Source organism: Pseudomonas sp. GW456-12-10-14-LB2, from assembly GCF_002884345.1.
In the GTDB taxonomy this organism is placed as follows: domain Bacteria; phylum Pseudomonadota; class Gammaproteobacteria; order Pseudomonadales; family Pseudomonadaceae; genus Aquipseudomonas; species Aquipseudomonas paraglycinae.
Window position 1 is genome coordinate 1 of record NZ_POHV01000004.1, and the last position, 206,433, is coordinate 206,433.

197 protein-coding genes, 3 tRNA genes, 1 other RNA gene, 1 pseudogene and 1 riboswitch are annotated in these 206,433 nt (G+C 60.7%); of the genes and pseudogenes, 89 read left to right on the forward strand and 113 right to left on the reverse strand.

Annotated features, from left to right (window positions below):
• Positions 1-55 precede the first annotated feature (55 nt).
• From lon to cmoB, 6 genes are all read left to right on the forward strand, one after another.
• Positions 56-2,479 (forward strand): endopeptidase La, encoded by a 2,424-nt coding sequence (gene lon / locus C1X29_RS03460; protein WP_102716879.1) that lies wholly within the window; start codon positions 56-58, stop codon positions 2,477-2,479.
• Positions 2,480-2,781: 302 nt separating this feature from the next.
• A complete protein-coding gene (locus tag C1X29_RS03465) occupies positions 2,782-3,174 on the forward strand; it encodes a protease inhibitor I42 family protein (protein WP_102716880.1) in 393 nt (130 codons plus the stop codon).
• 2 nt (positions 3,175-3,176) lie between these two features.
• Positions 3,177-3,821 carry a lysoplasmalogenase gene (locus C1X29_RS03470; RefSeq protein WP_173940176.1) on the forward strand — a complete coding sequence of 215 codons (645 nt, stop codon included), beginning with the start codon at positions 3,177-3,179 and terminating at the stop codon, positions 3,819-3,821.
• A gap of 127 nt (positions 3,822-3,948) precedes the next feature.
• The gene (locus C1X29_RS03475; protein ID WP_085745303.1) at positions 3,949-4,380 is read left to right on the forward strand and encodes a hypothetical protein; all 432 of its coding nucleotides are present in this window, start codon (positions 3,949-3,951) and stop codon (positions 4,378-4,380) included.
• Between the two features lie 258 nt (positions 4,381-4,638).
• Positions 4,639-5,346, forward strand: coding sequence for a carboxy-S-adenosyl-L-methionine synthase CmoA (gene cmoA, locus C1X29_RS03480; RefSeq protein ID WP_256584320.1), 708 nt, complete (start codon positions 4,639-4,641; stop codon positions 5,344-5,346).
• Positions 5,343-6,299 (forward strand): tRNA 5-methoxyuridine(34)/uridine 5-oxyacetic acid(34) synthase CmoB, encoded by a 957-nt coding sequence (gene cmoB, locus C1X29_RS03485; RefSeq protein WP_102716883.1) that lies wholly within the window; start codon positions 5,343-5,345, stop codon positions 6,297-6,299. Before cmoA ends, cmoB begins: the two co-directional genes overlap by 4 nt.
• A 181-nt stretch (positions 6,300-6,480) precedes the next feature.
• Here cmoB and tadA read toward each other — a convergent pair whose 3' ends face one another.
• Together tadA and C1X29_RS03495 are read right to left on the reverse strand one after the other, a co-directional pair.
• Positions 6,481-6,981: a tRNA adenosine(34) deaminase TadA gene (gene tadA / locus C1X29_RS03490; protein WP_102716884.1), complete on the reverse strand. Its 501-nt coding sequence runs from the start codon at positions 6,979-6,981 to the stop codon at positions 6,481-6,483.
• A complete protein-coding gene (locus C1X29_RS03495) occupies positions 6,981-8,357 on the reverse strand; it encodes a multicopper oxidase family protein (protein WP_102716885.1) in 1,377 nt (458 codons plus the stop codon). Before C1X29_RS03495 ends, tadA begins: the two co-directional genes overlap by 1 nt.
• Before the next feature lie 291 nt (positions 8,358-8,648).
• On the opposite strand from C1X29_RS03495, the gene C1X29_RS03500 reads away from it, so the two are divergent.
• Entirely contained in the window at positions 8,649-12,953 is a 4,305-nt protein-coding gene (locus tag C1X29_RS03500) for a membrane-targeted effector domain-containing toxin (protein WP_102716886.1), read from the forward strand.
• A gap of 98 nt (positions 12,954-13,051) precedes the next feature.
• Here the strand turns inward: C1X29_RS03500 and guaA are convergent, their stop codons facing one another.
• The 4 genes from guaA to C1X29_RS03520 form a co-directional block, all read right to left on the reverse strand.
• A complete protein-coding gene (guaA, locus tag C1X29_RS03505) occupies positions 13,052-14,629 on the reverse strand; it encodes a glutamine-hydrolyzing GMP synthase (RefSeq protein WP_011335797.1) in 1,578 nt (525 codons plus the stop codon).
• Between the two features lie 100 nt (positions 14,630-14,729).
• Positions 14,730-16,199, reverse strand: coding sequence for an IMP dehydrogenase (gene guaB, locus C1X29_RS03510; protein ID WP_034156270.1), 1,470 nt, complete (start codon positions 16,197-16,199; stop codon positions 14,730-14,732).
• A 115-nt stretch (positions 16,200-16,314) separates the two neighbouring features.
• Entirely contained in the window at positions 16,315-16,863 is a 549-nt protein-coding gene (locus C1X29_RS03515; protein ID WP_085745307.1) for a sugar ABC transporter ATPase, read from the reverse strand.
• 73 nt (positions 16,864-16,936) lie between these two features.
• Entirely contained in the window at positions 16,937-17,704 is a 768-nt protein-coding gene (locus tag C1X29_RS03520; protein ID WP_102688186.1) for a sulfite exporter TauE/SafE family protein, read from the reverse strand.
• Between the two features lie 100 nt (positions 17,705-17,804).
• On the opposite strand from C1X29_RS03520, the gene C1X29_RS03525 reads away from it, so the two are divergent.
• From C1X29_RS03525 to leuA, 4 genes are all read left to right on the forward strand, one after another.
• Entirely contained in the window at positions 17,805-18,692 is an 888-nt protein-coding gene (locus C1X29_RS03525; protein WP_102716887.1) for a LysR family transcriptional regulator, read from the forward strand.
• Between the two features lie 10 nt (positions 18,693-18,702).
• Complete coding sequence (gene xseA / locus C1X29_RS03530; RefSeq protein ID WP_102716888.1) at positions 18,703-20,082, forward strand: exodeoxyribonuclease VII large subunit; 1,380 nt, start codon at positions 18,703-18,705, stop codon at positions 20,080-20,082.
• A 3-nt stretch (positions 20,083-20,085) separates the two neighbouring features.
• The gene (locus C1X29_RS03535; RefSeq protein WP_039765736.1) at positions 20,086-20,907 is read left to right on the forward strand and encodes a peptidoglycan DD-metalloendopeptidase family protein; all 822 of its coding nucleotides are present in this window, start codon (positions 20,086-20,088) and stop codon (positions 20,905-20,907) included.
• A gap of 343 nt (positions 20,908-21,250) precedes the next feature.
• Positions 21,251-22,930, forward strand: a complete 1,680-nt coding sequence (gene leuA / locus C1X29_RS03545; RefSeq protein WP_007956672.1) for a 2-isopropylmalate synthase — start codon at positions 21,251-21,253, stop codon at positions 22,928-22,930.
• 182 nt (positions 22,931-23,112) lie between these two features.
• Here the strand turns inward: leuA and C1X29_RS03550 are convergent, their stop codons facing one another.
• The 21 genes from C1X29_RS03550 to trmJ all read right to left on the reverse strand — a co-directional run bounded on the left by C1X29_RS03550 (position 23,113) and on the right by trmJ (position 41,892).
• Positions 23,113-23,904, reverse strand: coding sequence for an amidohydrolase (locus C1X29_RS03550; RefSeq protein ID WP_085745310.1), 792 nt, complete (start codon positions 23,902-23,904; stop codon positions 23,113-23,115).
• Entirely contained in the window at positions 23,892-25,040 is a 1,149-nt protein-coding gene (locus C1X29_RS03555; protein WP_102716889.1) for a pyridoxal phosphate-dependent aminotransferase, read from the reverse strand. The genes C1X29_RS03550 and C1X29_RS03555 overlap by 13 nt, the downstream gene beginning before the upstream one ends.
• A 156-nt stretch (positions 25,041-25,196) precedes the next feature.
• Positions 25,197-26,669 (reverse strand): ribosome biogenesis GTPase Der, encoded by a 1,473-nt coding sequence (der, locus tag C1X29_RS03560; RefSeq protein WP_007956675.1) that lies wholly within the window; start codon positions 26,667-26,669, stop codon positions 25,197-25,199.
• Positions 26,670-26,805: 136 nt separating this feature from the next.
• Entirely contained in the window at positions 26,806-27,957 is a 1,152-nt protein-coding gene (gene bamB / locus C1X29_RS03565; protein WP_039765728.1) for an outer membrane protein assembly factor BamB, read from the reverse strand.
• The gene (locus C1X29_RS03570) at positions 27,950-28,591 is read right to left on the reverse strand and encodes a tetratricopeptide repeat protein (RefSeq protein WP_011335807.1); all 642 of its coding nucleotides are present in this window, start codon (positions 28,589-28,591) and stop codon (positions 27,950-27,952) included. The genes bamB and C1X29_RS03570 overlap by 8 nt, the downstream gene beginning before the upstream one ends.
• Positions 28,592-28,632: 41 nt before the next feature.
• On the reverse strand, positions 28,633-29,922 hold the full coding sequence (gene hisS / locus C1X29_RS03575; protein WP_064383908.1) for a histidine--tRNA ligase: 1,290 nt from the start codon (positions 29,920-29,922) through the stop codon (positions 28,633-28,635).
• Between the two features lie 22 nt (positions 29,923-29,944).
• Positions 29,945-31,054, reverse strand: coding sequence for a flavodoxin-dependent (E)-4-hydroxy-3-methylbut-2-enyl-diphosphate synthase (ispG, locus tag C1X29_RS03580; RefSeq protein ID WP_007956680.1), 1,110 nt, complete (start codon positions 31,052-31,054; stop codon positions 29,945-29,947).
• Positions 31,055-31,057: 3 nt separating this feature from the next.
• A complete protein-coding gene (locus C1X29_RS03585; protein ID WP_102716890.1) occupies positions 31,058-32,116 on the reverse strand; it encodes a RodZ domain-containing protein in 1,059 nt (352 codons plus the stop codon).
• Entirely contained in the window at positions 32,116-32,874 is a 759-nt protein-coding gene (gene pilW / locus C1X29_RS03590) for a type IV pilus biogenesis/stability protein PilW (protein ID WP_085745313.1), read from the reverse strand. Before pilW ends, C1X29_RS03585 begins: the two co-directional genes overlap by 1 nt.
• Before the next feature lie 12 nt (positions 32,875-32,886).
• Entirely contained in the window at positions 32,887-34,035 is a 1,149-nt protein-coding gene (rlmN, locus tag C1X29_RS03595; protein WP_007956683.1) for a 23S rRNA (adenine(2503)-C(2))-methyltransferase RlmN, read from the reverse strand.
• 28 nt (positions 34,036-34,063) lie between these two features.
• Entirely contained in the window at positions 34,064-34,489 is a 426-nt protein-coding gene (gene ndk / locus C1X29_RS03600; RefSeq protein ID WP_039765715.1) for a nucleoside-diphosphate kinase, read from the reverse strand.
• Positions 34,490-34,577: 88 nt separating this feature from the next.
• Positions 34,578-34,778 (reverse strand): Fe-S cluster assembly protein IscX, encoded by a 201-nt coding sequence (gene iscX, locus C1X29_RS03605; RefSeq protein ID WP_085684618.1) that lies wholly within the window; start codon positions 34,776-34,778, stop codon positions 34,578-34,580.
• A gap of 14 nt (positions 34,779-34,792) precedes the next feature.
• On the reverse strand, positions 34,793-35,134 hold the full coding sequence (fdx, locus tag C1X29_RS03610) for an ISC system 2Fe-2S type ferredoxin (RefSeq protein WP_007956685.1): 342 nt from the start codon (positions 35,132-35,134) through the stop codon (positions 34,793-34,795).
• The gene (gene hscA, locus C1X29_RS03615) at positions 35,134-36,999 is read right to left on the reverse strand and encodes a Fe-S protein assembly chaperone HscA (RefSeq protein ID WP_102716891.1); all 1,866 of its coding nucleotides are present in this window, start codon (positions 36,997-36,999) and stop codon (positions 35,134-35,136) included. The genes fdx and hscA overlap by 1 nt, the downstream gene beginning before the upstream one ends.
• A gap of 51 nt (positions 37,000-37,050) precedes the next feature.
• Positions 37,051-37,572, reverse strand: a complete 522-nt coding sequence (hscB, locus tag C1X29_RS03620; protein ID WP_007956687.1) for a co-chaperone HscB — start codon at positions 37,570-37,572, stop codon at positions 37,051-37,053.
• A gap of 8 nt (positions 37,573-37,580) precedes the next feature.
• Entirely contained in the window at positions 37,581-37,904 is a 324-nt protein-coding gene (iscA, locus tag C1X29_RS03625) for an iron-sulfur cluster assembly protein IscA (RefSeq protein ID WP_003227904.1), read from the reverse strand.
• A 25-nt stretch (positions 37,905-37,929) separates the two neighbouring features.
• Entirely contained in the window at positions 37,930-38,316 is a 387-nt protein-coding gene (gene iscU, locus C1X29_RS03630) for a Fe-S cluster assembly scaffold IscU (protein WP_003227907.1), read from the reverse strand.
• Positions 38,317-38,417: 101 nt separating this feature from the next.
• Positions 38,418-39,632 carry an IscS subfamily cysteine desulfurase gene (locus C1X29_RS03635; RefSeq protein WP_007956689.1) on the reverse strand — a complete coding sequence of 405 codons (1,215 nt, stop codon included), beginning with the start codon at positions 39,630-39,632 and terminating at the stop codon, positions 38,418-38,420.
• A gap of 50 nt (positions 39,633-39,682) precedes the next feature.
• Positions 39,683-40,174 carry a Fe-S cluster assembly transcriptional regulator IscR gene (iscR, locus tag C1X29_RS03640; RefSeq protein ID WP_007956690.1) on the reverse strand — a complete coding sequence of 164 codons (492 nt, stop codon included), beginning with the start codon at positions 40,172-40,174 and terminating at the stop codon, positions 39,683-39,685.
• Positions 40,175-40,342: 168 nt separating this feature from the next.
• Positions 40,343-41,119: a serine O-acetyltransferase gene (gene cysE / locus C1X29_RS03645; protein WP_007956691.1), complete on the reverse strand. Its 777-nt coding sequence runs from the start codon at positions 41,117-41,119 to the stop codon at positions 40,343-40,345.
• 2 nt (positions 41,120-41,121) lie between these two features.
• A complete protein-coding gene (gene trmJ, locus C1X29_RS03650) occupies positions 41,122-41,892 on the reverse strand; it encodes a tRNA (cytosine(32)/uridine(32)-2'-O)-methyltransferase TrmJ (protein ID WP_007956692.1) in 771 nt (256 codons plus the stop codon).
• Positions 41,893-42,037: 145 nt separating this feature from the next.
• On the opposite strand from trmJ, the gene suhB reads away from it, so the two are divergent.
• Positions 42,038-42,856 (forward strand): inositol-phosphate phosphatase, encoded by an 819-nt coding sequence (gene suhB, locus C1X29_RS03655; protein ID WP_007941397.1) that lies wholly within the window; start codon positions 42,038-42,040, stop codon positions 42,854-42,856.
• A 96-nt stretch (positions 42,857-42,952) separates the two neighbouring features.
• Here the strand turns inward: suhB and C1X29_RS03660 are convergent, their stop codons facing one another.
• From C1X29_RS03660 to queA, 6 genes are all read right to left on the reverse strand, one after another.
• Positions 42,953-43,501 (reverse strand): glycine zipper 2TM domain-containing protein, encoded by a 549-nt coding sequence (locus C1X29_RS03660; protein WP_007956693.1) that lies wholly within the window; start codon positions 43,499-43,501, stop codon positions 42,953-42,955.
• Positions 43,502-43,621: 120 nt separating this feature from the next.
• Entirely contained in the window at positions 43,622-44,536 is a 915-nt protein-coding gene (secF, locus tag C1X29_RS03665; RefSeq protein WP_007956694.1) for a protein translocase subunit SecF, read from the reverse strand.
• A gap of 9 nt (positions 44,537-44,545) precedes the next feature.
• Positions 44,546-46,414: a protein translocase subunit SecD gene (secD, locus tag C1X29_RS03670; RefSeq protein WP_102716892.1), complete on the reverse strand. Its 1,869-nt coding sequence runs from the start codon at positions 46,412-46,414 to the stop codon at positions 44,546-44,548.
• A gap of 64 nt (positions 46,415-46,478) precedes the next feature.
• A complete protein-coding gene (yajC, locus tag C1X29_RS03675; protein WP_007956696.1) occupies positions 46,479-46,814 on the reverse strand; it encodes a preprotein translocase subunit YajC in 336 nt (111 codons plus the stop codon).
• 43 nt (positions 46,815-46,857) lie between these two features.
• A complete protein-coding gene (gene tgt / locus C1X29_RS03680; protein ID WP_161794909.1) occupies positions 46,858-47,973 on the reverse strand; it encodes a tRNA guanosine(34) transglycosylase Tgt in 1,116 nt (371 codons plus the stop codon).
• Between the two features lie 14 nt (positions 47,974-47,987).
• On the reverse strand, positions 47,988-49,037 hold the full coding sequence (gene queA, locus C1X29_RS03685) for a tRNA preQ1(34) S-adenosylmethionine ribosyltransferase-isomerase QueA (protein WP_102688194.1): 1,050 nt from the start codon (positions 49,035-49,037) through the stop codon (positions 47,988-47,990).
• 108 nt (positions 49,038-49,145) lie between these two features.
• Between queA and C1X29_RS03690 the strand changes: the two genes are divergently transcribed.
• The 3 genes from C1X29_RS03690 (at position 49,146) to C1X29_RS03700 (ending at position 50,131) form a co-directional block, all read left to right on the forward strand.
• Positions 49,146-49,230, forward strand: a tRNA-Leu gene (locus C1X29_RS03690).
• A gap of 95 nt (positions 49,231-49,325) precedes the next feature.
• Positions 49,326-49,655 carry a hypothetical protein gene (locus C1X29_RS03695; protein ID WP_007956700.1) on the forward strand — a complete coding sequence of 110 codons (330 nt, stop codon included), beginning with the start codon at positions 49,326-49,328 and terminating at the stop codon, positions 49,653-49,655.
• A 110-nt stretch (positions 49,656-49,765) separates the two neighbouring features.
• Positions 49,766-50,131, forward strand: coding sequence for a hypothetical protein (locus C1X29_RS03700; protein ID WP_085745327.1), 366 nt, complete (start codon positions 49,766-49,768; stop codon positions 50,129-50,131).
• A gap of 24 nt (positions 50,132-50,155) precedes the next feature.
• On the opposite strand, the gene C1X29_RS03705 is transcribed toward C1X29_RS03700, so the two are convergent.
• Entirely contained in the window at positions 50,156-50,905 is a 750-nt protein-coding gene (locus tag C1X29_RS03705) for a hypothetical protein (RefSeq protein WP_085745328.1), read from the reverse strand.
• A gap of 118 nt (positions 50,906-51,023) precedes the next feature.
• On the opposite strand from C1X29_RS03705, the gene C1X29_RS03710 reads away from it, so the two are divergent.
• The 3 genes from C1X29_RS03710 (at position 51,024) to C1X29_RS03720 (ending at position 54,248) form a co-directional block, all read left to right on the forward strand.
• The gene (locus C1X29_RS03710) at positions 51,024-51,377 is read left to right on the forward strand and encodes a hypothetical protein (RefSeq protein WP_085745329.1); all 354 of its coding nucleotides are present in this window, start codon (positions 51,024-51,026) and stop codon (positions 51,375-51,377) included.
• 133 nt (positions 51,378-51,510) lie between these two features.
• Positions 51,511-52,257, forward strand: a complete 747-nt coding sequence (locus C1X29_RS03715; RefSeq protein WP_102716893.1) for a hypothetical protein — start codon at positions 51,511-51,513, stop codon at positions 52,255-52,257.
• 71 nt (positions 52,258-52,328) lie between these two features.
• Positions 52,329-54,248: an alkaline phosphatase D family protein gene (locus tag C1X29_RS03720; protein WP_102716894.1), complete on the forward strand. Its 1,920-nt coding sequence runs from the start codon at positions 52,329-52,331 to the stop codon at positions 54,246-54,248.
• 52 nt (positions 54,249-54,300) lie between these two features.
• On the opposite strand, the gene C1X29_RS03725 is transcribed toward C1X29_RS03720, so the two are convergent.
• Positions 54,301-55,473: an aspartate aminotransferase family protein gene (locus C1X29_RS03725; protein WP_102716895.1), complete on the reverse strand. Its 1,173-nt coding sequence runs from the start codon at positions 55,471-55,473 to the stop codon at positions 54,301-54,303.
• 102 nt (positions 55,474-55,575) lie between these two features.
• Here C1X29_RS03725 and C1X29_RS03730 point away from each other — a divergent pair, with 102 nt between their 5' ends.
• From C1X29_RS03730 to C1X29_RS03745, 4 genes are all read left to right on the forward strand, one after another.
• Positions 55,576-56,481, forward strand: coding sequence for a LysR family transcriptional regulator (locus tag C1X29_RS03730; RefSeq protein WP_102716896.1), 906 nt, complete (start codon positions 55,576-55,578; stop codon positions 56,479-56,481).
• Between the two features lie 45 nt (positions 56,482-56,526).
• Positions 56,527-56,931: a GNAT family N-acetyltransferase gene (locus C1X29_RS03735; RefSeq protein ID WP_102688211.1), complete on the forward strand. Its 405-nt coding sequence runs from the start codon at positions 56,527-56,529 to the stop codon at positions 56,929-56,931.
• Positions 56,932-56,995: 64 nt separating this feature from the next.
• On the forward strand, positions 56,996-57,520 hold the full coding sequence (locus tag C1X29_RS03740) for a hypothetical protein (RefSeq protein ID WP_102716897.1): 525 nt from the start codon (positions 56,996-56,998) through the stop codon (positions 57,518-57,520).
• Positions 57,521-57,693: 173 nt separating this feature from the next.
• Positions 57,694-58,398 carry a hypothetical protein gene (locus tag C1X29_RS03745; protein ID WP_102688213.1) on the forward strand — a complete coding sequence of 235 codons (705 nt, stop codon included), beginning with the start codon at positions 57,694-57,696 and terminating at the stop codon, positions 58,396-58,398.
• 69 nt (positions 58,399-58,467) lie between these two features.
• On the opposite strand, the gene C1X29_RS03750 is transcribed toward C1X29_RS03745, so the two are convergent.
• The 6 genes from C1X29_RS03750 to cyoA form a co-directional block, all read right to left on the reverse strand.
• Complete coding sequence (locus C1X29_RS03750) at positions 58,468-58,959, reverse strand: RidA family protein (RefSeq protein ID WP_011335841.1); 492 nt, start codon at positions 58,957-58,959, stop codon at positions 58,468-58,470.
• Positions 58,960-59,189: 230 nt separating this feature from the next.
• Entirely contained in the window at positions 59,190-60,077 is an 888-nt protein-coding gene (gene cyoE, locus C1X29_RS03755) for a heme o synthase (RefSeq protein WP_007956716.1), read from the reverse strand.
• Between the two features lie 10 nt (positions 60,078-60,087).
• Positions 60,088-60,423, reverse strand: coding sequence for a cytochrome o ubiquinol oxidase subunit IV (gene cyoD / locus C1X29_RS03760; RefSeq protein ID WP_007956718.1), 336 nt, complete (start codon positions 60,421-60,423; stop codon positions 60,088-60,090).
• A complete protein-coding gene (locus tag C1X29_RS03765) occupies positions 60,423-61,049 on the reverse strand; it encodes a cytochrome o ubiquinol oxidase subunit III (RefSeq protein ID WP_007956720.1) in 627 nt (208 codons plus the stop codon). Before C1X29_RS03765 ends, cyoD begins: the two co-directional genes overlap by 1 nt.
• A 3-nt stretch (positions 61,050-61,052) precedes the next feature.
• Positions 61,053-63,083, reverse strand: coding sequence for a cytochrome o ubiquinol oxidase subunit I (cyoB, locus tag C1X29_RS03770; protein ID WP_007956721.1), 2,031 nt, complete (start codon positions 63,081-63,083; stop codon positions 61,053-61,055).
• Between the two features lie 3 nt (positions 63,084-63,086).
• On the reverse strand, positions 63,087-64,028 hold the full coding sequence (gene cyoA / locus C1X29_RS03775; protein WP_011335843.1) for a ubiquinol oxidase subunit II: 942 nt from the start codon (positions 64,026-64,028) through the stop codon (positions 63,087-63,089).
• A 27-nt stretch (positions 64,029-64,055) separates the two neighbouring features.
• Here cyoA and C1X29_RS29775 point away from each other — a divergent pair.
• Positions 64,056-64,321: pseudogene (locus C1X29_RS29775) on the forward strand (hypothetical protein).
• A gap of 531 nt (positions 64,322-64,852) precedes the next feature.
• Here C1X29_RS29775 and C1X29_RS03785 read toward each other — a convergent pair.
• The 3 genes from C1X29_RS03785 to hmpA all read right to left on the reverse strand — a co-directional run bounded on the left by C1X29_RS03785 (position 64,853) and on the right by hmpA (position 67,346).
• Complete coding sequence (locus C1X29_RS03785) at positions 64,853-65,362, reverse strand: disulfide bond formation protein B (protein ID WP_007956723.1); 510 nt, start codon at positions 65,360-65,362, stop codon at positions 64,853-64,855.
• Between the two features lie 25 nt (positions 65,363-65,387).
• Positions 65,388-65,948 (reverse strand): ester cyclase, encoded by a 561-nt coding sequence (locus C1X29_RS03790; RefSeq protein WP_085745337.1) that lies wholly within the window; start codon positions 65,946-65,948, stop codon positions 65,388-65,390.
• Between the two features lie 216 nt (positions 65,949-66,164).
• Entirely contained in the window at positions 66,165-67,346 is a 1,182-nt protein-coding gene (gene hmpA / locus C1X29_RS03795; protein ID WP_102716898.1) for an NO-inducible flavohemoprotein, read from the reverse strand.
• Positions 67,347-67,509: 163 nt separating this feature from the next.
• On the opposite strand from hmpA, the gene norR reads away from it, so the two are divergent.
• From norR to C1X29_RS03820, 5 genes are all read left to right on the forward strand, one after another.
• Positions 67,510-69,066, forward strand: a complete 1,557-nt coding sequence (gene norR / locus C1X29_RS03800) for a nitric oxide reductase transcriptional regulator NorR (RefSeq protein ID WP_102716899.1) — start codon at positions 67,510-67,512, stop codon at positions 69,064-69,066.
• A gap of 307 nt (positions 69,067-69,373) precedes the next feature.
• Positions 69,374-70,276 carry a chemotaxis protein CheV gene (locus C1X29_RS03805; RefSeq protein ID WP_011335848.1) on the forward strand — a complete coding sequence of 301 codons (903 nt, stop codon included), beginning with the start codon at positions 69,374-69,376 and terminating at the stop codon, positions 70,274-70,276.
• Positions 70,277-70,303: 27 nt separating this feature from the next.
• Positions 70,304-70,762 carry an N-acetyltransferase gene (locus C1X29_RS03810; protein ID WP_102716900.1) on the forward strand — a complete coding sequence of 153 codons (459 nt, stop codon included), beginning with the start codon at positions 70,304-70,306 and terminating at the stop codon, positions 70,760-70,762.
• Between the two features lie 62 nt (positions 70,763-70,824).
• Entirely contained in the window at positions 70,825-71,142 is a 318-nt protein-coding gene (locus tag C1X29_RS03815; RefSeq protein ID WP_102716901.1) for a hypothetical protein, read from the forward strand.
• Between the two features lie 87 nt (positions 71,143-71,229).
• Positions 71,230-71,979, forward strand: a complete 750-nt coding sequence (locus C1X29_RS03820; protein ID WP_102716902.1) for a YkgJ family cysteine cluster protein — start codon at positions 71,230-71,232, stop codon at positions 71,977-71,979.
• Here C1X29_RS03820 and C1X29_RS03825 read toward each other — a convergent pair.
• Positions 71,976-73,562, reverse strand: a complete 1,587-nt coding sequence (locus tag C1X29_RS03825) for a PAS domain-containing methyl-accepting chemotaxis protein (RefSeq protein ID WP_102716903.1) — start codon at positions 73,560-73,562, stop codon at positions 71,976-71,978. The genes C1X29_RS03820 and C1X29_RS03825 overlap by 4 nt on opposite strands.
• 147 nt (positions 73,563-73,709) lie before the next feature.
• The gene (locus tag C1X29_RS03830) at positions 73,710-73,937 is read right to left on the reverse strand and encodes a hypothetical protein (protein WP_039765632.1); all 228 of its coding nucleotides are present in this window, start codon (positions 73,935-73,937) and stop codon (positions 73,710-73,712) included.
• A gap of 761 nt (positions 73,938-74,698) precedes the next feature.
• On the opposite strand from C1X29_RS03830, the gene C1X29_RS03835 reads away from it, so the two are divergent.
• The 7 genes from C1X29_RS03835 to C1X29_RS03865 all read left to right on the forward strand — a co-directional run bounded on the left by C1X29_RS03835 (position 74,699) and on the right by C1X29_RS03865 (position 84,641).
• The gene (locus C1X29_RS03835) at positions 74,699-75,859 is read left to right on the forward strand and encodes an efflux RND transporter periplasmic adaptor subunit (RefSeq protein WP_102716904.1); all 1,161 of its coding nucleotides are present in this window, start codon (positions 74,699-74,701) and stop codon (positions 75,857-75,859) included.
• Entirely contained in the window at positions 75,856-78,957 is a 3,102-nt protein-coding gene (locus C1X29_RS03840) for a multidrug efflux RND transporter permease subunit (RefSeq protein ID WP_085606911.1), read from the forward strand. The genes C1X29_RS03835 and C1X29_RS03840 overlap by 4 nt, the downstream gene beginning before the upstream one ends.
• 8 nt (positions 78,958-78,965) lie before the next feature.
• Positions 78,966-79,643, forward strand: a complete 678-nt coding sequence (locus tag C1X29_RS03845; RefSeq protein WP_011335857.1) for a heavy metal response regulator transcription factor — start codon at positions 78,966-78,968, stop codon at positions 79,641-79,643.
• Complete coding sequence (locus C1X29_RS03850; protein WP_102687556.1) at positions 79,633-80,997, forward strand: heavy metal sensor histidine kinase; 1,365 nt, start codon at positions 79,633-79,635, stop codon at positions 80,995-80,997. Before C1X29_RS03845 ends, C1X29_RS03850 begins: the two co-directional genes overlap by 11 nt.
• A gap of 296 nt (positions 80,998-81,293) precedes the next feature.
• Entirely contained in the window at positions 81,294-81,515 is a 222-nt protein-coding gene (locus tag C1X29_RS03855) for a hypothetical protein (RefSeq protein ID WP_085745348.1), read from the forward strand.
• A gap of 195 nt (positions 81,516-81,710) precedes the next feature.
• Positions 81,711-83,027 carry an OprD family porin gene (locus tag C1X29_RS03860; protein ID WP_102716905.1) on the forward strand — a complete coding sequence of 439 codons (1,317 nt, stop codon included), beginning with the start codon at positions 81,711-81,713 and terminating at the stop codon, positions 83,025-83,027.
• A 108-nt stretch (positions 83,028-83,135) separates the two neighbouring features.
• Positions 83,136-84,641 (forward strand): sensor domain-containing diguanylate cyclase, encoded by a 1,506-nt coding sequence (locus tag C1X29_RS03865; protein ID WP_102716906.1) that lies wholly within the window; start codon positions 83,136-83,138, stop codon positions 84,639-84,641.
• Positions 84,642-84,702: 61 nt separating this feature from the next.
• Here C1X29_RS03865 and lpxC read toward each other — a convergent pair whose 3' ends face one another.
• The 18 genes from lpxC to rsmI all read right to left on the reverse strand — a co-directional run bounded on the left by lpxC (position 84,703) and on the right by rsmI (position 104,254).
• Positions 84,703-85,614, reverse strand: a complete 912-nt coding sequence (lpxC, locus tag C1X29_RS03870; protein WP_007956752.1) for a UDP-3-O-acyl-N-acetylglucosamine deacetylase — start codon at positions 85,612-85,614, stop codon at positions 84,703-84,705.
• 112 nt (positions 85,615-85,726) lie between these two features.
• Positions 85,727-86,923 carry a cell division protein FtsZ gene (ftsZ, locus tag C1X29_RS03875; RefSeq protein WP_007956754.1) on the reverse strand — a complete coding sequence of 399 codons (1,197 nt, stop codon included), beginning with the start codon at positions 86,921-86,923 and terminating at the stop codon, positions 85,727-85,729.
• Positions 86,924-86,990: 67 nt separating this feature from the next.
• Positions 86,991-88,250, reverse strand: a complete 1,260-nt coding sequence (ftsA, locus tag C1X29_RS03880; RefSeq protein WP_007956755.1) for a cell division protein FtsA — start codon at positions 88,248-88,250, stop codon at positions 86,991-86,993.
• 15 nt (positions 88,251-88,265) lie between these two features.
• On the reverse strand, positions 88,266-89,132 hold the full coding sequence (locus tag C1X29_RS03885) for a cell division protein FtsQ/DivIB (RefSeq protein WP_039766241.1): 867 nt from the start codon (positions 89,130-89,132) through the stop codon (positions 88,266-88,268).
• Positions 89,133-89,136: 4 nt separating this feature from the next.
• Positions 89,137-90,111 carry a D-alanine--D-alanine ligase gene (locus tag C1X29_RS03890; protein ID WP_007956758.1) on the reverse strand — a complete coding sequence of 325 codons (975 nt, stop codon included), beginning with the start codon at positions 90,109-90,111 and terminating at the stop codon, positions 89,137-89,139.
• Positions 90,108-91,568: a UDP-N-acetylmuramate--L-alanine ligase gene (murC, locus tag C1X29_RS03895; protein WP_102687553.1), complete on the reverse strand. Its 1,461-nt coding sequence runs from the start codon at positions 91,566-91,568 to the stop codon at positions 90,108-90,110. Before murC ends, C1X29_RS03890 begins: the two co-directional genes overlap by 4 nt.
• Positions 91,561-92,631, reverse strand: coding sequence for an undecaprenyldiphospho-muramoylpentapeptide beta-N-acetylglucosaminyltransferase (gene murG / locus C1X29_RS03900; protein WP_011335863.1), 1,071 nt, complete (start codon positions 92,629-92,631; stop codon positions 91,561-91,563). Before murG ends, murC begins: the two co-directional genes overlap by 8 nt.
• Positions 92,621-93,832: a putative lipid II flippase FtsW gene (gene ftsW / locus C1X29_RS03905; RefSeq protein WP_170929383.1), complete on the reverse strand. Its 1,212-nt coding sequence runs from the start codon at positions 93,830-93,832 to the stop codon at positions 92,621-92,623. The genes murG and ftsW overlap by 11 nt, the downstream gene beginning before the upstream one ends.
• 2 nt (positions 93,833-93,834) lie before the next feature.
• Positions 93,835-95,181, reverse strand: a complete 1,347-nt coding sequence (gene murD, locus C1X29_RS03910; protein WP_039766248.1) for a UDP-N-acetylmuramoyl-L-alanine--D-glutamate ligase — start codon at positions 95,179-95,181, stop codon at positions 93,835-93,837.
• 5 nt (positions 95,182-95,186) lie between these two features.
• Positions 95,187-96,269, reverse strand: a complete 1,083-nt coding sequence (mraY, locus tag C1X29_RS03915; protein ID WP_015096766.1) for a phospho-N-acetylmuramoyl-pentapeptide-transferase — start codon at positions 96,267-96,269, stop codon at positions 95,187-95,189.
• A complete protein-coding gene (murF, locus tag C1X29_RS03920) occupies positions 96,269-97,636 on the reverse strand; it encodes a UDP-N-acetylmuramoyl-tripeptide--D-alanyl-D-alanine ligase (protein WP_102716907.1) in 1,368 nt (455 codons plus the stop codon). The genes mraY and murF overlap by 1 nt, the downstream gene beginning before the upstream one ends.
• Positions 97,629-99,092, reverse strand: coding sequence for a UDP-N-acetylmuramoyl-L-alanyl-D-glutamate--2,6-diaminopimelate ligase (locus C1X29_RS03925; RefSeq protein ID WP_102716908.1), 1,464 nt, complete (start codon positions 99,090-99,092; stop codon positions 97,629-97,631). The genes murF and C1X29_RS03925 overlap by 8 nt, the downstream gene beginning before the upstream one ends.
• Entirely contained in the window at positions 99,092-100,831 is a 1,740-nt protein-coding gene (locus tag C1X29_RS03930; protein ID WP_170929382.1) for a penicillin-binding protein 2, read from the reverse strand. Before C1X29_RS03930 ends, C1X29_RS03925 begins: the two co-directional genes overlap by 1 nt.
• On the reverse strand, positions 100,831-101,124 hold the full coding sequence (ftsL, locus tag C1X29_RS03935) for a cell division protein FtsL (RefSeq protein WP_007956777.1): 294 nt from the start codon (positions 101,122-101,124) through the stop codon (positions 100,831-100,833). The genes C1X29_RS03930 and ftsL overlap by 1 nt, the downstream gene beginning before the upstream one ends.
• Positions 101,121-102,062: a 16S rRNA (cytosine(1402)-N(4))-methyltransferase RsmH gene (rsmH, locus tag C1X29_RS03940; protein WP_102716937.1), complete on the reverse strand. Its 942-nt coding sequence runs from the start codon at positions 102,060-102,062 to the stop codon at positions 101,121-101,123. Before rsmH ends, ftsL begins: the two co-directional genes overlap by 4 nt.
• A 2-nt stretch (positions 102,063-102,064) precedes the next feature.
• Positions 102,065-102,520, reverse strand: a complete 456-nt coding sequence (mraZ, locus tag C1X29_RS03945; RefSeq protein WP_007917012.1) for a division/cell wall cluster transcriptional repressor MraZ — start codon at positions 102,518-102,520, stop codon at positions 102,065-102,067.
• 401 nt (positions 102,521-102,921) lie between these two features.
• Positions 102,922-103,275, reverse strand: an RNA gene (gene rnpB / locus C1X29_RS03950) — RNase P RNA component class A.
• 73 nt (positions 103,276-103,348) lie between these two features.
• A complete protein-coding gene (gene rsmI, locus C1X29_RS03955; protein ID WP_085745355.1) occupies positions 103,349-104,254 on the reverse strand; it encodes a 16S rRNA (cytidine(1402)-2'-O)-methyltransferase in 906 nt (301 codons plus the stop codon).
• 177 nt (positions 104,255-104,431) lie between these two features.
• Between rsmI and C1X29_RS03960 the strand changes: the two genes are divergently transcribed.
• From C1X29_RS03960 to C1X29_RS03975, 4 genes are all read left to right on the forward strand, one after another.
• Positions 104,432-106,243: a penicillin-binding protein activator gene (locus C1X29_RS03960; protein WP_064599306.1), complete on the forward strand. Its 1,812-nt coding sequence runs from the start codon at positions 104,432-104,434 to the stop codon at positions 106,241-106,243.
• A complete protein-coding gene (locus C1X29_RS03965; protein ID WP_007956783.1) occupies positions 106,243-106,605 on the forward strand; it encodes a YraN family protein in 363 nt (120 codons plus the stop codon). Before C1X29_RS03960 ends, C1X29_RS03965 begins: the two co-directional genes overlap by 1 nt.
• Positions 106,606-106,707: 102 nt before the next feature.
• Entirely contained in the window at positions 106,708-107,301 is a 594-nt protein-coding gene (locus tag C1X29_RS03970) for a phosphoheptose isomerase (RefSeq protein WP_007928463.1), read from the forward strand.
• Positions 107,298-107,876, forward strand: coding sequence for a BON domain-containing protein (locus C1X29_RS03975; protein WP_011335871.1), 579 nt, complete (start codon positions 107,298-107,300; stop codon positions 107,874-107,876). Before C1X29_RS03970 ends, C1X29_RS03975 begins: the two co-directional genes overlap by 4 nt.
• Positions 107,877-107,927: 51 nt before the next feature.
• Here the strand turns inward: C1X29_RS03975 and C1X29_RS03980 are convergent, their stop codons facing one another.
• From C1X29_RS03980 to rplM, 7 genes are all read right to left on the reverse strand, one after another.
• Positions 107,928-108,341, reverse strand: a complete 414-nt coding sequence (locus tag C1X29_RS03980) for a ClpXP protease specificity-enhancing factor (protein WP_007956787.1) — start codon at positions 108,339-108,341, stop codon at positions 107,928-107,930.
• 16 nt (positions 108,342-108,357) lie between these two features.
• Positions 108,358-108,975, reverse strand: coding sequence for a glutathione S-transferase N-terminal domain-containing protein (locus tag C1X29_RS03985; RefSeq protein WP_011335872.1), 618 nt, complete (start codon positions 108,973-108,975; stop codon positions 108,358-108,360).
• Positions 108,976-109,122: 147 nt separating this feature from the next.
• Entirely contained in the window at positions 109,123-109,905 is a 783-nt protein-coding gene (locus C1X29_RS03990; RefSeq protein WP_102687549.1) for a cytochrome c1, read from the reverse strand.
• Entirely contained in the window at positions 109,905-111,116 is a 1,212-nt protein-coding gene (locus C1X29_RS03995; protein ID WP_007956792.1) for a cytochrome bc complex cytochrome b subunit, read from the reverse strand. The genes C1X29_RS03990 and C1X29_RS03995 overlap by 1 nt, the downstream gene beginning before the upstream one ends.
• Entirely contained in the window at positions 111,116-111,709 is a 594-nt protein-coding gene (gene petA, locus C1X29_RS04000) for a ubiquinol-cytochrome c reductase iron-sulfur subunit (RefSeq protein WP_007917031.1), read from the reverse strand. Before petA ends, C1X29_RS03995 begins: the two co-directional genes overlap by 1 nt.
• 268 nt (positions 111,710-111,977) lie before the next feature.
• The gene (gene rpsI / locus C1X29_RS04005; protein WP_007956794.1) at positions 111,978-112,370 is read right to left on the reverse strand and encodes a 30S ribosomal protein S9; all 393 of its coding nucleotides are present in this window, start codon (positions 112,368-112,370) and stop codon (positions 111,978-111,980) included.
• Positions 112,371-112,384: 14 nt separating this feature from the next.
• Positions 112,385-112,813 (reverse strand): 50S ribosomal protein L13, encoded by a 429-nt coding sequence (gene rplM / locus C1X29_RS04010; RefSeq protein WP_003228062.1) that lies wholly within the window; start codon positions 112,811-112,813, stop codon positions 112,385-112,387.
• A 244-nt stretch (positions 112,814-113,057) separates the two neighbouring features.
• Between rplM and C1X29_RS04015 the strand changes: the two genes are divergently transcribed.
• Positions 113,058-114,098, forward strand: coding sequence for an NADP(H)-dependent aldo-keto reductase (locus tag C1X29_RS04015; protein ID WP_085655282.1), 1,041 nt, complete (start codon positions 113,058-113,060; stop codon positions 114,096-114,098).
• A gap of 132 nt (positions 114,099-114,230) precedes the next feature.
• Here C1X29_RS04015 and C1X29_RS04020 read toward each other — a convergent pair whose 3' ends face one another.
• Positions 114,231-115,367 (reverse strand): acyl-CoA dehydrogenase family protein, encoded by a 1,137-nt coding sequence (locus C1X29_RS04020; RefSeq protein ID WP_102687548.1) that lies wholly within the window; start codon positions 115,365-115,367, stop codon positions 114,231-114,233.
• A gap of 246 nt (positions 115,368-115,613) precedes the next feature.
• On the opposite strand from C1X29_RS04020, the gene C1X29_RS04025 reads away from it, so the two are divergent.
• A complete protein-coding gene (locus C1X29_RS04025) occupies positions 115,614-116,510 on the forward strand; it encodes a GlxA family transcriptional regulator (protein ID WP_173892775.1) in 897 nt (298 codons plus the stop codon).
• A 62-nt stretch (positions 116,511-116,572) separates the two neighbouring features.
• On the opposite strand, the gene zapE is transcribed toward C1X29_RS04025, so the two are convergent.
• From zapE to C1X29_RS04040, 3 genes are all read right to left on the reverse strand, one after another.
• Positions 116,573-117,667: a cell division protein ZapE gene (gene zapE, locus C1X29_RS04030; protein ID WP_085606932.1), complete on the reverse strand. Its 1,095-nt coding sequence runs from the start codon at positions 117,665-117,667 to the stop codon at positions 116,573-116,575.
• A gap of 90 nt (positions 117,668-117,757) precedes the next feature.
• Positions 117,758-119,113, reverse strand: coding sequence for a tryptophan--tRNA ligase (locus C1X29_RS04035; RefSeq protein ID WP_102687546.1), 1,356 nt, complete (start codon positions 119,111-119,113; stop codon positions 117,758-117,760).
• A 24-nt stretch (positions 119,114-119,137) separates the two neighbouring features.
• Positions 119,138-119,767 (reverse strand): alpha/beta hydrolase, encoded by a 630-nt coding sequence (locus C1X29_RS04040; protein ID WP_102687560.1) that lies wholly within the window; start codon positions 119,765-119,767, stop codon positions 119,138-119,140.
• A 144-nt stretch (positions 119,768-119,911) separates the two neighbouring features.
• Between C1X29_RS04040 and C1X29_RS04045 the strand changes: the two genes are divergently transcribed.
• Positions 119,912-120,346, forward strand: coding sequence for a YhcB family protein (locus C1X29_RS04045; RefSeq protein WP_007956803.1), 435 nt, complete (start codon positions 119,912-119,914; stop codon positions 120,344-120,346).
• A gap of 67 nt (positions 120,347-120,413) precedes the next feature.
• Here C1X29_RS04045 and C1X29_RS04050 read toward each other — a convergent pair whose 3' ends face one another.
• From C1X29_RS04050 to C1X29_RS04080, 7 genes are all read right to left on the reverse strand, one after another.
• A complete protein-coding gene (locus C1X29_RS04050) occupies positions 120,414-121,145 on the reverse strand; it encodes an OmpA family lipoprotein (protein WP_007956806.1) in 732 nt (243 codons plus the stop codon).
• 114 nt (positions 121,146-121,259) lie between these two features.
• Positions 121,260-121,904: an MBL fold metallo-hydrolase gene (locus C1X29_RS04055; protein ID WP_085745362.1), complete on the reverse strand. Its 645-nt coding sequence runs from the start codon at positions 121,902-121,904 to the stop codon at positions 121,260-121,262.
• 101 nt (positions 121,905-122,005) lie between these two features.
• On the reverse strand, positions 122,006-124,741 hold the full coding sequence (locus C1X29_RS04060; protein WP_085745363.1) for a LuxR C-terminal-related transcriptional regulator: 2,736 nt from the start codon (positions 124,739-124,741) through the stop codon (positions 122,006-122,008).
• A gap of 187 nt (positions 124,742-124,928) precedes the next feature.
• Positions 124,929-126,293, reverse strand: coding sequence for a DUF1329 domain-containing protein (locus tag C1X29_RS04065; protein ID WP_085745364.1), 1,365 nt, complete (start codon positions 126,291-126,293; stop codon positions 124,929-124,931).
• Between the two features lie 26 nt (positions 126,294-126,319).
• Positions 126,320-128,209 carry a DUF1302 domain-containing protein gene (locus C1X29_RS04070; RefSeq protein ID WP_085745365.1) on the reverse strand — a complete coding sequence of 630 codons (1,890 nt, stop codon included), beginning with the start codon at positions 128,207-128,209 and terminating at the stop codon, positions 126,320-126,322.
• 336 nt (positions 128,210-128,545) lie between these two features.
• Positions 128,546-130,228 (reverse strand): fatty acid--CoA ligase, encoded by a 1,683-nt coding sequence (locus tag C1X29_RS04075; RefSeq protein WP_085606947.1) that lies wholly within the window; start codon positions 130,226-130,228, stop codon positions 128,546-128,548.
• A gap of 156 nt (positions 130,229-130,384) precedes the next feature.
• The gene (locus C1X29_RS04080) at positions 130,385-131,014 is read right to left on the reverse strand and encodes a LysE family translocator (RefSeq protein WP_007956831.1); all 630 of its coding nucleotides are present in this window, start codon (positions 131,012-131,014) and stop codon (positions 130,385-130,387) included.
• Positions 131,015-131,105: 91 nt separating this feature from the next.
• Here C1X29_RS04080 and C1X29_RS04085 point away from each other — a divergent pair, with 91 nt between their 5' ends.
• The 3 genes from C1X29_RS04085 (at position 131,106) to C1X29_RS04095 (ending at position 133,939) form a co-directional block, all read left to right on the forward strand.
• Complete coding sequence (locus C1X29_RS04085; RefSeq protein ID WP_102716909.1) at positions 131,106-132,071, forward strand: 2-hydroxyacid dehydrogenase; 966 nt, start codon at positions 131,106-131,108, stop codon at positions 132,069-132,071.
• A gap of 33 nt (positions 132,072-132,104) precedes the next feature.
• Positions 132,105-133,103, forward strand: coding sequence for a class I SAM-dependent methyltransferase (locus tag C1X29_RS04090; RefSeq protein WP_102716910.1), 999 nt, complete (start codon positions 132,105-132,107; stop codon positions 133,101-133,103).
• Between the two features lie 40 nt (positions 133,104-133,143).
• A riboswitch (yybP-ykoY riboswitch) is annotated at positions 133,144-133,266 on the forward strand.
• 88 nt (positions 133,267-133,354) lie between these two features.
• Complete coding sequence (locus C1X29_RS04095) at positions 133,355-133,939, forward strand: TMEM165/GDT1 family protein (RefSeq protein WP_007956837.1); 585 nt, start codon at positions 133,355-133,357, stop codon at positions 133,937-133,939.
• Between the two features lie 44 nt (positions 133,940-133,983).
• Here the strand turns inward: C1X29_RS04095 and C1X29_RS04100 are convergent, their stop codons facing one another.
• The gene (locus C1X29_RS04100; RefSeq protein ID WP_102716911.1) at positions 133,984-134,802 is read right to left on the reverse strand and encodes a M48 family metallopeptidase; all 819 of its coding nucleotides are present in this window, start codon (positions 134,800-134,802) and stop codon (positions 133,984-133,986) included.
• 263 nt (positions 134,803-135,065) lie between these two features.
• Between C1X29_RS04100 and C1X29_RS04105 the strand changes: the two genes are divergently transcribed.
• Positions 135,066-137,207: a methyl-accepting chemotaxis protein gene (locus C1X29_RS04105; RefSeq protein WP_102716912.1), complete on the forward strand. Its 2,142-nt coding sequence runs from the start codon at positions 135,066-135,068 to the stop codon at positions 137,205-137,207.
• A gap of 201 nt (positions 137,208-137,408) precedes the next feature.
• On the opposite strand, the gene C1X29_RS04110 is transcribed toward C1X29_RS04105, so the two are convergent.
• From C1X29_RS04110 to C1X29_RS04120, 3 genes are read right to left on the reverse strand one after another with little or no spacing between them, the layout of a single operon-like run.
• A complete protein-coding gene (locus tag C1X29_RS04110; protein WP_085745370.1) occupies positions 137,409-138,032 on the reverse strand; it encodes an SOS response-associated peptidase in 624 nt (207 codons plus the stop codon).
• Between the two features lie 36 nt (positions 138,033-138,068).
• Positions 138,069-138,329 (reverse strand): DUF2007 domain-containing protein, encoded by a 261-nt coding sequence (locus C1X29_RS04115; RefSeq protein ID WP_011335895.1) that lies wholly within the window; start codon positions 138,327-138,329, stop codon positions 138,069-138,071.
• A 9-nt stretch (positions 138,330-138,338) separates the two neighbouring features.
• Positions 138,339-138,521 (reverse strand): CPXCG motif-containing cysteine-rich protein, encoded by a 183-nt coding sequence (locus C1X29_RS04120; protein WP_011335896.1) that lies wholly within the window; start codon positions 138,519-138,521, stop codon positions 138,339-138,341.
• A gap of 142 nt (positions 138,522-138,663) precedes the next feature.
• Here C1X29_RS04120 and C1X29_RS04125 point away from each other — a divergent pair, with 142 nt between their 5' ends.
• Positions 138,664-139,827 carry a 1-acyl-sn-glycerol-3-phosphate acyltransferase gene (locus C1X29_RS04125; RefSeq protein WP_173892773.1) on the forward strand — a complete coding sequence of 388 codons (1,164 nt, stop codon included), beginning with the start codon at positions 138,664-138,666 and terminating at the stop codon, positions 139,825-139,827.
• 49 nt (positions 139,828-139,876) lie between these two features.
• On the opposite strand, the gene C1X29_RS04130 is transcribed toward C1X29_RS04125, so the two are convergent.
• Positions 139,877-140,155: a hypothetical protein gene (locus C1X29_RS04130; RefSeq protein ID WP_011335898.1), complete on the reverse strand. Its 279-nt coding sequence runs from the start codon at positions 140,153-140,155 to the stop codon at positions 139,877-139,879.
• Between the two features lie 193 nt (positions 140,156-140,348).
• Between C1X29_RS04130 and C1X29_RS04135 the strand changes: the two genes are divergently transcribed.
• On the forward strand, positions 140,349-140,555 hold the full coding sequence (locus C1X29_RS04135) for a hypothetical protein (protein WP_102687541.1): 207 nt from the start codon (positions 140,349-140,351) through the stop codon (positions 140,553-140,555).
• Positions 140,556-140,610: 55 nt separating this feature from the next.
• On the opposite strand, the gene C1X29_RS04140 is transcribed toward C1X29_RS04135, so the two are convergent.
• The gene (locus C1X29_RS04140; protein ID WP_007951676.1) at positions 140,611-141,195 is read right to left on the reverse strand and encodes a YajG family lipoprotein; all 585 of its coding nucleotides are present in this window, start codon (positions 141,193-141,195) and stop codon (positions 140,611-140,613) included.
• A 190-nt stretch (positions 141,196-141,385) separates the two neighbouring features.
• Here C1X29_RS04140 and C1X29_RS04145 point away from each other — a divergent pair, with 190 nt between their 5' ends.
• Positions 141,386-141,619 (forward strand): hypothetical protein, encoded by a 234-nt coding sequence (locus C1X29_RS04145; RefSeq protein WP_039766297.1) that lies wholly within the window; start codon positions 141,386-141,388, stop codon positions 141,617-141,619.
• 700 nt (positions 141,620-142,319) lie between these two features.
• Positions 142,320-143,828 carry a malate dehydrogenase (quinone) gene (gene mqo, locus C1X29_RS04150; protein WP_085745373.1) on the forward strand — a complete coding sequence of 503 codons (1,509 nt, stop codon included), beginning with the start codon at positions 142,320-142,322 and terminating at the stop codon, positions 143,826-143,828.
• A 75-nt stretch (positions 143,829-143,903) separates the two neighbouring features.
• On the opposite strand, the gene C1X29_RS04155 is transcribed toward mqo, so the two are convergent.
• The 4 genes from C1X29_RS04155 to C1X29_RS04170 form a co-directional block, all read right to left on the reverse strand.
• A complete protein-coding gene (locus C1X29_RS04155) occupies positions 143,904-144,191 on the reverse strand; it encodes a PA4642 family protein (protein ID WP_007951679.1) in 288 nt (95 codons plus the stop codon).
• 63 nt (positions 144,192-144,254) lie between these two features.
• On the reverse strand, positions 144,255-144,734 hold the full coding sequence (locus C1X29_RS04160; protein WP_085745374.1) for a hypothetical protein: 480 nt from the start codon (positions 144,732-144,734) through the stop codon (positions 144,255-144,257).
• A 114-nt stretch (positions 144,735-144,848) separates the two neighbouring features.
• Positions 144,849-145,322: a WbuC family cupin fold metalloprotein gene (locus tag C1X29_RS04165; protein ID WP_102716913.1), complete on the reverse strand. Its 474-nt coding sequence runs from the start codon at positions 145,320-145,322 to the stop codon at positions 144,849-144,851.
• 3 nt (positions 145,323-145,325) lie between these two features.
• Positions 145,326-145,883 carry a hypoxanthine-guanine phosphoribosyltransferase gene (locus tag C1X29_RS04170; protein WP_007951681.1) on the reverse strand — a complete coding sequence of 186 codons (558 nt, stop codon included), beginning with the start codon at positions 145,881-145,883 and terminating at the stop codon, positions 145,326-145,328.
• A 165-nt stretch (positions 145,884-146,048) separates the two neighbouring features.
• On the opposite strand from C1X29_RS04170, the gene upp reads away from it, so the two are divergent.
• Together upp and C1X29_RS04180 are read left to right on the forward strand one after the other, a co-directional pair.
• Positions 146,049-146,687 carry a uracil phosphoribosyltransferase gene (gene upp / locus C1X29_RS04175; protein ID WP_007951682.1) on the forward strand — a complete coding sequence of 213 codons (639 nt, stop codon included), beginning with the start codon at positions 146,049-146,051 and terminating at the stop codon, positions 146,685-146,687.
• A 2-nt stretch (positions 146,688-146,689) separates the two neighbouring features.
• Entirely contained in the window at positions 146,690-147,964 is a 1,275-nt protein-coding gene (locus tag C1X29_RS04180) for a uracil-xanthine permease family protein (RefSeq protein ID WP_007951684.1), read from the forward strand.
• A gap of 132 nt (positions 147,965-148,096) precedes the next feature.
• Here C1X29_RS04180 and hemH read toward each other — a convergent pair whose 3' ends face one another.
• Both hemH and C1X29_RS04190 read right to left on the reverse strand, forming a co-directional pair.
• Positions 148,097-149,122, reverse strand: a complete 1,026-nt coding sequence (hemH, locus tag C1X29_RS04185; RefSeq protein ID WP_102716914.1) for a ferrochelatase — start codon at positions 149,120-149,122, stop codon at positions 148,097-148,099.
• A gap of 13 nt (positions 149,123-149,135) precedes the next feature.
• Positions 149,136-150,038: a TIGR01777 family oxidoreductase gene (locus C1X29_RS04190; protein ID WP_102687538.1), complete on the reverse strand. Its 903-nt coding sequence runs from the start codon at positions 150,036-150,038 to the stop codon at positions 149,136-149,138.
• Positions 150,039-150,235: 197 nt separating this feature from the next.
• Here C1X29_RS04190 and C1X29_RS04195 point away from each other — a divergent pair, with 197 nt between their 5' ends.
• The 12 genes from C1X29_RS04195 to C1X29_RS04250 all read left to right on the forward strand — a co-directional run bounded on the left by C1X29_RS04195 (position 150,236) and on the right by C1X29_RS04250 (position 160,266).
• A complete protein-coding gene (locus tag C1X29_RS04195; RefSeq protein ID WP_085745378.1) occupies positions 150,236-151,222 on the forward strand; it encodes an NAD(P)/FAD-dependent oxidoreductase in 987 nt (328 codons plus the stop codon).
• Complete coding sequence (locus tag C1X29_RS04200) at positions 151,219-151,434, forward strand: TIGR02450 family Trp-rich protein (protein WP_085745379.1); 216 nt, start codon at positions 151,219-151,221, stop codon at positions 151,432-151,434. Before C1X29_RS04195 ends, C1X29_RS04200 begins: the two co-directional genes overlap by 4 nt.
• 112 nt (positions 151,435-151,546) lie before the next feature.
• Positions 151,547-152,509, forward strand: a complete 963-nt coding sequence (locus C1X29_RS04205) for a DUF523 and DUF1722 domain-containing protein (RefSeq protein ID WP_085745380.1) — start codon at positions 151,547-151,549, stop codon at positions 152,507-152,509.
• Complete coding sequence (locus C1X29_RS04210; RefSeq protein ID WP_102716915.1) at positions 152,509-153,450, forward strand: MerR family transcriptional regulator; 942 nt, start codon at positions 152,509-152,511, stop codon at positions 153,448-153,450. Before C1X29_RS04205 ends, C1X29_RS04210 begins: the two co-directional genes overlap by 1 nt.
• A gap of 20 nt (positions 153,451-153,470) precedes the next feature.
• Entirely contained in the window at positions 153,471-154,916 is a 1,446-nt protein-coding gene (gene phrB / locus C1X29_RS04215) for a deoxyribodipyrimidine photo-lyase (protein ID WP_102716916.1), read from the forward strand.
• Complete coding sequence (locus tag C1X29_RS04220; protein WP_102687536.1) at positions 154,909-155,331, forward strand: nuclear transport factor 2 family protein; 423 nt, start codon at positions 154,909-154,911, stop codon at positions 155,329-155,331. The genes phrB and C1X29_RS04220 overlap by 8 nt, the downstream gene beginning before the upstream one ends.
• Positions 155,328-156,110: an SDR family oxidoreductase gene (locus C1X29_RS04225; protein ID WP_102687535.1), complete on the forward strand. Its 783-nt coding sequence runs from the start codon at positions 155,328-155,330 to the stop codon at positions 156,108-156,110. The genes C1X29_RS04220 and C1X29_RS04225 overlap by 4 nt, the downstream gene beginning before the upstream one ends.
• Positions 156,107-157,354 (forward strand): NAD(P)/FAD-dependent oxidoreductase, encoded by a 1,248-nt coding sequence (locus C1X29_RS04230; RefSeq protein WP_102716917.1) that lies wholly within the window; start codon positions 156,107-156,109, stop codon positions 157,352-157,354. The genes C1X29_RS04225 and C1X29_RS04230 overlap by 4 nt, the downstream gene beginning before the upstream one ends.
• Positions 157,351-158,166 carry a DUF1365 domain-containing protein gene (locus tag C1X29_RS04235; RefSeq protein WP_102716918.1) on the forward strand — a complete coding sequence of 272 codons (816 nt, stop codon included), beginning with the start codon at positions 157,351-157,353 and terminating at the stop codon, positions 158,164-158,166. The genes C1X29_RS04230 and C1X29_RS04235 overlap by 4 nt, the downstream gene beginning before the upstream one ends.
• Positions 158,153-159,424 carry a cyclopropane-fatty-acyl-phospholipid synthase family protein gene (locus tag C1X29_RS04240; RefSeq protein WP_085745387.1) on the forward strand — a complete coding sequence of 424 codons (1,272 nt, stop codon included), beginning with the start codon at positions 158,153-158,155 and terminating at the stop codon, positions 159,422-159,424. Before C1X29_RS04235 ends, C1X29_RS04240 begins: the two co-directional genes overlap by 14 nt.
• Positions 159,417-159,908, forward strand: a complete 492-nt coding sequence (locus tag C1X29_RS04245) for a DUF2878 domain-containing protein (RefSeq protein ID WP_102716919.1) — start codon at positions 159,417-159,419, stop codon at positions 159,906-159,908. The genes C1X29_RS04240 and C1X29_RS04245 overlap by 8 nt, the downstream gene beginning before the upstream one ends.
• A 52-nt stretch (positions 159,909-159,960) precedes the next feature.
• A complete protein-coding gene (locus C1X29_RS04250; protein ID WP_011335918.1) occupies positions 159,961-160,266 on the forward strand; it encodes a YkgJ family cysteine cluster protein in 306 nt (101 codons plus the stop codon).
• A 54-nt stretch (positions 160,267-160,320) separates the two neighbouring features.
• On the opposite strand, the gene C1X29_RS04255 is transcribed toward C1X29_RS04250, so the two are convergent.
• The 6 genes from C1X29_RS04255 to hemA form a co-directional block, all read right to left on the reverse strand.
• Positions 160,321-160,839 (reverse strand): acyloxyacyl hydrolase, encoded by a 519-nt coding sequence (locus C1X29_RS04255; RefSeq protein WP_039766327.1) that lies wholly within the window; start codon positions 160,837-160,839, stop codon positions 160,321-160,323.
• 113 nt (positions 160,840-160,952) lie between these two features.
• On the reverse strand, positions 160,953-161,744 hold the full coding sequence (murI, locus tag C1X29_RS04260; protein WP_102716920.1) for a glutamate racemase: 792 nt from the start codon (positions 161,742-161,744) through the stop codon (positions 160,953-160,955).
• Complete coding sequence (locus tag C1X29_RS04265; RefSeq protein WP_102716921.1) at positions 161,737-162,492, reverse strand: molybdopterin-synthase adenylyltransferase MoeB; 756 nt, start codon at positions 162,490-162,492, stop codon at positions 161,737-161,739. Before C1X29_RS04265 ends, murI begins: the two co-directional genes overlap by 8 nt.
• Complete coding sequence (gene prmC, locus C1X29_RS04270) at positions 162,486-163,316, reverse strand: peptide chain release factor N(5)-glutamine methyltransferase (RefSeq protein WP_085745391.1); 831 nt, start codon at positions 163,314-163,316, stop codon at positions 162,486-162,488. Before prmC ends, C1X29_RS04265 begins: the two co-directional genes overlap by 7 nt.
• Positions 163,317-164,399, reverse strand: coding sequence for a peptide chain release factor 1 (gene prfA / locus C1X29_RS04275; RefSeq protein WP_007951714.1), 1,083 nt, complete (start codon positions 164,397-164,399; stop codon positions 163,317-163,319).
• The gene (gene hemA / locus C1X29_RS04280) at positions 164,396-165,682 is read right to left on the reverse strand and encodes a glutamyl-tRNA reductase (RefSeq protein WP_007951716.1); all 1,287 of its coding nucleotides are present in this window, start codon (positions 165,680-165,682) and stop codon (positions 164,396-164,398) included. The genes prfA and hemA overlap by 4 nt, the downstream gene beginning before the upstream one ends.
• Positions 165,683-165,864: 182 nt before the next feature.
• Here hemA and C1X29_RS04285 point away from each other — a divergent pair, with 182 nt between their 5' ends.
• The 8 genes from C1X29_RS04285 to ychF all read left to right on the forward strand — a co-directional run bounded on the left by C1X29_RS04285 (position 165,865) and on the right by ychF (position 172,789).
• The gene (locus tag C1X29_RS04285; protein WP_085745392.1) at positions 165,865-167,589 is read left to right on the forward strand and encodes a tetratricopeptide repeat protein; all 1,725 of its coding nucleotides are present in this window, start codon (positions 165,865-165,867) and stop codon (positions 167,587-167,589) included.
• A 3-nt stretch (positions 167,590-167,592) separates the two neighbouring features.
• Positions 167,593-168,210, forward strand: a complete 618-nt coding sequence (gene lolB / locus C1X29_RS04290; protein WP_007951721.1) for a lipoprotein insertase outer membrane protein LolB — start codon at positions 167,593-167,595, stop codon at positions 168,208-168,210.
• A 3-nt stretch (positions 168,211-168,213) separates the two neighbouring features.
• Entirely contained in the window at positions 168,214-169,065 is an 852-nt protein-coding gene (gene ispE, locus C1X29_RS04295; RefSeq protein ID WP_007951723.1) for a 4-(cytidine 5'-diphospho)-2-C-methyl-D-erythritol kinase, read from the forward strand.
• Between the two features lie 37 nt (positions 169,066-169,102).
• Positions 169,103-169,177, forward strand: a tRNA-Gln gene (locus tag C1X29_RS04300).
• Between the two features lie 47 nt (positions 169,178-169,224).
• Positions 169,225-170,166: a ribose-phosphate pyrophosphokinase gene (locus C1X29_RS04305; protein ID WP_003171603.1), complete on the forward strand. Its 942-nt coding sequence runs from the start codon at positions 169,225-169,227 to the stop codon at positions 170,164-170,166.
• 141 nt (positions 170,167-170,307) lie between these two features.
• Positions 170,308-170,910 (forward strand): 50S ribosomal protein L25/general stress protein Ctc, encoded by a 603-nt coding sequence (locus C1X29_RS04310; RefSeq protein ID WP_102687527.1) that lies wholly within the window; start codon positions 170,308-170,310, stop codon positions 170,908-170,910.
• A 171-nt stretch (positions 170,911-171,081) separates the two neighbouring features.
• Positions 171,082-171,666 carry an aminoacyl-tRNA hydrolase gene (pth, locus tag C1X29_RS04315; RefSeq protein WP_007951726.1) on the forward strand — a complete coding sequence of 195 codons (585 nt, stop codon included), beginning with the start codon at positions 171,082-171,084 and terminating at the stop codon, positions 171,664-171,666.
• A gap of 22 nt (positions 171,667-171,688) precedes the next feature.
• Positions 171,689-172,789 (forward strand): redox-regulated ATPase YchF, encoded by a 1,101-nt coding sequence (gene ychF, locus C1X29_RS04320; protein WP_085607001.1) that lies wholly within the window; start codon positions 171,689-171,691, stop codon positions 172,787-172,789.
• A 63-nt stretch (positions 172,790-172,852) separates the two neighbouring features.
• Here the strand turns inward: ychF and C1X29_RS04325 are convergent, their stop codons facing one another.
• Positions 172,853-174,070 carry an MFS transporter gene (locus C1X29_RS04325; protein WP_102716922.1) on the reverse strand — a complete coding sequence of 406 codons (1,218 nt, stop codon included), beginning with the start codon at positions 174,068-174,070 and terminating at the stop codon, positions 172,853-172,855.
• A 333-nt stretch (positions 174,071-174,403) separates the two neighbouring features.
• On the opposite strand from C1X29_RS04325, the gene C1X29_RS04330 reads away from it, so the two are divergent.
• The 7 genes from C1X29_RS04330 (at position 174,404) to C1X29_RS04360 (ending at position 180,403) form a co-directional block, all read left to right on the forward strand.
• Positions 174,404-176,461 (forward strand): methyl-accepting chemotaxis protein, encoded by a 2,058-nt coding sequence (locus C1X29_RS04330; RefSeq protein WP_102716923.1) that lies wholly within the window; start codon positions 174,404-174,406, stop codon positions 176,459-176,461.
• Positions 176,462-176,576: 115 nt separating this feature from the next.
• Positions 176,577-176,653 (forward strand) — tRNA-Met (locus tag C1X29_RS04335).
• A gap of 224 nt (positions 176,654-176,877) precedes the next feature.
• Positions 176,878-178,125, forward strand: coding sequence for an S-type pyocin domain-containing protein (locus C1X29_RS04340; protein WP_102716924.1), 1,248 nt, complete (start codon positions 176,878-176,880; stop codon positions 178,123-178,125).
• Positions 178,126-178,132: 7 nt separating this feature from the next.
• Positions 178,133-178,408 (forward strand): bacteriocin immunity protein, encoded by a 276-nt coding sequence (locus tag C1X29_RS04345; protein ID WP_085745396.1) that lies wholly within the window; start codon positions 178,133-178,135, stop codon positions 178,406-178,408.
• Complete coding sequence (locus C1X29_RS04350) at positions 178,408-178,632, forward strand: bacteriocin immunity protein (RefSeq protein ID WP_236191694.1); 225 nt, start codon at positions 178,408-178,410, stop codon at positions 178,630-178,632. Before C1X29_RS04345 ends, C1X29_RS04350 begins: the two co-directional genes overlap by 1 nt.
• A gap of 262 nt (positions 178,633-178,894) precedes the next feature.
• On the forward strand, positions 178,895-180,145 hold the full coding sequence (locus tag C1X29_RS04355) for an S-type pyocin domain-containing protein (protein WP_085745398.1): 1,251 nt from the start codon (positions 178,895-178,897) through the stop codon (positions 180,143-180,145).
• A gap of 6 nt (positions 180,146-180,151) precedes the next feature.
• Positions 180,152-180,403, forward strand: coding sequence for a bacteriocin immunity protein (locus tag C1X29_RS04360; protein WP_085745399.1), 252 nt, complete (start codon positions 180,152-180,154; stop codon positions 180,401-180,403).
• 77 nt (positions 180,404-180,480) lie between these two features.
• Here C1X29_RS04360 and C1X29_RS04365 read toward each other — a convergent pair whose 3' ends face one another.
• A complete protein-coding gene (locus C1X29_RS04365; RefSeq protein ID WP_102716925.1) occupies positions 180,481-181,587 on the reverse strand; it encodes a DUF2817 domain-containing protein in 1,107 nt (368 codons plus the stop codon).
• Between the two features lie 155 nt (positions 181,588-181,742).
• Here C1X29_RS04365 and ggt point away from each other — a divergent pair, with 155 nt between their 5' ends.
• Positions 181,743-183,575 (forward strand): gamma-glutamyltransferase, encoded by a 1,833-nt coding sequence (gene ggt, locus C1X29_RS04370; RefSeq protein WP_102716926.1) that lies wholly within the window; start codon positions 181,743-181,745, stop codon positions 183,573-183,575.
• A 62-nt stretch (positions 183,576-183,637) separates the two neighbouring features.
• On the opposite strand, the gene C1X29_RS04375 is transcribed toward ggt, so the two are convergent.
• From C1X29_RS04375 to C1X29_RS04395, 5 genes are all read right to left on the reverse strand, one after another.
• Entirely contained in the window at positions 183,638-183,883 is a 246-nt protein-coding gene (locus C1X29_RS04375; protein ID WP_102716927.1) for a helix-turn-helix transcriptional regulator, read from the reverse strand.
• Between the two features lie 7 nt (positions 183,884-183,890).
• Positions 183,891-184,451 carry a DUF2975 domain-containing protein gene (locus tag C1X29_RS04380; RefSeq protein ID WP_102716928.1) on the reverse strand — a complete coding sequence of 187 codons (561 nt, stop codon included), beginning with the start codon at positions 184,449-184,451 and terminating at the stop codon, positions 183,891-183,893.
• A gap of 92 nt (positions 184,452-184,543) precedes the next feature.
• A complete protein-coding gene (locus C1X29_RS04385) occupies positions 184,544-185,143 on the reverse strand; it encodes a flavin reductase family protein (RefSeq protein WP_102687519.1) in 600 nt (199 codons plus the stop codon).
• A gap of 87 nt (positions 185,144-185,230) precedes the next feature.
• Positions 185,231-186,547 (reverse strand): PAS domain-containing methyl-accepting chemotaxis protein, encoded by a 1,317-nt coding sequence (locus C1X29_RS29760; RefSeq protein WP_102716929.1) that lies wholly within the window; start codon positions 186,545-186,547, stop codon positions 185,231-185,233.
• A gap of 117 nt (positions 186,548-186,664) precedes the next feature.
• Positions 186,665-187,978, reverse strand: coding sequence for an MFS transporter (locus tag C1X29_RS04395; RefSeq protein ID WP_085745407.1), 1,314 nt, complete (start codon positions 187,976-187,978; stop codon positions 186,665-186,667).
• A gap of 199 nt (positions 187,979-188,177) precedes the next feature.
• Here C1X29_RS04395 and C1X29_RS04400 point away from each other — a divergent pair, with 199 nt between their 5' ends.
• The 5 genes from C1X29_RS04400 to C1X29_RS04420 all read left to right on the forward strand — a co-directional run bounded on the left by C1X29_RS04400 (position 188,178) and on the right by C1X29_RS04420 (position 195,176).
• The gene (locus tag C1X29_RS04400; RefSeq protein ID WP_085745408.1) at positions 188,178-189,596 is read left to right on the forward strand and encodes a short-chain fatty acid transporter; all 1,419 of its coding nucleotides are present in this window, start codon (positions 188,178-188,180) and stop codon (positions 189,594-189,596) included.
• Positions 189,597-189,798: 202 nt separating this feature from the next.
• A complete protein-coding gene (locus tag C1X29_RS04405) occupies positions 189,799-191,496 on the forward strand; it encodes a molecular chaperone HscC (protein ID WP_085745409.1) in 1,698 nt (565 codons plus the stop codon).
• An 11-nt stretch (positions 191,497-191,507) separates the two neighbouring features.
• Positions 191,508-193,235, forward strand: a complete 1,728-nt coding sequence (locus tag C1X29_RS04410) for a J domain-containing protein (protein WP_102687517.1) — start codon at positions 191,508-191,510, stop codon at positions 193,233-193,235.
• A gap of 61 nt (positions 193,236-193,296) precedes the next feature.
• A complete protein-coding gene (locus C1X29_RS04415; RefSeq protein ID WP_102716930.1) occupies positions 193,297-194,469 on the forward strand; it encodes a hypothetical protein in 1,173 nt (390 codons plus the stop codon).
• A 179-nt stretch (positions 194,470-194,648) separates the two neighbouring features.
• On the forward strand, positions 194,649-195,176 hold the full coding sequence (locus C1X29_RS04420; protein ID WP_102716931.1) for an SET domain-containing protein-lysine N-methyltransferase: 528 nt from the start codon (positions 194,649-194,651) through the stop codon (positions 195,174-195,176).
• 8 nt (positions 195,177-195,184) lie between these two features.
• On the opposite strand, the gene can is transcribed toward C1X29_RS04420, so the two are convergent.
• Entirely contained in the window at positions 195,185-195,829 is a 645-nt protein-coding gene (can, locus tag C1X29_RS04425; RefSeq protein ID WP_102716932.1) for a carbonate dehydratase, read from the reverse strand.
• Between the two features lie 142 nt (positions 195,830-195,971).
• Between can and C1X29_RS04430 the strand changes: the two genes are divergently transcribed.
• Positions 195,972-196,376 carry a serine kinase/phosphatase gene (locus tag C1X29_RS04430; RefSeq protein ID WP_102716933.1) on the forward strand — a complete coding sequence of 135 codons (405 nt, stop codon included), beginning with the start codon at positions 195,972-195,974 and terminating at the stop codon, positions 196,374-196,376.
• Positions 196,377-196,391: 15 nt separating this feature from the next.
• On the opposite strand, the gene rimI is transcribed toward C1X29_RS04430, so the two are convergent.
• Entirely contained in the window at positions 196,392-196,844 is a 453-nt protein-coding gene (gene rimI / locus C1X29_RS04435; RefSeq protein ID WP_102687513.1) for a ribosomal protein S18-alanine N-acetyltransferase, read from the reverse strand.
• A complete protein-coding gene (locus C1X29_RS04440) occupies positions 196,837-197,589 on the reverse strand; it encodes an energy transducer TonB (RefSeq protein WP_102716934.1) in 753 nt (250 codons plus the stop codon). The genes rimI and C1X29_RS04440 overlap by 8 nt, the downstream gene beginning before the upstream one ends.
• Before the next feature lie 231 nt (positions 197,590-197,820).
• Here C1X29_RS04440 and mksB point away from each other — a divergent pair, with 231 nt between their 5' ends.
• Genes mksB through mksF form a run of 3 tightly spaced genes read left to right on the forward strand, consistent with a single transcriptional unit; the run spans position 197,821 to position 202,629 of the window.
• Complete coding sequence (mksB, locus tag C1X29_RS04445) at positions 197,821-199,101, forward strand: Mks condensin complex protein MksB (protein WP_162803847.1); 1,281 nt, start codon at positions 197,821-197,823, stop codon at positions 199,099-199,101.
• The gene (mksE, locus tag C1X29_RS04450; RefSeq protein ID WP_007951764.1) at positions 199,091-199,792 is read left to right on the forward strand and encodes an Mks condensin complex protein MksE; all 702 of its coding nucleotides are present in this window, start codon (positions 199,091-199,093) and stop codon (positions 199,790-199,792) included. Before mksB ends, mksE begins: the two co-directional genes overlap by 11 nt.
• Complete coding sequence (mksF, locus tag C1X29_RS04455; RefSeq protein ID WP_102716935.1) at positions 199,789-202,629, forward strand: Mks condensin complex protein MksF; 2,841 nt, start codon at positions 199,789-199,791, stop codon at positions 202,627-202,629. The genes mksE and mksF overlap by 4 nt, the downstream gene beginning before the upstream one ends.
• Before the next feature lie 69 nt (positions 202,630-202,698).
• Here mksF and C1X29_RS04460 read toward each other — a convergent pair whose 3' ends face one another.
• Genes C1X29_RS04460 through C1X29_RS04470 form a run of 3 tightly spaced genes read right to left on the reverse strand, consistent with a single transcriptional unit; the run spans position 202,699 to position 206,264 of the window.
• A complete protein-coding gene (locus C1X29_RS04460; protein WP_102716936.1) occupies positions 202,699-205,002 on the reverse strand; it encodes a PqiB family protein in 2,304 nt (767 codons plus the stop codon).
• Positions 204,995-205,618, reverse strand: a complete 624-nt coding sequence (locus C1X29_RS04465; RefSeq protein ID WP_007951771.1) for a paraquat-inducible protein A — start codon at positions 205,616-205,618, stop codon at positions 204,995-204,997. Before C1X29_RS04465 ends, C1X29_RS04460 begins: the two co-directional genes overlap by 8 nt.
• A complete protein-coding gene (locus C1X29_RS04470) occupies positions 205,605-206,264 on the reverse strand; it encodes a paraquat-inducible protein A (RefSeq protein WP_007951772.1) in 660 nt (219 codons plus the stop codon). The genes C1X29_RS04465 and C1X29_RS04470 overlap by 14 nt, the downstream gene beginning before the upstream one ends.
• Between the last annotated feature and the right edge of the window lie 169 nt (positions 206,265-206,433).

Sequence of the window (206,433 nt, forward strand, 5' to 3'; positions counted from 1 at the left end):
AAACCACCCAACCCCTGCCCCATCTAACAGCCATACCCAATTGCGCAGGTGCCCCATGAGCGACCAGCAAGAATTCCCCGAGAACCCCGACGACATCACCGAAACCGACGCCGAACACATCGAACACCACGTCCCCGGCAAAGGCCTCGCCCTGCCCGGCCAGAACCTGCCGGACAAGGTCTACATCATCCCGATCCACAACCGCCCGTTCTTCCCGGCCCAGGTCCTGCCGGTCATCGTCAACGAAGAACCCTGGGCCGAAACCCTCGAACTGGTCAGCAAATCCGAACACCACTCCCTGGCCCTGTTCTTCATGGACACGCCCCAGGAAGACCCGCGCCACTTCGACACCAAGGCATTGCCGCAATACGGCACCCTGGTCAAGGTGCACCACGCCAGCCGCGAAAACGGCAAACTGCAATTCGTCGCCCAGGGCCTGAGTCGCGTGCGCATCAAGACCTGGCTCAAACACCATCGCCCGCCGTACCTAGTGGAAGTCGAATACCCGCACCAGCCCACCGAGCCGACCGACGAGGTCAAGGCCTACGGCATGGCGCTGATCAACGCGATCAAGGAACTGCTGCCGCTCAACCCGCTGTACAGCGAAGAGCTGAAGAACTACCTCAACCGCTTCAGCCCCAATGATCCGTCGCCGCTGACCGACTTCGCCGCCGCCCTCACTTCGGCGACAGGTAATGAGCTGCAGGAAGTGCTCGACTGCGTGCCAATGCTCAAGCGCATGGAAAAAGTCCTGCCGATGCTGCGCAAGGAAGTCGAAGTCGCGCGCCTGCAGAAAGAAATCTCCGCCGAAGTGAACCGCAAGATCGGCGAGCACCAGCGCGAGTTCTTCCTGAAAGAACAGCTCAAGGTCATCCAGCAGGAACTCGGCCTGACCAAGGACGACCGCAGCGCCGACCTCGAACAGTTCGAGCAGCGCTTGGAAGGCAAAGTGCTGCCGACGCAAGTGCAGAAGCGCCTCGAAGAAGAGATGAACAAACTGTCGATCCTCGAAACCGGATCGCCGGAATACGCGGTCACCCGCAACTACCTCGACTGGGCAACCTCGGTGCCGTGGGGCGTGTACGGCGAGGACAAACTCGACCTCAAGCACGCGCGCAAGGTGCTCGACAAACACCACGCCGGCCTCGACGACATCAAGGACCGGATCCTCGAATTCCTCGCGGTCGGTGCCTATAAAGGCGAGATCAGCGGCTCCATCGTGCTGCTGGTCGGCCCGCCGGGCGTGGGTAAAACCAGCGTCGGCAAATCGATCGCCGAATCCCTTGGTCGGCCGTTCTACCGCTTTAGCCTCGGCGGCATGCGCGACGAAGCCGAGATCAAGGGCCACCGCCGCACCTACATCGGCGCGCAGCCGGGCAAACTCGTGCAGGCGTTGAAAGACGTCGAAGTGATGAACCCGGTGATCATGCTCGACGAGATCGACAAGATGGGCCAGAGCTACCAGGGCGACCCGGCCTCGGCGCTGCTGGAAACCCTCGACCCGGAACAGAACGTCGAATTCCTCGACCACTATCTGGACCTGCGGATGGACCTGTCGAAAGTCCTGTTCGTCTGCACCGCCAACACCCTGGATTCGATTCCCGGCCCGTTGCTGGACCGGATGGAAGTGATTCGCCTGTCGGGCTACATCACCGAAGAAAAAGTCGCCATCGCCAAGCGTCACCTGTGGCCGAAACTGCTGGAAAAGGCCGGCGTGTCCAAGGGCAGCCTGAGCATCAGCGACACGGCGCTCAAAGCCTTGATTGACGGTTACGCCCGTGAAGCCGGCGTGCGCCAGCTGGAAAAACAGATGGGCAAACTGGTGCGCAAAGCGGTGATGAAACTGATCGACGATCCGAAAGCGGTGATCAAGATCGGGCCGAAAGACCTCGAAGCGTCCCTTGGTCATCCGGTGTTCCGCAACGAGCAAGTGCTGTCCGGCACCGGCGTGATTACCGGCCTGGCGTGGACCAGCATGGGCGGCGCGACCTTACCGATCGAAGCCACGCGGATTCACACGCTCAATCGCGGTTTCAAACTCACCGGGCAACTGGGCGATGTGATGAAGGAGTCGGCGGAGATCGCCTACAGCTACGTCAGTTCGCACCTCAAATCTTTTGGTGGCGATCCGAAGTTCTTCGACGAAGCCTTCGTCCACCTGCACGTGCCGGAAGGCGCGACACCGAAAGACGGCCCGAGCGCCGGCGTGACCATGGCCAGCGCCCTGCTCTCCCTCGCCCGTAATCAGGCGCCGAAAAAAGGCGTGGCGATGACCGGTGAATTGACGCTGACCGGGCATGTACTGCCGATTGGCGGAGTGCGCGAGAAGGTGATTGCGGCGCGGCGGCAGAAGATCTTCGAGTTGATTCTGCCGGAGCCGAATCGCGGAAACTTTGAAGAGTTGCCGGACTACCTGAAGGAAGGCATTACCGTGCATTTCGCCAAGAAGTTTGCGGATGTAGCGAAGGTGCTTTTTTGATTTCGTCTTGAGGTATTGAGGGGGGCTGGCATCGCAGCCCCTCACCCCGGCCCTCCCGAAACGTCGGACCGCCCGGAGGGAGAGGGAGCCGAGTGGGGGATATTTAAGAGATACGCCGACCTGAAAGCTCTTCACTGAATCCGTAATCAACTCGATCTTTCAGGTCGATGTATCCCAAAAGACACCTCGGTCGGTCCCCTCTCCCTCTGGGAGAGGGTTAGGGTGAGGGGTGGCGTTGTCACACTTTGTCTCATCTTCAGTTATGCTCGCCGTTCGTCGCCAACGCCGGAGCCACTGAATCCATGTCCCCCCTTCGCCTGTTTGTCCCCCTGTCCCTCGCCCTGCTGGCCGCCTGTGCCACGCAACCGAAAACCAACGTGACCGTGGAAAAACAGAGCGAATGCCCGGTGCGCCTCACCAACGGGCAAAACCTGATCGTCATGCTCCCGAGCAACCCCACCACCGGCTACCGCTGGGCCATCCAGGATTCCGCCGGCGGCGTATTGCGCGCCCTCAGCCCCGAGGTCTACAGCAATCCGGAAGACGCCGGCGTGGTCGGCGCGGCCGGTCTCTCGACCTGGCGCTTCCAGGCGTTTGCCCCCGGCACCGGCCGTCTGCGCCTGACTTCGCAACAGCCTTGGGCGCCGGAAGTGTTGCCGGTGGAAACCTTTGACTGCGCCATTTCGGTGAACTGATCGTGGGCTGGCTGATCCTCGCGCTGATGGGCGCCGTGACCTTTCTCTATGGCGTCAGCACCCACGCGGCGCTGCTTTGCCTGCTGGTCAAACCGCTGCCGGTATTGGCGTTGCTCGGCTGGCTGCACGATGCGCCACCGAGCGACTATCGGCGCTGGATCAGCCTCGGTCTGATTTTCTCGTTGATCGGCGATGTGTTGCTGGCGTGGCCGGGGGATTTGTTCGTGTTTGGCCTGGGTGCGTTTCTGGTCGCGCATCTGGCGTATCTCAAGGCTTACCTTAGTGATTGCCGACGTTTGGCCCTGCTGCCGCTGATCCTGGCCCTCAGCGTGGGTGCAGTGTTGTTGGGCATATTGATCAGCAGCGGACTCGGCCCGTTGACCGTGCCAGTGATCGTCTACGGAACGGCCATCAGCGCCATGCTCTGGCGCGCTCTCGCCCGACTCGGCAGCGGCGTACCACAACGTTCGGCATTACTGGCGGCGGGCGGCGCGGTGGCGTTCGTGTTTTCCGACAGCGTGATCGGTATCGACCGTTTCGTCTCACCATTCCACGGTGCGCCATACGTCATCATCCTCAGTTACTGGTTAGGGCAATGGGGTATTACCGCCTCCACTTTCCAAATAAAAATTGAGAGAATGAACTAAAAATCCGCCATCAATAACTAAATAGAATTAAAAACTGTAAGTTCTGACAGTTACCAGCCGATCTTTTCCATTCCTAAACTGCGTCAGCGACTGTACTTCCTTCTGTCGCACATCAGAGGAATTGAATATGGGCACTCAGAGCGCTTCATCCAATGCGGCAGCCAATTCGTTCACTTACCAAATTGATAGCGGTGAGGCAGACAAGTTTTTCTATGCGAATGGTTACTCGGGGAGGGATCTCGAAATCTATGGGGCACGGAACGACTTCGAGCATCAACTTGAGCAAATCATCTTTAAATTTAATCCCGCTATCAAGAGCGGACAATACTCGCTCGGTAGCCCTGGAGTTCAAGTCGGAGTACTGACTGGCTGGGCCAATATCCGTTACACCCCAATATCCATGACCCTGAACCTCACGGTCGATCATTCGTCCCAGCACATTTACGGTGTGTACGACATTCAGACGAAAGAGGATTACGCAGGTGGCAACAACCCCGGTATCAGAGTAAATGGGCTGTTCGACGTGGAGTGGAGCACCACCAATTCGCGCAGTCGATAATCAAAAAACTCTCCCTGATATAAACGTCAGACTCAGGCCGCAAGCCCTGCGGTTGCAAGAGCCTGAGTCTGACGACGTGTGATGTCCTGAAACAGCAGAATGAACCCGATTCACACAAGGCCTCCCTCCCACGCCCCACACACGGTTTATCAGACAACCCGCGCATCTGCGCGCCAGTTTGGCTAAAATGCCGGCCTTTTCATCGACACCGCCGGAACCGCCGTGAGCAAAGAACCCGATCGCATTTTCGCCCAGCCGATGGCCCAGGTGCCTGACTTCGCCTTCAACGAAGACGTGGTGCGGGTGTTCCCGGACATGATCAAGCGTTCGGTGCCGGGTTATCCGACCATCGTCGAGAACCTCGGCGTGCTCGCGGCGCAGTTCGCCCAGCCGAACAGCGTGCTCTACGACCTTGGCGCCTCGCTGGGTGCGGTGACCCAGGCCCTGCGTCGCCACGTACGCACCGACGGTTGCCGTGTGATCGCGGTGGATAACTCGGCGGCGATGGTCGAGCGCTGCCGCGAGTACCTCAACGGTCAGGATTCGATGTTCCAGGAGTTGCTGCCGGTCGAAGTGATCGAAGGCGACATCCTCGCCCTCCACTTCAAACCGGCCTCGGTGGTGGCGTTGAACTTCACCCTGCAATTCATTGCCCCGGATCAGCGTACGGCGTTGCTGTCACGCATCCGCCAATCGTTGCTGCCGGGCGGCGCGCTGATCCTGTCGGAGAAGCTGCGCTTCAACGATGCCGAAGAACACGCGCTGCTGACCGACCTGCACGTCGCGTTCAAGCGCGCCAACGGCTACAGCGAACTGGAAATCGCCCAGAAGCGCAGCGCCATCGAAAATGTCATGAAGCCCGACAGCCTCGAAGAACACCGTGAGCGCCTGCTGGCTGCCGGGTTCTCGAAAGTCGTGCCGTGGTTCCAGTGTCTTAACTTTGCCTCGTTGATTGCCTTGCCATGATTGATCTGTCTCCCCTCGCCCGCCGTCTGGCCGGCACGCCGCTGGCCGAATGGGCCAACACCCTGCAAGTGCAGCTCGACAAGAAAATGGAGAAAGGTCACGGCGATCTGGAGCGCTGGCAAAGTGCGCTGGACGCCTTGCCGAAGATCCAGCCGACCGAAGTCGACCTGCTCGACGGCCTGAAACTGGACACCGATTGCGACGACGAAACCCGCGCACAGATGCGCACCGCGCTGATGGGCCTGTCGCCGTGGCGCAAGGGGCCGTTCGATCTGTTCGGCGTGCACGTCGACACCGAATGGCGCTCGGACTGGAAGTGGTCGCGGGTCGCTCCGCATCTGGATCTGAAGGGCAAACGCATTCTCGATGTCGGTTGCGGCAACGGCTACTACATGTGGCGCATGCTCGGCGCCGGCGCCGACAGCGTGATCGGCGTCGACCCGAACTGGCTGTTCTTCTGCCAGTTCCAGGCGGTGCAGCGTTATCTGTCAGAACCGAATGCCTGGCACCTGCCGTTCCCTTTCGAAGACCTGCCGCCGAATCTGGAAGGTTTCGACACGGTGTTTTCGATGGGTGTGTTCTATCACCGTCGTTCGCCGATCGAGCATTTGCTGGCGCTGAAAGATTGCCTGGTGAAAGGCGGCGAACTGGTCCTGGAGACGCTGGTGGTCGAAGGCGACAAGCATCAGGTGCTGGTGCCGGAAGATCGTTATGCGCAGATGCGTAATGTGTGGTTCCTGCCATCGGTGCCGGCGCTGGAGTTGTGGCTGCGGCGTGCGGGGTTCACGGATGTGAAATGCGTGGATGTGAGCATGACAACCGTCGAAGAACAGCGCGGGACCGAGTGGATGAAGTATCAGTCGCTCAGTGATTTCCTTGATCCGGAAGATCACAGCAAGACGATCGAAGGGTTGCCGGCGCCGATGCGGGCCGTAATTGTCGCGAAGAAATAACCCGCTCTCCCAAACTCCGCGGTGAGCCCCCCCTCACCCCAGCCCTCTCCCCAAGGAGAGGGAGCCGATACGTGTGCTTTTCAAAACTTGAGTTCGACTCAAAAATCTCAGGACGGCGTAACGTCATCTGTCACCTCGGTCAGTCCCCTCTCCCTCCGGGCGGTCCGACGTTTCGGGAGGGTTAGGGTGAGGGGCTTTTGGTTCGGCGAGCTCGGAAGAACTCGGTCAACACCGCCCCACACTCCTCCGCCAACACCCCGCCTTCATACAACACTCGATGGTTGAGAAAGCCCTGAGTGAAGAACTGTCCCTGACTCTGCACAATCCCGGCCTTGGGCTCCAGCGCGCCATACACCACCCGCGCAACCCGCGAATGCACGATCAGCCCGGCGCACATGCTGCACGGTTCCAGCGTCACGTAGAGCGTGCTGCCCGGCAGACGATAGTTGCTCACAGCCTGTGCAGCGGCGCGAATCGCGACCATTTCCGCATGCGCACTCGGGTCGCTGGTACTGATCGGACAGTTGAAACCGCGCCCGATGATTTCGCCATCCTGCACCAGCACCGCGCCCACCGGCACTTCGCCGAGAGCTGCACCCTGGGCCGCCAGCTCCAGCGCCTCGCGCATGAAGTCGCGGTCTCGGCTGCGGTCGATGATCGCCGCGGGGCGAATCTGGCGCATCACTTCACCTCGATGGCGGCCATCAGGCCGGTTTCCATGTGGTCGATCACGTGGCAGTGGAACATCCACACCCCCGGGTTATCCGCCACCAGCGCCACTTGCGCGCGCTCGTTCTTGCCCAGCAGATACGTGTCGGTGAAATACGGCACGATCTTGTGCCGGTTCGACGCAATCACCTTGAAGCTCATGCCGTGCAGGTGGATCGGGTGCTGGTACTGGGTCATGTTCTTCAGTTCGAAAATATAGCTCTGGCCCAGTTTCAGGCTGGCGATCGGCCGGTCGGCGCAGGTCTTGTCGGTGATGTCCCAGGCCTTGCCGTTGATCTGCCACAGGCTCGGCGGCTTGCCGTTGTCAACATTCACCGACACCGAACCGACCCATTCGAAATTGAAGTTGAGTTTCTCGGCATTGGCCAGGTCCGGCTCGGCCACCGGGTTGGCCGGCAGTGCTTTCGGCCAGTCGGTCGGCGAGTCATTGTTGGCCACCGACCGCAGGGTGCCCAGGCGAACCGGGCCGTTGCGCAGCGACAGTTCCTCCCCGGCCGGTGGTGCCTTGATCGCCAGGCAGATGCGCATGCCCGGACCCAGCCAGTATTCCTTGCCCAACGGGCGCGGCTCGACCGGGTTGCCGTCCAGCGCATAGATCTGCGCTTCGACACCAGGAATGTTGATGCGATAGGTCAGGGTGTTGTCGAGGTTGAGCAGGCGTACGCGGGTGATCTGCCCCGCCGGCAACTCGATCACCGGCGTAGGCACGCCGTTGATGGTCGACAGCCGCCCCGCCGTACCGCCACGGGCCGCTTCGCGCGGAATGCTGAACTCGACGAAGTTGCCTTCGTCGTCGATGTGCCAGTTCTTCAGGCTCAGGGTCTTTTCGTACTTGAACCCGGTCGGCTCGCGCTCCTCGACAATCAACGGCCCGACCAGCCCGCGACCGAGTTCCTCACTGCTGCTGACGTGCGGGTGATACCAGTAGCTGCCAGCGTCCGGCACACGGAATTTGTAATCGAAGTATTCGCCCGGCAGCACCGGCAATTGCGAAACGTACGGCACGCCGTCCATCTCCAGCGGCAGGCGGATGCCGTGCCAGTGAATGGTCGTCGCGACCGGCAGATGGTTGATGAAGCGCACCCGCAACCACTCGCCCTGACGCACGCGTAATTCGGTGCCCGGCGCCGATGGGCCAAACGCCCAGGCTTCGGTCTTGTGCCCTGGCACCAGCTCGACGTCCAGTGGCGCGGCGATCAGCTCGTAGTCATGCCCCGCATCGGCATCGGCCATCTTGCCCAGCCAGTAACGCGACGCGCCCCCCGCTCCTACGCCAACGACAACAAGACCGGCCAGGCCACCGAGGATTTGGCGACGGGTAAAGGACATGAACTCAACTACCTCACGTATCTGCGGCGGGCCCGCAGGCCCGAAAGGGCGAATACGATACACCCGCAGATGAGAAACAGTAAGGGCGACGCGGCGACTGGCCGCAGTTCCTCAGAGCGAAAAGCAGGACTCAACTGCTGCAAATTGCCGGGTTTTCGTACTGGATCCTGATCCTTTTCCCATACGTCATACCTATTGTTCCGACACCCGTTACACACGACAGCCGACAGACCCTTCCTACGCCCGCCTGAAATGATCCGGTCCCATCCGTACCACCCTCAAGGAAAGACCGTGGACACATCCGAAAACACTGCACTACCCAATGTTGCCGACAAACTGGCCCTGAAAAATCTGGTACCCGCACTGGTTCAGGCCTGCCCCGACATGTACGAAATGGCCAGTGATATCGCCAGGGATATCCTGCGCAAACATGGCGTGGATCATCTGGATCCTGAACAGGTTTACTGGCACCGCTTCAAGTTCTCCAGCAGCAGCTGGAAAGCCTTCACGGGCTGGGAACATCATGGTGCCCGGCCAACCGAGTCCATGACCTTGCCGCAACTGGTGATCCAGCGGTTCCGCGTCGGTGATCAGGACAACTCGGACATGCTCGATGTCGATGGGGGCTTTTACACGACCGGACCGGACGCCGAGGACTTCGACGAGACCAATGAAGTGCGGTTGCACGGCAACGAGGTGCTGAAGGATTTCTGGGCGATCAACTTTGCCGATCTGTTCAATCAAAAGGTCGCCTCGTTCTGGAAAAAACACACCAGGACATTTCGCAGCCTGGCCAAGTGCACCTTTATTGCCCAGGCCATGGAGGATCGCGAAGGTGGCCGGTTGTCGGACGAAAACTTCCGAACCGTGGTCAAGGCTGTCGCCGGCAATGTGAGCTGGCCCGTCACGTTGCAGATGCTGGAGGAGGATGCGGCGCCCGCCAAGGGAATGCATCTGAGCCTGCTGAAGGTGGGGGGTTATGTAGCGACCGATATTCTGTGCATCACCGACGTCAATGGCCGAAAGATCCTCTACACCCCTGGGGAAGTCTGGGGCCTGCATGCCTTCGAGACAGCGGAGGACCTGCATTGGTGGGTGTTGTCGCAAACCCGTAAACCGGCTGACCGCCAACGTTTCCTCGCGCATTTTCAAGTGGCCGATCACGACATCATGGAAGACACCTCATGGCGCGACGCTGCGAAACCGGGGTGGCTCCCCCTGTTGAGTCCCGGGACATATCTGCTCACTGAGATATTCCGCCCGCCGCATGTCGAAAATGTCGGGCTCAATCATGTCCTGGATCTGCTGGTCAGCGCCTGGGACTGCGCCGATCACTCCCTGATCGAACACACCAGCGAGACGTTCAAGAGCGACGCCTTCACCTTCCTCGCCAGCGCCACTCACGCCAGGATGATCAGCGACGCCACGTTCATGATGCACACCAATGGCGATCTGCGGAAAAAGCTGTGGATCGGCTATCTCAACGCTTTCGGTCGCATGTTCGGTCCGATGGCCGCTGTCGGCTGGCCCGTGGCACTGGCCGTCGTGGGTGCCGGCATCGCCAATGTCGGGTTGCAGATTGATCAGGCGGTCAATGGCAAAACACCCGGTGAACGCAAGTCTGCAGTGACGGGCGCCATCTTCGCGACCATCGATACCCTTTTCAACGCCACCTTCCTCAAGGGCAGTGGCCGTCTCCCGGAAATAGCCGAGGCCAGCACGGTCTTCGCACCGGAAGAAAAACTTGCCGAAGCGGCGATTGCCCGCCCCCCATTGCCTGCGTTGGAGGAAATCGCCCCGACGCGCATCCTGCCCGCGCAGCCCGAGGACCTCCTTGCTTCATTCAAGACTGAAATCACCGAAGGCACCCGCGTTGAAACCGGTGATTCCAAACTGCAGGAGATCATCCTGGCCGCGTCGGGCAAGCGTTACATTTACATGCGCCGCGCAGGAAGCGACGGCTTTTATCAGGTGCGTTATGTCGAGCAATTACGCGGCTGGGTCATTATTGATCCGGCCAATCCTTTCTCGTTTTACCGCAACGTCCCGGTTCGCTTGAACGAAGCGCTCAGGTGGGAACCGGTGGCCCGTCCCGGACTCAAGGGTGGCATGAAAATTTTCGGCAAGTGGCCCTTCGGACACACGGCCGACCCACTGCCGGAAGTGGAGATGCAACCACTGACGTACGATGTGCCGCAAGCATCGCGATCGGCGCTGCAACCCGTTGCCGAAGCTCAGGTCGATGATTTCCCGCTGGATCCACAGGACAGCAGCGACCGTTTCTATCAAGACTTCAAAACCCTGCGTCGCGGGCTCTACGACGATGCCATCAACGCCTATGCCGCCACCGAATTCCCCCCGCGTCCGGCCGTCCCACTCTTCAAACCCACGACGCCGTTTGCCGAAATGACCAAGCGCCTGTTCAAGGACGGCACCGGCCTCGTAATCGGTCAGGACAGTTCTGCCATCGGTGCTAGACAGACCCTTGTCGACAATCTCAAAGTGCTGAACAAACAGAAGGTCAGAACCCTTTACCTGGATCACTTGCTCACGGATTTCCATCAAGCGGATCTGGATGTTTTTCACCAGAGCGGCAAGATGCCGCCGGCTCTCGAGCGGTACCTGAAGGCTTTGGATGCGCGGTTCAAGACCGACCCTGCCGGACCGTATTCCTACACCGAGCTGGTAAAAGGCGCACAGAAGAATCACATCCGCGTACAAGCGATCGACAGCATGGCGACCCGGCGCTTTCCACGGATGGAAGGTACTACCGAAGCCAGCAGCCGAAAAATGATGAATTACTACTCGGACACGGTGATTCAGGCCGACCAGGCCGCACGAGGTGCTCATCGCTGGATCGCACTGGTTGATGAGGCCCGCGCCAGCAGCTTCGACAACGTTGCAGGGCTGAGTGAGCTGGAAGGGGCGGTGGCATTGCGCGTTGATGAAAGTGCATTGGGTCAGGCTCAGGGGCTTACAGCTGACCCGGGCAAAAAAGTCAAAGACATCCTGGGACGTCCCTTCGACGAATTGAAAAGCGATCTTCGCCTGCAACTGAGCGCACCGCCCGCGACGGCAACAGCTCGCTCGCTTGAAGAGGCGCTCCCCAGGCGCGGCATGTTCATGGTGCAGGAGCCCTCCACCCTTGTTCACCGCAGTGGCGATGGCAGTCTGGTGCGTACACCGATTCAGCAGGACAGCGCCGGTTTCTCCATCCTCCGGCCGAAATGGTCAGCCATCAGCGGGCGCCACTTCGACAGCCTGCATGAACCGTTGCAAGCCATAGAACATGAAGGCCTCACGCAGGTACACGTGCGCATTGATCCCACCGCTACGCCCGGTCAACTGCCAGACATTCAGCCGTCCATCCCGGCGATTGAAGCGCCACCCGCCCCGGATTTGACGATCAAGGATCCACCCCGCTTCACCTCGCCGTATGAGATCGCGGTGCAGGCCCGTGCCGAACTGAAAAACGTGGCGCGGGGCAATGACGCCTCACTGTTGAACGACTCCGTCGCTTCATGGGGCGGCAATTCACCCCTCGATACATTCAAGACGCTGCGAAAACAACTGCATGAAGCAGCAGTACGTTTCTATGCCGAGCTGCATCTTCCCGTACGCCCATCAATGGATTCGCTAACCACAGGACTGTCGGGACAAGCATTCATCGAGCGGGTATTCACAGAGTTTCGCGGTCTGGTCATTGGCGAAAGCCATGCCGAAATCGGCAGCAAGCAATGGCTGATGGACAATATGCAAACCCTGGCCAACAAGGGTGTGAAGACGCTTTACTCCGAGCACCTGCTCACGGACTTCCATCAGGCCGCGCTGGATAATTACGCCAGGACATCGGTCATGCCGCGGGATCTGGAGAACTATCTGATTCAGCTCGACAGTGGTCACGTGACCGATCCGCTGCAACGCTACACCTTTCTCGATCTGGTCAAGGAAGCCAATCGCAACGGGATACGCGTTCAGGCCATCGACTGCCTGGCCAGTTATCGGGTTGAAGGAATGAGAACGGCGGATCCGTCGGCACGCCAGAGAATGATGAACTACTACGCTCACACCGTGATCGAGGCTGACCAGGCGGCTCGCGGGCCGCATAACTGGGTGGCACTGATGGGGAACTCCCACTCGAACACGTTCGAAGGCGTTGCCGGTGTCAGCGAGCTGGAAGGCGTCGTCGGTCTGCGCGCCGAAGATGTCGCTGAAGGTCAATCCGGCGGTATCGAAGCGGATCCCGGTAAAAGTCTTGCCGATCAAATGGGCAAGAACCAGGCATTCGTAAAAGGTGACCTGCGCCTGCAAGTCGAAACACCGTGGTACGCCCGGACGACCTCAGACATCGGACGGCTACTTTCCCGACCGGGTCTGTACACCTTGAAAAGGGAATTGCGGGAAACCTTTCTGGTTCATCGCAGCCGCGCCAATGCGATCGTGCGCACCGATATCCACTTCGAATCCAACCGCGTTTTCATTGAACGCCCCGAATGGCCCAGCGTCCATGAAAAGCGCTTCGCCAGTATCAAGGCGCTGCTCAAGGCGCTTGATGAGCGAGGCATGAAACTGGCGGGTTGGTCCAGACCGTTGTAATCAGCCACTGAAAGCCAGAAACAGAAAAGCCGCGTGAAACATCGTTTCACGCGGCTTTTTGTTGGTCCTGACCTCAAGCCATCAGGGCTTGTGCAGGATCACTCCCACTCAATGGTCGCCGGCGGCTTGCTCGACACGTCGTAAGTGACGCGGGAGATGCCTTCGATTTCATTGATGATGCGGCCGCTGACAGTTTCCAGCAGCTCGTAAGGCAGGTGTGCCCAACGCGCGGTCATGAAGTCGATGGTTTCCACGGCACGCAGGGCCACGACCCAGGCGTAACGGCGGCCATCGCCGACCACGCCAACCGATTTCACTGGCTGGAACACTACGAAGGCCTGGCTGACCTTGTGGTACCAGTCGGCCTTGCGCAGTTCTTCGATGAAGATGTGGTCGGCGCGACGCAGCAGGTCGGCGTATTCCTTCTTCACTTCACCAAGGATGCGCACGCCCAGGCCCGGGCCCGGGAACGGGTGACGGTAGACCATGTCGTACGGCAGGCCCAGTTCCAGGCCCAGACGACGGACTTCGTCCTTGAACAGTTCGCGCAGTGGCTCGACCAGTTTCAGGTTCATTTCTTCCGGCAGGCCGCCCACGTTGTGGTGCGACTTGATCACGTGGGCCTTGCCGCTTTTCGCGCCAGCCGACTCGATCACGTCCGGGTAGATAGTGCCCTGAGCCAGGTACTTGATGTTGTCCAGCTTGCAGGATTCGGCATCGAACACGTCGATGAAGGTGCGGCCAATGATCTTGCGCTTCTTCTCCGGATCGGCTTCGCCGGCCAGGTTGTTCAGGAACTGGTCTTCCGCGTTGGCGCGGATCACCTTGACGCCCATGTTCTCGGCGAACATGGCCATCACCTGCTCGCCTTCGTGCAGACGCAGCAGGCCGTTGTCGACGAAGACGCAGGTCAGCTGGTCGCCGATGGCCTTGTGCAGCAGTGCCGCAACCACCGAGGAGTCCACACCGCCGGACAGACCCAGCAGCACGTTGTCGGTACCGACCTGTGCGCGGATGTTGGCGATGGCGTCTTCGGCGATCTTCGACGGAGTCCACAGGGCTTCGCAGCCGCAGATGTCGAGAACGAAACGCGACAGGATGCGACCGCCCTGCTTGGTGTGGGTCACTTCCGGGTGGAACTGCACGCCGTAGTAAGCGCGCTCGTCGTTGAACATGCCAGCGATCGGGCAGCTCGGGGTGCTAGCCAGGATGTGGAAATCGCTTGGCATCTTGGTGACCTTGTCACCGTGGCTCATCCACACGTCGAGGCCGAACAGGCCGTCGGCGTCGATGTGGTCTTCGATGCCGTCGAGCAGGCGGCTCTTGCCCACCACGTCAACGCGGGCATAACCGAACTCACGCAGTTCGGAGCCTTCAACCTTGCCGCCCAGTTGCTCGGCCATGGTCTGCATGCCGTAGCAGATACCGAAGACCGGTACGCCCAGGTCGAATACCGCTTGCGGGCAGCGCGGGCTGTTGGCTTCGTGCACGGACTCGGGACCGCCGGCGAGGATCACGCCTTTTGGCGCAAATTCGCGGATCGCATCTTCGTCCATGTCGAACGGGTGCAGTTCGCAGTACACACCGATCTCGCGCACGCGGCGGGCGATCAGTTGGGTGTATTGCGAACCGAAGTCGAGGATCAGGATGCGGTGAGCGTGAATGTCGAGGGCCATGATTCAGTCTCGTCTAAGTAATTCAGAAACAGTCTTTGATTCAGAAACGACTCGGGGCTGAATAAAACAGCCCCGGTCATTTAACGTTTTGCTTGAAGCCTCAACCTACGCGGTAGTTTGGCGCTTCTTTGGTGATCTGCACGTCGTGGACGTGGGATTCGGCCATGCCGGCACCGGTGATCCGCACGAACTCGGGCTTGGTGCGCATTTCTTCGATGTTGGCGCTGCCGGTGTAACCCATCGAGGAACGCAGACCGCCCATCAACTGGTGAATGATCGCGCTCAGGGTGCCCTTGTAAGGAACACGGCCTTCGATACCTTCCGGAACGAGTTTCTCGGCGCCTGCCGAGGAGTCCTGGAAGTAACGGTCGGAGGAACCTTGAGCCTGGGACATGGCGCCCAGCGAACCCATGCCGCGATAAGCCTTGTACGAACGGCCCTGGAACAGTTCGATCTCGCCCGGTGCTTCTTCGGTACCGGCAAACATCGAGCCCATCATCACGCAGGAAGCACCGGCAACGATGGCCTTGGACAGGTCACCGGAGAAACGGATGCCGCCGTCGGCGATCAACGGAACGCCGGTGCCTTCGAGGGCAGCGGCAACGTTGGCGATGGCACTGATTTGCGGAACGCCGACACCGGCGACGATACGGGTGGTGCAGATCGAGCCAGGGCCGATACCGACCTTGACCGCGTCGGCGCCAGCTTCGGCCAGAGCCTTGGCGGCTGCGCCGGTGGCGATGTTGCCGCCGATCACCTGCACTTCAGGGAAATTCTCTTTGACCCAGCGAACGCGGTCGATCACGCCTTTGGAGTGACCATGAGCGGTGTCGACCACCACCACGTCCACGCCGGCATTGACCAGGGCGGCAACGCGGTCACCAGTGTCTTTACCGGTACCGACCGCAGCGCCGACGCGCAGACGACCTTGATCGTCCTTGCTGGCCAGCGGATAGGCCTTGGCTTTCTCGATGTCTTTGACGGTCATCATGCCTTTGAGGGCAAACTTGTCGTCGACGATCAGGACTTTTTCCAGGCGGTGCTTGTGCAGCAGCTCGCGGACTTCGTTCTTGTCGGCGCCTTCGCGAACAGTGACCAGACGCTCTTTGGGCGTCATCACTTCACGAACAGTGGCTTCCAGACGGGTTTCGAAACGCACGTCACGGGAAGTGACGATGCCGACCAGGTCGCCATCGTGCAGAACCGGAACGCCGGAAATGTTGTGCATGCGGGTCAGTTCGAACAGATCACGAACCGTGGCGTCAGCCTCGATGGTGATTGGGTCCTTGACCACACCGGCTTCGAACTTCTTGACCTTGCGAACTTCGGCAGCTTGCTGCTCGATGGTCATGTTCTTGTGGATAATGCCGATGCCACCTTCCTGAGCCATGGCGATTGCCAGACGGGCTTCAGTAACGGTGTCCATGGCGGCAGAAACCAGAGGAATGTTCAGCTCGATGCCACGGGTAAGGCGGGTCTTCAGACTGACTTCGTTAGGAAGCACCTCGGAATAACCGGGCACTAGGAGAATGTCGTCGAAGGTCAGAGCTTCTTGGCTGATACGCAGCATCGCGGGGGCTCCCGAGCGGGAAAATGGAAGCGCGCCATTATACTCAGACACCCTACCGGGCTCAATGTAAAACTTGTCTTATATCAATGTTGCTGATGTACGGGAAAAACGCCCCTCACAACTCGACCTTGACCCAGCTCACCGGTTGATCCAGCCAGTCGGCGAATTCGTCGATGAAACTCTGCTTGAAGCCCGCCTCCAGCCAGTTGTTGAAGATGAAACCGAGGTTGGAAAAACCGCACTCCTGCAAATACAGGAAACCGTTGATGTCGTCTTCATGCCCGCATTCAGGACAGGTGAAGTTGTCGGTGCGGCCCGGCATCCAGTCTTCCAGGCTTTCGAACAACGCTTCGCCGATCTCCTGACGGCATTCGGCGCACCCGGCTTCTCCGAGAAACCCCTTGGCCGGGGTATAGATGCAGCGCTTAGTGATGACCTCGAGACCGTTGATCGGCTCGCCAAACGGCAGCGCCTCGGGGTGCAGCACCACCGCACGGGCACCATCGGCGATGGCGTAGGCCATGCGATTGCCGGTACGTCCGCACGTGCTCAGCTCTTCCTTGACGATGTTCTTGCGCACCAGCCAGCGCAGGATCGCCCGGGCCCGGGGCTCGTGCACCGGCAGGTTGGAGATTTTCGGGACGATGATGCTTTGGGAGTTCATGATGCAAGCCTGCTGCGTCAAAGGATGTTCTGCGACAAACGCGGCCGGCAGCTTAATCCCTGACAAAATCCGGTCAAGTGCTTAAATAGCGGCCGATCAGAGCAATCCCGCTCGCCAGCACCAGCCAGGTCACCAACCGCACGAAGGCCTCGCGGGACAGGCGCATCGTCAAACGCCGCCCGATCCACAAGCCCAGCGCCATGGCTGGCAACAGGCACAGCGCCAGCATCAACAAGGGTAGCTCGGCATACACCCCGGCGATGGCGAACAGGCTCAAACGCACCACCGTGCTGCAACTGATCAGCGCACTTTGCGTGGCCCGGGCTGCGTCCTTGGGCAGTCGGCTGTTGAGGTAGATCGCATAAAGAAAGCCGCCACTGCCGAACAGCGCGCCGAACAGCCCGCCCACGGTGCCCATCGGCAACGCCCATACGGCGGACAACTGCGCCGGTCGCGCCTTGATCCACAAGCTGTAGATCGCGTACACGCTGATGAACAGCCCCATCAGCAGCAACAGCAGATCGGACTTGAGGTTAAGCAAGAAAATCACCCCCAGCGTGCAACCCACCGCCATGCACGGCAGCAGCCGCAGCAATTCCGCTTTCGCCACGTCACGCCGCGACGGCAGCAGATTGCCGAACGCCGCGACGAAATCCAGCAGCACCAGCAACGGCACGATCTTCGACAGCGGCATGAACAGGATCAGGATCGGCCCCGCCACCAGCGCCGTGCCGAAACCGGCAATCCCGAACACGATGTAGGCCAGCGCGATGGCCAGTCCGATCACCACCCAGCCCTGCGCACCCCACGACCATTCGCTCAACAACCCCGCCACGCTCATTCGCTCGCTTCCTTTATAAGCCTGCGATGACTTTAGCCAGCGCCGAGGGTTGCGACTAATATCTTCGAAACCGCCAAGCCATCTCAAAAAGGCATGCCTCGTGCTTTCAACCCGTCAATTGCGCTACTTCGTGGAAATCGCCGAGAGCGGCAGCTTCAGTGCCGCGGCCGAGCGCCTGTTCATTGCCCAGTCAGCGTTGAGCCGACAGATCAAGGACATGGAAACCCGCCTGCAAACGCCGCTGTTCGAACGCACCGCGCGCCAGCCTCGGCTCACCGCCGCTGGCGAAGCGTTCCTGCCCCGGGCGAGAAACCTGCTCAATGAACTGAACAAGGCCAGCACCCTGGCCACGGAAATTGGCCAAGGGCAGCGCGGCACTTTGCGCGTGTGTCACTCCAGCACCGTGCCGATAAGCGGCCGACTGTTGCGCGACATGAGCGCATATCTGCAGCAGCAACCCGGTGTTTCGCTGGACATCGGCACGCTCTCCTCGGAGGCACAACTCGAAGAATTGGCCGAGGGCCGGCTCGATATCGGTCTTCTGCGCCTACCGGTGCTGCGCCAGCGCGAGGGTGTTCAGGTTGTGCCGCTCTATACCGAACGCTTGCTGCTTGCCGTGCCGGCGGATCATCGACTGGCGTTGGCGGAGGCGGTCGATCTGGCGCAATTGAAGGACGAAGCGTTCATCTCCATCCCGCATCCGCAGCGCGGCGGGCTGAGTTATTTGTGCGCCGACCTGTGCATGCGTCACGGCTTCTTCCCCCAGGCTGCGCGGGTGATGTCGCGCAAGACCACGCAATTGCAATTGATCCAGGCCGGATTTGGCATCGCTCTTCTGCCGGAATCAATGCAGGACATCGCGCCCGCTGGTGTGAGATTTCTGCCGCTGAGCGGCGATTGCCAGAGCACTGTCGCCCTCGCATCTCGGCAAAATCCCACACCTCTGGTGCAACACTTCCTCCAGACATTCACCGGCGAATGCCTTTAAACTGCGCCCCATGATTAAAGATCCCTTTGCAAGACTCGGCCTCGACCGCGAAGTCCTGACCGTCAGCCAGCTCAACGGCCGCGCGCGAGTGTTGCTCGAAGACGTGTTCAGCAACATCTGGGTCGAAGGCGAAATCTCCAACCTCGCCCGCCCGGCGTCCGGCCACGTGTATTTCACGCTCAAGGACAGCGGCGCGCAGGTGCGTTGCGCACTGTTCCGCCAGAATGCCGCGCGGGTGCGTCAGGCGCTGAAGGACGGTCTGGCGGTCAAGGTGCGCGGCAAGGTCTCGCTGTTCGAAGGGCGTGGCGACTATCAGCTGATCCTCGACACCGTGGAGCCTGCCGGTGACGGTGCCCTGCGCCTGGCCTTCGATGCCTTGAAGGAAAAGTTAAGCGCCGAAGGCCTGTTCAGTGCCGAGCGCAAGGTGCCGCTGCCGGCACACCCGCAGCGCATCGGCATCATCAGTTCGCCGACCGGCGCCGTGATCCGCGACATCATCAGCGTGTTCCGCCGCCGCGCGCCGCAGGTGCAACTGACGTTGATTCCGACCGCCGTTCAGGGCCGAGAAGCCACCGCACAGATCGTCCGCGCCCTGAAACTGGCGGATGCCCGTGGTTTCGCCGCGCTGATCCTGGCTCGCGGCGGCGGCTCGCTGGAAGACCTCTGGTGCTTCAATGAAGAAGCCGTGGCCCGGGCGGTCGATGCCTGTGTTACGCCAATCGTGAGTGCGGTCGGCCATGAAACCGATGTGTCGATCAGCGACTTCGTGGCGGATGTGCGCGCACCGACGCCGTCCGCTGCTGCTGAACTGCTTGCCCCGGATTCCAGCCACCTGATCCGGCAGGTCGAAAGCCTGCATCGCCGACTGGTGATGCGCATGCGTGATCGCCTGATGCGCGATCGCCTGCGCCTTGAAGGCATGACCCGCCGCCTGCGCCATCCCGGCGAGCGTCTGCGCCAGCAGGCACAACGTCTGGATGATCTGGACATGCGCATGCGCCGAGCGTTCGAGCGCCAGCTCAATACCCGCCGCGAACGCCTGATCCGCCTGGAAACCCGTCTCGCCGGGCAACATCCGGGACGCCAACTGGCCCTGTTGCGCCAGCGCCTCGACAGCCTCGCTGAACGCTTGCCACGTGCCATGAACGAAGGTTTGAAACGCCGCCGTTTACAACTGCAAAGCCAGATGCAGACCCTGCACGTGGTCAGCCCGCTGGCGACCCTCGGCCGTGGCTACAGCATTCTGCTGGATGAGCGTGGCAACGCGATCCGCAACGCCGCGCAGACCCACACCGGCCAGCGCCTCAAGGCCAGACTGGGCGAAGGCGAACTGCAAGTGCGCGTCGAGGACAATCACCTGACGCCTGTCACTCTCTCTTTACTGGACTGATCCATGCCGCGTTTTCTCGCTCCGCTGCTGTTGCTCTGCCTGACCTTCAACGCCCACGCCGACAGTTACATCACCCGCCTGCTGAACAAACCGGTGCCGGGCGGCGTGGCTGTCGTCGATCTTGGGACCGCTGCGCAAGCGCCGAAAGCCACGTATCAGGGCAAACCGGTGCTGGTGGTCAAGGAACAGAACAACTGGCTGGCGATTGTCGGCGTTCCGTTGACCGTCAAACCCGGCGTTCAGCAGATCAGCAGTGGCGGCCGCAACCTCAACTTCAATGTCGGTAACAAGAAATACCCGGAACAGCACATCACCCTGAAGAACACCCAGCAGGTCAATCCGAACCCGGCCAACCTCAAGCGCATCGAGGGCGAACTGGCCGAGCAGATCAAGGCCTACCGCAGTTTCAGTCCGAATACGCCGAGCAATCTGCTGCTGGACAAACCGGTCAACGGGCCGCTGTCGAGCAAGTTCGGCGTGCGCCGTTTCTTCAACGGTGAAGAGCGCAATCCGCACGCAGGTCTGGACTTCGCGGTGCCGGCCGGCACGCCGATCAAGACCCCGGCAGCCGGCAAGGTAATCCTGATCGGCAACTACTTCTTCAATGGCAACACTGTGTTCGTCGACCACGGCCAGGGCTTTATCAGCATGTTCTGTCACATGTCGAAGATTGATGTGCAGAACGGCCAACAACTGGCACGCGGTGCAGTGGTTGGCAAGGTGGGGGCCACAGGTCGGGCGACCGGGCCGCACATGCACTGGAACGTCAGCCTGAACGACGCGCGGGTCGATCCGGCGATTTTCATTGGGGCTTTCCAGCCTTGATTTCAGGCTGAAGCCCTTCCAGCAGGGATTGCGCACGACGAATGGTCCGCGCAATCCCCACCAACAATTAGTGCCATATCAAGAATAAAATCTCGGAAAAAACCGCTTTCCGGGTATTCCTCTCAATTTTTTTCGACTGCTTGCCATCCTCATCCCCCGCGGTTAGGGTTGAAGGCATGAAAACCTCTCACACCCTCATTCAGCTTCGCCAGCACCGCAGCCTGTGCCTTGTCAGCGCACGACTGCCGGGCTGAATCGCTGCGCCTCGTCCCACGCTTTTCCAAGAACGTTCGTTCCACCGGCAGGCCGCCTCTTTTCGGCCCAGACAATAAGGAATTTCCCGATGAGCATGCTCAAAGACCCGTCTTCGAAATACCGCGCGTTTCCTGTGATCAACCTGCCGGATCGCACCTGGCCGTCGAAGACCATCGATGCCGCGCCGATCTGGTGCAGCTCCGACCTGCGTGACGGCAACCAGTCGTTGATCGAGCCAATGGACGCGGTGAAAAAGCTGCGCTTCTGGAAAACCCTGGTGCAGGTGGGCGTGAAGGAAATCGAAGCCTCGTTCCCGGCCGCTTCGCAAACCGACTTCGACTTCGTGCGCACTCTGATCGAAGACGGCCACATCCCGGACGACACCACTATTCAAGTGCTGACCCAGGGCCGTGAAGACCTGATCGAGCGCACCTTTGAATCCCTGCGCGGGGCGAAGAAAGCCATCGTTCACCTGTACAACGCCACCTCCCCTTCTTTCCGTCGCATCGTGTTCAACCAGGACAAGGACGGGATCAAGGCCATCGCCGTGAACGCCGCCAAGCTGTTCGTCAAATACGCAGCCATGCAGCCGGACACCGAGTGGACCTTCGAGTACTCGCCGGAAACCTTCAGCGCCACCGAGCTGGAATTCGCCAAGGAAGTCTGTGACGCGGTGATCGAGGTCTGGAACCCGACGCCTGAGCACAAGATCATCCTCAACCTGCCGGCCACCGTTGAATGCGCGACGCCGAACGTCTACGCCGACCAGATCGAGTGGTTCCACCGCAACATCAACCGTCGTGACAGCGTGATCATCAGCCTGCACACCCACAACGACCGTGGCACCGGCGTGGCCGCCACCGAGTTGGGCCTGATGGCCGGCGCCGACCGCGTCGAAGGTTGCCTGTTCGGCAACGGCGAGCGCACCGGCAACGTCGACCTCGTCACCGTGGCACTGAACATGTACACCCAGGGCCTCGACCCGCAACTGGACTTCTCCGACATCGACGGCGTGCGCAAGGTCGTCGAAGAGTGCAACCAGATCCAGGTTCACCCGCGTCACCCATACGTCGGCGACCTGGTCCACACCGCGTTCTCCGGCTCCCACCAGGACGCGATCCGCAAGGGCTTCGCCCAGCAGAAATCCGACGCACTGTGGGAAGTACCGTACCTGCCGATCGACCCGGCCGACATCGGCCGCAGCTACGAGGCGGTGATCCGCGTCAACAGCCAGTCGGGCAAGGGTGGCATCGCCTACTTGCTGGAACAGGAATACGGCATCAGCCTGCCACGTCGCATGCAGATCGAATTCAGCCAGGTCGTGCAGCGTGAAACCGATCGCCTGGGCCTGGAGATGACCGCGCAGCAAATCCACGCGCTGCTGCACAGCGAATACCTGCAAGCCAACACCCCTTACGCGCTGGTCAGCCATCGTCTGCAGGAAGAAAACGGCAACAGCGCCGTCGAAGTGGAAGTGGCGAGCAAGGGTCAGGGCGAAACCAACCTGCACTGGCGCGGCAAGGGCAACGGCGCGCTGGAAGCGCTGGTGGCCGGTCTGCCGATTCCGGTGGAGATCATGGATTACAACGAACACGCCATCGGCGCGGGCACCAACGCCAAGGCGGCGGCCTACATCGAACTGCGTGTGAACGGCGAACGTGCGGTGCACGGCGTGGGCATCGATGAAAACATCACCACCGCCAGCTTCAAGGCCCTGTTCAGCGCGCTGAATCGCTCGCTGAGCCAGCCGGAAGCAAAAGCGGCGTAACTGACCGCTGCAATGAAAAAGGCCCCGGAGTGCGAACTCCGGGGCCTTTTTTTCCTGCCACTTTCTGATCGTTCCCACGCTCTGCGTGGGAATGCAGCTCGTGACGCTCTGCGTCCCTTGAGGCATTCCCACGCGGACGGTTCGACACCTCGAAGTGGGAACGATCTAGGCGACTTGGGCTATTAAGTGAACTCGAAGGTGTCCGCGTCAAGATTCGCCGGAAACCGCTCGCGGTAAGCCGCCAGCGAGGCCGCTTCCAGAACCACCTTGAACACTCCGTCAGCCTCCCCCGCCGCGAGCAACGTCTCGCCCTGGAAGTCCAGCACCTGACTATCGCCGGTGTAAGCGAAACCCTTGCCATCGGTGCCAACGCGATTGACCGCCGCTACATAGCACAGGTTTTCGATCGCCCGGGCCGGCAGCAACCGGTTCCAGTGCTGACGCCGCGCACCCGGCCAGTTGGCGGTGTACAGCAGCAGGTCGGTGTCCTGCGCATCACGGCTCCACACCGGGAAGCGCAGGTCGTAGCAGATCAGCGGACGCACCCGCCAGCCCTTGAGCTCGAACTGCACCTGGCGCTCGCCGGGGGTGTAGTGGTTGTGCTCGCCGGCCATGCGGAACAGGTGACGCTTGTCGTAATGCAGCACTTCGCCGTCCGGCCGCGCCCACAACAAACGGTTGCGGTGGCTGCCGTCGGCGGCCTGGATGATCACGCTGCCGGTGACGACCGCGTTCAGTTTCGCCGCCTGGATCCGCAGCCATTTGCTGGTCGGGCCGTTTTCGGCTTCGGCCAGGGTTTCGGACTCCATGGAGAATCCGGTGGTGAACATCTCCGGCAGGATGATCAGATCCGCACCGCGCGCCTGCTCCAGCAAAGCGTCGAAATGCTCGAGATTGGCCTGACGATCATGCCAGGCCAGACTGGTCTGGATCAGCGCCAGATTGAGATCGGGCAACGCACTCAGATCACGCATAGTTTGGCCGCCGCTTCCCGCAGCGTCTCCTCACGTTTGGCAAAGCACAGGCGCACCAGGCGCTGGCCTTCAGGTGGATTCTGGTAGAACACCGACACCGGAATACTCGCCACACCATGCTCGCGGGTCATCCACATCGCCATCTCGACATCGTTCAGGTCAGGGCGAATCTGCGAGTAATCGACCAGTTGGAAATAAGTGCCGGTGACCCGGGTGAAGCTGAATCGCGACGGTGCCAGCAGATCACAGAACAGATCGCGCTTGGCCTGATAGAAGCCCGGCAGCTCTTCGACGTGTTCCGGATGCTCGGCCATGTAGTCGGCCAAAGCAAACTGCAACGGGGTCACGCCGCAGAAACTGACGTATTGATGCACCTTGCGCAGCTCTGCCGTCAGGGCCGGCGGAGCCACAACGTAACCGGTTTTCCAGCCGGTGACGTGATAGGTCTTGCCGAACGAGCTGACCACGAAGGCGCGCTGATACAGCTCTTCATGGGCCAGCACGCTGACGTGCGGCACGCCGTCGAATACCAGGTGTTCGTAGACTTCGTCGCTGATCACGTAGATGTCGCGATCACGGATCAACGCTGCCAGTTGATCCAGCTCGGCACGGCTGATCAATGCACCGCTCGGATTATGCGGGGTGTTGAGGATGATCATCCGCGTGCGCGGGCTCAGGGCTGCGCTGAGTTTGTCGAAGTCGATGGAGAAATCTTTCAGGCCCAACTGCACATGCACGCAGCGCCCGCCGGCCAGCTCTACTGCAGGCTCGTAGCTGTCGTAAGCCGGGTCGAACACGATGACTTCGTCGCCGCTGTGGATAACCGCCTGGATCGCACAGAAGATTGCCTGGGTCGCGCCCGGGGTCACGGTCACTTCGTTATCGACATCGACATTGGCGCCATAACTGCGGGCGATTTTCGCCGCGATCTGCTGACGCAGCGCCGGCAGGCCGGTCATGGGCGAATACTGGTTATGACCGCTGGCGATGTGTCGACCGACCGCGTCGCGCAGTGCCTGCGGGCCGTCGAAATCGGGAAAACCCTGGGAAAGGTTGATCGCTCCGGTCTGCGCCGCGAGCTGAGACATCTGCGTGAAAATAGTGATGCCGACATTCGGCAGCTTGCTGGTGATCATCGGGAGCCCCTTGCAGGTGAGCTGCAAGTTTCAAGCTGCAAGCGACAAGTTTCAAGCATCAATCCATCGCCCACAAAAAAGGGCTCTGAACAGAGCCCTTCTTTACTTCCACGCTTTAACTTGAAGCTTGCAGCTCGAAACCCGCAGCTGCTCTTTTTACTTCTTGTCGCGACGCTTCTTGCTGGCCTTCTTGTTGTGCGACATCAAGCGACGCTTCTTGTTGACCTGGCGGTCGGTCAGCGTGTTCTTGTTGCCTTCGTACGGGTTCTCGCCGCCCTTGAACTCGATACGGATCGGCGTACCGACCAGTTTGAGCACACGGCGGTAAGTGTTTTCCAGATAGCGTACGTACGACTTCGGCACTTTCTCGATCTGGTTGCCGTGGATCACGATGATCGGCGGGTTCGCACCACCCAGGTGAGCGTAACGCAGCTTGATCCGGCGGCTGTTGACCATCGGCGGCTGGTGCTCGCTGACCGCATCTTCGAGAATCTGCGTCAGGCGGCTGGTCGGCCAGCGGGTGACCGCCGACTTGAACGAGTTCTGCACCGAGGCGTAAAGGTTGCCCACGCCAGTACCGTGCAGAGCCGAGATGAAGTGGATATCGGCGAAGTCAACGAAGAACAACCGACGCTGCAGCTCGACCTTCACGAAGTCACGCTCGCTCGGCGTCATGCCGTCCCACTTGTTGATCGCGATCACCAGCGCACGACCTGCTTCAAGGGCGAAGCCCAGCAGGTTGAGGTCGTGATCGACCACGCCTTCGCGGGCGTCCATCACGAAGATCACCACGTTGGCGTCTTTGATCGCCTGCAGGGTTTTGACCACGGAGAATTTTTCGACTTCTTCGTGGATCTTGCCGCGCTTGCGCACACCGGCGGTGTCGATCAGCGTGTACTTCTCGTCGTTACGCTCGAACGGGATGTAGATACTGTCGCGGGTAGTGCCGGGCTGGTCATAGACGATAACCCGGTCTTCACCGAGCATGCGGTTGACCAAGGTCGACTTGCCGACGTTCGGACGGCCGATGATGGCGATCTTGATCCCGTCTTTTTCGCTCGGGCCAGGAATGCGCTTGGCTTCCTCGCCTTCGGCGACCACTTCTTCCTCTTCACCTTCGGCCGGTTCGTCATCATCGCGCGGGAAGTCGCTCAGGGCGGCTTCCAGCAATTGCGTGATGCCGCGACCGTGGGCGCCGGCGATCGGGATCGCGTGGCCCATGCCCAGCGGGGCGAATTCGGCGCGGGCCATTTCCGGATCGATGTTGTCGACCTTGTTGGCAACCACGTGGGAACGCTTGTTACGTTTGCGCAAGTGTTCGGCGATCATCTGGTCGGCGGCGGTGAAACCGGCCTTGGCATCTACCAGGAACAGAACGACATCCGCTTCTTCGATGGCCAGCAGCGACTGCTCGGCCATTTTTTCGTCCATACCATGCTCGTCACCGGAGATACCGCCGGTGTCGATCAGAATGTAGGAACGCCCTTGCCACTTGGCCTCACCGTACTGGCGATCACGGGTCAGACCGGACAAGTCGCCGACGATGGCGTCGCGAGTCCTGGTCAGGCGGTTGAACAAGGTGGACTTGCCGACGTTCGGTCGGCCCACCAGGGCGATTACGGGAACCATGCGGCTCTCCACTTCGTTATTTCAGAAAATACAAAAGCCGCTGCGAGGCAGCGGCTGGTGCTCGGGGCAACACCCGTGGGTGCTGCAAACCCTGCAGAAGCAAGGCCGCCTGGGGAGTTAACCCCAAGCATAGTTGTTACTTGATGGTCAGGGCTTCCAGTTTGCCGCTGTTGCCATACACATAAATCGTGTCGCCCACCACCAGCGGACGGGCACGCAGGCCGTCGCTGTCGATGCGCTCGCGGCCGACGAAACGACCGTCCACCTGACTCAGCAGGTGCAGGTAACCTTCCAGGTCACCGACTGCAACGTAGCTGGAGAACACTTCCGGCGCCGACAGTTGACGACGGGCCAACGAGTCGTTGCTCCACAGTGCTGTGGTGGAACGCTCGTCGACGCCTTCAACGGTGCCCGACGACAGGCTTACGTAGACGTTGCCGAAACCCTGGGCAACACCGGCGTAGCTCGACGCGTCGCGCTGCCAGAGCTGACGGCCGCTTTCCAGATCCAGTGCCGCAACGCGACCCTGATAGCTGGCGACGTACAGGGTACCGCCGGACAACAGCAGACCGCCGTCGATGTCGACCACGCGCTCCAGTTCCGAACGACCTTGTGGAATCGCGATCCGCTGTTCCCAGACCGGCACGCCGTTGGAAATGTCGAGAGCGACCACTTTACCGGTCGACAGGCCCGCCACCGCGAGGCGGTTGGTGACGATCGGTGCGCTGGTGCCGCGCAGGGTCAGTACGGCCGGAGTGCTGTCATACACCCAACGCTGATTGCCGGTGGACGCGTCCAGACCGATCAGACGATCGTCCTGGGTCTGTACCACCACCACGTCACCGTTGTTGGCCGGTGGCGCGAGGACTTCGCTGTTGACGCGCGAGCGCCACTTCTCTTCACCGTTGATGGCGTCGAGGGCAACGACTTCACCGCGCAGGGTGCCGACCATGACCAGACCGTAACCCACGCCAACGGCGCCGGACACAGGCAGTTCAAGGTCTTTCTTCCATTTCACGTCGCCGTTGCCGCGATCCAGGCCCATCACGATACCGGTCACGTCGGCTGCGTAGATGGTGTCACCGTCGATCGCCGGTACCAGCATGTTGTACGTTTCGCCCTGACCGTCACCGATCGAGCGGCTCCACTGCTTGTGCAGGACCACTTCTTCTTTGAAGTCGGTCAGCTCGGCCGGTGGCAGTTCTTTTTTGCTGTTGCTGCTGCAACCCGCGGCCAGAATGGCCAGAGCCAGCAATGCTGCATGCTTCCAACGGATCACGTCACGCATCCCCTTTGGCCAGGTCGTCCAGCTTGATTTGAAGGCCACCGACCGCCGCTTCATCCGACAGTGCCGCCTTGGCTTTTTGATACGCCGCGTTCGCTTCGTCGGTACGGCCCAGCTGTACCAGCAGGTCGCCCTTGAGTTCTTCGCGAGTGGCCAGGAACGACTTGTCGGCATCGCCTTCGAGCAGTTTCAGGGCTTCGTCGGCCTTGTTCTGTGCGCCCAGTACCTGTGCCAGACGCTGACGGGCGATTTCGCCCAGCGCCGGGTTGGCCGGTTTGGCAACGATGGCCTTGAGTTCGGTCGCCGCGTCGTCCAGCTTGCCGCTGTCGACCGCTACCTTGGCCACGAACAGGCTGCCGTACTGCGCGTAGGCAGAACCGCCGAATTCGCTGTTGAGCTTGCCGGCCAGATCCGCGACGCGCGCGGCATCAGGCTTGCCGTCCGGGGTCAGCGTGGTTTCCAGCAATTGCTGATAGAGCACCGAGGCGCCTTGCGACTGGTTGCTCTGATACTTGTGATAAGCCTGCCAGCCGAACACGATGACCAGCGCCAACAGGCCGCCGGTGACCAGAGGTTTGCCGTTGCGTGTCCACCAGTCCTTCAAATCCGCCAACTGTTCGTCTTCGGTACTCGACACCCCAATACTCCTTAATCGCTAAATCGGCTGTTTGGACAGCTTCAACCCTGCACGACGCAGGTGGCCAGGTGTGCAGCGAGCGCATCCCAGGCAATGCTTTGTTGTTCGCCCTGGCCACGCAGGGGTTTGAAACCTACCACTTGCTGGGCCATTTCGTCGTCACCGAGGATCAGTGCGTACAACGCACCGCTCTTGTCGGCTTTCTTGAACTGGCTCTTGAAGCTGCCGGCGCCGGCATTGACTTGCAGGCGCAGGTTGGGCAGTTGGTCGCGTACACGCTCGGCCAGGGCCAGACCGGCCAGCTCTGCTTCTTCGCCGAAGGCGCAGAGATAGACGTCGACCTGACGGGAGATTTCTTCCGGGATCTGCTCCAGGGTTTCCAGCAGCAGCACCAGACGCTCGATACCCATGGCGAAACCGACGCCCGGGGTCGGCTTGCCGCCCATCTGCTCGACCAGACCGTCATAGCGCCCACCCGCGCAGACGGTGCCCTGGGCGCCGAGCTTGTCGGTGACCCATTCGAATACGGTTTTGCTGTAGTAATCCAGACCACGCACCAGCTTCGGGTTGAGCACGTAAGGAATGCCGACGGCATCCAGACGGGCCTTCAGCCCTTCGAAGTGGGCACGGGATTCGTCATCCAGGTAATCCGCCATTTTCGGCGCATCGACCAGCACGGCCTGGGTGTCGGCATTTTTGGTGTCGAGCACGCGCAGCGGGTTGGTTTTCAGGCGACGCTGGCTGTCTTCGTCCAGTTTGTCGTGGTGCGCCGAGAGGTACTCGACCAGCGCTTCACGATAACGGCCGCGGGACTCGCTGGTGCCGAGGCTGTTGAGTTCGAGCTTGACCGCATCGCGAATGCCCAGCTCGCCCCACAGGCGCCAGGTCATGATGATCAGTTCGGCGTCGATGTCCGGACCGTCGAGGTTGAACACCTCCAGACCGATCTGGTGGAACTGGCGATAACGGCCTTTCTGTGGACGCTCGTGACGGAACATCGGGCCGATGTACCAGAGCTTCTGCACCTGGCCACCGCCGGTGATGCCGTGCTCGAGCACCGCACGCACGCACGCAGCCGTGCCTTCCGGACGCAGGGTCAGGGAGTCGCCGTTGCGGTCTTCGAAGGTGTACATCTCTTTTTCGACGATGTCGGTCACTTCACCGATCGAGCGCTTGAACAGCTCGGTGAACTCGACGATCGGCATGCGGATCTGCTTGTAACCGTAGTTATCCAGCAGACGCGAAACGGTGCCTTCGAAATAACGCCATACCGGCGTCTGTTCCGGCAGGATGTCGTTCATGCCACGAATGGCTTGCAGAGACTTGCTCACAGAATTTCCTTAATTCGTTCGATCAGCCGCGCGCGATAACCGCTGCGTCAGCTTCGACCTTCTCGGCCGCTTTCTCGCGGATCAGCTTTTCCAGCTCGTCCACCAGATTGTCATTCGTCAGTTTCTGCGACGGCTTGCCGTCGATGTAAATCAGGTTTGGCGTGCCGCCGGTCAAGCCGATATGGGCTTCCTTGGCTTCGCCGGGGCCGTTGACCACGCAACCGATCACCGCGACATCCAGCGGCACCAGCAGGTCTTCAAGGCGCCCTTCCAGCTCGTTCATGGTCTTGACCACATCGAAGTTCTGCCGCGAGCAGCTCGGGCAGGCGATGAAGTTGATGCCACGGGAACGCAGATGCAAAGACTTGAGAATGTCGTAACCGACCTTCACTTCCTCGACCGGGTCGGCCGCCAGCGAGATGCGGATAGTATCGCCAATCCCCTCGGCGAGCAGCATACCTAGGCCCACGGCGGATTTCACTGTACCGGAGCGCAATCCGCCGGCTTCGGTGATGCCCAGGTGCAGCGGCTGGACGATTTCCTTGGCCAGCAGACGGTAGGCTTCAACGGCCATGAACACGTCGGAAGCCTTCACGCTGACCTTGAAGTCCTGGAAATTCAGGCGTTCGAGGTGTTCGACGTGACGCAGGGCGGACTCGACCAGCGCGGCCGGGGTCGGCTCGCCGTATTTCTTTTGCAGGTCTTTTTCCAGGGAACCAGCGTTGACGCCGATGCGGATCGGGATCCCGCGGTCACGGGCGGCATCGACCACCGCACGCACGCGGTCTTCGCGACCGATGTTGCCCGGGTTGATGCGCAGGCAGTCCACACCCAGTTCGGCCACGCGCAAAGCGATCTTGTAGTCGAAATGGATGTCGGCAACCAACGGCACCTTGACCAGTTGCTTGATCTTGCCGAACGCCTCGGCGGCGTCCATGTCCGGTACCGACACGCGGACGATGTCGACGCCGGCAGCTTCCAGACGGTTGATCTGTGCGACGGTGGCAGCGACGTCATTGGTGTCGCTGTTGGTCATGCTCTGCACAGCGATAGGGGCATCGCCGCCCACGGGCACGTTACCGACCCAGATCTTGCGCGATTCGCGACGTTTGATTGGAGATTCGCCGTGCATGACTTATTGACCCAACTTCAGGCGAGCGGTCTCGCCACTGGTGAACGGAGCGACATCGACCGGCTGGCCGTTGTAGCTGACCTGCGCGCCACGGGCAACGCCCAGACGCACGGCAAACGGAGGCTTGCCAACGACAGACAGGCTGTCGCCCTTACGCTTGAGGCCGCTGTACAGCACTTTGCCGCTGCCATCGGTCACTTGAGTCCAGCAATCGGCGATGAACTGCACTTGAACCTGGCCTTGACCTGCGGCCGGAGCAACGGGCGCTGTCGGCGCGGGTGCAGCGACGGCCGGGGCTGCCGGGGCAGTGACGGTCGGTGCAGGCGTGGCCGGAGCGGCTGGCGCCGGATTCGCTGGAGCAGCAACCACAGGCGCCGGCGTATGAGCCGGTGCAGCCGGAGTAGCGGCTGGCGCAGCAGGTGCCGGAGCAACCGGTGCGGTGGCTGGAGCCGTGGCCTCGGTCTCGGCGCCGGTCGATTCAGCCGTGGATTCCGATTGAGGCAGTGCCAGAGCGGTCGACCCCTCGGCTTCGCCTTCCGCGACGGCCTGGTCTTCCGGCTCGTCGAGCGGATGAATCTGGGTGGTGCCGTCGGCGCCTTCGACTTCGACGTGCTCCGGTGCCAGGCCAATCAGGTCCTTGGTGCGCTGCGAAGTCTGATCCTGCCACCAGACGAATCCACCGCCGATGACCGCAATCAGCAGCAACAGGCTGACGATACGCAAAATGGTGTGGGAAACCCGTACCGGCTCTTCGATACGGCCCAGAGCGTGGACGTTGCTGCCCTGGGAATCGGTGCCGGTAGACTGGTCGAATTGCTGGACCAGAACGGTCTGATCCATGCCGAGCAATTTGGCGTAGGCGCGAATGTAACCGCGAGCGAAGGTATGCCCGGGCAACTTGTCGAATGCGCCGGCTTCAAGATTGCTCAGGGAAGTCACGGTGAGGTTGAGCTTGAGGGCCACTTCGGCCAGCGACCAGCCATTGCTTTCGCGGGCCTGGCGCAGGGTCTCACCGGGGTTAACGCGATTCGCTGCTACAACTTCGGGATGCGCCGCTTTCATCATTGCTCCGACAGGTATTGCTGATATTCCGGCGTACCGGGATAGAGTCGTTTTAATTGCAGGCCCGCACTGGCGGCCTTGTCGCGATCTTCAAATACTTTTGCCAACCGAACGGCGAGCAACAGACTACGTGCATTTTGCTCGGAGAGCTGGCTGAAACGGTCGTAATAGTCACGCGCGGGCACATAATGCCTGTCTTCGAATGACAACTCAGCCATTTCCAGCAATGCACGTGGCTGCTGACGGTTCAAACGCAGCGCTTTTTCCAGCTGCTGCTGCGCCAGATCACGCTCCCCAAGCTTCGCCGCCGTCATGCCGAGGTTCTCGAACACCCGCGAACGCTCAGGATACAGGGTATCGGCGGCCGCCTGTTCAAAACGCTCGTAGGCTTCCTTGTAACGCTGTTCTTCGTAGAGAAAACTGCCGTAGTTGTTGAGGATGCGCGCATCGGCGGGACGGGAGGACAAGGCTTTGCGGAAGTGTTCGTCAGCAAGCGCAGGTTCCATTTCAGCCTGGAACACCAGCCCCAGCGCGGCATTGGCGTCGGGATCCGAACCGTCCAGCTCCAGGGCCTTCTTCAGTGGAACCTTGGCCCGCTCGGTCATGCCCTGCTGCAAGTATCCCAGCCCCAGCTGCACGTAGGCAGCCCGCGCTTCGTCACGGCCCTTGCTGGTCTTCATCGGGTTGTAATCGCCCGACAGGACACAACCAGCACACAGGCTGGCCAACAGCAACAGCAGCGCAAAGCGCAGGGACATAGAGATCCTCTCTTAGTTAGTGTTCGCGGCGTTCTGCGCCAGATCGCTGTCGGCGCTCAATTCGCGCACGGCGATGTAACGTTCGCTGCGACGGGTGCGATCCAGCACCTGCCCTACCAATTGACCACAAGCCGCGTCGATGTCTTCACCACGGGTGGTGCGCACGGTGACGTTGAAACCGGCCTGGTGAAGCTGATCCTGGAACCGGCGGATGGCGTTGTTGCTCGGCCGCTCGTACCCGGAATGCGGGAACGGGTTGAACGGAATCAGGTTGATCTTGCACGGAATGTTCTTCAGCAGCTCGATCATTTCCACGGCGTGCTCAAGCTTGTCGTTGACGTCCTTGAGCAAGGTGTACTCGATGGTCAGCACGCGCTTCTCGCCCAGTTCGGACATGTAGCGCTGGCACGACTCGAGCAGCATCTTAAGCGGATATTTCTTGTTGATCGGCACCAATTGGTTACGCAATGCGTCATTCGGTGCGTGCAGGGACAACGCCAGGGATACGTCGATGTGCTTGGCCAGCTCATCGATCATCGGCACCACACCCGACGTGGACAGGGTCACGCGGCGCTTGGAGATCCCGTAGCCCAGGTCATCCATCATCAGATGCATGGCGGCCACGACGTTGTCGAAGTTCAGCAGCGGTTCGCCCATGCCCATCATCACCACGTTGGTGATGGCGCGGTCGATGGTAGCCGGAACACTGCCGAAGGATTTGTTGGCAATCCACACCTGACCGATGACTTCGGCGGCGGTGAGGTTGCTGTTGAAGCCTTGCTTGCCGGTGGAGCAGAAACTGCAGTCCAGGGCACAGCCTGCCTGGGACGAAACGCACAGAGTGCCGCGTTTGCCCTGGGGAATGTAAACGGTCTCGACGCAGCTGCCGGACGCCACGCGCACCACCCACTTGCGGGTGCCGTCGCTGGAAATGTCCTCGCTGACCACTTCGGGACCACGGACCTCAGCAACAGCCTTGAGCTTTTCGCGCAAGGCCTTGCTGACGTTCGTCATGGCGTCGAAATCATCGACGCCAAAGTGGTGAATCCATTTCATTACCTGACCGGCACGGAATCGCTTCTCCCCGATTGAGTCGAAGAATTTTTCCATTTCCGGCTGGGTCAGACCCAGCAGGTTGGTTTTAACAGTCGATGTCGTCATGGATTCACCTTCACTCTTAAGCCAATGCTTAGCGAGTGGTTACTTCAGTAGCTGCGAAGAAGTAAGCGATTTCGCGAGCAGCAGCGGCTTCGGAGTCCGAACCGTGAACGGCGTTGGCGTCGATCGATTCAGCGAAGTCAGCACGGATGGTGCCTGGAGCAGCTTCTTTAGGGTTGGTAGCGCCCATCAGCTCACGGTTGCGAGCGATGGCGTTTTCGCCTTCCAGAACCTGAACAACAACAGGACCCGAAGTCATGAAGGCAACCAGGTCGCCGAAGAAACCACGAGCGCTGTGCTCAGCGTAGAAGCCTTCGGCTTCGGCTTTGGACAGTTGCTTCAGTTTCGAAGCTACAACGCGCAGGCCAGCGTCTTCGAAGCGAGTGGTGATCTTGCCGATCACGTTTTTAGCAACGGCGTCAGGCTTGATGATGGAGAAAGTACGTTGAACAGCCATGGTGTAACTCCAGAAACGGTAATTTGCGAAAAATTAAACCCGCGAATTATACGCGGGTTCTTGGGTATTGCCTAACCTGCGAGGACGATCAGTCTATTTCATCATTCCAGAGCTGCTGAACCGCTTCCAACACCTTCTCGCCGACACGGCCAGAGTTGTTGTCGAAGTCAGGCAGCTCCATGATCCATCGCTGCAGGTCGACGAAATTGACAGAAAACGGATCTACACCCGGCTTGGCTTCCGCCAGCTCTTCTGCAATACGTTGAACATCATTCCAACCGTAGCTCATGACAGTCTTACCAGTCAGTGCGGCGCTTCGGCCGCATGGTTAAGCGAATATTTCGGAATTTCTACGGTGATGTCTTCTTCACCGACGATCGCCTGACAAGCCAGGCGCGACTGGGCTTCCAGACCCCAGGCACGATCAAGGAAATCTTCCTCCAACTCGTCAGCTTCTTCCAGCGAGTCAAAACCCTCGCGGATGATGCAGTGACAAGTGGTGCAGGCGCAGACGCCGCCGCAGGCGCTTTCCATCTCGATGTGGTGTTCGTGAGCCAGTTCGAGGATCGACGTGCCAGGCGCAGCGTCAACGACCATGCCTTCAGGGCAGAACTTCTCGTGGGGCAGAAAAATGACCTGCGGCATCAGATATCCTCGATTTCATTCAGATTGCGCCCCGACAGAGCGGCTTTCACCGTCTGATCCATACGACGGGCTGCAAAAGCATCGGTCACTTGCGACAGACGCTTGGTCTGCTGCTCGATGGCGTAGCCATCGGTGCCTTTCATCAGTTCGGTCAGTTCCTGCACCTGCAGATCGATGACCATGCGCTCTTCGGCGTCGAGCAAACGCTCGCCATCCGCCTCAAGAGCGCCCTGCACCGCTTCGATCAGGCGCTGGGCATCGACTTGCTGCTCGCGAAGAACGCGGGCGACCTTGTCGTCATTGGCGTGCTGGAACGAATCTTTCAGCATCTTGGCGATTTCGCCATCAGTCAGGCCATAGGACGGCTTGACCTGAATGCTGGCTTCAACGCCCGAACCCAGTTCACGGGCAGAGACGCTGAGCAGGCCGTCGGCATCGACCTGGAAGGTCACACGAATTTTCGCCGCACCGGCCACCATCGCCGGGATGCCGCGCAATTCGAAGCGAGCCAGCGAGCGGCAATCGCTGATCAGCTCACGCTCGCCCTGCAATACGTGGATCGCCATGGCCGACTGGCCATCTTTATAAGTAGTGAAGTCCTGGGCGCGAGCGACGGGGATGGTGGTGTTACGCGGAATCACCTTCTCCATCAGGCCGCCCATGGTTTCCAGCCCCAGGGACAGCGGAATCACGTCGAGCAGCAACAGTTCGCCGCCATCGCGCTTGTTGCCAGCCAGCGTATCGGCCTGGATCGCGGCACCGATGGCCACCACTTGATCCGGGTCGATTTCGGTCAGCGGCTGACGACCGAAGGCTTCGGCGACGGCTTCACGAACACGCGGAACGCGGGTCGAACCACCGACCATGACCACGGCGTGCACGTCTTCCAGCTCGACGCCGGAATCGCGGACGGCGCGGCGGCAGGCTTTCAGGCTGCGGGCGACCATTGGCTCGATCAGCGCATCGAAGGCTTCGCGGGTCAGTTGCGCTTTCCAGTCACCGTAGGCAACTTCAACACTGTCAGAGTCCGTCAGGGCTTCTTTGGCTGCGCAGGCGGTTTGCAGCAGGCTGCGTTGTGCGCCCGGATCGAGGTCGGCGGACAAACCGGCGCTCTCGATGATCCAGCCGGCAATCGCATGATCGAAATCATCGCCACCCAGCGCACTGTCGCCGCCAGTGGCCAGCACTTCGAAGACACCGCCAGTCAGGCGCAGAATCGAAATATCGAATGTGCCGCCGCCCAGGTCATAAATCGCGACCAGGCCTTCGGCATGTTGATCCAGACCGTATGCCACCGCCGCAGCGGTCGGCTCGTTGAGCAGACGCAACACGTTCAGACCGGCGAGTTTCGCCGCGTCCTTGGTAGCCTGGCGCTGAGCATCGTCGAAATACGCCGGAACGGTGATCACCGCGCCCACCAGCTCACCGCCAAGGGTGGCTTCAGCGCGCTGACGCAATACTTTCAGGATATCGGCGGAAACTTCGACCGGGCTTTTCGGGCCCTGCACGGTGTCGATGAACGGCATGTGCGATTCGCCACCGAGAAAGCGGTACGGCAGTTGATCGCCCAATTGCTTGACGTCGGACAGACCACGCCCCATCAGGCGCTTGACCGACAGCACGGTGTTCAGGGGATCGGAGGATGCGGCCAGCTTGGCCGACTCGCCGACTTCGACGCGATCGGCGTGATAACGCACGGCGGAAGGCAGGATGACCCGCCCTTCGGCATCGGCCAGCGGTTCGGAAAGACCACTGCGCAACGCAGCGACCAGCGAATTGGTAGTACCCAAGTCGATCCCCACAGCCAGACGACGCTGGTGCGGTTGAGGACTTTGGCCGGGTTCGGCGATCTGCAGTAGGGCCATCGTGATCAGGACTTATCTGTATATCAGGCGTGCGACCGGAGCGGCACTGGGTTAATCGTCGAGGCGCTCTTCTAACTGGCGCACTTCGTAGGTGAGCTTGTCGAGGAACTGCATGCGCCGCATCAGGCGTTCGGCCTGCTCGCGTTGCGCTGCATCATCCCAACAGGCTGCGAAGCTTTCGTTGAGCTCTTCCTGGGCGGTTTTCAGGCGACGCTTGAACGCCGCGACACCGTCCAGATCGGCACTGTCCTGCAGATCTTCGAGCTCTTCGCGCCATTGCATCTGCTGCAGAAGAAACTCGGGATCGTGGACGGTGACTTCCATCGGCACTTCATGCCCGCTGATGGTCAGCAGGTAACGTGCACGCTGGGCCGGACTCTTGAGCGTCTGGTAGGCATCGTTGAGCCGCGCAGACTGCTCGAGCGCCGACCGCTGCTCGCGCTCGGAAGCATCGGCAAAGCGGTCAGGATGAACGCCGCGCGCCAACTCGCGATAGCGCGTGGCCAACTGCTCGAGATCCAGACGAAAGCCCGGTTGCAGCTCGAATAAAGCGAAATGACAAGGAATACCCACGACAAGCCTCAGATGTTGAAGCTTTCGCCGCAGCCACATTCACCGCGTACGTTGGGGTTGTTGAACTTGAAGCCTTCGTTCAACCCTTCCTTGACGAAGTCGAGCTCGGTGCCGTCGAGGTAGGCCAGGCTCTTCGGGTCGATGATCACTTTTTCGCCGTGACTCTCGAACACCTGATCTTCTGCAACCACCTCGTCGACAAACTCCAGCACGTAGGCAAGGCCGGAACAGCCCGTGGTGCGAACACCCAGACGAATCCCTTCACCCTTGCCGCGCCCGTCGAGGGAGCGTCGCACGTGTCGAGCAGCCGCTTCTGTCATGCTGATAGCCATCATTGACTCCTTACTCGTCCAATGCTTAGATCAAGCCTTTCTTCTGCTTGTAATCGCGAACGGCGGCCTTGATGGCGTCTTCAGCGAGAACCGAGCAGTGGATTTTCACTGGCGGCAGGGCCAGTTCTTCGGCCAGCTGAGTGTTCTTGATGGTTTCAGCTTCGTCCAGGGTCTTGCCCTTCATCCACTCGGTAGCGAGGGAGCTGGAGGCGATAGCCGAACCGCAGCCGTAGGTCTTGAACTTGGCGTCTTCGATAACGCCCTGATCGTTGACCTTGATTTGCAGACGCATCACGTCGCCGCACGCCGGAGCGCCGACCATGCCGGTGCCGACATCAGGATCTTCCGCGTTCATCTTGCCGACGTTGCGCGGGTTTTCGTAGTGGTCGATGACCTTTTCGCTGTAAGCCATGATTCTCAATCCTCACTCATCAGGGCCGCTCTTGAGACCCTGCAACTGCGCTGCGTAAACCGCCGCGTCGCTACAGGATCTGTATCCGGCGGCTTCTATATTTAGTGTGCCGCCCACTCGATCTTCGAGATATCGACGCCGTCTTTGTACATGTCCCACAGCGGCGACAGAGCGCGCAGCTTGGTAACGGCCTCGCAGACTTTCTGCGCGGCGTAGTCGATTTCTTCTTCGGTGGTGAAACGGCCGAAGGTGAAACGGATCGAGCTGTGTGCCAGTTCGTCGTTGCGGCCCAGGGCGCGCAGTACGTACGAAGGCTCAAGCGACGCCGAGGTGCAGGCCGAACCGGACGAAACCGCCAGATCCTTGAGCGCCATGATCAGCGACTCGCCTTCAACGTAGTTGAAGCTCAGGTTCAGGTTGTGCGGAACGCGGGCGGTCAGGCTGCCGTTGACGTACAGCTCTTCCAGGTGCTCGACCTGCTTGTAGAAACGGTCGCTCAACGCCTTGATGCGGACGTTTTCGGCAGCCATGTCTTCCTTGGCCACACGGAACGCTTCGCCCATGCCGACGATCTGGTGAGTCGCCAGGGTGCCGGAACGCATGCCGCGCTCGTGACCGCCGCCGTGCATGGTCGCTTCGATGCGCACACGCGGCTTGCGGCTGACGTACAGCGCGCCGATGCCTTTAGGGCCGTAGGTCTTGTGGGCGGAGAACGACATCATGTCGACTTTCAGTTTCTGCAGGTCGATTTCGACCTTGCCGGTGGACTGAGCGGCGTCGACGTGGAACAGGATGCCTTTGGAGCGAAGCAGCTCGCCGATGGCGGCGATATCGTTGACGGTGCCGATTTCGTTGTTCACGTGCATCACCGACACCAGGATGGTGTCTTCGCGCAGCGCGGCTTCGATCATGGCCGGGGTGATCAGGCCATCTTCGGTCGGATCGAGGTAGGTGACTTCGAAACCTTCACGCTCCAGCTGGCGCATGGTGTCGAGGACAGCCTTGTGTTCGATCTTGGAGGTGATCAGGTGCTTGCCCTTGGAGGCGTAGAAATGTGCCGCACCCTTGATTGCCAGGTTGTCGGACTCGGTGGCACCGGAGGTCCAGACGATTTCACGCGGGTCGGCGTTGACCAGATCGGCCACCTGACGACGGGCGTTTTCGACGGACTCTTCGGCTTTCCAGCCGAACACGTGGGAACGGGACGCCGGGTTACCGAAGTTTCCGTCGACCAGCAGGCATTCACTCATTTTTTGCGCAACGCGCGGATCGACCGGGGTGGTCGCAGAGTAATCAAGGTAAATCGGCAATTTCATGGACTATCTCCTAAATCAGGCTGGCTGGCGTGCCGCTAGCTCTCTGGCTGTCATTCGACGGCGGACGCTTCAATCTTGTCCAGGCGCGGCGCCTTGCCATTGCAACGACGCTGATCCTGACGCTGGGCCACTTCCTGCACCTCACGGCGAGTTACGAGGTCGGCCAAGCTGATACCGCTGAGAAATTCGTGAATCTGCAGGCTCAGATCGCACCACAGGTGATGGGTCAGGCAGGTGTCACCGGAGTGGCAGTCGCCCTGGCCCTGGCATTTTGTTGCATCGACCGATTCGTTCACCGCATCGATCACCTGAGCCACCTGGATGCCCTGCATGTCGCGGGACAACTGGTAGCCACCGCCCGGACCGCGAACGCTGGAAACCAGGTTGCTGCGGCGCAGCTTGGCGAAAAGCTGTTCGAGATAGGACAGGGAGATGCCTTGGCGCTCGGAGATATCGGCCAGGGACACCGGCCCGTGTTGCGCGTGCAACGCCAGGTCAAGCATGGCGGTCACGGCGTATCGGCCTTTTGTAGTCAGTCGCATGGACAATTACCACGGAGTTCGGAATGGGCGGGAGTATGCAATTCCCGAGCATTTAAGTCAACTATAAGACCTAGTGCTTTAGTCGGGTTTACCCGCAAAAGAGCGCGCGAATGATAGCAGGGTCTGCGGCCTAATGGCACACCGGTCGGCAGCAGCCCTGCAAGTGCGTCAGTGGAGCTTGGATTCGTCCTTGCCCTTGACGCAGGCGAAGTCTTCTTCACGCAGCTCGGGCAGATCTTTCGCACAATAATTACTGCCCAGATCCTTCAGCGCGCCGCACATTCCCTCCAGACGTCCGTCCACCGCTTGCAGGTGATCGAGCAACTGGCCGATGGCGCGCGCCACCGGATCGGGCATGTCTTCACTGACGCCGTAGGCATCAAAGCCGATCTTCTCGGCCATCGCCTTGCGCTTGGCGTCAGCCTCGTCATCGGACTTGACGATGATCCGGCCCGGAATCCCCACCACGGTGGCACCCGGTGGCACTTCTTTGGTGACCACGGCATTGGACCCGACCTTGGCGCCGGCACCCACAGTGAACGGACCGAGCACCTTCGCGCCCGCCCCCACCACGACGCCATCGCCGAGTGTCGGGTGACGCTTGCCCTTGTTCCAGCTGGTACCACCCAGGGTGACGCCCTGATAGATCGTCACGTCATCGCCGATTTCAGCGGTTTCGCCGATCACGATGCCCATGCCGTGGTCGATGAAGAAGCGTCGACCGACCTTGGCACCCGGATGGATCTCGATCCCGGTCAGCCAGCGACCAAAGTTCGACACCAGCCGCGCCAGCCATTTCAGATCATTGCGCCAGAGCATGCCGGCCAGTCGATGAATCCAGATTGCATGCATGCCGGGGTAGCAGGTCAGGACTTCAAAAGCGTTACGCGCCGCCGGGTCTCGGTGGAATACGCTCTGGATATCTTCACGCAAACGCTCGAACATCATTAATCCTTCCGCTTAAGGAGCTCGCCACGGGCCGCTTTCTGGGTTTCCGTGAGGATGCCACGCAAAATATTCATTTCCGCCCGGCTGACCGAGCTGCGTCCGTACAACCGGCGCAGGCGCGCCATCAAGTGCCGCGGTTTTTCCGGATCGAGGAATTCGATGGCCACCAGGGTCTGTTCCAGGTGTTCATAGAACCGCTCCAGCTCATCCATGGTCGCAAGCTCTGCGCTTTTCACGGAGGCCACTTCTTCCTTCTCGATCTTGGTCGGCTGACCCTGTGCAGCCAGCCACGCCATGCGCACTTCATAACTCAACACCTGCACCGCCGCCCCGAGGTTCAGCGAGCTGAACTCAGGATCGGAGGGGATGTGCACGTGATAGTGACATCGCTGCAGCTCGTCATTGGTCAGGCCGGAATCTTCACGACCGAACACCAGCGCGATTTCCGCGCCCTGCCCTGCCTCCTCGACCACTTTGGTCCCGCACTCGCGCGGGTCCAGCAATGGCCAGGGAATACGCCGGTCACGGGCACTGGTGCCAAGCACCAGATTGCAACCGACCAAGGCGTCTTCCAAGGTGGCGACGACTTGCGCGTTTTCAAGGATGTCACCGGCACCCGAAGCACGAGCATCGGCTTCGTGATGCGGAAAGACGCGCGGATCAACCAGCACCAAGCGCGACAGGCCCATGTTTTTCATGGCGCGCGCAGTCCCGCCGATGTTTCCCGGATGGCTGGTGTTGACCAGGACGACACGAATATTTTGCAGCACGGCGGGCGCTCTCGGACTCGGCAAAGGGGTGCAAATCTTACAGAACAGCCTACCGTTAAGCTATGAAAGCGAACAGCGACCTTCACCTGAAGAAAAGTTCTGATAGAATGCGCGGCTTTCTTTAACAACCTTAGGTGACACATCCATGCAGCCCATGCTGAATATCGCGCTGCGCGCCGCCCGCAGCGCCAGTGAACTGATCTTCCGCTCCATCGAGCGCCTGGATACCATCAAGGTCGACGAAAAAGACGCCAAGGATTACGTATCCGAGGTCGATCGCGCCGCCGAACAGAAAATCATCGACGCCCTGCGCAAGGCTTACCCGAATCACTCGATCATGGGTGAAGAGACCGGCCTGCACGCCGGCACCGGCATCGAAGGCGAAGAATACCTGTGGATCATCGATCCGCTGGACGGCACCACCAACTTCCTGCGCGGCATTCCTCACTTCGCTGTCAGCATTGCCTGTAAATACCGTGGTCGCCTGGAACACGCCGTTGTTCTGGATCCGGTTCGCCAGGAAGAATTCACCGCCAGCCGTGGTCGCGGCGCTCAACTGAACGGTCGCCGCCTGCGTGTCAGCGGTCGCACAAGCCTGGACGGCGCTCTGCTCGGCACCGGCTTCCCGTTCCGTGACGACCAGATGGACAACCTCGACAACTACCTGGGCATGTTCCGCGCCCTGGTTGGCCAGACTGCCGGCATCCGCCGCGCCGGTTCGGCAAGCCTGGATCTGGCTTACGTGGCCGCCGGCCGTTTCGACGCGTTCTGGGAGTCGGGTCTGTCCGAGTGGGACATGGCTGCTGGCGCCCTGCTGATTCAGGAAGCAGGCGGCCTGGTGAGCGACTTCACCGGCGGTCACGACTTCCTTGAAAAAGGCCACGTCGTTGCCGGCAACACCAAATGCTTCAAGGCAGTTCTGACGGCGATCCAGCCGCACCTGCCGGCCTCGCTGAAGCGCTAAGCGCTTCGCGAAACCAAAAAAACACCCTTCGGGGTGTTTTTTTATGGGCATGAAAAAGCACCCCGAAGGGTGCTTTTCTTATAAGCCATCAACCAGTCACTGGCCCGGCTCGTTCTGCGACAGGATCAGCTTGCCTTCCTTGTCGACCGGAATCTGGTTGCCCGGATCACGATCCATCCGCACCTTGCCTTCCTTGCCGTCCAGCGAATACCGGACGTCATAGCCCACGACCTTGTCGCTGATGTCATTCACCGTGTTACAGCGAGTCTGAGTCGTGGTGTAGGTATCACGCTCCTGCATACCCTCCTGAACCTTGTTACCGGCGTAACCACCACCGACCGCACCGGCCACCGTGGCAATCTTCTTGCCGGTGCCGCCGCCGATCTGGTTACCCAGCAGACCACCCGCCAGCGCACCGACCACGGTGCCGGCGATCTGGTGTTGATCTTTCACCGGCGCCTGCCGGGTCACTGTCACATCCTTGCACACTTCACGTGGAGTCTTGATCTGTGTTTTGACCGGTTCTACGGCCAGCACTTGCGCATACTCAGGGCCGCTTTTAACCAGGCTGTAGGTGGCAACAGCACCCCCGGCAGTCACACCGACAGCACCCAATACCGCACCAACCAGCAACGACTTGTTCACATGAACCTCCTGACCATCACATGCGGGACGCGCCCGCGCTTCTCCCAGCCTTGGAGCAAAAAAAAAGACGCGAGTTCAACTCGCGTCTTTTTTGACTGACAACCGGGAAAACGATGGCCGTTATGGACGGTCGTCGACTTCCTTCTCGGTGTTGACCGGCGGAATCAGGTCTTCCGTCGACAGGTTCAGCCAGATCAGCACCACGTTGGCGATGTAGATCGACGAGTAGGTACCCGCCAGAACACCCACCAGCAGCGCCAGGGAGAAGCCGTACAGGTTGTCACCGCCGAAGAACAGCAGTGCCGCGATCGCCAGCAAGGTCGAAACCGAGGTCGCGATGGTCCGCAGCAGGGTCTGGGTGGTCGAGATGTTGATGTTCTCGATCAGCGTGGCCTTGCGCAGAACACGGAAGTTCTCACGCACCCGGTCGAACACGACGATGGTGTCGTTGAGCGAGTAACCGATGATCGCCAGTACCGCCGCCAGCACCGTCAGGTCGAAGGTGATCTGGAAGAACGACAGGATACCCACGGTCACGATCACGTCGTGAATCAGCGACACGATAGCGCCGACCGCAAACTTCCACTGAAAGCGGAAAGCCAGGTAGATCAGGATGCCACCGAGCGCCAGCAGCATGCCCATGCCGCCCTGGTCACGCAGCTCTTCACCGACCTGCGGGCCGACGAACTCGACGCGCTTGACGGTCGCCGGGTTGTCGCCGCCGACCTTCTGCAGCGCTTCCGCCACCTGATGGCCCAGCTGCGGGTCTTCACCCGGCATGCGCACCAGCAGATCGGTGGTCGCGCCGAAGTTCTGCACGACGGCTTCGTGATAACCGGAAGAAACCAGTTGCTCGCGCACCTTGGTGACATCGGCCGGACGCTCGTAGGTCAGCTCGATGAGCGTACCGCCGGTGAAGTCCAGACCCCAGTTCATGCCCTTGTGGAACACACTGAAGATTGCCAGCAAGGTCAGAAATACAGTGACGCCGAACGCAAAGTTGCGGACGCCCATGAAGTTGATTGTACGTAACATGGCAGCCCCTTAAATCCACAACTTCTTGAAGTCACGACCGCCGAAGATCAGGTTGACCATCGCGCGGGTGACCATGATGGCCGTGAACATCGAAGTCAGAACCCCGAGGGACATGGTTACTGCGAAGCCCTTCACGGGGCCGGTGCCCATGGCGAAGAGGATGCCGCCGACCAGCAAGGTGGTCAGGTTGGCGTCGAGAATCGCAGTGAATGCCCGACCGAAGCCTTCGTTGATTGCACGCTGCACGGTCATGCCGGCGGCGATCTCTTCACGAATCCGCGAGAAGATCAGTACGTTGGCGTCGACCGCCATACCCATGGTCAACACGATACCGGCGATACCCGGCAGGGTCAGCGTAGCGCCCAGCAGCGACATCAGCGCCAGCAGCAGCACCATGTTCACCGCCAGTGCGACGGTGGCGATCAGGCCGAAGAAACGGTAGATGGCGATGATGAACAGCGAGACGAACAGCATGCCCCACAGCGATGCATCGATACCCTTGGTGATGTTGTCCGCACCCAGGCTCGGGCCGATGGTACGTTCTTCAGCGAAGTACATCGGAGCAGCCAGACCACCGGCACGCAGCAGCAGCGCCAGTTCGGACGACTCGCCCTGGCCGTTCAGGCCGGTGATACGGAACTGAGCACCCAGCGGCGATTGAATGGTCGCCAGGCTGATGATCTTCTTCTCTTCCTTGAAGGTCTGCACCGCGACGTCTTTCTCGACGCCGTCGACCACTTGCTTGGTGTAAGTGGTGACCGGACGCTGCTCGATGAAGATCACCGCCATGCTGCGACCGACGTTGCTGCGGGTAGCGCGGCTCATCAGCTCGCCACCGTGGCCATCCAGACGGATGTTCACTTCAGGTGTGCCGTGCTCGCCGAAACCGGCCTTGGCGTCAGTCACCTGGTCACCGGTGATGATCAGGCCACGCTCGATCAGGGCAGGAGGACGATTGCCTTCGCGGAATTCGAAAGTTTCGGAAGTGGCTTTCGAAGCACCCGGCTCTGCAGCCAGACGGAACTCCAGGTTGGCCGTCTTGCCGAGAATACGCTTGGCTTCGGCAGTGTCCTGCACGCCCGGCAGCTCAACCACGATACGGTTGGCGCCCTGACGCTGGACGATCGGTTCGGCAACACCCAGCTCATTGACGCGGTTACGTACCGTGGTCAAGTTCTGCTTGATGGAGTATTCACGGATTTCCGCCAGCTTGGCCGGGGTCATCGCCAGACGCAGCACCGGTTGACCGTTGAGGTCGGCCGGAACAATGTCGAAATCGTTGAAATTCTTGCGGATCAGCGCACGGGCCTGTTCGCGGGAATCAGCATCGCTGAAGCCCAACTGAATGGCGCCATTGAGTTGCGGCAGGCTGCGATAACGCAGTTTCTCTTTGCGCAACAGGCTCTTGACGTCGCCTTCGTAGACTTTCAGGCGAGCGTCGAGGGCTTTGTCCATGTCCACTTCCAGCAGGAAGTGCACACCACCGGACAAGTCCAGACCCAGCTTCATCGGGTGCGCGGCCACGCTGCGCAGCCATTGCGGGGTGGTTTGTGCCAGGTTCAGCGCGACGACGTAGTCATCACCCAATGCCTTGCGGACAACGTCCTTGGCCGGCAGCTGGTCTTCAGCCTTGGTCAGACGGATCAGACCGCCCTTGCCGTTCGCAGCCAGGCTCGATGCCTTGACGTTGATCCCGGACTCCTTGAGCGCGGTGCTCACGCGATCCAGATCGGCCTGATTGACCTGCAGGGCCGTGCTGGCGCCGCTGATCTGAATGGCCGGGTCATCGGGGTATAGATTCGGAGCGGAATAAATCAGACCGATCGCCAGCACCGCCAGGATCAGAATGTATTTCCACAGAGGATATTTGTTCAGCATCACGCCGCCCGTTATGAACGCGGGGCGCCTTGCGCGCCCCGTCGATTGAGTAGAAGTTGGAACCTTAGATCGCTTTCAGCGTGCCTTTTGGCAGCGTGGCGGCGATGGCGCCCTTCTGGAACTTCATTTCCACGGTGTCGGAAACTTCCAGAACCACGAAGTCATCGGCCACTTTGGTGATCTTGCCGGCGATGCCGCCGGTGGTGACCACTTCGTCGCCCTTCTGCAGGCTGCTCAGCAGGTTCTTCTGCTCTTTGGCGCGCTTGGCCTGTGGACGCCAGATCATCAGGTAGAAGATGACCAGGAAGCCGACCAGGAAAATCCACTCGAAGCCGCCGCCCATAGGCGCTGCAGCCGGTGCAGCCGCGTCAGCCATGGCATTAGAGATAAAAAAGCTCATTTAGCACTCCAGTTGCAAATGTTGAATCTTGGGGTCAGAAAACTCAGTCCAAAGGCGGAACGGGAAGCCCGCGTTTGGCGTAGAAGGCATCGACAAAGGCGGCCAATGTACCCTGTTGAATAGCCTCGCGCAAACCAGCCATCAGCACCTGATAATGGCGCAAATTGTGGATGGTATTGAGCATGCTGCCGAGCATTTCGCCGCACTTGTCCAGATGATGCAGATAAGCGCGGGAGAAGTTCTGGCAGGTATAGCAATCGCAGGTCGGATCCAGCGGCGAATCATCATGGCGATGGAACGCGTTACGGATCTTCAGCACGCCTGTATCAATGAACAGATGCCCGTTGCGGGCATTACGGGTTGGCATCACGCAATCGAACATGTCCACACCGCGGCGCACACCCTCAACCAGATCTTCCGGTTTGCCAACGCCCATAAGGTAACGAGGTTTGTCAGCCGGCATCATGCCCGGCAGGTAGTCCAGCACCTTGATCATTTCATGCTTGGGCTCGCCCACCGACAGACCGCCGATGGCCAGGCCGTCGAAGCCGATCTTGTCCAGACCTTCCAGCGAGCGCATGCGCAGGTCCTGGTGCATGCCACCCTGAACGATGCCGAACAGCGCCGCCGTGTTGTCGCCATGGGCATTCTTCGAACGCTGGGCCCAGCGCAGCGACAGCTCCATGGACACACGGGCCACGTCTTCGTCAGCCGGGTACGGCGTGCATTCGTCGAAGATCATCACGATGTCCGAGCCCAGATCACGCTGGACCTGCATCGACTCTTCCGGGCCCATGAACACTTTCGAGCCGTCGACCGGGGAGGCGAAGGTCACGCCCTCCTCCTTGATCTTGCGCATGGCGCCGAGGCTGAACACCTGGAAACCGCCGGAGTCGGTCAGGATCGGACCTTTCCACTGCATGAAATCGTGCAGGTCGCCGTGTTCCTTGATCACTTCGGTACCCGGGCGCAGCCACAGGTGGAAGGTGTTGCCCAGAATGATCTCCGCACCCGTGGCGACGATGTCACGCGGCAACATGCCCTTGACCGTGCCGTAGGTGCCCACCGGCATGAAGGCCGGGGTCTCGACGGTGCCACGAGGGAAGGTCAGACGACCACGACGAGCCTTGCCATCGGTGGCAAGCAACTCGAACGACATACGACAGGTGCGACTCATACTGTTTCCTCTGGGCCGCGCGGCGCGGGATTACGGGTGATGAACATCGCATCACCGTAGCTGAAAAAGCGGTATCCGTTATCGACCGCGGCTTTGTAGGCAGCCATGGTTTCCGGATAACCGGCGAATGCCGAAACCAGCATCAACAGCGTGGATTCGGGCAAATGGAAATTGGTGACCAAGGCATCGACCACGTGGAACGGCCGGCCCGGGAAGATAAAGATGTCGGTGTCGCCGCTGAACGGCTTGAGCACGCCATCGCGGGCGGCGCTTTCCAGCGAACGCACGCTGGTGGTGCCGACAGCGATGACTCGACCGCCGCGCTCACGGCAAGCGGCGACTGCATCGACCACGTCCTGACCGACTTCCAGCCACTCGGTGTGCATGTGGTGATCTTCGATCTTCTCGACGCGCACCGGCTGGAACGTGCCGGCGCCGACGTGCAGCGTGACGAACGCAGTCTCGACACCCTTGGCGGCGATCGCTTCCATCAGCGTCTGATCGAAATGCAGCCCGGCGGTCGGCGCCGCCACCGCGCCGAGTTTCTCGGCATACACGGTCTGATAGCGCTCGCGATCCGAACCTTCGTCCGGGCGGTCTATATAAGGAGGCAACGGCATGTGGCCGACGCGATCAAGCAGCGGCAGCACTTCTTCGGCAAACCCCAGCTCGAACAGCGCATCGTGACGCGCCAGCATCTCGGCTTCGCCGCCGCCGTCGATCAGGATCTTCGAACCCGGCTTCGGCGACTTGCTGGAACGCACATGGGCCAGCACGCGGTGGGAATCGAGCACGCGTTCGATGAGGATTTCCAGCTTGCCGCCGGACTCCTTCTGCCCGAACAGGCGCGCCGGAATCACCCGGGTATTGTTGAACACCATCAGATCGCCGGGGCGCAAATGCTCCAGCAGATCAGTGAATTGACGGTGTGCCAGGGCGCCGCTGACCCCATCCAGGGTCAACAGGCGACTACCGCGACGCTCGGCCAAAGGATGGCGGGCAATCAGCGAATCAGGAAGCTCGAAGGTAAAGTCAGCAACGCGCATGATGGGGTTCGTCTAGCAGGGCCGGAAAGTCTAGCGGAAATATCGAAAATTGACCATGAAACGTGATTGACCAACGGTAGGCACCTCTCTATACTTCGCCGCCATTGAGCCCTGATGGCGGAATTGGTAGACGCGGCGGATTCAAAATCCGTTTTCGAAAGGAGTGGGAGTTCGAGTCTCCCTCGGGGCACCAAAATTAGAAAAGGTCTTGCTTAGCAAGGCCTTTTTTTTTCGTCTGTCGGAAAGTGCCGCTGGCCCTCCGGCGAGATCTCACACAGGTTCACCCCCATGGAAACGTCACTGGAAACCGTCGCCCTGTTCTCCCTGAAACTCGCATACGAGGAAGAAGGCCTGAGCCCGATTCTGCGGGATGACATGGTCATGGGCGACTATCAGAAAGACGTGTTCGAGTTGCTGGTGCGCCGGGGTGATGTCGAGACGATCCAGTTCAAGATGAACGAGTGCCTGGCGCTGGCGATGGATGCGTTGGGTGGCGTCGAGAAACCGTTGGGGCGGGAGCTGCACAAGTTGTCGACCGACTTCAGTCAGGCGCAGTCGCTGGAGCAGCTGGATCAGCCGCTCCTCGCGCTCAAGGGTTATTTGAAGGACATTCTTTAAGCTACGCAGATGAAGAAAGTGGCGCGCAGCTTCTATTTTGATATCTTGCCGTCCACTCGCCAGAGGCCTGTCAACCGCCTCTGTTATCGCGCACTCGGGAATGAACCAAAATGGATGCGGTGTTGTGCTTGCTGGTGATGGCTGGAACCTGGCTGTGGGTGGTGAAGCAACGGGGTGAGTGGAACCTGTTGCTGGCCAACCTTGCCGGCGCCGGAAGTGGCGTGGTTACCGGCATTGTGTTCACGCTGATTTACGACGCAGTCATTGGTACGTCGATGGCGACACCCAACCTGCATCGCAGTCTGGTGGTGTTCATCACCAGCGCGGGCGTTCTGGCGGGGGTATGGCTGTGGATTGCCAATCGCCGTCAACCCGAACATCCGGTTGCACGTCAGTTGCTCGGCGCGGTGTGTGGCTTGGTCGCCGGCATGGCGACCCTGCTGTTTCTTGCTGTGAATTACTTCCCCCACACGTGACTGGACGGCGTTACTGTTTTGCGGTCAGCGCCGAGCCTTCAACACCCGAATCTCAGTAGGAAACCCATCCGCCCCCACCAGTTTCTTCCAGCCCACATACTGAAACTCGCCCCGCTCATCGATGTAATCACCCTTCTCCACCGACCTGCCGCCGACAATCGCCACGCGTTTTTCCTCGCCACACCCGCCATCCGACGGCCGCACGGTGTAGATCACATACGGCTTCACATATTGCGTGGCACGAAAGTATTGGCCGCAGACTTCATCGACGGTAATCATCATGGTTTTCAGGCGCGCTTCGCCGTCCATGTCTTCGTGAAGTTTGAGGAAGGAGATTTCGCCGACATCGCTGTAGCCGAGTGAACGGGCGCGTTGGTATTCGGGGGAGTTCTGGTGGGCGATCCGGCCTTGCTCGGCGGCCTGGTTCATTCTGTCGGCGAACTCGGCTTTGCCACGGGCAATCATCGCATCGGCCTCGGCCGCCACGTTTTCGCATTGAGCGAATTCCCCGGAGGCGAGGTATTGGGGAGGCAGGTTTGGGCGGTGCTCATTCATGCTCCCCTGGCTGTTCTCCAGATCGCCCATCACCTCAAAGGCGCCGGGCACGCGACCGCTCTGGACGTCGGCCATTTTTTCCTGCATGCGCTGACAATTGGCGAGGTAATACTTCCAGCTGTTTTCCGGGTGCTCTTTCCAGGCGGCGAATGCCGGGGTCATGGCGCTGGCGAAAGTGATTGCGCACAGCAGGCGTAGAGCAGGGGCGACTTTTGACATGAGTAGTCCATTACAGGAATCAGGAAAGTGGCGCGAAGCTACTATTTTGCTATCTTGCCGTCCAGTGTCGGCCCGGGAGCCATGGGCCTGACGAAACTGATTCAAAAGGAGGGGTGCGATGGATGCAGCGTTTTGTCTTTTAGCCTGGGTGACCATGTGGGTGTGGGTGGTCAAACATCGTGGCACCTGGAACCTGTTCCTCGCCAACCTGCTGGGCGCTGCCAGCGGCATGCTGGTAGGTCTGGTGGTCTCGGAGTTCTACATCGGTCTGTTCGGGTCGAGCCGTCCGCACGTAACCGGTCTGACGACCACGTTGCTGGAAATGATGACGACCGCCGCGGCGCTGGTCGGCGTATGGATGCTGGTCGCCCGACGCTCGCAAGTCGAGCCCCTGATTGCGCGGCAGCTGCTGGCAGGCCTTTGCGGCACAGTGGCCGGCATTACCGCTCTGGCGTTTTTTGCGCTCAAGTGATCTGTATCGACACGGCGTGTGAAGGTTCTTGTGGCGCCAGAAATCTATTTTGATATCTTGCCGCCCATCTTTCAGTGCTCGTTATCGGAACGGCGCTGATATCCGGCTTCAGCAGGTTTAAGGAAAGGATCGAATGGAGTTTCTGCGTTTTCTGGCATTTGTCGCGGCCTGGGGTTTCATGTGGCGCTGGGTAGTGAAAAACCGCGGCAGCTGGAATCTGTTTTACGCCAACCTGGTCGGTGTAGCAGGCGGTTTCATTGTTTCGATGGTGGTGCTGGCGATCACTTTTTCATTGTTCCCGTCGGCGCATCGCTACGACGCCGCGCAGACTGAAAACGTCGTGGCACAGCGGGAAGCCGAGCCGACCTCGCTGCTGCCGGAAGCCGAGGCGGTTGCAAGCCCTGCTTCACTGAAAGACGCGCCGGTGTTCGCCGCTATCGAGCCGGACAACACGCCCTCTCCAGCGGACTCCGCGTTGCTGCCGAATTACGCCAGTCGCGCGCCGAAGACGATGTCGGTGCAAACCGTGATCGACCAGAGTGACGATGAGGGGCGTAAGGCCCTGAGAGTGCTGAGCAAAAAATTGCGCGCCGACGCGCAGGGCGACAAGTCGATGCTCGCGTATGTCATGTGCAGCCCGTTCGTGACCAGCACCTTGCGCTTCCCCGCGTCTGCCCGGTTTGCCGACAGCAAAAGCCTGACGCCGCAACGCTTCAAGGATCAGGTCTACACCTTCAGCAACACCGTCACCGCGCGGAACATGAATGGAGACGACGTGACGTACCGCTTCGACTGCTCCGTAAAGGAACAGCCGAGAGTCGACGCGACACCTGCCGAATGGCGCCTGTTGGCGCTGAAGCTGGAAAAAGCGGGCTCTTAAGCCTGGTTTAAGGGTTCGAGGCGCCGGCTGCGCTATCATCGCCGGCCTGTGCGCCTTGAGCTTTTCCCCCGATGCCTCCGACACCTGATGACCTGAGCCCGTTGCCTGCTGTTCTGGCCGGGCCACTGCTGCGCCGACTGGAACCGACACGCTTAGTGTTTTGGCTGGTCGGCAGCCGCGAGCTGTCGTTGACCTTGCGCCTGCAAGGCGTAGGAGACATTCCACTGGATGCCGGGAAATGCGCGGTCATTCCGGTAGGCAACCGGGCATTTGTTCACCTGATCGATGTCCCCCTCGAGACGGCCCTGCCCTGCGACACCCGCATCGACTACGACCTGTTGATCGATGGCCAGCAACCGATCGCCGATTGGGCGCCACACCTGCTCTACGACAACGCCACCAGCCCGAACTTCGTCCTGCGTTCGCGCATCGACCAGTTGCTCCACGGTTCCTGCCGCAAGCCTCATCATCCGGCCACCGACGGTCTGCTCTGCGTTGATCGGTTGCTGGCCGCCGAAACCGATCCGCAGCAACGTCCCGCCCTGTTGATGATGAGCGGCGATCAGGTTTACGCCGACGATGTTGCCGGTCCGATGTTGCGGGCGATTCATGCCCTGATCGATCGCCTCGGTCTGTTCGGTGAGCACCTCGAAGGCGCGGTGGTCAGCGACAGCGCCAAACTCTACGAACACCCGGCCAGCTACTACCATCGTGCAGATCTGCTGCCGGCACTCGAAAGCAACGAGACATTGCGCGAGCGTTTCTTCGGCGGTGCGCGCAAGCCGATTTTCACCAGCAGCAGCGCCGACAATCACCTTGTGACGTTCGCCGAAGTCATGGCCATGTATTTGCTGGTGTGGTCGCCAACGCCCTGGACACTGGTCAATCCGCAGCCGCCAGCGCTGACGCCGGAACGCCTCAAGCGCTACGCCCTCGAACAGACCCGCATCGACGGTTTCAAGGCCGGTCTCGGCCAGGTGGCCAGGGCCTTGGCGCACTTGCCGAGCCTGATGATCTTCGATGACCACGACATCACCGACGACTGGAACCTGTCCGCGCAATGGGAGGAAACGGCCTACGGCCACCCGTTCTCCAAGCGCATCATCGGCAACGCGTTGATCGCCTACATGTTGTGTCAGGGCTGGGGCAATAATCCGGATGCATTCAGCGCAGTACTGGAGAAAACCCGAGGCCTGAGCGCCAGCGGTGACGACCGCTATCTCGACGCTCCCGCGCAGGACGAATTGATTGAGGATTTGCTGCGCTTTCAGCAGTGGCATTTCGTATTGCCGAGCAGCCCGGCGCTGGTGGTGCTCGACACCCGCACCCGACGCTGGCGCAGCGAAATGGCGCTCAAGCAACCGTCGGGCCTGCTGGACTGGGAAGCCTTGAGCGAACTGCAGCAGGAACTGCTCGACCACCCTTCGGCGATCATCGTTTCGCCGGCACCGATCTTCGGTGTGAAGCTGATCGAAACCGTGCAGCGAGTATTCAGCTGGTGCGGTTATCCACTGCTGGTGGACGCAGAAAACTGGATGGCCCATCGCGGCGCAGCCCAGGTGATCCTGAACATTTTCCGACACTCGCGTACACCGGGCAGCTACGTGGTGCTGTCAGGCGACGTGCATTATTCCTTCGTCTACGAAGTCCTGATCCGACACCGCAAGGCCGGCCCGCGCATCTGGCAGATCACCAGCAGCGGCATCAAAAACGAGTTCCCGCCCACCCTGCTGGAATGGTTCGACCGCCTAAATCGCTGGCTCTACTCACCGCGTTCGCCCCTCAACTGGCTCACCAAACGCCGCCGCATGCGCATCGTCCCGTACGTGCCGGAACACGCCGAAGCGGGTGAACGGTTGTGGAATTCGGCGGGGATCGGCCAGGTGTTTTTCAATCAACAGGGGCAACCGAAAGACATCATCCAGCACAACGCGAACGGCGCACCGAAGACCCGGATGCTGGCGCCGGATTTGTCGGATTATCCTGATTAAATAAAAATGGCTGCCGGTAAAACGGCAGCCATTTCAGACGCAACCGGGACAATCAGCTTTCGCCCAACGCCCGAGCCACCCCTCTGACAATCATCCCCACCTCCCGCTCATCAATCGTCAGCGGCGGCAGCAACCGAATCGTCTTGCCGCGAGTGACGTTGATCAGCAGTCCATGATCCCGTGCCGCAATCAATGTCAGGTCGCGGACCGGCTGTTTGAGTTCGATGCCGATCATCAGCCCTTGCCCACGAATCGCCAGCACATTCGGATTGTCCGCCAGCTCTGCGCGCAAGCGGGTCAGCAGGCGCTCGCCTTGGACCCTGGCATTTTCCAGCAGGCCTTGTTCCTCAATGATCTCGAGCACGGTGCAACCCACCCGGCACGCCAGTGGATTGCCGCCGAAAGTGCTGCCATGGCTGCCGGGGGTGAACAGATCGGCCGCCCGGCCCCGTGCCAGGCAGGCGCCGATAGGCACGCCGTTGCCCAGTCCCTTGGCGAGGGTCATGACGTCGGGAACGATGCCTTCGTGCTGGAACGCAAACCAGCGGCCGGTGCGGCCGATGCCGGTCTGGATTTCGTCGAGCATCAGCAGCCAGGCGTGGCGATCGCACAATTCACGCAGGGCCTTGAGGTAGCCGGGCGGCGCGAGTTGCACGCCGCTTTCACCCTGGATCGGCTCCACCAGAATCGCCACGATCCGCTGGCCATGTTTGCGCTGCACCTGTTCCAGCGCCTGAAGATCGCCAAACGGCACTTTGACGAAATCCCCCGGCAAGTCATTGAAGCCCAGGCGCACCGCCGGGCCATCGCTGGCGGACAAGGTGCCGAGGGTACGGCCATGAAATGCGTTGGCCATCACCACCACCAGCGGCTGTTCGATACCTTTGCGCCAGCCGTACAGGCGCGCCAGTTTCAGCGCGGTTTCGTTGGCCTCGGCACCGGAGTTGTTGAAAAACGCCCGCTCCATCCCCGCCAGCCGCGTCAGCTTCTGCGCCAGCGATTGTTGCCAGTCGATGCTGTAGAGATTGGAGGTGTGCAGCAGCAATCCCGCCTGCTCGCTGATCGCCGACACGATGCGCGGGTGCGAGTGACCGACATTGGTCACCGCCACGCCTGCCACTGCGTCCAGATATTCCCGGCCCGCCTGATCCCAGAGTCGGGTGCCCAGGCCTTTGATGAAGCTCAAGTCCAGCGGTTGATAGGTGTTCATCAGGGCGGCGGTCATGTCGGCAAACTCCAGCGAGGTGAGAGGTGCTGGCAGTATGGTTATCCACCTGAACTGGATAAACTCGGCAAAACTTCAATCATTTAAAAGCCGGGCTTGATAATGGATTTGTTCCAGTCGATGAGCGTGTACGTCAAGGTGGTGGAGTCCGGCAGCATGACGGCGGCCGCGCTGCAGTGCGAAATGTCCACGACCATGGTGGGCAATCACCTGCGGGCGCTGGAGCAACGGCTCGGCGTGCAACTGTTGCAACGCACCACCCGCCGCCAGCGGCTGACCGAGTTCGGCAGCGTCTACTATCAGCGCTGCCTGGAGGTGTTAGGTCTGGTCGCCGACTCCGAACGCCTCGCCGAGCAGACGCTTGATGAACCGCGCGGCATTCTGCGGGTTACTGCGCCGCTGACCTTTGGCGTTGAACGTCTGGCCCCGGCGCTCAGTGAGTTTTCCCTGCAATGTCCGCAGGTCAAACTCGACGTGATCCTGACCAACCGCCGTCCGGATTTGCTGGAAAGCGGTCTCGACGTGGCCTTCCGACTGGGCCACTTCGACCAGTCCAACCTGATCGCCCGCCCGCTGATCGACTACACCCTGACCGTCTGCGCCTCCCCGGAATACGTGGCTCGACGCGGCATGCCGCTCACGCCCGAAGAACTGCGTCAGCACGACTGCCTGTCCTTCGCCTACCCTGCCGGTGACGACTGGCAATCGGTGGAAAAACAGTGGCGCCTCAGCGGCCCGGAGGGAGAAATCATGGTCGACGTCAAAGGCCCGATGCTGATCAACAGCTCCGCCGGCCTGCATCAGGCCGCGCGCACCGGCATGGGCATCGTGATGCTGCCGGACGCACTGGTGGAACAGGATCTGCGCGACGGCAAACTGGTCGTGGTGATGCCGGACTATCAGCCGCCGAACCGCCCGATGCATCTGCTTTACGCGCCGGATCGCTATCGGTTGCCTAAACTGCGTCGCTTCGTCGAGTTCGCCATGCAGATGTGGGGCAGACCGTAAGCAACGCGGCTACTGTTGGAAATACACCAAGGACGGAATCAACGAATGAACAAAGACATTTCAATACGCGACCTTCTGCCCACGGAAGTGGAGGCAGCAAGGCAGTTTCTGGAGGCGCACGGCTGGGGCCATCGCACCGGCACCGCCGAACATTTCGCACAGCTTGTTCAGAACTCTCAGCGCAGCGCTGTGGCATTGAGCGGCCAGCAAATTGTCGGTTTCGCCCGTGGCATCACCGATGGCTTGTCCAACGGTTACCTGTCGATGGTCGTGGTCGACGGGCAACATCGGCGCGCGGGCATCGGGCGGGCGCTGGTCGAACATGTAATGGGCGACAACACCGACATTACCTGGGTCCTGCGTGCCGGGCGCGAAGGCGCCGAAGCGTTTTTCGCCAGCCTGGGATTTGAAACGTCGGTGATCGCGATGGAGCGTTTGCGGCTGAAATAGCCGACGGTTACTGTGACCCCGGCTATGCTCCACCCTCCTCCTTTTCCAGCATGGATGCTGCGCAATGCTCACGATTCTGCAAAACACTCCGCTACGGGTTTACCTGATTTTTCTGGTGGTGGTTTATTTCGGCATCAAGTCGTTTTCTCCCCGACGCGAAAGCCGTGCCTCTATGCTGATAACACCCCCGGCGTTTTTGGCGTGGTCGCTGTACTCCCTGAACCTGTCGATCAACCCGGCCTTGTTTTTCAGCACCTGGTTCGGCGCGCTGTTGCTGGGCGGTCTCTCGGCCTGGCTGGTGTTCTCCCGCCGGGGCGTGGTGCTCGACGACTCCGCGACAGGCCTGATCATGCCGGGCACGGCAAAAATCCTGATCATGTACCTGATGTTCTTTTCTGCGAACTACTACTTCAATTATCAGCATGACGTGCATCCGGAGCGTTTCGCGTCCCCGGACCTGCTGTTGCTCAAGTCGATTATTTCGGGGTTCTTGTGCGGCCTGATCAGCACCCGCTCGTTGAAGCTCTACTGGACACTGCGTGCTCTGGCGTCCGGGCGGTTGCCGAGGAATGTCGTCGCCAATGAATAAGGCACAGCGCTCGCGGTGCCAGGTCGCTCAACACAAATCATCCGGATAAATAATCGGCACCACCGGCCCCTTGCTCCGTGACAACGCTGCCGCGCTCCCCTAAATTAGTCGGCCTGAAAAAGCCCCCAGCGCTTTCTCGTCTCATCTCAAGTTAAAAAAGTAGTGAAATTTCAATGTCCGATTTCAACACCGCTGAATCCGTAGTCACTCTGTCGTCCAAAGCGGAATACGAAAACTCCATCAATCTTTCACAACACATCCCACAGGCGAAGATCATCAGCGAGATGGTGCTGGACGCGTTCCAGTCGAGCCGCGAAAGCGATCAGATCCGCGAACTGCGCGCCGCGATCCGTCAGGCCCACGACCGCTTCGATGACGACCAGGCCTATGAGCTGATGGGCGAACTCAAGCGCCTGAAGGACGCCGAAGCCGCCGACATCGCCGCCCTCGAAGATCTGAGCAGCAAATTCCCGATCAGCCGCATCCTGTCCAGCTTCAAGGACGATCCGGCGTTCCAGGAAATCGTCTATGGCCTGGCCCTCAAGGTTCTGAACCAGACCCACCAGGCGATCAGCAACCCGAGCGGCGGCAAGAGCAAGGCCGCACGCGCCAAGAAAGACGTTGAAGTGTTCAGCATCAGCAAGGACGGCATCAGCGTGACCCTGCCAATGCGCACACCGCGCTCGCGCCTGAGCGTGGATCGCGAGGCACTGGAATTCCTCGGCTTCACCTTCGTCGGTGAAGGCGACGATGCGGAAATCGAAGGCGAAACCTTCGTCGACAACGCCGGCACCGAGCACGCAATCAACCGCAAGAACATCATCACCGCCCTGCAACAGCAGACCGCGTTCGACGGTTACAGCATCGCCGCCCAGTAACACCGGCGCTGACGAAAAAGCCCCGCTCTGACATTCAGGCGGGGCTTTTTGTTGTCCGCAGATTGGCGGTTATGCCGATGGGTGCACGGCGGCAATCATGTCGACTTCGATGGCTGCGTTTTTCGGCAACTGATAGACACCGACGGTGGTGCGGGTATGGCGCCCGACATCGCCCAACACATAACTGAATACGTCCGATGCACCGTTGGCGACTTCGCTGAGGTCGACGAAATCCGGCGTGGACTTCACGTACACCGTGACCCGCAACAACGACCGGACCTTGTCCAGCGAACCGACTGCATCGACGATAAAGGCCAGACACCGCATCGCGCTGATACTCGCCGCGGCCTGCGCATCCTTGAGCGTCAACTCCTGCCCCACCCGCCCCGGATACTGAATCTTGCCCTCGGTGCGCGGCACCATGCCGCTGATGTAGATCTCATCGCGATGACGGATCAACGGCGCGTAATTGCCACCCACCGTGTTCTCGCCATTGATGTCGTAGTTCAGCTCTTTTGCCAGGGCAATGAATCGCTCGTCGCAGGTCATCCTCTCAGTCATTTCGCCCAGCCTCTAGATCGATGCATGTAGTTGGATCCGAATCTAGGGCTTTTGCCTATCGACCGCAACCTGTCGATTTCTAGCTAGTCGTTTCGAGGGAATGGCTGATAACCCCACCCTTTTGGGAGAGAGTCCGTTCGCGACAAAGGGCGTCGTTTCTCCATCATCCGAGCAACAAAAAACCCCGCTCATCTCTCGATGAACGGGGTTTCTCGTACAACGTTCGAACCTTACGGCGCGTACGTCAGCAGCAGCTCGGTCGGCACCTTGAAGTCCAGGGACATCATGACGCTCAACGCGGTGATGGTGAAGATCGAGAACACGAACAGCTTGCGTGCCCAGACCGTGTCATCCACCGCCTTGTAGCCGGTCCAGGCCATGTACAGCCAGTACATGCCCATGGCCGCGGCGACGGCGAGGTAGCTCATGCCGGCGTAACCGCTGAAGGTCAGCATCAAGGTCGCCACGAGGAAGGCCAGGATGTAGATCAGGATGTGCTTCTTGGCCACCTGGATCCCGCGCTTCACTGGCAGCACCGGAATCGATGCGGCCAGGTAATCGTTGAAGCGGAAGATCGCGATGGCGTAGGAATGCGGCATCTGCCACAGGCTGAACATCACCAGCAGGGTCAGCGCGGCCATGTCGAAGCTGTTGGTCACGGCCACGTAACCGATCACCGGCGGCATGGCGCCCGACAGACTGCCCACCAGCGTGCCGTGAACCGACTTGCGCTTGAGGTACAGGCTGTAGAAGCCGACGTAGATGATGAAGCCGATCACGGCGAACAGGGCAGCCAACGGGTTGGCCACCTTGTACAGCAACGCAACGCCGGCGACACCCAGGACGGTCGCATAGACCAGGGCCAGTTTCAGGGAGATCAAGCCCTGGACCAGCACCCGGTTCTTGGTGCGTTCCATCTTCAGGTCGATGTCGCGGTCGATGCAGTTGTTGAACACGCAACCGGAGGCCACAACCAGGGAAGTGCCGATCATGGCTGCCAGAAACACGGCCAGATCGACATGCCCTTTCGAGGCCAGGAAGAACCCGCCTGCCACAGAAAGCACGTTACCGAAAATGATCCCCGGTTTGGTGATTTGGATAAAGTGCTTGAGCGACATCGGGTTTACCTCACTTCGCCATCATGTAGGTGTGGATGCTGAACATGATCCACAGCGACAGCCCGACCAGCAGCACGATCACGATGGCCGTAAAGACGAACGCAATCACGTTGTTACGTTGAGCGATGGAACGGTCCAGGTGCAGGAAGTAATACAGGTGAACGATCACCTGGATCACGGCGAACAGCAGGACGATTGCCAGCGTCGTCGACTTCGGCAGGGTCGGGAACATCACCAGGCCGAACGGGATGACGGTCAGGATTACCGACAGGATGAAGCCAATGGCGTACGACTTTACGCTGCCGTGGCCAGCATCATGGCTGTCATGGGAGTGTGCATTAGCCATTACAGGGTCCCCATCAGGTAAACAACGGTGAATACGCAGATCCACACCACGTCCAGGAAGTGCCAGAACAGGCTCAGGCAGCTCAGACGGGTCTTGTTGGTCGCCGTCAGGCCGTGCTTGTTGACCTGGTACATCATGATGCCCATCCAGATCAGACCGGCGGACACGTGCAGACCGTGGGTACCGACCAGCGTGAAGAACGCCGACAGGAAGCCCGAACGGCTAGGACCGAAGCCCTCGGAGATCAGCAGGTGGAACTCGTTGATCTCCATGGCGATGAAGCCTGCACCGAGCAGGAAGGTCATGAACAACCAGCCCAGAACCTGCTGCTTCTTACCTTTGTACAACGCCAGCATGGCGAAGCCGTAGGTGATCGAACTGAACAACAGCAGAGCGGTTTCGCCCAGCACGTATGGCAGTTCGAAGATGTCGTGGCCCGACGGGCCACCGGCGACGTTGTTTACCAGTACCGCGTACACCGCGAAGATCGACGCAAACAGAATGCAGTCGGTCATCAGGTAGAGCCAGAAACCGTATACGGTCATCTCGCCCGAGTCGTGGTGATGGTCATCGTGCCCATGGTCATGACCATGGGCGTGTCCAGCATTGGTCACTAAGTTCGACATTGTTTAAGCCTGTTCCAACTTGGTTTCAACACGGGTTGCGGAAGCAGGGATCTTCCCGGCCGCTACCAGACGCTTGTGCTGCTCGGCTTCGATGCGCTCGATTGTTTCAACCGGCACCATGTAGCCCTGATCGTCACGTGCTGCGTGAATCACGAAGTAGATGACAGTGCCGGCCAGGCTGGCGATCGCCAACCACCAGATGTGCCAGATCATCGCGAAACCGAACACGGTCAGCAGTGCGCCCATCACCACGCCAGTGGCGGTGTTGTTCGGCATGTGGATCGGTTCGTACTTGGCCGGAGCCTTGTACGCAGTACCGTTTTCCTTGGCCTCGGTGAACGGATCGATGCAGTCTGCTTTTGGCAGTACAGCGAAGTTGTAGAACGGAGGTGGCGACGAGGTCGACCATTCCAGGGTATGGGCATTCCACGGGTCACCGTGTTCGCACATGTTTTCCGGCTTGTTGCGGTCACGCACCGACACGTACAGCTGGATCAGCTGGCAGGCGATACCCACAGCAATCATCACCGCACCGAACATGGCAACGTACAGGTACGGTACCCACTCAGGGTTGGTGGTGGCGTTCAGACGACGGGTCATGCCCATGAAGCCCAGAGCGTAGAGCGGCATGAACGCGACGAAGAAGCCCGAGATCCAGAACCAGAACGCTGCTTTACCCCAGCCTTCGTGCAGCTTGAAGCCGAACGCTTTCGGGAAGTAGAAGCCGAAGCCTGCGATGTAGCCGAATACCGCGCCGCCGATGATCACGTTGTGGAAGTGAGCGATCACGAACAGGCTGTTGTGCAGAACGAAGTCAGCACCCGGAATGGCCAGCAGTACGCCGGTCATACCGCCGATGGCGAAGGTCACCATGAAGCCCAGGGTCCACAGAACCTGGCTGGTGAAGCGCAGACGGCCCTGGTAGATGGTGAACAGCCAGTTGAACAGTTTCACACCCGTCGGGATGGAAATCAGCATCGTCGCCAGACCGAAGAAGGCGTTGACGCTGGCACCCGAACCCATGGTGAAGAAGTGGTGCAGCCAAACCATGAAGCCCAGTACCGAGATCGCGCCCGAGGCGTAGATCATCGAGTGGTGGCCGAACAGTTTCTTGCCGGTGAAGGCCGAGATGACTTCCGAGAAAATGCCGAACGCCGGCAGGATCAGGATGTAAACCTCAGGGTGGCCCCATGCCCAGAACAGGTTGACGTACATCATTGGATTGCCACCAAGTTCATTGGTGAAAATGTGGAAATCCATGTAACGGTCAAGGGTCAGCAGTGCCAGGGTAGCGGTCAGGATCGGGAACGAAGCCACGATCAGAACGTTTGCCCAGGTGCAGGTCCAGGTGAAGATCGGCATGTCCATCAGTTTCATGCCTGGGGTACGCATTTTCAGCACGGTCGCGAGGAAGTTGACCCCCGTTAACGTTGTACCCAGACCCGATAGCTGTAGCGCCCAGATGTAGTAGTCCATCCCCACGCCAGGGCTGTATTGCAGACCCGACAGCGGTGGATAGGCAACCCAGCCGGTCTTGGCGAATTCGCCGACGCCCAGGGACAGGTTGATCAGCACGACGCCGGATACCAGCAGCCAGAAGCTCAGGGAGTTCAGGAACGGGAACGCAACGTCACGCGCGCCGATCTGCAGCGGCACTGCAAGGTTCATCAGGCCGGTGAAGAATGGCATCGCCATGAAGATGATCATGATCACACCGTGAGCGGTGAAGATCTGGTCATAGTGTTCAGGTGGCAGGTAGCCAGGCGAACCCTCGGTGGCCATGGCCAGCTGGGTACGCATCATGATGGCGTCGGCAAAACCGCGCAGCAGCATGACCATGGCGACGATGATGTACATCACGCCGATTTTCTTGTGGTCGACCGACGTCAGCCACTCGGTCCACAGGTAAGTCCACTTCTTGAAGTAGGTGATTGCAGCGAACAACGCCAGACCACCGAGCGCGATCATCGAGATGGTGACCATCACGATCGGCTCGTGGAAAGGGATCGCTTCCCAACTTAATTTACCAAACATCGTTTACTCCTCTGCCCCGGCAGCTGAATGCGAATTCGAGTCCATATCCGTTGCCGCCACTTCTTTCTCTTTCTTCTCGTGCTTCAGCGGCTTGCCCGGTTTCATGCCTTCGTACTTGTCGACGATGGTCTGGAACAGGTTCGGCGTGACCGAGGAGTAGAGCTCGACTGGATTGTTCTGGCTTGGCTTGGCAAGGGCTGCGTATTCAGCGGCTTCAAGCTGTTTAGGTGCCTTTTTGACTTCACTTACCCAGGCGTCGAAATCTTCCTGAGAAGTTGCGATCGCTTTGAATTTCATACCGGTGAAACCAGCGCCGCTGTAGTTGGCGGAGATACCGTCCATTTCAGCGTTGCGGTCAGCGATCAGGTGCAGCTTGGTGGTCATGCCCGCCATCGCGTAGATCTGGCCGCCCAGGCCCGGGATGAAGAACGAGTTCATCACCGCGTCCGAAGTGATCCGGAAGTTAACCGGGGTGTGCGCCGGGAACACGATCTTGTTGACCGTGGCGATGCCTTGTTCCGGATAGATGAACAGCCACTTCCAGTCCAGCGCGACCACTTCGATGGTCACAGGCTTGACGTCGGATTCGATCGGACGATACGGATCCAGCGAGTGGGTCGACTTGTAGGTGATGTAACCCAGGGCAATGATGATCAGGACCGGGATGGTCCAGACTGCCACTTCGATCTTGGTCGAGTGCGACCATTTCGGGGTGTAGACGGCGTTCTTGTTCGAGGCGCGGTACTTCCAGGCGAACAGGAAGGTCATGACGATGACCGGCACAACGACCAACAGCATCAGCAGCGTGGCGGTGATGATCAGGTTGCGCTGTTCCAGGCCGACCTGGCCCGTTGGATTGAGCAAGGTCATGTTGCAGCCTCCCAGCAACAACGTGCCGAGCAGCGGCACTAGGCCTAGTAATCTGGGGTACCTGTTTTTACTCATCTCACGACCTCTAAAGCAGCTTGCGCAATGCAGTTGGGTTTTGATCGCCAACACTTCACCCTGCCAAGGGTTGGCATTTTCTTTGGATTGAATAAGGGCCGCCCGTCGCGCGTCAGACGCTCGACAAAACCTGGGACAGCGGTCAGTTCTTATTCGAATTCGTGGTCAAAGGCCTTGTTACAGACCAATTCCATTTGGTGCGGAAAGTTGGAAGGCACCGACACCTGGGTGTCTCGCAAGCCTCTCGGCTGCTCGACACCCGACTTCCTGCTCGCCTCCTTAATAAAGGCTGAACAGTGCCGGGAATTCAGTGCGGGCGATTGTAGATAGGTAGCGCCCTATACACCATGTCTTATCCCGAAATAATTTTTATCGCTCCGAGCAACAATCCATCACCGTTTTTGCAAAAGTTCCGCATGTTATCGAAATCGATTCTCAACAAAAACACCAAAAAATGTAGGTCTATCGGCCTCAGTTCAGACAGCTTCGAGGGCTTTTTCCCACGGCGCGATCCGCGCAAAGCCCGATATGCCAAGGCTTTTGGCCATCTGCCGGAGTCTGTTAAAACTGCCTGATCCGGCACACGCGTGCAAAAACCGAAAAACGCTGAAACAGACCAATCCTTTTTTGTAACAGCACTCCAATCCGGGCCTGTGAAACGAGCTGCGACACGGCCTGTGTGACAACATGTCGCACACCTGTCGCACCCTTCCTTGCCGTTCGTCACGGTGTTTTCACACAGACCCTGAAATGCAAAACGCCTCGATCTGCGTCACCGCAAATCGAGGCGTTTGGTTTATCGGCGCACGCGCCGAAAAGTTGATTCAGCGCAACGCTTTTCGGTTACGCGAGGTCAGCAGCGGCACCAGGATCACCACCAGCACGAAGGCCACGAGTGCCCATTGCGCCAGCGACAGGCCGAGGATCGGCGGGTACGGCGTCGAGCAGAAACCGTCGACCTGGAAGCCCAGCGGGAAGATCTTTGCCAGCGGCAGGTCATCGACGATCGGTTGCAATACATCGATGCCGCAGCTCACCGCCGGATAGAACTGGGTGTACACGTGATGCCCGGCGACACCGGCGCCGGCGATGGCACAAATCACCACCAGCACCTCGAACACCGTGATGCTGCGTCGGGTGCGCATGGCCGCGCCGATGAACGCGAACAGCGCGATCAGCAGCAACGCATAACGCTGCAGGATGCACAGCGGGCACGGCGCCTCGCCCAGCACGATCTGCATGTACAGCGCGCCGCCGATCAGCGCCAGGCAGATGATGCCCAGCAACACCAGATAGCGCCGCTCACGTCCCAATCGAATCGTTTCCTCGCTCATCGCGTTTCCCTTTCATGTCCATGGTTCAGCTGGCCGGCGGCTGCGCTTGCAGTTGCGCCATCAGGCTGATGTTGTCTTCGATATGCCAATTGGCCGCGATGCGACCGTTGTCGATCTGATAGATATCGGTTGCCCGGAAGTCTACACGCTGGCCCTGCCCTTTGAGAGCCTTGAACGTGCCGGTGAAATGCCCGCGAAAGTGCAGATGCACCACCACGCGATCCCCGGCGACGATCATTTGCTCGATCTCGCAACTCACGTCCGGCACCGCCGTGCGAAAGAACTTCGACGCCAGCAGCGGCCCGGTCGGCCCCTGCACCCGGCCTTCCGGCGGGGTCTTGTCGACGAACTGCGGCGACAGGGCGGCGGTGGCCAACGCCTCTTCACCCGTGTTCCAGAAACTGCCGTAACGCCGCGCCGCCAGTTCCATCGCATCACGCTGGGCCTTGGGCAGGCTCTGATCGACGATCAGGGTCTGGGGTTCGATCAAGGTGGATTCGGCGAACGCGAACGGACTGGACAACAAGGCAACCGACAGGCCCAAAGTGGCCAGGCTGAAACGACGGGAAGAGGCGAAGTGCGACATGGGGGCGATCCTGATCATGTAAACGAACGAGCGCCTATCATCAGCATCGGGGAATAAACGATAAACCGGTTAAGAAACGATTAACCTTTAAACAGAATTTAAGAATCAGGGCCGTGTAACGGCCAATCGCTGGCAAGCCAGCTCCCACAAGGGCCGTGTCGAACTCAAATCCTGTGGGAGCGGGCTTGCCCGCGATAGAGGCGACTCGGTTCCGAATTATTCCAGAGCAGCAGCCGGCCCGAAGAACTCATACCGGCTCTGCTTCTCAGGCACACCCAGCGCCTTCAGGTGACGCTTGATCGCCCCCATGAAGCCTTTCGGCCCGAGGAAGTAAGCGTCCACATCACGCTCCGCCGGCAGCCACTCGCCCAGTTGCTCCTCGCTCAACAACCCGACCTTGTCCGCCGCCGGGCTCACACCATCATCTTCGGCGTAGCAATAGAAGCGCTTGAGCTGCGGATGACGCGCGGCCAGCCCGTCGATCCAGTCACGGAACGCGTGCACGCTGCCGTTGCGCGCACTGTGGATGAAGTACACCGGACGCTCGGTTTCCAGCGCCGCTTCCAGCATCGCCAAAGTCGGAGTGATGCCGACGCCGCCGCTGATCAGCACCAGCGGCTTGTCGCTGGCAGTCAGGGTGAATTCGCCCGATGGCGGGAACAGCTGAATGCTCGCGCCGACATGCAGTTGATCGTGCAGGTAATTGGAGGCACGGCCGCCCGGTTCGCGTTTGACGCTGATGCGGTACTGACCTTTGTTGGCCAGGGCCGAAAGCGAGTAATTGCGGCGGATTTCTTCGCCGTCGAGGATCAGCTTCATGCCGATGTACTGGCCTGGCTCGGCTGCGAGGATCGGGCCCTTGTCCGCCGGCTCGAAGTAGAACGAAATGATTTCCGCGCTCTCCTCGACCTTGGCCGCGACGATGAACTCCCGCGCCCCGCGCCAGCCGCCGACGGCTTGCTCTTTCTGGTCATAAATGGCGGTTTCGGCGCCGATCAGGATATCGGCCAACTGACCGTAGGCTGCGCCCCAGGCGTTCATCACTTCCGGCGTGGCGATTTCTTCGCCGAGTACTTCGGAGATGGCGCGCAACAGGCAGGTGCCGACGATCGGGTAGTGTTCCGGCAGGATCTGCAGGGCCACGTGCTTGTTGATGATCTTTGCCACCAGATCGCCCAACTGGTCGAGTTGATCGATGTGGCGGGCGTACATCAACACGCCGTTGGCCAGGGCGCGGGGCTGGTCACCGCTGGCCTGGTGGGCCTGGTTGAACAGCGGGCGGACTTCCGGGTACTCGGAGAGCATCATGCGGTAGAAATGGGTGATCAGCGCTTCGCCGCCGCTTTCCAGCAGAGGCACAGTGGATTTGACGATGGCACGATCCTGGATGCTAAGCATAAGGGTGACTCCTGAGCTTTCTCTAAAAGTGCCTTATCCATTCCAGTATTCGTGCCAACTATTTTTTCTATACAAATCAATAGCTTGAAAATTATGTAGTCAGATCGACACAAGTGCCTCTATAGTCGCTTCGACTACAACGTGTCTCTTTGACTACAAGCCCATGTCCGCCAAATCATTGCTCACCGCCCTGCTCCCACTGGTCTCCGACCTGTCCCGCGAACTGCCCGAAGGCGAGCGCTATCGGCGCCTGCTCGAAGCCATGCGCGCCCTGCTGCCCTGCGATGCCGCCGCACTGTTGCGCCTCGACGGTGAATGGCTGGTGCCGCTGGCGGTGGATGGCTTGAGCACCGACACTCTTGGTCGACGCTTCAAGGTCAGCGAACACCCGCGCTTCGAAGTGCTGCTGGCCGGCGAAGGGCCAACGCGTTTCGCCGCCGACAGCGACTTGCCCGATCCGTATGACGGATTGGTCGACGGCCTCGACGATCATCTTGAAGTTCACGACTGCCTCGGCTGTCCGTTGTTCGTCGATGAAAAGCTTTGGGGCCTGATTACTCTCGACGCCCTCGATCCCGAGCGTTTCGAACCGATCGAGCTCGACGCCCTGCAAGCCTTCGCCAGTCTCGCATCGGCCACTGTGAATGCCGCTGAACGCATCGAGCGTCTGGCGATTCGCGCTGAAGACGAGCACCAGCGCGCCGAGGTTTATCGTCAGGCCAGCGGTCAGCAAAACCGTGAAATGATCGGCCAGAGCAAGGCCCACAAACGGCTGGTGGAAGAAATCAATCTGGTCGGCGGCAGCGACCTGACCGTGTTGATCACTGGCGAAACCGGAGTCGGCAAGGAACTGGTGGCCCAGGCGATCCACGCTGCCTCCAAGCGCGCCGACAAACCGATCATCAGCCTCAACTGCGCGGCCCTGCCGGACACGCTGGTGGAAAGCGAACTGTTCGGCCACGTGCGCGGCGCCTTCACCGGCGCCACCAGCGACCGGCGCGGCAAGTTCGAACTGGCCAACGGCGGCACACTGTTTCTGGATGAAGTCGGCGAGTTGTCGCTGACCGTCCAGGCCAAGCTGTTGCGGGTATTGCAGAGCGGCCAGTTGCAACGTCTGGGTTCGGACAAGGAACACCAGGTCGACGTGCGCCTGATCGCCGCGACCAACCGCGACCTGGCTGAAGAAGTGCGCAGCGGCCGCTACCGCGCCGACTTCTACCATCGCCTCAGCGTCTACCCGTTGCGGGTGCCGGCGCTGCGTGACCGGGGCCGCGATGTGTTGTTGCTCAGCGGTTATTTCCTGGAACAGAACCGCTCGCGCATGGGCCTCAACAGCCTGCGCCTGAACAGCGACGCCCAGGAGGCGCTGCTGGCTTACACCTGGCCGGGCAACGTGCGGGAACTGGAACACTTGATCGGACGCAGCGCACTGAAGGCGCTGGGCAACTGCAAGGTGCGGCCGAAGATTCTCAGCCTGAGCGCGATGGACCTCGATCTGCCGCGCGAGGTTGTGGATAACTCGTCGGTGCCGTCCGAAGCGACTGCCGCCCTGCCATTGATCAGCGGTGACCTGCGCACCGCCACCGAGCAGTATCAGCGGCAGTTGATCAGCGCGGCGCTTGAGCGCAATCAGGACAACTGGGCCAGTGCCGCGCGTGAACTGGGGCTGGACCGGGCGAATCTGGCGCGGATGGCCAAGCGGTTGGGGATGAAAGGCTAAAAGCACACCCTCACCCTAGCCCTCTCCCTGAGGGAGAGGGGACTGATTGGGGGATATTGCAGAAATCCGCCGACGTGAACGATCTTTACTGAATCCAGATCGACTCGGTCATTCAGGTCGATGTACAACGCCAGACACCTCGGTCGGCCCCCTCTCCCTCCGGGAGAGGGCTGGGGTGAGGGGCTCTGGATCTCAAAGCCACCCGACAACTAACCTAAAGCCCAACCTTTTGACGCCGATAACCCGGCATCAATAGTTTCTGGCGATTTCCACTCTCGCCCATCACCTTTTTCCACAGAAGGTTTTTATGTCTTCCAACAAAGCCCGCGCAGATTCACTTTCGCTTCTGCTGTTTACCTTGCGCAGCGGCAAGCTGATGGCGATCAACCTGCTGAAGGTCAGTGAAATCATCCCCTGCCCGCCGCTGACCAAGCTGCCGGAGTCGCACCCGCACGTCAAAGGCATCGCCACCCTGCGCGGCGCTTCGCTGTCGGTGATCGACCTGAGCCGCGCCATCGGCGAGCGGCCGCTGGAGGACCCGAACGGCGGCTGCCTGATCGTCACCGACGTCAGCCGTTCGAAACAGGGCCTGCACGTGCAGGCAGTGAGCAAGATCGTGCATTGCCTGACCACCGACATCAAACCGCCGCCGTTCGGTTCCGGCGGTTCACGCGCCTACATCACCGGCGTAACCTCGGTGGACGGCACGCTGGTGCAGGTGCTGGACATCGAAAAAGTCATCCACGGCATCGCCCCGGCGCAGATCGAAATGGCCCCGACCGAGCTGAGCATGGAAGACGCCGAAGTGCTGGGCAACGCGCGAATTCTGGTGGTCGACGACAGCCAGGTCGCGCTGCAGCAATCAGTACACACCCTGCGCAACCTCGGCTTGCAATGCCACACCGCCCGCAGCGCCAAGGAGGCCATCGACTGCCTGCTGGACCTGCAAGGCACGGCGCAGCAGATCAACCTGATCGTCTCCGACATCGAAATGTCCGAGATGGACGGCTACGCCTTCACTCGTACCCTGCGCGAAACCCCGGACTTCGCCCACCTCTACGTGTTGCTGCACACCTCGCTGGACAGCGCGATGAACAGCGAAAAGGCCCGCCTCGCCGGCGCCAACGGCGTGCTGACCAAGTTCTCCTCACCGGAGCTGACCCACTGCCTGATCGAAGCGGCCAAGCATGTCGCTGCTCAGGGTCACTGAGTCTTGAGCGAGACGTTCTGCTTTTTGATGCGGCGCGACCTGAGCCAGGACGTGCCGGCCATCGAGTGGCCGAACGGCATCGAACTCAGCACCTACAGCGCCGAACGCGCATCCACCGTGCATGAACTGATGCAGATCGGCTACCGCGAAGGCGGTGGTCGGGTGCCAGCGCTGGACGTGTGGCAAAAGCAGTTTGAAAACGACCCGGAATACGATCCGGCACTGTGTTTCATCGCCAGCGATGCCGAAGGCGTCATTGGCGTGGCGCAATGCTGGACCAGTTCCTACATCAAGAACCTGGTGGTGCATCCTCGCGCCCAAGGACGTGGATTGGGTCGGGCTTTGCTGCTTCATGCATTCAAGGCGTTTCAGGATCGACGCGAAGGATTTGTCGACCTGAAGGTGCTGGAGAGCAATCAGCGAGCGCAGCGCTTGTACGAAATGTCTGGAATGTATGTGGTTCGCCGGGAACTGGTGCCGGACTGACAAACTAAAATCCTGCGGCATACTCCAACCTTGGTGATCAAACCTCCAAGGATGCCCGAACCATGAAACGCCTCGTCCTCTCCGTGCTTTGCCTCATCGCCCCGTTGGCCCACGCCTCCAGCCCCGACGCCTGGGCGGCCTACGACAAAACCGTGCTCGCCAGTTGCACCAAGGCCAGCGGCCTGAAAAACGCCAAACCGGTCGGCAACGCCGCACAATTCGATGACCGCGTCGGCTATACCGCGCTGTTGCTGCAAGGCCAGTACCCGCAAAAACACATGAAGGGCCAGCAAGGAACCGAGCTGTGCCTGTACAACAAAAAGTCGAAAACCGCGTTCGTCACCGAATGGGACTCGATCCGCCCGACCGCCAAACCCTGAGCGCATGGCGCACAACTTGCTTCACTCCGGGCCTGTACGGCGGCTTTACGTCGCCGATTCACACCCTGATTGAAGATTGCCCGCTCAATGAATACGACCTTTTCCTGCGTAGGCTGCGGCAAATGCTGCACCGATCACCACGTGCCCCTGACCTTGGCCGAAGCTCGCATGTGGGCGGCCGACGGCGGTCAGGTGATCGTGCTGGTGGAGGCGTTTCTTGCCAACGGCCTGGGCCTGCCGGAACAGCAGCGCGAACATGCGCAACGGCGTTCGGCGGTGGTGCGCAGCGGAATGTCCGACGCCCATGTGGCGATCACTTTCGCCGCCTACAACGTCGGCCCCTGCCGGAATCTTGACGAAAACAAACTGTGCCGCATTTACGAGCGCCGGCCGCTGGTGTGCCGCATCTATCCCGCCGAAATCAATCCGCACATTCCGTTGAATCCTGCGGCCAAGGACTGCCCACCGGAGTCGTGGGAGCAAGGGCCGGATCTTATCGTCGGCGGAGAACTGGTGGATCAGGAACTGGTGACGCTGATCCAGCGCTCCCGTCAGGCGGATCGCGACGACATCCGGATCAAGGATGCGATCTGCGGCTTGCTCGGCATCCGCACCACCGCGCTCAAGGGCGATGGGTTCACCGCGTACCTGCCGGACATGGGTGCGTTCGCCTCGGTGATCGATCAGGTCACGGCGCAGCCATTAAACGAAACTTCCAGCGAATGGCTGTTCCATGTCTCCGGCGACGACATCGCCGGGCAAGTACGGGCGGCCGGGGCACAAGTGGTGTCCGAGCCGCCACAGACCTACGCGTTTATTTCACTGCGCGCGGCCTAAGCGCCCTGCCGCCGCCAGAACTCCCGCGCCAGCGAACGCAAATCCCCCGCCAGCCCCGCCACATCCTGTGAGTTGAGCTGGCTCTGGCGCCCCTCATCCACCGTCAACTCACACGCCGTGCGAATACTGACGATGTTACGGTTGATGTCCTCACTCACCGCGCTCTGCTCTTCGACCGCCGCCGCAATCTGCAGACTCATCTCGGTGATCTGCTCGACCCGCCCGCTGATCCCGTCCAGGGCCCGGGCCGCGCGCTGCGCCTGTTCGACGCTGTTATCCACATGCTCGCTGCTCTGCTGCATCACCAGCACCGCATCCCGCGCGCCGTTTTGCAGGGTGCTGATCATCCGTTGAATCTCGTTGGTCGACTGCTGAGTGCGCTGAGCCAGACCCCGCACCTCATCGGCCACCACCGCAAACCCGCGCCCCGCATCCCCGGCCCGTGCCGCTTCGATCGCCGCGTTGAGCGCCAGCAGATTCGTCTGTTCGGCGATGCTGCGAATCACCTCCAGCACCCCGGAAATCTCGCTGCTGTGACCTTCGAGCTGATGAATCACCTCGGTCGCCCGCCCCAACTCCTCGGCCAGCCGCAACACCGCACTGCGACTCTCGCCCACCAACAGATGACCTTCACGGGTTTCCGTCCCCGCCATATCCGCCGCTACCGACGCCTGCTGCGCATGACTGGCGACCTCGGCCACACTGGCCGCCATCTGATGAATCGCCGCCGCCACCTGATCGGTTTCCGCCTGCTGCGCCAGCGTGCTGGTGTGACTGCTGTGCAGATGATCCACCAACTGCGCCGCATGTCCGGCCAGTCGCTGCGAGGCATCACCGATCCGCCCCACCACTGCACCGACCTGGGTTTCGAGCATCTGCAACGCAAACTCGATCTGCCCGAACTGATCCCGCCGCCCGGTATAAATGCCCTGACTCAACGGGTTGTCGGCAATCAGCCGCGCACGCTCGGTCAAACGCTCCAGCGGCCGCAACAACCAACCCACGCCCAACGCACACGCACCACTGCCGGCCACCAGAGCAGCGGCTTCGATACCCATGAACTCCGGCCGCAACCAGGCTTCAATCCCCAGCACCACCGCCAGTACCGAACTGGTCAACGCCATGATCCGCGCCCGCAAACTCAACACCGGCAGTCGCTGCCAACGCACCGCCCGCCCCTCACGCAACTGCGCATACGCCCGCTCCGCCGCCGCCATCTGCCGCGCATCCGGCCGCGTGCGCACCGACTGATACTCCACCGCCGCACCGTTCTGCGTGACCGGCGTGACATAGGCACTGACCCAGTAGTGATCACCGTTCTTGCAACGATTCTTCACCAGCCCCATCCACGACCGCCCGCGCTTGAGCGTCTGCCACATATGGGCAAACGCCTGCGCCGGCATGTCCGGATGACGCAGCAAATTGTGCGGCGCACCCAGCAGCTCGTCGCGGCTGTAACCGCTGATCCTGATGAAATCGTCGTTGGCGTAGGTGATCGCGCTGGTCAGATCGGTGGTCGAGAGAATGTTCGCATCCGGCGCAACATCGACATTGCGCCCGGTCACCGGGAGATTGATCTTCATGGAAAGCGCGCTCGTTTTATTGGAAAGAGTCGGCAGGGCTGCTGACTCTAAGCGCACTCACTGGTTAAACGTTGATCTGGCTCAGGAACTGAGCAATTAGCCATCACTGTGACCGAAAATCACAGCGACGGCCGAGGCGGGATTGAATCAGCGCTTGCCCATCGAACGGCGAGTACCCGAAGGCGCCACACCCGGAATCTTGGCGTGACGATCACCGTCTTTGCCCTTGAACTGCGGCTGCTTCGCCGCTTTGGCAGCCGCCAGCTCACCTGGCTTGAACGGAAATTTGAACGCAGGAATGGTCGGCTTGGATTCACCGGCCTCGGCCAGCTCTGCCGGGACATCGCTCACAGCGTTGTCGATTGGGGAAGTCATGAAAGCTCCGCGAAGCAAAAAGTCCGGCCCGGTGGACGAGCCGCGAAAGCGCGCAGTATACCTGCGTGAGCGGAGTTTAAAGAGTCCCAAAAAGAGTACGACCGGTGGCTTTTACGAACGGGTCGACTAACGGATCAGTTCCCCCAACCAACCCAAAAGCACTGCAACAACAAACGGTACACCCCACACATTTCCAAACATCCGAAAATGGAACGCGGAGCGTCCCTGGCTGCATTCCCACGCGGAGCGTGGGAACGATCAAGCAGTAAGCAGTCGCTTCTCGCCTCTCGCTTCCCACCACTCAACACAATGAGCGTTAGCTCGAGTAAGGCTTTTGACGTGCCGGCCCCATCGGAAGGCTGAGTGGAGGGATTTATCCGGGGGTGGGCGCGTAGCGCCGTTTGGCGGAGCCAAACACATCGAGAGGAGGTGCAGCGAAGCAAACCGTAGGCGATGCCCCCGGATGAATCCCGGAACGAAGGAACGCCGAGCCACAGCGAGGCGCCGAACGCAGGGGCCCAGACCTTTGGTTACTTTGGGGCGTTTGCCAAAGTGACCCGCTGTAAGAGCGGAACCGCCAGCCGCAACACCCGCAGAAACGGATATTCACCCCAAACACCCAAAGCATGGCCGGCCCAAAGGCCGCCAAGTCAAAAGCCGAAACTGACAGCGCCGTCAGTTAGCCGTCACCCTCCTGACCCCCAAACAAGTTTATAAAGACAAAACCTGCCCAAACCCCGTCCCCCTGGCGCCCCACAAGCATGCAAACCCAGAAGAAAAAAGCCCTGCTCGCTATCCTGCTGATCGCCGTCGCAGCCGGGGCCCTGTGGTTCACCCTGAAACCCGCCCCGGCCAAACTCGTAGCCCCCACCGCCATCCCGGTGCGGGTCGTCGCCGTCAGCGAAAAAGACGTCCCCCGCTACACCATCGGCATCGGCTCGGTCCTCTCGTTGCACAGCGTCGTGGTGCGCCCACAGATCGACGGCATCCTCACCAAGCTTCTGGTCAAGGAAGGTCAGTTGGTAAAACAAGGCGACCTGCTCGCCACCATCGACGACCGCTCGATCCGCGCCAGCCTCGATCAGGCCCGGGCACAACTGGGCGAAAGCCAGGCGCAACTACAAGTCGCCCTGGTGAACCTCAAGCGCTACAAACTGCTCAGCGTCGACGACGGCGTCTCCAAGCAGACTTACGACCAGCAACAGGCACTGGTCAACCAGCTCAAGGCCACCGCCCAGGGCAATCAGGCCGCGATTGACGCGGCTCAGGTACAACTTTCCTACACCCAGATTCGCTCCCCGGTCACCGGCCGGGTCGGGATTCGCACGGTCGACGAAGGCAACTTCCTGCGCATGACCGACACCCAGGGCCTGTTCACCGTGACCCAGATCGACCCGATCGCCGTAGAGTTTTCCCTGCCCCAGCAAATGCTGCCGACCCTGCAAGGCCTGATCAGCGACCCGCAGCGCGCACAGGTCAAGGCGTACATCGGCGCCGACACCGACGGCGAAACCGGCAATCTGCTGGGCGAAGGTCACCTGACCCTGATCGACAACCAGATCAACGCCAACACCGGCACCATCCGCGCCAAGGCCGAGTTCGACAACCCGAACCAGAAGCTCTGGCCCGGCCTGCTGGTGACGGTAAAGATTCAGACAGCACTGGATAAAGATGCGCTGGTGGTTCCGCCCACCGTCGTACAACGCGGTCTCGATCAGCACTTCGTGTACCGGGTCAACGGCGACAAGGTTGAAGCGGTGCAGGTGCAAATGGTTTATCAGGGCAGCGGTCAGGACATCATCAAGGGCGTGAAGCCCGGCGACGTGCTGGTCAGTGATGGCCAGTCGCGGCTCAAGCCCGGTTCGACCGTGCAGGTCATGAGCGAACCGCCGCAGGTGGTGCAAGCGGAGCCCAAGCCATGAAGCAGCACAAAGGCGTTTCGACCTGGTGCATCGATCACCCGGTGGCGACGATTCTGCTGACCATCGCGCTGGTGCTGGTCGGGGTGATTGCCTTCCCGCGCCTGCCGATTGCCCCACTGCCGGAAGCGGAATTTCCTACGATCCAGGTCTCCGCGCAGTTGCCCGGCGCCAGCCCGGACACCATGGCTTCGTCCGTGGCCACGCCGCTGGAGGTGCAGTTCAGCGCCATCCCCGGCATGACCCAGATGACCTCCAGCAGTGCGCTGGGCTCCAGCCTGCTGACCCTGCAATTCACCCTCGACAAGAGCATCGACACCGCCGCCCAGGAAGTGCAGGCCGCGATCAACACCGCCGCCGGCAAACTGCCGAAAGACATGCCGACCCTGCCGACCTGGAAGAAGGTCAACCCGGCCGACAGCCCGGTGCTGATCCTCAGCGTCAGCTCCACGCAAATGCCCGGCACCGAGCTCAGCGACCTTGTGGAAACCCTGCTCGCGCGTCAGATCAGTCAGATCGACGGCGTGGGCCAGATCAACATCACCGGTCAGCAACGTCCGGCAATCCGCGTTCAGGCTTCGGCGGACAAACTGGCGGCCATCGGCCTGACCCTCGCCGATATTCGTGTGGCGATCCAGCAGACCAGCCTCAACCTCGCCAAAGGTGCGCTGTACGGCGATTCGAGCATTTCCACGCTGTCGACCAACGACCAGTTGTTCCACCCCGAGGAATACAGCCAACTCATCGTTTCCTACAAGGACGGCGCCCCGGTTCACCTCAAGGATGTGGCGAAAGTCGTCAACGGTTCGGAGGATGCCTACGTGCAAGCCTGGGCCGGCGATCGACCGGGCGTGAACCTGGTGATCTCCCGCCAGCCCGGCGCCAACATCGTCGAAACCGTAGACCGGATTCAGGCCGCCCTGCCCGGCCTCGAAGCCATGCTGCCGGCCTCGGTGCAGGTCAAAACCCTGATCGACCGCACCCAGACCATCCGCGCCTCGCTGCACGAAGTGGAAATCACCTTACTGATCGCGATCCTGCTGGTGGTGGCGGTGATGGCGCTGTTCCTGCGCCAGCTGTCGGCGACGATGATTGTCTCGGCGGTGCTCGGCGTGTCGCTGACTGCCAGTTTCGCCTTAATGTATTTACTCGGCTTCAGTCTGAACAACCTGACCCTCGTCGCCATCGTGGTGGCGGTGGGCTTCGTGGTCGACGATGCGATCGTGGTGGTGGAAAACATCCACCGTCACCTCGAGGCCGGCGACAGCATGCGCGACGCCGCGATCAAGGGCGCCGGCGAGATCGGCTTCACCGTGGTGTCGATCAGTTTCTCGCTGGTGGCGGCGTTCATTCCGCTGCTGTTCATGGGCGGCGTGGTCGGGCGTTTGTTCAAGGAATTCGCCCTGACGGCCACTTCGACCATCATGATTTCCGTGGTGGTCTCGCTGACGTTGGCGCCAACGCTGGCAGCGCTGTTCATGCGCAAACCGGTGCATCACGCCCATGACAAACCGGGCTTCAGCGAACGCCTGCTCGGCTGGTACGAAAAAGGCCTGCGCCGCGCCCTCGCCCACCAGAAACTGATGATCGGCGTGTTCGGCATTTCCGTTGCGCTGGCGATTGGCGGCTACGTGTTTATCCCCAAGGGGTTCTTCCCGGTTCAGGACACCGGTTTCGTCCTCGGCACCACCGAAGCCGCCGCCGATATCTCCTACAGCGACATGGTGAAAAAACACCTGGCAATGGCCGAAATCGTCGCCGCCGACCCGGCTGTCCAGGCGTTTTCCCACTCGGTGGGCGTGTCCGGCAGCAACCAGACCATCGCCAACGGTCGCTTCTGGATCGCCCTGAAAAAACGCGGTGACCGCGATGTTTCGGCCAGCCAGTTCATCGACCGCATTCGTCCGCAACTGATGAAAGTCCCCGGCATCGTGCTTTACTTGCGCGCCGGCCAGGACATCAACCTCAGCTCCGGCCCGAGCCGTGCGCAGTATCAATATGTGCTCAAGAGCAACGACGGGCCGACCCTCGCCACCTGGACCCAGAAACTCACCGAGAAACTGCGCAGCATCCCGGCGTTCCGTGACATCTCCAACGACCTGCAACTGGGCGGCAGCATCACTCACATCAGCATCGACCGCAGCGCCGCCGCGCGTTTCGGCCTGACGGCGAGTGATGTCGACGAGGCGCTGTACGACGCCTTCGGTCAGCGCCAGATCAACGAGTTCCAGACCCAGGTCAACCAGTACAACGTAATTCTGGAGCTGGACACCAAGCAGCGCGGCAAGGCCGAAAGCCTCAACTATTTCTACCTGCGCTCACCGCTGAGCGGAGAGATGGTGCCGCTGTCGGCGCTGGCCCGATTCGACGCGCCGACCATCGGCCCGCTGTCCATCGCCCACGACGGCATGTTCCCGGCCGCCAACCTGTCGTTCAACCTGGCGCCCGGTGTGGCACTGGGCGACGCGGTGATTCTGCTCAATCAGGCCAAGGCCGAAATCGGCATGCCGACCGCCATCAGCGGCAACTTCCAGGGCGCGGCCCAGGCGTTCCAGAGTTCGCTGAAAAGTCAGCCGTGGCTGATTCTCGCGGCGCTGGTGGCGGTGTACATCATTCTCGGCGTGCTCTACGAGAGCTTCGTCCATCCGCTGACGATCATCTCGACCTTGCCGGCAGCAGGCCTCGGCGCAGTGATCATGCTGTGGATCTGCGGCCAGGACTTTTCGATCATGGCGCTGATCGGGCTGGTGCTGCTGATTGGTATCGTGAAGAAGAACGGCATCCTGATGATCGATTTCGCCCTCGAAGCGCAGCGTCATCGCGGGCTGTCGCCGCAGGATGCGATTTTCGAGGCGTGTATCACGCGGTTCCGGCCGATCATCATGACCACCCTCGCCGCCCTGCTCGGCGCACTGCCGCTGATGCTCGGCTACGGCACCGGTGCCGAACTGCGCCAACCATTGGGGATAGCGGTTGTGGGCGGCCTGCTGGTCAGCCAGATGCTGACGCTGTTCACCACGCCGGTCATATACTTGTGGCTTGAGCGGCTGTTCCACAAGCCCAAACCTGCGCCCATCGCGGCGCTGGCAACGACAGACTGAGGCGGGTCATGCGCGTTCTGATTATCGAAGACGAAGAGAAAACCGCGGACTACCTGCACCGCGGCCTGACGGAACAGGGTTACACCGTGGATCGGGCCCGCGACGGCGTCGAGGGTCTGCACCTGGCACTGGAAAGCGACTACGCGGTGATCGTCCTCGACGTGATGCTGCCGGGCCTCGATGGCTTCGGCGTACTGCGCGCATTGCGTGCGCGCAAGCAGACGCCGGTGATCATGCTCACCGCCCGCGAGCGGGTCGAAGACCGGATCCGCGGCCTGCGCGACGGCGCCGACGATTACCTCGGCAAACCTTTTTCCTTCCTCGAACTGGTGGCGCGCCTGCAAGCGCTGACCCGGCGCAGTGGCGGTCATGAACCGGTACAAGTGAGCATCGCCGACCTGTGGATTGACCTGATCAGCCGCAAAGCCACCCGCGCCGGCACCCGGCTGGATCTGACCGCGAAGGAATTTTCGCTGCTCAGCGTGCTGGCCCGGCGTCAGGGCGAAATCCTCTCGAAAACCGCGATTGCGGAAATGGTCTGGGACATCAATTTCGACAGCGACGCTAACGTGGTCGAAGTCGCGATCAAACGCCTGCGAGCCAAGCTCGACGGGCCGTTCGACGAGAAACTGCTGCACACGATCCGCGGCATGGGTTATGTGCTGGAGAGCCGTGGTGTCCAGTAATTCCATCGCCCTGCGCCTGAGCGGAATGTTCACGCTGGTGGCGCTGCTGGTGTTCCTGTTGATCGGCGGCGCGCTGTATCAACAAGTGGACAAAGGCCTGGGTCTGTTGCCGGAAGCGGAACTCGATGCGCGTTACAGCGTGCTTGAGTCCGCGCTCAACCGCTATGGCACCCCCGAGCATTGGGTGAAGATCAACGCCAAGCTCAAGCTGCTGGGCGAAGAAGACAAGCGCATCCGTTTCTGGGTGGTCAGCGGCAATCCGGGCTACGAGTTCGGCGAGCCGGATGCCTTGATTCGCGCGTTTGCCCAAGGCCCGTTGGGCATGCGCGATCTGCAACTGCCCGACCATCCTTATCCGCTGAAAGTGCTGCTCACCGAACTGCCAGCCAAGGATCAACGCCCGCCGCTGCGCTTCATGATCGGCATCGATACCGAGACCTTTCACCAGACCCAGCATCAGTTGCTGATCGCGCTGGTCAGCCTGGCGGTGATCGGCGTGCTGCTGGCATCGGCATTGGGATATTGGGTGGCGCGGATCGGCCTCAAACCACTGATCAAACTGTCCCACGAAGCCCAGCGTCTGGCGCCGCCGTTGCGGGCCGGGCGCCTGCGTCTGTCGCCGTTGCCGCCGGAGCTGGAGCAGTTCGTCGACTCGTTCAACTCGACGCTGGAGCGGGTTGAACAGGCCTATTCGCGGCTCGAATCCTTCAACGCCGACGTCGCCCATGAGCTGCGCTCGCCGCTGACCAACCTGATCGGCCAGACCCAGGTCGCCCTCACTCGCGGGCGCTCCGCCGAGCATTATTTCGAAGTGCTGCAATCCAACCTCGAAGAGCTGGAACGCCTGCGCTCGATCATCAACGACATGCTGTTCCTGGCCAGCGCCGACCAGGGCAGCAAGGCCACCAAACTGACGTCCACCTCGCTGGCCGATGAAGTGGCAACCACCCTCGAATACCTCGACTTCATCCTCGAAGACGCGCAAGTCCAGGTTCGGGTAAGCGGTGATGCGCAAGTGCAGATCGAGATCGCTCATCTGCGCCGGGCCTTGATCAATCTGCTGAGCAACGCGGTACAACACACCGCGCCCGGTCAGGTGATCGAAGTGCAGATCGCGGTCGAGGAACATCAGGTCAGCATCGGCGTGGCCAACCCCGGTTCGCCGATTGCCAGCGAACATTTGCCACGCTTGTTCGAGCGTTTCTACCGGGTCGATGCGTCGCGCAGCAACAGCGGCAACAACCACGGACTGGGGCTGGCGATCGTCAAGGCGATTGCGCTGATGCATGGCGGCGATGTGTTCGTGCGCAGTGATCGCGGGATGAATACTTTCGGAATCCACCTCCCGGTCTGAAAAGCCCCCTCACCCTAACCCTCTCCCAGAGGGAGAGGGGACTGACCGAGTTGTTCTTTCGAGTTACGCCGACCTGAAAAATCCAGTCGAACTCAGGCTTTGAAAAGCATGAAGATCGGCTCCCTTTCCCCCTCGCCCCCTTGGGGGAGAGGGCTGGGCGGGCGGCGTTCCGATGAGGGGGTGACTTTTGCTTTTGCTGTAACAGTCATTTATGAAAATCACGCTGTTTCCCAACGCCCGGCAACCTTATCTTTGTCCGCACCAAACAGCACTTGCCAAGCAAGAAGGTTTTCAAGATGTCCAACAGTATGGGTATTGCCAGCGCTTTCGTTTTGTCCTCATTGATCCTGTCGCCGATGGCGATGGCTGAAGAATCGCAGTCGTTCGTAGCGCAAAACGCCGCTCGCGCTCACGCATTCGAACAGCATCAGGCAGAAGTGATGGCCAAGGCTCAAGACGCCACGCAAGCCCCTCAGGCCGCAACTTCCCAGACTCAGGCTTCAGAGAAAGAGAGCTGAGTCGCGCACCGCTCCGTTTCCCTCGACGCGGTTGTTTGGCTCTTCCCGTTCAACCGTCGTCCTTGCAGGCCGCTGATTTTCAGCGGCCTTTTTTCGTTGTGGTCTGTAAGCTGTCCGGTTCGTCTTTAACAATTAGAAACATCCCGCACCTCAAGACATTGAAGTGTCAGTTGACCCCAAGGAGCTTTACCGCACGTGCGTTACCCAGTTCGCTTCACCCCGCTGTTCATTGCAATTGCCGCAACGATTGCCCCCGCCGCCCACGCTGCCGAATCCGAGAAACAGGGTTTCGTTGAAGGCACGAGTCTCAACCTCAACGCCCGCAACTACTACATGAACCGCAACCGCCTGCAGCAGACGGATGACAACATCGAGTGGGGCCAAGGTTTCCTCGGCAAATTCGAGTCGGGCTACACCGAAGGAACGGTTGGTTTCGGCATCGATGCCCACGCCATGCTCGGTCTCAAACTTGATGGCGGTGGCGGCACCGACAACTCCAGCATCCTGCCGGTCAGTGACGGCAGCGGCAAAGCGCCGGGCTCGTTCTCCACGGCGGGCGGCACTCTGAAAATGCGTGCGTTCGATACCGAGCTGAAGGCCGGCGATCTGTTCCTCGCCAACCCGGTGATCGCCGGTGGCGAGACGCGCATGCTGCCGCAGACCTTTCGCGGCCTCAGCCTGACCAACCACAGCTTCGATGGCTGGATGATCGAAGGCGGCCAGGCCAGCTTCACCAAGCCCTACAACCAGAGCGGCCACAAACGCATCGGCACCTCTTACGGCACCCTCGCCGACGGCGACAAGAGCCAGCACCTGAACTGGGCCGGCGTGGCCTGGAGCGGCGTCGAAGGCCTGACCAGCAGCCTGTACGCGTCCGAGCTGAAGGACATCTGGAACCAGTACTACTACGACCTCGACTACACCTGGGCGCTGAATGATCGGGTGACCCTCAACCCGGGCCTGCACTTCTATCACACCCAAGACACCGGCGACGCGCTGCTGGGCAATATCGACAACAACACCTACAGCCTGCATTTCACCGTCGGTATCGGCAACCACAGCGTTACCGCTGCATACCAGCGGGTCAACGGCAACACGCCGTTCGATTACATCAGCCAGGGTGACAGCGTTTACCTCGACAACTCGCAGCAATACTCGGACTTCAACGGCCCGAACGAGCGCTCGTGGAAACTCAAGTACGCCTACGATTTCGCCGGCGTCGGCCTGCCGGGCCTGACCTCGGCGCTGTCTTACTCGCGCGGCACGCTGGACCTGACCAAGGTCGATCCGGGCAGCAAAGGTTACGCCTTGTGGTACAGCGCCGAAGGCCGCAACGCCAAGCATTGGGAGCGGGACATCGATCTTAAATACGTGGTGCAGAGCGGCCAGGCCAAAGACCTCGCGGTGCATCTGCAATGGGCGACCAACCGTGGCGGCAACGGTTACGGCGCGCTGGATACGGACACAGATGAATACCGTGTGATCATCGACTACCCGATCAACGTCTTCTAAGATCGGCGCTACAGTAAAAGGCCAGCCTGATGCGCTGGCCTTTTTCTTGCCTGTGGCAGCGAAGCGGGTACGACTACGCTTACAAGAATCCCTTACCGAAACCGAACCATGATCGCGAGCCGCACCCCTACCGTTCCCGGCACGACCGGACGCTCCGAGCTGCTGCTGATCCTCGGCAGTCTGCTGAGCGTGATCGCGATTGTGTGCATCGTGACGTTTCTGCTGATCCGCGAACACGCCAACGCGCAGGAATCAGCCACCCGCGGCGCCACCACCATCGCCCAGCTGATCGACGCCGACGTGCTGCGCACCGTCGAGCTGTATGACCTGACGCTGCAAGGGCTGATCGCTGCCGCCCAGCGTGACGACCTGAAAGACGTGTCGCCGCAGATTCGCCATCTGGCGTTGTTCGATCGCTCTACTACCGCGCGCTTCAAGGGCGACATCCTGTTGCTCGACAAGCATGGCGAGGTGATCGCCGATTCCTCGCGGGTCGATCCGCTGCCAGGCAATTTCGCCGACCGCGACTACTTCCTCGCCCACGCCTTCAACCGCGACACCGGCATGTTCATCAGCCGTCCGTTCAAACCCCGCTGCGACTGCGATGACGCGAACCAGTGGCGGATCAGTTTCAGCCGGCGCATCTCTTCGGACACCGGCGAGTTTCTGGGCGTGGCCGTGGCGTCGATGAAACTCGATTACTTCGATCAGCTGTTCAACAGTCTCGACATTGGCATCGACAGCACCCTCAACATCATCAACAACGACGGCATCCTGCTGGCACAGAAGCCTTATCTGCAAAGCGATTCGATCGGCAAGAGCTTTGCTGCCCGGCCCAATGTGGTGCGGATCCTGCGCGACAGTAACGGCAATGGCAGTTTCAACAGCATTTCGAGCATGGATTATCAGCAACGGCTGTACACCTATTCGCGGGTCGGCAATCTGCCGCTGACGGTGATCGTTGCCCTGTCCAGTGAGGAAGTGTTCGGCGCGTGGCGACGCACGGCGATCCTGATCAGCGGTGCCACCGGTGTGCTGTGTGCCGGCCTGCTGTGGCTGACCTGGCTGCTGGCCCGGGAGCTGCGCCTGCGCCAGCGGGCCGAACACGAACTGGCGCAACTGGCGGCGACCGATGCCCTGACCGGGGTCGCCAACCGGCGGATGCTCGACCAGTCGCTGCGCCACGAGTGGTTCCGCGCCCAACGCTCGGGCCAACCCCTGTCATTGCTGATGATCGATGCGGACCACTTCAAGGCATTCAATGACCGCCACGGGCATCAGGCCGGCGATCAGGCGTTGCGTGAACTGGCCAAGGTGATCACCGCCAATGTGCGGCGTCCGGCGGATCTGGTGGCGCGGTATGGCGGTGAGGAGTTTTCGGTGATCCTCGCGGAAACCGACAGCGTCGGGGCGCAGCAGATCGCCGAGCACATTCGCGCAGCGGTGGAACAACTGCCAAGCGTGAATGAAGACCAGTCACCGATGACCGTGAGCGTCGGTATCAGTACCTGGACGGCGACGAGCGAAATCAGCCTGGAGCAGTTGTTGTTCGCGGCGGACAGGGCGTTGTATCAGGCCAAGGAAGGTGGGCGAAACCGGGTCGTCGTGGCCTGAAAACAGGCATAAAAAAAGGCCACCCAAAGGTGGCCTTCAAAAAACTAGAGAGGTTTTTTACTCACACCGCCGCAACCGGGCGCATGTAAGAGATTGGTGCAGTGCTGGCGTCTTCGAACGTCACGACTTCCCAGGCATCTTTCTGCTCAATCAACTTGCGCAGCAGCTGGTTGTTCAGTGCGTGGCCGGACTTGAAGCCCTTGAACTCACCAATCAGGCTGTTGCCCAGCAGGTACAGGTCGCCAATCGCATCGAGGATCTTGTGCTTCACGAATTCGTCTTCATAGCGAAGGCCGTCTTCGTTCAGTACGCCATCGGCATCGACCACGATCGCGTTTTCCACGCTGCCGCCGAGTGCGAGGTTGTGCTTGCGCAGGTACTCAATGTCACTCATGAAACCGAAAGTACGGGCGCGGCTGACTTCTTTTACGAACGAAGTGCTGGAAAAATCCACGCTTGCACTTTGGGTGCGGTCCCGGAAAACCGGGTGATCGAAATCGATCTCGAAGCTCACCTTGAACCCTTCGAAAGGGACGAAAGTGGCGCGCTTGTCGCCGTCTTCCACTGTCACTTCACGCAGGATGCGGATGAATTTCTTGGCGGCGTCCTGTTCTTCCAGGCCAGCCGATTGAATCAGGAATACGAAAGGTCCTGCGCTGCCATCCATGATCGGGACTTCAGACGCGGAGAGCTCGACGTAGGCGTTATCGATGCCCAGGCCAGCCATGGCCGAGAGCAAGTGCTCCACCGTGTCTACCTTCACGTCACCGTTGACCAGCGTCGTCGACATGGTTGTCTCGCCGACGTTGGCCGCACGAGCCGGTATCTCGACAACCGGATCGAGATCGGCACGACGAAAGACGATCCCGGTGTCGACAGGTGCAGGCTTGAGGGTCAGGTAAACCTTCTCCCCGGAGTGCAGACCTACACCGGTGGCACGGATAATATTTTTCAGTGTGCGTTGTTTAATCATGGCATGGGCCGCTTCAGCGCAAATTGCGAACTGGTATCAACAAAGGCTGGCGATGATAGCAGACCGAGCCTTTGCTGAACACCAATCACCTGAATACCCCTGATACATTTCATCAATCGGCCTGACGACGCAGGAAAGCCGGGATGTCCAGGTAGTCCAGGTCATCTTGCGGATTCATCTTCGCGGCAGTCGCAGCACCGGCCTGAGCCTGGTTGCGCATGACGGTCGGACGGTCCAGGTCACGGTAGTTCACCGCAGGCTGTTCCTGACGAGCGGGTGCCGGTTGCTGCACTTGAGCAGCCGCCATCGAGGTGTGAACGGTGTTGTCGATGACCTTCACAGGCTTCTCGATTTTCGCGCCCAGACCAGTGGCGACCACGGTCACGTGCAGTTCGTCGCGCATGTCCGGATCGATAACGGTACCGACCTTGACCATCGCGTGCTCGGAAGCGAAGGCTTCGATGATCGAACCCACGTCGGAGTACTCACCCAGGGACAGGTCAGGACCGGCAGTGATGTTCACCAGGATGCCGCGTGCGCCTTGCAGGTTCACGTCTTCCAGCAGCGGGTTGCGGATGGCCGCTTCGGTCGCTTCACGTGCACGGTTCGGACCGCTGGCGCAGCCAGTGCCCATCATCGCCATGCCCATTTCGCTCATCACGGTGCGTACGTCGGCGAAGTCGACGTTGATCATGCCCGGACGCTTGATGATGTCGGAGATACCGCGAACGGCACCGGCCAGTACGTCGTCAGCCTTGGCGAAAGCCGACAAGAGGCTTGCGTCCTTGCCGAGGATGGTCAGCAGTTTTTCGTTCGGAATGGTGATCAGCGAGTCGACGCTTTCCGAGAGCATGCGGATGCCTTCATCGGCGATCTGCATACGCTTGCGGCCTTCGAACGGGAACGGACGGGTCACGACCGCAACGGTCAGGATGCCCATTTCCTTGGCCACTTCGGCGATGATCGGCGCAGCACCGGTACCGGTACCGCCGCCCATGCCGGTGGTGATGAACACCATGTTGGTGCCGGCCAGCACTTCAGCGATGCGCTCGCGATCTTCCAGCGCAGCCTGACGGCCGACTTCCGGGTTGGCGCCGGCGCCCAGGCCTTTGGTCACGCCGGTGCCCAGTTGCAGAATGGTGCGCGCGCCGATGTTTTTCAGCGCTTGAGCATCGGTGTTGGCGCAGATGAATTCCACGCCTTCGATGTTGCTCTTGACCATGTGGTTGACAGCGTTGCCGCCGCCACCGCCAACACCGATAACTTTGATTACCGGGCTTGCGGGGATGTTGTCTACGAGTTCGAACATTTTCCCTCTCCTTACATTCTCTAGTTTTTTCGCCTACTGCTGTTTGTTGCGGTGCTGCGGTAAAGCGTTAGAAGTTGCCTTGAACCCACTTCTTCAAACGGTCCAGCAACGGCGCCTGCGGCTCATCGTTGCTGTAGCTGTCGCGGCTGCCGATGCCCGAGAACGAGATCCCGTCGGACTGCTTCTGCAGGCCGTACATCAACAAGCCAACGCCAGTGGAATAAATCGGGTTGCGTACCACGTCATCCAGGCCTTTCACGCCATGCGGCACGCCCAGGCGGACCGGCATGTGGAAAATTTCTTCGGCAAGTTCCGTGGCGCCTTCCATCTTCGAGGTACCACCGGTGAGCACGATGCCGGCCGGGATCAGGTCTTCGTAGCCGCTGCGACGCAGCTCGGCCTGGATCAGGGTGAACAGTTCGTCGTAACGCGGCTCGACCACTTCGGCCAGGGCCTGACGGGACAGTTCGCGCGGCGGACGGTCGCCGACGCTCGGCACCTTGATGGTCTCGCCGGCACCGGCCAGTTTGGCCAGCGCGCAGGCGTAGCGGATCTTGATCTCTTCGGCGTACTGGGTCGGGGTGCGCAACGCCATGGCGATGTCGTTGGTCACCTGGTCACCGGCAATCGGGATCACGGCCGTGTGGCGGATCGCGCCTTCGGTGAAGATCGCGATGTCGGTGGTGCCGCCGCCGATGTCGACCAGGCACACGCCCAGCTCTTTTTCGTCGTCGGTCAGGACCGAGTAGGCCGAGGCCAGTTGCTCGAGAATGATGTCGTCGATTTCCAGACCGCAGCGGCGCACGCATTTTTCAATGTTCTGTGCGGCGTTTACGGCGCAGGTGACCACGTGAACCTTGGCTTCCAGACGTACGCCGGACATGCCCAGCGGCTCGCGCACGCCTTCCTGGTTATCGATCACGTAATCCTGCGGCAGGGTGTGCAGCACACGCTGGTCGGCCGGGATCGCTACCGCCTGGGCGGCGTCGAGTACCCGCTCCAGGTCAGCCGAGCTGACTTCGCGATCACGGATCGCCACGATGCCGTGGGAGTTCAGGCTGCGAATGTGATTGCCCGCCACGCCGACGAACGCCGAGTGAATGCGGCAGCCCGCCATCAGTTGGGCTTCTTCGATCGCGCGCTGGATCGACTGCACGGTGGACTCGATGTTGACCACCACGCCTTTCTTCAGGCCGCGGGACGGATGAGTGCCGATCCCGACGATTTCCAGCGAGCCGTCGTCCGCAACCTCGCCGACCAGCGCCACCACTTTGGAGGTGCCGATATCGAGACCGACGATCATTTTGCCGCTTTGCACGTTTGCCATGGGTCCTGCCTCTTCTTAATTCTTTGCGACAGCGGGTTGGGCTGTCGTCGGCGCTACTGGTTCCCGCCAGCCAACAGCGAGGCCGTTGGCATAGCGCAGATCGATGCGCGCAATGTTCGTAATCTGTTCTTTGAGCGTTTTGTCATAGATGGCAATGAAGCGGCGCATCTTTTCCACCAGGTTGCCGCGTCCCAGCAGCAGCTCGATCCCGGGGCCGGAACTGCCGGCACCGGTGGTCAGGAACCAGCTGCCACGTTCACGCAGCTCGAGCCGCGCAATCGAGAAGCCCAGTGGCCGGAGCATCTGGCTCAGCACCTGGTATTGCTGCATCACTTGCTGCTGGGCCCGCTGCGGACCGAACAGCTGCGGCAGGTGTTCGTAATTCGCCAGTTCCTTGGGCGTGAACGCCTGGCCCTGGTTGTTGAGCAACGACTCGTCACCCCAACGCGCCACCGGCAGTTGCTCTTCGAGGCGGATCACCACCTGGTCCGGCCACACCCGACGTACTTCGGCGTGGGCGATCCACGGCATCTGCTCAAGCTCGGTGCGCATGCTCGCCAGATCGATGGTGAAGAAGCTCGACGCCACGTAAGGGGCGATCCGCTGTTGCACCGCCTGCTGGCTGATGTAACTCAGGTCGCCCTGCACCGCGATCTTGGTGATCGGCCGGTCGGCGTACGGCAGCAAACGCTGTGCGCCTTCGTAAGTGCCGAACCCCAGGGCCACCAGCAGCACCGGCCAGAACAGACCTTTCAAAAAGCCGAAGTTGGCTTTTGGCAGGCGCGCGGACATCGGCTCTTTGGCCACCATTCGGCTGGCACCCCGCGGCACCGGCTTGCGGCCGGGTGCGGGTGGCTGATGTCTGAGATGAGCGCCTTGCATGGTCTTAACCTCGCGCCTCTTTCTTGCCGTCGGCATCGACACTGGCGGCCAGAATGGCCAGAACCAGTTGCTGGAAATCCAGACCGGCCGCTTTCGCCGCCATCGGTACCAGGCTGTGATCGGTCATGCCGGGAGCGGTGTTGACTTCCAGGAACCAGAATTTGCCGTCGGCGTCCTGCATCACGTCCGCCCTGCCCCAACCGGCAATACCCAGCGCCTCGCAGGCTTGCGCCGTGAGGTCCATGAGTTCTTTTTCCTTGGCTGCATCGAGCCCGCACGGAATCCGATACTGGGTATCGTTGGCGATGTACTTGGCGTCGTAGTCGTAGAACGTGTGTGGCGTACCCAGGGCGATGGGAGGCAACACCTGGTCACGCAGGGTGGCGATGGTGAACTCCGGACCGTGGATCCATTGCTCGACCAACACTTGCGAATCGTAGGTACTGGCCGCTTTCCATGCGTCGATCAACTCGGACGCAGAACTCACTTTGGCCATCCCGATACTTGAACCTTCATGCGCCGGTTTGACGATCAAAGGGAAGCCCAGTTCCGTCGCTGCCGAAATACAATCGGCCTCGCTGCGCAGCACGGCGTGACGCGGCGTCGGAATCCCCAGCGTGTGCCAGACCTGCTTGGTGCGCAGCTTGTCCATCGCCAGCGCCGAAGCCAGGATGCCGCTGCCGGTGTACGGAATGCCGGCCACTTCGAGCAGGCCCTGCATGCTGCCGTCTTCACCGCCGCGACCGTGGAGGATGATGAACGCGCGGTCGATCTTTTCGCTCAGCAGGCGCTGCAGAATATCGGCGCCGACGTCGATGCCGAACGCGTCCACACCCGCGCTTTGCAGCGCAGTGAGCACAGCGTTGCCGGACTTCAACGAAACTTCACGCTCGGCACTCAGGCCACCGAACAGCACGGCCACACGGCCGAAGTCCTTCGGGGCGATGGTGGAGAATAGGTTGGCGTAGGCAGCAGTCATTTCAACTTCCCCTCGACCGATGCCGCCACGGCGCCGGCGAACAACTCGCTTTTCAACAGTTTCGGTGCGAGACCGCCGATATCACCGGCGCCCTGGCACAGCAGAATGTCGCCGGCACGCAGCAGCGGCTTGACCACCGGCGCCAGGTCGACGCCGCGCTCGATGTAGATCGGGTCGAGCTGACCGCGCTGACGGATGCTGTTGCACAGCTTGCGGCTGTCGGCACCCGGGATCGGCTCTTCGCCGGCCGGATAAACTTCCATCAGCAACAGCACGTTGGCATCGGCCAGTACATTGACGAAATCGTCGTACAGGTCGCGGGTACGGCTGTAGCGGTGCGGCTGGTAGACCATCACCAGGCGGCGCTCAGGCCAGCCACCGCGCACGGCTTTGATCACGGCTGCGACTTCGGTCGGGTGGTGACCGTAATCGTCGACCAGCATCACGCTGCCGCCGTCCACCGGCAGTTCGCCGTAGACCTGGAAGCGTCGGCCGACACCCTGGAACCCGGACAGGCCCTGAACGATGGCCTCGTCGCTGACGCCTTCGTCGGTGGCGATGCAGATGGTCGCCAGGGAATTGAGCACGTTGTGATTGCCCGGCATGTTCACGGACACATCAAGAGGCTCGCGATCAGGGCGCAGCACGGTAAAGAAGGTCTGCATGCCCTGCTGACGAACATTGATCGCGCGCACGTCGGCGTCTTCGCTGAAGCCATAGGTCACGGTCGGACGCTTGACCAGCGGCAGGATTTCACGCACCACCGGATCGTCCAGGCACATCACCGCCAGACCGTAGAACGGCAGGTTGTGCAGGAACTCGACGAAGGTTTTCTTCAGCTTGTTGAAGTCACCGTCGTAAGTCGCCATGTGGTCGGCGTCGATGTTGGTGACCACGGCCACCAGCGGTTGCAGGTGCAGGAAGCTTGCGTCGCTTTCATCGGCTTCGGCGATCAGGTAACGGCTGGTGCCGAGCTGGGCATTGGTGCCCGCGGCATTCAGACGGCCACCGATGACGAAAGTCGGATCCAGGCCACCGGCCGCGAACACCGAAGCGATCAGGCTGGTAGTGGTGGTCTTGCCATGAGTACCGGCGACGGCGATGCCGTGACGGTAGCGCATCAGTTCGGCGAGCATTTCGGCACGCGGCACCACCGGGATGCGGCGTTCCAGCGCAGTCGCCACTTCCGGGTTGGAAGTATTGACGGCGCTCGACACCACCAGCACATCGGCGGCTGCGGCGTTCTCGGCACGGTGGCCAATGAAGATCTGCGCACCGAAGGATTCCAGGCGCTCGGTCACCGGCGAAGCTTTCAGGTCGGAACCGGACACTTCATAGCCCAGGTTCAGCAGCACTTCGGCGATGCCGCACATTCCCACGCCGCCGATCCCGACGAAGTGGATGCGACGGATGCGGCGCATTTCCGGTTGCGGCATGGCTTTCTGATTCTCAACCATGGGCCACCTCCAGACAGGTATCGACCACGCTACGGGTGGCTTCGGGTTTCGCCAGACGGCGGGCCGCTTGGGCCATTTGTTCGAGTCGTTGCGGTTGCATCAAGACCTCTGTCAGGCGCGCGGCAAGGTCCGCGGCACCAGTCGTTCTTTGCGGCATCAGGAAGGCAGCGCCTTCGCGGGCCAAATAATCGGCGTTGCGGGTCTGGTGATCGTCGATCGCGTGGGGCAAGGGCACCAGCATCGAGGGCAGACCGGCGGCGGCCAGTTCACTGATGGTCAATGCGCCGGCGCGGCACACCACCAGGTCAGCCCAGCCATAGGCCTGGGCCATGTCTTTGATGAACGGCTGCACCTGCGCATCCACGCCGGCGGCGCGGTAGCGCTCTGCAGTCACTTCATCGTGGTTTCTGCCAGCCTGATGGAACACTTCCGGACGCAAGTCGGCAGCGACTTGTGCCAGGGCTTCAGGCAGCAACTTGTTCAACGGCTCTGCGCCCAGGCTTCCGCCCAGGATCAGCAAACGCGCCTTGCGTCCGGCCAGGGCCGGGCGCGGTGTTTCGAGGAACAGCTCGCTGCGCACCGGGTTACCGGTGGTACGGCGGCTGTCCGACAGGGTAAAGGTGTCGGGGAAGGCTTCACACACCCGGGCGGCGAACGGCACCAGCAACCGATTGGCGGTGCCGGCCACGGCGTTCTGCTCATGAACGATCACCGGCACGCCGGCCAGTTTGGCGGCAAGACCACCGGGACCGGTCACATAGCCGCCGAATCCGACCACGCACACCGGACGCAAGCGGCGAATGATCGCCCGCGCCTGCCACACCGATTTCAGCAGCATGAACGGCGCCTTGAGCAGCGACAGCTTGCCCTTGCCGCGCAGGCCAGTGGCGTTGATACGGTGCAGTTCAAGACCCGCCGCCGGCACCAGATCGTTTTCGATCCCGCGCGGCGTGCCGAGCCAGTGCACGGTATAGCCGCGCGCCTGGAATTCGCGGGCACAGGCCAGCGCCGGGAACACGTGGCCACCGGTGCCGCCGGCCATGATCAATACGTTAGCGCCCATGGTTCGGCTCCTCGGCGAAGTCGCTCTCATGGAATTCCATCTCTTCACTGCCCAGGTGGGTCCGACTCTCCCACTCGATCCTCAGCAACAGGCCAAGGCAGGCGCAGCAGATCACCAGGGAACTGCCGCCATAACTGAGGAACGGCAAGGTCAGGCCCTTGGTCGGCAGCAGGCCGACGTTCACGCCGATGTTGATCAGGAACTGGCCGATCCACAGGAACGACAGGCCGTAGGCAACATAAGCGGCAAAAAACTGTTTGGCTTTCTCGGCCCACAGACCGATGTACATGCCGCGAATACACACGAACACGAACAGCGCCACGGTGCACAGCGAACCCACGGCGCCAAGCTCTTCGGCCAGAACCGAGAACACGAAGTCGGTGTGCGCTTCCGGCAGGTAGAACTGCTTCTGCACGCTGTTGCCCAGGCCGACGCCCAGCCATTCACCGCGACCGAATGCGATCAAGGCTTGCGACAATTGATAACCGGCGCCGAACTGGTCGGCCCACGGGTCGGCGAAGTTGGTCAGACGCGCCATCCGGTAGGGCTGCATCTGAATCAGCAATACCACCGCACCGACGGCCAGCACCACCATCAGCGAGAACCGGAACAGCCCGACCCCGCCGAGGAACAGCATCGCCGCCGCAGCGCCCATCATCACGACGGTGGCACCGAAGTCCGGCTCCATCAGCAGCAGGCCCGCCATCGGCAGCAGCACGATGAACGGCTTGAAGAAGCCCATCCAGCTCTCGCGCACTTCTTTCTGACGACGCACCAGATAACCGGCGAGGTAGATCACCACGAACACCTTGGCGATCTCGGACGGCTGAACGTTGAAGAAGCTGAAACCGATCCAGCGCATCGAACCGTTCACCTCACGGCCGATCCCCGGGATGATCACCATCACCAGCAGGCCGAACGCTCCGATCAGCATCAGCCACCCCAGCCGCTGCCAGGTGGCGATCGGAATCATCATGGTGACGACGCACGCGCCCAGGCCCAGCACCACGTAGATCAGGTGACGGGTCATGTAATAAAGAGCACTGCCCGACTGCGCCGCGCCGACTTCTGTCGATGCCGAAGCGATCATGATCAGGCCCAGACCGAGCAACGCCAGGCAACCGGCGAGCATCGGGAAGTCGAGGTCGATCCCGCGTCCGGTGATCAGCGGCGACGGGTATGGCTTGATGATGTTTCTCAAGCTCATGCCAGATCCTCCACGGCGCGGACGAACTGGTGACCACGGTCTTCGTAGTTCTTGAACATGTCGAAACTGGCGCAGGCCGGCGACAGCAGCACGACGTCACCCGGTTGGGCGGCGGCGCGGCATTGGGCCACCGCATCGACCAGCGTGGTCGCGCGAATCAGCGGCACGGCATCGCCGATCGCTTCGCCGATCTTGTCGGAATCGCGGCCCATCAGGATCACGGCGCGGCAATGGGCCGCCACCGGATCGCGCAGGTCCTTGAAGTCGGCGCCCTTGCCGTCGCCACCGGCGATCAGCACGACCTTGCCGTCGATGTCCGCACCCAGGCCTTCGATGGCAGCCAGAGCGGCGCCGACGTTGGTGGCTTTGGAATCGTTGTAGTAACCGACGCCGTCCAGATCACGCACCCACTGGCAACGGTGTTCGAGACCGGCGAAGGTGCGCAGCGCTGCCAGCATGGCGTCGAACGGCAGCCCGACCGCGTGGCCGAGCGCCAGCGCCGCCAGGGCGTTGGACTGGTTGTGGGCGCCGCGAATCTTCAATTCGCGCACCGGCATCAGGTTCTGGAATTCAAAGGCCAGGTATTTCTCGCCATTCTCTTCACGCAGGCCGAATGCCTTGAAATCGGGTTTGGTCAGGCCGAAGGTCCAGCACGGCTGGCCCTCGCCCATCAGCGGACGGGTCAAGGCGTCCTGACGGTTGACCACGAACTGCTTGGCGCCACGGAAGATCCGGTGCTTGGCCAGGTGGTAGGCCGGCAGACCGCTGTAGCGATCCATGTGGTCTTCGCTGATGTTGAGCACGGTCGCCACTTCGGCGTTGAGCTGGTCGGTGGTTTCCAGCTGGAAGCTCGACAGCTCCATCACGTACAGCTCGACGTCGTCGCTGAGCAGATCCAGCGCCGGCGTACCAAGGTTGCCGCCCACCGCCACGCGCTTGCCGGCCGCAGCCGCCATCTCGCCGACCAGGGTGGTGACGGTGCTTTTCGCGTTGGAACCGCTGATGGCCACGATCGGCGCCTTTGCGTTACGCGCGAATAGCTCGATATCGCCGGACAGCTTCACGCCACGGGCCGCGGCGGCTTGCAGGGCCGGGGTCGCCAGCGCTAGGCCGGGGCTCACGTAGAGCTCGTCGGCACGGCACAGGAACTCGACGTCCAGCTCGCCACAACGCACTTCCACGTGCGGATAGTCACGCTGGAGCGTGGCCAGTTCCGGTGGATTTTCCCGCGTATCGGCCACGGCAAACGCCACGCCCCGGTTCGCCAGGAAGCGAACCAGGGACATGCCGCTCTTGCCGAGGCCGACAACGATGCGGAAGTGGTCAGAAGCGATCAGAGACACTCGTTCTACCTCAGCTTCAGGGTGGCAAGGCCGATCAGCACGAGAATCACGGTGATGATCCAGAAACGGACGATCACGCGCGGCTCGGGCCAGCCCTTGAGTTCAAAGTGGTGGTGAATCGGTGCCATGCGGAACACACGGCGACCGGTCAGCTTAAAGGAGGCAACCTGAATGACGACTGACAGGGTTTCCATCACGAACACGCCGCCCATGATGAACAGGACGATTTCCTGACGGACGATCACCGCGATGGTGCCCAGGGCCGCGCCCAGCGCCAGTGCGCCGACGTCACCCATGAAGACTTGCGCCGGGTAGGTGTTGAACCACAGGAAGCCCAGGCCGGCACCGATCAGCGCGCCGCAGAACACGATCAGTTCGCCTGCGCCCGGTACGTACGGGATCAGCAGGTATTCAGCGAATTTCACGTTACCCGACAGGTAGCAGAAAATGCCCAGGCCACCGCCGACCATCACTGTCGGCATGATCGCCAGGCCATCGAGGCCGTCGGTGAGGTTGACCGCGTTGCTCGAACCGACGATCACAAAGTAGGTCAGCACGATGAAGCCTGCGCCCAGCGGAATGCTGTAGTCCTTGAGCATTGGCAGGATCAGGGTGGTTTCCACCGGAGTGGCAGCAGTCATATAAAGGAAGATCGCCGCACCGAGGCCGAATACCGACTGCCAGAAATATTTCCAGCGGCTCGGCAGACCACGAGAGTTCTTCTCGATAACCTTGCGGTAGTCGTCGACCCAGCCGATGGCGCCGAACAGCAGGGTCACCAGCAGCACGACCCACACGTAGCGGTTGCTCAGGTCAGCCCACAGCAGGGTGCTGACGCCGATGGACGACAGAATCAGCGCGCCACCCATGGTCGGCGTACCGGATTTGGACAGGTGCGATTGCGGGCCGTCGTTACGAACCGATTGGCCGATCTGACGGTTCTGCAGGGTGCGGATCATCCACGGGCCGTAGCACAGCGACAAGACCAGCGCGGTCAGCACACCGAGGATCCCGCGCAGGGTCAGGTACTGGAAGACCGCGAAGCCTTTGTAGAACTGTTGCAGATACTCCGCTAGCAGCAGCAGCATTAATGTTTCTCCAGACTGGACCCGCACAGGGCCGCAACGATGTTTTCCATCGCTGCGCTGCGCGAACCCTTGATCAAAATGGTGGTGTTTTTGTCCTGCTCGGCGTCGAGGGCCTGGATCAGTTCCGCTTGGGTGCCGAAGTGATGCGCCTCGTTACCGAATGCGTTCACGGCGTGGACCATGTTCGGCCCGACGGCGTATAGCGCGGAAACCTTGCCTCGGGCGTATTCGCCCACGTCGCGGTGCCCCTGCTCCGCCCAGTCGCCCAACTCGCCGATATCCCCGAGCACCAGGACGGTGCGGCCGGAAAAGCCGGCGAGTATATCAACGGCCGCGCACATCGAGGTGGGGTTCGCGTTGTAAGTGTCATCGATCACGCGCATGCCGTTTTTAGCCAGCTGCGCGACGGTGCGACCCTTGACCGGTTGTACCGCGCCAAGCCCGGTGGCGATGCCGAACAGCGACACGCCCAGTGCGTGAGCGGCAGCGGCGGCAGCCATGGCGTTGGCGACGTTGTGGGTGCCGAGCAGGTTCAGTTGAACCCGCTCCACACCTTCAGGACTGTGCAGGTTGAACGCCGGGCAGCCGCGGGCATCGGTAGCCAGGTCGCTGGCGTAAAAATCCGCCTGAGTGTTGCTCAAGGCAAACGTCAGCACCTTGCGGGCGCCGGCGCGGGTCTTCCAGATACCAAACGCCTTGTCATCGAGGTTCAGCACGGCGACGCCGTCGGCCGCCAGCCCTTCGATGATTTCGCCTTTGGCTTCAACGATTTTCTCCGGCCCGCCGAACTCACCGACATGGGCGGTCCCGGCGTTGTTGAGGATCGCCACGTGCGGCTTGGTCAGCCCTACGGTGTAAGCGATTTCACCCAGGCGTGAGGCACCCAGTTCGATCACTGCCGCGCTGTGTTCCGGGGCGAGTTCGAGCAGGGTCAGCGGTACGCCGAGGTCGTTGTTCAGGTTGCCACGGGTCGCGTGCACCGAGCCGCGCGTGCGCAGGATGCTCGCGAGCATTTCCTTGACCGTGGTCTTGCCGCTGGAACCGGTAACGGCCGCGACCGGTTTGGTGAACGCGGCACGGTTCAGCGCACCCAACTGGCCGAGGGCCTGGCGGGTGTCCTTGACCAGCAATTGCGGCAGCGTGCTGTCGGCGACTTCGCGCTCGACCAATGCCGCAACGGCGCCTTTGGCGGCGACTTCATTCAGATAGTCATGACCGTCGAAACGCGGGCCGGTCAGGGCAATAAACAGTTGGCCAGCCTTGATCGCGCGGCTGTCGATGCTCACGCCGTCAAAACTGGCGTCGGCACTGACCAGACGGGCGTCGAGCGCGTTGGTCAGTTCGCTGAGTTTCAGGGCCTTAAGCATGGGCCACCTCCCACGCGGTCAGGGCGTGATCAGCCTCGACCAGATCGGAAAACGCATGGCGCTCGCCGTTGATTTCCTGATAGTCCTCGTGACCTTTGCCGGCCAGAACGATCACGTCATCCGCCGAAGCGCCGGCAATCAGTTGCGCGATGGCCTGGCCACGGCCGGCCACGAACGTCACGTTATCCACAGCCGTGAAGCCAGCGCGGATGTCATCGAAAATCACCGCCGGATCTTCGGTGCGCGGATTGTCATCGGTCACCAGCACGCGGTCAGCCAGACGCTCGACCACTTCGGCCATCAGCGGACGTTTGCCGCGATCGCGATCACCGCCGCAGCCGAACAGGCACAGCAGCTGGCCTTTAACGTGCGGGCGCAACGCGGTCAGCACTTTTTCCAGCGCGTCCGGGGTGTGGGCGTAATCGACCACCACCAGCGGCTGGGTGCCACCGCCGAGACGCTGCATGCGTCCGGCCGGGCCTTCGAGCTTCGGCAACACCTTGAGAATTTCGTCGAGGGCGTAGTCCAGACCGAGCAAGGCGCCGACGGCGGCCAGTACGTTGCTCAGGTTGAAACGACCGAGCAGCGTACTGCGCAGATGGTGCTCGCCCTGCGGCGTCACCAGCGTGGCGCGCACGCCATGGTCGTCGAACTGCGCTTCACGCACATAGAGGTAGGCGCTGCTGTCGAGGAGGCTGTAAGTGATCAGCCGCGACTCGCGCTTTTCAACGGCCAGTTGCCGGCCGAAATCGTCGTCGAGGTTGACCACGCGGCACTTCAGGTCATTCCAGGCAAACAGCTTGGCCTTCGCCTCGGCGTAGGCCTCCATGGTGCCGTGGTAATCCAGGTGATCACGGGACAGGTTGGTCATCACTGCGACGTCGAACGCCAGCGCAGTAACCCGGCCCTGATCCAGACCGTGGGACGAAACTTCCATGGCCACGGCTTTGGCGCCGGCCTTTTTCAGGTCGCCCAGAGTCGCCTGCATGGCGATCGGATTCGGCGTGGTGTGCAGGCCGCTTTGCAGCGCGCCATGAAAACCGGAACCCAAAGTGCCGACGATGCCGCAATGCTGGCCGAGCAGGTCCAGCGCCTGCGCCACCAGTTGGGTCACGCTGGTCTTGCCGTTGGTGCCGGTCACGCCGATCAGGTTCAGGTGATGACTTGGCTCACCGTAAAAACGTCCGGCGATGTCCGACAGCTGCGCTGCCAGGCCTTTGACCGGAATCAGCGGCACTTCGGTGATCGGCAGCACGGTGGCGCCTTCCACTTCATAGGCCACGGCGGCAGCACCGCGCTGCAAGGCGTCGGCAATGTGCGCACGCCCGTCGAACTTGCCGCCCGGCACCGCGAGGAACAGGTCCCCCGCGCGTACATTGCGACTGTCGAGCGCCAGTTCACGGATCAACAGATCGTGGCCGGCGTGGGGGAAAATCTTGTTCAGACTCAGAGACATCAGCCGCGCCCTCCATTGGCTTTCAGCGGAACGGCCGGGGTGGCGTTGGCCTGTTGTGTGGTCGGCAGGTTGTCCGGGGTGACGTTCATCAGGCGCAGAGTGCCCGACATCACACGGCTGAACACCGGCGCCGAGACCAGACCACCGAAATAGCCGGCCTTGGTCGGTTCATCGATCACCACGACGATTGCATAACGTGGATCGCTCATCGGGCCGAAGCCGGCGAACAGCGAGCGGTAAGAGTTTTCGGCATAGCCCTTGGTGCCGACCGACGTTTTACGCGCGGTACCGGACTTGCCACCCACGTGATACGCCGGCACCTGCGCACGGAACACGCCGCGCGGAGCTTCGATCACTTGTTGCAGCATGCCTTGCATGGTTTTCGCGACGGCTTCCGGCAGCACCTGGGTGGTCTGCGGTGCCTTGTCGGTTTTGATCAGGGTCAGCGGTGCGAGACGACCGTTGTTGGCCAGCGCCGAGAATGCATGCACCAGCTGAATTGCCGTCACCGAAATACCGTAGCCGTACGACAGCGTTGCGGTCTCGGCCTTGCGCCACTCGCGGTAGTTCGGCAGGTTGCCGACACGTTCGCCCGGGAAGCCGAGGCCGGTGTCCTGGCCGAGGCCGACTTTCTGTGCGAGGCGGAAAATGGTTTCGCCGCCGATATCGAACGCGACCTTACTCATGCCGACGTTACTGGAATTGATCAGAATGCCGGTCAGGTCGAGCACCGGACCTTCGGTCTTCGATACGTCCTTGATGGTGTACTTGCCGATCTGCAGGGAGCCCGGATACACCTCGACGGTGTCGCTCGGTTTCCAGCGGCCGGTTTCGATCGCGGCGCTCATCGAGATTGCTTTCATGGTCGAACCGGGTTCGAACACGTCGATCATCGCGCGGTTACGCATCATCGCCGGTTGCAGGTTGCGACGGTTGTTCGGGTTGTAGGTCGGCTGGTTGACCATGGCGAGAATCTCGCCGGTCTTCACGTCCATGATCACCAGACTGCCGGCCTTGGCGCCGTTCTCGATGATCGCGTTGCGCAGCTCACGGTTGGCCAGATATTGCAGGCGCAGGTCAATCGACAACGCCAAGGGCTTGCCGGCCTTGGCGTTTTTGGTGACCTGGACATCCTTGATCAGCCGTCCGCGCCGATCCTTGATGACTTGCCGCTTGCCGGGCACGCCGGCCAGCCATTCATCGTAGGCCAGTTCGACGCCTTCACGACCGTGGTCATCGATGTCGGTGAACCCGACCATGTGCGCCGTCACTTCACCGGCCGGATAGAACCGGCGGAATTCTTCGATGCCGTAGACGCCCGGCACTTTCAGGTCGAGCACGGCCTGGCCCTGCTCGGGGGTCAACCCGCGCACCAGATAAATGAATTCTTTGTTGGCCTGGGCTTCGAGACGTTCGGCCAGGGCTTTCGGATCCTGCCCCAGCGCGGCAGCGAGCGCAGGCCACTTCTCTTTGGCGGTCTGCATTTCCTTGGCGTTCGCCCACAGCGTGGTCACCGGGGTACTCACGGCCAGAGGCTCGCCGTTACGGTCGGTGATCAGACCACGGTGAGCCGGAATCGGAATGTGCCGAAGACTGCGCGCATCGCCCTGACCTTTGAGGAAGTCACGGTCAACCACTTGCAGGTCGATGATGCGCCAGCAGATCGCCGCGACCATCACGCCGAGAAGTGCCACCATCAGACGGAAACGCCACGGGAAGAGAGCCCCCTCGAGTTTCATCATGGCGCCACCATCTTCACGTCAGCTGCGCCTGGGATGTGCATCTTCAGTTGTTCAGTGGCCAGCACTTCGATCCGGCTGTGGGCGGTCCAGGTGCTTTGCTCCAGGATCAGGCGCCCCCACTCGGCCTGCGCCTTGTCGCGCACGCTCAGTTCGTTGTACAGGGTGTTGAGCAACTGCCGGTTCCAGTGGGCGCTGTAAGACACGCCGATGGCCGACACGAGCACGCCGATGAACAGCAGCAGCATGAAAAAGCTGCCGCCGGGCAGTGGCTTGGCGAAAAGCTTGCTCACCGCAGCTTCTCCGCGACGCGCATGACGGCGCTACGGGAACGTGGGTTGGCTTTGAGTTCGGCGTCGGAGGCCGTCTGCGCTTTGCCATGGACTTTGATTTTCGGTTCGAACGCAACGTGGCGAACCGGCAGGTTGCGCGGCAGGTTGTCGGCTTCGCCTTTCACCAGCTTGCGCATGAACAGTTTGACGATACGGTCTTCCAGCGAGTGGAAGCTGATCACGACCAGACGGCCGCCCACTTCCAGGCATTCGAGCGCGGCTACAAGACCCGCTTCCAGATCGCCCAGTTCGTTGTTGACGTGAATGCGCAGGCCCTGGAAAGCGCGGGTTGCCGGGTTCTTGCCCTTCTCCCACGCCGGGTTGGCGACTTTCAGGACTTCGGCCAGATCGGCGGTGCGCTCGAACGGCGTGATGTCACGGCGTTCGGCCACGGCACGGGCCATGCGGCCGGAGAAACGTTCTTCGCCGTATTCCTTGAAAACACGGGCGATTTCTTCCACTGGCGCGGTATTGACGAACTCGGCTGCGCTGATGCCACGGGACGGATCCATGCGCATGTCCAGCGGGCCATCGTTGAGGAAGCTGAAGCCACGCTCGGCATCATCGAGCTGCGGCGAAGAGACGCCCAGATCCAGCAGAATGCCGCTGACCTTGCCGGCCAGCCCCTGTTCGGCAACCACCGAACCGAGCTCGGCAAAGCTGCGCTGCACAACGACAAAGCGGCCGTCTTCGGCCGCCAGCGTTTGCCCGGTGGCAATCGCTTGAGGATCCTTGTCGAATCCGATGAGCCGACCATCCGGCCCGAGCTTGCTCAGGATCAACCGGCTGTGCCCGCCGCGCCCGAACGTGCCGTCCAGATAGCAGCCATCAGGACGTACGGCGAGAGCCTCGACGGCTTCGTCAAGCAGTACGGTGATGTGGTTAAAGCCGCTATCAATAGTCACAGGATCAGATCACGCAGTTCGTCAGGCATGGCGCCCGGTTGTTGTATGGCAGCCAGGTCAGCGGCAGAAACCGCATTCCAGGCATCTTCGTCCCACAGTTGGAACTTGTTCAGTTGGCCCACCAGCATCGCGCGCTTGTCGAGCTTCGCGTATTCGCGCAGGCGCGGCGGCACCAGGAAACGACCACTGCCGTCGAGCTCGAGGTCAACGGCATTACCAATCAATAAACGTTGCAGACGACGGTTCTCTTCGCGAAGCGAAGGGAGCGCGCGCAACTTGGTTTCAATAATTTCCCACTCATCGAGCGGGTAGACACACAAACATGGATCAACGGCATCAATGGTCACGATCAACTGGCCGGAACTGCGCGAATCGAGCTCGTCACGGTACCGGCTCGGCATGGCGAGACGGCCCTTTGCGTCGAGACTGATAGCGTTAGCTCCGCGAAACACGTCTGCGTTTCTCCAATTTTTATCGTTTTGAGCTCAAAAAACCCACTTCATGCCACTTTCCGCCACTTGCGCACACTATAGGAATGCGCCCACCACACCGTCAAGGCGCGGATTAAAGGAAAACCCTTACAGAACGGAGATTTAGGAGCATAAAAGGAGGAGCAACGAGAATCTGGCGGATGCTTTTATCCAATAACTTGAAGCAGCACTGAAAGCTGCGCTCGAAAGTTAAAGTAATTTGTTAAGAGTAAGATTTTTTCGGTATTACAAAAGCGCTTCTGCTGTTGATTGAAGCACGGTGGGAAATGGCTATTACTGCGTTTGCCGCTGCCGGTTTCAGCGCAGGCCTGCTGATAATAAACAGCCCTGTCGCCTTTAATTCAAGCAGGGAAAAGAAAAAGGTGGAGAGTCGATCTGTAAGCCGGGTTCTGTCTTGAACAGTCATTCGTCTACGATGGCCATCACTGGACATCTTTAGCAACCTACCCGGTCCCAGCGCGGGCCACGCCTTGGGACCCTATTTGGTCTTGCTCCAAGTGGGGTTTACCTAGCCACGAACTGTTGCCAGACGTGCGGTGCGCTCTTACCGCACCTTTTCACCCTTACCGGCGCCGAAGCGCTTAGGCGGTTATTTTCTGTGGCACTTTCCGTAGGCTCACGCCTCCCAGGCATTACCTGGCACTTCGCCCTATGGAGCCCGGACTTTCCTCCCCCCCCTAATTTTCATAGAGGGCAGCGACTGTCCGATCGACTCTCCGCCGCGCAGGTTAACGGCAGAGCGGCCGAAGAACAAGCGCTAATAGCCCGCAAACCGGTCTGCGCGACGGGTTACGCGTCTTTTTGCCGGTCCAGCGCCACCTGATACAGCACGTTTTTGCGCTCACCGGTGATTTGCGCCGCCAGAGCCGCCGCACGCTTGAGCGGCATCTCTTCCAGCAACAGGTTGAGGATGCGCATCGCCTCGCTGCTGACGGCATCTTCAGACTCCGGCGCGGTCCAGCCCGCCACCACCACGACGCATTCGCCACGCTGCTGATTGCTGTCGGCCTCGACGAATGCCCGCAACTCGCTCAGCGGCAAGCCCTTGAGCGTTTCAAAGGTCTTGGTGATTTCACGAGCGAGCAATGCCGGACGATCAGCGCCGAACACCGCTTCCATATCCCGCAGACATTCCAGAATGCGATGCGGCGCCTCGTAGAAAATCAGCGTGCGCGGCTCTTCTTTAATGGCTTCCAGGCGTGCTTTGCGCCCCACAGCCTTGGCCGGCAGAAAACCTTCGAAGATAAAGCGGTCGGATGGCAGACCGGCAGCCGACAACGCCGCGATCAACGCGCACGCACCTGGCACCGGCACCACATTGATCCCGGCCGCACGCGCCTGACGCACCAGGTGATAACCGGGATCGGAGATCAGCGGCGTACCGGCATCAGAAATCAGTGCGACGTTGTCGCCCGCCAACAGACGGGTAATGAAGCGACTGCCCTCATCCCGCTCGTTGTGTTCATGACAGGCTGCCAGCGGCGTGGAGATGCCAAAGTGCTGCATCAGGCGCTGGGAATGGCGCGTATCTTCGGCGGCGATCAGCGCCACCTCGCGCAGGATCTTCAACGCCCGGGCGCTGATGTCATCCAGGTTGCCAATGGGCGTCGCCACCACATAAAGCGAGCCCGCAGCGGAATTCAAAGGACCTGGAGCAGTCAAAGCGCACACCTCATGATCGGTAAAAGCCGCCATTGTAGCGCGTCGTGCGCCGGTCGACGCGCCCGGGTCGGACACGGTTTGTCGCACCATTGTGAGGCTGCGCAGTCTTTGTATCAGCTAAATTGACGGTTTCACGCCAGTAACATCGCGCCCCGGCCAGTGCTTGGGTACAATTCGACGCTAATTTGATCGAGTATCAGGAACACTTACATGATCGCTTGCCTGCGGCTGTTCACTGCCCTCTGCCTCGCTGCCTTGCTGGCGGCTTGCGCCAGCTCCCCTTCCTCCAGCCTTGGCGAACTTCCACGGACCCCGGATGCCACCATCGAGCAATTGCTCGAACAGGCTGCCCAGGCCAAATCGCCGGACAAGGCTGCACTGCTGCGCTTGAGTGCGGCAGACATGGCGTACCGCCAAGGCAATGCCGGACAGTCCGCGCAAATCCTGCAGCAAGTGCCGATGGAGCAACTCCAGCCGGGCCAGCAGGCATTTGCCAGCACGCTGTCTGCTGAGCTGGCCATGACTCGCAACCAGCCGAAAGCCGCGCTGACTGCCTTGAGCCATCCAAGCCTGCAACGCCTGAGCGAAATGTCGGTACCGCTGCAAGTTCGCGCCGGCACCGTTCACGCCCGCGCCCTTGAAGCCGACGGTCAGACCCTGGCCGCCGCCCGCGAGCGCATCTTCATCGCGCCGATGCTGGAAGGCGAAGCTGCCAGCAAGAACCACGAAGCGATCTGGACCCTGATTGCGTCACTGCCGGCCGATCAACTGCAAGCGAACACCACCGATGACCTCGGCGGCTGGATGAGCCTGGCCCTGGCAGTGAAAACCGCCGGCACTCTGGAACAGCAGCAAGCCGCCATCGACAACTGGCGCAACCAGCATCCAAAGCATCCAGCCGCAATCAACCTGCCGCTGCCACTGACCAAACTCAAGGAACTGGCCAGCCAGCCCCTGAGCAAGATCGCCCTGCTCCTGCCGCAGGACGGCCAACTGGCCTCGGTCGGCAAGGCCCTGCGTGACGGCTTCATGGCCGCGCACTATCAGGCTCAGCAAGCCGGTCAGAAACCGCCGGCCATCGAGTTCTATGACAGCTCGAAACTTACCAACCTCGACGAGTTCTACCGCAAGGCCCAGGCCGATGGCGTGCAACTGGTCGTCGGCCCGTTGGAGAAACCGCTGGTCAAACAGTTGAGCACTCGCCCGCAACTGCCGATCACCACCCTCGCCCTGAACTACAGCGAAGGCGATCAAGGTCCGGCGCAGCTGTTCCAGTTCGGTCTGGCCGCTGAAGACGAAGCCCGCGAAGTCTCACGCCGCGCCCGTGCCGACGGTCTGCATCGCGCCGCCATCATGGTGCCGAAAGGCGAATGGGGCGACCGCGTCCTGCGTGCTTTCAGCCAGGACTGGCAAGCCAACGGCGGCAGCATTGTCGCCACCGAACGCGTCGACCAGCCGGTGCAACTGGCCCAGCAGATCGCCGACATGTTCCAGCTGCGTCAGAGCGAAGCTCGCGCCAAGAGCCTGCAGAATGCTGCCGGCACCAACGTTGCCGCCCAGCCTTCGCGTCGCCAGGACATCGAATTCATCTTCCTCGCCGCCACTCCTCAGCAGGCGCAGCAGATCAAGCCGACCCTGAACTTTCAGTACGCCGGTGACGTGCCGGTCTATGCGACCTCCCACGTGTTCAGCGCCAGCGGTGACGTTAACCAGTACAACGACATGAACGGCGTGCGCTTCTGCGAAACCCCGTGGCTGCTGGAAACCAGCGATCCGCTGCGCCAGCAGGTCACCGCGCAATGGCCACAAGCCGCCGGCAGCCTCGGTCGCCTGTATGCTATGGGCGTCGATGCCTATCGTCTGGCGCCACGTCTGGATCAACTGAAAGCATTGCCGGACAGCCGCATCGAAGGCCAGTCGGGCAGCCTGGGAATGACCCAGTCCCAACGCGTCGTCCGTCAGTTGCCATGGGCACAGTTCGTCAGCGGTCAGATCCAGCGCCTGCCGGACACTCCACGCTGATGCCCGACAGGTCACACCTGCAAAGCGGCAAGGATGCCGAGCGTCAGGCGCTCGAGCATCTGCAACACCAGGGTCTGCGCCTGCTGGCGCAGAACTGGTTATGTAAACGCGGCGAGCTTGATCTGGTCATGCTTGATGGCGATACAGTAGTATTCGTCGAAGTCCGTTACCGAAAGAACACTCAATGGGGTGGCGCACTCGACAGCATCGATGGGCGCAAACGGCAGAAACTGATTTTCGCCGCACAGTATTTTCTTCAGCGCGAGTCGCGTTGGGCCAATTCCCCCTGCCGCTTCGACGTGGTGGCCATCGACAGCCACCAGGGTCAGCTGAACTGGTTGCAGAATGCGTTCGACAGTTGACCGCCTGCTCCGACCCGGACACTTTCACTCAACACTTTTGCTCTTTGCTTTGCGGGCTGCACATTCACGTGCCGGACAGCCGCGCTAATTAAGGTCACACAGATGGACATGCAATCCCGAATTCGCCAGCTTTTCCAGGCCAGCATCGACACCAAGCAACAGGCGATGGACGTACTTGCACCGCACATCGAGCAAGCCAGCCAGGTGATGGTCAACGCGCTGCTCAATGAGGGGAAAATGCTCTCGTGCGGCAACGGCGGCTCGGCCGGCGATGCCCAGCACTTCTCCTCGGAACTGCTCAACCGTTTCGAGCGTGAGCGCCCTAGCCTGCCGGCGATCGCGCTGACTACCGACAGCTCGACCATCACCTCGATCGCCAACGACTACAGCTACAACGAAGTGTTCTCCAAGCAGATCCGTGCACTCGGCCAGCCGGGTGACGTATTGCTGGCGATTTCGACCAGCGGCAACTCGGCGAACATTATTCAGGCGATCCAGGCCGCACATGATCGCGAAATGATTGTCGTAGCATTGACCGGACGCGATGGCGGAGGCATGGCTTCACTGCTGCTGCCCGAAGACGTCGAGATTCGCGTACCGGCCAACGTCACCGCACGTATTCAGGAAGTCCACTTGCTGGCGATCCATTGCCTTTGCGATCTGATCGACAGCCAACTGTTCGGGAGTGAAGAATGACCCCTAATCGCCTTGGCCTTCTGGCCTTGACCCTGTGCCTCGGCATCAGCGGCTGCACCTCGGTGGTGAATGCCAGCCGTGAAGCGCCGATCGAAGACGACCGCGGCACCCGCACTTTCGGCAGCAAGATCGATGACTCGCTGATCGAAACCAAAGTCGGCGTCAACGTAGCCAAGGCCGATCCGGCCCTGGACAACGACTCGCACATCGTCGTCACCAGCTTCAACGGCGTCGTTTTGCTGGCTGGCCAGACCCCGCGCGCAGACCTCAAGGAAAAGGCCGAACAGGCTGCCGCCAACGTTCAGCGCGTGAAAAAGGTCCATAACGAACTGCAAGTGTTGCAGCCCTCCTCCCTGCTGGCCCGCCAGAACGATGCCTGGCTGACCACCAAGATCAAGACCCAGATGCTCACCGACGCCAGCATTCCCGGCTCGCGGATCAAGGTCGTGACCGAGAACGGCATCGTCTATCTGCTGGGCCTGCTGACCAAACAGGAAGCCGCCCAGGCGACCAATCTGGTGCAGGGCGTTTCCGGTGTGCAGAAGATTGTGAAGCTGTTCGAGTACATCGACTGACCGCAAAACGCAGGCACAAAAAAGGCGATCCAACCGGATCGCCTTTTTTTATTACTTCACCACTTTCAGGCTTGGCCGGCCGCTTGGGCGCGGTGGCTCGCTGTCCGGTGGCGGAACATCGTCATCCTGCTCGATCTCGTCTTCGTCATCCATCGGCGACTCCAGATCGAACACCATGCCTTGACCGTTCTCCCGGGCATAGATCCCCAGGATTGCAGCAATCGGCACGTACAGACTGTGCGGGACGCCACCGAAGCGACCTTCGAAGGTCACAACGTCGTTGTCCATGTGCAAGTGCCGCACGGCACTCGGCGAAATGTTCAGGACAATCTGCCCGTCACTGGCAAAGCCCTGTGGCACCTGCACCGCCGGGTACTCGGAATTGACCAGCATGTGCGGGGTGCAATCGTTATCCACAATCCACTCGTAGAGCGCGCGGACCAGATAAGGTCGACTGGAGTTCATAGCGGCTCCTTAAGCCTTAGCGCATGTCGCGTTCGACACCAGACAGACTCGCCTGGAAAGCCTCACGCGCAAACTGACGCTCCATATAATCAAGCAGCGGCTTGGCCGGCCGCGGCAGTTCTATACCCAGAATCGGCAAACGCCAGAGTATTGGCAATAGGCAGCAATCCACCAGACTTTGTTCCTCACTGAGGAAAAACGGCTTGTCGGCAAACAGCGGCGACACGCCCGTCAGGCTTTCGCGCAATTCCTTGCGCGCCACGGCACGGGCCGCTTCCTTGGTGCGCGAATCCAGAATCAGATCCACCAGACCACACCAGTCACGCTGAATGCGGTGAATCAGCAGACGGCTGTTGGCACGCGCCACCGGGTACACGGGCATCAATGGCGGATGCGGGTAACGCTCATCCAGGTATTCCATCACCACGGTCGACTCCCACAACGCCAGGTCACGATCGACCAGCGTGGGCAGACTGCCGTAAGGGTTCACTTCAATCAGTTTAGGCGGCTGACGACCAGCCTCCACAAAAATGATTTCGGCGCTGACACCCTTCTCTGCAAGCACGATGCGCACTCGGTGGGAATAGTGGTCGGCGGGGTCGGAGTAACAGGCCAACCGATTGGTCACGCCCATGGCGATCCTCCTCGCTTGTTGAAATAGTCGGAGCCGGAAAAACGCGCGCGCCCAGAGGGCGCCTCCCGCAACGGCTGGCGTACCAGGCGTTGCGTTTTCAGAGGCGCCCTTGGGCGCGCGCGATTAACAGCAATTGCTTGAAGCGTATCAGTGCACGTCTTTCCAGTATTCACGCTTGAGCAGATAGGCGAACACAAAGAAGAACGCCAAGTACAGCAAGACATAAGTACCGATGCGCTGATGTTGCAGCTTAACCGGGTTAGCCGAGTAAGCCAGGAAGGTTACCAGATTCTTGACCTTCTCATCGAACTGCTCTTCGTTGAGGGTTCCGGTTTTCGGCAAGATGGTCAGCTGATCGCACGCTTCATGAGTCAGAGGCGTACCGGTCAGCGGGTCATATTGCTTCTTGCCGTCTTCGACGATCTGTACCTGTTTGCAACCCACGACCTGACGACCTTGCAGGCCGACCAGCACGTTAGGCATGCCGACATTCGGGAAGACCTTGTTGTTCACGCCCCATGGACGTGCAGGATCTTCGTAGAACGACTTGAGGTAACCGTAGAGCCAGTCAGTGCCGCGAACACGAGCCACCAGCGTCAGGTCCGGCGGCGCTGCGCCGAACCAGGTCTTGGCGTCGGCCGGCTGCATGCCGATGTTCATGTGATCGCCGATCTTGGCGCCGGTGAACACCAGTTTCTCCAGCATCAGTTCGTGCGGAACGCCGAGGTCATCGGCCACACGCTCGTAACGCTGGAACTTGGCACTGTGGCAACCCATGCAATAGTTGGCGAAGGTACGCGCACCATCCTGCAGGGCAGCCTTGTCGGACACGTCGATGTCGACCTTTTCCAGTTCCGGACCACCGTGTTCGGCCGCGAAAGACAGCACTGGCAGAGCAGCAAAAATCAGAGCAAAAAATAACTTTTTCATCAGCCAGTCACCCTTTCCGGAACCGGTTTGGTCTTCTCGAGCCTGGTGTAGAACGGCATCAGAATGAAGTAGGCGAAGTACAGGAAGGTGCAGACCTGCGACAGCAGCGTACGGCCTGGCGTCGGGGCCAGAACGCCCAGAATGCCGAGGATCACGAACGAAATGCAGAACACCACCAGCCAGATCTTGCTCATCCAGCCTTTGTAGCGCATCGACTTGACCGGGCTGCGGTCGAGCCACGGCAGGACGAACAGCACCGCAATCGCCGCCCCCATGGCGATAACACCCATGAGCTTGTCAGGGACCGCACGCAAGATTGCGTAGAACGGTGTGAAGTACCAGACCGGTGCAATGTGCTCAGGGGTCTTGAACGGGTTGGCTTGCTCGAAGTTAGGCTTTTCGAGGAAGTAACCGCCCATTTCCGGGAAGAAGAACACAATGAAGCAGAAGATGAACAGGAACACCACGACGCCGACGATATCTTTTACGGTGTAGTACGGGTGGAAGGCGATACCGTCCAGCGGGATACCGTTTTCGTCTTTGTGTTTCTTGATGTCCACGCCGTCCGGGTTGTTCGAACCGACTTCGTGCAGCGCCAGGATGTGCAGCACCACCAGACCGAGAATCACGATCGGCAGGGCAACCACGTGCAGGGCGAAGAAGCGGTTCAGGGTGATCCCGGAAATCAGGTAGTCACCGCGGATCCACTGGGTCAGGTCGTTGCCGATGACCGGGATCGCGCCGAACAGCGAAATGATCACCTGGGCACCCCAGTAGGACATCTGGCCCCACGGCAGCAGGTAACCCATGAAGGCTTCGGCCATCAGCGCCAGGTAGATCAGCATCCCGAAGACCCACACCAGCTCGCGCGGTTTCTGGTACGAACCGTAGAGCAGGCCACGGAACATGTGCAGATAGACCACGATGAAGAACGCCGAAGCGCCGGTGGAGTGCAGCAGGCGCAGGATCGAACCGTACTCGACGTCGCGCATGATGTATTCGACGGAGGCGAACGCTTCTTCCGCCGACGGGGTGTAGCTCATCGTCAGCCAGACACCGGTGACGATCTGGTTGACCAGAACGAGCAGCGCCAGCGAGCCGAAGAAGTAGAAGAAGTTGAAGTTTTTTGGAGCGTAATACTTGCTGAGATGGTCTTCCCACATCTTGGTGGCGGGGAAGCGCGCATCAACCCAATCCATGAACTTGCTCATCACGCTTTCTCCGTATCGACGCCAATGACAATCAGGTCATCGGTCTCATAGGAATGCGGGGGTACTGGCAGGTTCAAAGGCGCAGGTTGCGACTTGTAGACGCGGCCAGCCAGATCGTAGTGGGAACCGTGGCAAGGGCAGAAATAGCCGCCTACCCAGTCTTTGCCCAGATCTGCGGGTGCCACTTCGGGACGGAAGGTCGGTGAGCAACCCAGGTGAGTGCAGATCCCGATCAGCAGGAGGATTTCCGGCTTGATCGAACGCACTTCAGGGTCGACATAAGTGGGTTGCGTGGAGTTTTTGGAGGTCGGATCGGAGAGCTGGCCCTCGATCTTCTTGAGATTCCCCAGGATTTCCTCGGTACGGCGGACAATGAACACCGGCTGGCCGCGCCATTCAGCAATCATCTGCTGTCCTGGCTCGATTTTGCTGACATTCACTTTCACCGGTGCTCCGGCAGCCTTTGCCTTGGCACTGGGAAACCATGACCCCACGAACGGGACCGCAGCCCCCACCGCTCCTGCAGCACCCACCACGGATGTGGCTGCTACCAAGAAGCGACGCCGGCCTGCATTCACGCCGTCATTGCTCATTCAGTCCTCTCCCATCAGCTTTGTGGCCTGTTAAATCAGGCGTCTACTAAATTGAAACTATGTACTTATAAAAATTTTGCCGAATGGTAATGAAAACCCCCAATTCTGACAAGGTAATTACCCGGAGGGCTGGCCCTCAAGCCTTGTAGTATAGGGGGTCTACGAATGTGGCAAGTTGTCACAGCGCAATTATTCAAGAAATCGCACGCATAAAAAAACGCCCGGTTCCGTGAGGAATCGGGCGTTCTTTTTGAACGTGGAAGCGAAATTAACGCTTCGAGTACTGCGGACGCTTACGCGCTTTACGCAGACCAACTTTCTTACGTTCAACTTCACGGGCGTCGCGGGTAACGAAGCCAGCTTTGCGCAGAGCGCTACGCAGGGTTTCGTCGTAGTCCATCAGAGCGCGAGTGATGCCGTGGCGGATTGCGCCAGCTTGACCACTTACACCACCACCGATGACGGTGACGTAGATGTCGAACTTCTCGACAGTCTCAGTCAGTTCCAGCGGCTGACGAACTACCATGCGGGCAGTTTCGCGACCGAAGAACGTGTCCAGGGAGCGGTTGTTGATGGAGATGTTACCAGTACCCGGACGCAGGAAAACGCGTGCGGTTGCGGTCTTGCGACGGCCAGTGCCGTAATTTTGAGTCGCCGACATAATGAACTATTCCGTTAAATCTTCAGTTCTTGGGGCTGCTGAGCAGTATGAGGGTGTGCAGCGCCCGCATAGACTTTCAGCTTACGGTACATGTCGCGACCCAGTGGGTTTTTAGGCAGCATGCCTTTAACCGCGGTCTCGATCACGCGCTCAGGGGCCTTGGCGATCAGCTTTTCAAAGTTGATCGACTTGATGCCGCCCGGGAAACCGGAGTGGGAGTAGTACATTTTGTCAGTGGTTTTAGCACCGGTAACACGGATCTGCTCGGCGTTGATTACGACGATGTAGTCGCCGGTGTCAACGTGAGGAGTGTACTCAGGCTTGTGCTTGCCACGCAGACGGCTCGCGATTTCGGTGGCCAGACGACCCAGGGTCTGACCAGCAGCGTCGACGACAAACCAGTCGCGCTTTACTGTTTCCGGTTTAGCAGTAAAAGTTTTCATTCTTTATAGCCTCAGGGGCCGCCTGTAAATAAGACGGCGGATCTTACTGAATAGTGCGTACTTTGACAAGTCAAAGGCAGCCGGATACAGACGCTTTCGGGGGCTCGGGTCGGCGCGTCCGTTCAACGGCAAGATTCTTCGGCGGCGGGGCATCACTTCCACTGCAGAAAGAGGTCGGCAATTATGCAGATTGCGAAAAAAATTTCAACCTGCTTTTATGCTTGTTTTGCCCAAGGAGCACCCGATGGACTATCGCCAGCTAGGCCGTACCGACCTGAACGTGAGTGCAATCTGCCTCGGCACCATGACCTGGGGCGAGCAAAACACTGAAGCTGAAGCCTTCGCCCAGATCGAACGGGCAAAAGAGGCCGGGATCAATTTCCTCGACACTGCCGAAATGTACCCGGTGCCGCCAAAAGCCGACACCTACGCCACCACCGAGCGCTACATCGGCAATTACTTCAAGAGCCGTGGCGACCGCGCCGACTGGATTCTCGCCAGCAAGATCGCCGGCCCCGGCAACACCATCGACTACATCCGCGACAAGAACCTGCGCCACAACCGCCAGCACATCACCGAAGCCGTGGACGCCAGCCTCAAGCGCCTGCAGACCGACTACATCGATCTGTATCAATTGCACTGGCCGGAGCGCAGCACCAACTTTTTCGGACAGCTGGGCTACAAGCACCAGACCGAAGCCAACCTGACGCCGCTCGAAGACACCCTTGAAGCACTCGATGAGCAAGTGAAGGCCGGCAAGATCCGCCACATCGGTCTGTCCAACGAGACCCCGTGGGGCACCATGCGCTTTCTCGCCCTGGCCGAAGCCCGTGGCTGGCCGCGCGCCGTGTCGATTCAGAACCCGTACAACCTGCTCAACCGCAGTTTCGAGATCGGCCTGGCGGAAATCGCCATCCGTGAACAGTGCGGCCTGCTCGCCTATTCGCCGCTGGCGTTCGGTTTCCTGTCGGGCAAGTACGAAGGTGGGGCGCGTCCGCCGAAAGGCCGCCTGAGCCTCTACAGCCGCTTCAGCCGCTATTTCAACCCGCAATCGGAGGCGGCCTGCAGCCGTTACGTGGCGCTTGCCCGTGAACACGGCCTGGATCCGGCACAAATGGCCCTGGCCTTTGTGAATCAGCAACCGTTCGTCACCAGCAACATCATCGGAGCGACAACGCTGGAGCAACTGGACAGCAACATCGCCAGCTACGAGCTGAAACTGTCGAAGGAAGTGCTGGAAGGGATCGAAGCGATTCACAAGGATCATCCGAACCCGGCGCCGTGATCCAGGACGATGATCGTTCCCACGCTCAGCGTGGGAACGCATACCGCGATGCTCCGCGTCACTCCCAAAGCGGACGCAGAGCGTCAATGGCGGCATTCCCACGCAGAGCATGGGAACGATCACACGCTCGGATCAAAGCGACCGCGCAATGATCTCCTTCATGATTTCATTGGTGCCGGCATAGATCCGCTGCACCCGCGCATCCGCCCAGGCCCGGGCCACCGGGTATTCCCACATGAAACCGTAGCCGCCATGCAGCTGCACGCACTCGTCGAGCACCTTGCATTGCAGGTCGGTGCCCCAGTACTTGGCCATCGCCGCCGTCGGCACGTCGAGCTTTCCTTGCAGATGCAGCTCCAGGCAGCGGTCGACGAACACCCGGCCGATCTGAATCTCGGTGGCCATTTCCGCCAGTTTGAAGCGGGTGTTCTGGAAGTCGGCAATCGACTTGCCGAACGCCTTGCGCTCGCGGGTGTAATCCAGCGTCCATTGCAGCGCCGCCTCGGCTGAAGCCAGACCGCCAATCGCCACGGTCAGACGCTCCTGCGGCAGTTCCTGCATCAGATAGGCAAACCCTGCCCCGGCCTGACCCAGCAGGTTTTCTTTCGGCACTCGCACGTCCTGGAAGAACAATTCCGACGTGTCCTGCGCCTTCATTCCGACCTTCTCCAGGCGCTTGCCCTTGTCGAAGCCCGGCGTGTTCGCCTCCACCAGAAACAGGCTGGTGCCCTTGGCGCCGGCCTTGGGATCGGTCTTGGCGACAACGATCACCAGATCCGCCAGGAAGCCATTGGTGATAAAGGTTTTCGAGCCGTTGATCACATATTCGTCGCCATCCAGCACCGCCGTGGTCTTGACCCCTTGCAGGTCGGAACCGGCACCCGGCTCGGTCATGGCGATCGCGGTGACCATCTCGCCGGACACCAGTTTCGGCAGGTACTTCTGCTTCAGCGCCTCGCTGCCGTAATGCAGGATGTACGGCGCAACAATGTCCGAATGCAGCGAGAAACCGATGCCGGTCAGACCCAGCCGCCCCACTTCCTCGATGACAACCGCGCTGTAAAGAAAATCTGCGCCCAACCCGCCGTATTCCTCCGGCAGGTGCGAACAGAGCATCCCCGCCTCCCCCGCCCTGTTCCACAGTTTGCGGTCGATGTAGCCTTGTTTTTCCCATTGCCCATGGAACGGCACGGCCTCTTTTTCGAGGAATGTTCGTACGCTGTCGCGGAACAATTCGTGCTCGGAGCTGAACAAGGTTCTGGGAATCATGCGGCACCTTTTCTTTATTGTTGGAGGGATCAGACCTTTAGAGACTAAGCCTCGCTTCCGATACAGGACACTGGACACATCCGACAAAAAATAAGACGATCCAGCCGTCTGGTGACCACTTTCCCTTATAAAAACAAAAGTTGAATTATGCCCAAGCAAGTCTCCACGCCCTTGCGGCGCGTCAGCATCCTGGCGATCGACCGGGTTTTCGCTTCCACCCTCATGCAAGCCAAGGATTTCTTCCATCTGGCCAGCCTGCGTTACGGCAAACAACTGGGCCACGGCCTGACTCCGGCGTTCGAAACCCGCCTGGTCAGTCCCGACGGCAAACCGGTGAACAGCTTCAGTGACGTGGTCATGCCGGTGGACGGTGGCCTGGAAAACGCCGACGTCATCATCCTCCCGGCGTTCTGGGACGATTTCGATACGCTGTGCCAACGTTATCCACAGATCCTGCCGTGGCTTCGCGAACAGCATGCCCGGGGCGCCGTGCTCTGCGGCGAGGCCACCGGGGTGTTCTGGCTGGCCGAGGCCGGGTTGCTCAACGGCAAGGAGGCGACCACCTACTGGCGCTTCTTCAACGTCTTCGCCGAGCGTTTCCCGCAGGTCTACCTGAATCAGGACAAGCACCTGACCGACGCCGACAACCTGTATTGCGCCGGCGGCACCACCTCAGCCTGCGATCTCTACATTTATCTGATCGAGCGCTTCTGCGGCGCCAATGTGGCCCAGGCTGTGGCCCGCGACATTCTCTATGAAGTGCAGCGCAGCTACGCCCCGGGACGCATTGGTTTCGGCGGTCAGAAGTTGCACCAGGACGTGATCATCCTGCAGATCCAGCACTGGCTCGAAGAGCATTTCGCCGACAAATTCCGCTTCGAAGACGTGGCCCGCGAGCACGGCATGAGCATTCGCAATTTCATGCGCCGCTTCCAGACTGCCACCGGCGACAAGCCGCTGCACTATCTGCAACGGCTGCGCATCGAGACCGCCAAGGGCTTGCTCTCCGGCAGTCGCAAGAGCATCAAGACCATCAGCTACGAAGTCGGCTACGACGATGCGAGCTTCTTCGCACGGCTGTTCCGCCAGCACACCGAACTGTCGCCGAACCAGTACCGGCAGCAGTTCCAGCAAGCTGCCTGACGATTCGACCAGACACAAAAAAGGGCCTGCATCTGCAGGCCCTTTTTGTTTGCCGAATCCGCTTAAGGCTTGTGTGCCCGGGACAGGAATTCGTGGGATTGCATCTCCAGCAGACGGCTGAGGGTGCGCTGGAACTCGAACGTCAGGCGTCCGCCGGTGTACAGGTCTTTCAACTCGACTTCGGCAGAAATGATCAGTTTGACGTTACGGTCGTAGAACTCGTCGACCATGTTGATAAAGCGACGGGCGATGTCGTCGGTGGTGACGCTCATCTGCTCCACGCCACTGAGCAGCACGGCGTGGAAGATCTTGCCCAGTTCGATGTAGTCGTTCTGGCTGCGTGGGCCGTCGCACAGCTCGCGGAAGTCGAACCAGGCCACGTCATCGCAAGTACGCAGGGCACGGATTTCGCGGTTCTCGATGATCAGCACATCGTTTTCCACCGCCGCCGTGCATTCCGGCGTCAGCGCGCGGAAGCTCTTGCGCAGGCTTTCATGGGCGGCTTCGTCGAGCGGGAAATGGAACAGCTCCGCTTGTTCGAGGTGGCGCAGACGGTAGTCGACGCCGCTGTCGACGTTGACGATCTCGGTGTTCTGCTTGATCAGCGCGATGGCCGGCAGGAAGCGCGCGCGTTGCAGGCCGTCCTTGTACAGGCCGTCCGGCACGATGTTCGACGTGGCGACCAGGGTCACGCCGTTCTTGAACAGTTCTTCCATCAGCGTGCCGAGGATCATGGCGTCGGTGATGTCGGAAACGAAAAATTCATCGAAGCAGATGACCCGCGACTCAGTCGCGAAGCGCTTGGCGATGATGGTCAGCGGGTTTTTCTCGCCGCCGAGGGTCTTCATCTCTTCGTGCACGCGCTTCATGAAGCGGTGGAAGTGAGTGCGGGTCTTTTCCTTGAATGGCAGCGCTTCGAAGAAGGTGTCCACCAGGTAGGTTTTGCCGCGACCCACGCCGCCCCAGAAGTACAGGCCCTTGACCGGCGTCTGATCCTTTTTGCCAAACAGCTTGCCCAGCAAACCCGGCTTGTTCTGCTCGGCCGCGATCAGATCGTCGTACAGGCGTTGCAGATGACGCACGGCAGTTTCCTGCGCCGCATCATGGAAGAAGTCCGGGCGTTTCAGATCAGCTTGATATCGTTCTAGGGGCGTCATAATTCGTTAGCAAGGCAACAAAAACGGGCCGTCACTGTAGCGATGGCCCGTGGGAATGGCAATCGGCCCTTGGTCGGGCCGGCCCGTTGATTATTCCTGAACCGGTGTCAGAGCGACCCGCAAGGCCTCGACGGCCGCATCCCGCGCAGCCACGTCGGCGAACGCCGGGCTGTCGCCAACGCACTCGCCTTCCAGCCAGACGCTGAAGCTCAGCTCTTCGCTGCGCACATCCAGCGCCTGACCCGATTGCAGCTGCTTGGTCACCTGACCGGCGGTTTTACCGTCGGCGAAGTTGCGCGACAGCAGCAATTGCTCGCCGTCGGCCGCCAGCAGACGGAAACGGAAGCTGCCGTCGTCTTCACGGAAGCTGACGAAACGTGCGGCTTTCGCGGCTTTCTTCTTGGTGGTCGCGGCCACCTGAACCTGATTGACGAAGGAGCGCAGGCCGACCGCTTCACGCAGCTCGTTGAGGAACGGCGTCGCCACCGCACGGGCCTTTTTGGCGCCGTGTTGCAGGATGTCTTCCAGATCTGCCGGACGCTCGATCAACTGGTGATAACGCTCGCGGGACTCGCCCAACTCGTTGTCCAGCAGCTGGAACAGACGGTTCTTCGCCTCGCCCCAACCCAGACCGCCCAGCAGTTCGCTGCGGAATTCGTCGGCCTGCGCCGGCGTGGAGAAGGCCTGGAACAGAGTGAACAGGTGCGAGTTGTCCGGATCTTTCGCTTCGCCCGGCGCGCGGGAGTCGGTAACGATGCGCGAGATCGCGTCCTTCATTTCCTTGGCGCTGGAGAACAGCGGAATGGTGTTGTCGTAGCTCTTGGACATCTTGCGACCGTCCAGGCCCGGCAACGTGGCCACGCTTTCCTCGATCAGCGCTTCGGGCATGGTGAAGAACTCCTTGCCCTGGCCGAACAGGTGGTTGAAGCGCTGGCCGATGTCACGGGCCATTTCCACGTGCTGGATCTGGTCGCGGCCGACCGGCACCTTGTGCGCGTTGAACATCAGAATGTCCGCCGCCATCAGCACCGGATAGCTGTACAAGCCCATGGTGATACCGGCATCCGGGTCTTCGCCGGTCTCGACGTTCTTGTCCACCGAAGCCTTGTAGGCGTGGGCGCGGTTGAGCAGGCCTTTGGCGGCAACGCAGGTCAGCAGCCAGGTCAGCTCGGGGATTTCCGGAATGTCGGACTGACGGTAGAAGGTCACGCGATCCACATCCAGGCCACCGGCCAGCCAGGTCGCGGCGATTTCCAGACGCGAGCGCTGGATGCGCAGCGGGTCATCGCACTTGATCAGGGCGTGATAGTCGGCCAGGAAGTAGAACGAGTCGGCATTGCTGTCGCGGCTGGCGAGGATCGCCGGGCGGATGGCGCCGGCGTAGTTGCCCAGGTGCGGGGTGCCGGTGGTGGTGATGCCGGTGAGGATGCGGGTACGGTTCGTCATGGGTAATCGCTTGTCAGACTGCAATCAATTCGAGAGACGCGGCAGGATCAGATCCTTGAGATCGGTCAGCTTGCCATGAAAAAAGTGTCCGCATTCTGCCACTTTCAGCAGCTCATGGGGGCGCGGGAGTTTTTCAGACCAGTCGTAGACCAGCTGCGGATCGATCACTTCATCGGTTTCCGGCTGGATCACGGTCAGCTCACCCTGCTGCGGCAATTGATCCTGATTGCCCAGACGCATCACCGCCGGCGCGACCATGAACAGATGCTTGAGCGCGATGCCCCGGGATTCGAGACGACCGCCGAGACTTGCTGCAACAAATCCGCCGAAGGAGAAACCGAACAGGGTCAGCGGCAGATCCGGGTGTTTTTCCAGCAGCCATGCGGCGGCGGCCTGGGCGTCGTCGACTTCACCAGTGCCCATGTCATGGGAGCCTTCGCTGGCACCGACGCCGCGATAGTTGAAGCGCAAGGTGATCAGGCCGGCGTCGCGTGCGGTGCGCTGCAGGGTCGAGACGACCTTGTTGAGCATGGTGCCGCCCTGCACCGGGTTCGGGTGGCAGATCAGCGCTACGCCGCGGGGCTGCTCGTTGTCCAGATACAAAGACTCAAGTTGCCCCACCGGGCCATCAATCACTACAGGGGTTTCACGCATCAGCAAGGAAGGAACTCCGTGACCTCGAATCGGGTCGACTCGTCTAGCAAATTGTCTGTGCCAGTCTATTGCGAGTGAATCGCGGTATACAGCGCAGGTTCGAGCCGTTAACGTAAAGCAAAGCCGTTTATAGAGGAAGGACTCGTGGAACACTCGCTCTTAGTTTGGTTGTTACCGACTCTTGCCCTGGTTGTGGGTGTCGCCATTGGTTTCCTGATCGCTCGCGTTGCGCCGAACGCCGCGCCCAGCCGCACGCAGCGTCAACTGGATGATATTCAGGAACGTTTCGACAGTTATCAGAACGAAGTGGTGACCCACTTCAACAGCACCGCCAATCTGGTCAAGAAGCTGACCCAGAGCTATCAGGAAGTGCAGGATCACCTCGCCGAGGGTGCCAACCGCCTGGCCCTGGACGAGCAGACCCGTCAACGCTTGCTGGCCTCGCTGCACGCCGACGCGGCACAGGCCCCACGGGAACGCCTGACGCCACCACGGGATCAGGAACCGCCGCGTGATTACGCGCCGAAGACCCCGAACTCGCCGGGCATGCTCGACGAGCATTACGGCCTGAAGAAGTAATCAGCCTTCGCGCCAACAAAAAGCCCCCGGACAATCACTTGTCCGGGGGCTTTTTTGTACCTGACGGTTACGGGTACTGCTGAACCGTGCCCGGCTGCTGCTGACCACCGTACTGCTGGCCCGGAATCGCCTTGAGGTTAACCTCGACGCGACGGTTCTGCGCCCGGCCATTGACGTCACCGTTGCTGGCGATCGGATTATCCGGACCGGCACCGCGGGCGCTCAGGTTGGCACCGCTGACGCCTTGCGAAGTCAGGTAGGTGGCCACGCTCTGCGCACGACGCTGGGACAGGTCCATGTTGTGCTGACGACTGCCAGTGCTGTCGGTGTAACCGACGATTTCGATCTGGTTCTGGTTGAACTCTTTGAGCGAGTTGGCCAGGTTGTTCAGCGGCTGATAGAAGCTGGAAGCGATGTTCGCCGAATCGGTGGCGAACGTGATGTTGCCCGGCATGATCAGCTTGATCTGGTCGCCCTGACGCTGCACTTCAACCCCGGTGTTGGCCATGCTGGCGCGCAGTTTTTTCTCCTGCTGGTCGGCGTAGTAGCCGTAACCGGCGGCCGAGGCACCGACGACGGCTGCGCCGATCAGCGCACCCTTGCCGCGGTTGTTGTGGTCGATGGCGGCACCGGCCAGCGCGCCGGCCAGCGCACCGAGGCCACCGTACTTGGCGGTTTTGCTCATGCCCTGGGAGCCACCGTCGGCCTGACCCTGATTGTCATACGGGTTGGGCGAGGCGCAGCCGGACAAGACGGCCACGGCAGTAGCGACAATAATCAAACGACGCGTGGTGAACATGGAGTGCTCCTACATTTTGCATTCTGTGGTGCAGCGGCCATTGGCAACTGGCCCGTGCGGGCGTTGGATCATGACAATGCACAAAAATTCCGCCGGGCACCCGTGACAAAATGTTTAGGCACGCACAAACGGGTTCTCGCGCATCTCATCCCCCAGACGCGTATCCGGACCATGCCCGGCTACAACGGTCGCGTCTTCATCCAGGGTGTATAGCCGTTGCTTGATCGATCGCACGATGGTCGCCTGATCGCCGCCCCACAAATCCGTGCGCCCTACTCCGCGACGAAACAGCGTGTCGCCGGCAATCAACAGCTTAGCCTCGGAAAACCAGAAGCTCATGGAACCTGGCGTATGCCCCGGCGTGTGCAGCGCCACGCCACAGCCGCAGGCCAGCTCTTCATCATCGCTCAACCAGCGATCGGGAGACGGCACCGGGGTGTAAGGCACGCCGAACATCTGGCACTGCATCTCGAGGTTGTCCCACAGGAACTGATCCTCTTTGTGCAGATGCAAGGTGGCGCCGGTCTTCTCTTTCATCTGTCCGGAAGCCAGAAAGTGGTCGAGGTGCGCGTGAGTGTGAATGATGCTGACCACTTTCAGACCGAGGGCATCGAGCCGGGCCATGATCAGGTCAGGGTTGCCGCCCGGATCGACGACAATGGCTTTTTTGGTGATCGGATCCCCGATGATCGTGCAGTTGCACTGGAGCGGGCCGACGGGGAAAGTTTCGCGAATGAGCGCGGGATTTGCAGCGGTCATGGGAGATCCTGAACAGACATTGAAGACAGTGCGCAGAGGCTGATTTCCGCCATTTTACGTTGTTGGCTCGCAGGATGCCGACACAGCGCAAAACAGCAGATTCAGTTCAACACCCCCAACTCTTTCGCCCGCGCCACCGCTTGCGTGCGCCGTTCCACACCCAGCTTGCTGTTGATGTGACTGGCGTGCGTTTTCACGGTGTGCAGCGAGATGAACAGCTGATCACTGATTTCCTGATTCGAGCAGCCCTGAGCGATCAACCTCAGGACGGCGAGCTCACGACTGCTGAGCGATTCGGTCGTCGTGGATTCCGCTGCAGGACGAGCCGGCGCCTGGGGGAAATGTTCCAGCAATTGCTGACCGGCAGCTGTCGGTGCAGTCAGTGACAGTTGCCCGCGCAACCAGTCAGCATGCTCTTTGACCAGCACATCGAAAGGTTGCAGGACGCCGCCGGACGCCGCTTCCAGTGCCTGACTCAATGCCTTGCGCGCTTCAGGCTCACGATTGTTTGCCAACAGCAACACCACTTTTTGCGTCAGCGCCATCACGCTGAGCAGTTGCCGTCCGGTTTGCTGGCCGTTCTCCAGCAGCACGTTCAATCGCCCTTCGGCGAGCATCGGTTGCCCCTGTATGACGTCCAGCAACGCCTGTTGCAGCTCGACGTGCAAGGGCAGTTGCGGATGAAATTCCGGCGGTGCCGCCGCGTATTCACCGGTGTAGGTCTGGCCCAGTCGCGCCAGCCAGGCTTCGGCCAGATCGATACGCCCCTGAGCCAGCCACAGCTCACATTTGACCAGGGTGATCATCGCCAGGTAGTAGATCGGCGGGACATCCCATATGTGCATCAGCCTTTCGGCTTCGGCCAGTTCGGCGAAGGCCTTGGCGAAATCGCCGCTGCTGCCGTCGAGCCGGGCGATCACGCAGTGGCCAATCAGCACGCTGATGTCACGACAGGCCCTTGCTTCAGTCAGGCCCGCCTGCAATCGCGCCCTTGCCGCCTGAGGCTGCAATCGCATGGCCAGCAGAAAACCCTCATACAGCGTCAGTCGCGCACGCACGGCGTACAAACGCTGCGCGGACAATCCGCGCAAGCGCTCCAACCCTTGGCGCACTTCATCGAGCGCACGCAGGATTTCGCCGCGGGCCTGCAGGACGCGGGCACGATCATAATGCGCCAGCGCCTCGAACAAGGGATTGCCGACCCGCTGCGCCAGCTCAAGCGACTCGCGGTTCAGGCCCCGTGCACGCCACAGATCGCCGTCGGCAATCGCCAGGTTGGACAGGGTCGAGAGGCACATCAGGCGTTGGCCGTAACGCTTGGCCGGCAGGCTTTCCAGTGCTTCGCTGCAATACTCGATGGTCTGCTCGCGATGGCCCCGCCCGCGGGCGATGATGCCCTTGAGCGCCAGCCATTGAGCCAGCATGGATTTCTGGGCGGTGGCCGAAGGTGCCGGCAGAAAACGACTCAGATGACTGGCGAGTTCTTCGGCCGCATCAAGCTGACAGGCCAGCCCCAGCGCCCAGCTGTACAACACGATCAGGCGCGGGGTGCTGATCAGCAGGCTGTCGGGCAGGTCCATTTTCCAGCGCAGCAGCATGCCGACGTTTTGCTCGGCCAGCAGTTGTTCCTCGGACAGGTTTTGTACCAGATTGGCCGCGACGTCCAGATGCCCTGCGCGCAGCGCCTGCTCGACAGCTTCATCCAGAAGGCCCTGGGCATTGAACCAGCGGCAGGCGCGCAGATGCAGCGTCGCGGCCGGCACCAGTGCCCGGGCGATAGGCCGGCTGCGCAACAGGTCGGAAAACAGGTGGTGATAACGATACCAGTGCCCATGCTCGTCCAGCGGCACGAGGAACACCTGATGCGCCAGCAGGAAACGCAGGATTTCCGCACTGTCGTGGGCTTCGCGCACCGCGTCGCACAGCTCGCTGCAAAAGCGTTCCTGCGGCGCGGTGTCATAAAGAAACGCCTGGACCTCGGCGGGCAGGCAATCGATGACTTCTTCCAGCAGATATTCGCGGATCAGCCCTTCCCCGCCGTTCAACGCTTGTGGCAAGGCTGATTCGGTGCCGACTTCAGCGATCGCCAGCAGCCAGAAACGCAGCCCGGCCACCCAGCCTTCGCTGCGCTGGATCAGGTTTTCCAGCGCTTCACCGCGCAGGGAACTGCTGTGACGATCAAGCAGTGCCAAGGCTTCGTCGTGGGTCAGGCGCAGGTCCTGTTCGTGCAGTTCCAGCAACTGGCGCGACAGGCGCAGACGTGCCAGGTGCCAGTCCGGGCGCTGCCGACTGGTGACCATGACCACCAGGCCGTCCGGTAAATGATTGAGGAAAAATTGCAGGCAACGGTCGAGCACCGGCCCTTGAGCGAGGTGGTAGTCATCCAGTACCAACAGCAGCGGAGCCGTCGGTTGCAGATGCAGCGCCAGTTCATCCAGCAGGCCGTCGAGCCATTCTTCGAACGCAAACGGCTGATGACGTTGACGCATTTTCAGCAGTCCCAGTGCCCGGCTGCCCAATTGCGGAAAATAGTCCTGCAGACCTTCGAGCAGTCGCTCGAGAAACCGCCCCGGATCGTTGTCCCGCGGACTCAGACCCAGCCACAGGCTTTGCCAGTGCGCCGGCAGACTCTGACAGAACTCCACCGCCAGCGAGCTCTTGCCGAACCCGGCTGGGGCGCTGACCAGCAACAAACGCCCTCCGAGCCCGGCGCTCAGGCGCTCGCACAAACGGGGTCGCAGCACGTAGCCGTCGGGTAGCGGCGGACGGAAAAAACGTCCGTCCAGTGCCGCGACGGCAACGCTTGCAGGGCCCGGAAGTGGGGACAGATCAGTCATGGCCGGCTCTTGTTCGTATGGCTGTTGGCGGCGTAGCAGATGCCCGCAGACTAGCCTTAAACGGAGCGGTTATGAAGGTCGTTGCTACAAATGGCTACAAAAAGGCTACGGAAAAAGCGACAGGCAAAAAAACGCCCCGAACCGGTCGGGGCGTTTTAACGAGGATGCGGCCTCGGTTTACAGGAGCTTAGCGAATACCGTCCTGGCGCAGGGCTTGGGGCGTGAAGTCTGCGGTGGTTGCAGTGAAGCCGAAGTCATACGCCGATTTCTCTTCGTTCTTCATGCCCAGAGCCAGGTAGCGGCCGGACTGCAGGTCGTAGAGGGTTTCCAGGGTGTACCAAGGCACCTGCACGTTGTAGTAGTCCTGGGAGTGAGCTTCCGCCACGCGCCACAGTTGGTTGCGACCGTCGTAGTGATCGATCACGGCCGCTTGCCAGGTGTCTTCGTCAATGAAGAAGTCACGCTTGGCGTAGATGTGACGCTGACCTTCCTTCAGGGTCGCGGTCACGTGCCAGACGCGACGCAGTTCATAGCGCGCCAGATCCTGGTTGATGTGCCCGGCCTTGATGATGTCGGCATACTTGAGCTTTGGATCGTCGAGCTTGTAGCTGTCGGAGGCGATGTACATCTCTTGCTTGCCGACCAGTTTCCAGTCGTAGCGATCCGGTGCGCCGTTGAACATGTCCAGGTTGTCGGAAGTACGCAGACCATCCGCCGCGGTACCCGGGCCGTCATAGGACACTTGCGGTGCGCGGCGCACACGACGCTGACCGGCGTTGTAGACCCACGCCGAACGCGGTTCCTTCACCTGATCGAGGGTTTCGTGCACCAGCAGTACACCACCGGCCAGACGTGCCGGCGCGGTCACTTTCTGCTTGAAGTAGAACAGGATGTTGCCCGGGTTCGCCGGATCGTAATCTTTCATTTTGTCGCGGAACACGAACTGGTCCTGGAAATACACCAGGCTGAACGAGCCGTTCGGTTGCGGCGTGGCCTGGGTCACCAGACGGGTCACGCTACCGCCACGATAGCGGGTGATGTGGTTCCAGATCACTTCCACACCGGTTTTCGGAATCGGGAACGGCACGGCGGTATCGAAGTTTTCCAGGCCGTTGCCGCCCGACACCAGCGTCGTGGTGGTGGCGTTCTTCTTGATGGCGGCGAATACCGCATCCGGCACGGTGGCACCGCGATGGGATGGGTAGACCGGCATCTTGAAGGTATCAGGGTAACGCTGGAACATCGCGTACTGACCCGGCGCGAGCTTGGCCTTGTACTGATCGACGTTCTGTTTGGTAATGGTGAATAGCGGTTTTTCACTGGCGTACGGGTCGGACAGGAAGCCTTTGCTGTCGACAGTGCCGGCGTTCTTCGGCATCGGTTTCCAGGCCGGGATCGAGCCGTCGGCGTTACCGGCCATTTCGGCGCCCATCGGGGTCAGGCTCTTGCCCAGTTTGTCCGCTTCGGCGGCAGGCACTGCCGCCATGACGCCGGTCGCCAGCAGCGACAGGCCCAGAACACCGGCGTGGAACAGACTCTTTGTTATTTTCATAAATTCGTTCGTCCTGAATGCAGTGCTTAGAAGTTCACGCCGAGGCTGAGCGCCACGAAGTCGCGGTCATCCACGGTGGTGTACTTGCCGTCGAAGAAGTTGGTGTAAGCCAGGCTCGCGGTATAGGTGTTCTGGTACTCGGCATCGACGCCCAGGCTCACCGCCTTGCGACCTTCTTCAAAGTTGCCGCCAGGGCCTGGCGAGTAGCCGCTGACGTCATGGGACCAGGCCACGTTCGGTTTGAGGTTCACGCCGGCGAACACGTCGTTGTATTCCCAGATGGCGCGACCGCGATAACCCCAGGAAACCGACGTGGTGAAACCGTCATTGTTGCAATTGCGGCTACGGTTGTTCTGTGGGGAACCTGGCCCGGCGCCATTGATGGTGCCGTTGTTGAGGATGTTGACGCAGGTGTTGGTGCCGCCGGTGGCTGGCAATTCGCCCGGGCCGAAGACCGGGTCGCGGCCATAGCGCTTGTCGGATCGGCTCTCCAGACCGCCCACGTAAGTCGCGCCCACTTCACCCACCAGCGTCAGACGGCTCGCGCCCATGACCTGATCGAAGAAGTGCGTGAAGGTGGTCTGCAGTTGAGTGATTTCCTTGCGCTCGTAACCGTGCAGATCCTGACCCGGCACGCCGTCGAGCAGCGATGCGTTCGCAAACGTGCCGCCCAAGGGACGCACACCGGCGAACAGGATGTCGGTAGAGTTCAGTTGTACCGGCGCATTCGGACGGTAGCTGATTTCACCGCTCCAGGCGGTGCCGGTAGGCAGGGTGGTGGAGAAGCTCAGACCGTACAGGCGGATGTCTTCTGGATACTCGACGAAGTAGTTCGAGTTGCCTGCAACCACCAGCGGCCCCAGGGCCCGGAATGCTGCCGGCAATGCCGCCACGCCGTTGTAGACCGATTGCGGTGCACCCGTGGCGCTGAAGATCGGCGCACGGCTGTGATAGTTCATGAAGTAGGCACCGAACTCGGTGTCCAGTGGCTCGAACATGTATTTGAGGGATGCGCCCCACTGACCGCTGTCTCGGGCATCCCGATCAGGACCGCGACGTACCAGCACGCCTTCCTCGTTGACGTCGACGCCGTTGGCTGCCAATGGCCCCAGGGCAATGGCCGGGATCTGCGAGCGCTTGTTCAGCACGCGCAGGTTGTCGGTGCAGCCGTCGGCAATGATGTCCGGCTGGGAGAAGAAGGTGCCGCAGTTGTCGACGACAGTCTGGTCCCACTCGAGCTGATAGAAGGCTTCGGCGGACAGGTTTTCGGTCAGGCTCTGGGACACGTAGAACATGTTGACCGGGATCAGGCCTTCCTTGATCTCGGCGCCCGGACGGCGGAACGCGGACACGTCGATCGGGTTGATCGAGTTGATGCCGCCGCCGATGAAGGTACTTTCACCCCAGCTCACCACCTGTTTGCCCAGGCGCACGGAGCCCGGCTGATCGGCGATCGAATAGTTGTGGTAGACGAAGGCATCGAGGATCTGACCGCCGGCGGACTTGGCGCCTTCCTTGCGATTGCTGTCGCTGATGTCCTTGAACTCGCGGCTCTCGTCCTTCAGTTCGAAGTCGTACCAGTACTTGCCACGTACAAACACGCCGGTGTCGCCGTATTTCAGTTCGAGGTCATGGATGCCCTTGAAGATCTTCGAGAACGTTTCGCCGCTCTTGAAGTTGGCATGGCCGTCGTCGGAAGTCTGGGACAGACCGTGACCGCCGTTGTTGACGCCGATGAGGTTCTTGTTCGGGCTCTGGGTGGACCAGCTGGCACCGATCGACAGGGAGGAGTCGAACTGGCCTTCGATTTCACCGACGTTGAAGCTGACGCCGAATGCGGGCCCGGCGAGCGAAGAAGCAAGACTGACGGCCAGAGGCAGCTTTGCCCGGCGCCAGAACTGGTTTACTGAGGTCATCGACGCTACTCCATGTGCATTATTGTTATGGCAGTGAGTACTTTTAAAAACGCCTGAAGGACCGGGCGCCAGAGGCTTCCCGAGATCGCTTCAATGTTGCATCGCCCCGTTTGTGCGTTTGCCCCGTTCTTAAAAATCCTTGAGCGGACTATAGCCAGCAGGTGGTACTGCTTGATCCCTCTAAAGTGTGATTTGCAGCTGCCGGCCACTCTGGAACAGTCCTTTCGCCAGTCCGACACATGTCGGCACGGCAAGGATGGCTGAAAATTCGAATTTCACAAGCCAAGCGCTTGCTTGGTGGGTCTGGCGCGCCGTTTTCGGCGCGCCAGAGGAGGCTCAGAGCGTCGAGAGGAAGGTGCTGTTGTTGGCCTGCCATTCGGTGATGTCGAGGCGGATGCGCTTCTTGTCGAGCTTGCCGACACTGGTCTTGGGAATTTCAGTAACAAGCGCGATCTGGCTCGGAATCGCCCACTTGCTCAAGTGCCCCAGTTCAACGAATGGCTTGAGGTGTTCCTTGAGCTCGCGCGCCCCGATGGCGTGCCCTTCGCGGACCACCAGCAAGGCAAACGGACGCTCGCCCCACTGCGGATCGGCGATGCCCACCACTGCTACTTCACGTACCGCGACGTGACGGCTGATCAGGTCTTCGAGGTCCAGCGAGGAGATCCACTCGCCGCCGGTCTTGATCACGTCCTTGATCCGGTCGCGAATGTCGATCACGCCCATGCTGTCGAGCGTGGCGACGTCGCCGGTGTGCAGCCAGCCGCCGGCCCACAGCTCGGCGCCCTTCTGCGGTTCGTTGAAATAACCCTCGGTCAGCCACGGTGCACGCAACACCAGTTCGCCCTGGGTCTCGCCGTCCGCCGGGAGGAAATTGCCCTCGGTGTCGACAATCGCCGCTTCGACCAATGGCCCCGGCACGCCGGCCTTGATGCGGTAGGTGGTGCGCTCGTCTTCGGTGCCTGCCATCAATTCATCGTTGAGGTGCGCGCACGAGACCAGCGGCCCGGTTTCCGACATGCCATAGGCGGCCGTCAGTTGAATGCCCTTGCTCTTGGCCGTTTCGTACAGCGTACGATTGAGCGCACTGCCGCCGATGACGATTTTCCAGCCGCCAAAATCGGTGCCTTGCGCGCCCTTGGCGTTGAGCACCATCTGCAGGATGGTCGGCACACAATGGGAGAATGTGACCTTTTCCTTGCGCCACAACTCGACCAGAAACTCCGGGTCGTAACGCCCCGGATAAACCTGCTTGAGCCCGAGCATTGTCGCCACATACGGCAGACCCCACGCATGCACGTGGAACATCGGGGTGATCGGCATGTACACGTCGTTGGTGCCCAGCAGCCGCACGCTGTCGATGGCGCCCATGATGGTCGACACGCCCATGGTGTGCAGTACCAGTTGCCGATGGGTGAAGTACACGCCCTTCGGATTGCCGGTGGTGCCCGTGGTGTAAAACGTAGTGGCGACCGAGTTTTCGTCGAAATCCTGGAAGTCGTACTGCGGACTCGCGGCCGCCAGCAGTTGCTCGTACTCCCCCACCAGATTCGGCAAATCCGCGGTTTTTTCCGGCAGATCAGTCAGCAGCAGGGTTTTCTCCACCGTGGTCAGGTGTGGCGCGATGGCCTGGTACAGCCCGACAAACTCGCTGTTGACCAGCACGAAGCGGTCCTCGGCGTGGTTCATGGTGTAGAGGATCTGTTCCGGCGACAGGCGCACGTTGATGGTGTGGATCACCGCGCCGATCATCGGAATCGCAAACATGCACTCGAGGTAGCGATGGCTGTCCCAGTCCATCACCGCCACGGTGTCACCGGCCTTCACGCCGGCCGCCGTCAGTACGTTGGCCAGCCGCGCGACCCGCTCGATCAGGGTCGGGTAGCTGTAGCGCAGCTGGTCACGGTAGATGATCTCGCGGGTTTTCTCGTAACGGGCGCCCGACATCAGCAGCCGTTTGATCAGCAGTGGATACTGGTACGCCCCTTCGGCGGGCGGAATAACGCGAGTCTGCAACATAAGAATCCCTTTTCTGACTGCACGGTGTTGGCTTTGGAGTTTCGTACTCTAGAACCGTTATACGTCAGCCAAATCAGCCAAAGGAATGATTTGCAGAGCCGTACAAATGCTAGCTTTGCGCCAGCATTTGCCGAAACAGATGACAGCCCAGAAGGATCAATGCATCTCGGTGAACGCGAGTTTCACGCCGATGGCGATCAGCACCGCGCCCATGGTGCGGTCGAACCAGTGGCCCATGCGGGCGAAACCGGCGCGCACGCGCTGCTGGCTGAACAGCATGGCCACCAGGCAGAACCAGGTGGCGGTCGCGACGGCGAGATAAATGCCGTAACCGGCCTGGACTGTCAGCGGGGTGTGCGGGTTGATCACCACGGTGAACAGCGACAGGAAGAACAGCGTGGCTTTCGGGTTCAGACCGTTGGTCACGAAGCCTGAGGTGAAGGCGCCCCGGGCGGTGCGCTCGCCAGCTTCTTTGTGCAGGTCGTCGGTCACGGTTTTCGCCGGTTGCGCACGCAAAGCCTTGAAGCCGATGTAAAGCAGGTACGCGGCGGCCGCCCATTTCAAGGCGTTAAACAATACGATCGATTGGGAAACGATCAGCCCGATTCCCAGCAGCGAATAACCCACGTGCAGGAAAATCGCCGTGCCCACGCCCAACGCGGTCCAGGTCCCCGCGCGTCGCCCGTGGGTCACGCTTTCGCGCACCACCACGGCGAAATCAGGACCGGGGCTGGCGACGGCCAACAGGTGGATCAGGGCAACGGTCAAGAATTCGGTCCAGTACATGGGGGCTCCTTTCGGCCAAGCGTAACGAGTTGTTTCATCTGGTAGGCTCGGCAGATTACGCCTTCCCTTCAAAGCACAACAGGTACAGTTGATGACGAACGCCCACCGCGCCGTATTCCTCGATCACCCGTCGCTGGATCTTGGCGATCTCGATCTGAGCCCTTTGCGTGACTGCTTCAGCGACCTGCAACTGTTCGCCCAGACGCTGCCTGCGCAAGTGAGCGAACGCCTGCAAGGTGCGACCGTGGCAATCAGCAACAAGATCCTCATCGACGCCGCCGCCATGGCCGCCAACCCACAGTTGAAGCTGATCCTGATCACCGCCACCGGCACCAACAACGTCGATCTGGCCGCCGCCCGCGCCCACGGCATCACGGTGTGCAACTGCCAGGGTTACGGCACGCCGTCGGTGGCGCAACACACGATCATGCTGTTGCTCAACCTCGCCACACGCCTGGCCGATTATCAAAAAGCCGTCGGCGAAGGCCGCTGGCAGCAGGCGAAACAGTTCTGCCTGCTGGATTACCCGATCGTCGAGCTGGAAGGCAAAACCCTCGGCCTGCTTGGACACGGCGAACTCGGCGGCGCGGTCGCGCGTCTGGCCGAAGCCTTCGGCATGCGCGTGTTGCTGGGGCAGATTCCGGGGCGACCGGCCCGTCCGGATCGTCTGCCGCTGGAAGAATTGCTGCCGCAGATCGACGCCCTCACCCTGCACTGCCCGCTCAACGAACACACTCGGCACTTCATCGGCGCCCGCGAGCTCGCCTCGATGAAACCCGGCGCGTTCGTGGTCAACACCGCCCGGGGCGGGCTGATCGACGAACAGGCCCTGGCCGACGCCTTGCGCAGCGGTCATCTGGGCGGCGCGGCCACCGATGTGCTGAGCGTCGAGCCGCCGACCAACGGCAATCCGTTGCTGGCTGCCGACATCCCGCGCCTGATCGTCACCCCGCACAACGCCTGGGGCAGCCGCGAAGCGCGGCAGCGTATCGTCGGCCAACTGGTGGAAAACACCCAGGCGTTCTACAGCGGTAAGGCGCTGCGGGTCGTCAGTTGATAAACTGCGGCACTTTTTTTCACAGGAGCAGTTATGGATCCGCGCAGTGAAGTACTGCTTCGTCAGGCCGAGTTATTCCAGGGTTCGGTGTTGCTGGCCGGTTTGCCTGCCGATGATCTGCTGGGGCGCCTGCCCGATGCGTTTGGCTGGTGCTGGCACGCCGGCGATCAGGCCGCACTCGAAGCCCGCTTCGCAGGCCGCAGCCATTTTGGCGTGAACGTGCCGGAGCGCGAATTCACCAACGCCGTGGTGTTTTTGCCCAAGGCCAAGGACCTGACCGATTACATCCTCAATGCCGTGGCTTCGCGCCTGGCCGGGCGTGAGGTGTATCTGGTCGGGGAAAAGCGCAGCGGTATCGAAGGCGCCTCCAAACAGCTCAACCCGTTCGGCAAGCCGCGCAAGCTCGACAGCGCGCGCCATTGCCAGCTGTGGCAAGTGATCGTGGCTAACGCTCCCGAAGCCAAACCGCTGGAAAGCCTGGCGCAAACCTACGAACTGCCGCTGGCCGAAGGCCCGTTGAAAGTCATCAGTCTGCCGGGCGTGTTCAGCCATGGCCGACTGGATCGCGGCAGCGCCCTGCTGCTGGAGCACCTGGACAAACTGCCAAGCGGTCATCTGCTGGACTTCGGTTGCGGCGCCGGCGTACTCGGTGCGGCGGTCAAGCGTCGTTACCCGCACAATCAGGTCACGTTGCTCGACGTTGATGCCTTCGCCGCCGCCAGCAGCCGGCTGACCCTGACGGCCAACGGTCTGGAAGCCGAGGTACTGACCGGTGACGGCATCGACGCCGCGCCGATGGGTTTGAACGCGATTCTGAGCAACCCGCCGTTCCACGTCGGCGTGCACACTGATTATTTCGCCACCGAAAACTTGCTGCGAAAAGCGGCCAAGCATCTGAAAAACGGCGGCGAACTTCGCCTGGTTGCTAACAGTTTCCTGAAGTATCAACCACTGATCGAAGAGCATCTCGGGGTCTGCGCGATCAAGGCCGAAGGCAATGGTTTCCGGATTTACCGGGCCAAGCGCGGCTGAAAATTAGCACTTGCCGAATGGATTCCGCCTAGGCAGAATCCGCTCCGTCCTAGGGGAGTAGTCTCCCACGAGCGCCAAGCTCGTCCGGCATACGTCAACATACTTGATCCTCAGATCATGGCGTATGCGACCCAAGCGTCCGCAGCAGACGGATCGCAGGGTTTGACAAGACCTATGACACGCACACCTTACCCGGGGCGGGAAGGCTGTACGTGTCATAGCCGTGTCGACCCGCCCCTTAGGAAATCCTGATGCTGGACTCGTTACTCGTTCCCACCGCAATCGTTGCCTTGGCCGAAATCGGCGACAAGACGCAACTGCTCGCGCTGATTCTCGCCGCTCGCTTCCGCAAACCCTGGCCGATCATTGCCGGTATCGTCGCTGCGACCCTGGCCAACCACGCGGCAGCCGGTGCGGTCGGCGCCTGGTTCGGCAGCTTCTTCTCCGATTCCGTCCTGCACTGGATTCTCGCCGCGAGCTTCGCCGCTACCGCCCTGTGGACGCTGGTACCGGACAAGATGGACGACGATGAAGCCAGCACCGCCCGCAAGTTCGGGCCATTCCTGACCACGCTGATTGCGTTCTTCCTCGCGGAAATCGGCGACAAGACTCAGATCGCCACCGTGATGCTGGCCGCGCAATACCCGGAGCTGTGGCTGGTGATTATCGGTACGACGGCGGGGATGCTGATTGCCAACGTGCCGGTGGTACTGGCGGGTAATTTTGCGGCGGAGAAACTGCCGTTGACCCTGATCCGTCGATTGGCCGCCTCGGCGTTCCTGATCCTGGCGATCGTCGCGGTGTACAAGGCGATGCAGAGCAGCGGCTGGGTTTGATCCGGCAGATCGCTCCCGCACCGAGTGCGGGAGCGATCATGGTTTCAGGACTTGGGCGCTTTCTCGTAAAGCGGCATGACCTTCGGAATCGCCGCCTGCAACGCAGCCGTGCGGCTGCTGGAAGACGGGTGAGTGCTCATGAACTCCGGCGGTGCGCCTTCAGAGGCCTTGCTCATCTTGTCCCACAAAGTGATGGCGGCGTTCGGGTTGTACCCGGCACGCGCGGCGAGTTCCAGACCGATCAGGTCAGCCTCGTTTTCGTTGGCGCGGCTGTTGGGCAGCGTCATGCCGTAGTTGGCCACAGTGTCGGCCAGCGCCAGGCTGTCCTGCCCCAGGCCGAGCAACGCACCGGCGCCCTGCTTGGCCATTTCGATGCCATAAGCCTTGGACATGGCTTCACGACCATGCTCGCGCAGGGCGTGGGCGATTTCATGACCCATGACCGCGGCGATTTCATCGTCGGTGAGCTTCAGACTGTCGATCAGCCCGGTGTAGAAAATGATCTTGCCGCCAGGACCGCAGTTGGCGTTGAGCTCGTCACTCTTGATCAGGTTCACTTCCCATTTCCACTGCGCCGAATCCGGACGGAAATTCGGTGCTTGGGCGATCAGCCGGTTGGCGATGGCCTGAATGCGTTTGGCATCGTTGCTGGTCTTGTCCAGCACGCCTTTGGTGGACGCCTCGCCCACGGTCTTCTGGTAGGACTGGGCATACATCTGGTCGACCTCTTGCGAGGACAGCATGCTGAACATGTACTGCTTGCGCTCCACGCCCACGGCGCCGCCGCTGGTGGTGTTGACCGACTGACAACCGGCCAGCAACAGCGCTGCGCTCAGTGCACTTACAACCAATGTCTTGTTCATTCAAAAGCTCCCTGAAAACCTGCCGCGTATCGTAGGCGGGTAATTGTATCGACGCCAGATACAACGGACGTGTTGCATCTACTTTCAGAAAACTCCCGCCAGACCTGTAGGAAAAAATTCACATCCGCCACCAGGCCCGCTGCAACTACGTCGCGCACTGATCCATTTGCGACATTGCGCTGCAATTACTCCCTCTTTACCTCATGGCGCAATAGTGGCTGCCGATACAGCAGCGCAGACGTCCTCTCGCGTGCGGAGCTCCCATGAAGTTCAAGTCGATCCAGTTTTCCGTAGCCGCCCTGGCCGGCGCCATCGTACTCAGCGTAGTCGCCGCGCTGGTGCTGTACGCGCTGTTCTCCGGTGCCCGCACCCAGGAAATGGTCCAGCAACGGACCCAGGCCCAGTTCGAGCAAGTCATCGAACAGCGCCTGACCTCGCTGGCACAAACCCAGGTCAGCCAGATCCAGCGCGAACTGGAAGCGCCGCTTCTGATTGCCGGTGGGCTGGTACGGGTCAACGCCCTGCTCGGCAAGCCGGGCGCCGATGGCCAGCCGCGACTGACCGTCAGCCGTGAGCAACTGATCAGCCTGATCAAGGAAAACGTCGAGAAGAACCCGAAGATTCTCGGCACCTACATCGGTTGGGAAAAGAACGCACTCGACCACAACGATCCGGCCTACGTCGGCACCAGCGTGGTCGGTATCGACGCCGCCAACGGGCGTTTCCTGCCGTGGTGGTTCCGCAACGACGATGGCACCCTCGGTCTGGACAAACTGGTGGACGTCGACGACCAGAAAGTCCTGTCCACTGGCGTGCGCGCCAGCGAGTACTACCTGTGCTCGAAGGAAACCAAAAAATCCTGCGTGATCGATCCGGCCCCGTACAAGGTCGGCGACAAGATCGTCATGCTCGCCTCCTTTATTGAACCGATCATGCTCAACGGCGCGTTCCAGGGCATCGTCGGCGCCGACCTGTCGGTGAACTTCATCCAGGAAATGCTCCTGGGCGCCAACCAGAAACTGTACAGCGGCGCCGGACAGATGGCCCTGATCGGCGGCAACGGCCGGATCGTCGCCTACACCAAGGACCCGAGCAAATTCGGCGAGAAGGTCAGCGACATCCTCGACGCCCAGCAGATTGCCAACATGGCCAATCTCAAGCGCGGCGAAGTGACGTACACCGTCAATAAAGAGCAAGGCCGGATCGAGTTGTACCTGCCGTTCGGCATTGGCCAGACCGACGCGCGCTGGACGCTGATGCTGCAACTGCCGCTCGACGCGGTAATGGCCGACCTGCAAAAGCTGCAAGGCGACCTCGACGCCCAGCGCAAATCCGACACCTTCGGCATGGCCATGGTCGGTCTGATCATTGCCGGTCTCGGCTTGCTGGTGATCTGGTTGGTGGGCCACGGCATCGCCCGTCCGCTGAAGCAAATGGTGACCATGCTCGATGACATCGCCCAGGGCGAAGGTGATCTGACCCGTCGTTTGACCAGTGATCGCAATGACGAACTCGGTTCAATCGCCAAAGGCTTCAATACCTTCCTCGCCAAATTGCAGGGGATGATCACGCAGGTAGTGTCGTCGGTACAGAGCGTCAGCGATTCCTCGGAGCACACGGCCGACATCGCGATCCGGACCAATATCGGCATACAGAAACAGATGGCCGAGATCGATCAGGTCGCCACCGCCGTGCAGGAAATGACCGCCACCGCGCAGGACGTGGCGCGCAACGCGACCCAAGCGGCACAAGCCGCCAGCCACGCCGATCAGGCCGCCAGTCAGGGCATGCAGATCGTGCGCGACACGTCGAATTCGATCGGCGTGCTGGCCGTAGAAATCGGCAAGGCCGTGGACGTGGTGCAGACCCTGGCCAAGGACAGCGAAAACATCAACGCGATCCTGATCGCCATTCGCGGAATCGCCGAGCAGACCAACCTGCTGGCCCTCAACGCGGCGATCGAAGCGGCCCGCGCCGGTGAACAAGGACGCGGTTTTGCGGTGGTGGCCGATGAAGTGCGCAACCTGGCGCAGAAAACCCAGAAGGCCACCGAAGAAATCCAGAGCATGATCCAGCAACTGCAACAGGGCACCCGCGATGTGGTGCGGGTCATGGAAGACAGCCAGAATCGTACCGACGAAAGCGTGCAGCACGCGGCCAAGGCAGCCGAGGCGCTGGAGACCATTACTCAGGCGGTATCGGTGATCAACGACATGAACACCCAGATCGCCAGCGCCGCCGAAGAACAGAGCGCGGTGGCCGACGATATCAACCGCAACGTGATCAATATCGGTCAGGTGGCCAATGAAGTGGCCGGTGGCGCGGATGAGTCGAGTTCGGCGAGTGCCGATCTGACCAAACTGGCGGAGCAGCAGCGGCGGTTGATCAACCAGTTCAAGGTTTAAGAGCCACCCCCTCACCCCAGCCCTCTCCCGGAGGGAGAGGGAGCCGACCGAGCTGTCTTCCGTCATACATCGACCTGGTAATTAGTGTCGATTATGGATTCAGCAAAGAACTTTCAAGTCGGTGTATTACTGCAATATCTCTCGGTCAGTCCCCTCTCCCTCCGGGAGAGGGTTAGGGTGAGGGGGGCTCTTGATCTGCTGCTAGGCCGGAGTCAGGCACTCCGGCCCGTTGAGCTTCGGATCATTGACAAGGTTCGCCAGCACCCGCTCGCGCAAGGCGGCGGGTTCGCTGGCGAGCAAACCCTGCAGAACATGCAACGGCGTTTCAGGATCAAGCCACGCCGCCTGCCCCGCCTCATCAAGAATCAACGGCCGGCGCTGACTGGCCGCTGACTGAGTGATCACCGCCGTGCTCAGCCACACCTGTTCCTGCACCGGATACGCTTCCCAGATCGCCGCAAAAAACAACGACGCCCCTTCCCCCGGCGTCAGCCAGTACGGCCGTTTGCGCACGTTGCCGCGCCATTCGTAGAAACCGTTGGCCGGCAGCAGGCAGCGGCGCAGGCGCAGGGCTTCGCGGAACATCGGCTGTTCGGCAACGGTTTCGGCCCTGGCATGGGCCGGGGTGCGCGACATGTCGGTCAGCCATGGCGGTGTCAGCCCCCAACGGGCACGGGCCAGCGTGCGCTGGCCGTCGGGTTCGGCGCGCAGCATCAACACCGAATCGTTGGGGGAAATGTTCCACTGCGCCTGCTGATCGGCGGGAAAACCTGGCAGGCTCGCGAAATCGCGGTTCCAGCGAAACAGGGCATAACGTCCACACATGGGGCAGCACGACTCACAAATAAAACGAACGCCAGCCTAACAGACCAGCGTCCCGGGATAGCTGTCCGGTTCATCGCCGGGCAGCGGCAGCGCGGCATTGTACGCACTGATCAGCTCGCGGGCGTATTCGGCCTGGTCGTTATCGACCGACAGGCCCAACAGTCCGAAGATCGGCAACTCCCCCGTGCCGCCCAGCAGATCGCGCCCGACCAGATGCGCCTCGATGCCCTCGCTGGCGAGCATGCCCTTGAGCATCTCGCCTTCCATCAGGTTTTCCGGCTCGTAGATTCGCTGCATGGCCGCGCCTCACTCGTTTTCGCTGAAGACTTCCAGAAACCAGTCCTCTCCATGGACCTGCAATACAAAGGTGATCGGCCGACAGCACACCTGACAGTCTTCAATATAGGTCTGGTCGCCAGCGGAGAGATCCACGGTCGTCTCGACCTCTTCACCACAATACGGACATTCATATACTGCGCTTTCCAGCATCGCGGTCTCCCGGGTGACTTGTGCGTATAATCGCCGGTCTATTTGCAGGGCTATTTTTGTCTGGCTACTTTTTCAGACCGTGCCCCGTTGGTTTTCGATCAAAACCTTTACTTACCCTAGCCGTTTCCAACAAGAGAGCATGATGGGCGAATTCGATGCCATCCGACCTTACGACGACAGCGAAGTACCTGCGGTACTGGCGCGACTGCTCGGCGACAAGGCGTTTCTAGATATCCTCACCCACTTCCGCTTCCCGCGTTTTGCCGGTGCCTTCGGCTGGATGCTCAAACCACTTATAGCCCATCGGCTGCGTCGTGAGTTTGCCGACGTGACCTCCGTGGCCACTTTGCAGGACAAGGTCGAGTTCTACGTCGACCACACCATCGAGCGCGCCACCGACGGCGTGACCTACACCGGTGTCGAGCAGTTCAAGTCCGGCAGCGCTTATCTGTTCATCGCCAACCACCGCGACATCGTGATGGACCCGGCCTTCGTCAACTACGCCGTGTACCACGCCGGCCTGCCGACCCCGCGCATCGCGATTGGCGACAACCTGCTGCAAAAGCCGTTCGTCAGCGACCTGATGCGCTTGAACAAGAGCTTCATCGTGCATCGCTCGATCACCGGGCGCCGCGAGAAAATGGCCGCTTACCAACTGCTGTCGGCCTACATCAACCACTCGATCCGCAATGACTGCGCCTCGATCTGGATCGCCCAGGCCGAAGGCCGCGCGAAGGACGGCGACGACCGTACCGAGTCGGCGATCCTCAAGATGTTCCACATGAGCCGCAAGGACGAGCCGTTCGGCGAAGTCATTCAGTCGCTGAACCTGAGCCCGGTGTCGATCAGCTACGAATACGACCCATGCGACCAGGCCAAGGCCCGCGAGCTGTACATCCGCGCCACCACCGGCACCTACAGCAAGGCGCCGGGCGAGGATGACGTGAGCATTGCCAAGGGCATCACCGGCTACAAGGGCCGGGTGCACGTGAACTTCGCCGCGCCGATCACCGAGCTGTTCGAGGACACCAAGCAATTGGCGGTCGAAATGGACAAGCAGATTCTCGGCGGCTACCGGTTGTTCCCGGTGCATTACCTGGCATACGCGCAGTGGGCTGATGCCGATCCGCAGTTGAACGTACCGAAGGCTGCCGAAGTGTTCGGTGCCGAGGAACTGGCCAAGGCCCAGGAAGAATGGCAAAGCCGTCTGGACGCTTGCCCGCAAGAGCATCGTCCGTATCTGGTGCTGCAATATGCGACGCCGGTGCGCAATCAGTACCGGGTCAAGGCTGGACTGCCGCTGTAAGCGGTGTCGGCTGGATACAAGAACGGCGCCTTCGGGCGCCGTTTTTCGTTCAGAAGCGGGTACTGATCCAGGACACCAGCAACGCCAGGCCCAGGCAGGCAAAACCGAAGCGGTAGAAGAAGCGGTTCATGCGCAGGGTCGCCCAATCCAGCACCGGTTCCTGATCCGGCTGACTCTGACGCTGGGCCGCGATACTGGCCATCGCCCGTTGTTCACGGCGGCGGGTCGCGTGCAGCAGCCAACTGCCGGGGAAGGCCAACAGCAGGGCCAGCAGGTTGATCAGTTTGGCGGGATGGGCGGTAAACAGCGTCATCAAATGCAGCGACATCACAGACCTCAATCTAAACCGGTATGGCGAACGCCAGACCGACGACCGCGGCGCGGATTCTACCGAAACCCTCCCCGACTGCCCTAGCCTTTGCGACAAATAACCCGTCAATCGACCGATGGCTGTCCTGTGTCACGGCATCGTCATTTGTTTCAGTCACCCTGCGCGCCTCTAAACCGACACGGAACGCGACATGCTTCACGCTGAAAACCAGGATCGCCTGTACCTCATCTCCCCGTCCGACGAACAGCAGACCCTCATCGGCAGCCTTGCCTTCAATGTTCAGGACCGTCACTGGCTGGTGTATTGCGCCCTCGGCGGGCACCAGCATGCGGACTTGCCCGAGACTGATTTGCTGACTGGTGTCAGCGTCCTCGACTTCTATTCGCAAGCTGCCTGAACGAAAAAGCCCGGAACCATCACTGGCCCCGGGCTTTTTCACATCAACCGAAAAATTATTCGGCGAGGACCTGACCCACGGTCGGATCCTTGAACAGACGGGTCAGCGCATCGCTCAGCACATCGCTGACCAGTTTGGTGTTGGTTTCCTGGTTCGGCGCCATGCCGAAACGCTGGTCCAGCGAGGCACCGTAACGGCCGCTGTAGCGACGGTTGGCGTTCTGCACGTCGGAGCGGAAGGTCGCACCGATGGTGGCTTCAGTCACGTACATGCCTTCCTTCGGCGACTGGTATTTCAGTTCGGCCAGGGTCACGGTCAGTTGCGGTGCATTGGGCGCGTTGTTGGTCGGGGTGAACCCGAGCAGACGCACGGCGGCTTCAGCCTGGGCCTGCAGCTTCGGCAGGATCTGCTCGCGCTGCACGGTGATGGCGCTGGTTTCCGGGTACAGGCCGCCACGGGTGCCGAGAGTTGGCGACGGACGACCGTCGACCACGCGGACCACGACAGGCTGACCATGGCCGACCGGTGCCAGCTGAGTGGTCAGCTTCGGTTCCGGGCTCAGTTGTTGCGGGCTGTGGGCGCAGCCAACCAGGGTCAAACTGGTCACAGTGATCAAACCGAACAACAGGCGTTGCAACATGCTCTTCTCTCCAGAATCAGGCACAGACAGGCCGGCAGTATAGCGGTGGGCCACTGTGGGTCACCAGCACTGAAATGTCAGACAAAACCCGCCGCCAGCGGTTCCTGTCACACATTCTTCACTCCCCATACACGTTCGCGTCACGGCCTTTTGACAATCTTGCTCACAGATCCCCAAAAGGAGCACTGCCATGCGCTATCTGATCTCGTTGTTCGCCCCACGCCCGCTGCACCGCAGCTTCGCCCTGCTCGACCGCAACGGCCATTGCCAGGCCTTCAAGCAATGCAGCCTGCAACCGATGGGTGACGGCTGGGTGGAAATCGAGGAAATCCGCCTCAACTGGCTGCACCAGCCACTGCCCGCCAGCGCCCGGGTCGAACAGCAGCGCCCACGCGCACGTGCTCAGGCGATGTTGAGCATCTGACCGGATGCCTAATAAAAGTCATTAAACTCGACCAACTCCCCGCATTTCTTCGATACAATCTCCCCCCGATTATAAGGACGTCTCCTGATCGGGCCCCGCAACAGCGTCAATGCGCTTGCATTGGCATCCAAATCGCCCACAGAGAGCCGCCCACACAGATCGAGTGAAGCTGGCGTGCTTGCTGTTTCCCTGGCAAATCCCGCTTTTCGCGAATCTGCAGAGCTGTCATGACGCTCGGCCACTGAGTTGTTTGCCCCCTCGGGCACGGTGCCAGCCCCGGACAGCCCTTTTTGAGGTTCACGTCTTCAAAAGAGCGTGAAAAAAACGGGTTTTCACAACTTCACAAGAGTGTGGCGAGCAAATGAATAGTTTTGCGTCTGAACATGCACCATTAGCGTCTGAAACAGCCCAACGACACAGGAACGGGAACGCCTCGAATACCGGAGCCTGAAGCCTGTCCGCTACGGATTTGGTTGCACAAACGGATGTCTCGACCATAAGTCGAATTGCCAGCCCCGTGCCGAAATGAGTTCATAGGACTCTTGAAGCCAGGCCGCACGCATCCGTCGAAGTTGCGAAAAATTGCGAAGATTCGGACATGGCACACCTGACCAAGGATACCCGGGGCTCAACTGACCTGCCCTGGACGCCTGGCAGCCATGCCGACAATTTGGTGCTGCAGATTTTGGAGACGCGTTAAATGGCGCATAACGAAGCAGTCGACGTAGTTCTGGTTGGGGCCGGCATCATGAGTGCCACCCTCGCAGTACTGCTCAAGGAACTCGACCCGGCGATCAAGCTGGAAGTCGTCGAGCTGATGGATTCCGGTGCCGCGGAGAGTTCCAACCCCTGGAACAACGCCGGTACCGGCCACGCCGGCCTGTGCGAGCTGAACTACACGCCACAGGCTGCCGACGGCACCGTCGACATCAAGAAAGCCGTGCACATCAACACCCAGTTCGAGGTGTCGAAGCAGTTCTGGTCGTACCTGACCAAGAAAGGCACGTTCGGCTCGTGCAAATCCTTCATCAGCCCGGTGCCGCACCTGAGTTACGTCGAGGGTGAGAAAGGCGTGTCGTTCCTCAAGGAACGTTTCAATACGCTGCGCAAGCACCACGCCTTCGCCGACATGGAATACACCGAAGACAAGGCGAAGATGGCCGAGTGGATGCCGCTGATGATGCCGGGTCGTCCAAAAGACCAGGTGCTCGCCGCCACCCGCGTGATCAACGGCACCGACGTCAACTTCGGCGCCCTGACCAATCAGCTGCTCAAGCACCTGACCAGCGCACCCGATGCCCAGGTCAAGTACTGCAAGCGCGTGACCGGTCTCAAGCGCAACGCTAACGGCTGGACCGTCAGCATCAAGGACGTCAACAGCGGCAGCAGCCGTGAAGTCGACGCCAAATTCGTATTCCTCGGCGCCGGTGGCGCGGCCCTGCCGCTGCTGCAAGCTTCGGGCATCGAAGAAAGCAAAGGCTTCGGCGGCTTCCCGATCAGCGGCCAGTGGCTGCGTTGCGACAACCCGGAAGTGGTCAAGCATCACCAGGCCAAGGTTTACAGCCAGGCCGCCGTGGGTTCGCCACCGATGTCCGTGCCGCACCTCGACACCCGCGTGGTCGACGGCAAGAAATCCCTGCTGTTCGGGCCATACGCCGGCTTCACCACCAAGTTCCTCAAGCATGGCTCCTTCATGGACCTGCCGCTGTCGGTTCGCGCCGGCAACATCGGGCCGATGCTGGCCGTGGCGAAAAACAACATGGACCTGACCAAGTACCTGGTCAGCGAAGTGATGCAGTCGATGGAACAGCGCCTGGAATCCCTGCGTCGTTTCTACCCGGAGGCGAAAGCCGAAGACTGGCGCCTCGAAGTGGCCGGCCAACGGGTACAGATCATCAAGAAAGACCCGAAAAAAGGCGGCATCCTGCAGTTCGGTACCGAACTGGTGGCTGCGAAGGACGGCTCCCTCGCCGCCCTGCTCGGCGCTTCGCCGGGTGCTTCGGTGACCGTTTCGATCATGCTGGAACTGATCGAGAAGTGCTTCCCGGCCAAGGCCAAGGGTGAGTGGGCTGCCAAACTGGCGGAAATCTTCCCGGCCCGTGAAAAGGTCCTGGAAACCGACGCTGCGCTGTATCGCAAGATCAACACGCAGAACAACGTCGCGCTGGAACTGGTTGAAGCCAGCAACGAGACCGAAAGCTACGCCTGATTCGTCTCCATGAAAAACGCCCCGCACTCGGTGAGTGCGGGGCGTTTTTTTATGCCTGTGGAAAACTTCGGGCGATCAGCCGCGTGCTTTCTCGATCAGCTCGATGTATTCCGGGGCGTTGCGCTGATCGCGGATCTGGTCGACGAAGGTCTTGCCGTGCTCGTCCTTGCCGTCCACGTCATAACCGGCTGCAACGAAGAACGTCAGAAAACGCTCGAAATCGTCGATGCGCAGGCCACGGTAAGCCTTGACCAGTTTGTGCAGCGACGGCGAGGTGGCGTCGACCGGCTCAAAATCGAGGAACAGCTTGATCTGCTCATCGCCGATCTCGTCACCAATCACTTGCTTCTTATCTTTACGCATTGCCGACTCCAGCTCGCAGACATTTCACGGGGCGGGCAGTTTACCCCTGCGCAGGCACAAGGCTCAACGCGAGCGCGTGCTGCCGGTGTGCAAATCGGCCCAGATGTGGCCATTGGCATAGGTCAGGAACTGGCAATACACGGTGTCGTTGCGCAACAGATCGATCACCACCCGGTACTGGGCCAGCGGGTAGAAGAGCGTCAGGGTCTTGCTCTTGTCGTCATAAATCGGTTTTTTCAGGCTTTTGCTTTCGCCATCGAAGTTGACCAGCACCTGATTGATCGTCGCGCCCTTGTTCAGGGATTTGCCCTTGAGGCGGATCATCAATGGCGAGGTCACCGGGATCGGCTGTTGGTTGGACTGGCGCTGGGCCCCCACGACCACGGAATAATCGGTGACCTGCAACAGTTGCTGCTGCTCGGGTTCGGCATCGCGCAGGGTCAGGTCGTCCGGCGGCAGGAATTGACTGTGCATCGGGGCGGCGGCCAGGGGCAGGCTGAGGGTCAGCAACAGGGCGGCGCAGCTGCGGATCAAGAGGCTCATGACAGGCTCCGGGGGGCGGGGCCGAGCACTCTAGCACGGGTTTTACAGGGTTCTGTAAAGCAAAAGGCGCAAGCTTCACCTACGGACGCTTGCGCCTTTTCATTGCGGATTCGCTCAGTCGAATTGCGCGTGCATCCAGGCCTGATACTCCGCAACCCCGGCCTCGCCTTCGCGTGGGGCCCAGTGCGCAAGCTCGCCCTCTCCAACCGGACGATAGGGCCCAGCCTTGCACTCGAACATCAGACTGTCGGCTTCCAGAACGACCAGACCGTGGAATACCCCGACTGGCAGATCCACCCCAAGGCACTCGCCACCGGCCTGCAATACCTGCTTTTTCACCACCGCACCGGTTTCGTCAAAGATCAGCAAACCGAGCTTTCCTTTGAGTACCAGCAAGGTTTCCGCCTTGTTGTCACCCAAATGACGGTGTGGCGGAATGTAGGTGCAAGGTTGCAGCCCTACCGCCATGCGGTGGCAGGCCTCCTCCATCTGATGGAAGTTGTGGTGCTGACGCCCGCGAGGACTGGCCGCGGCTTTCTCGGCCAACTCGGCAAACAGCGTTTGATCAAGAAAGCCCGGCGTGTTCATTGATTACATTCCCTTGACGGCAAAAATTCCGTTGGCGTTGCGCCAGTAACCTTTGTAGTCCATGCCGTAGCCGAAGATGTAACGGTCGATGCACGGCAGACCGACGAAGTCGGCTTTGAGGTCAGGACGAGCCTTGCGGTCGTGGTCCTTGTCGATCAGCACAGCGGTGTGCACTTTACGTGCGCCGGCGTGACGGCAGAAGTCGATGATCGCGCCCAGGGTGTGACCTTCGTCGAGGATGTCGTCGATGATCAGCACGTCGCGGTCGATGAACGAGACTTCCGGCTTGGCTTTCCAGAACAGATCGCCGCCGCTGGTTTCGTTGCGATAGCGGGTGGCGTGCAGGTAGGACGCTTCCAGCGGGAACTGCAGATGGGTCAGCAGTTTGCCGGAGAAGATCAGGCCGCCGTTCATCACGCAGAACACCACCGGGTTGCTGTCGGCCAGTTGTTCGTTGATTTGTGCACCGACGCGGGCAATGGCAGCCTCGACTTCAGCTTCGGTGTACAGGCAGTCAGCCTCTCGCATGATTTGACGGATATGCTCGAGATCAGCGGACATGGCGCTCTCCAGGGGGGACGGATTTCGGAAAAGCGGGCAAAGGTACGCATCAACCGGGGCCGAATCAAGCATTTGTGGACTAACGTACTGTATGTCCTATAGGACATCACCCTCGGATAGATTAATCTAGGCCGGTTTTTTTGCCCGCCGCCGGAGCCTTTCCCCATGTCCATCCAAGAGATCCGCCATCCGCTGATCCGTCACAAACTTGGCCTTATGCGCCGTGCAGACATCAGCACCAAGAATTTCCGCGAACTCGCGCAGGAAGTCGGTGCCCTGTTGACCTATGAAGCGACCAAAGACCTGCCGCTGGAAACCTACGATATCGAAGGTTGGTGCGGCACCGTGTCGGTCGAGAAAATCGCCGGCAAGAAGATTACCGTCGTGCCGATCCTGCGTGCCGGCATCGGCATGCTCGAAGGCGTGCTGAGCCTGATCCCGGGTGCCAAGGTCAGCGCCGTCGGCGTTGCCCGTAACGAAGAAACCCTGCAGGCCCACACCTATCTGGAAAAACTGGTTCCGGAAATCGACGAACGCCTGGCAATGATCATCGACCCGATGCTCGCCACCGGCAGCTCCATGGTTGCGACCATCGACCTGCTGAAGAAGGCCGGTTGCAAGGACATCCGCGCGATGGTGCTGGTTGCCGCGCCGGAAGGCATTGCCGCTGTCGAGAAAGCTCACCCGGACGTGATCATCTACACCGCGTCCATCGATCAGAAACTCAACGAGCACGGTTACATCATTCCTGGGCTTGGCGATGCCGGTGACAAGATCTTCGGCACCAAGCAGAAGGACGCGTAAGCATGCAGCAAGAGTTCAACGATCCGCTCTGGCGCACGGTGCTGTCCGGCGCACAGATGCTGTTCGTGGCTTTCGGCGCCCTGGTGCTGATGCCACTGATCACGGGCCTGGACCCGAACGTGGCACTGTTTACCGCGGGTCTGGGCACGATTCTGTTCCAGATCGTCACCGGGCGTCAGGTGCCGGTGTTCCTGGCATCGAGCTTCGCCTTCATCACCCCGATCATTCTCGCCAAGGGCCAGTTCGGCCTCGCCGCGACCATGGGCGGCGTGATGGCGGCCGGTTTCGTCTACACCTTCCTCGGCCTGGCCGTGAAGATCAAAGGCACCGGTTTCATTGACCGTCTGCTGCCGCCAGTCGTAATTGGCCCGGTGATCATCTCCATCGGCCTGGCCATGGCGCCGATTGCCGCGAACATGGCGATGGGCAAGGCCGGCGACGGTTCGGAGTTGATCCATTACCAGACCGCAATGATGATCTCGATGCCGGCGCTGCTGACCACGTTGATCGTGGCGGTGTTCGGCAAAGGCATCTTCCGTCTGGTGCCGATCATTTCCGGCGTGCTCGTGGGTTTCGCCATGTCCTTCTATTTCGGTGTCGTCGACACCGCTAAGATTGCGGCGGCCCCATGGTTTGCGCTTCCTCATTTCACCGCGCCGGAGTTCAACTGGCAGGCGATCCTGTTCATCGTCCCGGTAGCATTGGCCCCGGCGATCGAGCACATCGGCGGCGTGATTGCGGTCGGCAGCGTGACCGGTCGCGACTACCTGAAGAAACCAGGCCTGCATCGCACCCTGCTCGGTGACGGCATCGCCACCACCGCAGCCGGCCTGTTCGGCGGTCCACCCAACACGACCTACGCGGAAGTCACCGGCGCGGTGATGCTGACCAAGAACTACAACCCGAAAATCATGACCTGGGCGGCGATCTTCGCCATCACTCTGGCGTTCATCGGCAAGTTCGGCGCCCTGCTGCAAAGCATTCCGGTGCCGGTGATGGGCGGGATTCTGTGCCTGTTGTTCGGTTCGATCGCGGCGGTGGGGATGAACACCCTGATCCGTCACAAGATCGACCTGGGCGAGGCGCGCAACCTGGTGATCGTGTCGGTGACCCTGGTGTTCGGGATTGGCGGTGTGCTGGTCGGCACCGGCACCGGCCCGGACGACTTCGGCCTCAAAGGCATCGCGCTGTGCGCGGTGGTGGCGATTGCGCTGAACCTGATCCTGCCGGGCAATGACAGCTGGAAGCACAAGAAGGCGGATGAGCCGCTGATCTAAGCCTTGGCTTCAAGATCGTTCCCACGCGGATCACCCCACACTGATCGTTCCCACGCTCTGCGCGGGAATGCCTCTGGGGACGCTCCGCGTCCAGTGACGCGGAGCGTGGGAACGATCAATCATCGACGATCATCAAAGGGCCAGTGGCGCCCGTTCACACAGCGTTGCCAACGCCTTCGCCCATTGCGGGTCGTCATTCAGGCACGGCACCAGCACCAACTCCTCTCCCCCCGCTTCGCAGAACTGTTCCTTGCCGCGATCGCCGATCTCTTCCAGGGTCTCGATGCAATCGGCAACAAACGCCGGGCACATCACCAGAATCTTCTTCACGCCGTTTTTGGCCAGCTCATCCAGCCGCGCTTCGGTGTAGGGTTCGATCCACTTCGCCCGGCCCAGCCGCGACTGAAACGACACCGACCACTTGCCGTCCGGTAGCCCCATGCGCTCAGCGAACAGCGCCGCTGTGCGCAGGCATTGGGCGCGATAACAGGTGGCCATTACGGCCGCCGAGGCGTTCTTGCAGCAATCTTCATTTTTGAAGCAATGATTGCCGGTCGGGTCGAGCTTGGTCAGATGCCGTTCCGGCAAACCGTGGAAGCTCAGCAACAGGTGATCGTAATCCTGCTGCAAGTGCGGCTTGGCGCTCGCCACCAGCGCGTCGAGGTATTCCGGCTGATCGTAGAACGGCTGCAACACCGACAGCTGCACATCGAGCTTTTTCTCACGCACCACACGCTTGGCTTCTTCAATCACCGTGGTGGTGGTGCTGTCGGCGAACTGTGGATAAAGCGGCGCGAGGGTGATGCGTTTATGCCCCGCCGCGACCAGCTTCAACAGGCTTGTCTCAATGGATGGCTCGCCGTAACGCATGGCCAGCTCAACCGGGCCGTGAGTCCACTGCGCCTTCATCTGCTGCTGCAGACGGCGACTGAGCACCACCAGCGGCGAACCTTCGTCCCACCAGATCGAGGCGTAGGCATGGGCCGACTGCTCCGGGCGCTTGATCAGGATCAGCGACACCAGCAGACGCCGCACCGGCCACGGCAGGTCGATCACGTACGGGTCCATCAGGAATTGATTGAGGTAGCTGCGCACGTCGGCCACCGAAGTGGAGGCCGGCGACCCCAGGTTGACCAGAAGCAAGGCGTGATCGGTCATGCAACGTCCTATTTCAGAGGCGGCCGGAAAGATCGTCCAGGGCCGCGCGTAAATCCGTGAACCGGAAAGTGAATCCCGCTTCCAGCAAGCGTTTCGGCGTGGCCCGTTGGCCACCCAGCAATAGCAATGACATCTCGCCGAGCCCGACCTTCAACGCGAGGGCCGGCATCGGCATGAACGCCGGGCGGTGCAGCACGCTGCCCAGCGTCTTGGCGAATTCGCGATTGCGCACAGGTTTCGGCGCGCACGCATTATAAGGACCGCTCGCCTGATTGCGGTGCAGAAGAAAATCAATCAGGGCGATTTGGTCATCGATATGAATCCACGGCATCCACTGCCGACCGTTGCCCAAAGGCCCGCCCAGCCCGAGCTTGAACGGCAGCAGCAGGCGCGACAAAAAGCCGCCCTCGGCCGACAGCACCAGCCCGGTGCGCACCAGCACCACACGAATATCCATCGCTTCGGCGCGTTGCGCGGTTTCCTCCCAGGCGATGCACAACTGGCTGGCGAAATCGTCGATCACCGGCGGCGAGTCTTCGGTCAACTCGCGCTCGCCGCCGTCACCGTACCAACCCACGGCCGAACCCGAGATCAGCAGCGACGGTTTCTGCCCGCGATGTTCCAGCCACGCCAGTAACGATTCGGTCAGCGTAATCCGGCTGCTCCACAACAATGCCTTTCGCCGATGGGTCCACGGCCGGTCGGCAATCGGCGCGCCGGCGAGGTTGACGATCACGTCGACCGGCTCGTCGCCAAGTTCTTCCAGACGCGCAATACCACGCACCTGGTCGCCACAGATTTTCGCGACTTTTTCCGGACGACGACTCCAGACCGTCAGGCGATGACCCTGCCCGGACCAGTGCCGGCAAAGCTGACGTCCGATCAATCCAGTACCGCCGGTCAGCAATATGTGCATGACTTCAACCTCGCGTGGCGTTTTACCCCGATCACTAGTCTATTTTTATAAACAGGGATCTTTTCTATCGGGCAGGCTCTATTGTTTAACCATAGGCCAAGCTGTCAGAACCAGAACGCTGGAAGTTATACCAAAAAACAGAATTGTACAGGTTTCATCCACGGCGTAGTCTGTACAGAAAGGTAAACGAGGCCCCTATGACTGTACCTATCGCAATCATTGGCACCGGCATCGCCGGACTCTCCGCCGCCCAGGCCCTGACGGATGCCGGGCATACCGTTCAGTTGTTCGATAAAAGCCGAGGCAGCGGCGGGCGCATGTCGAGCAAGCGCAGCGATGCCGGCTCGCTGGACATGGGCGCGCAATACTTCACCGCCCGTGACCGACGCTTCGTGACCGAAGTCCAGCGCTGGCAAAGCAAAGGCTGGGTCGCCGAATGGGCACCGCAGCTCTACACCTTTCATGGCGGGCAATTGAACCTGTCGCCGGACGAACAGACCCGCTGGGTCGGCACGCCGCGCATGAGCGCCATCACCCGAGGCCTGCTCGATGGACTGGAAGTGCAGTTCGCCTGCCGGATCACCGAGGTCTATCGCGGTGAAGAACACTGGCACCTGCAGGACGCCGAAGGCTTCACCCACGGGCCGTTCAGCCACGTCGTGATCGCCACGCCGGCGCCTCAGGCCACCGCCCTGCTGGCCGCCGCGCCGAAACTCGCCGGTGCCGCCGCCGGGGTAAAAATGGATCCGACCTGGGCGGTCGCCCTCGCCTTCGACACGCCGCTGGATACGCCGATCGAAGGCTGCTTCGTCCAGGACAGCGCCCTCGACTGGCTGGCCCGCAACCGCAGCAAACCGGGACGCGACACCACGTGCGACACCTGGGTCCTGCACGCCACCAGTGCCTGGAGCCGGCAGCACATCGACTTGCCCAAGGAAGCGGTGATCGAACAATTGCACGGCGCCTTCGCCGAATTGCTGCACAGCGCCATGCCGGCCCCGACCTTCAGCCTCGCCCACCGCTGGCTCTATGCCCGGCCGGCCAGCAGTCATGAATGGGGCACTCTGGCCGACGCCGACCTGGGTCTGTACGCCTGTGGTGACTGGTGCCTGTCGGGTCGGGTCGAAGGGGCGTGGCTCAGTGGTCAGGAGGCGGCAAGACGCTTGCACGAACACTTGCAGTGAACCGTATCAATCCGCGCAAATTACTGCTGTCGAAATGGACAGCAGCCCACCCGCAAAACCGTGAAAAGCATTTTCTGGTGACCGAACTGTTCCGCGACGAAGAAGGTACGGTGCTGGCGATCGAATTGCAGGCGGTGCTGACCCGGCGTACCGAGCAATGCGACTGGCAGGTCCTGCAGGATGACTCACGCTGGAAAATGGGCTGGCGCTAAAAACCTCAAAAAAACTTATACAAACAATTTGACTTGTACACCCATGAATCTATGCTGAAGGCATGTTGTACAGATCAGTTTGTCTGTACAGGTTTAGATTCGAGGTTGCTGCATGTCCGACTCATCGACGTCCCTACCGAAAATCGCCATCAGCGCCTGCCTGATGGGCGCCGAGGTCCGCTACAACGGCGGACACAAGGAATCGCGGCTGTGCAGCCGCACCCTGGCCGAGCATTTTGAATTCGTTCCCGTCTGTCCTGAAGTAGCGATCGGTCTGGGAATTCCCCGCGAGCCGATTCGACTTGTGGGCGACCCGGCCAAGCCTGAAGCGGTCGGCACCGTCAATCCGTCGATTAACGTCACCCAGCCACTGGCCGCTTACGGCGAGAAAATGGCGGGGGAACTCAGTGACATCTGCGGCTACATCTTCATGCAGCAATCGCCCTCCTGCGGTCTGGAGCGCGTGAAGGTCTACCACGCCAACGGTGCACCGGTGAATGGTGGCGGGCGTGGCATTTACGCCGAGGCGTTCTGTGCGCAGCATCCGGATCTGCCGGTGGAGGAAGCCGGGCGCCTGAACGATCCGGTGCTGCGGGAAAACTTCATCACCCGCGTGCTCGCCTACCGCGAATGGCAGCAGGTGCTCGAGCAGGGCTTGAGCCGCCGTGCACTGACCGAATTTCACTCGCGCTACAAATACCTGCTGATGGCCCACAACCCGGTGCAATACAAGACGCTGGGCAATCTGCTGGGCAACATGGGCCAGACAGCGCCGGACGAGCTCGGCCCGCGCTATTTCAGCGAACTGATGGCGGCGCTGAAAAAATGCGCCACCCGCCGCACCCACAGCAATGTCCTGCAGCACATCAGTGGCTACCTGAAACAGGTCATCACCCCCGAAGACAAACAGGAAGTGCAACACATCATCGGCCAGTACCGGCACGGCATCGTGCCGCTGGTGGTGCCGCTGACGCTGCTCAAGCATCACTTTCGCCTCCACCCGGATCCCTACATTGCGCAGCAGGTGTACCTGCAACCGCATCCGGAAAACCTCAGCCTGCGAAACGCCATTTGATGAACGACTCACCCGACACCAGCGCCCGTGAAGACCTCGGCGCCGACTTCAAGAAAGCCCTCGACGAAGGCTGGCTGCCGATCCGCGAAGTCGCGCGCCAGACCGGCGTGAATGCCGTGACCCTGCGCGCCTGGGAAAGACGCTACGGGCTGATCGTTCCGCAGCGCACACCCAAGGGTCATCGTCTGTACAGCGCCGACCATGTGCAGCGCATCCAGAACATCCTCACCTGGCTCAACCGCGGCGTGGCGGTCAGCCAGGTCAAACCGCTGCTCGACACGGCACAGGCGTTAAACGAACCGGTGGAAGACGAATGGCATCCGCTGCGCCAGGCTGCTTTGCTGGCGGTCACTCACCTGAACGAGCGCAGCCTCGACGACAGCATCAACCAGGCGATGGCGTTGTATCCGCCGCGCACACTTTGCGAGCAATTGCTGCTGCCGCTGCTGAGCGATCTCGAACAGCGCTGGCAGGGCCAGTTCGGCGCGCAGATGGAGCGCGTGTTCTTTTTTGCCTGGTTACGCAGCAAATTCGGCGCACGCATCTACCATAACAACCGTCAGTTGCGCACCGCGCCGCTGCTGCTGATCAATCACTCGGATTTACCGCTGGAGCCGCACCTTTGGCTCTGCGCCTGGCTGATCAGCAGCGCCGATTGCCCGGTGCAGGTGTTCGACTGGCCGCTGCCGGCCGGAGAGCTGGCACTGGCAACCGATACCCTGCAAGCCCGTGGCGTACTGCTGTATTCCAGCAAAGCCCTGAACCTTGCGCAGCTACCGAAACTGTTGAATGGCGTCAGCTGCCCGAAACTGATTGCCGGACCCACGGTGTGCATTCACCACGCCGAGTTGTCCGCAAAGACTTCCGACTTCGCTGATCTGCTCCTGGCCGAAGATCCTCTTTCGGCGCATCGGGTACTCATTCAGCGTGGGTTGATTTAATGATTCAGACAGAGACCGACATGCAATTGATCTGGCTGCGCAGCGACCTGCGCCAACACGACAACACCGCCCTCGCGGCCGCCGCCGAGCGTGGCCCGACCGTGGCTGTGTACCTGTTGAGCCCGCTGCAATGGCAGGAACATGACGACGCGCCGTGCAAGATCGATTTCTGGCTGCGCAATTTGCGCGATTTGAGCAAAAGCCTTGGTGCCCTGAACATCCCGCTCCTGATCCGCACCGCGCCTCACTGGGATCAGGCACCCGCCGTGCTGCTGGAACTGTGCCAACAGCTGAAGATCGAGGCCGTGCACGTCAACGAGGAATACGGCATCAACGAAAGCCGTCGCGACGAGGCCGTTGCCGAGGCGTTGCAAGCCGAAGGCATCACCTTCCACAGCTACCTCGACCAATTGCTGTTCAAACCCGGCAGCGTACTGACCAAAACCGGCACTTACTTTCAGGTGTTCAGCCAGTTCCGCAAGGTCTGCTACGAGCGCCTGCACCGCTCGATGCCGTCGCTGAAACAGGCCCCGGGCAAACAGCAAGCGCTGAACATCGCCAGCGACCCCGTTCCAGAAGCCATCGAAGGGTTCCCGACACCGGTCGAATCCCTGCGCGCCCTGTGGCCCGCCGGTGAGACCGAGGCCCGGCGCCGACTCGACACGTTCGCCGATGCGCAGATCGACTACTACAAGAGCGAACGCGACTTCCCCGCCAAACCCGGCACCAGTCAGCTCTCGGCCTATCTGGCCGCCGGCGTGATATCGCCGCGCCAATGCCTGCACGCCGCCCTGCAAAGCAATCAGGGCGAATTCGAAAGCGGCAAGGTCGGGGCTGTCACCTGGATCAACGAGTTGCTGTGGCGCGAGTTCTACAAACACATCCTCGTCGGTTACCCACGGGTTTCACGCCATCGCGCATTCCGCCCGGAAACCGAGGCCCTGGCCTGGCGCGATGCGCCTGCGGATCTGGCCGCCTGGCAGGAAGCCCGCACCGGTTTGCCGATCATCGACGCGGCCATGCGCCAATTGCTGGAAACCGGCTGGATGCACAACCGCCTGCGAATGGTGGTGGCGATGTTTCTGACCAAGAACCTGCTGATCGACTGGCGCGAAGGCGAGCGTTTCTTCATGCGCCACCTGATCGACGGCGACCTGGCCGCCAACAACGGCGGCTGGCAGTGGAGCGCCTCGACCGGCACCGATTCGGCGCCGTACTTCCGGATCTTCAACCCGGTCAGTCAGTCGGAAAAATTCGACAGCGAAGGCTTGTTCATCAAGCACTGGCTTCCGGAACTGGCCGGCCTGAACAAGAAAGAAGTCCACAACCCGGCCAGTGCCGGCGGACTGTTCGGCGTGGCGGACTATCCGGCGCCGATCGTCAATCTGAGCGCATCACGGGAACGGGCGCTGACAGCGTTCAAGAACCTGCCGTCACGCGCATCTCAAGGAGTGAGCGATGAGTGAATTTCTGCGCAGTTTCGCCCAGCGGTTCGCACAGTTGAACAAAGACAATTTGCGCACCCTGGACGAACTGTACAGCGAGGACATTCATTTCACCGACCCGCTACACGAAGTGCAGGGGCTGACGAACCTGCGCGCTTACTTCAGTGAGTTGTACGCCAACGTCAACGAACTGCGCTTCGATTTCCACGGCTTCGACCAGATCAGCGACGGCGAAGGCTATCTGCGTTGGGTCATGAGCTACCGCCACCCGCGTCTGAGCGGTGGGCAACTGATACGCGTCGCGGGCTGCTCGCACCTGCTCTGGAGCGACAAGGTTTACCGCCACCGGGATTACTTCGATGCCGGAGCGCTGCTTTATGAACATTTACCCGTATTGGGCCGGGTGATCGCCTGGCTGAAAAGGAGATTGGGATGAGTCGTACAGCTCCACGGCGATATTGGCTGACCGGTGCCAGCAGTGGCATCGGTGCAGCATTGGCAGAAGAAATCCTCAAGACCGGTGCACATCTGGCGGTGAGTTCCCGTCAGGTCGCACCGCTCAAAGTGCTGTCGCAACGTTATCCGGGACAGGTACTGGTGGTGCCCGGCGATCTGACCAACAGTCAGACCGTGCGTGAAATCGGCGAACAGATCGCAGCGGACTGGGGCTCGCTGGACTCGGTGATCCTCAACGCCGGCACCTGCGAATACGTCGACGCCCGTCAATTCGACGCGTCGATCATCGAACACGTAGTACGCACCAACCTGCTCGCCAGCAGCTATTGCATCGAAGCCGCCCTGCCGTTGCTGCGCAACGGTACGGCACCGCATCTGGTGGGGATGGCCAGCTCGGTGACCTATGTGCCGTTGCCCCGCGCCGAAGCCTATGGCGCGTCGAAGGCCGGGCTGCGCTATCTGTTCGAATCCCTGCGCATTGACCTGGCGGCCGAAGGCATTGAAGTCACGGTAATCAGTCCAGGCTTCGTCGACACGCCCCTGACCGCCAAAAATGACTTCCCGATGCCGCTCAGTTGGCCTGTGGATAAAGCCGCGCGGCATATCTTCGCCAAGCTGAAGGACCGGCCGCTTGAGATCGCTTTCCCGGCGCTGTTCATCGCGGCCCTGTGGCCACTGTCGAAAATGCCCGCGCGGGTACAACTGGCGATCGGCAAGCGCATGGTGCGCAGCAACCCGCCGCTCAAGGATGCAACATGAAAATCGCCATTATCGGCAGTGGCATCGCAGGATTGACCTGCGCATACCTGCTTGCTCGCCGACATGACATCACCGTGTTCGAAGCCGACGCCCGGGTCGGCGGTCATACGCACACGGTGCCGGTCACCGTGGACGGGCGCGAGTATGCGGTGGACACCGGCTTCATCGTGTTCAACGACTGGACGTATCCGAACTTCATTCGTTTGCTCGGCCAGTTGGGCGTGGCCTTCAAGCCCACCGAGATGAGTTTTTCGGTCAACGATCCGGACACAGGCCTGGAATACAACGGCAACAACCTCAACAGCCTGTTCGCCCAACGCAGCAATCTGCTGTCCCCCGGATTCTGGGGCATGTTGCGCGACATTCTGAGATTCAATAAAGAAGCCCGGCGCGACCTTGCCGAACAGCGGATCACCGCGGACACCACACTCGACGATTACCTCAAGGCCGGCGGTTACGGCGAGCGTTTCATCCTGCACTACATCGTGCCGATGGGCGCAGCGATCTGGTCGATGCCGATGGCCGAAATGCTCAATTTTCCGTTGCAGTTCTTCGTGCGTTTTTTTGAGAACCACGGGTTGCTGTCGGTCAGCAACCGTCCGCAATGGCAGGTCATCGAGGGTGGTTCCAGCGCTTACATTGCGCCGTTGACCGCATCGTTCAAGGAGCGTATCCGCCTGAATTGCCCGGTGGGCCGGATCGATCGCGATGCGCACGGCGTGGTTATCCACAGCCCGGCCGGCATCGAACGTTTCGACAAAGTGGTGCTGGCCTGCCACAGCGACCAGGCCCTGCGACTGCTGGGAAATCCTGACGATAAAGAACGGGAAATCCTCGGCGCCCTACCCTATGCCGATAACGAAGTGGTGCTGCACACCGACACCCGCCTGCTGCCCACACGCAAACGGGCCTGGGCCAGCTGGAACTATCGCCTCGGCGGAGCCGGTCATACCCGGGCGGCCGTGACCTACGACATGAACATTCTGCAAGGCATCCAGAGCGACACCACGTTCTGCGTCAGCCTAAACCAGAGCGCTGGCATCACGCCGTCCAAAGTGCTCGCGCGCTTCACTTATGCCCACCCGCAATTCAGCCTCGCGGCGGTGACGGCACAGCAGCGCTGGGCTGAAATCGACGGCGCGCAACACACGCATTACTGCGGCGCCTATTGGGCCAACGGTTTTCATGAGGACGGCGTGGTCAGCGCCCTGCGCGTGGCCGCAGCCTTTGGAGAAAGTCTGTGAACAGCGCGCTCTACAGTGGCTGGATTGCCCATCGGCGATTCGCACCGCGCCGTCATCAATTCCGTTACCGGATCGGCATGCTGTATCTGGATCTGGCTGAACAGGAAGCGGTGCTGGGCCTGTCCCGACTGGCAGGCGCCAGCCGCTTTGCACCGTTTTCATTTCGCGAAACCGATTACCTGAAAACCTTCACCGGCCGGGGCGTGCGCCTGAGCGATGCGGTGCGCCAGCTTGTCGGCGAAGCCCTGGGCCATGCGCCGCAAGGTTCGATCTGCCTGCTGACCCAGCCACGCAGCTGGGGCCTGTCGTTCAACCCGGTGAGTTTTTTCTATTGCCACGAGGCCGACGGCCAACTGGCGGCGATTCTCTGCGAAGTCAGCAATACCCCGTGGCGCGAGCGTTTTCACTACGTGTTGCCGGCCAGAGCGCCCAGCAATCTGCAGGACTTTCACCAGCACTTTGCCGTGGCCAAGGCCTTTCATGTGTCGCCGTTCCTGCCGCCGGATCTGGAATACCGCATGAGCTTCAGCCCTGCCGCGCAGGTCCTGGGTGTGCACATGGCCGACTGGCAAGGCGAGCAAAAACTGTTCGACGCCACCCTCGACCTGCGACGTGAACCCCTTGATCGACACCACTTGCACCTGCACCTGTGGCGCTTTCCCTGGATGACCGCCAAGACCGCGCTGGCGATCTATTGGCAGGCGTTGCGCCTGTTGCTCAAGCGCACCCCGGTGTATGACCACCAACGCGCCGACGACCGTTTTCGAACCGCCACTGTACCGACCGAGGAACGCCACCATGAAATCCACTAGCGTCTCGGCCAAAGCGAGCCTGTTCAGCCCTCACGGCCTGAGCGGTTCGCTGCTGCGCCGGGGAGTACTGCGCCAGCTGGAGCAGCTCAAGCAGGGTCAACTGATCGTCATCGAGGACGGCGAGCGCCACGTCTTCGGCACGCCGGGCAGCGCGCTGGTAGGAGAAATTCAGGTGCTGGATCCGGCCGTCTGGGGCCTGGTCGCCGGCAATGGTTCGATCGGTGCGGGTGAAGCTTTCATCCATGGCTACTGGCGCTCGCCGGACCTGACGGCCGTGGTGCGGGTCTTCGTCAGCAACCTTGAAGTGCTCGACGGGATGGAAGGTGGCCTGGCCCGGCTCGGTCGCCCGCTGGTGCGCGGGCTGCACTGGCTCAACCGCAATACGCGCAAGGGCTCGCAGAAAAACATCGCCGCGCATTACGACCTCGGCAATGACCTGTTCGAGCAGTTCCTCGACCCGACCATGATGTATTCCGCCGCGCAGTTTCTCAGCCCCGACGACAGCCTGGAGCAGGCGCAACTGAACAAACTCGAGCGGATCTGTCAGAAGCTCGCGCTCAAGCCCGGCGACCATCTGCTGGAAATCGGCACCGGCTGGGGCAGCATGGCGCTTTACGCGGCGCAGCACTACGGCTGCAAAGTCACCACCACGACGCTGTCGAAGGAGCAGTTCGCCTTCACCGCAGCCCGTATCGAACGCCTCGGCTTGCAGGATCAGGTGACGCTGCTGCTCAAGGATTACCGTGATCTCACCGGCCAGTACGACAAACTGGTGTCGATCGAAATGATCGAGGCGGTCGGCCACCGCTTCCTGCCGACCTATTTCAAGCAATGCGCGCAGCTGCTCAAGAGCAACGGCCTGATGCTGCTGCAAGCGATCACCATCCGCGAACAGCGTTACGAACAGGCCCGCCGTGGCGTGGACTTCATCCAGCGCTACATTTTCCCCGGCGGTGCCCTGCCCTGCGTACAGAAAATGCTCGAAATCGTCGGCCGCGACACCGACATGAACCTGCTGCACATGGAAGACTTCGGCCTGCATTACGCCCGCACCCTGCGTCTGTGGCATGAGAACTTTCGCCATGCTCACGGCCGTCTGACCGAATTGGGCTATGACGATTACTTCCTCAGGCTGTGGGAGTTCTACCTGTGTTATTGCGAGGGTGGATTCCTAGAGCGCACCATCGGCACTGCACAGCTGGTGCTGGCCAAACCGGCGGCGATGACCGCGCCTTTGCTGGGCCGGTTCGATGCTTGAACGGTTGGCCAACGCGGTGCTATTCCAGATCGGCTGGCTGGCCTGCGTGCTCGGTGGTAACAGTCTGTGGTTGCTGCTGGCGCTGGCGGTGCTGGTGATTCATCTGTGCTGGATCAGCAGTTGGGCGCAGGAAGGCCGATTGATCCTCAGCGTGGTGATCATCGGCACGGCGGTGGACAGCGTGTTGCGCGGTTTCGGGGTTTTCGAGTTCAAGGACCTGTCACCGCTGATTCCGCTGTGGCTGATGTTGCTGTGGGCGTTGTTTGCCACGACATTGCGTCATTGCCTGCAATGGAGCGCGAGGCCGTGGTGGCTGGCCAGCCTGCTGGGGGCGGCAGGTGGCCCGCTGTCCTATGGCGCCGGCGGACGACTGGCCGGTGTGCAGTTTCCTTTCGGTGAGTTACCGACTCTGATCGGCATCGCGCTGCTGTGGGCGTTGCTGTTTCCGCTGCTGCACCAGTTGTCCCGGCGACTGGCGCGCTAAACGCCTGTCAGGCCTTTCACACGGTCATCGGCCACTGCCGTACACTGGCGCCATGAAAACCATTCCCCACCGGCAAATCGCCGAACCCGTGGTCACCTGCTCGACCTGCGCAGCCTGTTGTTGCCAGCTCGAAGTGATGCTGATCACCGACACCGGCGTACCCGAGCGTTTTATCGATACCGACGATTGGGGTGGTGAGGTGATGCTGCGTCTGGACGACGGCTGGTGCGCGGCGCTGGATCGCGACACGATGATGTGCACGATTTACGAGAAGCGTCCGCTGATCTGCCGCGAGTTCGAGATGGGCGCGCCGGAATGCATCGACGAACGTCAGGGGATTGCCACGGCGTATCGCTGAATAAAAAAAGGAGCGCCAGGCGCTCCTTTTTTATGGGGCTTACTTTCTGGGGGCTTATAGCGGCATCGTGTAATGCAATGCGTAGCTTTCGACCCCATCGTTGTCGCTGCTCAGACCGGCGTTGGAATAGTGCGTCGCACGGATTCCCACCTCATGCCCGCCATTGAAGCGCAGGCCGAAACCGATACGGTCTTCGAACTGGAAGGAGCCGCCGAGCTTGTTGTCTTCGTACTCGGTGTTGGAGAACAGCGCCACGCCGATCCCCGCCTCGACATACGGTTTGACCGACTGACCGGCAAACTCGTAAACAAACACCGGCGAGAACGACAGGCTGTTGTTGCTGGAGGTCTTGTCACCTTCCCAATAGGTATAGGCGCCGCTCCAGTAACCGGTCAGACGACCGACGTCACTTTGCAGCCAGCTCTTGTCCCAGTCGAAATTCATGCCCAGGCGATAAGTCATCGTCGAATCGCTGGTGGCACCCACTGCAAACTCGACGCCAGCAGCCTGTGCGGTAAAACTTTGCCCCATCAGTGCAGCCGCAATCGCGGCCAAGCAGAATAGTCGCTTCACGTTGAAACTTCCTTTTCCGGAACGATCGTTTGGTTTTTCTAGGTCACTCTGCGCTATAGAAATCTGCGCTTGGTCAGAAGTTCAGCTGACTTTTTAGATATTTCACATTTTTTTTACAAGTTGAATTTCTCGACTTCGCCGGCGACTTGCCCCAGCAGGGCCAGGGTCTTGCGTAAAGACGCGGGATCAGCGCTGGTCCAGAATCTGACCGGTCGGTTCGGTCCTTCGGCGAGCAGATCCCGCTCGGCGAGCAGCCGCTGCAATTGGCGGGCTACTGCCGCGCCGGTGTCGATCAGGCTGATGCTCTCGGGGATCATCGACTTGAGCATCGGCTTGAGAAACGGATAGTGGGTGCAGCCCAGAATGATCGTGTCGCAACCGTTCGCCAGTAGCGGATCGACGTAGTGCTTGAGCAATGCACGCAACTCGGGGCTGTGAAGATCGCCGCTTTCAATCCGCTCGACAAGTCCGGGGCACGGCTGCGTGATGACCCGCACATCCGTGGCAAAACGATCGAGCAGCGCTGCAAACTTCGCACTCTGCAAAGTGCCGGTAGTGGCTAGCACGCCCACCACGCCGCTGCGGGTGGCGGCGGCGGCCGGTTTGACCGCCGGCTCCATGCCGACAATCGGCCACTCGGGAAAGTCCCGGCGCAAATCAGCGACGCCGGCCACGGTCGCGGTGTTGCACGCGATCACCAGCGCCTTGGCGCCCTGCTCGCGGAAAAAACCGGCCATCACGCTGCAACGCTGGCGGATGAATTCCGGAGTTTTCTCGCCATAAGGAATATGGCCGCAATCGCCGAGGTAGAGCAGCGATTCAGTCGGCAGCAGACGCTGGATTTCCGCCAGCACCGACAATCCGCCGACGCCGGAATCGAATACGGCGATCGGCGCTTCACGCATGCTGCGAACCACAGACGCTGCAACCCGGATCGCGCTTGACCCGCAGCTCACGGAATCGCGAGCCCAGTGCATCGATCAACAGCAGACGCCCCACCAGCAGCTCGCCGAATCCCGCCAGCAACTTCAAGGCTTCCAGCGCTTGCAGGCTGCCGACCAGACCGACCAGCGGCCCGACCACACCCGCTTCGCTGCAAGTCAGTTCGGCTTCGCTGCCGTGACCGTACAGGCAGTGGTAGCACGGGCTTTCGGCGCTGCGCGGGTCGAACACCGAAAGTTGTCCTTCGAGGCGAATCGCCGCGCCGCTGACCAATGGCTTGCGCGCGGCCACGCAAGCGGCGTTGACCGCTTCGCGGGTGGAGAAATTGTCCGAGCAGTCGAGCACCAGATCCACCGACGCCACGGCTGCGGCGAGAGAATCTTCGTCCAGCGCCTGACGATGAGGAATCAGTTTGATTTCAGGGTTGATCGCGCTCAGGCGCTTGAGCGCCGAGTCGACCTTGCTCATGCCGACGCTGTCGGTGTCGTGGATGATCTGGCGTTGCAGGTTGGTCAGGTCGACCGTGTCGAAATCCGCCAGGTGCAATTCACCAACACCCGCCGCCGCCAGGTACAGCGCCACCGGCGCGCCGAGACCGCCGAGGCCGACGATCAATACCCGGCTGTCCTTGAGCTTCAACTGGCCATCGATGTCGATGTGTTGCAGCAGGATCTGCCGACTGTAGCGCAACAATTCCTGATCATTCAGCACGGCAGGCGCCCCAGGCTGATCCGTTGATGGCCGCCCAGATCGGTGCGGCTGTGGACTTCGTCGAAACCTTGCGTCAGCAGCAGATCGCGCACGGCTTCGGCTTGATCATAGCCGTGTTCGAGCATCAGCCAGCCACCGGCCTCCAGATGGGCCGGCGCCTGGGCGATGATCAGGCGCAGATCGTCGAGCCCGTCGATGCCGGCCACCAAGGCGCTTTCCGGCTCGAAGCGCACATCGCCTTCCACCAGATGCGGATCGGCCGCGCGAATGTACGGCGGGTTACTGATGATCAACTCGAAACGCTTGCCTTCGAGGGCGCTGAACCAGTGGCTGCTCAGCACCGTGGCGTTGTTCAAGTGCAGGCGCTGGCGATTGCGTTCGGCCAGGGCCACCGCTTCCAGCACGCGATCCACGGCGGTGACTTTCCACGCCGGGCGCTCGCTGGCCAGAGCCAGGGCAATCGCCCCGCTGCCGGTGCCCAGATCGAGAACTTTGGCCGGGGTCGCCGGCAGCAATTCCAGTGCGGCTTCCACCAGCAGTTCGGTGTCCGGGCGCGGGATCAGCGTGTGCGGCGCGACTTCCAGATCCAGCTTCCAGAAACCCTGCTGACCCAGAATGTAGGCGACCGGCTCGCCGCTGCGACGACGTTGCAGGTACTCGGCAAAAACCAGTGCGGCTTCGCTGGGCACGATGCGCTCGGGCCAGGTGTGGAGAAAACTGCGCGACTTGCCCAGCGCGGCGGCCAGAAGCAATTCGGCGTCCAGACGCGCGGTGGGCGAGTCCGGCAGTTCGGCGGCGCGCAACAGGCTGGCGATGATGGTCATTTACTCACCTATCGCTGCGAGCTGGTCGGCCTGGTATTCGGCCAACAACGGCTCGATCACCGCTTCGACGCCACCGGCGAGGATTTCGTCGAGGGAATACAGGGTCAGGTTGACGCGGTGGTCGGTGACCCGGCCCTGGGCAAAGTTGTAGGTACGGATGCGCTCGGAGCGGTCACCGGAACCCACCAGCAATTTACGTTCGCTGGCGATGGCGTTGGCCGCCGCCGCCGTCTGCTGGTCGTTGAGTTTGGCCGCCAGCCAGGCCATCGCCCGGGCACGGTTCTTGTGCTGGGAACGTTCTTCCTGGCACTCGACAACGGTGCCGGTCGGGATGTGGGTGATGCGGATCGCCGAGTCGGTGGTGTTGACGTGCTGACCACCGGCCCCGGAGGAGCGGTAAGTGTCGACGCGCAAATCCGCCGGGTTGATCTCGATGGCTTCGCGCTCGTCCGGCTCAGGCAATACCGCCACGGTGCAGGCCGAGGTGTGGATTCGGCCCTGGGATTCGGTGGCGGGTACACGCTGTACGCGGTGCGCGCCGGATTCGAATTTCAGCTTGCCGTAAACATTGTCGCCTTCGATGCGGGCGATGACTTCTTTATAGCCGCCGTGTTCGCCTTCGTTTTCCGAGAGTATCTCCACGCGCCAGCCACGCCGTTCGGCGTAACGCGAGTACATGCGGAACAGGTCGCCGGAGAAGATCGCCGCCTCGTCGCCACCGGTGCCGGCGCGGATTTCGAGAAACACGTTGCGCCCGTCGTTGGGATCCTTGGGCAGCAACATGCGTTGCAGGTCAGATTCCAGCGTGATCAGCAACTCCTTGGCTTCGCGGACTTCTTCCACGGCCATTTCACGCATGTCCGGGTCGCTGTCCTTGAGCAGCGCCTGCGCGCCTTCAAGATCGCTTTGTACGCCGAGCAGCTTTTTATAGCCTTGTACCACCGGCTCAAGTTCGGCGTATTCCTTGGAATAGGCGCGGAATTTGGTCTGGTCGGAAATGACTTCGCCGTCGCCGAGCAGCGCGGTCAGTTCCTCGAAACGGTCCTGGAGAATGTCCAGCTTATTGAGCAGTGACGCTTTCATTGCGGTTTTTTATCCGAAAAGCTATCCGGTGAGCCCTCGAGGGCAAAGAGTTCCTGAGCCATGGCCAGCGCATCGAGGCGGCCTTCGGCAGAAAGCTTTTTCAACTGCACGCTCGGGGCGTGCAGGAGTTTGTTGGTCAGGCCACGGGCCAGTTGCCCGAGCACGTCTTCGGCGTTGCCGCCATTGGCCAGCAGGCGCAGGGCCTTTTGCAGTTCTTCGTCGCGCAGGCGTTCGCTCTGTTGACGATAGGCCTTGAGCACGTCGACCGCCGCCAGCTCGCGCAGGCGCACCATGAAATCGTCGGCGCCGACCGAAACCATCTCTTCAGCCGCCTGCGCTGCACCCTGACGGCTCTTGAGGTTTTCGGCGACCACTTCGTGCAGATCGTCGACGCTATAGAGGTAAACGTCGTCGAGTTCGCCGACTTCTGGCTCGATGTCACGGGGAACGGCGATGTCGACCATGAAGATCGGCTTGTGCTTGCGCAACTTCAGCGCGCTTTCCACCGCGCCCTTGCCGAGGATCGGCAACTGACTGGCGGTAGAACTGATGACGATGTCGCTGCGCACCAGTTCGGCCGGGATGTCCGAGAGCAACACCGCGTGGGCACCGAACTGTTCGGCCAGCAGGCTGGCGCGCTCGAGCGTCCGGTTGGCGACCACGATGCGCTTGACCCCCAGTTCATGCAGGTGACGGGCGACCAGGGTGATGGTCTCGCCGGCGCCGATCAGCAGGGCCTGGCTGCGTTGCAAGTCGCTGAAAATCTGTTTGGCCAGGCTAACGGCGGCAAACGCCACGGACACCGGGTTCTCACCGATCGCGGTGTCGGTACGCACTTGCTTGGCGGCGTTGAAGGTCGCCTGAAACAGTCGCCCGAGCAGCGGCCCGATGGTGCCGGCCTCGCGGGCAACGGCGTAGGCCGATTTCATCTGGCCGAGAATCTGCGGTTCGCCCAGCACCAGCGAGTCGAGCCCGGAGGCGACGCGCATCATGTGACGAACTGCCGCATCATCCTCATGCACATAAGCACTCGCGCGCAGCTCATCGAGGCTTAAATGATGATAGTCGGCCAGCCAGCGCAGCACGATATCGGCCGAAAGCTGATCCTGTTCTATATACAGCTCACTGCGATTGCAGGTGGAGAGGATCGCAGCTTCGCGGCTGTCGGTGAGTCGGCAGAGCTGCTGCAAGGCCTCCACCAGCTGCTCAGGGGTAAAGGCCACGCGCTCGCGGACGTCTACTGAAGCAGTCTTGTGGTTGATACCGAGTGCAAGGAAGGCCATTCAAGGTCGCTGATGGTGACGTGAAGCCGGCAATTGTCCTACTTCGTCAGATTCAGAACAACTACCGCTGACTATTGTCCCAATTGTCGGCCCCTATAATGGCCACAATCGAGACTCGGTTATGTTTGGCCGAAGGCTTGTGTCATGATGATCCGACCGCAGGTTAGTCGTCCTCTTCCTATATGAATAGATCTTCCGCGTTGCTCCTCGCTTTTGTCTTCCTCAGCGGCTGCCAGGCCTTGGCCCCCGTTTCGCAGGACGGTGCCTCACCGGTCGAAGACACCACGCCGGCCCCTGAAAAGCCCAAGGTTTACAGCTCGTTCAGCCAGGAAACGGTGTTCAGCCTGCTGAGCGCCGAGCTCGCTGGCCAGCGCAATCGTTTCGACATTGCCCTGGACAACTACGTGACCCAGGCCATCAACACCCAGGACCCGGGCGTTTCCGAGCGTGCGTTCCGCATCGCCGAGTATCTGGGTGCCGATCAGCCGGCTCTCGATACCGCGCTGATCTGGGCGAAAAACGCCCCGGACGACCTCGAAGCGCAACGCGCCGCCGCCGTGCAACTGGCTCGCGCCGGGCGTTATGACGACTCGATGGTCTATATGGAGAAAGTCCTGCAGGGCAAAGGCGACACCCATTTCGACTTCCTCGCGCTGTCGGCCGCCGACACCGATCAGGAAACCCGCAACGGCCTGATGAAAAGCTTCGACCGCCTGTTGCAGCGTCACCCGAACAACAATCAGCTGATTTTCGGCAAGGCCCTGCTGATGCAGCAGGATGGCGACACCAAAGGTGCGCTTGCCCTGCTCGAAGACAACCCGCCGGAAGACGGCGAGATCGCCCCGATCCTGCTGCGCGCGCGCCTGCTGCAAGGGCTGAATCGCGGCGACGAAGCGCTGCCGCTGCTGCAAAAGAGCATCAAGAAGTATCCGGACGACAAGCGCCTGCGCCTGACCTACGCGCGGATGCTGGTGGAACAGGACCGGATGGACGACGCCAAGGTCGAGTTCTCCACCCTGGTTCAGCAATACCCGGAAGACGACGAACTGCGTTATTCCCTGGCGCTGGTCTGCCTGGAAGCCAAGGCCTGGGACGAGGCCAAGGGCTATCTGGAAGACCTGATCGCCCGGGAAAGCCATGTCGATTCGGCGCACCTGAACCTGGGCCGCATTGCCGAAGAACGCAACGACCCGCAAGGCGCGCTCATCGAGTACGCCCAGGTCGGCCCGGGCAACGACTATCTGCCGGCGCAGCTGCGTCAGGCCGATATTCTGATGAACAACGGCAAGACCGCCGAAGCCCAGAGCAAACTGGCCGCCGAGCGTGACGAGCAGCCGGATTACGCGATCCAGTTATACCTGATCGAAGCCGAAACCCTGTCCGCCAACAATCAGGGCGACAAGGCCTGGAAAGTCCTGCAACAAGCGTTGCAGCAATACCCGGACGATCTGAATCTGCTTTACACCCGTGCGATGCAGGCGGAAAAACGCAATGACCTGGCGCAGATGGAAAAAGACCTGCGCCTGATCATCAAGCGCGATCCGGACAACGCCATGGCCCTCAACGCCCTCGGCTACACCCTGTCCGACCGCACCACCCGCTACGCTGAAGCCAAGGCGCTGATCGAGCAGGCGCACCAGATCAACCCGGAAGACCCGGCGGTTCTCGACAGCCTCGGCTGGGTGAACTTCCGCATGGGCAATCTGGAAGACGCCGAGAAATACCTGCGTCAGGCCCTCGAGCGCTTCCCCGATCACGAAGTCGCCGCGCACCTGGGCGAAGTGCTGTGGGCCAAGGGCAAGCAGCGCGAAGCGAAACAAATCTGGGGCAAGTTCCTCAAGGACCAGCCTGACAGCACCATCCTGCGCAGCACCATCAAGCGCCTGACCGGATCCGAGACTCTTTAACTCATGTTTTTGCGCCACGTCATAGTTTTCAGCTTCATCGCCCTGCTCGCCGGTTGTGCGGGCTTCGGCGCCCGTGAGTCGGTCGAAGGCCACGGCAATCCGGCACAGTGGGCCGCGAACAAACAACACCTGACCGGCCTCGACGGCTGGCAGATCGACGGCAAGATCGGCATCCGCGCCCCGAAAGACTCGGGCAGCGGCACGCTGTTCTGGCTGCAACGTCAGGACTACTACGACATTCGTCTGTCCGGCCCGCTGGGTCGTGGCGCCGCTCGGCTGACCGGCCGTCCGGGCGCGGTGTCGCTGGAAGTGGCGAATCAGGGCCGTTATGAAGCGCCGACTCCGGAAGCACTGGTCGAAGAACAACTGGGCTGGAAACTGCCGGTCTCGCATCTGGCCTGGTGGGTTCGCGGCCTCCCGGCACCGGACAGCAAAAGCCGTCTGACTCTGGACGGCAACAGCCGTCTGGCCAATCTGGATCAGGATGGCTGGCAGGTCGAATACCTCAGCTATGCCGAACAGAACGGTTACTGGCTGCCCGAGCGGATCAAGCTGCACGGCACCGACCTGGACGTGACGCTGGTCATCAAGACCTGGCAACCGCGCAAATTGGGGCAATAACGCATGACCGCTCCACGCCTCACTCTGCCCTCGCCGGCCAAACTCAATCTGATGCTGCACATTCTCGGTCGCCGTGAAGACGGTTATCACGAGTTGCAGACGCTTTTTCAGTTCCTCGACTACGGCGACGAAATCACCTTCGCCGTGCGTGACGACGGCGTGATTCGCCTGCACACCGAATTCGACGGCGTGCCCCACGACAGCAACCTGATCGTGCGCGCGGCGAAGAAACTGCAGGAACAATCCGGCTGCTCGCTCGGCATCGACATCTGGATCGACAAGATCCTGCCGATGGGCGGCGGCATCGGGGGTGGCAGTTCGAACGCGGCCACCACCCTGCTCGGCCTCAATCACTTGTGGCAACTGGGTTGGGATGAAGATCGCCTGGCTGCACTGGGTCTCACACTGGGCGCGGACGTGCCGGTGTTCGTGCGTGGCCACGCAGCTTTCGCCGAAGGTGTCGGCGAGAAACTGACCCCGGTCGAGCCCGCCGAACCGTGGTACGTCGTGCTCGTTCCGCAAGTCTCTGTTAGTACGGCAGAAATTTTTTCAGATCCATTGTTGACACGTAACACGCCGCCCATTAAAGTGCGCCCCGTTCCCGAGGGAAACAGTCGAAATGACTGCTTGCCGGTGGTCTCGAGGCGTTATCCAGAAGTACGTAACGCATTGAATTTGTTAGGTAATTTTACCGAAGCAAAACTCACCGGAACTGGAAGTTGTGTGTTTGGGGGCTTCCCAAGCAAAGCTGAAGCTGATAAAGTCTCGGCCCTTCTGACAGAGACCCTTACAGGGTTTGTAGCGAAAGGAAGCAACGTTTCGATGTTGCATCGCAAGCTGCAAAGTCTGCTCTAAAGGAACCAAGTGCCCGGCACTTGCAAGCAACAGATACAGGGGCGTCGCCAAGCGGTAAGGCAGCAGGTTTTGATCCTGCCATGCGTTGGTTCGAATCCAGCCGCCCCTGCCATTTTCCTATACTCATCCAGGTATACCCTCAGCCTTCAGGTACTGCGCGTGTCCAAGATGATGGTCTTTACGGGGAACGCTAACCCCGATCTGGCTCGGCGTGTCGTACGTCAGCTGCATATCCCTCTCGGTGACATCTCTGTCGGTAAATTTTCCGACGGTGAAATTACAGCCGAGATCAATGAAAACGTTCGTGGTAAAGACGTCTTCATTATTCAGCCGACTTGCGCTCCGACCAACGATAACCTGATGGAACTGGTAGTGATGGCTGATGCCTTCCGCCGCTCCTCGGCTACTCGTATCACTGCTGTTATTCCTTATTTTGGTTATGCCCGTCAGGATCGCCGTCCGCGTTCCGCACGTGTGGCTATCAGCGCGAAAGTCGTTGCTGACATGCTCACCGTAGTCGGCATCGACCGTGTTCTCACGGTTGATCTGCATGCTGACCAGATTCAGGGTTTCTTCGATATTCCGGTAGATAACATCTACGGCTCCCCGGTTCTGGTGGATGACATCGAAGATCAGCGCTTCGAGAACCTGATGATCGTGTCCCCGGACATTGGTGGCGTCGTGCGTGCACGTGCCGTTGCCAAATCCCTGGGCGTGGATCTCGGGATCATCGACAAACGCCGTGAGAAAGCCAATCACTCTGAAGTGATGCATATCATCGGTGATGTCGAAGGGCGTACCTGCATTCTGGTCGATGACATGGTCGATACCGCCGGCACTCTGTGCCACGCGGCCAAGGCCCTGAAAGAGCATGGCGCAGCCAAGGTCTTTGCCTACTGCACACACCCTGTGCTGTCGGGTCGGGCCATCGAGAATATCGAAAATTCCGTGCTGGACGAGCTGGTGGTCACTAACACCATCCCGCTGTCCGCTGCAGCACAAGCCTGTGCACGTATCCGTCAACTGGATATCGCACCGGTTGTTGCCGAAGCGGTTCGCCGCATCAGCAATGAAGAATCGATCAGCGCGATGTTCCGTTAAGGGCCCTGCCCTTCTCGAAATGTCTCGTTGACGAAAAGCGCCCCGCCCCCGCATTCCTGCGGGGGCGGGGCTTTTTTGCCCATACCGTGTTCGGCGCTGGTCGCAAACGCCACTCGGTCATGGCTATTTTGGAGATACAAAATGAACGATTTTACTCTGAATGCTGAAGCGCGTTCCGACCTGGGGAAAGGTGCGAGCCGCCGCCTGCGTCGTCTCGCTGCCCTGGTTCCAGCTGTTGTTTACGGTGGCGACAAAGCCCCTGAATCCATCAGCATGCTGGCCAAAGAAGTTGCCAAACTGCTCGAAAACGAAGCGGCTTACAGCCACATCATCGAGCTGAACGTTGGTGGCACCAAGCAAAACGTGATCATCAAGGCTCTGCAGCGTCACCCGGCCAAAGGCCACGTGATGCACGCTGACTTCGTACGCGTTGTAGCTGGCCAGAAACTGACCGCTATCGTTCCTGTGCACTTCATCAACGAAGCTGCTCCAGTGAAGAAAGGCGGCGAAATCTCGCACGTTGTTGCCGAGATCGAAGTTTCCTGCCTGCCGAAAGATCTGCCTGAGTTCATCGAAGTCGACCTGGCTAACGCTGAAATCGGCACCATCGTTCACCTGTCCGACCTCAAAGCTCCTAAAGGCGTTGAGTTCGTTGCTCTGGCTCACGGTAACGACCTGGCTGTTGCCAACGTCCACGCTCCACGTGTTGCTCCAGAAGCTACCGAAGAAGGCGCAGCAGAGTAATTCACTCTGTCATGCCTGAGTGAGCAGGTAACATCGCGGACTGGAACGTAGCGAGAAAGCGGGCGGGAACGCGGAGTTTACATCCATGGTAAATGAGCATTTTTCGTCCACTTTCGCCGCCTTCCCTGATCGCGGCGATGTTATCCACCACTCAAAGGAAGGGCCCCTATCGTGACTGCCATCAAACTGATCGTTGGCCTGGGAAATCCAGGCGCTGAATACGAGCAGACCCGGCATAACGCAGGGGCCCTTTTTGTTGAGCGCATCGCCCACGCACAGAACGTGAATCTCGTGGCCGATCGCAAGTATTTCGGCCTGACCGGGCGCTTCTCGCATCAGGGTCAGGATGTTCGTCTGCTGATTCCCACCACCTACATGAACCGCAGCGGCCAGGCCGTGGCGGCACTCGCCGGTTTCTTCCGCATCAAGCCTGAAGAAATCCTGGTGGCGCACGACGAACTCGATCTGCCTCCGGGCGTCGCCAAACTCAAAGTCGGCGGCGGCCATGGCGGTCACAACGGGTTGCGCGACATCATTGCGCAATTGGGCAATCAGAATACGTTCCACCGCCTGCGGCTTGGCATCGGCCACCCGGGCGTCGCCAGTATGGTTTCAAATTTCGTCCTGGGTCGTGCGCCACGCGCCGAACAGGAAAAACTCGATGCCAGCATCGACTTTGCCCTCGGCGTGCTGCCGGATATCCTCGCCGGTGAATGGAACCGCGCGATGAAAAACCTGCACAGCCAGAAGGCCTGACTCTAATCCGAGGGGAAACACCATGGGATTCAATTGCGGCATCGTCGGCCTGCCTAACGTCGGCAAGTCCACCCTGTTCAACGCCCTGACCAAATCCGGGATCGCGGCCGAGAACTTCCCCTTCTGCACCATCGAGCCGAACAGCGGCATCGTGCCGATGCCGGATCCGCGTCTGGACGCTCTGGCGGCCATCGTCAATCCAAAGCGCATCCTGCCGACCACCATGGAATTCGTCGACATCGCAGGCCTGGTTGCCGGCGCGTCGAAAGGTGAGGGCCTGGGCAACAAGTTCCTGGCCAACATCCGCGAAACCGACGCGATCGCTCACGTCGTGCGCTGCTTCGAAGACGAAAACGTGATCCACGTTTCCAATAGCGTCGACCCGAAGCGCGACATCGAAATCATCGACCTGGAACTGATCTTCGCGGACCTCGACAGCTGCGAGAAGCAACTGCAGAAAGTCGCGCGCAACGCCAAGGGTGGTGACAAGGACGCAGTGGCCCAGAAGGCCCTGCTCGAGCAACTGATCCCGCACTTCACTGAAGGCAAGCCTGCACGCAGCCTGATGAAGAACATGAGCGCCGACGAAAAAGCGATCATCAAGGGCTTCCACCTGCTGACCACCAAGCCGGTCATGTACATCGCCAACGTCGCTGAAGACGGTTTCGAGAACAACCCGCACCTGGACGTGGTCAAGGCCATCGCCGAAGAAGAAGGCGCCATGGTCGTTCCGGTCTGCAACAAGATCGAAGCGGAAATCGCCGAGCTGGACGACGGTGAAGAGAAAGACATGTTCCTCGAGGCCCTGGGCCTGGAAGAGCCTGGCCTGAACCGCGTGATCCGCGCCGGCTACGAAATGCTGCACCTGCAGACCTACTTCACCGCCGGTGTCGAAGAAGTCCGCGCCTGGACCGTCCGCGTCGGTGCCACCGCACCGCAAGCCGCTGGCGTGATCCACACCGACTTCGAGAAAGGCTTCATCCGCGCCGAAGTGATCGCCTACAACGACTTCATCCAGTACAAGGGCGAAGCGGGCACCAAGGAAGCCGGTAAATGGCGTCTGGAAGGCAAGGACTACATCGTCAAAGACGGCGACGTGATGCACTTCCGCTTCAACGTGTAAAAGCTGCACCCATGAAAAAGCCGCGTTTGATACGCGGCTTTTTTGTGCCTGAAATTCGGCCCGTCAGGCCTTTTTGGTTCTCGGCAGGAAGATCGCCAGCACCCCGAACAGCGGCAGGAACGAGCACAGGAAGTACACGTATTCGATGCCGTGAATGTCCGCGAGATGACCGAGCAACGCCGCGCCAATCCCGCCGAAGCCGAACATCAGACCGAAGAACACCCCGGCAATCATCCCGACATTGCCCGGCACCAGCTCCTGCGCGTACACCACGATCGCCGAGAACGCCGAAGCGAGGATGAAGCCGATCACCACGCTCAGGACAGTGGTCCAAAACAGATCGACATGCGGCATCAGCAGCGTGAACGGTGCCACGCCGAGGATCGAGAACCAGATCACCGCCTTACGCCCGATCTTGTCGCCAATCGGCCCGCCGAAGAACGTGCCCGCCGCCACCGCGCCGAGGAACAGGAACAGATGCAGCTGGGAACTGGCCACCGACAGGTCGAACTTCTCGATCAGGTAGAAGGTGAAGTAACTGGTCAGGCTGGCCATGTAGAAATACTTGGAGAACACCAGCAACCCGAGCACCACCAACGCGCTGATCACTCTGCCCTTCGACAGTCCATGAGTGGCGGCCTGGCCAGCCTTGAGCTTGAACAGGTTCAGGTGATGGGCGTACCAGCGGCTGATGCGATAGAGCACGAACAACGCAAACACCGCGAACAGCCCGAACCAGGCCACGTTACCCTGGCCGAAAGGAATGATGATCGCCGCTGCCAGCAACGGGCCGAATGCCGAACCCGCATTACCACCGACCTGGAACGTCGATTGCGCCAGACCGAAACGCCCGCCCGACGCCAGCCGCGCGATACGAGAAGCTTCAGGGTGGAAAGTCGAAGAGCCGATACCGATCAACGCCGCCGCCAGCAGAATCAACGGGAAACTGCCAACCATCGACATCATCACAATCCCGATCAGCGTGCACATGGAACCTGCCGGCAACAGCCACGGTTTCGGATGCCGGTCGGTGTGATAACCGACCCACGGCTGCAGCAGCGAAGCGGTCAATTGGAATGTCAGGGTAATCAGGCCGACCTGGGTGAAACTCAGGCCATAGTTGGCCTTGAGCATCGGATAGATCGACGGCAGCACTGACTGGATCAGGTCGTTGATCAAATGCGCCAGCGCCACCGCGCCGATGATGCGCATCACCAAAGGGCTGCTTTGTGAAGGAGCGGACGCCGAGGCAGCGGTGGTCTGAACGTTGCTGATAGCCATGGGAGTTTCCGGACTGCAGATGGATGCACGCGGGCAGGTGCGTCAATGTGCCATTTTTCGGTGCGCCAGCGCCATCCCCTTAGCCAGCTAACGAACTATTCAGTCGTCGCGCTACAAGTGATAGCGCAACGCCATGGTCTGAATCTTGCCTTGCTTATCCGCTTGAACGCGGCGCCCTTACAAAGGGTATCGAGAATGGGAAGTTTCGCTACAGAGCCTGCCTACAGAGCGGGCAAGGGTGAACTTTCGAGGCCTTTTAGCAGGGCACCAATCCCGGTCGCAACGACCGCGATGCACGCCGATGGTGCGTGGTGTCCAGAGGAGTCATGGGGCATGCAGGCTTTTTTATCACCGGGGATCAGGTTGCTGGGGCGGTTTGGCTTCGCGCGTAAATTCCAGTTGTTGTTTCTGCTGTTTATCCTGCCATTGGCCGGCAGCCTGTTGATGATCGGCCAGGACTATCGCGACAAACTCAACCTGATCGCCGGCGAACGTGCCGGTGTGCGGCAGTTGCTCGCCCTCGATGCTCTCGACAACCTGCTCGCCGCCCAACGCGACCGCGCCGCCCGCTGGCGCGCCACGGAAACCAACCGCCAGCCGACGCCAGCGACCCTTGCCGCGATGGCTGCGTTCGATGGCGTACAACCTGCTGTTGCCCAGGCGACGCTGGACTTGGGCAATGCCTTGCAAGCCGAAGGCGCGGAAGGTGAAACCCAGACCCGCTATCAGGCCCTGCAAGCCGCGCTGAATGGCCTGGACTCGAAAAGCCTTTCCGGTGTCGGTTGGTGGCCGGACGGTTACGACCGTTTCACCAACGCCCTCAGCGCCCTGCAAGCCTTGCGCGAACAGATCGCGATGGACAATCGCCTGATCCTCGCGCCGTGGCTGGAGACCTATCTGCTGACGCAGATTTCCACCCAGCACGCACCAGACCTGATCGAGCGGGTCGGTCGGCTGGCAGCCGTCGGCCAGGCGTCCGTGGTTTCCGGCCAGTTCACCCTGCAAAGCCGTCTGCAACTGCGCGACCTGCGCAGCCGCATCGGCGATGCCCGCGAGCAGCTGGTGAAAACCGCGAGCCTGCTCGAAGCGCGTCTGCCGCCAGCCCTGCAAGGCTGGGCCGGGCAATATCACGACAGCCTTAAACAGCTGGACGCCGGTTTGAAAGTGCTGGATGACGGCGTGTTCGGCGGCAGCATCAATCTCAAGCCTGAAGAATTCGAGCGCACTCTCGATGCCCTGCTCGGCAACCTCGCCACGCTGCGCCAGCAATCGCTGATGTCGCTGGATCAGCGGCTGGATGACTACCACGGATCGGCGATTCGTCAGTTCATCGTTGTCGCGGCTGTGTTCGGTTTCCTGTTGCTGGCGGCGCTGTATTTGTTCGTCTGCCTGCAAGCCTCGATCCGTCGTAGCGCCAGCGGCATCACCGTGCTCGCCGAAGCGCTGCGCGACGGCAATCTGAGCCTGCAGGTGCCGGTCGTGGGTCGCGATGAACTCGCCTCGATCAGCACCGCACTCAACGTGGCGGTGGTGCAACTGCGCACCAGCCTGCTGGGTGTCGATCACGAGACGTCGCAACTGAGCAACGCCGTGCGCAGCCTCAACGATCACTCCAGCGGCGCTCTCAGCGAAGTCGAAGCGCAGCAATTGCAGATCAGCCAGATCGCCGCAGCCGCCACGCAACTGGCGGCGACGTCTCAAGGCGTGGCGCAGAGTTGTGAACAGGCTTCCGGCAGCGCTCAGCACACCCGGCGCATTGCCGCCGACAGTAGCCGTGACAGTCAACGGACCACGGCGAGCATCCAGCAGCTCAATCAGCGCCTGAACGAAACTGCCGCAGCGCTCGGCCGGGTCAGCGAGCAAGGGCAGCAGATTCAACTGGTGGTCGATACCATTCGCGGCGTCGCCGAGCAGACCAACCTGCTGGCGCTCAACGCGGCTATTGAAGCAGCTCGCGTCGGCGAACAAGGTCGTGGTTTTGCCGTGGTAGCCGACGAGGTACGCAGCCTGTCGCAACGTACGCAATCGTCCACAGCGCAGATCGCCGGTACGGTCGACAGCCTGCGCAACACGGTCAATGAAGCCGTGAGCCTGATGGAGGCTGCCTGCGGCCAGGCACAATCGGACGCGGAAGCGGTCACGGGACTTGGCGAACGCCTGGGGGAGATCGCCAGCGCCGTGCAGAGCGTCACCGACACCCTCGCGCAAATCGCCACGGCGGTCGAGGAACAGGCGAGCACCGCCGATGAGGTCAGCGGCAATATCCAGCAGGTCGATCAAGCGGCGGTTCGTCTGCTCGAAGGCGCGCGGGCCGTGAATCTCGCGGCGGACACCTTGAGCCAGGGCAGCCATGCCTTGAGTGCCAACACCGGAAGATTTCAGCTGCGTTGAAAGCCCCTCCCGCCCCGATTTTCGGCGCGGGAGGATAAGCGGTTGAAAATAAGAAGAAATATTTTGAATTTACGCTTGACGCTTTTCCATTTCAGGGGAATAATGCGCGCCACTTGGCTACATAGCTCAGTTGGTTAGAGCATAGCATTCATAATGCTGGGGTCCGGGGTTCAAGTCCCTGTGTAGCCACCAAGTACTAAAAACGGCTTACCGAAAGGTAGGCCGTTTTTTTATGCCTAGAGAAAAGTGCCCTTCCTCAGTGAGTCGGCTGGCTCCGTAGGAACCGGGTGCGAAAAGCGTACGAAGAGGATTTTTCGTTCGATCAGGCCCCTGCATCCCTACCAGTCGATTTGATCGCCATCCCCACTGACCCACAAGCTCCCCTGTCTCGATCCAACGACAGACAGGGAGTTGTCATGGACCTGGACCAAGACCTTTTCGATGATATCTGGCGCCGAAAGCTTCCAAACGGCGGCGCCTCATGGGCAGCATGGAATCCGCCCCGAGAGCCAGAGCCCGTCTACGTTCCAACAGATGAATGGCCAACCCCAAAGCCCCGCGACGATCTGGTATTTGCCAAGTCCTGCACACCGGACAACTGGTGTCGAACGGATGCCGGCACAACACCTGAGCCCGCCTCCAGTTTCGGCAAGATCATGGTGGCGGGCGCCGTACGCTTTCCCGCAGCCAGTAAGGTCGTAGCGAAAGCAATCGGCGCCGATCTGGCCTTGGGGCGCATGGCGGGCGGTGGAATTCTGCAGCAACGTCTCAACTGGGCAATCCGTGGTGCGACAGGCCCGGCCAGTGTTTTCATCCTAGGGATGCTGCCGGCCAGAATGGGCGACGGCACCCTTTATACCGACGAACAACTGCGCACCCTACCCCGCGCCACCACTCGCGTGCGCTTCCAGTTCCGGCGTGATGCCGGAGGGGTCATGCAGGTCTACGGCATCCACACCGGCGTCTCGGGCGACGACTCGGTGCGTACCGTAAAAGTCGAGTGGAACAGCGACAAGAGCGCCATGGAGGCGAAGCTCAACGGCATCACGATTTTGTGGACGCCGCAACGCGGGCCGCTGGGATCGATGCCGCCGCTGGTTCACCCGGAGCACGGCGAAGCACTGAGTACGATCCTCGTCCACCCGATCGCCGCGAACACCGACAGCCAGATTGAAATCCTGCCCGGCGAAGACATCACCGCCGAGGATTGTATTCTGGTGTTTCCGGCTGAGACCGGGCTGAAGTCGCTGTATGTGGTGTTTTCGAAACCGGCGAGATTGATGCCGGGGACGGTGACGGGGGTTGGGGAGAATTCGTCGGGCATATGGCTCGTCGGAGCAAACTCGGGGGTGGGAGTTCCAATTCCAACAGACGTGGCAGACTCACTCAGGGGACTCGAATTCCAAAGCTTCGATTCGTTCCGAAGGGCTTTTTGGAAAGCCGTTTCGGAGTCTGCCGTGGCGGATCAGTTCATAAAGCAAAGTGTTGGCCGTATGCGTAAAGGTAAAGCACCAAGGGTGCGCAAAGCCGATAGTGTCGGCGGCAGAAGATCTTACGAGCTTCATCATCTCGAAAAAGTATCCGAGGGTGGCGACGTCTACGACGTTGATAATCTACGAGTAAATACACCTCGAAACCACATCGATATCCACCGGAACGAATAGGCCAGTCATGAAAGACAATCTACTGAAAAGCAGCATTTCGGAGTACACAGAGACCGAGTTCGTTGCGTTGTTGGAAGAACTCGTTAAAGAAGATGAAGAAGCCGAAGACGATGGTCGGGCTGATTTGTTACTGTTGCACTTCGAGAAAATCAGCGAACACCCGGCCGGATCCGATCTGATCTATTACCCGGAGACAGGCGCGGATAGCTCTCCTCGGGGGGTCACGCAGATTGTGAAAGAATGGCGAGCTTCACAGGGTCTGCCTGGGTTCAAAGGTCAGTAATGACTCAACGCCGTGTCATTGACGAGATCAGAAAGGAAGACAAGGCACCTACAGATGAACGGGCAGATATTCTATTGCTGCACTTCAACGAGATCGTTGGGCATCCGAGCAAGATGGACCTTATCTACTACCCTGAGCCAGGTGCTGACACGTCGTCCTCTGGCATAGCCCGTACAATCGCGAAATGGCATGAAGCAAACGGACTGCCTGGCTTCAAGAAGTGAAGATTCATGGTCAATCACTGAAAAGACTTCACACCACTAAGTATTAAAACGGCTTACCAAAAGTTAGGCCGTTTTTTATGCCTCAAGAAAAGTGCCCCACTTCAGTGGGCCGGCATGATTCCGTAGGAACAGAGCGCGAAAGGCGTACGAAGAGGATTATTCGTTCGATCAGGCCTCTGCATCCCGGCAAGTCGATTTGATCGCCATCCCGACTGACCGACAAGCTCCCCTGTCTTGATCCAAAGACAGACAGGGAGTTGTCATGGCCCCGGACAAAGACCCTTTCGACGATATCTGGCGCCGAAAACTTCCGAACGGCGGCGCCTCGTGGGCTGCCTGGAATCCGCGCCCGGAGCCAGAGCCTGTCTACGTCCCGACAGACGAATGGCCATCGCCAAAGCCTCGCGACGATCTGGTATTTGCCAAACCCTGCACACCGGATAACTGGTGTCGAACGGATGCCGGCACAACACCTGAGCCCGCCTCTCACTTCGGCAAAGTCATGGTGGCAGGCGCCCTGCGCATTCCCGCTGCCAGTCACGCCGTAGCGAAGGCCATCGGCGCCGATCTGGCGTTGGGGCGCATGGCCGGTGGTGGAATCCTGCAGCAGCGCCTTAATTGGGCAATCCGCGGTGCGGGAGGCCCGGCCAGTGTGTTCATCCTCGGGATGCTGCCGAACCGAATGGGCGACGGCACGCTCTACACCGACGATCAGCTACGCACCTTGTCTCGCGCAACCACTCGCGTGCGGTTCCAGTTCCGACGCGATGCCGAAGGGGTCATGCAGGTCTACGGCATCCACACCGGAGCCTCGGGCGACGACTCGGTGCGTACCGTAAAAGTCGAGTGGAACAACGACAAGACCTCCATGGAGGCGAAGCTCAACGGCATCACGATTTTGTGGACGCCGCAACGCGGGCCGCTGGGATCGATGCCGCCGCTGGTGTATCCGGAACACGGCGAACCACTCAGCACGATTCTCGTCCACCCGATCGCCGCGAACACCGACAGCCAGATTGAAATCCTGCCCGGCGAAGACATCACCGCCGAGGATTGTATTCTGGTGTTTCCGGCTGAGACCGGGCTGAAGTCGTTGTATGTGGTGTTTTCGAAACCGGCGAGATTGATGCCGGGGACGGTGACGGGGATTGGGGAGGATGTTTCCGGTGTATGGCTGGCAGGAGCTGGAACAGGGATTGGAGTGCCGATTCCGACGCGGATTGCGGACAGACTCAGAGGGAGGGAGTTTTCAAACTTCGACGCGTTCAGAAAAGCATTCTGGCAAGCCGTGCGGGATGATCCAGAACTTTTCGATCAGTTCAATTCGGATGCCCAAGATCGTTTAATGTCGGGCAACGCACCAGCGGTTCGAGACAGGGAGTCTGTAGGCACAAGAGGGGTATTTGAAATACATCACGTCGAGCGGATCACTGATGGCGGCGCTGTCTACGACATAGACAACCTCCGAATCAACACCCCTAAAAACCACATCTTTCAACACAAAAAACAGTGAACGCACATGGAAAAAATATCTGAATACACTGAAACCGAATTTATCCGTTTCATCGAAAAAATACGTGCCACCAATAAAAGTGGATCGGACACGGAGCTTGGCGAGCTGCTGGCACAATTCAGAAAGCTTACCGGTCACCCGGACGGCACCGACTTGATTTTTTATCCCGAACCAGGAGAGGACAACTCTGCCATGGGCATTACGAAGACCGTAAGAGAATGGCGCGCCGCCAACGGGCTGCCAGGATTCAAGCAGTAACCCTCCGGCATCCATAGTCAAAACCGATGCGCATCACCAGGCAGTCAAAACGGCTTACCGAAAGGCAAGCCGTTTGTTTATACCTCTTCCCCCAAGGCCAAGAGCCCTTTCGTCCAAATCTGCCGCGTCCGTAAACCGACCATCGCCCGCCAGTCCGGATCCGCCGGATAAAACTGCTCCAGCAGATTCAACTTGATCGCCCGCCCCGTCGCATCCAGCGGATCGCCATGCAGATGCAGCCAGTGATCGTCGCGCAGATAACGATGCACGTCCGGCCCCGGATAAGTCCCGCACTCGATCACGAACGGCATCAGTTGCACATTCGGCAACGCGTTGAGCAACGCCTGCGAGGTGTAACCGGTAGCGGTTGCCGCGACACCGGTTTCGCTCAGGGTTTCGGCGCCGGTGTGCAGCGTGTAGAGCCACGGGCCGTAAATCGATTGCGCTTGGGCCAGTGCTGGATACGGCGCTTGGGTAATCGTCAGCAGCATCGGATGCCCGTACTCCCCGGCGCCGGTGTGCAGGTCGAAACACATCACGGTTTCAGCACCGGCCAGATGATTCTCGATGATGGAATGCAGCGTGCGATTCGACCAGCTCGGCGCGAGTCCGCCAAAGAACAATCCGTCGGGATGACTGTGCTGACCGCCCTCGACAATCGACATGACAGCCGGCCAGCCGTGCTCGGCAATTTGCGCATCCAGCAAGGCATCAGCCTTTTGCCGCTCGGCGCCATTCAAATCGGTGCAGGCGTAAATTTCATGGAGCGCCGCGTAAACGCGGTTGTCCGGAAGCAGTCGGTTGAAATCCAGGTGATTGCGGTTGAGGTCGATGTTGTCTTCATTGACCCGCCGCAGCCACGCCGTGCCCCACGGGTTGATCAGGTGAACCATCACCACCGCGACGTCCTTCGGCAGTGAGTCCGGCGTGAAATGCTTCAGCCAGTCGATCTGGCACTCCGAGCCGTAATATCCCTCAACCCCGTGGGTGCCGCTGAGCGCCACCAGGCGCCGTTTGGCCGCTGGATCCCCCAGCACCGCAACATCGGTACTCAAAGACTCGCCAAACGGCCCATTGAGCGGATGCGCGTACGAAGAGAGCGTTGCACCCGCCACCTTCGCGGCGGCTAAAAAGCGCTCGCGCTGTTCGCGATAGCTGGGCTGGGTCGGAAACTCGTTGTGCATGGCGGCCTCTTGTTGATTGTTCTGGCTTCACGTTTGCCCATGACCCTACAGAAATTCCGCCAAGGCATGAAGGACAAAGGTGCCTGCGGTTTGCGTCGTACACGGTCGGCCGATACAGTCCGTCAGACCTTTATCCCACGGACGGAGAGCCCCGCGTGTTTCCAGCCCTGCCCCTGAACCGGTTTCGCCTGCCCGCCCTGACGCTGATCGTCAGCGCCATCGCCCTCACGGCCTGCAACGCCCCGCCTTCCTCGACCTTGCCGCTGGCACCGGAAGCCGCCTCCGGTTACCGCACCGGCCTACAAGCCAGCCACGCCGAAAAACACATGGCCGCCGCTGCCAATCCGCTGGCCGCCGAGGCCGGTCGCGAAATGTTGCGTCAGGGTGGTTCCGCCATCGATGCCGCCATCGCGATGCAAGCCGTGTTGACCCTGGTCGAACCGCAATCCTCCGGGATCGGCGGCGGCGCGATGATCGTGCTGTGGGATGGCAAACAGGTGCGCACCTACGACGGTCGTGAAACGGCACCGGCGGGTGCGACCGAGAAACTGTTTCTGCAGGCCGACGGTAAACCGATGCCGTTCCCGCAGGCGCAGATCGGTGGACGCTCTGTCGGCACACCGGGGGTGATGCGTGCATTGGAGCTGGCGCACAAAAAGCACGGCCGCTTGCCGTGGGCAACATTGTTCGAGCCGGCGATCAAACTGGCCGAGCAGGGTTTTGCGATCTCTCCGCGCCTGCATTCACTGCTGGAATCCGACCCGGTGATTCGCCGTTCGCCGGACATGGCCAGGTACTTTCTGAACAGCGATGGCAGCGTCAAAGCCGTCGGCACGCGACTGCAAAACCCGGCGCTGGCCGCCGTGCTCAAACGCACCGCCAACGAAGGTGCGGACGCGCTGTACAAAGGCCCGATCGCCGAAGAAATCGTGGCCAAGGTTCAGGGCCACGCCAACCCCGGCAGCCTGTCGCTGAACGACCTTCAGCACTATCAGGCCAAGGAGCGCGCGCCACTGTGCACCGACTACAAGCGCTGGCAGGTTTGCGGGATGCCGCCGCCATCATCGGGCGGGATTGCGGTGGCGCAGACTCTCGGCACCTTGCAGGCGCTGGAAACCCGCGATCCGCGTCTGGCTCTGACGCCGCTCAAGCCAGTGAAAACCGATAAACCCGCCGGCATCGAACCTGCGCCGCAAGCCGTGCACCTGATCGCCGAAGCCGAGCGCCTGGCCTACGCCGACCGCGCGCAATACGTAGCCGATACCGACTTCGTGCCGGTGCCGGTCAAAGGTTTGGTCGACCCGGGTTACCTGGCCAGCCGCGCCAGCCTGATCGGCGAACGCAGCATGGGCACCGCCAAACCCGGCACACCGCCGGGCGTACAGGTCGCCTACGCGCCGGATCGCTCGCCGCTGCGCATTTCCACCTCGCAAGTGGTGGCGGTCGATGACTTCGGTGGCGCCGTGTCGATGACCACCACCATCGAAGCAGCGTTCGGCTCGCACCTGATGGTTCAGGGTTTCCTGCTCAACAACCAGATGACCGACTTCTCGTTCATCCCCGAAGAGAACGGACAGAAAGTCGCCAACCGCGTGGAGCCCGGCAAACGCCCGCGCTCGTCGATGGCGCCGACCCTGATCTTCGACCGCAAAAGCGGCGAGTTCGTCGCCACCGTCGGCTCTCCCGGCGGCTCGCAGATCATCGAGTACGTGGCCAAAACCACCGTCGGCCTGCTCGACTGGAACCTCGACCCGCAAAGCGCCATCAGCCTGCCCAACTTCGGCAGCCGCAACGGCCCCACTGAACTGGAACAGGGCCAGTTCAGCCCGACGCTGATCCAGGCACTCAAGGACAAGGGCCACACCGTCAACGAAATCGACATGACCAGCGGCACCCAGGCCATCGTGCGGGTCAAGGATGCTCAAGGGAAGGCAACGCTGGCAGGCGGGGCAGATCCTCGGCGTGAAGGGGTAGCGTTGGGGGATTGAATCAGCACTGCCAACTGAAAAAGGCTTACCGAGAGGTAAGCCTTTTTTGTATGTCCATGAATTCATTTCCAGCGCCAACTGAAACCCTCAGGCGTCACCCTCCTCCCCGCCACCCGAACCAGCAGATCCCCGGGCTGACAGTTGAGGTACTCGCAGATGGCATCCAGGGTCGCCAGTCGCAGCCCTTTGACCTTGCCCTGTTTGAACAGCGACAGGTTGGCCTCGGTGATGCCGATGGCGGCTGCAAGGTCTTTGGATTTGACCTTGCGCAGCGCGAGCATCACATCCAGTTGAATCACGATAGGCATGAGGACCTCAATTAAACGTACGGTTTTCCCGATCCACTTCGCTGGCCTGCGCCAGAATCCGCGCGATGATCGAAATGCACGCGGCCAGAAACAACGCGACGAATGAGGCCGCCGTGATGCTCAGGGTAAACAACCGCTCACCGACCGGCGCGTTCTGGGTGACCCACAGGCTGAGCATCGGCTCACAGAGGAAATCCAGCAGCACCCAGATCGCCACGGCTCGCCCGACCTTGCCCAGATGCTCCGCTGTTTCCCGGGCAAAATACTCACCCCGCGCATAACTCTGAAACAGCCGGCGCAAATGGTTCAGGCCCGATGCCAGCGCCAGCAGGGGAATGCTCGACAGCACGATCCCGCCCAGCTTCTGCCACCATGGAAACAGCGTGGCGGCGTCGGCCATGTGTGACAGCTGGCGCTCGGTCAGCGCAAACCCCAATCCCCAGCCTTCCTTTTCCGCCAACGGTGGGTAAACCCAAATGACAGCATTGAGCAGCAGCATCACGACGATCAGGATCAACGTCACCGTCGCCATGCGCCGACTGAATTGCACGAGCCCGTGGGTGGTCATGGGAAAGCCTCACAAGAATGAATGTGAGCACCACCCTAACGATTAAAATTATCGAATAACAATAATTAATTGCTGCAAAACATTAATAACCGTCAGACATCAAGATTTTTACCGACCACCGGATCACCGATCTTCAGAAAGTTGCCACCGGCCACGTGATGCAGCGTGCGCAGCTCATCGTGCCCTTCAAAATGCCAGCGTCCATCGCTGAACACCCGCGAATCAGCCTGCGCCGCGATCACCTCGGCGAGGAACAGATCGTATTGCTCGTGATTGTGCGGCTCCGGCAGCAACCGGCATTCGAGCCAGGCCACGCAACCATCCAGCATTGGTGCCTCGACCTGCTCGCCAGCAAAGCTCTGCAAGCCGTACGCCTGAAACTTGTCCTGACCTTGATCGCGATTGATTTCCAGGCCCGATGTCGAGCCGACGGTCTGCACGATGTCGGCCTGATTCACACAAGGAACGTTGAGAACAAAGGTGCCCGAAGCCTCGAGCAATTGTCGGGTCCAGGTGGATTTGTCGAGCACTACCGCGACTTTCGGCGGTTCGAAATCCAGCGGCATGGCCCACGCAGCCGCCATGATGTTGCGCTGCCCGTCATGAGCGGCGCTGACCAGCACGGTCGGCCCGTGATTGAGCAGACGGTAGGCTTTGTTCAGGGAAACCGGGCGACGGAAGGACTCGCTCATGGGATCTGCTCCGGGAAAAAGAGCCGATTGTAGCGGGATAAAAACAACGAAGGGATGGCCGTGTACCATCCCATCGCCTGGCAGGCATCAGTTGGATAACTGGTTGGCGAACTGGCCGACTGCATCCACCACTTTCTGCGCGCCGTCCTGAATCTCGACGATCACCGTACCGGCCTCCGCCGCCAGCGCCAGCCCTTGTTCGGCCTGTTGCTTGCCGTCGGTCATCAGGGCCACGGCGTTGCGCGCCATGTCCTGGTTCTGGCGCACCACACCGACGATTTCTTCGGTCGCCTGGCTGGTGCGCGAAGCCAGTTGCCGCACTTCGTCGGCCACCACCGCAAAGCCTCGGCCTTGCTCACCGGCGCGAGCAGCTTCGATGGCCGCGTTAAGCGCCAACAGGTTGGTCTGTTCGGCAATGCCGCTGATGGTCTTGACGATGGTGCCGATTACCTGGGATTGCTCGTTCAACGCCTCGATGCCTTCGCCGGCGGTCTGCATGTGCTTCGACAGATCGCGCATCACGTTGACCGCTTCAGTCACCACACGAGTGCCGCGCTGGGCGGTGCTGTCGGTCTGCAGGGACGTGCTGTAGGCGATGTTGGCGGCGTCGGCGACGGCCTGTTCCTGATTGACCTGATCGGTGATCACCGTGGCGAACTTCACCACTTTGTAGAGCTTTTCGTTGGCGTCGAGCACCGGGTTGTAGGACGCCTCCAGCCAGACCGTCCGGCCATGGCTGTCGACCCGCTTGAAACGGCCGGCAACGAATTCGCCGTTGTTCAGGCGACGCCAGAAGTTCTGGTATTCGGCGCTGTTGTACTCCTCCGGCTCGCAGAACTGGCGGTGATGTTTGCCCTTGATCTGCGCCAGGCTGTAACCCATGCCTTGGAGGAACCGTTCGTTGGCGCTCAGCACGTTTCCGCTGAGGTCGAACTCGATCACGGCGGTCGAACGCACCAGCGCGCCGATCAGGTTTTCGTGTTCGCGGGAGGCCTCGATAGTGCGGGTCAGGTCGCTGGAGAAAATCGAGAAGTGCTTGATCCGGCCATCCGATGAGCGAATCGGCTGCACGATCGAACGCAACCACGCCTCTTCGCCGTTACCGCGTGAAAGGCGCACAGCGCCGGCGAAATGCTCGCCACGGGTCAGGGCGGCCTTGAAGCGGTGATGAAACTCGTCCGACTTCACATGGGCCGGCACGATGTCTTCGATGGCGCGGCCGATCAGATCGTGACTCTTGTAGAGCATTTCGTTGAGGAAGTTCTGGTTGACCGACTGAATCCGTCCGTCGGGCTCAAGGGTGAGCACCAGCATCTCGCTTTCCAGGCTCTCCTTCACTTGCAGAAGGCTGGAGAGTTCTTCACGAAGAGCCGCCAGCTCTTGCTTCAGGCGTTTGTTGAACATGGGAAAGCACCGATGGACTGGATGGAGAGCGGGTATGCAGCCTAACCATCGGCCTTGGAAATCTTTTCTGAAGAGCGCTTGAGGCGTGTCCTACAAAAATAGTTACGCCTCGACAATTCAGGCGGTGCCGGCCACCGGGCACTGTTCTGCGCGCGGCATGCGCGAGCCGAAATACGCCGCGCTGACGACGCCCACCGCGCCCATCACCGTGCAGAACATCACGCAGATCCACGGACTCCACGGCATCAGACCGATCAGCAGCAACGGTGTGACACTGGCCCAGGCGGCGTAGGCAATGTTGTAGGTGAAGGAGATCCCGGAAACGCGGATCCGCGCCGGGAACAGGCTGACCATCACCGACGGCACCGCACCGACCACGCCACAGCACAAGCCGGCGATGGCGTAGGCCAGACCGACCCAATCCCCGCCGCTGATCAGGCAGCTATAAAGCAGACCGATGCCCAGCGGCAGCAGCAGACTGTAAAGCATGACCGTGCGCCAGGCGCCGATGCGATCGACCAGCCGGCCGGCGATCACGCAGCCGATGTTCAGGAAAACAATGCCCAGCGCGCTCAGCGCGAAGGTGTGGCCGGCGGTCATGCCGAAGGTTTTTTGCATCATGGTCGGGGTGATGACCACGAACACCACCACTGCCGAGGTCAGCACGCAGGTCAGGAGCATCGCCGGCAACATGGCCAGCCGATGATCGCGCAGCACGGTGCGCAACGGCAGTTCGACCCGCGCCTCGCGCTGCGCTTCCATGGCCATGAACACCGGGGTTTCGCTCAGCCAGCGGCGCAGCCAGACACCGATCACGCCGAACACACCACCAAGCAGGAACGGATAACGCCACGCGTAATCCAGCACTTCGGCCGGGGTGAACACTTGCGCCAGAAAAGTCGCGGTCAATGCGCCGATCAGATAACCGAAGGTCAGCCCGGCCTGCAGAAAGCCCAGGGCATAACCGCGATGCCCGGCCGGAGCATGCTCGGCCACGAATACCCAGGCGCTCGGCACTTCACCGCCCACCGCCGCGCCTTGCAGGATGCGCAGCGCCAGCAGCAGCAACGGTGCGAAATAACCGATCTGTGCATAAGTCGGCATGATCCCGATCAGCAGGCACGGCAGCGCCATCATCAGGATGCTCAGGCTGAAAACCTTCTTGCGCCCCAGCCGGTCGGCGAAATGCGCCATCAGGATCCCGCCCAGCGGGCGCGCTAGATAGCCGGTAACGAAGATCCCGAAGCTTTGCAGCAGGCGCAGCCACTCGGGCATTTCCGGCGGGAAGAACAGCTGGCTGAGGGTCAGGGCGAAGAACACGAAAATGATGAAATCGTAGATCTCCAGCGCCCCGCCCAGGGCCGCGAGGCCGAGGGTCTTGTAGTCGGAACGGCTGAACGGCGCCGGTCGGGCAGTGGAATGGGCAGTCATGGCAAAGAACTCTGGCAGGCAAAAAACCAAGGCGCCCATGGTCTACGCAAACGGGCCGCCGGACAACCCGTTAGACCATAGTCTGATTCAGCAAAACACGGTCACAAAAATCCGCCGGTTGATTTACTGTTGGCACCTGTCCAGACGGGCCGGCCAAGCCCCGAAGACCACAATAAACATAAAAATCCGAGGTACTCCCGTGGCCGTTGATATCGAAGATAGCCGCTCTGCGCGCTTTGCCTTGCGCTGTTCAAGTTTCGCCGAACGCTGGTTTCCCGACTCCTGGGTATTCGCCGCGCTGGCGGTGATCATCGTCGCGCTGGCGACCCTGGCCATGGGCGCCAAACCCACCGACGCGGCCATGGCCTTCGGTGACGGGTTCTGGAGCCTGATCCCGTTCACCATGCAGATGGCCTTCGTGGTGATCGGTGGTTATGTCGTGGCCAGTTCGCCGCCCGCCGTAAAACTGATCGATCGCCTGGCGCGGATCCCGAAGAACGGTCGCTCGGCCGTGGCCTGGGTCGCGCTGATTTCGATGGTCGCGTCCTTGTTGAACTGGGGCCTGTCGCTGGTGTTCGGCGGTCTGCTGGTGCGCGCTCTCGCCCGCCGCACCGATCTGAAAATGGACTACCGCGCCGCCGGTGCCGCCGCCTATCTTGGCCTCGGCGCCGTTTGGGCGCTGGGCCTGTCGTCGTCCGCCGCGCAGTTGCAGGCCAACCCGGCCAGTCTGCCGCCGTCGATTCTGTCGATCACCGGGGTGATTCCGTTCACCCAGACGATTTTCCTCTGGCAGTCGGGAGTCATGCTGCTGGCGCTGATCGTGATTTCGATCATCATCGCCTACGCCACCGCGCCCGGCCCGAACTCGGCGCGTGACGCCAAGGCCTGCGGCATCGACCCGGCCTTCAACCTGCCACCGCTGCAACCGCGTACCCGCCCAGGCGAATGGCTGGAACACAGCCCGTTGCTGATCATCCTGCTGGTGCTGCTGGCGGCCGGATGGCTGTTCCACGAGTTCTCGACCAAACCGGCGATCACCGCGATTTCCGGGCTCAACACCTACAACTTCCTGTTCATCATGCTCGGCGCGTTGCTGCACTGGCGCCCGCGCAGTTTCCTCGATGCGGTGTCGCGTGCCGTGCCGACCACCACCGGGGTGCTGATCCAGTTCCCGCTGTACGGTTCGATTGCCGCGCTGATGACCACGGTCAAGGGCAGTGACGCCCAGACCCTGGCCCATCACATCTCGACGTTCTTCGTCAGCATCGCTTCCCACGACACCTATGCACTGCTGATGGGCGTGTACTCGGCGATTCTCGGTTTCTTCATTCCGTCCGGCGGCGGCAAGTGGATCATCGAGGCGCCGTACGTGATGCAGGTGGCCAACGATCTGAACTATCACCTCGGTTGGGCGGTGCAGATCTACAACGCCGCCGAAGCCTTGCCGAACCTGATCAACCCGTTCTACATGCTGCCGTTGCTGGGCGTGCTGGGGCTGAAGGCGCGGGATCTGATCGGTTTCTCGTTCGTGCAATTACTGGTGCACACGCCGTTGGTATTGGTGCTGCTGTGGGCGCTGGGCACGACGCTTTCGTACTTGCCGCCGGTCATGCCTTAAACGATGACCACAGGGCGCCGGCTCCGGCGCCCTGTCTTTCCCTTCGACAAAAAGCGACCCGGACCATCCCTCCTGCGGTTGCCTGTCGTAAATAATGGCTCAGAGCCATCATCTTTCTTTACCGCGCCACTGCCTCGGTAATATTCTTGCGCGCCCAATATCTGTTTCATTTTTTGTCTGAGCGCAAAGGGAGTTCGTTGCAATGATCGTCGGGATTGACCTGGGAACCACCAACAGCCTTGTTGCCGTATGGCGCGGCGATGCCACTGAGTTGGTGCCTAACGCCCTGGGGCAGTTCCTGACACCCAGCGTGGTGGGCCTGGACGATCAGGGCCGGATTCTGGTCGGGCAAGCTGCTCGCGAACGCCTGCACACTCATCCGCGCCTGACCGCTTCGCTGTTCAAGCGCCATATGGGCAGTGCGACGGAGGTCTACCTCGGGGATAAAAAATTCCGTCCGGAAGAGCTGTCGGCGCTAGTGCTCAAGAGCCTGAAAGAAGACGTCGAGCGCACTTACGGCCAGACCGTCACGGAAGCCGTGATCAGCGTTCCGGCCTATTTCAGCGACGCCCAGCGCAAGGCCACGCGCATTGCCGGTGAACTGGCGGGCCTCAAAGTCGAAAAGCTGATCAACGAACCCACCGCGGCTGCACTCGCCTACGGCTTGCATCAACGGGACAAGGAAACGTCGTTCCTGGTGTTCGACTTGGGCGGCGGTACGTTCGACGTGTCGATTCTCGAACTCTTCGATGGGGTCATGGAGGTGCGCGCCAGCGCCGGTGACAACTTCCTCGGCGGCGAGGATTTCGACAACGTGCTGCTTGAGCACTTTATCGATCAGCATCGCAACGTGTCGGACTTCCCCGAGCGCTCGACCATCCTCCAGCCGCTGCGCCGCGAGGCAGAACGTGTGCGCCGTGCACTGGGTCAGGACGCCAGCACCGAATTCAGATTGCAGGTTGGCGAAAAGCAATGGACCCAGACCATCACTCAGGCGCAAATGGCGACGCTGTACATGCCGCTGCTCGAACGTCTGCGCGCGCCGATCGAACGGGCCCTGCGTGACGCACGCATCCGCGTCAGCGACCTCGATGAAATCCTGCTGGTCGGCGGCACCACCCGCATGCCGCTGGTGCGCAAACTGGCTGCCGGGCTGTTCGGCCGCTTCCCGTCGATCAGCCTCGATCCGGATCAAGTGGTCGCTCAGGGCGCGGCGATTCAGGCAGCGCTCAAGGCCCGTTCGGCCGCGCTGGAAGAAGTGGTGCTCACTGATGTCTGCTCCTACACCCTGGGGATCGAGACTTCCACGCAGGTCGGTCGTCAGTATGAAAGCGGTCATTACCTGCCGATCATCGAGCGCAACAGCATCGTCCCGGTCAGCCGGGTCAAAACCGTGCAGACCCTTCACGACAATCAGGAACAGGTGGTCGTGAAAATCTTTCAGGGCGAAAGCCGCCTGGTCAAAGACAACGTGGCGCTCGGCCAACTGGACATCAAGGTGCCCAAGCGCAAGGCCGGCGAAGTCGAACTGGATGTGCGTTTCACCTACGACAACAACGGTTTGCTCGAAGCCCAGGTCAGCATTCCCCTGACCGGTCAGCAACATTCGCTGGTCATCGAAAACAACCCCGGCGTGCTGACGCCGGAGGAAATCCAGCAGCGTCTGCAAGCCTTGGCGCAATTGAAGATCCATCCGCGCGAGCAACAGGTGAACACCCTGCTCAGTGCACGGCTGGAACGTCTGTATCAGGAAAGCCTGGGCGACCTGCGCGATCAGATCGGTTACTGGGCCAAGCAATTCCAGCAGGCGCTGGATTCCCAGGACGAGCGGCAGATCCGTGAAACCCGTACCGAACTGAGCAAGCAGTTGAGCGCCCTCGACCGTAACCCCTGGCAGTAAGGAAGCACGACATGGAATGCTGGTCCGTCCTGCAACTGCCCGAAGACGCCGGGCTGCGCGATATCAAGCGCAGCTATGCGCGGCTGCTGAAAGTCTTTCGGCCCGATGAAGATGCCGCAGGCTTCCAGCGCCTGCGCGAGGCTTATGAGCGTGCTCTGTCGATTGCCCAGTGGCGCCTTGAAAACGAGGAGAGCGAGGAGCACGGCGACGTCATGCTGGCTCCTGGGATCGCCGCTCTGGCGGTGCAAGAGCAATCCATGGTTCAGCCGCTGCAGAAGACCGGGACCGATGCGTGGGATTACCCTGCGGCGCTATTCGAACCGGTGACCCCGGCCGCGCCCGAAGCACCGCTCGAGTCGCAGACCTTGCGGGTACAGCCCCTGAGTCCGGAGCCTCTTAACCTGGAACCCGAGCAGCCGACTGCCGACCCGGCCATTGAAGCCGCATCGCAATTGCTGAACGGCCTCTCGGACACCAATCTGGACCAGCGCTGGGAGCAAGCGCGCCAGCAGGATTGTGCGCAAGCGTTCCAGGCGCTGTTGCTGACGTTGTGCTTCGATCATCCCGCCCTGCGCCTTCCGATTGCCCGCTGGGCGGTACAGCACCTGGGTTGGCTGGGGCCGTGGCAGGAGATCGTCATCGGCGACGGGCAGCGCAGCATTATCGCCAACGAGTTGCTGACGGATTACCGGCAATCGCTGGAAACGCTGCTCGCCTCGCAAAACGAGCGTGAATGTCTCGCGCAGCTCAAGACTTACACGGTCCAACCCTGGCTCCAGGTGTTCGACCGTCGGGAACATTGGCAGCAGATCATCCTGCAACTGCTGCAGGACACAGAGTGGAGCGTTCCGCTGTTCGACCGTATCTCCCAATTATTTGGCTGGGACGACACCAAGGGTATTCATCCGCAACCGGACTGGCTCTGGCAGGCGCTGATCGAGCGCTGCAACCAGGAAAGCCTCTACGACACCCTGTGCGCCCGGGCCGAAGATCAGCGCAACGGGTCGCCCGACGCTCTGGCCGCGCGGATGCTGATCAGCCCGATGAAGCCGCGACAGCAGAAAGACATGACCGACCGGTTCATCCCGGCTGACTGGCAGGCCTGCCAGCAGTTGTCGGAAACCCTCAAGTGGCGCTTTCCCGACCTGCTAGCCCGCCTGCCCTACGCCGATGTTTTCTACTGGCGACGGTTTCTGCCGCGCTACATCGCCGCCGAAACCTGGTTGCGCTCATGGGCCGCGATTGCGCTGGCGCTGTGGCTGTTCTATCTGCCCGCCGAGCACAAGACCACGGCGATGAGCATCGTCATTCCCCTGGCCTTCGCCTGTGTTCCTGTCTGGTTTTTCCGGATCGGCTTGAGTTATTGGTTTCTGATCAGCGCCCATTTGATCGTTCAGGATCTGTGGTTGACCGAAAGGATCATTCCGCGCCGATGGAACCCTGATACCCGCTGGCTCGTGCTGCGCCACGGCGTACCGCAAGCCGTCATGATCCTGCTGTTCTCGGTCATGCTCGGTGGGCTGGGAGCCTTCACCTATATCGGAGTGATCCTGATCGGGCTCTGGCACAAGCGGCGCATCGGTACGCTCGACCCGGAGTTCAGCGACAAGCACCCGTGGCTGACCGCGCTGCACTGGGCGCATTTCAGCCCGTTGCAACTGCTGTTTCTGGTGGTCATGACCGGCGTGATTCTCGCCAGTCAGCTTGGTTATTCGCTGAAACACCTGTTCCCCGGCTAGGCTGGACGCGGGCCGGATTGCCCTCCACCAAGGTTTTACCCTCGCTGAAAAGGATCTGAGCATGTTGAAACTTGCAGGCCTCACCCTAGCGGCGCTCACGTTGAGCGCCGCCGCCCACGCCGATGTCGACCTGAAACTGGGCAGCACCGAACGCGTCACCCGCCTCTTTGCCTACCCCAACAATTGCAGCGTGATCTGCTTTCGCAACTGGACGCTGGAGCAGACCGTCGCCCATTACCTGAGCCAGAGCGTGCAGCGCGACGGCTACACCAACGCCAAAGTGCTGGTGAAAAACGACAACGATCAGCTCTACGCCGAAATCAGCGGCGTACCGAAGGGCTACGACAAGCCGCTGACCGCGCTGCTGGATGCCGGTGACCTGGCCTACAACGGCGCCAGTAAACTCAATGCCGACGGCAAATGGGCGTACAGCTGGTACCTGTTCCTGCCACTGGGCATGGCCTTGGAAAACCGCAAGAGTGTCGAGCTGTTGCACTTCCCGCCGGATTACTCACTGACCCAGGCCCAGGATTACCTGCGCTCGAACACCACCGACCGCTGGGCCGCGCTGCTGACCGACAATGGCATCCCCGCCAACCAGACGCCGGCCTACCAGACCATCATCGACATCGCCCCGATCGCCGCGCCCGCCAGCGCCGGCAAGGATCTGGAAGGCGTGTACGACTACTTCAAGGATTACCAGACCACCATGGTCAGGCAGGTCAGTCAGAACGCCGGCGGCGCTGTGCTGCCGATGGTTGCCTTTGGTGCGCCGGTGCGTAACTGGATCAAGCAGCAATACGGTGCGACCGTGAATGTACTGGGTCTGGCAACCATCAGCCCGAGCACGGGGGTGAACGTGCCGGTGCTGGGTTCGAACCACCCGAGCTACATCTGGTACGCCGCCGACCCGAGCAACTACACCGGCGACGATGCCCAGGCCAAGGCCGATGCGGCCGGTCTGAAGGTGATGGGACAAGACTTGAGCGCTGCCTGCTGGCAGGCCGGGATGGGCAGCAAACCGGGCACCGATCCGAAGGCCCTGCTCAACAGCTGCACACAGACCTGGCAAGTGACGCAGAAAGCCAAGACCTGCGAGCTGTTCTACACCACGATCCGCAACGAGACCGTGGCACAGGCGGACAAGACCTGCTCGACCACACCGGTCAAATCTCAGCTGCAACAGTTGAAAAGCCCATTGCCGGACATGGCCGCGCCTGCCGCTCACCTCTGAGCAATCGGACGCTTTCCCGTGTCAGCCTTGGCTGACCCGGGAAAGCGTCTATTTCGCCTGTCAGATCTGACAGTAGACCGCTAATGTGATTTACGGGATCTTGGATCCAATGATCGTGTTGCAGGACTGACAGGACGTCAGCTCGGGAAAGTCGCGACACCTGGCCAACAGGGAACGTTATGAACACTCACGCATTACCGGGTAAACCGGCACGCGATACCGAGGGCATTTATCCTTTTGCCGGACTCCCCGTGCGCATGGGATTTCCGTCAAAACAGGATTTCGAGATTGTTCACGATCCCGAGGGCGTAGCCACCGCTGTCGTAGCGTGCCGGGAGTTCCTGCGCATCACCCGAATGTGCCGGGTTTCAGGCCAGTTGCTGCCCTATCGCTGCCGGCAGACCCGGCAACTGATGCCAGGGATTCATATCTACGATCCACGCTTTTGCGGACTTTTCGAACACTCATGCGATCCAAACACCTTCTTTGACGCAGTAGAATTATGGCTCTGGGCTCTGCGCGACATTGCCGAAGGTGAACGATTGACCATGGACTACACCGCCACCGAAGACAAACTGTTGCGGCAGTTCGCCTGCGGTTGCGGCTCCTCGCGCTGCCGTGGGTGGATCACCGGTTACGACGAATCACCCAATCTTGAAGGCCAGCGCTATTTGCTGAGCTGGCGGCGTCGGCAAGGTTTACGCTGAACGACCTATCAAGGCGCGTCGACCGGACGCAAACGGTATTGCGGCGGCAATTGCTCGAAACCGCTGATCGTGGTGTTCAGGCTCTTCCAGCGACCATCCTTGATGCCGTAGATGCAGCCGTGGATCGACAGGCTCTGCCCGCGATGCCAGGCGTTCTGGATGATGCTGGTGTGGGCGACGTTGGCCACTTGCTGGATCACGTTGAGCTCGCACAGACGGTCGACCTGTTCTTCTTCGGTCGGCAGCTTGGCCAGTTCTTCGCGCTTTTCGTAGTAGAGGTCGCGGATCGAACGCAGCCAGCCGTCGATCAGACCGAACTGACGATCCTGCATCGACGCCCGCACACCGCCGCAGCCATAGTGCCCGGTCACCAGGATATGTTTGACCTTGAGCACGTCCACCGCGTACTGGATCACCGACAGGCAGTTGAGGTCAGTGTGCAGCACCACGTTGGCAACGTTGCGGTGAACGAACAGATCGCCCGGCAGCATGCCGACGATTTCGTTGGCCGGCACCCGTGCGTCGGAGCAGCCGATCCACAGATATTCCGGCGTCTGCTGGCGGGCCAGCTTGGCGAAGAAATCGGGGTCTTCCTTGGTGATCGCGTCAGCCCAACGCTCGTTGTTATCAATCAGGTCTTGTAAGTCGTGCATGCTGTAAGGCCTCAAGAAAGATGCGCTGGTATGACTGTCGACCGCCCGTCGGGGTCACGCGGGGGTCGTGGGTGATTTGCTTTGAATTTCTCGTGCACCCGGTGAGTCCATCCCAGTAAGGCCCACAGTATGAGGAATTGCCATGACTGATTCACGACGCCCCTTCGATGCGGTGCAACCGGAGCCCATCGATGATAACGAAGACCGCATGGGTTCGGTGCACGAGCTGGACTTCGACGACGAACAGCCCAGTGCGAAGATCGGCGATGAACTGCCCGAACGCGAGCGCGAACAGCTGATGCCCCGTGACCGCGTGCGCGAAGCCGGTTTCACCGGGGCATCGACCGCCGATCACGAACCCACCGACGATGACCTGAGCCCGGAGACCCTGATTCATGAAGATGGCGCCCGGGATGCTCATGAGGTCGGCGAAGGCAATCAGGCCGATTGGGATCTGAGCGTGGTCGACGAGGACGATATCGGCGGCGGCAACGGGCTGGATGAAGCGGAACTGGCGCGTCGCGATCCGCTGGATCGCAAGCGCTGAGGACACCTGCCGCGATCAGTCGACGAGCGTGCAGGCCATGACTACGGCATCTTCACGCCCGCCGACCGCCGGGTAGTAATCCCGGCGCCGGCCGATCTCGTTGAAGCCATAGCGCTCGTAAAGGCGAAAGGCCGACGTGTTGCTGTCGCGCACTTCCAGGAAACATTCCCGGGCATCGGCGGCGTAGGCGCGGGACATCAGGTATTCGAGCAGTGTCAGCCCGAGCCCGCGACCCTGGTTTTCCGGTTTGACCGTGATGTTGAGCAGATGCGCTTCATCGAGAATGATCTGCACCACCCCGTGGCCCACCTGCTGCTCACCTTCGAACATCAGCCAGATCTGGTACTTGCCCAGGCCGTCGAGAAAAATCCCGCGGGTCCACGGATGACTGTACGCGGCATATTCAATCTTCAGCACAGCGTCCAGGTCCGCCTCGGTCATCGGGCGAAACGATACAGCGTCACTCATTCGATTCTTTCCAGCGCGCCATCAGCCGACGCATGGCTTGCCACACGGCGGCCTTGCGCTGTGGCTCTTCCATCAACAATTCCAGCCCGGGCACGGCCCACGCCAGGCCAAGACCCTCGATTTGCAATTCACGGTTGAACGCCTCGGCCTCCGCTTCGCCGGCAAAACGCACCGCCGGCAGGCCGATCAGCCACAGACAGGCGCACGGCGCCGCCTCCATCTGCACCGACAGGAAACCCTGGACAAAATCCCGGGCCGCTTCCGGGCCCTGATCCATCGTGCCGCGGTTCAGCCACGGCCAGCGCACCGGTTCACCGACAATCTGCGGCGCGTCCGGCAGACCGGCGGCACGCAGCATGTCCTTGAGCAACAGATAAGCAGGATCGCGGGACTGGAAGGCTTCGCCTGTGGGTAACTCCACCAGCAGCAGGCAACGGCCGGCGCGCAGCAATTGCAGGGCAAAGCGCGGTGGCGGCACCGGCGCCGGCCTGGCCACCACAGGTGTTTCGTCGACTTCTTCGACCGGTTTGGCGCCCGTGCGGGTGCTGGCCAGCGAAGGTCGCGGAACCTCGATCTTCGGCCGCTCGACCGGACGCGCAGCCGGCTGCTCCGGCGCTTCGGCCGGGGTTGCCGGAATCACCGGCGCGGCAATCCCGGGCTCGGGCTCGGGCATGTCCAGCAGCTCGGGCCGCGACGGCGCGGCAAAGGGCAATTCGGTGCGCGGCAGCCAGTTGACCACCTGCATGGCGTTCAAATAGGCGCGGCGGCGGGACTCGATTAGCAAGGGTCGGCCACTTGTGGATAACTGAAGTGCGCTGATTCTACCGCCCTTCGCTCAAGATCGCGCGCTGTTGATCGATAGTCTTGACCGATACCTTGACGCAAAGAAAAGCGACAGCCCGTCCCGAGAGTGAATCGCATCCTTCGTGATGCAGTACAATCGCGGCTTTTAATCGCCAACCAGCCGGCCATTCCGATGATCGAACCCAAGCGCGTCTTGCGCGCCCTCGCTGAACACTGGGCACTTCTGGAGCCACTGTGCGAGCACTTCGACCAGGGCACCCTGAGCCTCAACGAACTGCGCACGCAACTGGCCGCCCAGCAACTGGACAGCACGCCGCAGGACATCACCAGTCTGCTCGACGTGTGGATCCGCCTCGATATTCTGGTTCCCGTGGCGAAAAGTCCGAACCGTTTCGAGCTGAACGCGCAGATTCACGACTTCCTTGCCTACCTGCGTAGGGAACACCGACTGGGCCTGTGCCTGGAGATCGAAGCCTATCTGCGTCACCTCGAGCGTCTGGCCGGTTATATCCAGGATGCGTTCGACGTCCGTGACGGCAATGACCTGGCCCGTCAGCTGCGCCTGCTCGACATGCGCGTGCGCGATGTTCTGAAGAAACTCGACAACGACGAACAGGCGCTGGTGGCCGTGGCCGAACGGGCCAAGACCAGCGACCGGCAAATTCCGCTGCGTCAGCGTTACGCCGAAGTACTGGCGACCTGGGACGAATACGTCGAGCCGATGATTGATCTGGTGAACGCCGACGGCGCCTTCGAGCAAGGCGTGCGCAAGGTCGAAACCGTGCTGCTGAAGATGCTCAGCGAACAGCAGCGACTCGGCCATCTGGTCGATGACGACATGCTGCTGCGCACCCACGCGCGCATCCTCGAAATGCAGACCAGCGCCCAGCTGACCTTGCGTCACGCTCGGGAATTACTGCTGCCGCTGCGTGAAGAAGCCCGCCGACACAACGCCGTGACCCGTGGTGCTGCGCTCGCGCTGGCCGCGATCCGCCGCAAAGGCATCGACGCCGTGCCGCAAGCCGCGATGCCGCTGTTCACCCGGCCGCAAAGCACCTTCCTCGGTAGCGCCAGTCAGGTTGAAGCCTACGTCTATGCGTTGGCCCGTTTCGAGCCGAAACCGGCGCGTTTCCCCAAGGCGCACAAGTCGCAGAAGACTGGCGATGCTCCGCGTGCACCGCGCACCGTGCGCGAGATGGTCGACCGCTGCGAAGAGTCCCTGCCAATGCCGGATCTGATGACCTGGTTGCTGGAGCAGGAGCCGGACGGCGCGACCGACGAATTGCTTTACTGGTTCTCGCGCCTGTCGCGGGAAAAACGCTTCAAGCGCGAGCGTCTGGAACGCCGCGAATACCACACTCACGAGCACCAGGTCAGCCTGCGCTCCTTCGCCCTGCTCTCGGCCGGCGACACCGCCGCCGAGGATTCTGCGAGCATCCCCAATGCATCTTGATCTTTCCGAACTGTCGCAACTCGCGCCGATCTTCCGCGAGCTGTTCAAGGGTTACCACGTCAGCCGCCGCGACCCGGAGCTGTACGCGCAACTGTCGAACTTCCAGGACCAGTACCGCACGCTGTTCAAGGCGCTGGGCTTCGAACTGGTCTGCGACACCCGTGGTTTCTACTACTTCGTGCCAGACATGGCCGCAGCGGCGGTGAACAAGACTGCCCAGCGTCTGGCGCTGTTCACCTTCATCCTGGTCGAGCATCTGGCCGATCAGGGCCGCGACCCGATCGCCGTGCTCGACGGCGGCAGCCTCGGCCGCGAAGAACTGCCGTCGCTGCTGGAAAAGTACCGCGACCTGTTCATCCAGGCCGAAGTGCAGACCGTTGAAGAGCTCGAAGAAAAAATCATGCGCCGCATGACCCAGCTCGGTTTCGCCAGCGAGGAGAACGGCGTGTACCGTTTCCTGCCGCCGATGCACCGTTTCCTCGACGTCTGCCTGTCGGTTCAGCAGGACCGCGATCTGGCGGCCAGCGTGCACAGCGTTCTGCCGCTGCCGGCGCCGGTGCTGATCGACGAAGCCGCCGAGGCGAAATTCCTCGCCACTGACGACCCGCTCGATCTTTCCGAGTTTGAAGAAGAGAGCGAAGAAGACGCACTGGCCCGCGCCATTGCCGAAGAACAGGAGTCCGACGCATGAGCCAGGAACGCTACGGCATCCGCCGCTTTGCCCTTTTGAACACCGCCGGTTACAGCCTTGGCCTGTTCCCGCTGGAAGAACCGCTGTCGGTCTACGGCGCGAACAACCTCGGTAAATCCGCCTCGATCAACGCCTTGCAGTTCCCGATCCTGGCGCGCATGTCGGACATGAGTTTCGGCAAGTACAGCCTGGAGCAATCCCGGCGCTTCTACTTTGCCTCCGACACCAGCTACATCCTCGTCGAAGTGAACCTGCCCCACGGCCCACACGTGATCGGCGTGGTCGGTCGCGGCCCGGGCGGCGGTTTCGGTCACCAGTTCTTTGCCTATGCCGGCAAGCTCGACCTTGCGCATTACCAGAAGAACGACACCTGCCTGCGTCAGAAAGAGCTGTTCAGCAACCTTGAGAAAGAAGGCCTGAAAGCCTACGAACTCAAGCCGGATGAACTGCGTCGTTTGCTGGTTGGCGGTCACACCTCGATCCCGCTGGATCTGACACTGATCCCGCTGCGCTCCACCAGCGAGCAGAGCCTGAAGACTTTCCGCGCGCTGTTCATCAACCTGCTGCACATGCGCGAAATCACCGCAGCCAAGCTCAAGCAGCTGTTCCTCGATGCGTTCGAACACAGCCTGCGTTCCGGCAGCGTCGATTACATCGCCGCGTGCGAAGAAGCCTTCCGCGACGTGCGTCGCATGGAACAGGACTACAACTCGTTGGTGGCTGCCGGACCGTTGGTCGAAGCCTTGGCCAACGGCGTGAAACAGCGCGATGTGCTGCGCGGCAAACTGCATCGCCTGTCGCCGCTGCTCGACTCGTTGCTCGGCACCTGGTCGGACTACGCCACGGCGCGCAAGGAAGAGCTGACCATTCAGGCCGAGCACTACCGTCGCGAGCAGGACGATTTGCAAAACGATCAGCGTGGCGGCACTCAGGAGTTGATGCGCCTGGAGCGGGAAATCTCCGGCATCCAGCGCTGGCTCGGCGAGTTGTCGGTACTGAAGAACCGCTTTGCATTGGTCGATGACGTCAAAGTGCTGGAACAGCAACTGCTGGCGGCCAAGGACGCTCACGACGAACTGGCCGGTGCGCTGGCGCAGTCCCGTCAATTCAGCGCCGAGGATCTCGAAGAACGTCTTCGCGATCTGGAAAAACGCCTGAAGTCGGTGAAGCAGCAACTCGATCACGCCGACAACAACAGCTACGCCCGCCTGCGCGAAGAGTTTTCGCAACAGGACGTCGAGCGCCTGATGCGCCTGTTCAACAGCGCACTGTTCAGCCTGCCGCTGGGCGAACACGGCATCACCCTCGACGACGATGGCGAGTGGGTGAAGTCCGTGGAGCTGATCCTCGACGGCTTCAAGGGCGAGCGTTTCGAAGTGCCGGGCCTGTCGATCGACATCTCGCACATCGAGCCACCGGCTCTTCAAGCGCTGGCCGACCGTGCCGCGTTGCGCGATCAGAAAGAACGTCTGGAAAAAGAACTCAAGCAACTGAAAACCCAGCAAGCCGTGGCCGCCGACCGCGCCGCGAGCAAGACCCAGACCGAAGCGCTGTACCAGCAGGTGCTGGATGCGCAGAAAGCTTTGGAAGACTTCCGCCGCACCCAGACTCTGAGCGCCGAAGAAGGTGACAAGCTAGAGCAACTGGCGCAGATGGAAGCCGCGCAGGACGAACTCAAGCGTTCCAGCGATGCGTTCACCGAGCGCGTCCAGCAACTGTCGGCCAAGCTGCAACTGGTCGGCCGCCAGATCGCCGACATGGAAGCCAAGCAACGCACCCTCGACGACGCCCTGCGTCGTCGTCAGTTGCTGCCGGCAGACCTGCCGTTCGGCACGCCGTTCATGGATCCGGTCGACGACTCCATGGACAACCTGCTGCCGCTGCTCAACGACTATCAGGACAGCTGGCAAGGCCTGCTGCGCGCCGATGGCCAGATCGAAGCGCTGTACGCACAAGTGCGTCTGAAAGGCGTGGCCAAGTTCGACAGCGAAGACGATATGGAGCGCCGTCTGTCGTTGCTGATCAACGCTTACGCGCACCGCACCGACGAAGCCCTGACCCTGGGCAAAGCACGTCGTGCAGCCGTGACCGATATCGCGCGGACCCTGCGCAATATCCGCAGCGACTACGACAGCCTCGAGCACCAACTGGCGCTGTTCAACCGCGAGATCAACAAGCGTCAGGTCTCCAACCTGCAGAGCTTCCGCATCGTGCTCGCGCCGAACAAGGAAGCGCTCAAGCACATCGACCAGATCATCCACAGCGCCGGTCAGTACGAAGAAGGCGAAACCCTGTCGGTGTTCGACCTGAGCCAGAGCGCCGAGCAGGACAACAAGAACGAAGAGGCCAAGGAATACCTGGCGCGGCTGGTGGCGGCGAACCACAACCAGCTCGGCCTCAAGGACTTGTTCGAACTGGCGTTCGAGATCACCAAGGTCAACGGCCAGCCGGTGATCCACACCGACATCGATGGCGCGGCGTCCAACGGCACCACGATGACCATCAAGGCGCTGACCAACATGTACTTGTTGCTGCACTTGATGGATCGCGACCTGGCCGGTCGCGTGCGCCTACCGTACTACCTCGACGAAGCGGCGGACATCGACGAGAAGAACCAGGCCGCTCTGCTGGAAACCAGCCTGCAACTGGGCTTCGTGCCGATTCTGGCGAGTGTGAAGCCGCAGGTCTGCGCCAGTGTCGCCATCGACCTGGAAGGCGGCAGCGGCCCGGCCGGCATCTACATCGACGAGGCGGACTGGAAATACATCCGCCGTCACGATGTGGTGAAAGCCACCATCAATGTCAAAGCGGACGAGCCGGAGCTGGATGCGGTTTGATGCATAACTGACGGGCACAAAAAAGGGCCGCGATCCATTGGATCGGGGCCCTTTTTCATGGGCTCTCGGTTATTTACCGAGAGGAATTTTCGGTGCCCAGTTCAGCCACTCGTCTTCGAACTTGTCGAACAGTGGGAAGGTTTGTTCGGCGCGGGCCGGATTGCCCATCTTCTCGCCGTCCGGTGTGGCGAAGGCGATACCGCCCTGAATAACGGTCTCGAGCGACTCAGTGCGCACCGTTACACCCTTGAACAGGCCAATGTCGAAACCGACGCCGCTAGTGTTCCAGAAGCGACTGCCGCTGCGCACCAGTGGCGCGTATTTCGGTTCGATCAGGATGTGCACCAGTACGCGATCCGCTGTCTGGCCCAGTTCGTAACCGGTGACTTTGCCTACGGTGATCTCTCGGTAGGTCACCGGAACACCCGGTTTCAGCGAGCCACGACGGGCAGCGCTCAACACAAGGCTCAAGCCTGCCTCCTGCTTGGTGACTTCCGGCGGATTGGCCAGGGCCACGAAGTTCTTCTGCGGGCCGAGGTTCTTGGCCGCAGGTTGCACTTCGATGTACTGGCCGGTGACCAGGGTCTCCAGGTTCGAGGTCTTGATCAGACCCAACTCCGGTTTGACCACCCAGAACTGACTGCCGACTCGAGCAATCTTCTCCGGCACTTCAGTGATGCGCGCGGTGAGGATTACCGATTGCAGATCATCGGTCAGGTCGACACTTTCGATCTTGCCGACGTCCAGGCCTTTGAAGCGAACCGGGGTGCCACTGCGCAAACCGTCCGCGCGATCGACCTTGATGGTGACGACGGCACCTTTCTGATTCGCTTCATCATGGCTGGCGAACAGACGGAAGCGCGGGATGCGTTTTTGTAACGGTGCTTTGGCTTGTGGCGTTTCGAAGGCAATGCCGCCGGCCATCAGGGTCTGCAGCGATTCACTCTTGACCTGAATCCCGCCGGTCAACCCGCCGGTCAGCGTGACACCGCTGACGTTCCAGAACCGGGTCGATGCGTTGACCAGGTTTTCGTATTCCTTCTCGATGTGGACGCCAATCACCAGTTGTTTGCGGGTCTTGGAGAACTGATAGCTCTGCACCGAACCGACCTTGACCTGCTTGTAGAGGATCGGGCTGCCGACGTCGATCGAGCCTAAGGTATCGGTGAACAGCACCAGGTGCAGGCCGGGTGCACGCAGATCGAGCGGCGGTGCTTTGGGTCGGGCTTCGAATTCACGCTGTGGCGCACCGCCCTTGTCGCCCGGGCGAACGGCAATGTAGTTACCTTTTACCAACGCTTCCAGACCGGTGATGCCGGCCAGGGAGATCGATGGTTTGACTACCCAGAACTGCGTGCCGGTGACCAGATAGTCTTCGGCCAGCGGATCGAGGGTCAGTTCGGCGGTGGCGCTGGACAGGTCCGGATCGATCTTCAGCGCTTTCAGGTTACCGACCTGAATGCCCTTGTACATCACCGGGGTGCGCCCGGCTTGCAGGCCCTCGAAATCGCTGAGTTTGACCTTCACGCGGATACCGGCGGCGGCCGCATCGAAGTCTTCGTAGAGACGGAACGGCAGGCTTGGATCGGTGGGCGGGCTGTCCTTGCGGTTCTCCGGGGTGGCGAAGGCGATACCGCCGGCGACGATGCTGGCCAGGGATTCGCTGCGCACTTTCACACCGGACAGGTTGGCGTCGATGCTGATGCCGCTGGCGTTCCAGAAACGGGTGTGTTTGCGCACCAGTTTGGCGTAGGTCGGTTCGATGAACACCTTGAGCTCGACCGTACTCTGGTCTTCCGACAGCACGTAACTTTTGATCTGACCGACTTTGATCTGCTTGTAGAACACCGGGCTGCCGCGATTCAACGAACCCAAACGGTCGGCCTTGATCGTCAAGTGCAGACCGGGCTTCGAATCCGATAGCGGCGGCTCTTCGGCCAGTGCCTTGAACTTGCGGGTCGGCTCGCCTTCGCCGGGACTGATGGCGACGTAGTTACCCGATACCAGGGTTTCCAGGCCGGTGATACCGGCCAGGGTCACGCTCGGTTTGACCAGCCAGAAACGGGTGCTGGTCTTCAGATACTGATCGACATCCTTGTTCATCTCGATGGTCGCGATGACACCTTTGGAGTTGCCTTCATCATCGAGCTTGAGGGTTTTCACCTTGCCGACCGGCATGCCTTTGTAGACCACTTCGGTCTTGTTGGCCTGAATGCCTTCACCGCTTTCAAACCGCACCTGAATCTCGATACCGGTTTCGGTGTAGGCACGCCAGCCGAGCCAGCCGCCGATAATCAGGGCGATCAGGGGCAGCACCCAGATGGCAGACCAGTTCGAAGCCGGTCGGGTTTTCGCTACAGGCAAATCAGTCATGGTCGGCGTCCGACTCCGTGTTATCCCAAATCAGTCGGGGATCGAAAGTGACAGCGGCGAGCATCGTCAGAATCACCACACTGGCGAAGGCGATGGCGCCAAGATTGGCTTCGACACTGGCAAGCCGGCCGAAGTTGACGACCGCCACCAGAATGGCGATCACGAAAATATCGAGCATCGACCAGCGGCCGATGAACTCGATGAAGCGGTACATCCAGATCCGTTGACGGGCGGACAACGGCTGGCGGCGCTGTACGGAAAACAGCAGCAGCGCGATGCCCACCAGTTTGAAGGTCGGCACCAGGATGCTGGCGATGAACACCACGGCAGCGATCGGAATCATGCCGTGCTGCACCAGCTGGATGACGCCGGACATGATCGTACTCGGGTCACCCTGGCCCAGAGAGCTGACGGTCATGATCGGCAGAACATTGGCAGGGATGTAGATAATCGCGGCCGTGATCAGCAGCGCCCAGGTTCGCGCGAGACTATTGGGCCGCCGGGCGTGAACCAGCGCACCGCATCGGGTGCAGGTCTGCACATCGCTGTCGGTATCCTGCCTGTTCAGTTCGTGGCATTCGGTACAGATCAGAATGCCTGCATCAATCGCCCGCATGGGCATCTTCTCCTGATAACGCCTGCCAGATCTGGTGCGGCGACATCACCACTTCGAGCCAGACCTGAACCAGTAACAAGCCGATGAAACACGCCAGACCGAGGCCCACGGTGATAGCCGCCATGTCCGCCAGTTTGACGATCGCGACCAGGACGCCCATGAGGTAGACCTCAAGCATGCCCCAGTCTTTGAGGTGGTGATAAATGCGGTAGAGCAGCAGGCCATAACTGCGTCCGATGTTGAAACGGATCGTCAGCAACACGATCAGCTGACACAGCAGTTTCAACAGTGGAATCGCCATGCTGCAAAGGAATACGACAACCGAAACACCGCGCATATCGGTGTTGAACAGACCGATAACACCGCTCCAGACGGTGTCCTGCGACGATTGCCCGAGAACATTGAGCTGCATGATGGGTAAAAAGTTCGCCGGCACGTAGAGCAACAGCGCGGCAATGACCAGGGCGAGGCTGCGCTGCACCACGTTATGACGGTGAGCGTACAGTTCGTAACCGCAGCGTGGGCAGAGGGCTTTTTCGCCGTGAGCAAGCTTGGGCTTGCGCATCAGCAGATCGCACTCATGGCAGGCCACCAAGTCATCCAGCGGTAAATCTGACAGCCCGGGGGCGTCAACCGAATCCGACATAAGGGCTCTGGCTCCGAGAAAGTTGGGATCTATTCTAGTGTTCTGATTCGAAAATAACTGTGCAAATTTGTTCGCTGACGCGAGCAAAAAACTTTCCTGCGGGCAAAACAAAACCCCAACTGCTTTCGCAATTGGGGTTTCGGAATTTAATCTTGACGATGACCTACTC

Bases quoted from the DNA above. Each gene is read 5' to 3' on its own strand.
- lon (WP_102716879.1), top strand. From the start codon at position 56: ATGAGCGACCAGCAAGAATTCCCCGAGAACCCCGACGACATCACCGAA.
- cmoB (WP_102716883.1), top strand. From the start codon at position 5,343: ATGATTGATCTGTCTCCCCTCGCCCGCCGTCTGGCCGGCACGCCGCTG.
- iscU (WP_003227907.1), bottom strand. From the start codon at position 38,316: ATGGCTTACAGCGAAAAGGTCATCGACCACTACGAAAACCCGCGCAAC.
- murC (WP_102687553.1), bottom strand. From the start codon at position 91,568: ATGGTTGAGAATCAGAAAGCCATGCCGCAACCGGAAATGCGCCGCATC.
- C1X29_RS03925 (WP_102716908.1), bottom strand. From the start codon at position 99,092: ATGTCTCTGAGTCTGAACAAGATTTTCCCCCACGCCGGCCACGATCTG.
- pilW (WP_085745313.1), bottom strand. From the start codon at position 32,874: ATGTCCCTGCGCTTTGCGCTGCTGTTGCTGTTGGCCAGCCTGTGTGCT.
- mksF (WP_102716935.1), top strand. From the start codon at position 199,789: ATGAGCCAGGAACGCTACGGCATCCGCCGCTTTGCCCTTTTGAACACC.
- C1X29_RS04355 (WP_085745398.1), top strand. From the start codon at position 178,895: ATGGCCCCGGACAAAGACCCTTTCGACGATATCTGGCGCCGAAAACTT.
- bamB (WP_039765728.1), bottom strand. From the start codon at position 27,957: ATGCGTGACGTGATCCGTTGGAAGCATGCAGCATTGCTGGCTCTGGCC.
- C1X29_RS04050 (WP_007956806.1), bottom strand. From the start codon at position 121,145: ATGTTCACCACGCGTCGTTTGATTATTGTCGCTACTGCCGTGGCCGTC.
- C1X29_RS03730 (WP_102716896.1), top strand. From the start codon at position 55,576: ATGGATTTGTTCCAGTCGATGAGCGTGTACGTCAAGGTGGTGGAGTCC.
- C1X29_RS04145 (WP_039766297.1), top strand. From the start codon at position 141,386: ATGCGCTATCTGATCTCGTTGTTCGCCCCACGCCCGCTGCACCGCAGC.
- mqo (WP_085745373.1), top strand. From the start codon at position 142,320: ATGGCGCATAACGAAGCAGTCGACGTAGTTCTGGTTGGGGCCGGCATC.
- C1X29_RS03885 (WP_039766241.1), bottom strand. From the start codon at position 89,132: ATGCAAGGCGCTCATCTCAGACATCAGCCACCCGCACCCGGCCGCAAG.
- C1X29_RS03695 (WP_007956700.1), top strand. From the start codon at position 49,326: ATGGAAACGTCACTGGAAACCGTCGCCCTGTTCTCCCTGAAACTCGCA.
- C1X29_RS03715 (WP_102716893.1), top strand. From the start codon at position 51,511: ATGGAGTTTCTGCGTTTTCTGGCATTTGTCGCGGCCTGGGGTTTCATG.
- C1X29_RS04195 (WP_085745378.1), top strand. From the start codon at position 150,236: ATGACTGTACCTATCGCAATCATTGGCACCGGCATCGCCGGACTCTCC.
- suhB (WP_007941397.1), top strand. From the start codon at position 42,038: ATGCAGCCCATGCTGAATATCGCGCTGCGCGCCGCCCGCAGCGCCAGT.
- queA (WP_102688194.1), bottom strand. From the start codon at position 49,037: ATGCGCGTTGCTGACTTTACCTTCGAGCTTCCTGATTCGCTGATTGCC.
- ispG (WP_007956680.1), bottom strand. From the start codon at position 31,054: ATGCACGGCGAATCTCCAATCAAACGTCGCGAATCGCGCAAGATCTGG.
- C1X29_RS03555 (WP_102716889.1), bottom strand. From the start codon at position 25,040: ATGATCACCAGCAAGCTGCCGAATGTCGGCATCACTATTTTCACGCAG.
- C1X29_RS04080 (WP_007956831.1), bottom strand. From the start codon at position 131,014: ATGTACTGGACCGAATTCTTGACCGTTGCCCTGATCCACCTGTTGGCC.
- C1X29_RS04155 (WP_007951679.1), bottom strand. From the start codon at position 144,191: ATGCGTAAAGATAAGAAGCAAGTGATTGGTGACGAGATCGGCGATGAG.
- C1X29_RS04160 (WP_085745374.1), bottom strand. From the start codon at position 144,734: ATGAGCCTCTTGATCCGCAGCTGCGCCGCCCTGTTGCTGACCCTCAGC.
- C1X29_RS03515 (WP_085745307.1), bottom strand. From the start codon at position 16,863: ATGAACTCCCAAAGCATCATCGTCCCGAAAATCTCCAACCTGCCGGTG.
- C1X29_RS03790 (WP_085745337.1), bottom strand. From the start codon at position 65,948: ATGTCGCACTTCGCCTCTTCCCGTCGTTTCAGCCTGGCCACTTTGGGC.
- C1X29_RS03965 (WP_007956783.1), top strand. From the start codon at position 106,243: ATGCCCGACAGGTCACACCTGCAAAGCGGCAAGGATGCCGAGCGTCAG.
- C1X29_RS04165 (WP_102716913.1), bottom strand. From the start codon at position 145,322: ATGAACACGCCGGGCTTTCTTGATCAAACGCTGTTTGCCGAGTTGGCC.
- upp (WP_007951682.1), top strand. From the start codon at position 146,049: ATGTCCATCCAAGAGATCCGCCATCCGCTGATCCGTCACAAACTTGGC.
- norR (WP_102716899.1), top strand. From the start codon at position 67,510: ATGTCCGCCAAATCATTGCTCACCGCCCTGCTCCCACTGGTCTCCGAC.
- mksE (WP_007951764.1), top strand. From the start codon at position 199,091: ATGCATCTTGATCTTTCCGAACTGTCGCAACTCGCGCCGATCTTCCGC.
- C1X29_RS03785 (WP_007956723.1), bottom strand. From the start codon at position 65,362: ATGAGCGAGGAAACGATTCGATTGGGACGTGAGCGGCGCTATCTGGTG.
- lpxC (WP_007956752.1), bottom strand. From the start codon at position 85,614: ATGATTAAACAACGCACACTGAAAAATATTATCCGTGCCACCGGTGTA.
- C1X29_RS03495 (WP_102716885.1), bottom strand. From the start codon at position 8,357: ATGTCCTTTACCCGTCGCCAAATCCTCGGTGGCCTGGCCGGTCTTGTT.
- C1X29_RS03750 (WP_011335841.1), bottom strand. From the start codon at position 58,959: ATGACTGAGAGGATGACCTGCGACGAGCGATTCATTGCCCTGGCAAAA.
- C1X29_RS04395 (WP_085745407.1), bottom strand. From the start codon at position 187,978: ATGACTGCCCATTCCACTGCCCGACCGGCGCCGTTCAGCCGTTCCGAC.
- C1X29_RS04015 (WP_085655282.1), top strand. From the start codon at position 113,058: ATGGACTATCGCCAGCTAGGCCGTACCGACCTGAACGTGAGTGCAATC.
- C1X29_RS03520 (WP_102688186.1), bottom strand. From the start codon at position 17,704: ATGAGCGTGGCGGGGTTGTTGAGCGAATGGTCGTGGGGTGCGCAGGGC.
- C1X29_RS04285 (WP_085745392.1), top strand. From the start codon at position 165,865: ATGAATAGATCTTCCGCGTTGCTCCTCGCTTTTGTCTTCCTCAGCGGC.
- C1X29_RS03535 (WP_039765736.1), top strand. From the start codon at position 20,086: ATGCCGCGTTTTCTCGCTCCGCTGCTGTTGCTCTGCCTGACCTTCAAC.
- C1X29_RS03820 (WP_102716902.1), top strand. From the start codon at position 71,230: ATGAATACGACCTTTTCCTGCGTAGGCTGCGGCAAATGCTGCACCGAT.
- murI (WP_102716920.1), bottom strand. From the start codon at position 161,744: ATGCGTGAAGCGCCGATCGCCGTATTCGATTCCGGCGTCGGCGGATTG.
- ispE (WP_007951723.1), top strand. From the start codon at position 168,214: ATGACCGCTCCACGCCTCACTCTGCCCTCGCCGGCCAAACTCAATCTG.
- C1X29_RS04240 (WP_085745387.1), top strand. From the start codon at position 158,153: ATGAAATCCACTAGCGTCTCGGCCAAAGCGAGCCTGTTCAGCCCTCAC.
- C1X29_RS04385 (WP_102687519.1), bottom strand. From the start codon at position 185,143: ATGAGCGAGTCCTTCCGTCGCCCGGTTTCCCTGAACAAAGCCTACCGT.
- C1X29_RS03740 (WP_102716897.1), top strand. From the start codon at position 56,996: ATGCTCACGATTCTGCAAAACACTCCGCTACGGGTTTACCTGATTTTT.
- C1X29_RS03835 (WP_102716904.1), top strand. From the start codon at position 74,699: ATGCAAACCCAGAAGAAAAAAGCCCTGCTCGCTATCCTGCTGATCGCC.
- ndk (WP_039765715.1), bottom strand. From the start codon at position 34,489: ATGGCTGTTCAACGTACTTTCTCCATCATCAAGCCTGACGCCGTTGCT.
- ftsA (WP_007956755.1), bottom strand. From the start codon at position 88,250: ATGGCAAACGTGCAAAGCGGCAAAATGATCGTCGGTCTCGATATCGGC.
- fdx (WP_007956685.1), bottom strand. From the start codon at position 35,134: ATGCCGCAGGTCATTTTTCTGCCCCACGAGAAGTTCTGCCCTGAAGGC.
- C1X29_RS03840 (WP_085606911.1), top strand. From the start codon at position 75,856: ATGAAGCAGCACAAAGGCGTTTCGACCTGGTGCATCGATCACCCGGTG.
- C1X29_RS03710 (WP_085745329.1), top strand. From the start codon at position 51,024: ATGGATGCAGCGTTTTGTCTTTTAGCCTGGGTGACCATGTGGGTGTGG.
- C1X29_RS04345 (WP_085745396.1), top strand. From the start codon at position 178,133: ATGAAAGACAATCTACTGAAAAGCAGCATTTCGGAGTACACAGAGACC.
- C1X29_RS03475 (WP_085745303.1), top strand. From the start codon at position 3,949: ATGGGCACTCAGAGCGCTTCATCCAATGCGGCAGCCAATTCGTTCACT.
- C1X29_RS03890 (WP_007956758.1), bottom strand. From the start codon at position 90,111: ATGACTGCTGCCTACGCCAACCTATTCTCCACCATCGCCCCGAAGGAC.
- yajC (WP_007956696.1), bottom strand. From the start codon at position 46,814: ATGAGCTTTTTTATCTCTAATGCCATGGCTGACGCGGCTGCACCGGCT.
- C1X29_RS03930 (WP_170929382.1), bottom strand. From the start codon at position 100,831: ATGAAACTCGAGGGGGCTCTCTTCCCGTGGCGTTTCCGTCTGATGGTG.
- cysE (WP_007956691.1), bottom strand. From the start codon at position 41,119: ATGTTCGAGCGTTTGCGTGAAGATATCCAGAGCGTATTCCACCGAGAC.
- C1X29_RS03805 (WP_011335848.1), top strand. From the start codon at position 69,374: ATGTCTTCCAACAAAGCCCGCGCAGATTCACTTTCGCTTCTGCTGTTT.
- petA (WP_007917031.1), bottom strand. From the start codon at position 111,709: ATGAGCAATGACGGCGTGAATGCAGGCCGGCGTCGCTTCTTGGTAGCA.
- C1X29_RS04380 (WP_102716928.1), bottom strand. From the start codon at position 184,451: ATGACCACCCACGGGCTCGTGCAATTCAGTCGGCGCATGGCGACGGTG.
- C1X29_RS04465 (WP_007951771.1), bottom strand. From the start codon at position 205,618: ATGCGGGCGATTGATGCAGGCATTCTGATCTGTACCGAATGCCACGAA.
- C1X29_RS04340 (WP_102716924.1), top strand. From the start codon at position 176,878: ATGGACCTGGACCAAGACCTTTTCGATGATATCTGGCGCCGAAAGCTT.
- C1X29_RS04365 (WP_102716925.1), bottom strand. From the start codon at position 181,587: ATGCACAACGAGTTTCCGACCCAGCCCAGCTATCGCGAACAGCGCGAG.
- C1X29_RS04075 (WP_085606947.1), bottom strand. From the start codon at position 130,228: ATGTTGCAGACTCGCGTTATTCCGCCCGCCGAAGGGGCGTACCAGTAT.
- C1X29_RS03985 (WP_011335872.1), bottom strand. From the start codon at position 108,975: ATGGGCGTGACCAATCGGTTGGCCTGTTACTCCGACCCCGCCGACCAC.
- C1X29_RS04210 (WP_102716915.1), top strand. From the start codon at position 152,509: ATGAACGACTCACCCGACACCAGCGCCCGTGAAGACCTCGGCGCCGAC.
- C1X29_RS04225 (WP_102687535.1), top strand. From the start codon at position 155,328: ATGAGTCGTACAGCTCCACGGCGATATTGGCTGACCGGTGCCAGCAGT.
- der (WP_007956675.1), bottom strand. From the start codon at position 26,669: ATGGTTCCCGTAATCGCCCTGGTGGGCCGACCGAACGTCGGCAAGTCC.
- C1X29_RS03700 (WP_085745327.1), top strand. From the start codon at position 49,766: ATGGATGCGGTGTTGTGCTTGCTGGTGATGGCTGGAACCTGGCTGTGG.
- C1X29_RS04470 (WP_007951772.1), bottom strand. From the start codon at position 206,264: ATGTCGGATTCGGTTGACGCCCCCGGGCTGTCAGATTTACCGCTGGAT.
- C1X29_RS04360 (WP_085745399.1), top strand. From the start codon at position 180,152: ATGGAAAAAATATCTGAATACACTGAAACCGAATTTATCCGTTTCATC.
- C1X29_RS03465 (WP_102716880.1), top strand. From the start codon at position 2,782: ATGTCCCCCCTTCGCCTGTTTGTCCCCCTGTCCCTCGCCCTGCTGGCC.
- mksB (WP_162803847.1), top strand. From the start codon at position 197,821: ATGATCGAACCCAAGCGCGTCTTGCGCGCCCTCGCTGAACACTGGGCA.
- C1X29_RS03765 (WP_007956720.1), bottom strand. From the start codon at position 61,049: ATGTCGAACTTAGTGACCAATGCTGGACACGCCCATGGTCATGACCAT.
- murG (WP_011335863.1), bottom strand. From the start codon at position 92,631: ATGGGCGCTAACGTATTGATCATGGCCGGCGGCACCGGTGGCCACGTG.
- C1X29_RS04170 (WP_007951681.1), bottom strand. From the start codon at position 145,883: ATGTCCGCTGATCTCGAGCATATCCGTCAAATCATGCGAGAGGCTGAC.
- C1X29_RS04020 (WP_102687548.1), bottom strand. From the start codon at position 115,367: ATGATTCCCAGAACCTTGTTCAGCTCCGAGCACGAATTGTTCCGCGAC.
- ychF (WP_085607001.1), top strand. From the start codon at position 171,689: ATGGGATTCAATTGCGGCATCGTCGGCCTGCCTAACGTCGGCAAGTCC.
- C1X29_RS04035 (WP_102687546.1), bottom strand. From the start codon at position 119,113: ATGACGAACCGTACCCGCATCCTCACCGGCATCACCACCACCGGCACC.
- C1X29_RS29760 (WP_102716929.1), bottom strand. From the start codon at position 186,547: ATGTTCAACAAACGCCTGAAGCAAGAGCTGGCGGCTCTTCGTGAAGAA.
- C1X29_RS04350 (WP_236191694.1), top strand. From the start codon at position 178,408: ATGACTCAACGCCGTGTCATTGACGAGATCAGAAAGGAAGACAAGGCA.
- mraY (WP_015096766.1), bottom strand. From the start codon at position 96,269: ATGCTGCTGCTGCTAGCGGAGTATCTGCAACAGTTCTACAAAGGCTTC.
- C1X29_RS03845 (WP_011335857.1), top strand. From the start codon at position 78,966: ATGCGCGTTCTGATTATCGAAGACGAAGAGAAAACCGCGGACTACCTG.
- cyoE (WP_007956716.1), bottom strand. From the start codon at position 60,077: ATGTCGCTCAAGCACTTTATCCAAATCACCAAACCGGGGATCATTTTC.
- C1X29_RS04330 (WP_102716923.1), top strand. From the start codon at position 174,404: ATGCAGGCTTTTTTATCACCGGGGATCAGGTTGCTGGGGCGGTTTGGC.
- C1X29_RS04065 (WP_085745364.1), bottom strand. From the start codon at position 126,293: ATGAAAATAACAAAGAGTCTGTTCCACGCCGGTGTTCTGGGCCTGTCG.
- C1X29_RS03550 (WP_085745310.1), bottom strand. From the start codon at position 23,904: ATGCGTGATCTGAGTGCGTTGCCCGATCTCAATCTGGCGCTGATCCAG.
- C1X29_RS03960 (WP_064599306.1), top strand. From the start codon at position 104,432: ATGATCGCTTGCCTGCGGCTGTTCACTGCCCTCTGCCTCGCTGCCTTG.
- C1X29_RS04325 (WP_102716922.1), bottom strand. From the start codon at position 174,070: ATGGCTATCAGCAACGTTCAGACCACCGCTGCCTCGGCGTCCGCTCCT.
- guaB (WP_034156270.1), bottom strand. From the start codon at position 16,199: ATGCTGCGTATCAGCCAAGAAGCTCTGACCTTCGACGACATTCTCCTA.
- C1X29_RS04430 (WP_102716933.1), top strand. From the start codon at position 195,972: ATGACTGATTCACGACGCCCCTTCGATGCGGTGCAACCGGAGCCCATC.
- C1X29_RS04245 (WP_102716919.1), top strand. From the start codon at position 159,417: ATGCTTGAACGGTTGGCCAACGCGGTGCTATTCCAGATCGGCTGGCTG.
- C1X29_RS04230 (WP_102716917.1), top strand. From the start codon at position 156,107: ATGAAAATCGCCATTATCGGCAGTGGCATCGCAGGATTGACCTGCGCA.
- iscR (WP_007956690.1), bottom strand. From the start codon at position 40,174: ATGCGACTGACTACAAAAGGCCGATACGCCGTGACCGCCATGCTTGAC.
- prmC (WP_085745391.1), bottom strand. From the start codon at position 163,316: ATGACCATCATCGCCAGCCTGTTGCGCGCCGCCGAACTGCCGGACTCG.
- hemA (WP_007951716.1), bottom strand. From the start codon at position 165,682: ATGGCCTTCCTTGCACTCGGTATCAACCACAAGACTGCTTCAGTAGAC.
- C1X29_RS04310 (WP_102687527.1), top strand. From the start codon at position 170,308: ATGAACGATTTTACTCTGAATGCTGAAGCGCGTTCCGACCTGGGGAAA.
- C1X29_RS04085 (WP_102716909.1), top strand. From the start codon at position 131,106: ATGACGAACGCCCACCGCGCCGTATTCCTCGATCACCCGTCGCTGGAT.
- C1X29_RS03980 (WP_007956787.1), bottom strand. From the start codon at position 108,341: ATGAACTCCAGTCGACCTTATCTGGTCCGCGCGCTCTACGAGTGGATT.
- C1X29_RS04220 (WP_102687536.1), top strand. From the start codon at position 154,909: ATGAGTGAATTTCTGCGCAGTTTCGCCCAGCGGTTCGCACAGTTGAAC.
- C1X29_RS03865 (WP_102716906.1), top strand. From the start codon at position 83,136: ATGATCGCGAGCCGCACCCCTACCGTTCCCGGCACGACCGGACGCTCC.
- tgt (WP_161794909.1), bottom strand. From the start codon at position 47,973: ATGTCGTTCGAGTTGCTTGCCACCGATGGCAAGGCTCGTCGTGGTCGT.
- cyoA (WP_011335843.1), bottom strand. From the start codon at position 64,028: ATGAGTAAAAACAGGTACCCCAGATTACTAGGCCTAGTGCCGCTGCTC.
- C1X29_RS03705 (WP_085745328.1), bottom strand. From the start codon at position 50,905: ATGTCAAAAGTCGCCCCTGCTCTACGCCTGCTGTGCGCAATCACTTTC.
- rimI (WP_102687513.1), bottom strand. From the start codon at position 196,844: ATGAGTGACGCTGTATCGTTTCGCCCGATGACCGAGGCGGACCTGGAC.
- prfA (WP_007951714.1), bottom strand. From the start codon at position 164,399: ATGAAAGCGTCACTGCTCAATAAGCTGGACATTCTCCAGGACCGTTTC.
- C1X29_RS04130 (WP_011335898.1), bottom strand. From the start codon at position 140,155: ATGTCGCTGCATTTGATGACGCTGTTTACCGCCCATCCCGCCAAACTG.
- C1X29_RS04110 (WP_085745370.1), bottom strand. From the start codon at position 138,032: ATGTGTGGACGTTATGCCCTGTTTCGCTGGAACCGCGATTTCGCGAGC.
- C1X29_RS04405 (WP_085745409.1), top strand. From the start codon at position 189,799: ATGATCGTCGGGATTGACCTGGGAACCACCAACAGCCTTGTTGCCGTA.
- C1X29_RS04105 (WP_102716912.1), top strand. From the start codon at position 135,066: ATGAAGTTCAAGTCGATCCAGTTTTCCGTAGCCGCCCTGGCCGGCGCC.
- C1X29_RS03855 (WP_085745348.1), top strand. From the start codon at position 81,294: ATGTCCAACAGTATGGGTATTGCCAGCGCTTTCGTTTTGTCCTCATTG.
- C1X29_RS04100 (WP_102716911.1), bottom strand. From the start codon at position 134,802: ATGAACAAGACATTGGTTGTAAGTGCACTGAGCGCAGCGCTGTTGCTG.
- C1X29_RS04135 (WP_102687541.1), top strand. From the start codon at position 140,349: ATGCTTCACGCTGAAAACCAGGATCGCCTGTACCTCATCTCCCCGTCC.
- C1X29_RS04055 (WP_085745362.1), bottom strand. From the start codon at position 121,904: ATGACCGCTGCAAATCCCGCGCTCATTCGCGAAACTTTCCCCGTCGGC.
- hmpA (WP_102716898.1), bottom strand. From the start codon at position 67,346: ATGCTTAGCATCCAGGATCGTGCCATCGTCAAATCCACTGTGCCTCTG.
- guaA (WP_011335797.1), bottom strand. From the start codon at position 14,629: ATGGCCCTCGACATTCACGCTCACCGCATCCTGATCCTCGACTTCGGT.
- C1X29_RS03810 (WP_102716900.1), top strand. From the start codon at position 70,304: ATGCGGCGCGACCTGAGCCAGGACGTGCCGGCCATCGAGTGGCCGAAC.
- C1X29_RS03825 (WP_102716903.1), bottom strand. From the start codon at position 73,562: ATGAAGATCAATCTCCCGGTGACCGGGCGCAATGTCGATGTTGCGCCG.
- C1X29_RS03830 (WP_039765632.1), bottom strand. From the start codon at position 73,937: ATGACTTCCCCAATCGACAACGCTGTGAGCGATGTCCCGGCAGAGCTG.
- C1X29_RS04070 (WP_085745365.1), bottom strand. From the start codon at position 128,209: ATGACCTCAGTAAACCAGTTCTGGCGCCGGGCAAAGCTGCCTCTGGCC.
- C1X29_RS04410 (WP_102687517.1), top strand. From the start codon at position 191,508: ATGGAATGCTGGTCCGTCCTGCAACTGCCCGAAGACGCCGGGCTGCGC.
- C1X29_RS04250 (WP_011335918.1), top strand. From the start codon at position 159,961: ATGAAAACCATTCCCCACCGGCAAATCGCCGAACCCGTGGTCACCTGC.
- hemH (WP_102716914.1), bottom strand. From the start codon at position 149,122: ATGACCGATCACGCCTTGCTTCTGGTCAACCTGGGGTCGCCGGCCTCC.
- cyoD (WP_007956718.1), bottom strand. From the start codon at position 60,423: ATGGCTAATGCACACTCCCATGACAGCCATGATGCTGGCCACGGCAGC.
- secD (WP_102716892.1), bottom strand. From the start codon at position 46,414: ATGCTGAACAAATATCCTCTGTGGAAATACATTCTGATCCTGGCGGTG.
- xseA (WP_102716888.1), top strand. From the start codon at position 18,703: ATGATTAAAGATCCCTTTGCAAGACTCGGCCTCGACCGCGAAGTCCTG.
- leuA (WP_007956672.1), top strand. From the start codon at position 21,251: ATGAGCATGCTCAAAGACCCGTCTTCGAAATACCGCGCGTTTCCTGTG.
- C1X29_RS04140 (WP_007951676.1), bottom strand. From the start codon at position 141,195: ATGTTGCAACGCCTGTTGTTCGGTTTGATCACTGTGACCAGTTTGACC.
- phrB (WP_102716916.1), top strand. From the start codon at position 153,471: ATGCAATTGATCTGGCTGCGCAGCGACCTGCGCCAACACGACAACACC.
- C1X29_RS04205 (WP_085745380.1), top strand. From the start codon at position 151,547: ATGTCCGACTCATCGACGTCCCTACCGAAAATCGCCATCAGCGCCTGC.
- hscA (WP_102716891.1), bottom strand. From the start codon at position 36,999: ATGGCCCTACTGCAGATCGCCGAACCCGGCCAAAGTCCTCAACCGCAC.
- iscX (WP_085684618.1), bottom strand. From the start codon at position 34,778: ATGAGCTACGGTTGGAATGATGTTCAACGTATTGCAGAAGAGCTGGCG.
- C1X29_RS04090 (WP_102716910.1), top strand. From the start codon at position 132,105: ATGGATCCGCGCAGTGAAGTACTGCTTCGTCAGGCCGAGTTATTCCAG.
- lolB (WP_007951721.1), top strand. From the start codon at position 167,593: ATGTTTTTGCGCCACGTCATAGTTTTCAGCTTCATCGCCCTGCTCGCC.
- rpsI (WP_007956794.1), bottom strand. From the start codon at position 112,370: ATGTCGGCGACTCAAAATTACGGCACTGGCCGTCGCAAGACCGCAACC.
- zapE (WP_085606932.1), bottom strand. From the start codon at position 117,667: ATGACGCCCCTAGAACGATATCAAGCTGATCTGAAACGCCCGGACTTC.
- cyoB (WP_007956721.1), bottom strand. From the start codon at position 63,083: ATGTTTGGTAAATTAAGTTGGGAAGCGATCCCTTTCCACGAGCCGATC.
- C1X29_RS04095 (WP_007956837.1), top strand. From the start codon at position 133,355: ATGCTGGACTCGTTACTCGTTCCCACCGCAATCGTTGCCTTGGCCGAA.
- C1X29_RS03745 (WP_102688213.1), top strand. From the start codon at position 57,694: ATGTCCGATTTCAACACCGCTGAATCCGTAGTCACTCTGTCGTCCAAA.
- C1X29_RS04375 (WP_102716927.1), bottom strand. From the start codon at position 183,883: ATGCCTATCGTGATTCAACTGGATGTGATGCTCGCGCTGCGCAAGGTC.
- C1X29_RS03975 (WP_011335871.1), top strand. From the start codon at position 107,298: ATGACCCCTAATCGCCTTGGCCTTCTGGCCTTGACCCTGTGCCTCGGC.
- C1X29_RS03735 (WP_102688211.1), top strand. From the start codon at position 56,527: ATGAACAAAGACATTTCAATACGCGACCTTCTGCCCACGGAAGTGGAG.
- C1X29_RS03815 (WP_102716901.1), top strand. From the start codon at position 70,825: ATGAAACGCCTCGTCCTCTCCGTGCTTTGCCTCATCGCCCCGTTGGCC.
- C1X29_RS04120 (WP_011335896.1), bottom strand. From the start codon at position 138,521: ATGCTGGAAAGCGCAGTATATGAATGTCCGTATTGTGGTGAAGAGGTC.
- C1X29_RS04060 (WP_085745363.1), bottom strand. From the start codon at position 124,741: ATGACTGATCTGTCCCCACTTCCGGGCCCTGCAAGCGTTGCCGTCGCG.
- rsmI (WP_085745355.1), bottom strand. From the start codon at position 104,254: ATGGCGGCTTTTACCGATCATGAGGTGTGCGCTTTGACTGCTCCAGGT.
- C1X29_RS03725 (WP_102716895.1), bottom strand. From the start codon at position 55,473: ATGACCGCCGCCCTGATGAACACCTATCAACCGCTGGACTTGAGCTTC.
- C1X29_RS03990 (WP_102687549.1), bottom strand. From the start codon at position 109,905: ATGAAAAAGTTATTTTTTGCTCTGATTTTTGCTGCTCTGCCAGTGCTG.
- cmoA (WP_256584320.1), top strand. From the start codon at position 4,639: ATGGCCCAGGTGCCTGACTTCGCCTTCAACGAAGACGTGGTGCGGGTG.
- tadA (WP_102716884.1), bottom strand. From the start codon at position 6,981: ATGCGCCAGATTCGCCCCGCGGCGATCATCGACCGCAGCCGAGACCGC.
- C1X29_RS03635 (WP_007956689.1), bottom strand. From the start codon at position 39,632: ATGAAATTGCCGATTTACCTTGATTACTCTGCGACCACCCCGGTCGAT.
- C1X29_RS03720 (WP_102716894.1), top strand. From the start codon at position 52,329: ATGCCTCCGACACCTGATGACCTGAGCCCGTTGCCTGCTGTTCTGGCC.
- C1X29_RS03995 (WP_007956792.1), bottom strand. From the start codon at position 111,116: ATGAGCAAGTTCATGGATTGGGTTGATGCGCGCTTCCCCGCCACCAAG.
- C1X29_RS04415 (WP_102716930.1), top strand. From the start codon at position 193,297: ATGTTGAAACTTGCAGGCCTCACCCTAGCGGCGCTCACGTTGAGCGCC.
- iscA (WP_003227904.1), bottom strand. From the start codon at position 37,904: ATGGCTATCAGCATGACAGAAGCGGCTGCTCGACACGTGCGACGCTCC.
- C1X29_RS04460 (WP_102716936.1), bottom strand. From the start codon at position 205,002: ATGACTGATTTGCCTGTAGCGAAAACCCGACCGGCTTCGAACTGGTCT.
- C1X29_RS03585 (WP_102716890.1), bottom strand. From the start codon at position 32,116: ATGAAAGCGGCGCATCCCGAAGTTGTAGCAGCGAATCGCGTTAACCCC.
- C1X29_RS04115 (WP_011335895.1), bottom strand. From the start codon at position 138,329: ATGCAGCGAATCTACGAGCCGGAAAACCTGATGGAAGGCGAGATGCTC.
- murF (WP_102716907.1), bottom strand. From the start codon at position 97,636: ATGCTTAAGGCCCTGAAACTCAGCGAACTGACCAACGCGCTCGACGCC.
- C1X29_RS03970 (WP_007928463.1), top strand. From the start codon at position 106,708: ATGGACATGCAATCCCGAATTCGCCAGCTTTTCCAGGCCAGCATCGAC.
- C1X29_RS04180 (WP_007951684.1), top strand. From the start codon at position 146,690: ATGCAGCAAGAGTTCAACGATCCGCTCTGGCGCACGGTGCTGTCCGGC.
- C1X29_RS04420 (WP_102716931.1), top strand. From the start codon at position 194,649: ATGAACACTCACGCATTACCGGGTAAACCGGCACGCGATACCGAGGGC.
- C1X29_RS04125 (WP_173892773.1), top strand. From the start codon at position 138,664: ATGGGCGAATTCGATGCCATCCGACCTTACGACGACAGCGAAGTACCT.
- C1X29_RS04190 (WP_102687538.1), bottom strand. From the start codon at position 150,038: ATGCACATATTGCTGACCGGCGGTACTGGATTGATCGGACGTCAGCTT.
- C1X29_RS04440 (WP_102716934.1), bottom strand. From the start codon at position 197,589: ATGCAGGTGGTCAACTGGCTGCCGCGCACCGAATTGCCCTTTGCCGCG.
- rplM (WP_003228062.1), bottom strand. From the start codon at position 112,813: ATGAAAACTTTTACTGCTAAACCGGAAACAGTAAAGCGCGACTGGTTT.
- rlmN (WP_007956683.1), bottom strand. From the start codon at position 34,035: ATGACGACATCGACTGTTAAAACCAACCTGCTGGGTCTGACCCAGCCG.
- can (WP_102716932.1), bottom strand. From the start codon at position 195,829: ATGCACGACTTACAAGACCTGATTGATAACAACGAGCGTTGGGCTGAC.
- C1X29_RS04040 (WP_102687560.1), bottom strand. From the start codon at position 119,767: ATGCGTGAAACCCCTGTAGTGATTGATGGCCCGGTGGGGCAACTTGAG.
- secF (WP_007956694.1), bottom strand. From the start codon at position 44,536: ATGTTACGTACAATCAACTTCATGGGCGTCCGCAACTTTGCGTTCGGC.
- ftsZ (WP_007956754.1), bottom strand. From the start codon at position 86,923: ATGTTCGAACTCGTAGACAACATCCCCGCAAGCCCGGTAATCAAAGTT.